Raw genomic sequence first — 230,686 nt, forward strand, 5'->3', positions numbered from 1 at the left:
ATGGCTTGCCGCGCGTGAATGCGTCCGGCACGCTGCTGGAGGGTATCGCGCTATGGGGCGAGTTGAAACCGCAGCTGACCCAGCAGGCGCTGATCGAGCGCGCCCTGCAATACTGTGACTGGGCAGTGGCGCGTGGCCTGCTGGCGATCCGTTCGCACGTGGATGTGTGCGATGACCGTCTGCTGGCCGTGGAGGCGCTGCTGGAGGTCAAGCGCCTGGTGGCGCCGTATCTGGATTTGCAGCTGGTGGCGTTCCCGCAGGACGGCGTGCTGCGCGCGCCTAACGCGCTTATCAACCTGAAGCGCGCGGTGGCCATGGGCGTGGAGGTGGTGGGCGGCATTCCTCACTTTGAGCGCACCATGGCGGAGGGGGCGGAGTCGGTCCGCATCCTGTGCGAGTTCGCCGCCGACCAGGGTCTGATGGTGGACATGCACTGCGATGAATCCGACGATCCGATGTCGCGCCATATTGAGACGCTGGCGTATCAGAGCAACCGCCTGGGCCTGCATGGCCGCGTGACGGGTTCGCATCTGACCTCCATGCATTCGATGGATAACTATTACGTCAGCAAGCTGCTGCCGCTGATACGCGAAGCGGGCGTGGCGGCCATCGCCAATCCGCTCATCAATATCACGCTGCAGGGCCGTCACGATAGTTACCCCAGACGCCGCGGCATGACGCGCGTGCCGGAACTGCTGGCCGCGGGTATTCCGGTCGCCTTTGGCCATGACTGTGTGATGGACCCGTGGTACAGCCTGGGTTCGGGCGACATGCTGGAGGTGGCGCACATGGGCTTGCATGTGGCGCAGATGACGGGCCAGGAGGCGATGCGCGATTGCTTCCGCGCGGTGACGTCGACGCCGGCCGCCATCCTGGGCCTGGAAGGCTATGGCATCGCGCCCGGCTGTCACGCCGACCTGGTGCTGCTGGACGCGGCTGATGCCGTGGAGGCGATCCGCCTGCGCGCCGCCCGCCGCCTGGTGATGCGTCGAGGAAAAATCATCGCGGAGTCGCCACGTGCGCATGCGCGTCTGAGTTTGCCGGGACGGCCGGAGCAGGTAAATTTCCGCCTTCACCGCTGAGCGCGCAAACTGGACTTGCCCGGAGAAATACATGACAATTGAACACGAGATTATCCGACTGGAGCTGCCTTGAAAGAAATCGCCATCCGCCCCGCAACGGAAGCCGACTTTGGCGCCATGTGGGAAATATTTCAGGAACTGATCGTCAGCGGCGACACTTATTATTTTGCCGCCGATACCAGCCGTGAAGATTGCCACGCTTACTGGTTCGGTCCGGGCGTGCAAAGCTTTGTGGCCATCCTCAACAACGAACGCCTGGTGGGCATGTACCGCCTGATGGCCAACCAGCGTGACCGTGGTGCGCACGTCGCCAATGCTTCTTTCATGGTCAGCCCTGCCGCGCAAGGCGTGGGGGTGGGCAAGCTGCTGGGCATCGATTGCCTGGACCGCGCCCGTGCGCAAGGCTATCTGGCGATGCAGTTCAATTACGTGGTCAGCTCGAATATGCCGGCCGTGCTGCTGTGGAAGAAGCTGGGTTTCTCCATTGCCGGCACGCTGCCGCGCGCTTACCGTCATCAATATCTCGGCTATGTGGACGTCTATGTGATGTACCAGTTGCTGGAAGATCCTACCCATTGGCCGGACGCATGAAGATACTGGAAACTCAACGACTGCTATTACGCACCATCACGCCCGAGGACGCGGAGTTTTATTTCATCCTGGTCAATGACCCTACCTGGCTGCAATACATCGGCGACAAGGGCATCCGCAGTATCGAAGGCGCGCGCACCGCCATCCTGGAAGGACCGTGCGTGATGCAGGAGCGCCTGGGCCATTCGCTGTACATCATGGAGCGCAAGAGCGATGGCAAGCCGCTGGGCATGTGCGGCCTCATCAAGCGCGACAGTCTGCCGGATGTGGATATCGGCTACGCCATCCGTCCTGAGCATTTTGGCCAGGGCTATACCTACGAGGCTGCCGCCGCCGTGGTGGCCTATGCGCGCGATACCTTGCGCATGAAACGCCTGATGGGCATTACCAATCCGGACAATACTGTCTCAATCAATTTGCTAGCCAAGCTGGGACTGACGTTTGTTGAACACAAAACGCTGCCACCTGATAATCGTCCTACCAATATTTACCAGCTGGAGCTGTTGTAGAGTGGAAATTCGATAGATTTTTTCAGTGCCTTATAGCATCATGGATGTACGGCACTGTTCGTTGCCCGTTCCCCAAAAAATGGAGCCAATTTAGCTGACAAGCTTGTCTGAATTGAATTCTTGAAAGGGGTAGTTATGAAAATCGCCAATCTGAAGATAGGCGTGCGACTGGGGCTATTGGGCGCATTCTTTTTTGTCGCGCTGATGATCGTGGCGATCTCCGGCTGGCGCGCACTGGAAAACGCTAATGCGCGTAGCGCTATCGCCATGGAGCGCTCGGATGCGTTGAGCCAGGCGATCGATACGGCGCGTAGCGCACAGGTGGAATTCAAGATCCAGGTACAGGAATGGAAGAACATCCTGATACGCGGTAATGATGCCGCCCAGCTGGACAAGTACAGCAAGGCATTCGTCAAGGGCGGTGAGACCACGCGCGGCGAACTGCAAAAGCTGGACGGCATGCTCAATAAGCTGGGCCTGAAAACCACGCTGGTGGATGAGGCCATCCGGACCCAGAACGAACTCGTCACGCGCTACATGGAAGCGCTGAAAAAATACGACTCCGCCAATGTTGAAAGCGCCCATGTGGTGGATGGGCTGGTCAAGGGCATGGACCGCGAACCTACCAAGAAGATCGACGACATCGTGGCCTTCATCAGCAAGGAGTCGGCGCGCCTGACGGTGGAGATGAATGAAGAAAACCGCGCCGCGCACCGCCAGACGCTGATCGCCATGGCCATCACGGTGCTGATTACCGTGGTGGTGGGCTGTGCCACGGTGATGTCGCTGATCCGCAGCATCACGCGGCCGCTGGATGCAGCGGTGACGGTGGCGCAGACCGTGGCTGCGGGTGATCTGAGTACCGAGGTGCGCGTCAACCGCAAGGATGAAATTGGCGAGCTGCTGGGTGCGCTCAAGTCGATGCAGAATAACCTCAGCAGCATCGTGGGCCAGGTGCGTTCTGGTACGGAGACGATCCACACGGCAGCCACCGAGATCGCGGCCGGCAATCTGGATCTGTCGAGCCGCACCGAGGAGCAGGCCAGCTCGCTCGAAGAAACCGCAGCGGCGATGGTGCAGCTGACTACGACCGTCCAGCAGAACAACGCCAATGCGACCGAGGCCTGCAAGCTGGCCGATACCGCCTCGAACGTCGCCGCCAAGGGTGGTGACGCGGTGGCGCAGATGGTGCAGACCATGGGCGAGATCAATGACAGTTCGCGCAAGATCGTTGACATCATCGGTGTGATCGACGGCATCGCTTTCCAGACCAATATCCTGGCGCTGAATGCGGCGGTGGAAGCGGCGCGCGCCGGTGAACAGGGGCGTGGCTTTGCGGTGGTGGCTTCTGAAGTGCGCAATCTGGCGCAGCGTTCAGCGGCAGCGGCGAAGGAGATCAAGGAATTGATCGGCACCTCTGTCGGCCGCGTGGAAGAGGGGAGCCGCCTGGTTGGCCAGGCCGGTGAAACCATGAGCGAAGTAGTGGAGAGTGTGCAGCGGGTCACGGCCATCATCGGTGAAATCTCGGTGGCCAGCGGCGAGCAGCGCGATGGCATCGAACAAATCAGCATCGCCATCAGCCAGATGGACAGCGTGACGCAGCAGAATGCGGCATTGGTGGAGGAAGCTGCGGCCGCCGCGGATTCGCTGGAGCAGCAGTCGGCCAGCCTGCGTGACGCCGTCAGTATCTTCAAGCTCAATAATCCGGGCAGCGTGGAGCGCATGCCTTCGCACCGCAAAACGCTGCAACTGGCTGGCTGAGTTTTGCCACAGGTCGTTTGATGTGCCTCAAACGGGCGCATGAACGGCCTGTTGATGTTTCCTCTATCCACTATTATTCCCTCTTCCGCAGTCCATCCGACGAAGAGGGGCAGCATGAACAGCTTATGGCCGGTGATGGCCGGCATGGCGCCATGTTTGCTGGCGCTGTATTACGGCCAATGGCAGGCGCGCGGTTTGCGGGCGCGCTGCGTTCAATTGCAGGCGGCGCTGGCGGCGCAGCGCGACACGGAGATGCGGCTGGATTTCATCGCCCATCACGACAGCCTTACCGGCTTGCCGAACCGCTTGCAGCTGCAGCTGCAGCTGGAACATGGCATCGCCTATGCGCGCCGCCATGACAGCTTGCTGGCCGTGCTGTTTGTCGATATCGACCATTTCAAGACCATCAACGATACGCTGGGCCACGATGCCGGCGACCAGGTGCTGGTGCAGTTTGCGCAGCGTCTGCGCCAGTGCGTGCGCGAGGTGGATACGGTGGCACGCCAGGGTGGCGATGAGTTCATCGTGCTGCTCACGGAACTGCACAACGGCGCCGATGCGCAGCAGGTGGCGGAGAAAATCATGCGTACCATCGCCGAGCCGTTCACCATCAACGACGCGCCGCTGGAGGTCGCAGCCAGCATCGGTGTGGCGGTGTATCCCGATGATGACGAAGATATCGAAGCGCTCATCGAGAAAGCCGATCTGGCGATGTACGCGGCCAAGCAGCGTGGCAAGGGCGCCAGCCAGCGCTTCCTGCCCAGCATGCAGGCCAAAGCCTATTCGCGGCTGATACTGGAAGCAGCACTGCGTCATGCGCTGGAACACAACGAGTTCATTCTGACTTATCAGCCCAGGCTGGACCTGAAGGCGCAGCAGATCACTGGCGTGAAGGCGCTGCTGCGCTGGCAGCATCCGGAACTGGGCGTGGTGATGCCGCTGGATTTCCTGCCCGTGCTGGAGCAGAGCGCGTTGATACTGCCGGTAGGCGCGTGGGTGATGTCCACGGCCGTGGCACAGGTGCGGCGCTGGCAGGAGCAGGGGCATGCCTTGACGGTGGCAGTGCATCTGTCGGCGCGCCAGTTCTTCAACAAGGATATCGTGCAGACGCTGGCCTCGATACTCGACAAGGCCGGTGTCGCCGGCAACTGCATCGAGCTGGAAATTGCTGAGGCAATGCTGATTGATAAAAGCCAGCATGTGGAAGACATCCTGCAGCAGTTCAAGCGCCTGGGAGTGCGGATTGCGATTAGCGACTTTGGTACCGGTTATGCGTCGCTGGGTTATCTGCGGCGCTTCGCGGTGGATGTGGTCAAGATCGACAAGACGTTTGTGGACGACCTGTCGCGCGATGAGGCCATGGTACGCTCCATCATTGAAGCCGCGCATGCGCAGAACATGCAGGTGATCGCCGCCGGCGTGGAAACCGGCGCGCAACTGGCGCAGTTGTCGGCGATGGGCTGTGACGAGGTATTTGGCTTTTATATCAGCGCCGCCGTCTCGCCGGAAGAGCTGGAGGCGCTGCTGGCAGTGCGCCAGCAGCGGGTCGCATTGCTTACTTCCTGAAGAACCAGATCAGCGGCAGATGCACGCGGGCCGCCCACGACTTTTCGTTGTGGATGCCGCCTTCCGCCTCATGGTAGTACAGCGTGTAGCCCTTGGCCTGCATGGCGTCGCGCATCTTGCGGGTTTCCTCGATGCCGTCGTTGTCGGTGCCTGCGTCGATGTAGAACCTGACCGCCGGTGCATCCGGCAGGTTCTTGATGAACATCTCCTTATTCCACCAGAACGAGCTGGAAACGCCGCCCGCCATGGAAAACACTTGCGGGTACTTCTGGCCGATGTAGACGGAGGCGATGCCGCCCAGCGAGGAGCCCATGATGGCCGTGTGCTCGCGGTCTTTCAAGGTGCGCAGGTTGGCGTCGGCCCATGGTTTCACGGTATCGACGATGAAGGCCGCATAGGCATCGATCTTGCCGCCGCCGTATTGCGGATCGCAGCAGGGCGTGTACTCGGCAATGCGTTGTTCGCCAGCGTTGTCGATGCCGACGATGATGGCCGGCTTGATGGCGCCGGTGGCGATCAGCTTATCCATGGTGACGCCGACTTCCCAGGCCGTGCCGAAAGCGGCGGTTTTCGGATCGAACAGGTTCTGGCCGTCGTGCATGTACAGCACGGGATAGCGCTGCTGTGGGTTGTTGTCGTAGCCCGGCGGCAGGTAGATGCGCAGCTTGCGGCTGTTGCCCAGTTGAGGCGAAGCGAATTGATCGACGATGCGCAGTGTGCCCGCTGGCACAGCGCTGGACGGTGCATCGCTGCGCGGCACCGGCATGACGCGTATGCCGTGGATATCGAACCTGTTGGACGGCCCTTTCACGCCACCGGCGTCGCTGTAGGTGGTGTTGGACTTCATATAGCTCATGTTGTAGAAGTCTGCCAGCTCCAGCGTGTAGCTGCCGGCCGCCAGGTTGGCGCGCAATGGTGTCGAATATCTGGCGCCAGCGTCGGCAGGGGAGTGCGGCAGCTGGACGACGCCATTGGCGACGATGTTGCCACTGCTGTCTTTCAGCGAGGCCCATTTCACGCCACCGCTGACGCCCAGGTTGATCTGGTGCACGGTATTGCGGTATTTGATCTGGATGGCGTAGCTGCCTGCCTGATCGACCTTGAATGCCTGTGCAAAGCTGTCGCCGGGAGCGCCCCAGCCGTTGTGCATGGCGGCGTATTCCGTGCCAGCGTTCAGGCACACCGGCATGCTGTGGTGGCTGCGGTTGCCGGAGCGCGCGTACATCGCTTCCACCGCGTAGCAGAGGTTCCCTCCGGCTGCATTGCCCGCATGGCGGTCGGACCATGTCGTCGCGCTGATGCGCGCGCCCACCAGCTGGCCGTTGCGGTAGATGTTGTACACCACACTTGTCGCGCGCTTGTCGCCCGCTGCGATGTGCAGCGTTGGAATGCCATAGACAGCGCGCTCCAGTTTTTCGATATTCGGCTCGGCCGGTGCGTACACGCTTGCGTCCTGCACCAGTGGCTTGGCGGTCACGCTGCGCTTGGCCGTCTGGCCCGGCAGCAGTTTGCCGAGACGGATGTCGATGACGTTGTTATCGGCCAGCGCATCCCATGCCAGTGCAGCGCTGGCAGGCTGGTTATTCAAGACGATACTGTCAATGGCGTAGTAGCCGTTGCCGGCGACGGCGGCGGGCAGGTGCACCCGTACCTGTAGGCGCTTGCCGCGCAAGGACAGGTTATCCAGCGCGATCGTATCGCTGCCTGCGAACGTCTCGCGGCGCAGTTTGGCGGTGATGAATGGTTTGAGTGCGATGCCGTCATTGGTGGTCTGCACGCCGAACACGCTGCCCACTACCATGCCCAGATAGCCGCCGACAGACCACAGCTGGCGGCGCGAGTTGACTACCGGCCCACTTAGTTTGCCGTCATCCAGCATGGGCTGGGCCGATAGCCATTCCAGGTTCTCCATGTTGGAGAGGTTGGTGGCGGCGCCGCGCATCAGCGTATCGTAAGCCGCATCCGCCACGGCGACGTTGGCGCCGATGGCGGCCGCCTTCAAACCGTAAGCGGTGACAAAGGGCCACATGGCGCGGTTGTGGTAGACGGCGGTATTCGCCTGCTGTGGCCAGATCACCGGCGCCCCCAGCGGACCATGCGGATAGTGGGCAAGGATGCTCTGTGCCTGCTGGGCATCGGCGATGCCGGTGACGATGGCCAGCGATTGTCCCAGCCAGTCGTATTTGTAGAGTGCCGCGCCGTCGAAGTGGCCGGCCGTGACGCTGCTGTACATGCCGCTGTCGGCTTGCCAGAAGCGCTGGTTGATGGCTTTTTTGAGATCTGCCGCCCAGGTGCTGTAGCGCTGCGCGCGTGCGCTGTCGCCTTGTTCCCGCGCCAGTTGTGCGGCCAGTGTGAGTGCCTTGTAGTGTGCGGCGTTGGTGGACAAGGCCTTGGACGTGGCCATGTAGGACAGCTCGCCCGGCAGCCATGCGGCATAGCTTTGTTCGCGCCAGTCGAGGAAGGATTCTTCGCCGTTGTACAAGCCGTCGGCGGCATCCCAGATGGCGATGCGGTCGTTCTCCAACGTGTTGCCGAGGGCATGCAGGGCCTGGGCCGCGAAGGCCTTGCGCTCCTCGGCTGGCAATGCTTTGAGCGCTTCGTCGGCGCCGAAGGCCCAGCTGACGCGGTCCGTGCTGACCGGCCAGCTGCCGCCGCTGCCGGTGTCCTGCACGATCTGATAGCCGTCGCCGATGGCATGCAGGCCGGCTTGTGTGCCGTCGCGGTAGCCGGCGAGTTTGAACTGCAGCGAGTTGCGGGTGCGTTGCGGGTCCAGCATGCCAAGGCCCAGCGAAGCGGCGTAGGACAGGTCGCGGGTCCAGACGTAATGCCATAGCTCGCCCGTTTCAAAGCACTCGCACGGGATGGCGTTGCCGCCGTTGTAGCTGCCGTCGCGGATCTCCTTGACGGAGTCCAGTTTCATCTCGCTGCCGGCCAGTGCGAACAGCGCGTCAAAGGCGAGGTTGCCGCTGCGGACAGTCGGCAGTGAGGCTGATTCGGCGTAGCTGACTTCCTGCTTGCCGCCTTCGCGCACGCGCATGGTGGTGGATTGCGTATAGCTGCGCAGCGCGGCGCCGGCGTCGGGCGTGGTGTAACGTACCGTCTCCTGCTTGCCATCCCAGGTTGGATAGCTGGTGGCAGTGGCGCCTGGCGCAGCTTGCGCGTTCAGTGTGAACAGCGGCAGCAGTGGCAGCAGCGGCAATAGCGCGGTGAGGTGCTTCTTCATTGGATCTCCAGTATCAGCGCAGAGCGCGCTGGCAGTTTTATTTGTCCATCCAGCGGGACGCGCTGGCCGGTGATGACGTCGGTGCCTGCCTTCACGCCGCCCAGCATTTCGTGGAAGCGCGCGGTTGACAGGACGGTGTCGGTTGCGTTCTTGTTGAGCGCCACCATGACTTTCCTGCTGCCTTCATAGCGGAAGTAGACGTAGGTGTTTTGCTCAGGCCCGTAGTGCATCAGCTTCCCATGATGGATCACGGATGCGGTCTTGCGCCAGTTGAGCAGCTTGCGGACGTAGGCCTGAGCGTCGGCCTGCCGGGCAGTGAGGCCGGCGCCGGTAAAGGCATTGACCTTGTCACCGGCCCAGCCACCTGGAAAGTCCTGGCGATACGATGCATCGTCGCGGCCTTTGGTGGCGCTGGTCATCTGAATCTCGGTGCCCGAGTAGAACTGCGGGATGCGCGGCATGGTGGTCACAAACGCCATCGCCATGCGGAACAGACCCTGGTCGGCATCCAGTGCGCTGTAGATGCGTGACAGGTCGTGGTTGCCTTCAAACAGAACCAGGTTGCCGGGTTCCGCATACAGGTAGTCCTGCGATACGGTTTCATACAGCGTCTTCAGGCCTTGCTCGCCGTCCTCGGGCGCCACCAGTGCACGGCGCAGTGCGTCGTTCAATGGGAAGTCCATCATGCTGGGCATCTGCGAGACATAGCCGTCAAAGTTCTTGTGACCACGCTGCCAATGCGCCACCACGGGGATCAGCGGACTCCACTCCTCGCCCACCAGATTCAGTTGCGGATATTCGGCCATGACCGCGCCTGACCAATCGCTCAGGAAGCGGGTGTTGGAGTAGCCGTAGGTATCCACGCGCAAGCCGGACAAGCCGGCGTACTCTATCCACCAGATGCTGTTCTGAATCAGATAGGTCGCCACAAAGGGATTGGCCTGGTTCAGGTCCGGCATGCCAGGCGAGAACCAGCCCTGCGTGAAATTGCGCTTGTCTTCTTCCGACGCATACGGGTCTTGCACTGCCACGCGGTTATGCCGGGTCGGCACGTATTTGCCCTGGTAGGTCAGCCAGTCCGGCATCGGCATGTCCTGCATCCACCAGTGTTTGCCGCCGATGTGGTTAAGTACCACATCCTGTATCAGGCCGATGCCTTTGTCTTGCGCCTGCGTGGCCAGCTGGCGGTAGCTGGCGTTGCTGCCGTAGCGCGGGTCGATGCGGTAATGATCGGTGGTGGCGTAGCCGTGGTAGGAGCCGCGCGGCATATTCGATTCCAGCAGCGGCGTGGGCCATAGCTGGGTGAAGCCCAGGCCGGCGATGTAGTCCAGATGATCGATGATGCCCTGGATATCACCGCCATGGCGGCCAGCGCCATCGGCGCGGTTCAAGCGGTCGGCCATGCCGTCGACATTGTCGTTGGCGGCGTCGCCATTGGCAAAGCGGTCCGGCATCACCTGATAGATGGCGTCGCTGCTGTTGAAACCCGGGCGCTGGGCGGAACCCTGGCGCCGCGCTTGCAGCTCGTAGCTGTAGTGGATTTCCTGGCCGCCGTGCTGGAATACCAGATTCAGCTTGCCGGGCTTCGCTTCTGGCGCGATATCCAGGTCGAGGAACAGGTAGTTGCGGTTGGCGACGCGCGCCACGCTGGCGATGCGTACCCCGGGATAATTCAGCACCGGCTCCAGGTCGGCAATCTGCTGGCCGTGCACCATGAGTTGCAGCCTGGGATTGTGCATGCCGGTCCACCATAGCGGCGGGTTCATATGGTCGATGCGATAGTTGGGGGATGCCGCGCAGGCGCTTACGGGCAGTAGGGCGGCAAGCAGCGCCGCCGCCAGGGTTTTCCTCATGTAGTCTCCGAAAAGGTAGTCGTACTACACGCCCGTGTTTTTATGCTTTCCGGGCTTAGTGCTTTGATTTTACGAGAGAATACTCTCAAAACTGCAGTTCATCAAACGCTGCCGACATGATGTAATTTAGTCGGAGTACAGTGGTTTCGTCATTTTCCTCCAAAATGGCTTTTGATATCAAAAGTGGTGCGCTGGCGCGGCCTGGAAGGCAGGCCGCCGCTGGCGTTTGCTTTCAAAAACACCGTCTTTTTGCGTCCAAGGTGTAGTTCTACTACAAGTCGCTGATGCTGGTCTTGTAGCCGAAATACAACGAGATATCGTATCTCATAGGGAAAGCCGCGTGGCTAGAGGCTTGTAATCCGTAGTGGTACGGAAGTTTGATTGACACCGAATCTAGTTTTAGTACAAAATTCTTTCTAGAACGTCTTTAGAACGTTGTAATTCCTTGGATCCCGTGTAGTTGTCATATTTGCGGGACTTAAATTTGTGTCATGAGAGGGGACATTAAATGAACATCTTCGCAAGTAAGCGCAGCCACACTGCGTTCCCATTAAAGCCGGTCGCCGCTGGTTGCGCCCTGCTGGCCGCAGCCATCGCCGCGCCGGTGCACGCGCAAACCGCGACCGCGCCTGCTGCGGATGACACCAAAGTCATGTCCGTGACCGTGGCCGGTATCCGCCGCGGTATCGAAGACGCTATCTCGGTAAAAAAAGACGCGACCTCCATCGTTGAGGCGATTTCGGCAGAAGACATCGGCAAACTGCCGGATGTCTCGATCGCCGAATCGATCTCGCGCCTGCCAGGTCTGGCCGCCCAGCGCGTTGCCGGCCGTGCGCAAGTAATCTCGATTCGTGGCCTGTCGCCAGATTTCTCCACCACCCTGCTGAACGGCCGTGAGCAAGTCTCCACCGGCGACAACCGCAGCGTGGAATTCGACCAGTACCCATCGGAACTGATGGGTGGCGTCACCGTCTACAAAACCCCGGACGCCGGTCTGGTCGGCCAGGGCCTGTCGGGCACCATCGACATGCAAACCGTGCGCCCTCTGAACTTTAGCGGCCGCACCGTGGCCCTGAATGCACGCGGCGAGAAAAACTCGCTGGGCAAGATCGGTAACGCCAAAGACACCGGCAACCGCTTCAGCGCCAGCTACATCGACCAGTTCGCCAACCGCACCATCGGTATCGCGCTGGGTTTCGCCCACCTGGAAACGCCAGTGCTGGACAACGAAACCGGCCTGTACGAGCCATGGAAACGTGATGGCCGCGCCGGTCTGCCAGACGGCACCTTCGCTTCCGACGGTATCAAGGCCGTGGCCAAGAGCGGCCGCAACGAGCGTGATGGCCTGATGGGCGTGCTGCAATACCGTCCAAACAAGCAGTGGACCAGCATCGTGGACGTCTATGCTTCGCGCTTCAAGAACGAAGAAACCTCCAACCAGCTCGAAATCAACCTGAGCGGCTGGAATGGCGGCAACAAGCCTGACCCGGTCTACAACCCGGTCGTGGTCAACGGTGGCACCATCGCCAGCGGTACCGCCAACAACATCTATCCGCTGGTACGCGGCATGTACAACAAGCGCCAGGATGATATCCGCGCTGCCGGCTGGAGCAATGAATTCAAGCTCAATGGCTGGTCGCTGTTTGCTGACCTGAACTACTCGAAAGCCAAGCGCGACGAGCTGAGCCTGGAAAACAATCTGCAGATGAGCAACGCCGCCGGCGCGCCATTCCTGGATTCGGTCAAGCTCGGTTACGGCGACGGTGGTTTCTCGCAGATGACCCCAGGCCTGGACTACAACAACCGCAACAACCTGTACGTCACCAACACCATCTACGGTTCCGGCTACGGCAAGACCCCAAGCGTGGAAGACGAGCTGAAAGGCTTCAAGCTGGTTGCCAACATCCAGTCGTTCGGCGCACTGGAAAAAGTGTTCTCGAGCTTCGACATCGGCGCCAACTACAGCGACCGTACCAAGAACAAGCATCAGCCTGAAGGCAATATCAACCTGAAGGGGGCGCCAACCACCATTTCGTCCGACCTGTTCTATCAGTCGGCTGACCTGGGCTTTGCCGGCGCCGGTTCCATTCCAACCTGGAATGTGCCAGCCGTGGTTGACAAGTACATGACCTTCGCGCCGACCGACACCCAAGGCTACCTGATCGCCAAGACCTGGGAAGTCAGCGAAAAAGTCACCACCGCATTTGCCAAAGCGAATATCGAAGCAGAACTGGGCAACGACATCAGCCTGCGCGGTAACGTTGGCGTGCAGGTGCAGCGTACCGACCAGTCGTCGGCTTCGCGCTGGTATGACAACACCACCGGTGCCATCAAGCCTATCAACGACGGCAAGAAATACACCGACGTACTGCCTAGCATGAACCTGGCCTTCGGCCTGGACAACCAGCAAACCGTGCGCGTGGCGCTGGCCAAGCAACTGGCCCGTCCACGTGTCGACCAGCTGCGTTCGGCGCTGGACTTCGGCATCGACACCACCAAGCGTGAACCAGGCGCCAGCGGCGGTAACGCACGCCTGGATCCATGGCGCGCTAAAGCCTTCGACCTCTCGTACGAGAAATACTTCGACAAGAAGGCTTACTTTGCTGCGGCAGTGTTCTTCAAGAAGCTGGACACCTACATCTTCACCCAGACCAAGTCGTATGACTTCAGCGCCTACATTCCACCAGGCGCGATCGGTAACGGCGCAGGCTACCCGCTGCACACCGCCATCGGTAACTACACCGCGGCCTACAACGGCAACGGCGGCAACCTGAAAGGCGCAGAGCTGTCGGCTTCCCTGCCATTGAACATGGTGAGCAAGGCACTGGATGGTTTTGGTCTGAGCGCCAGCACCACCTACACCGACAGCAAGATCACGATTGAAGATCCAAGCGGCAGCATTGGCCAGCACATTCCGCTGCCAGGCCTGTCGAAGCACGTCACCAACCTGACTGCTTACTACGAGAAGAACGGCTTCGAAACCCGTATCAGCCAGCGTCGCCGTTCGGACTTCGTGGGTGAGATCGGCAACTTCTCCAACGACCGTGCGCTGCGCTATGTGGTCGGTGAAAACATCATCGACTTCCAGGTCGGCTACACCTTCAACACGGGCGCCATGAAGGGTGTGGGCCTGCTGCTGCAAGTGAACAACCTGCGCAACGCTGCTTACGAAACCTACAACGGCGACCGTTCGCAGCAGCTGGAATACCAGAAGTACGGCCGTACCGTGCTGGCAGGCGTGAACTACAAGTTCTAAGCATTTTCGCTTAAGATAGAGCGGCGTCCTTCGGGACGCCGTTTTTTTTTAACACTGGAGAATGTCCATGCAGGGAAAATACCTGTTGTGCGGCCTCGTGAGCGCTACGCTCGCAGCTGGCATGACGTCCACCGCGCTTGCTGCCCCAGCGGCCGCAACCCCCGCCACCGCAGCCACCGCCAGCGTCTATAACCAGCCGCCGAAGGAAATCCTCGATGTGATGCGCGCGCCGCCGCCGCCATCGCCATCCCTCAGCCCGACCCGCGACAAGCTGATGCTGGTCACCATGCAGGACTATCCGTCGATCGCCAAAGTCGCCACGCCTTTCCTGCGTCTAGCCGGCGTGCGTATCGAACCGGGTAACCATAGCCAGCACGACACGCCGGGTGGCTACGGCATTCCGCCATGCGTGAGCGCGATTGACCTGGTGCAGGTTGCCGACGGCAAGCAAACCGCGATCAAGCTGCCCGCTGATGCCTGCCCGCGTCGCCCGGTGTGGAGCGCCGACGGTCAGCGCTTTGTGTTTGAAAACGTCACCACCGACGCGGTGGAGCTGTGGGTTGGCGATGCCAAAACCGGCGCCATCCGCCGTCTGCCAGGCGTACGCCTGAACCAGATGTTTGGCGACCAGATGCAATGGATGCCGGACCAGAAAACCCTGCTGGTCAAGCTGGTGCCAGTGCAGAAAGCACCGCCGGTGGCGCCGCCAGGCTCGGATGGCCCAGGCATCCAGGAATCGCTGGGCGAGACTGGCCAGAGCAGCACCTATGAAAACCGCGACACACTGCGCAACCGTCACGACGAAGAACTGTTCAACTACTACGGTACCTCGCAGCTGGCGCTGGTGGATGTGGCCAGCGGCAAGATCACGCCGGTCGGCAAGCCTCGCCTGTATGAAGAACTGAGTGTGGCGCCGGATGGCCGCCATGCGGTAGTCACGGAAATCCGTCCGCCATATTCGTATGTGACGACCTTCGACCGCTTCCCGAAACAGATCGACCTGTGGGACCTGAACGCCAAGGGCGGCAAACCGGTGGTGCGCGAAATCGCCGCGCTGCCGCTGGCCGACCGCGTGCCGAACCGCGGCGTGCCAGTTGGTCCGCGTAACTTCACCTGGCGTCCAACCGAAGCGGCAACGCTGGTGTGGGCCGAGGCGCTGGATGGCGGCGATCCGAAAGTGCAGGCCAAGGAACGCGATAAGCTGATGATGCTGAAGGCGCCATTCAATACCGCGCCGGTCGAAATCACCCGCACCGAGCAGCGCTATGCCGGCCTGTCGTGGAGCGAGCAGCCGGGCGTGGCCCTGCTGAGCGACTATGACGTCAACCGTAAATGGCGCCGCACCTGGCAGATCAATATCGATGACGCCAGCAATTCGCGCAAGCTGGTCTGGGATATGTCGGTCGATGAGAAATACGCCAATCCCGGCTCGCCGGTACAACGCCGCCTGGCGAATGGCTTCCCGGTGATCCGCGTGGATGGCGATACCATCTTCCTGTCTGGCGTCGGTTCTTCGCCGGAAGGTGATCGCCCGTTCCTCGACAAGTTCAACCTGCAGACCAAACAGACCGAGCGCCTGTTCCGCAGCAGTAAAACCGCGTATGAACAGTTCATCGGCTTTGCCGGTAACAATACGGGCCGTCTGCTGACCTGGTACCAATCGTCCGAGGAAACCCCGAACGCCTTCCTGCGGACGCTGGGTGCGGCCGCCAACGCCGAAGCAGGTGAGCCAAACTACGCTTCGTCGAGCGTGGCGCTGACCCATCTGGTTGATCCGATGCCGCAAGTGCGCGAGATCAAGAAGCGCCTGGTGAAATACAAGCGCGCCGATGGCCTGGAGCTGTCGTTCACGCTGTACACGCCGCCGGGCTACAAGGAAGGCACGCGTTTGCCGACCATCCTGAACGCCTATCCTCTGGACTATGCGGATGCGTCCAAGGCCGGCCAGACCACCGGTTCACAAGCGACGTTTACGCGCCTGCGCCAGTATCGTCTGCTGCTGCTGTCAGGTTACGCGATCATCGACAGCGCCGCATTCCCTATCGTGGGCGATCCGCGCAAGGCGTATGACACCTACACCGAACAGCTGGTGGCGAACGCGCAAGCGGCGGTGGATGAAGCGGTGCGTCTGGGCGTGACCGATCCGAACCGCGTTGGCGTGACGGGCCATAGCCACGGCGCGCTGATGACCGCCAATCTGCTGGCGCATTCGACGCTGTTCCGTGCCGGTGCGGCCACCAGCGGCTCGTACAACAAGTCGCTGACGCCATTCGGTTTCCAGAACGAGCGCCGCTCGGTATGGGAAGCGCCGGAGGTGTACACCAAGGCGTCGACCTTCTTCTATGCTGACAAGCTGAAGACGCCGCTGCTGATCGTGCACGGCGGGGATGACGCCAATCCGGGCACTACGCCGCTGCAATCGACCAAGCTGTATGAGGCGATCCGCGGCAACGGTGGCGTGACGCGTCTGGTGATGCTGCCGCACGAGCCGCACTGGTACGCAGCGCGTGAGTCGAACGAACAGCTGGTGTATGAGATGCTGCGCTGGTTTGACAAGTACGTGAAAAACGCACCGGCCGCTGCTGCGACCGATGCGTCGGCGAAGTAAGTTTAACTAAGGCTTACTTCTTTTCGGCGGCAGCGAAAGCTGCGTTCTGCTGGTCCAGCCAGGTCTTCAGCGGAGCGAAGTACTCGAGCAGCGCGTTGCCGTCGATCTTCTCTTCACCCGAGATAGCCTTCAGCGCTTCTGGCCATGGTTTGCTTGCACCCATGGCCAGCATTTGCTGCAGCTTGGCGCCGGCTTTGGCGTTGCCATACACCGAGCAGCGGTTCAGCGGACCGGTGTAGCCGGCTTCGCGGCACAACGCGCGGTGGAACTGGAACTGCAGCATGTCGGCCAGGAAGTAGCGTGCGTATGGCACGTCAGCCGCCACGTGGTACTTGGCGCCCGCATCAAAGCCGGTTGCGTCATCGCCAGGCGCCGGGCGCTTCATGCCCATGTACTGCTCGCGCAGCTGCCACCAGCTCTTGTCGAAATCGGCCGGCTTGGTCTTGCCCGAATAGACGTCCCAACGCCATTTATCGACCGAGTAGGCGAACGGCAGTATCGCCACCTTGCTCAACGCGCGCTCCAGCAGTTGCGGGATGTCGGCCGTGACGTCCGGTTCCTGATCCATCAGACCGATTTTCTTCAGATAGCCTGGCGTGATCGACAGCGCGATGGTGTCGCCGATGGCTTCGTGGAAGCCGTCGTTGGCGCCGTTACGGAACAGGAATGGCTGTTTGGTGTAGCCGAGGAAGTAGTAGATGTGGCCCAGCTCATGGTGGATCACGGTGAAGTCTTCGGCGGTCGGCGTAATGCACATCTTGATGCGTACATCATCCTTCTCGTCGAGCGGCCAGGCGGAAGCGTGGCACACCACATCGCGGTCGCGCGGCTTGGTCAGCAGCGAACGTTCCCAGAACGACTGCGGCAACTTCTGCATGCCCAGCGAGGTGTAGAAGCCTTCCGCATATTTAGTCATCTGCGTGGCGTCTGTCTTGCGCTGTTCCAGCACCTTGGTCAGGTCATAGCTGCTGGCGCCGGTGGCCGGCTTCAGGATCGGATACAGGTTGTTCCAGCTCTGGCTCCACATATTGCCAAACAGGTGGGACGGGATAGGGCCGGTCAGCGGCACCACATCCGGGCCATAGGTGGCGCGCAGCTTGTAGCGGGTGTAGGTGTGCAGCGAGTCGTACAGCGGCTTGACCTGCTGCCACAGGCGTTCCATCTCGGCGGCGAAAGCTTCCGGCGGCATGTCGTACTGCGAGCGCCACATGGCGCCGGTGTCCGGGAAGCCCATCTGCTTGGCGCCCTTGTTGGACAGCGCGATGTAATCAACGTACTTGGATTTGTAGGCAGGTGCTTGCGCGTGCCAGCCCAGCCACATCTCTTTGAGCTTGGCTTCATCGCGGCTGTTGGCCAGGACTTTTTCCATTTCGCCCAGTGGCATGCAATCGCCAGTGGTGCCATCCGGTTTTTTAGGGCAGTACTTGGCTTTGCCGTAGGCGCCGTTCAGGGCTGCCTGCAGCGCGGCGTATTGTTCGCGCTCTTTTGGATCAGCGAAGACCAGCGTTTGCTGGAGCAGCATCATCTTGCGCGCGGATTCCGGCGACAGCTTGAGGCCATTGAAACGGCGCGCGCCAATCGCGGCTTCACCGGAGGCGGTCAGGAAGCGTTCGGCGAAGAAGGATGCGATGCCTTCGGTATCGTCGGTGATGAAATTGGAGCCGACCCATGCAGCGCGGGCCTGTTCGTTATTCAGCTTATTGAGTCTGGTTTCGGTGTCGGCGAGGAAGCGTTCGGCCTCGGCGACGGTCGGTTTGGCGGTGGGGGCAGCCAGCGCGGTAGAGCCGGCGGCTGTCATGGCGGTTGCAGCCAGCAGCGTGCTGATAATTTTTGATGTCACTTGCATCTCCCTGGGTGATCTTGTCTTAGTCACCGGACCGGCTGGTCCGATGGCGGCTAATCATACACTTACTCGCAGAGAACTTTGCACTGAGTAAAAGGGCGATGACGGCGGATTGTTTTGTGAATCCGGGCAAAGTGAGGTGACAATCCACGCATTTTTCATTTGAGCAAGATGATATGCTGCGTGCCCATATTGGCAACAGTGTTCTGGCATGAAATTTCGAATTCAAACAACGTATGGCGGTGAAGTTATTTGGGCTGGGCAGTCTGCGGAAAGCCGCACTGTGTACTATGGCGGCCCGCCTCAGACAGGTTTGTGGCGGTTGAGCATTCCAGCGATGGAGGACTATATCGCGGCCAGGCTGGCTGGCCTGGATTTTGGGACTTCAATCGAAGAGTTTATTTTAGGCTTTGAACTTGCTGAACTCGAGGGATGGGGTGTCTGGTTTCATAAGACCAAGGAGTATATGAGCTACCGTCCCAAGATGAAGGCGTTTGTCTCTGTTGGTCAGGTGGAGTGGACGGAAGTAAAGGAACTGCCTGCGGAGCAGCAGTTCAAGTTCTTTAGTGATGCGCTGATTGCTGCAGTCAACCGCATCGCTACGGCGAAAAGAAAGCCCAAGGATTTTGATTACGCTGCCTTGTCGCGTGTTCTGCAATATGTTCTTAATGAGTGTGATATCTCACTCGTTTGTGAGAACGAGGCTGACGACTAAAATCATCTTACAATGGGCTTTTGATTAGCGGAGCGTTGACTACTTCATGGCCCATCTTCACCCCACCGGCTGGCAAGAGATGTCGGCTACCGGCGCTGCGGCGCGCGAGATCGAGACGCTCAATTATCTGAAGTCCGTGCTGGCGGATGCGCCTTACCGGATTTATCACGGCGTCCATTGGACCAATGTGGAGAAGGGCTTTTCGGCCTTCGATGAGATCGACTTCATCATCGTTGCGCCCAATGGCCGGGTGCTGCTGATTGAGCAGAAGTCGGGCTTTCTCAGTGAAACGCCGGATGGGCTGGTCAAGAACTACGAGGGCAAACCGCGCAAGGTCGCCAATCACATCATGCGCTCGATCAAGGGGCTGACCGAGCGCTTTGGCGGCCAGATGTCGATTGACTACTTGCTGTACTGCCCGGACTACATTGTGCGCGACCCGCAACTGGCGGGCATCGATCCCCGCCACATCATCGATGCCAACCGCAAGCACCGCCTGGCGGAAGTGATCCGCGAAACGCTGCCGGTCACCAGCCCTGAACCCAGCGAGCAGTTCGACAAGGTGACGCGCTTCCTCGGCAATATGCTGAGCTTGCGCCCCGATCCCAGTTCGATGATAGGCAATGCGGCCGAGATGGTGACGCGGCTGGCCGGCGGCCTGGCGACGTGGGCGCGGCGGTTGGAATTTTCGCCGTTCCGCCTGCACGTGATCGGTACGGCCGGCAGCGGCAAGACGCAGCTGGCGCTGGCGGAATATACGGCGGCAATCGAGGCGGGCTTGTGTCCGCTATACGTGTGCTACAACCGGCCGCTGGCCGACCACATCGAACGCCTGATGCCGCCCGGCGGGCGGGTGGCGAGCTTCCACATGCTGAGCGATGCGTTCGCGCGCGAACAGGGCGAGACGCCCAACTACGCCGCGCCGGACGTGTGGGAAAAGATCGAAACGCAGATGGCGGTGTCACCGCTGCCGGCCAGCTGGCAATACGATGTGCTGATTGTCGATGAGGGACAGGATTTCTCGCCGGTCTGGCGCGATATCCTGCTGCGCATGCTGAGGGAGGATGGCCGCGCGATCTGGCTGGAGGACCCGAATCAGAATTTGTACGGCAAGGCCGGCGTGCCGCTGCCAGGCTGGGTGACGCTGCACTCCGACACCAACTATCGCAGCCCGCGTCAGATCGTCCAGATCCTGGCTTCCATCGGCGCCACGCAGACGCCGGTGGAAGCGGGCAGTCCGTTCAAGGGCGCAGAGATCGAGGAACTGGTCTATCCGCAAGGCGACACGGAAGCGATGCTAGCGCAAACCCGGCGTGCGGTGACGCTATGCCTGGGCGCGGGCTTTACGCGCGACGATATCGCCATCGCCTCATTCCGAGGGCGTGAAAAATCCGTGATCCTGCATCTCGATCAACTGAGCGATGTGCATACACTCAAATCTTTCACGGGCGAGTACGACTTGTTCGGCAATCCGCAGTACCGCGATGGCGGCTTGTTGGCGGAGTCGGTCTATCGCTTCAAAGGCCAATCGGCGCCGGCGATCATCTTCACCGAGATCGATTTCGCCGAGATGGACCAGCTGGTGCTGCGCAAGCTGTTTGTAGGGATGACCCGGGCCAGGTTGAAACTGGTGCTGGTGCTGAGTGACCGCGCGGAGCAGCAGTTGCTTGACCGGCTTTGAGCTGCACCTGATTGATGGACGCGGCTATAAATGCCCTGAAATATTGGTTGCCTTTGCAGGCCACGACCTGGCCTGAAGGACGACGTTCGACTTGCGACCGGCTTGGCAAAGTTGTGCTTGGTTTGAACATAACTGTCCCTATTGGCCAGAATGGCCGTTCCCCTCCTGAATTAACGCCCTGCCAGTCTACCGATGTCTCGCCCCGGAATTTATCAAGATAAAAATATTCTCTTGATAAGCTCTTGTTTATCGAAAAAATAACATCAACTCGTGCGTATTCGAAAAGCGAGAGAGATCCATGAACCGATATCCAATCTGGAAGTACGTCCTGATTGCCGTCGCCATTTTGTTGGGCGCACTTTACGCCGTGCCGAATTACTTTGGTGAAGTGCCGTCGGTACAAGTAACCAGCGGAAAATCCAGCGTCAAGATCAACACCGAGATGAGCCGCCAGGTTGCCGGCGTACTGGCGAAAGAGGGCATTGAATACAAGGAGCTCAGCTACGACACGTCCGGCGCCTATCCATTCGTCAGCGCCAGCTTCGCTACCCCGGATATCCAGTTCCGCGCCAAATCTGCGTTGGATGCTGGCCTGAATGCCGACGCGAACGACCCCGCCTACGTGGTGGCCCTGAACCTGCAAGCCGACACGCCCAAGTGGCTGCGAACTCTACGCGCAATGCCGATGTATCTCGGCCTCGACTTGCGTGGCGGCGTACACTTTCTCATGCAGGTCGACACCCAAGCCATGCTCAACAAGCGCATACAGGGGATACAGGCAGCCACACGCGGCATCTTGCGCGACAAGGATGTGCGCCATGCCGGCATTGCGCGCGAAGGCGATGCGGTCAGCATCAAATTCCGCGACGACGTCACGCGACAGCGAGCGAAAGATGTACTGGCCGGACAGCTCAGTGGACTGGTCTTTGCCGACACCGGTGACGGCAGCGATCTGGGTATCGCTATGCGCCTGAAGCCAGAAGCACAGAAGCAGATCATTGCCGACGGCGTGCAGCAGAACATCAACACCTTGTCTAAACGAGTGAACCAGTTAGGTGTCGCTGAGCCGGTAATTCAGCAGCAAGGCGCCGACCGCATCGTAGTTCAACTGCCAGGGATGCAGGACGTGGCGCGTGCCCGATCGGTGATTGGCCGCACCGCCACTCTGGAAATTCGCATGGTTGATGACGCGATCCTGCCGGGTAGCGAAATGTCTGCCGCGATTCCGTTTAACGACGAACTGCTCACTGTCGGCAAGGATGCGCCAGTGGTGGTATCCAAGGACGTGGTACTGACTGGGGAGTACATCACAAGCGCCGTCGCGGCCTTTGACCAGAACCAGCATCCCGCCGTGAATGTGGACCTGAATAGCGAAGGCCGTCGCCGCATCAGCGAAGCTACCACCGGGAAAGTTGGCAAGCGCATGGCAATAGTACTGTACGAAAGAACCGGAAAGCCAGAAGTGTTGTCGGTGCCGATGATTCAGCAGGAACTTAACGGCAGCGGCTTCAATATCACGGGCATGGGCACGTCCGGCAACGCGGCAGAGCTGGCGCTGCTGCTGCGTTCCGGTGCGCTGTCTGCCCCGATGGACGTGATCGAAGAACGCACCATCGGTCCTGCACTGGGCGCCGAGAACATCGCCAAGGGCATCCACTCGACCATGTATGGCTTTGCCGCGATTGCTGTCTTCATGATTGCCTACTACATGATCTTCGGCTTCTTCAGCGTGTTCGCGCTGGCGTGCAACCTGCTATTCCTGCTGGCTATCCTGTCGCAGATGCAGGTGACCCTGACCCTGCCGGGCATGGCCGCTATCGCGCTGGCGCTAGGTATGGCAATTGACTCCAACGTGCTGATTAACGAACGTATCCGCGAAGAGCTGCGCGCGGGTGCGACGCCGCAGGCGGCGATTGCCGCCGGCTTCGAACGTGCCTGGGCCACCATCATCGACTCCAACGTCACCACGCTGATCGTCGGTGTGGCGCTGTGGGTGTTCGGTTTCGGTCCGATCCGCGGCTTCGCCGTGGTGCACACGCTGGGTATTCTGACCTCGATGTTCTCCGCCGTGTTTGTGTCGCGCGGTGTGGTCAACCTCTGGTACGGCCGCAAGAAGAAACTGCAATCGATCACTATTGGTACCGTCTGGGTGCCAGACCAAAAATAATCAGGGGCACTGAACATGGAATTTTTCCGCATTAAAAAAGACATCCCGTTCATGCGCCACGCGCTGGTGCTCAACGTCGTTTCGGCGTTGACCTTCGTAGCGGCCGTGTTCTTCCTGATCCACAAGGGTCTGCACCTGTCGGTGGAATTCACCGGCGGTACCGTGATGGAGCTGCGCTACCAGCAGCCGGCCAATCTGGAACGGATCCGCCACACGCTGGAAACCATTGGCTACGAGCAGCCGGAAGCGACCGGCTTCGGCACCGCGCATGACGTGATGCTGCGTCTGCCGGTGGTGAAGGGCATCACGCCGAAGGATGCTTCGGCGCAGGTGTTCGACGTACTGTGCAAAGCCGAAACCGGCAGCCTGAAGCGGATCGACACCGTGACCGCCAAGGGCGAGCACGTGGTCAAGCAATCGTGCGCTGGTGCTGGCGATGCCGAGCTGGTGTCACTGCAGAAGGTGGAGTTCGTTGGTCCACAGGTGGGCGACGAGCTGACTCAGAACGGCCTGAATGCACTGGTGATGGTGGTGATCGGCGTGATGGTCTACCTGGCCATCCGTTTTGAGTGGAAGTTTGCGGTAGCAGCGATTATCGCTAACTTGCATGACGTCGTGATCATTCTCGGCTTCTTCGCGTTCTTCCAGTGGGAGTTCTCGCTGACCGTGCTGGCTGGCGTGCTGGCGGTGCTGGGTTACTCGGTGAATGAGTCGGTGGTTATCTTCGACCGTATCCGCGAAAGTTTCCGCAAGCAGCGCAAGGCCTCGGTGCATGAGGTGATCGACAACGCGATCACCTCGACCATTTCGCGTACCATCATCACCCACGGCTGTACGCAGATGATGGTGCTGTCCATGCTGTTCCTGGGCGGCCCGACCTTGCACTTCTTCGCCATGGCGCTGACCATCGGCATCTGCTTCGGTATTTACTCGTCGGTGTTCGTTGCTGCTGCAGTGGCCATGTGGCTGGGCGTGAAGCGCGAAGACCTGATCAAGCCGGTCAAGGAAAAAGACGAAACCGATGGCGCTGTAGTCTGAACTATTGCGCCAGCCTCTCCGTCTAGGGCCTCTAAATTTATTACCGAATTCGCCCCAAATGAGACCTTCGCTTTACGTCGTTGAGGATTAATCTTCCCAGTAGAAAACAGCATCGAAATTAGTAAATGCCCTGTCTGTAAGGACGGTCGGCACATTGAATTTTGGATTAAGTGATGTATCCAGCATTGAATGGCTCAAGCGAATCATTCCGTGGCTCTCTAGAATCGGCTGCACCTGCGCTGCGAGTTCGGCAACAGCTGGGGTCGGAAAGTCATCGATTGCATCGGATTGCGGCATGTAACTGCTTCCACCAATACCACCCCAGCTTTTCTCACCTTCCATTAAAGCGAAGTACGGCGAAAGACGGCTCAATAAAATCACTAAGCCGGTGTAAGACTTCCCTTGAGCGGGCCTGTACTTAGTATCGAAGTCCGAACTTTCCCGATAGAGCCAGGCGTCTACGAAAGAAGCATACCCGGAGCCATAATTACCCCATTCAACTCTAGAACTAACATGGGACTTTTGTTCGAGTTCATGAATCACGAACTTGAAAAAATTCTCGATTTCCCTCGAATCGTTCGTTGACCAAGGATATTGCTGCGATATCGCTTGTTGCGCTAACAGATTTGCGATTTCGTTGTCAGAAATTTTCAAAGTTTCACCTCTGTCCAAACCTAAACCGGTTCCGCTCTTGGCCGTTACCGGATAAAATCACCGCATCCGCGCAGGTTGTTAAACTCTTGTACACCACGATGTTTAAGATGAAGTAGGGTCAATGAATGCTCAGCGGACGAGGTCACTTTAATGCTCATTTTAATTCCAAGATCAGGGCAAGCCAGCATACGCTCTGGTTGTTGGCCGTTCAGCAACCGGAACGGAGCGCGTTCGTCGTCTGTGCAGCCTCGAATTTCTAAACCGCGCCAAAGGTCAATTGATTTCATCAAATCAATCGGCCGAGCAGCTAGAGCCGAAACCTTAGTCCCCGGAAGATGCAACAGCATCGCAGAAATTTTGGATGAGTGCCCGACACTCCCTTGATAGATCGGCTGCTTCGTGGTCGTGTATCCCACAAGCGTTAAGCGTTCACCGGACGTCATGCCGTCTGCTATGGCATCAACTTGAATGGTATTCGGCGGCTCACCTGGTAGTTGATCAAAACATGCTTGTACTAGCACAGCATCTGTTCGACGCCATACCTCATCGGCTGAAGCAGGAGAACACAACACGGTAGACATGCTCGCGATTGCCGCCGCAAACATATGGAAAGTTCGCATAGATACCAATCTTAAATTAACTAACTGGATGAAAGTGTTTCAAATTTACCATCCAGATCAATGCTCGCTATTAAAAATGCTCCGGCCGCTTCTGGCCGGCTACTGCCGGCCTCATGATTGTCGAAGTCGGCAGCTTCAACGCTGGACGCTGTCTTATAGCATAGCGGCATCATTTTTGAATCGACCAATCATGAACACAGAATCCCCAAACCAGTTGTTCGGGATCATCTACGAGTGAACACGAGGATCCCGCGAATGCAATTCCTGGAACGATATTCCCTTCTACGTCAGCGATGTAGCACATCTCATCCCCATCATCGTATAGCAATGGATGCAATCGTTGAACAGATGACATAGGACTTCCGACCGAAATCGATTCTAGGTAAGTACCGCTATACCCTTCGAACAAGAATATGCAAAAGAGCTTTCCGGCAGCATTGAAGCTAAGGCGGACTTGGTCGTCCCTAAAAAACACAGACTGGATACGTCCAACTTGATTTCGTCTTGCGATAACGCCTTGGTTCTGCCTTAAGGCAGCAACAGTCACTTCGTGATCAAGAACAGTCGCGCTCTTAATGATCTCAGCTATCTCTGAAATGTCCATGCCAATCTCAAATCCGGCAGCAGAAAGCCTCGGAATAATTGGCGCCCTAAGGTCAAGAGTTCTCATTGTTTAATGTCGTAATATGCAGCGTGCCATGAACAATATTTTTGAACGGCTGCTGCTGGCCGCATATAGTCATCTAGTAATGACATACAGAGCGACACAGGCACCTGCTACGGTGGCAGCCGATGCCGGGTCGGCTTTCGATTCTTCAGTGTACGCCTGGTAAGCTTGGTACGTAAGAAAACCAATTCGAATTCCGCTCTCCGCTATCCATTGCATAACTGGTCCCGAATCTTCCACCGTGGAGACTGCGCAAAACTTCAAATCGCCGGACTTCACGAACGAATCTGCGAACGCCAGAAAATCACTGACGCCTTGCCGCGAATTCTGGAATGATCGCTCAACAAAGCCATCCTTTGTCTCAACAGCGACATTGAAGCCAGAAGAAAGAATAAGGATTGCGAGTATTTTAGTCATTGTGATGTGCTTGAAAACGAGAGGCAGCTTCTGGCTGGTAGCAGCCTCTCAGAACTCTAACTCATCTCACAGTTCGTGTCAGGTTAAGTCTGAGCTAGTGCAATTATCACTCAGTGCAGATCGAATTCTGCACATTCAAAATGGTTGTCAACGCGGCTTCCGCTGCCGACAGCACATCGTCATCGCTGACGTCCAGCAGTGGATCGTACGTTAAGGAAAAGTTCGAGTACACAAACGGCACGGACACAAATTTCTCCTCGCCATCCACCGTCAATGTCCCGAGGCTGTCGGCGGTGGACTGGCTGACGAGCTTCATATAGGGCGGCAGATCTTTGGCGGTGAGCTTGCCGCCTGCCTGCGCGGTTTTTTGCAGTTTATTGAACTCATCCCGCGCTGCTTTTGCGTAGATCGGAGTAAAAAACAGATCAAACGTCAGGCCGTATGACGAGTTTCCTGCGCTATAGAACTCATTGAACAGGATATATTTTTTGTTTTCGTCCTGTGTCGATGTAAAGACTGCTATGGCGCCAATGCTGGCCAGGGCTTCGTTGATTCTCCTTTGCGAGTAGAGCACGTTGTTGATGCTAACTTCTCGCGAACCCAGGCTGCTGCAGGAGTTTTTGGTGAAGTAGTGCATCAGCTCATGCGTTTCTATCTCTTGAAAGAATGTCGCAACCAGTTCGGGTCGCTTCTTCAGATAGGATCTGGCTTTAATCGTGTCGGCGAAGATCAGGACTTTTTGCTGGGGGAGTCGCTTGTCAATTTCGCCGTAGTTTCCGCAGGACTCGCTGATGCCATCCATCGCGTAACTGCGCGTTTTCTCTATCGTCACCTTGGGTATTGCTACGTTTTTTATTTCGTACAGATTATCCGTGAGTTGGTTCTTGAAAGCGTTTTTCGTCAGGAAGGATGCGATCTCCGGTGTGACCTGCATTGGCTCTTGCTGGAAGCTGTTTGCAAAGCAGAATTCCGGAAAGTACAAAGGTGGAAAGCCGTCCCGGTTTCTTGTCCCCATAAATGAGGCGATGTAATAGCCGGTGGCATCGGAGACGCCATGCAGGAAGCTGAGGAATTCCTGATTAGGTGCTGTCTCTGGTTTGATTTCGGACTCTGAAACGTCCAGGGAGAGCAAAAAATTCTTCTCTGCGCTAATGAGCGCGTCGCTGGCATACGCGTGGTCGGCGGCCAATTTGAGTTTTTCAAAAAACGAGACAGGCTGCTGCTTTTCGATTTGCTTGATCGAGGTGCTGAAATCGGTATAAATCGTTTGCAGGCTTTTTTCCAGTTGCGCGATGGCCGCGAGGGCTTTGTCTTTGTCCTGGGCTTTCTGGAAACCTGTTGCGTAGTAGTCCTGGCTGGTGTTTTTAATGGCGGCTTGCGTTACGCTGGTGCTGAAGAGCAGGACAACTAAAAGTACTTTTTGAAACATGAGGTGGTGGCGGATCGATGGTTTATTTTGGCGATATTATAAAGGCAATTGTTATTACTGCAGCGTTGGCGGCTGGTTCTGCCGCAGTTGCGGCTGATCTGGCGTCGAATGAAGAACTGCGTTCGATGATGGCGGCGGATGCTGCTGACCGCAACGCTGAGAAACTGGACTGGGATAAGATCAACCAGCATGATCTGGCGCGGCGTAAGCGCGTCGCTGAGATGCTTGCGCAAAACCAGATCAGGACTGGGGAAGACTACTACAACGCTGGCATGATTTACCAGCATGGCGGCTCACCTGAAGATATCCGTCTGGCGCTTGCATTTGCCACGATCTCTTCGCAGCTGGCGCCCGAGCATCCCGCACCGAAGTGGCTCATTGCTGCATCCTGGGACCGCTACCTGGTGTGGAAGAAGATGCCGCAATGGTATGGCACCCAATATCAGGCGCCTCAGGACGGCGGCCCGAGCGAGCTGTATCCCGTCGACCCCAAGGCGGTCACTGATGAAGACCGCGCCGCGCTGAATGTGCCGTCGCTGGCCAAAGCGATGGAAGGGGCTGGTGCGAAATGATTACTCAGGCGATCACGGTGCCTTGGTGGAAGACGATCTGCCACGCGTCACCGGTCTGCCGCCACAGCGTTGTTCTGCGTGTCTGCCGGCCTGGCTGCATCAGGATGTAATTGAGTTGGTAGAGATCCTGTGCGATCTGGCGCAAGGTGAAGTCCGAGCAGGACCAGTCATCTGGCTCCGGCGTCTGGTAGCGCTCCAGCAGTGTCTCGATGACGAATTCGCGGCTGTAGGCCTGGCCGCTGGCGCCGATTTCCCAGAAATCGTTTGCGGTCATGTTGAGCAGGTCTTCGCGGCGCGTGCCAAATTCTCGCCGGTGAAAAATCGGCTCTCGCGCGATGAGCGCTTCACGTACCGCATCGAGATCGGATATCTGCATTTGCACCTCCCGGAGATCAGGAGATTGTAATGCGAAACTCCCCGCTGCATGAGCGGGGAGTGGTGGTGGACTACAGGGAGATGTCGACGCTGCGGCTGGCTTGTTCTGCGGCCGGCAGTTGTACGGTGAGCTGGCTGGTTTTGTCATCCCAGCCGAACACTGCTACCTTGCCGTCCACGCGCACCGACGATGGCGCCGCCGTTATGTTGCGCACCGTCAGTGCGATGCCGCGCGCCGGGCGCTGGTACTGCTTGCCCACTTCCGATTCCACGCGCAGCGACAGTGCCTTGCCTTGCAGCTTGCTGGTGAAGTGCAGCAGCTCGTACTTGCCCTGTTCGTAGGCTTGCGCGGTCAGGCCGTCGTCGTCATACAGCTTGCCAGCGCCTGCGTGCACCGAGGCGTCGTGCCAGTAGTGCAGGTCGATGTGTTTGGTGCTGTAGTCGCGCGTTGATTGCACGACCTTGGCCATCGGGATGAAGGCGCCAGCGCGTACATACACCGGCACGTGGTCCGGCGACAGCGCGATGGAGCGCGTTGCGCCGCCGGCCTGCTTTTCGCCCGTGTAGAAATCAAACCACGCACTGCGTGCCGGGAAGTAGACGTCGGCGGAGGTCTGGCCTTTCTTCAGCACTGGCGTGACGAGGAAGTCCTTGCCCCACAGGTAGGTTGACGACAGTGCGCGTACCTTGGCGTTGCCCGGCTCTTCGTAAATCATCGGGCGCATCAGCGGCAGGCCTTGCTGGTTGTTGTCGAAGCCCAGCGTGTAGTTGTATGGCAGCAGGCGATAGCGCAGGCGGATCGCTTCGCGTGCCAGTGCCTTGGTCTGGTCTTCGCGGTAGACCGGCTCCGCTGGCACTTCCTCCTGCGCGTGCGGACGGAACACCGGCTGGAACACGCCGTATTGCAGCCAGCGCGTGTACAGCTCATTGTCCAGCACTGCGTTGGCGAAGCCGCCCAGGTCCGAGTGCATATAGCCCACGCCCTGCATGCCCATCTGCAGCGCGATCTCTGGCTGCGATTGCAGTCCACCCCAGCCGCGTTCGACGTCACCTGACCAAGGGATGATGCCGTAGCGCTGCGTGCCCGAGTAACCGGAGCGCATCAGGATGAAGGGACGCTCGGCCGGGAAGTCCTGCTGGTAGCCTTCCGCCACCAGGCGCGCCCACTGGTGGCCGTAGATGTTGTGCACCTGGTCGGCCGTGCCGGTGGCGTGACGCAGTTCGGTTGGATGTACCTCCGGCTCGCCCAGGTCGCCCCACACGCCGGCCACGCCTTGCTGGCGCAGGCCTTTGTAGATATCCCAGAACCAGCTCCTGCCCTGTGGACTGAAAATGTCGATCAAGCCGGTATGGCCGAAATAGAAGTCGTAAGCGAGCGGCTTGCCGTCAGGGCCGGTGGCCAGCACTTGCTTGTCAACGGCTTCCTGCCAGCGCTTCGAGGTGTCGAGCACAAAGGGCTCGGTAATCACCACGGTTTGCACGCCTTTGGATTTGAAGTCGGCAATCATGCCTTCCGGGTTTGGGAAGCTGTCCTTGTCCCAGGCCAGGTTGCCCATGGTGCCTTTGACTTCCTTGCCGAACCAGTACAGGTCAAACACGATGCCATCGAGCGGGATGTCGTCGGCGATGAATTTGTTGATGGTGTCGCGCGCTTCCTTTTCGTTGTGATAGCCAAAGCGCATGGCGAAATTGCCGAAGGCCCAGCGCGGTGGCAATGGCTGCTTGCCGGTCAGGCTGGTGTAGTTGCCGACCACATCTTCCCAGCTGTCGCCGGCGATCACCTGGTAGGTTTTGCGGCCGCCGATGGCTTCATAGGTCAGGCTGTTGTTTTTCTTGCTGTCGAAATCCAGGTAGCCGGTCTGTGGATTGTCGAAGTGGATCGCGTACATTTTCGACGACATGGCGATCGGCATGGAGTAGCCCATGAGTTCCGAATGGTCGCCGTAGCCGTAGTGCGCCTTGTTGTACAAGGTGTAGCGGTGGCCGCGGCGGTTCATGCCGACCGCGCGCGAGCCCGCGCCGTACAGGGCTTCGTCCTTGTCCAGCGCGAATTCGATGGCTTCCAGTTCGCGTGGCTGGCCTTTGTTGATGTCCTTGCTGCCGCTGGCCACATCGTCGCGGACGTGGATGTAGCCGCGCTTTTCCGCCACCAGCGGCTTGCCCTTGTAGGCATAGGCGATCCTGAACGGGGACTTGGTAATCGTGACGGTGATGCCGGATGTGGCATATTCGTAGCTGCCGCCTTTTTGCTTCAAGCTGGCGTTGACCGCTGCGGGCGCCAGCACCACGGCATGCGAGGAGGGATCCACGGTTTCGCCTTTGGGCACAAACGTTGTTTCCACGATGCCGGGGGAGTAGGGCTTGATCAGGTAGCTGCCGTCGCTGGTCTGTACTTCCAGGTGGCCGTCGCGCTGGGTGATACCGTTGAACTTGCGGTCGGCATTTTGCGCCAGCGCCGGCTGGGCGGCCAGCAGGACCAGGGGCGCGGCGGCGGCCAGTTTGGCAAAGGAATGGATAGTCATGTAGGTAAAAGTCTCGCTAGTCGTCTTGAATTTTGTTGTTTGGCTACATTTGACACCATGATGATGCCCTTGAAAAGCCCTGTTTCCTTCATTTTACTAGGAAGTTCTTCCAATTGACACGCATAGGGTCGCGTGTTATTTTGCTACAAATTTTAAATACTCGGGACGCGCAGCATGCATTCTTCCAGCAAAAAGCCCCTACTGTCGTTCTGGCAGTTGTGGAACATGAGTCTTGGCTTCTTTGGCATCCAATTTGGCTTCGCGCTGCAAAACGCCAACGTCAGCCGGATCTTCTCCACGCTGGGCGCCAATCCCGACGATCTTCCCCTGTTCTGGCTGGCGCCGCCGGTCACCGGCTTGCTGGTGCAGCCGATCATCGGCTACCTGAGCGACCGTACCTGGCATCCCGTGTGGGGCCGCCGCCGTCCGTTCTTCTTCATTGGCGCCTTGCTGGCGTCGATCGCCCTGTTCCTGATGCCGAATTCCTCTGCGCTGTGGATGGCCGCGATTGTGCTGTGGCTGCTGGATGGGGCGATCAATGTGTCGATGGAGCCGTTCCGCGCCTTCGTCGGCGACAAGCTGGGACCGTCGCAGCAGACCGCCGGTTTTGCGATGCAGACCTTCTTCATCGGCTGGGGCGCGGTGATCGCGTCGCTGCTGCCGACCATTTTCACGCACATGGGCGTCAGCAATATCCCGCTCAACGGTGCGATTCCTGACACCGTGCGCTATTCCTTCTATGCCGGTGGCGCCGTTTACTTCCTGGCCGTGCTGTGGACCGTGCTGACCGCCAAGGAAGCGCCGCCGGAAGACCTGGCAGCCTTCCAGGCAGAGGTGAAGAGCAGCCAGGGCATGGGCCGCGCGCTGAGCGAGATCTTTGGCGGCTTCGCCAAAATGCCGAAGACCATGATGCAACTGGCCGTGGTGCAGTTCTTCACCTGGATCGGCCTGTTCGCCATGTGGATCTACACCACCAACGGCGTGGCGGAAAACGTGTTTGGCACGACCGATGCGCAGTCGGCGGCGTTCCAGGAAGCGGGCAACCATGTGGGCGTGATGTTTGCGGTGTACAGCGGCGTCTCGGCGCTGGCGGCGTTCATCCTGCCGGTGTTTGCGCGCCACACCAGCCGCAAGGTGGTGCACCTGACCTGTTTGCTCATCGGTGGCCTCAGCCTGCTGAGCCTCTATACCATCCATGACCTGAATACGCTGTTCGTGCCGATGATCGGCGTGGGCATTGCCTGGGCCAGCATCCTGACCATGCCGTATGCGATTCTGGCGGGCGCGCTGCCGGCCAACCGTATGGGCTACTACATGGGCGTGTTCAACTTCTTCATCGTGATTCCGCAGATTGTCAGTGGCCTGCTGCTGGGTTATGTGACCAAGCATTGGTTCGCGGGCCATAGCGTCAAGACGCTGATGCTGGGCGGTTTGTGCATGGTGATAGCAGGCGTGCTGACGCTGATCGTACGCGATGAGGCGGAGCCGGCGTGATGTAATATTGTTCGCGAGACAAGTTATTTGTGCGACGCGATTTTGCCGGAACAGGTAAAACCGTTGCTATGAATCTGTCATCTACCTTAGCGGAGCGAACATGAGCATTACGACGATCAGCACCACGCCTTTCCCAGGCCAGCGGCCAGGCACCTCGGGCCTGCGCAAGAAAGTCAGCGTTTTCCAGCAGCCTCACTACCTCGAAAATTTTGTGCAAAGCGTGTTTGACACGCTGGGCGATTGCAGCGGCAAGACGCTAGTGCTGGGCGGCGATGGCCGCTTCCATAACCTCGTCGCGGTGCAGACCATCTTGCGCATGGCGGCGGCCCATGGTTTTGCCAAGGTGCTGGTGGGGCAGGGCGGCATACTCTCCACGCCGGCGGTGAGCTGCGTGATCCGCAAGCATGCGGCGCTGGGCGGTATCGTACTGTCGGCCAGCCACAATCCCGGCGGCCCGGATGGCGACTTCGGCATCAAGTACAACATCGCCAATGGCGGTCCGGCGCCCGAGAATGTCACCGAGGCGATCTACCATCGCACGGAAGCGGTCAGTCAATACCGCATCAGCGATGCGGCGGATATCGACCTGAATCGCCTCGGCGCCGCACGCGTTGAAGAGATGGACGTCGAAGTGATCGACCCCGTGGCCGACTACGCGGAACTGATGCAGCAGCTGTTTGATTTCGACGCCATCCGCAAGCTGTTTGCGGGCGGATTCCGCATGTGCTTTGACGGCATGCACGCTGTCTCGGGGCCTTACGCCAAGGCGATTATCGAAGGCCAACTGGGCGCGCCGGCGGGGACGGTGATCAACGCCGTGCCGCTGGAGGATTTCGGCGGCCATCATCCCGACCCCAATCCCGTAAACGCCGCAGAGCTGATTGACCTCATGGCGGCGGAAAACGCGCCCGATTTCGGCGCTGCTTCCGACGGCGACGGTGACCGCAATATGATCGTCGGCCGCAACTTCGCCGTCACGCCATCGGACAGCCTGGCCGTGCTGGCCGCGCATGCCACGCTGGCGCCGGGCTACCGCGCTGGCCTCAAGGGTATCGCGCGCTCCATGCCGACCTCGCAGGCGGCCGACCGCGTGGCGGAAGCGCTGGGCATCCCTTGCTATGAAACGCCGACCGGCTGGAAGTTCTTCGGCAATCTGCTGGATGCCGGCAAGGCCACGCTATGCGGCGAAGAGAGCTACGGCACGGGCTCCAGCCACATCCGCGAAAAGGATGGCGTGTGGGCCGTGCTGTTCTGGCTAAACCTGCTGGCGGCGACCGGTAAATCGGTCGAACAGCTGGTCAGCGAGCACTGGGCGCGCTTTGGCCGCAACTACTATTCGCGCCACGACTACGAGGGGCTGGATACCAAGGCCGCCAATGAACTCATGGCTTCCCTGCGCATCAAGCTGGCCTCGCTGGCGGGCACGGACCTGGGCCATTACGTGGTCGCCCTGGCCGATGATTTTGAATACACCGATCCGGTCGATGGCTCGGTCTCCACGCAGCAGGGCATACGCATCGTGATGACCAATGGCTCGCGCATCGTGTTCCGCCTGTCGGGTACGGGCACCGAGGGCGCGACCTTGCGCGTCTACCTGGAGCGTTACGAAGCGGATCCCAAGTACCACCACCTGCCTACCCAGCAGGCCCTGTCGGCGCTGATACTGATTGCCGAACAGGTCGCGGGCATCGCCGACTGGACCGGCCGTGCCCATCCCACCGTCACAACATAAACAACCATAAGGACGACAGCATGAAATTGACGACACTCGCACTGACCATGGCAATGGCGCTAGGCGCCAACGCGGTAGCGGCACCGGCAGCACCCGCCGCAGCAAAACCCAGGCCATTCCTGTGGGAGAACGCGACAGTCTATTTCCTGCTGACGGACCGTTTCAACAATGCCTTTACGGGCAATGACCAGGCCTATGACCGCCGCAAGGACGCGGCGCCGCTGCGCGGCTTTATGGGCGGCGATCTGGCGGGCGTCATCAATAAAATCAACGATGGGTATTTCGACAGCCTGGGCGTGGATGCGATCTGGGTGACGCCGCCGGTGGAGCAGATCCACGAGGGCACGGATGAAGGCACGGGCAAGTCGTACGGTTTCCACGGCTACTGGGCTTCGGACTTCACTGCAGTCGATGCCAACCTCGGTACGGAGAACGATTTCCGCAACCTGGTGGAAGCGGCGCATGCGCGCGGCATCCGCGTGCTGCTGGATGTGGTGATGAACCATACCGGACCGGTAACGGAAGCCGATCCCGTGTGGCCAAAGGACTGGGTACGCACGGCGCCGCAGTGCACCTACAAGGATGCCAAGACCACCATCGAGTGCACGCTGGTGAAGAACCTGCCGGACTTCCTGACCGAGAGCGATACGCCGGTCGAACTGCCGGAGCGCCTGATGGCGAAGTGGCAGCGCGAAGGACGCTTTGAGGAAGAGGTCAAAAGCCTCAACGAGTTCTTTGCCCGCACCGGTTATCCGCGCGCGCCGCGCTACTACCTGATCAAATGGCATACGGACTGGATACGCAAGTACGGCGTGGACGGCTTCCGCGCCGACACTGTCAAACACGTGGAAAGCAAGGTATGGAAGGAGCTGCTCAAGGAAGCGTCGATCGCCTTTGAGGACTGGAAGAAGGCCAATCCGGACAAGAAGCTCAGCGACGACAAGTTCTACAGCACGGCGGAAGTCTACAACTACAAGGTCGCCGATGGCCTGTATCACGAGCTGGGTAGCGGGCAGAGTGTCAACTACTATCAGGCGGGCTTCAACAGCATGATCAATTTCGGGCTGGTGAAGGATGCCGAGAAGGATTATGAAACGCTCTTCAGCACTTACTCGAATACGCTGCACGGCGGCCGCCTGAATGGCTATTCGGTGCTCAACTATCTGGACTCGCACGACGACGGCGCACCATTCGACGCCGCGCGCAAGAAGCCGTTTGAAAGCGCCAACAAGCTGCTGCTGGCGCCTGGCGCGGCGCAGATTTACTACGGTGATGAAACGGCGCGCAAGCTCGATATCGCGGAAGCCTCGGGTGACGCCAGGCTGCGCTCTTTCATGAACTGGCGTGAGCTGGAGCAGAATGTGGAGCGCGACGGCTACCGGATCGCCGATGTGCGCGCGCACTGGGCCAGACTGGGTCTGTTCCGCAAGGCGCACGTAGCGGTGGGCGCGGGCGTGCATCAGCAACTGCAAGCTTCGCCCTATGTTTTCAAGCGCACCTACGACAAGGACGGCTTGCGCGACAAGGTGGTGGTGGCGCTGGACCTGCCGACCAGCAAGCCAACGACGATCAACCTGCACGGCGTGTTCGCCAACGGCCAGAAGGTCAAGGACTACTACAGCGGCAAAACGGCGGTGGTGCGCGGCGGCAGCGTCAACTTCGGCACGCGCAACGCGGTGGTGCTGATCGGGCAGGAGTAGGCGGCAAACACGTCCGCTTCCAGCGGCGCCGCGAACAGATAGCCTTGCGCCTCGTCGCAGCCCGCCAGGCGCAGGAAGTTGAGTACATCGTCATTCTCGACACCTTCGGCCACCACGCGATGGCCGAGGTCCTGCGACAGCGTAATCATGGCGCGCACCAGCGCCTGGCGGCGCGTATCGTCTTCCAGGCCACGGATGAAGGACTGGTCAATCTTGACCACGTCGGCAGGCATGGTCTGCAGGTAGGACAGGCTGCTGTAGCCGGTGCCGAAATCGTCGATGGCCAGGCCCACGCCCAGCGCGGCAATCGCGGCCAGGGTGTCGTGCGCCTTGGCCGGCTGCTGCATGATGGCGCTCTCGGTAATTTCCAGCTCCAGGCAGTCGGCGGGCAGGCGGTAGCGCGCCAGGCCGTCGGCGACGCTGGCGGAAAATCCGGGCTCGGTGAGATTGGCGGCCGAGACATTCACTGCCACTTGCACTGCCATGCCGGCGCTGCGCCACGCGCTTTGATGGCGCAGCGCTTCGTTCAGCACCCAGGCGGTGGTGGCCTGCGCCAGGCTGGAACGCTCGACGATGGGAATGAATTCGGCCGGGCCGATGGCGCCCAGTTCCGGATGGTTCCAGCGCAGCAGCGCTTCGGCGGCGATGCACATGCCGCTTTCGATTTCTATGCGCGGCTGGAATACCAGGCGGAGCTGGTCCGGGCTTTCCAGCGCCGCGCCAAAGTCGTTGAGCAGGCTGAATCGGCGCTGGTACAGCGCATCCTCCACCTGCGAGTAGATGGCCACCAGCAGGCCGCGGTCGGCGGCGTCGTGGGCGGCGCTGCGGGCCTTGCGCAGCACGGACAGGCTGTCATCGCGGCCGACATCGAACGGCACCACGCCGGCGGCCGGCGTGGCCACATAGCGCGAACGCGCGATGGCGTGCGCCTGCTGCATTTTTTCCTGCAGGCGTGGCAGCAGGCTGTCCAGCGTTTCGCCCGATGACGGCAACAGGATGAACTGGGCAGTGGCAACATGGTAGATGCGGTGACCGGCGCCCACCTCCGCGCGCAGCCAGCGCGCGCCGTCCGTCACCAGTTCGTCCAGATACGACGATTTCATGGCGCGCACGGCGTGGGCCAGCTGTTCCAGCGTGGCCAGGTTGATGAGCACCGCCAGCCGTTGCTCGCCTTCCGCTGCATCCAGCTGCAGGTCCTGGAAGTCTTCGATGAACTGGTTGCGGTTGGGCAGGCCGCTGACCGGGTCGACGCGGCCCAGCGCGTGCTGCAGTTCGATCTGCGCCATCACCATGCCGGCCAGGTCGCACAGTGCGCTGATTTCTTCCGGCGTGGTGTCGCGCGGTTCGGTGCCCAGCACGCACATGGCGCCGAGGCAGTGACCATCGTTGGTGGTGAGCGGCGCGCCCGCGTAGTAGCGGATGCCGCTTTCTGCCAGCAGGCTGTCCTGGTAGCAGGCGTCCTTGAGCAGGTCGGGAATCACCAGCACGTCGCTGCTGTCCGCCACCTGGCCGCAGGGCGCGCGCAGGCGCGGGATGCTGTCATGCTCGACGCCGACGCGCGATTTGAACCACTGGCGGTTGGCGTCCGTGAGCGAGACGGCGGCGATGGGCAGCTTGAACAGGCTGGCCGCCATGCGCGTGATGCGGTCGAAGGCTTCGCTGGGCGGCGTGTCCAGCAGGTTCAATTTATACAGCGCGTCGAGGCGGCGCGCCTCGGTGAGGGAGCAGGGTATCGTCATGTGCGGTCCGAAAGCAGTTCAAGGTGCAATGCGGGTCGGGGCACTGGCGATAATCGGGAGCGGGGCAGGGCTCGGGATGGCGTGGAATTAATTTAATTTCCACATGGAAACGTCATCATAGCATGATCCCGATAGCCCTGCTGTAGGCATTCGCTATGGCTGCGATAGCGAATAAGGCGCGTCGGCGGGCGCGGTGCCGCGCTGCTGGTTCGGTGTGGCGCGCATGTCGAAGTCCAGTACCGCGCCCTGGGTCAGCGCGGCGTGATCCAGCCAGTTGTGTGCATAGGGCTTGCCGTTGAGCTTGAGCGCGCCGACATAGCGTTGCTGGTCGCTGTTTGCCGGTGCGTTAATGGTGATGGTTTTGCCATTCTCCAGGTGCAATGTGGCTTTTTTGAACAGTGGCGCTCCCACCACATATTGCGGCACGGCCGGCGTCACCGGATAGAAGCCCAGCGCGGAGAACACATACCAGGCCGAGGTCTGGCCATTGTCCTCATCGCCGCAGTAGCCGTCCGGCGTGGGCTTGTACAGGCGGTTCATGGTTTCGCGCACCCAGTACTGGGTCTTCCATGGCGCGCCGGCGTAGCCGTACAGGTAGATCATGTGCTGGATGGGCTGGTTGCCGTGCGCGTACTGGCCCATGTTCGCAATCTGCATTTCGCGGATTTCGTGGATCACCTGGCCGTAGTAGCTTTCGTCAAACGTTGGCGGCAGGTCGAATACCTGGTCCAGTTTGGCGACGAACTTGTCGCGGCCGCCCATCAGGCCCACCAGGCCATTGACGTCCTGGAACACCGACCAGGTGTAGTGCCAGCTATTGCCCTCGGTGAAGGCGTCACCCCATTTGAACGGGTTGAATGGCGACTGGAAGCTGCCGTCCTGGTTCTTGCCGCGCATGAGGCCCGTCTCGGGGTCGAACAGCTTTTTGTAGTTCATCGCGCGCTGCTTGTAGATGGCGATTTCCGGCTCCGGCTTGCCGAGCGCCTTGCCCAGCTGGTAGATGGCGAAATCGTCGTAGGCATATTCCAGCGTGCGTGCGGCGTTTTCGTTGATCTTGACGTCGTACGGCACATAGCCCAATTGATTGTAGTACTTGACGCCGCGGCGGCCGACGGCATCCATCGGGCCTTCGTTGTCGGCGCCGTGCTTGAGCGCCTGCCACAGGGTTTCGATGTCGTAGCCGCGCAGGCCCTTGATGTAGGCTTCGGCCACCACCGACGCGGAGTTATTGCCGATCATGACGTTGGCCAGGCCGGGGCTGGACCATTCAGGCAGCCAGCCGCCTTCCTTGTAGTCGTTGACCAGGCCGGCCTGCATCTCGCGGTTGATCGACGGGTACATCAGGTTCAGGAACGGATAGAGCGCGCGGAAGGTGTCCCAGAAGCCGGTGCCGGCAAACATATAGCCGGGCAGGACCTGGCCGTTGTAAGGGCTCCAGTGAACGATCTGGTTGTTGGCGTCGATTTCGTACAGCTTGTTCGGGAAGAACAGCATGCGGTACAGGCTGGAATAGAAGGTGCGCGTCTGTTCATCGCTGCCGCCTTCGACACTGATGCGGCCCAGTGTCTTGTTCCACACCTCCTTGCCTTTTTGCGCGGTGGCGTCGAAGCTGTCGCTGGCTAGTTCGCGCTTGAGGTTGAGCTCTGCCTGTTCTTCGCTGATGAAGGAGGAGGCCACGCGCATGCCGACCTTCTCGCCTTTTTCCGTCTTGAAGCCGACCACGGCGCCGCTATGGTTGCTGGCCAGTTCACTCACGCCGTCCACGATCTTGTCGCCGCTCCAGATGCGGGTCGAGGTGAATGGCTTGTCGAAGTAGATGACGAAGTAGTTCTTGAAATTCTTCGGCAGCGGCCCGTGGGCGTAGCGCGTGCTGTAGCCGACGATCTTGCGCTGCGCGGGCAGGACCTTGATGTAAGAACCTTTGTCGTAGGCGTCCACCACCACGTAGGCTTCATCCGTTTTCGGATAGGTGAAGCGGAACTGCGCGGCGCGTTCGGTCGGTGCGATTTCGGTGGTGACGTCGGCGTCGGCCAGGTAGACGCTGTAGTAGTAAGGCTTGGCCACTTCCGCCTTGTGCGAGAACCAGCTCGCGCGGTCATCCTGTTTGAAACGCAGCTTGCCCGTCACCGGCATGATGGCGAACTGGCCGTAGTCGTTCATCCAGGGCGACGGCTGGTGGGTTTGTTTGAAGCCGCGGATTTTGTCGGCGTCGTAAGTGTAGGCCCAGCCGTCCCCCATCTTGCCGGTCTGCGGCGTCCAGAAGTTCATGCCCCATGGCAGGGCGATGGTCGGGTAGGTGTTGCCGTTGGAGAGTTCGGGTTTGCTGGCGGTGCCCATCAGCGGGTTGATGAATTCAACCGGATCTTTGACGGGGGCGGCGGACGCAGCGACGGCGAGCAGCAAAGCGGGGAGTGCGAGCGTGTGCAGTTTCATGTCCTGGAGTGTGGTGGATGGTGATGACCCAGTGTAGCAGTTACCTTCTGGGCGAAAACCCGCAAGGCCGGGCAGTCGCCGTGTTTATTGGCGGATTACTAAACACGGCTGCCTGGCCAGAAAGGCCAGTGCGAAGCCATTTGCTTTATGTTGCCTGTGGTTTTAATATGCAACTATGGTTAAAAGAACGAGTCATAAAGATGTAGCGTGTGGCGTCGCGCGGCCGCTGGATGCGATCGGCGACAGCTGGTCGCTGCTGATCGTGCGCGATGCGTTCGAGGGATCGCGGCGCTTTGGTGAATTCCAGCGCAGCCTGGGAATGGCGAAGAACATCCTGGCGGCGCGTCTGCGGCATCTGGTGGAGCACGGCATCTTCGAGGCGGTGGCGCCGGAGGATGGCGGCGCACATCTGGAATATCAGCTGACGGAGAAGGGGCGCGGCATGTTTGTGCTGCTGACCGCGCTGCGCCAGTGGGGCGAGGATTATTTTTTCGAACCAGGCGAAGCGCATGTGCATCTGGTTGACCGCAAGCGCGGCCAGCCGGTGCGCCGGCTGGAACTGGTTGCCCAGGATGGCCGCCGACTGACGCCGGAAGACACCATGGTCAACCGTGATGGCGTGGATTAATTCGCGGTGATGGTGACGGTGGACGCCGCGCTATCGAGCTTGCCGTCGTTGACGATCAGCGTGGCGACGTAGGCCCCCGGTACGTCGGCAAAGAAGGTGGGCGTGGCGACGTGGTAGTTGAGCAGCGTGGCGCCGCTGCCGGCCGGTTTGGTCAGCGTCCAGGAATAGCTGAGGATATCCTGGTCGGCGTCGGTGCCGCTGCCGGCCAGCTTGATCGCGGTACCGGCGGCCACGGTTTGCGCCGGGCCGGCCATGGCGACCGGCGCGTGATTGGCCACGGGCCCCTCAGCGCCACCGCCGCCGCAGGCGCTCAGTATCAGCATCGGCAGAATCAGGATCAATGATTTTCGCATCCCTTAATTTTCTACGAAAACCACGGCGCTGCGTGCGGGCAGCGTGAAGGTTCCCGTGCTTTTGTCGTACTTGGCTTCACGGATCAAGCGTTTGTCCCCTGCGGCCATGCCGGCTTGCACGGGATGCAGCGCGTAGTTGCGGTTTTGTTCTTCGGCGATGGTGATTTGCTGCGCGGTTTTGTCGACGTTGATCAGGTAGGTGATGGATTTGTAGCGCGCACCCTTGTAGCCTTTGCCGTCAAGGTGGGCGGCGATCACGGTCGGCACCTGCTGCGGGCCGGTGTTGAAGAAGCGCAGGCGCTGTTTGATGTCCTGTGCCGTGCGCAGGCGGAACAGCGTGCTGCTGGCGCGGATGGCCAGCAGGTCGCGGAACACGTCGCGCGCATAGGCGATGTCCGCTGGCGCTGGTTTGATGCCGGCGTTGTTCAGCAGTGGCTTGAGCAGCGCGTAGTCCTTGCCGTTGTCGGCGGCGGGCGGCAGGCCGGTGCCGTAGTAGTTGTCCTGATAGCTCCAGTCCAGGCGATTGAACCAGTCGCCCGATTCAAAGCTGTTGCGGTCCAGCGATTTGGAACGCAGGATGTCGAAGCCTGCGTGGAAGTAGGCCACGCCCTGGCTGAAGGCGTTGATGGCGGCGCCGAGCATCTGCACTTGTGCGCGTTCGCGCGCGCTGGTGGCTTGCGGCAGCTTGAAGGCGTTGATGTCGTACAGAGTCTGGTTGTCGTGGTTCTCGACGTAGTTGACGGTTTCACCCGGCTCGCTGGCATAGCCGGCCGGCTGGTTGCCGCCGTAGACCATGTCCTGCAGCGCGACAGTGCGGCCGTCGGCGATGGTCAATGGGTAGCTGCGGATGGTGCCGGCCAGGCCGACCTTTACCATGTCGGCGGCGTGCAGCAGGTCTGCGGCCGGGCGCTGCGGCGCCTGTTCATTGGCGTCGTAGACCAGGCCATTGATGTAGCCCTGCTGGGTGATGAGCTGCACGCCACTGTCACCGGCGCCGCCGCCACGCACGGCATCGCGGCCACGGTCGCTGAAGGTGCCGATGCCGCTGCCGTTCAGCGACAGCTGGGAGGCTTGCACGAATCGCGCGCCGTCGGCCACCTCGCCGAAGTTCCAGCCTTCGCCGATCAGGTTCACATGCTTGCCTGCGGCTTTGTCGGCAGCGGCCTGCAACTGCTCCATCACCGCGCGCGGCTGGTGGCCCATCAGGTCGAAGCGGAACGAGTCGATCCTGTAGTGTTTGGCCCATAGCGCGGCCGAGTCCACCATCAGCTTGCCCATCATGAGGTTTTCGGTGGCGGTGTTGTCGCAGCAGGTGGAGCGTTCGATGGCGCCGCTGGCGTTGAGGCGGTGGTAGTAGCCGGGGACCACGCGGTCCAGCACGGACTTCTCGTTTTGTCCGGCGATGTAGGTGTGGTTGTAGACCACGTCCATGCCGACGCGCAGGCCGGTCTTGTGCAGCGCCTGCACCATCTGGCGGAACTCGACGATGCGTTTGGCGCCATCGGCGGGATTGCTGCTGTAGCTGCCTTCGGGCGCGTTGTAGTGGAACGGGTCATAGCCCCAGTTGTAGCAGTCCTTGAACTTCACCTGCTCGATGGCGGCCTGCTGCACCTCGCTGTCGGCGGCTGCGACGGCGATTTCCGGATCGACGCAACCCAGTTCGGGCACGCTGCCGATGTCATACACGGGCAGCAGGTGGATGTCGGTCATGCCGGCCTTGCTCAGCGCGGCCAGGTGTTTCATGCCGTTGGAGCCGGCCTCGGTGAAGGCCAGGTATTTGCCGCGGTTGGCGGCGCTGACGGTATTGTCGTTGACGGAAAAGTCGCGCACATGCAGTTCGTAGACGGTCATGTCGGTTTGCGCGGCGACCTTGCTGGGCGCGGGTGCCGCGTCCCAGCCGGCGGGTTTGAGCCTGGCGTCATTGAGGCTGGCGATGTAGCTGCGCCTGGAGTCCGTGGTCAGGCTGATGGAATACGGATCGGTGACGAGGTTGCGTACCAGGCCTGCGGACGGCGCCACCACATCGACCAGGTATTGGTAGTACTGGCCGCTGGCGCCGGCGCGCGCAGACCAGATGCCGGTGGCGTGATCGCGCGTCATCGGTGTGATGGCGCTGGCCTTGCCGGCGCCGCTGGCATAGGTGCAGACGGCCACGTTCTGCGCGGTCGGCGCCCACAGTTTGAAGCCGGCATCGCGCGCGCCGACGGTGACGCCAAGGTCGGTGGCCTTGGCGGCGCCCGCGTAGACGTCATCCAGCGCACCGGCGATCTGCAAGGTGGTGGCGTCGCGCACAGTGCCGTTTTCCGCTTCCAGCACCAGCATCACTTGCTGGGTGAGCATGGTGGGCAGATGCGCGGTGTCGGTGGCAGCGACGGTCAGCACCGGGCCGTCGCCGGTAAACTTGAAGCGCTGCGCGGTGGCGGCAGGCAGCTCGCCGTCAAAGCGTGTCAGCGTGATGACGCCATCGGCGCCGGTCACGCGTGATCCGGAGGCGGCGCGCAGCAGCGCATTGGTGGAGTAGTACAGCTTGAAGATGCCGGCGCTGTCTGCGCCTGGCCATTTGAGCAGCTGGCGGTTAAGCCAGTAGGCGCGGGCATCGGTGATGGGCGTGGCGCGCAGCGTGGTGGCGTATGGCCCATCGCAGTCTGCCAGTGTCGGCGCTGCGCAAGCCGCCGCACCAGACAGCGCCAGTGCGCTTCCCAAAGAAACCCGCCAAGCCGCCCGCATACTACCCATATCCCATCTCCCTAAACCGTCAATAGAGGTAGTGTGATTACAGTTTCATCACATCTACCCGTGAAATTGGCGGCTATGGTACTCCAGAATCTGTAGTTTCGATACGTAGGGTGTATGCCGGCGGCTCCCTCATTGAGCGTGCGGATTAGCCTTCTTTTTTATCGGTGGCGGGATAGCAGAAGCTTGGCGGTGCGCTGACGCGGTAGTTGTCGACCATTCTGTAGCGCAGTGCATAGAGCGCGAACAGCGCGGCGACAACGGCGGCGAACGCGGCAAAGAAGAACATCTGGAAGGCGATCGCACTCAGGCCGCTACCGGCGATCCAGGCGCCCACGGTGTCGTTCTTGACGCCGGAATTGACGATCAACACCCACAGGTTGCCGACCGTGACGGCCAGGTACCAGAAGCTCAGGATGATGCCTTTCATGGAGGCGGGCGCCTGGCTGTAGGCGAATTCCAGGCCGGTGGCGGACACCAGCACTTCGCCCAAGGTCAGCAGCGCGTACGGCAGCAACTGCCACAGGATGGAGACCTTGTCGCCGCCATCCATCCACAGCTGGATCATGCCGATCACCACCCAGGCCAGGGCCGACAGCGCGATGCCCAGCCCCATGCGGCGCAGCGGCGTCGGTGTGATGCCGACCAGGCGCATGAGCGGGAACAGGGCGACGTTGTTGAACGGGATCAGCAGCATCACGAGAATCGGATTCACGGCCTGCATCTGCGCCGGCAGCAGCTTGAACTCCCAGCCCAGGATGGACAGCAGCGGGCTTTCCATGGCGTTGGCCTGGACGATCCAGGTCGAGGCTTTCTGGTCGAACAACGACCAGAATGGCGTAATCATGGCAAACACGATCAGGATGCGCAGCACCGAGCGTACGCCTTCCACGGCGGCGTCGGTGTGCTGGCCGCGCGCGCGCTCCAGCTGCATCGAAACGCCGATGCCGCCAAATGCCAGCACCAGTACCAGTGCGGTGCAGGCGGCAATCACGAAGCCCCACGAAGGCGTCATGCACAGCGATGCCACGGCAGCGACGGCGCCGGCGCCGGCCACCATCAGGCCTGGACGCGACTGGCCCGGTGCGCGCGCCAGCAGGGCGGTGCGGGCCACGCTGCTGAACGAGTCGGGATTCGGCGCCTGCGGCGGCACGTGCACGTATTTTTTGCGGCCGGCCCAGAACACGATCGTGGCAATCGCCATCAGGATGCCGGGAATGCCGAACGCCACGGCCGGACCATAGTCGCGCAGGAACAATGGCATCAGCAGCGAGGCAAAGAAGGAGCCGAAGTTGATGATCCAGTAGAAGGCGTCAAACACCACCTTGGCGCGGTTCTTGTTGGTCTGGTCGAACTGGTCGCCGACAAACGACACCACCAGCGGCTTGATGCCGCCGGAACCAAACGCGATCAGCGCCAGGCCAAGGTAGAAGCCTTCGAGATTGTGCTCAAAAATCGCCAGGCAGGCATGGCCGGCCACGTAGATCAGGCTGAACCAGAACACGGTTTTGTACTTGCCCCAGAAACGGTCGGCGATCCAGCCGCCCAGCAGCGGGAAGAAGTAGACGCCGATCACGAAGGTATGGAACACGTGCTTGGCTTCGGTGGTGCGGTCGCTGATCGGGATGAACAGCAGCAGGGTACTGAGCAGGAACGGCGTCAGGATGTTGCGCATGCCGTAAAAGCTGAACCGCTCGCAGCCTTCGTTGGCGATGATGTAAGGGATTTGCCGGGGCATGGGGCCGTTGCCGGCCGTGCTCATTTCGTTGCTCACTATATCTACTCCTGAAGTTGTGTAGTTTGACTACTATTTTTTATCTCAAGGATTTCGGTGGAAATCATTAAGTTTTTGTTTTTTAACGGTTATTTGTAATAATCGCTAAGCTGGGTACGCATTGAAAAATTGATTTTCGTGATGTATATTGTCTACAAAATCAATATTCTCGCTTGCCAACCCCGGATTTTCTTATGACTAAGCAACTTACTCAAGTTTCCCCGCACGCTGCAGACTGGTATCGCGATGCGATCATCTACCAGGTTTATCCACGTAGTTATATGGACAGCAACGGTGACGGCGTGGGCGACTTGCCCGGGATTACGGCAAGGCTGGACTATATCGCATCGCTGGGCGTGGACATCGTCTGGATTTCGCCATTCTTCAAATCGCCGATGAAGGACTTTGGCTACGACATTGCCGATTACTGCGACGTCGATCCGCTGTTCGGCACGCTGGCCGACTTTGACGTGCTGATCGCCAAGGCGCACAGCCTGGGCCTCAAGATCATGATTGACCAGGTCATGGCGCACACGGCCGAAGAGCATTCGTGGTTCAAGGAAAGCCGCGCCAGCCGCGACAATCCCAAGGCTGACTGGTATGTGTGGGCCGATCCCAAACCGGACGGCAATCCACCGAATAACTGGCTGTCCGTGTTTGGCGGCTCCGCCTGGCAGTGGGATACGCGCCGCCGCCAGTACTACATGCACAACTTCCTCGTCAGCCAGCCGCAGCTGAACTTCCATAATCCGGAGGTGCAGCAGGCGCACCTGGCGGCGCTGCGTTTCTGGCTCGAGCGCGGCGTTGACGGCATCCGTCTGGACGCTTGCAACTACCACTTCCACGACCAGCAGCTGCGCGACAACCCGCCAGCCACCAACCGCGATTCGATCACCGTGACGGACGTCAACCCGTACGGCATGCAGGCGCATGACCACGACAAGACCCAGCCGGAAAACGTGCCCTTCCTGCAGCAGCTGCGCGCGCTGCTGGACGAGTACCAGGCGGTGTCGATCGGCGAAGTGGGTTCCGACGATTCGCTGGCCACCATGGCGGAGTACACGGCCGGCGGCGACAAGCTGCACATGGCGTACAGCTTCAACCTGCTGGTCAACCTGATGTCGTCGCATCACATCCGCGAGCAGGTGGAGCAGTTCGAGGCGCGCGTCAAGGGCGGCTGGGCTTCCTGGTCGGTCGGCAATCACGACGTGCCGCGCGTGGCCTCGCGCTGGGGCGGCCCGGCGGCGCCGCAGGCGTTCGCCAAGCTGGTGCTGGCGATGCAGCTGTCGCTGAAAGGCACGCCGTGCCTGTATCAGGGCGACGAGCTGGCGTTTGCCGAAGCGGACGTGCCTTACGAACTGCTGCAAGACCCGTACGGCATCACCTTCTGGCCCGAGTTCAAGGGCCGCGACGGCTGCCGCACGCCGATCGCCTGGACTGATGGCGACAACGGCGGCTTCACGACCGGCAAGCCATGGCTGCCGGTGTCGCCGGATCACCTGGCCAAGGCGGCGTCGGTGCAGGAGCAGGATGCGGCATCGTCGCTGGCGTTTACCCGCGCATTCACGGCGTGGCGCCGCCAGCATCCGCAACTGCTGCGTGGCGACATCGTCTTCTTCGATACGCCGGAACCGGTGCTGGCGCTGCGCCGCGATCTGGCTGGTGAGCGCAGCATCATCGCCGTCTTCAACCTGGGCGGCGAGGCGGTCACGGTCGATGTGCCGGCAACGGCTGGCGCCGAGCAATTGCAAGGTTATGGCCTGCCGGGCAGCGCGCAGGATGGCAAGGTCACGCTGCCAGCGTACGGCGCCTGGTTCGGCTACGCGGCCTGAGCTGCGGCATAGAGGGAGGAAACGATAACGTTATGTATCGTTTCCTTCTTAACACCACGTATTTCAGGTATGCTTCCGCCAACTGTTTTGACTGAACCGACGATGAAACAAGCTGAAGTAGATCAAAAACTGAATCGTACCGCCTTTGCCGACGGCCCGCGCCTGCTGGCCGACATCGGCGCCACCCACGCCCGCTTCGCATTGCAGACCGCGCCGGGCGAATTCCGCGCCGTGCGGGTGCTCAAGTGCGACGACTTCCCGGATATCGTGGCCATGCTGCGTTCGTATCTGGCGGACCATGCTGGCGTCAACCTGAATCACGCGGCGCTGGCGGTGGCCAACCCGGTCAGCGGCGACTACGTGCGTATGACCAACCGCGCGTGGGAATTCTCCACCGACGAAGTGCGCCGCGCGCTCGGCCTGCACACGCTGCTGGTGGTGAACGACTTCACCGCGCTGGCGATGTCCTTGCCCGGCCTGAAACCGGCAGACCTGATGCAGGTCGGCGGCGGCAAGCCAGCCTCCAATTCCGTGATCGGCGTGCTGGGACCGGGCACCGGCCTGGGTGTGTCGGGCGTGATCCCCACCGTTGATGGTTTCGTCACGCTGGGTTCCGAAGGCGGCCACACCAACTTTGCGCCAGCCGACGAGCGCGAGTACGCGATCCTGCAATACGCGTGGCAGACCTGGTCGCACGTATCGACCGAACGCCTGATCTCCGGCCCCGGCATGGAAATCATCTACCGCGCCATCGCCAAGCGTAATGGCCGCCAGGTGCGCGACCTGACCTCGCAAGAGATTATCGCCGGTGCACTTACGGATAAAGATCCGCTGTGCCTGGAAGTGCTGGAATGCTTCTGCGCCATGCTGGGCGGCGCCACCGCCAACCTCGCCGTGACGCTGGGTGCGTTTGGCGGCATGTTCATCGGCGGCGGCATTGTGCCGCGCCTGGGCGAGTGGTTCACCACCTCGCCGTTCCGTGCGCGCTTTGAAGCCAAGGGCCGTTTCACCAGCTATCTGGCGGAGATCCCGACCTATGTCATCACCACGCCGAATCCGGCGTTCTATGGCGTGGCGACGATCCTGTCAGAGCACCTGCGCGGCCGCAGCGGCGCCAACACGCTGATGGAGCGCGTGCAGCATCTGCAGCACGAACTGACGCCGGCCGAGCAGCGCGTCGCGCAACTGGTGCTGGAGCAGCCGCGCCTGGTGCTGAACGAACCGATTGCCGATATCGCGCGCCTGGCCGAAGTGAGCCAGCCGACCGTGATCCGCTTCTGCCGCTCGCTGGGCTTCCTCGGCCTGGCTGACTTCAAGCTCAAATTTGCCAGCAGCCTGACGGGGGCGATTCCCGTGCGTCACAGCCAGGTGCGCGTGAGCGACAGCACACACGACCTGAGCGCCAAGGTGATTGACAACACCGTGTCGGCGATCCTGAAATTCCGCGACCAGCTCGACGTGCGTTCGCTGGACAAGGCAATCGCGCTGGTGGCCAAAGCCAAGCGCGTCGAGTTCTACGCCATGGGCAATTCGCGCGTGGTGGCGCTGGATGGCCAGCACAAATTCTTCCGCTTCCGGATTCCGACGTCGGCATATGGCGATTCGCATTTGCTGACGCTGGCGGCCGAACTGCTGAATCCGGGCGACGTGGTCATCGCCATCTCCAACTCCGGCAAGCTGCCGGATCTGCTGGCGGCAGTGGACGCGGCGCGTGCGGCGGGGGCGGACGTCATCGCCATCACCTCCAGCAACTCGCCGCTGGCGAAAAAAGCCAGCGTCTGCCTGTCGGTGGACCACACGGAAGACAGCACCACCTTCCTGTCGATGATCTCGCGCATCTTGCAACTGCTGCTGATCGACATTCTGTCCGTCGGCATCTCGCTGGACGCGCAGAACTCGCGCCTCGTGGTCGAGCACAAGAGCAGCAGCGGCGAAGCCGACAACCGCCGCCTGTTGATCTCCCATCTCGACAGCTAAACGCATCTAAACATTCCGGGGTCAGGTCCGTCATTTCTACACGGACTCGGCTGTAACGCGCGTTACAGCCGAGTCCGTGTAGAAATGACGGACCTGACCCCGTTTTTTTTGCTGTTACAAATCGCTACTTGAAGTTCTTTCGTAATCAGTTAAGATATATCTTAATACGTTATATCTTAAGGGGTAGCTCATGTTTGGATTTAAACATCATCACCATCGTCCTCACGGACCGCATGGGCATCATCACCATCATGGCGGGCCGCATGGCCCGGGGCCGCGTGGCCGTGGGCCGAAAATGTTTGACGCTGGCGCGATGCGCTATGTGGTGCTGCAGCTGATCGCCGAGAAGCCGCGCCATGGCTATGAAATCATTAAGGAACTGGAGCAGCGCTCCGGTGGTAGCTATACGCCTAGCCCGGGCGCCATCTATCCCTTGCTGTCCATGCTGCTGGATATGGGCCATGTCGTTGCGACGCCGGATGGGAATAAGAAGCTGCATACCATTACGCCGGAAGGCGAGGCTTTCCTGGCGGAGAACCGTCAGTTCGTGGATGCCATTCTGGCCCGCATGGCGGAAGGCGATGAGCACCGCGAAGGCTTGCGCAGTGCGATGCATGAGCTTAAGCACGCTGCCATCGAGCAGGCCCGCGCCAGTAATCACAATCAGGAGCGGATCGAGCAGATCCGCGCCATCCTGCGCAAGGCAGTTGAGGATATCAACGCACTATGAACGCCACGCTCCCTCTCACTCCGGCGCGCGAGCGCCTGCTCCTGTGGTTGCTCGCGCTGACGCAGTTCACTGTCATCATGGACTTTATGGTCATGATGCCGCTGGCGCCGCAGCTGATGCGCGCGTTTCAGATCGAACCGGCCGCGGTCTCGGGCGCGGTGTCGGCCTATGCCTGGTGTGCCGGTATTTCCGGTCTCGCGGCGGCGATGTATATCGACCGCTTCGACCGCCGCAAGCTGCTGCTGACGGTGTTTGCGTTGTTCACGCTGTCCAATCTGGCGTGCGCTGCTGCGACCAGCTTCCATATGCTGGTGCTGTCGCGCGCGTTCGCCGGGCTGACCGGCGGCATCCTTGGCGCCATCGTCATGGCCATCATCGGCGATCTGATTCCCGCCAACCGCCGTGGCGCCGCGACGGGCGTGGTGATGACGTCGTTCAGCATGGCCTCGGTGGCGGGCGTGCCGACCGGTGTGATGCTGGCCGCCCACTATGGCTGGGCCTCGCCGTTTTACATCCTGGTCCTGTGCTCGCTGCCGATCCTGCTGCTGGCCGCGCGCGTGCTGCCGGCCATGGACGGCCATCTGGTGAACCGTCCGCCGCTGTCGGCGGTGCTGCCCAATCTGGTGGCGCTGTACCGCGAGCCCAAGCACCTCAAGGCGTTCCTGCTGTCGGCCGTGAATATGATGACGGGCATGATGGTGATTCCGTTTATTTCGCCGGTGCTGGTGAATAACGTCGGCTTGCAGCCGGCCGAGATTACCTATGTCTACCTGGCGGGCGGCCTCACCACCTTCTTCACGGCGCGCATGCTGGGCAAGTGGTCGGACCGTGCCGGCGCGCACAAGGTGTACCGCATCGTTTCGCTGCTGTTCATCCTGCCGGTGCTGTTCATGACGCATATGCCGGTGATGCCGCTGATCGGCGTGGTGCTGTTCTTCCCGTTCTTCATGGTGCTGGCGTCGGGCCGCAATATTCCCATGCAGGCGCTGATGACGACGGTGCCGGAGCCCTCGCGCCGCGGCGCTTTCCTGAGCGCGAATGCCGCCATCCAGCAGGTAGGTACGGGGCTGGGCGCGCTGCTGGGCGGGCTGACGCTGCACACGCAGGCGTCCGGCCAGATCAGCGGCTATGGCTGGAATGGCTGGATTGCGGCCGGCATGGCGCTGCTGACGGTGCTGTGGGTAGGGCAGGTACGCGGCGCTGCACCGCAGGCAGCGCCGGTCAATGGGGTGAAGGCGGCGTAGTGTGAGCTAGTTGCCCATGCTGGTGCGCTTGGCCGGATGCTTCTCGCGGCGCCAGCGTGCCAGGCTGATGACTTCGTCGTTGGTGGCGTCTTCCACCAGGATCTCGTCGTCGCTGGACGATACCAGGAAGCTTTCCCAGCGCAGCGCGGATTCTGCGCTGTTTTCCACGTAGCTGAACTGCCAGTAGTTTTTGCCGTTGAGCTTGCGTGGCGCCGGATCATATTCCAGCAGGCCGCCATGGGCCTTGCCGCTGGAGTTCTTTTCAATCAGCGCCGACCATGCCTGCAGTTCCGGCAGCGCCATCAGCGCGGCCGCGCCTTGCTCTTTGGTGCGGATGGCGCGCGGTTCCGCTGGCGGAGCCGGATCCTTGATTTCGGCAGGACGGTGCGGCGCCGCCACGGACGCGGCCTTGCTGGCCGAGGCCGCGCTGCTGGCGCTGGCTGACGGCGTCACGGGGAGCTTGATTTTGACCTGTGATTCGGCCGAGGGCGCGCTGCTGAAATAGGCGGCCAAACCCAGCGCAATTACGGTCGTCGCCACGCCGGCGATGATGAATTTGCGGGAGGACTGCTTGCTTAATTCCATGAGGAGACGATGAGACGTGTGATTGACGGCCATACTAAACCAAAGGCACAGCAGGGGCAACTTTTGCCCCTTTTTTACGCGTCATAACTTGACTTTTCGACATTGTTGCGTGGCGTGCCTATATTATTTTGGTATTCATCCGGCGAGATTATTCATTGGCCGCGGTCCCGGCTTTTTCGTACCATCGGTCCAGCATCAGTAAAGGATACGCCTAGTGAACAAGCATATAGTGGGGATAGACTGGGGCACGAGCAACCGGCGCGCCTATCTCATCGATCAAAGCGGCGCCTGCCTGGCGGAGCATGAAGATGGCCAGGGCATGCTGGCCGTGGGCGGCCGCGACAAGTTCGGCGCATCGCTGGCCAGCCTGCTGGCCGCCATGCAGCTGGCGCACGATGTGCCAGTCATCCTGTCCGGCATGGTGGGCAGTGCGTCCGGCTGGCAGGAGGTAGCTTATCTCGACGCCACCGTGCCGCTGGTCCAGCTGCCGCAGCATCTGGCGGCCGTCACCGATCCGGCCTGGACCGGCCGCTGCCGCATCGTGCCCGGCTATGTGTACCGCGCTGGTGCGGCGGCCGATGTGATGCGCGGCGAAGAAACCCAGCTGCTCGGCGCCATCGCCCTGGGCCGCCGCGATGGCTGGATCGTGCTGCCGGGCACCCATAGCAAATGGGTGCTGCTGCGCGATGGCGTGATCCAGTCCTTTGCCACCTATATGACGGGCGAGCTGTTTGCCATGCTGTCGGCGGGCGGCACCCTGGCGGCCATGATGGACGGCGACAGCAGCGATGCCGAGGGCTTTGCCATCGGCCTGCATCAGGCGGCGCGCAACGAGCCGCTGTCGAACAGCCTGTTCCGCGTGCGCGCGGGCGTGGTGTCGCGCACGGCGCCGGCCCAACTGGCGGCGGCCACCGTGAGCGGCCTGCTGATCGGCGCCGAATTTGCCGCCGCGCGTGGCGCCGGGCAGGGCATTACCGTGATCGGTTCCCCCGCGCTGGCCGCGCGCTATGACAGCGCCGCCCGCCATTTCGGCTTGCCGTGCACGGTGCTTGACCCGCACCAGGTGTATTGCAGCGCACTTTCCCAATTCATTCAGCAGGCGTGAGCATGACGATTTCCCATCCCACCACACCCCTGGTCGCCATCCTGCGCGGCCTCAATCCTACCGAAGCCGTGGAGGTGGCCCAGGTGCTGCACACATCGGGTTTCCGCGCGCTGGAAGTGCCGTTGAACCGCCCAGGCGCGCTCGACGCCATTGCCGCCATCGTCAAGCTGGACTTGCCGGACACGCTGGTCGGCGGCGGCACCATGCTGAACGTCGACCATGTGGACGCGGTGCATGCGGCGGGCGGGCGCCTGCTGGTGTCGCCGAACTGCGTGCCGGCCGTGATCCGCCGCGCCGCCGGCCTTGGCATGTATTGCGCGCCCGGCGTGGCCACGCCCACCGAAGCGTTTGCCGCGCTGGAGGCCGGCGCCCATGCGCTGAAACTGTTCCCGGCCGAATCCGTGGGGCACGGCGGCATCAAGGCGCTCAAGAGCGTGCTGCCGGCCGGTACGCCGCTGTGGCCCGTGGGGGGCGTTGCGCCCGACACCATGGCTGGCTGGCTCAAGGCGGGCGCCACCGGCTTCGGGATCGGCAGCAATCTGTACACGCCCGGAGTGACGCTGGACGAACTCCGTGAGCGTGCCGATGCCTTTGTCCACACCTGGCGCGCTTTAGTCGTATGATGACGGCTGTCTAAAATCAGGGAAGCAGACCGATGAGCAAGCATGACGTGCAGTGCCTGTGGGAAGTGGGCGCGCAACTGGGCGAAGGCCCGCTGTGGATGGCGGAGCAGAACCGTCTGTACTTTGTCGATCTCAAGCAGCAGATGCTGCACGCGCTGGAAGCCGGCAGCGGCCAGCGCCGCAGCTGGGCCATGCCAGACTATATGTGCTGGCTGATCGCGCGCCGCGACGGCGACGGCTTCATGGCCGGCCTGCGCGATGGCATCGCCCGCATCTGGCTGGAGCCGGAGCTGCGCATCGAATACCTGCATCGCCCGTTTGCCGAAGGCAGCGGCTTGCGCATGAATGACGCCAAGGCCGACAGTGCCGGCCGGCTCTGGGCCGGCTCCATGCACAACCACGACTACCAGCAGGCCGTGGGCAAGCTGTTCCGCCTCGATCCCGACAACTCGCTGCAGGTGGCGGACGAGGGCTACCACATCTGCAATGGCCCCAGCTTCAGCCTGGATGGCGCCACCATGTACCACACCGACAGCTACGAGGGCCGCATCTACAGCTACGCGCTGGCCGCCGACGGCACGCTGGGTGCGCCGCGCGTATGGCGCACGTTTGGCGAAGGCGAAGGTTCGCCCGATGGCATGACGGTCGACAGCGAAGGCTGCGTCTGGATCGCGCAATGGGGCGGCAGCCGCGTGTGCCGCTACTCGCCGGCCGGCGAGCTGCTGGACACCATCGCCATGCCCGTGCGCAATCCGGCCTCGTGCACCTTGGGCGGCGCCGACCTGAAAACCCTGTTCATCACCACCGCACGTGAAGACAACACGCCCGAGCAGCTGGCAGCGCATCCGCTGACCGGCGCCGTGTTTGCCGTGCGGGTCGATGTGGCTGGCGTGCCCGCCGCCCGCTTCGGCTAGCCCTACATCTCTGCTGTAACCGCTGTTGCAAGACGCTGCGCGATGCGGCGGGGATGTGTTCATCCCGTTAAAACGACAATACTGGAGACTTTATGAAACTGAAAGCATTGCTGTTCGCAGCATGCGGGCTGGCGTTCGCCCTGTCCGCGCGCAGTGCCACCTTTGCCAATGGCGCTGATGTCAGCTGGGTTAGCCAACAGGAGTCTAGTGGCTATGCGTTCTACAACAGCAGCAGCGTGAAGACCGACCCGTTTGTGCTGCTCAAGAATTTGCAGGTCAATGCGATCCGCCTGCGCGTGTGGGTCAACCCGAGCGGCGGCTGGAACGATGGCGCCGATGTGCTGTACAAGGCCAAGCGTGCCGCCGCCCAGGGCCAGCGCATCCTGATCGATTTCCACTACAGCGACAGCTGGGCCGATCCCGGCCAGCAGACCAAGCCGGCCGCGTGGGCCAGCCACACGCTGGCGCAGCTCAACAGCGATGTCTACAGCCACACTTACGGCATCCTGAACTACCTCAAGACCAATGGCATCACGGTGTCGTGGGTACAGGTCGGCAATGAGATCAACAGTGGCATGCTATGGCCCGAAGGGAAGACCACGAGCTTCAGCAACCTGGCCGGTCTGATCAACAATGGCTACAGCGCAGCCAAGGCGGTGTACCCGAATGCGCAAGTGATACTGCACCTGGCCAATGGCTACGACAACGCCGTGTTCCGCTGGTTCTTTGATGGCGTCAAGGCGGCCGGCGCCAAGTGGGATGTGATCGGTATGTCGCACTATCCGCCTGCAGCGGACTGGGCCAGCTACAACAGCAAGCTCTCCACCAATATGTGGGACATGGTGGCGCGCTACGCCAAGCCGGTGATGGTGACGGAAGTGGGCATGGACTGGACCCAGGCGGCCACTTCGAAAGCCATGCTGTCCGACTTGCTGACCAAGACCAAGGCGCTGGGCGCGAATGGCCTGGGGGTGTTTTACTGGGAGCCGCAGGCGTATCCGGGCTGGCAGGGCTACACCATGGGCGCGCTGGATGCGAGCGGCAAGTTCACGGTGGCGCTGGACCCGTTCTAAGCTTGCGGGACGTGGCGGATCAGGCGAAAATGCCGTCATGCTGAATTCCGTCCTCAAATATCTGCACCTGAGCCCCTCCAGCGACCTGCCGGCGCTGGAGGGCTTGCGCCAATTTAAAGCCGTCGTGGTGGTTGACACCGACGTTCATGAAACCATGATGTGGGACGTCAGCCGCTGGCTCATCGACTCCGGCTGCCTGTATGCGCTGGTCTGGGGCAAGGACTGCGAGCAGTGGCGCGAAGCCATTGACGACGCCGCGCAGGAAGCGGTGCATTATGAAGACGTGCCGGAAGCGCAGCGCGTCTTCGTCACCGCGCACGAAGACGAGGAACTCGAAGAAGCGTTCTGGTTCGCCCGGCACCGCGCCATCCATCCCGCCCACGACCTCAATCTCACGCTGATCCTGCACATCGCCGACGCCCCGCGCCGCGAAGAACTCGAAGCGGCTTACCACGACGCCTGACGGCTTAGCTGTTGTGCTGCATGGCGACGCTCAGGGACCAGGCAACGCCAAAGCGGTCGGTCAGCATGCCGAACAGTTGCGTCCATTGGGCTGGCGCCAGCGGCACGGTGATGGTGGCGCCGTTGGCGATCTTGTCCCAGTAAGCCCTGAGCTGTTCCGGCGTCTGCGTTTCCAGCGCCACCAGGAAGGCGTTCTGGCCTGGATTGTAAGGCGTGGCCGATGGCACGTCGTAGGCCATGATGCGGAAGCCGTTGTCCGCGGCGACCTGACCCCAGATCAGCTGGTCTGCTTCCGCCTCGTTGCTCACCTGGCCGAAATCCTTGTAGCTCATGGCCATGACTTCACCGCCAAATACGGACTGGTAAAAATGGAGCGCCTCGCGCGCCTCGCCACGGAAGTTGAGGTGGGCGACAGCGCTGACAGTGCTTGGTTTCATTGAAGGTCTCCTGAAAGAAAAGTGAAACTCATTCTATTCAGTGGACCTGTCAGTTTCTGTCAGTAGCGTGTCAGAACGTGATGTGCACTGACGGTGCGCTGCGTTTGGCGGCGCCGTGGAATACGGCTTCGATATTGTTGCCGTCCGGGTCCAGCACGAAGGCGGCGTAGTAGCCGGGATGGTAGGGCCGCTCACCTGGGCCGCCATTGTCCTTGCCGCCGTTGGCCAGCGCGGCCTGGTAGAAGGCCTCGACCATGGCGCGGTCTTGCGCCTGGAACGCCAGGTGGTGGCGGCCCGTCAGCGCGCCTTGTGCGGCCTGGCTGTCGGCGGTGGACACGAAGAGTTCGTCGGCCCAGAAAAAATCCGGCCCGGTGCCGCCCAGCGGAACGCCCAGCACTTCCAGCACGGCGGTATAAAACTTCTGCGATGCCGGCAGGTCGCGCACCACCAGTTGCAGGTGATCGATCAATCGGCCGCGGTGAATTTCGTTGGTTTCCATGCTGCGCTCCTTGAAGGTCGGGCAGCCGATTTTAGCTCAGAGTGCTTTTTGCACGCGCCACGATAGCGGCAAGGTCAGCAGCAGGATCGCCGCCAGCGACAGCAGCGCCACCGGCACGCCCATCACATCGCCGACGCGGCCAAACAGCACCGGCGACAAGGCGCCCGCGCCGATCGTGCCGGTATAGAACAACGCGAACGCCTGTTCGCGCTTGCCTTGCGCTGCCAGCTCCGGCACCGCGCCATACAGCACCGACGAGGTGCCGTTCAACGCCAAGCCCAGCAGCGGCAGCATGCCCATCACCGCCGTCAGCGGCAGGAACACGGCCGCCACGATGCATAGCGAGGTGGCCGACTCGGTGACCCACACCGTTTTCATCATGCCGATGCGCGCGCCCAGATAGCCGCACAGCAGCTTGCCGAACGCGCCGCCGACAAACAGCAGCGACAGCGCGATGCCGATGCCGGCCGTGCCGGCGCCCTTGCTTTTCAGCAGAAACGGCAGGAAGGTAAGAAAGCCCATGCGGACCGTGCTGTCCAGCGTGCCGGTCGCCAGCAGCGCGCGCAGGCCGCTGGCCGAACCCTTGCCGCGCGTGGCCTTGGCCGCGTGCTGCGCATGCGCGGGCAGTTCGGCCGGCGCGGGGATCAGCCACCACAGCAGCAGCGCCGCCGCCAGGCCAAGCACGCCGATCAGGGTCACGCTGGTCTGCCAGCTTACGGCCACCAGCAGCAGGCCGACCGCGCCCGGTATCAGGGTCTTACCGATGTCGCCGGCGAAGTTGTAGGTGGACAGCGCTTCCTTGACGCCGCCGCCCGGCTCGTAGGCATCGGTGACCAGCGACGAGGCCAGCGGATGCTGCGTGCTGGCGCCCAGTCCGCCCAGCATCAGCGCCAGCAGCAGCACGGTGAGGCCGCCGGCCTGGCCGGCGATCAGATACGCCGCACCAGCCAGCGCGGTACCGCCGATCAGCATGCGTTCGCGTCCCCAGCGCCGCGCCAGGCGGCTGGCCAGCAACTGGAAACCCGCCATCACGCCCGAGTAGGATGCGCGCAGCAGGCCGATCATGGCATAGCTGATGGCAAACTGGGTCTGCCAGATCGGCAGCAACACATAGATCAGATCGGTGAGGCCATCGTGGACGGCGTGCGCGCTGCTGGCGGCGAGAAGGGAACGGCGGCGGACTGAGGTAGGCATCGCGCCAGTTTAGCAGACGTAAAAAAAGCCCGCGAGGCCGAGGCCAACGCGGGCTTTTTGTCTGGCAGGCTGAATCAGCCGGCCGGCATTTACATCATGCCGTCCATGCCGCCCATGCCACCCATACCGCCCATGCCACCCATACCGCCGGCTGGCTTGTCTTCGGTGATTTCAGCGATCATGCAGTCGGTGGTCAGCATCAGGCCAGCGATCGATGCGGCATTTTGCAGTGCCGAGCGGGTGACTTTGGCTGGATCCAGCACGCCCATTTCCACCATGTCGCCGTAGGTGCCGTTCGATGCGTTGTAGCCGAAGTTGCCTTCGCCTGCCAGCACTGCGTTCACGACGACCGACGATTCTTCGCCAGCGTTTTGAACGATCATGCGCAGTGGCTCTTCCATGGCGCGCAGCACGATCTTGATGCCGGCGTCCTGGTCAGCGTTGTCGCCTTTCAGCGATTTGATCTGAGCGCGGGCACGCAGCAGGGCAACGCCGCCGCCTGGCACGATGCCTTCTTCCACTGCTGCGCGGGTAGCGTGCAGTGCATCTTCAACGCGGGCTTTTTTCTCTTTCATTTCAACTTCGGTGGCTGCACCGACTTTGATCACAGCAACGCCGCCAGCCAGTTTGGCCACGCGCTCTTGCAGTTTTTCACGGTCGTAGTCCGAGGTTGCTTCTTCGATTTGCACGCGGATCTGTTTAACGCGGGCTTCGATGGCTTCGGCCTGGCCAGCACCGTCGATGACGATGGTGTTTTCTTTGCCGACTTCGATACGCTTGGCTTGGCCCAGTTCTTCCAGCGATACTTTTTCCAGGGTCAGGCCGACTTCTTCAGCAACCACTTGACCGCCGGTCAGGATCGCGATGTCTTCCAGCATGGCTTTACGACGGTCGCCGAAGCCTGGGGCTTTCACAGCAACGGTTTTCAGGATGCCGCGGATGTTGTTGACCACCAGGGTTGCCAGTGCTTCGCCTTCGATGTCTTCAGCGATGATCAGCAGTGGACGGCCCGATTTGGCGATCTGTTCCAGGATCGGCAGCAGGTCACGGATGTTCGAGATTTTCTTGTCGCACAGCAGAACGAATGGGTTGTCCAGAGCGGCAACTTGTTTGTCCTGGTTGTTGATGAAGTATGGCGACAGGTAGCCGCGGTCGAACTGCATACCTTCAACGATGTCCAGCTCGTCGTTCAGCGATTTGCCGTCTTCCACGGTGATCACGCCTTCTTTGCCGACTTTTTCCATCGCTTCAGCGATACGCTCGCCGATCGAGTGGTCCGAGTTGGCCGAGATCGAACCAACCTGGGCGATTTCTTTGGTGGTGGTGCATGGACGGGCGATGGCAGCGATCTGCTCAACGGTGGCGGCAACAGCTTTGTCGATACCGCGTTTCAGGTCCATTGGGTTCATGCCGGCGGCAACGAACTTCATGCCTTCGCGAACCAGGGCTTGTGCCAGCACGGTTGCGGTGGTGGTGCCGTCACCGGCGTTGTCCGAAGTCTTGGAAGCGACTTCCTTGACCATCTGCGCGCCCATGTTCTGCAGCTTGTCTTTCAGTTCGACTTCCTTGGCGACCGAAACACCGTCCTTGGTCACGGTTGGGGCGCCGAACGAGCGCTCCAGTACCACGTTACGGCCTTTCGGGCCCAGGGTGACTTTGACTGCGTTAGCCAGAATGTTAACGCCTTCAACCATTTTGGCGCGCGCTGCGTCGCCGAAGATTACTTCTTTAGCTGCCATGTTATTTACTCCTGTGAGGTATTAAGTGGGATCGGTTCGGCCAAGTCTTACTTGGTGACGATCGCCATGATGTCTTCTTCGCGCATGACCATCAGTTCCTGGCCGTCGATCTTGACGGTCTGGCCGGCGTATTTGCCGAACAGGACGCGGTCGCCTACTTTGACATCCAGAGGACGTACTTTGCCGTCGTCGAGGATCTTGCCATTGCCAACTGCCAGCACTTCGCCTTGATCTGGCTTCTCAGCAGCAGCATCAGGGATGATCAGGCCGGACGCAGTTTTGGTTTCCTGGTCGAGGCGTTTGACGATTACGCGATCGTTCAAAGGGCGAAGGTTCATACAAAACTCCTTAATTTTAACAATGGTACAGTTTGTTGTCGTTTCAATCAGATTGCTACGACGGAAATATTAACGATGAGGTTGTTAGCACTCCATCGCATCGAGTGCCAATTATAGGGACGACCTTGTTGCATTTCAAGGCACATGCCTTGCGAGCGGTCAAAAAATGCGGGATTTGACCACGCGCAGCGCAAAAAAGCGCTGCTACGTGGTCTGGAAATGTTACTCGTGGTACAACTGTGAGCGGCCGCCGTCGATCAGGATGTCGGTGGCGTTGATGAAGGGTGCTTCGTCGCTGGCCAGGAACAGGGCGGTGGCGGCGACTTCTTCCGGCTTACCCAAGCGCTTGCAAGGCAGCAGGGCGGCCTGGCGCTCGCGTTCCGCCTGCGGGTCCGGGCAGGCGGCGAAGTGGCGTTCGATCATGTCGGTGACGATCAGGCCCGGCGAAATCGAATTGACGCGGATGCCGCGCGCCGCGTACTCCAGGCCCAGCGCGCGCGTCATGCCGATCAGCGCATGCTTGGCTACCGGGTAGGGGAAGCAGCCGGGGATGATCTTGTGGCCGTGTACCGAGGCGATATTGACGATGCTGCCCGCGCCTTGCGCCAGCATCGACGGCAGCACGGCGCGCGCGCCATTCCACGCGCCCTCCAGGTCCACCGCAAAGCAGCGCTTCCAGTCTTCCTCGCTGAGCGCGAGCGGATCGTCAAACACATTCATGCCGGCGTTGTTGATGAGGATATCGACCTTGCCGAAGCGCTCGATGGTGCGCGCGGCCAGCGTCTCCATGGCGGCGCGGTCGGCCACGTCGGCGTGCACGAACAGGCTGCGCTGCGGTCCCAGTTCGGCGGTGATGGCCTGCGCGGCTTCATCGTCGCGGTGGCTGTTGAGGGTGACCATGGCGCCTTCGGCGGCAAAACGGCGCGCGATGGCCAGACCTATGCCTTGGGTGGAACCGGTGACGATGGCGACTTTGCCTTTGAGGCGTTCAGACATGACTACTCCTTATGGGGTGATGCGCAGCTGGTACACGGGAATCACGCGGACGGCGCGCACCGTGGCCATTTGCGTGGCGCCGCCGAAGCCGGGGCGCGCTTCTTTTGGCAGGTAGACTGGCGCGTCGGCGCGCAGTGGCAGCACCGATACGGTCAGCGGCTGGTCCAGCACGGCGGCTTGCTGGCGCAGGCCGTATTGCCATGGATAGCCGCTGTAGTACCAGTCGTCCAGCATGCGGGTGCCGGCATACAGGCGGCCGATGTCGCCGACAAAATCGATTTGCAGCAGGGCGTCGTCCAGGCCTTTGAGCTGCTCGCGCGGCACGCTGATCTGCCATGCGGCGGCGGCCTTGAAGCTTTCCGGCAGCGGCTGAACCGCAGCCCTGGCGGTGCCGCCGATGACGACCGGTGGCGCTTCCTGCGCGTTGCGCGTTTGCGTGACGCTGGCTTTGACATCGCGTGCAGGCAGCACGGCTTCGAAGGTCTGGAAGATGCCGTCGTTGCCGACGGCGCGCAGGGCGACTGTGGCGGTGCGCGGCGCTGCTGTCCACGCGGCGCCGGTGGTCGTCGCTTTTGGCGCGGCGGCCAGGGCCGGGTAGATGGCGAAGCGGAAGGTGTTGTCGCCAGTGGCGCGCATCTGCAACGCCTTGCCATCGGCGTAGGCCTGTTGTGCGGTGAGCAGCAGGCGGCGCTGGCCGGCCAGTTCCACAACGCTGAGCTGCTGCGATTGTTCCGGCGTCAGTACGACGATGGTCAGCGGGCGTTTGCCGTCGCGTTGCACCGTCACGGCCGCGCCGGCGCCAGGCTGTACACCGGTGACCAGCGTGTGGCCGTCAGCGTTGCTGATCTGCGCGCCGCCCGCCGCCGCAACGCGTGCGCCGGCGTCAAAGGACAGCTCGACCGGCACGCCGGCACTGGCGGCAAACACCGCGAGGACGCCGGCCTTGCCTTGGTCCAGCAAGGTCACCGGCTGCGCGGTGGCGTAGTGCAGGTTGCTGCCGTCCAGATCCAGATTCAGCGGCCAGATAAAGTAAGCGCCATCGGCGATGTCGACGGGCTGGCTTGGCAGCGTGATGCTCTGGCCTGGCAGCCTGACGGAGAACTGCGTGGTCTTCTGCGTGGCCATTGGATACTGGCGTACGTGGTTGTTCACGAATAGGAAGCCGCGATCACCTTCACTGCGCACGGCAAAGCGCGCAGTGGTGAGATCATCCGGCCTGGCGGGCGACAGCGCAGGCTTGCGCACCGTCATGGGCGCCAGGCGCGCGCCGTAAGCGTGCAGGAACAGGTGATAAGGTCGCAGCTTCTCCAGCACCTTGCGCTGCTGGCCATCCGGGCCAAGCGGCGCCTGGAAGTCGTAGCTGATCATGGTGGTGTCGTTGTAGCCGCCACTGAGCGTGCTCTCCTCCATGCCGGCGCCGCCAAGGCTGAGCGGATTGCGGCCGCCATGGAACATGTAGTAGCCCATCAGGTTCACGCCGGAGCCCAGCTGCACCGGCAGCATGGCGGCGATATCGTCGGACGACACCACGGTGCGGCGGCGATACATGAACGGCAGGCCCGCGCCATATTCGGCGCCGAGGAAGGGTGTTACGTCCTTGTCGGTTTCCGCCGTGCCTGGCGCGTGCGCGGCGGTCTGCGCACCGAGGTCGCCGCTGACGCGCGTATCGAAGCGGAAGGCATAGGTTTCCTTGGGCGGTAGCTCCCTGGTGCTGACACCCCACGGTTCGTCGGGATAGCCGCCAAACACCGGCGTCACTTCACCGGCCGGATAAATCGTGCCGTCCCATCCCGTGACGGTGTAGTAGGGCACGTCCATGCCCGCCTTGAGGGCCAGATTTTTCAGCGCGGCGATGTGGGCTATGCCCTTGTCTGGGCCGTCGATGTTGTATTCGTTTTCCAGCTGGATGCCGATGACGTGGCCGCCATCCTTCCACAGCTGGCCTTTGAGCTGCTGGCCGATCTGGCCATACAGGCGCTCGACGAAGGCCATGTATTGCGGATCGTTGGCGCGTGTCGGCATGGTGTTGACCACCCAGTCCGGAATGCCGCCGTAGCGCACTTCCGCGTGCGCCCACGGCCCCACGCGCACCACCACATCCAGCCCGGCCCTGGTGGCCAGTTGGACGAAGCGGCGCAGGTCGCGGTTGCCGGACCAGTCGAATTTGCCCTGCACTTCTTCGTGGTGGTTCCACATGACGTAGCTGGCGACGATGTCGATGCCGGCCGCTTTCATCTTGCGCAGCTCCGCTTCCCACATCGGCGCGGGCGTGCGGCTGTAGTGGAATTCACCCATGACCGGCAGCCATGGTGCGCCGTTGCGGGTGAGGTAGCGGGCGTTGGCGCCCAGCGTGTCGCCGTTTGGCGCCCTGGCGCCGCCGAGGCGTAGCGCGGCGGCCAATGGTGCCGGTGTGGCGGCGCTGGCGTCGATGGACAGTGTGTCAGCCGTGGCGGTGCTGGTAGCAAGGACGCCAGCGATCAAGGCTGCGCACGCGCGGCGGTGCAGAGGTGGGAACATGCTTACCATTCCGCGACGCTGCCGTCTGCATGGCGCCATACCGGGTTGCGCCAGTCCGGCGCATGCTGGCTGGCCGCGATGACGCGCTCTTCATCAACTTCCACGCCCAGGCCCGGCTTGGGCAGCGGCTTGCAGTAGCCGTCGACGATCTTGAAGTCTTCCTTGTTGATGACGTAGTCCAGCAGCTCGCCGCCCTGGTTGTAATGGATGCCCATGCTCTGCTCCTGCAGCACGGCGTTGTACGAGACAAAGTCCACTTGCAGGCACGAGGCCAGCGCCACCGGACCCAGAGGGCAGTGCGGCGCCAGCGTGATGTCGTAGGCTTCCGCCATCGAGGCGATCTTGAGGCATTCGGTAATGCCGCCGGCGTGCGACAGGTCCGGCTGCACGATGGACAGGCCGCCCGCTGCAAACACGTTCTTGAATTCAAAGCGCGAGTACATGCGCTCACCGGCAGCCAGCGGAATCGAGGTCATCTCGGCCAGGCGCGGGTAGTATTCGGCCTGCTCGGCCAGTACCGGTTCTTCCACAAACAGCGGGCGGTAAGGTTCCAGTTCGCGCAGCAGCGTCTTGGCCATTGGTGCGGCCACGCGGCCATGGAAGTCCAGGCCGAATTCAATCGTGCTGCCGAAGGCTTCGCGGATCTCGGCTACGCGGCGTACGGCGTCGTCCACTTTGGCCGACGTGTCCAGCATGCCCAGTTCCTCGGTGCCGTTCATCTTGAAGGTGTTGAAGCCGCCTTTTTGCAGCGTGCGGATTTGTTCGATGATGTCCGATGGACGGTCGCCGCCGACCCAGCTATACATCTTCATGCGGTCGCGTACCAGGCCGCCCAGCAGCTCGTACACCGGCTTGCCCAGCACCTTGCCCTTGATGTCCCACAGCGCCTGGTCGATGCCGGCGATGGCGCTCATCAGGATCGCGCCGCCACGATAGAAACCGGCGCGGTACATGGTCTGCCACAGGTCGTTGATGCGTGACGGGTCCTGGCCGATCAGATACGGTTCCATTTCCTGCACTGCGGTTTCCACGGTGCGGGCGCGGCCTTCGATGACCGGTTCCCCCCAGCCGACGACGCCTTCATCGGTTTCGATTTTGAGCAGCATCCAGCGCGGTGGTACACGGTAGGTCGTCAGTTTGATGATTTTCATAGGATCGGGATGTGGTTCACGGAACAACGCTCAGTCTAAGCCCGGCCGCTAGACTGGAAATATGATTAATTCGCGGGGAGCCATATCAATATCAGATAGCACAATGCCGCTATCCGATATTGGCATGGCAGGGCGGGGTTTATTCATAGCTGCGGCGGGCGAGGCTCGCTTAGACTTGGCCAGTCTTCCATCGTTTCAGGACCCGTATGAATGCAGTCAGCACCGCCGTCGCCACCATGTTCGTCCGGGCGGGGCAAACGGGATGCACGCTGCGCTGGAGTAAAGTACACGCCTGCTGGCGCTGGCTCGATCCGGCGCGCCGCCAGCTGTACGCCTGGGCGCCATCCTTCACCGCGCCGGTCGCCGCGCGCCTGCTGGAAGGCGCCTCGCTCATGGCCAGTTGTGCTTCCGGCGGCATGCTGCTGGGCGTGGGCAAGCGCCTCGGGATGCTGGAGCTGCCAGTGCCCGGCCAACCCAGCCGCCCCCTGCAGACGCAGGTACTGGTCACCATCGACGCGGCTGAACCGCGTACCGGCATCAGCGACGGCTGTGTCGACCGTGCCGGCAATTTCGTGTTCGGCACCGCCAATATGGCGCGCGACCAGCGTCCTATCGGCAGCTTCTACCAGTACTCTCAGCGCCACGGTTTGCGTCGTCTGGCCTTGCCTGCGGTGGCGCGCGCCGCCAGCATCGCGTTCAGTCCTGATGGCCGCCGCATGTATTTTGCCGACGCCGCCCATGGCGCGATCCTGCAGTGCGATTACGATGCCGAACAGGCAAGGATTGGTGCGATAACAACGTTTGCTGAATTGTTGGCGCCTGGCGCCGGCATGGCGGTGACCGATAGCGCGGCGCAGCTGTGGAGCGTGCAGGGCGGGCTGCTGGTGCAGTATGCCGGCGACGGTCAGGCGCTGCGGCAGATCGCGCTGCCGTGCGAGGCCGTGTCCAGTGTCGCCTTCGGCGGCGAGGGCCTGGAACAGTTGCGGATACTGGGCGCACGCGGTGGTCTGTATGGCTTGCCGGGCGCCTCGGCAGCCGGTGTGGCCGACACTTTATTTCTCGATAACGGTAGCGCTTCCAGCACCAGCGCATGCGCGCAACGGTGATTGACGCTGGTTCAGCCCGCATTTATGATGGGCGATCAACCCTATCGCCCATATGACTGATCCCCGCTCGGACCGCTTTGTCCGCTCCCACCTGAAAACCCGTCATCTCGTCCTGCTGGTCGAACTTGGCCGGCATGGTTCCATCGCCCATGCCGCGCAAGCGGCCAACCTGACGCAGCCCGGCGCCTCCAAGTTGTTGGGCGAGCTGGAACACGCGCTGGGCGTGCAGTTGTTCGAGCGCCTGTCGCGCGGTGTCGCGCCGACCTGGTATGGCAAGGTGCTGATACGCCGCGCCGGCGCCGCGCTGGCGGAGATGGATGCAGCGCACCAGGAAGTGATGGAGCTGCTGTCCGGTTTGCGCGGCCGCGTCGGCGTGGGCACGGTGCTGACGCCTGCGACCGGGCTGGTGCCCAAGGCGATCAATCTGCTCAAGGCGCGTCACGCGCGCGTGCATGTGTCGGTGAATATGTCCACCAGCAAAGCGCTGGTGGAGCGCCTGCGTAGCGGCGAGCTGGATCTGGTGGTGGGCCGCATCCTCGATACCGAGGCGGCGGATGAACTGAACTTTGAACCGTTGACTGACGAACCGCATGTGCTGATCGCGCGTGCCAGCCATCCGCTGATGGAACGCGATGACCTCAAGCTGGACGATTTGATGGAGCAGTGCTGGATACTGCCGCCGGCAGGCTCGATACTGCGCGACCGTCTCACCGCGCTGTTCCTGTCGCATGGCCTGGAGCAGCCGGCGGAAACCGTGGAAACGCTGGACATGCCGGTGGTTGCCAGCCTGCTGCTGAATAACGACATGATCGTGGCGCTGCCGGCGGAAGCCGTGCAGCCCTATCTGGATGTGGGCTTGCTAAAGGTGGTGCCGTTCGATCTGGGCGTGAGCATGGATTCGTTCGGCATTGTGACGCGCAAACGACACCAGCTGTCGCCTGGCGCCGATGCCATGCTGACTGCGCTGCGCGACGCCGCAGCCAGCATCTACCCTCACTACCGCATACCGGCGCGGGACTGACAGGCTTCGTGATATACGAACTTGGTATGGCCTGAGCTAAATTAGCTATTGGTTTGTAAATTCGTGTTTCGTTAGCATCCGGTTATCCGTCCACATCTTCATCAGAGACGGGACAAAATACAAACACTGGAGATGCACAATGAAACATAAAAAAATGAGCTGGCTCATCGCCACGCTCTTTACCTCCCCACTACTCGTCCAGGACGCCCTGGCGCAAGAAGCGGCTGGCGATATCCAGCAGGTCAACGTGACCGGCATCCGCGCCTCGGTGCGCAATGCGCTGGCAGCCAAGGAGGCCTCCAACAGCATCGTGGAAGTAGTGTCGTCGGAAGACATCGGCAAGCTGCCGGATACCACCATTGCCGAATCGCTGGCACGTCTGCCGGGCTTGTCGTCGGGCCTGGACCGTGGCAACGCCAGCCAGATCATCGCGCGCGGCATGGGACCACGCTTCATCGGCGCCACGCTGAATGGCCGCGAGCTGGCCTCGTCGGAGCCTAACCGTGCCGTGCGTTTCGAGCAGTTCCCGTCCGAATCCATCAGCGGCGCGACGGTCTATAAAACGCAGAACGCCGAGCTGGCGGAAGGCGGCATCGCCACCACCATCGATCTGCAAACCGTGTCGCCGCTGAAGTACAACGGCCGCCAGATTTCGCTCAAGGCCGATGCGCTGTACTACCCGCTGGCCAAGGACATCCAGGGCGCCGACAAAACCGCACCGCGTCTGGGCGGCGTGTATATCGACCAATTCGCCAACAAGACCATCGGCGCGGCCGTGGCGTTCAGCTACCAGGACCAGCCTTCGGTGCAGAAGAACAAGCGCCACTGGGGCTTTAATGACAGCGGCTACGATCTGAATGGCGACGGCAAAACTGAAAAGGCGCCGTGGGGCTTCCAGGACGAGGCCCGTCACGGCAAGGACAAGCGCGCCAGTGTGCTGGGCAAGCTGGAATGGAAACCGAACAGCGATGTGCAGATCACTGCCGACACCTACTACGCCGAGGCCAAGATCAAGGAGCGTGGCCTGCAGCACTGGGCCGATGGCCTGGGCAACTGGGGCGGCACCAATGGGGCGGCCTATAGCAACCTGGATATCCGCAACGGCTATGTGGCCGGCGGCACCATCAGCAACGCGAGCCTGATTAACAATGACTTCGTCTACGTGCAGGACACCAGTGTGGCCGCGACCGGCCTGAATGGCAAGTTCAACGCGGGCGACTGGAAGATCGATGCCGACCTGTCGACTTCGCACGCGCGGCGTGGCAGCGCATGGCGCGACTTGCGCCAGTATGCCAACGGCAGTGTGCCGGTCACGTGGTCCTTCACTGGCGACGAAAAGCAGGACTACAGCTTTGGCATCGATAGCGGCAATCCTGCCAACTTCGGCACGCCGACCCTGTATGTCGATACCGATGGCCATGTGAAGGATCTGCTGAATGCCGCCAGTGTGAGCGCATCGCGCCCGCTCGACAACAGCATCTTCAGCCGCATCAAGGTGGGCGTGCGCGCGACCGACCGTGAGAAGAGCTACCACCAGACCACCTGGACGCTGGCGCAGAAATCGCCGATTCCGGCATCGGCTTATGAGACGGTGAACGTCAGCGGCTATCCGGCATTTATCGCGCTGAAGGATTTCGACGGCAGCATTGCGTCCGCCTTTGGTCCTGACGCGTTCAATCCGAATGGCCAGGTGCAGGAAGGATGGCAGATTCAGAACGACCAGCTGGCCGGCTGGAAGGTCAAGGAGCGCAGCAGCTCGGCCTTTGTGCAGGGCGACCTGGAAGGTGAAGCGCTGGGCAAGAGTTATCGCGGCAATGTGGGCGTGCGTCTGGTGCACACCACGCAAACCGGCTACGGCATGCAGTCGCTGAACGGCGCGGCGCCGACGGCGGTGTCAGATGGCGTCTCGTACACCGAAATCCTGCCGAGCATGAACCTGATCGTCAATCTGGACGAAGCGCAGCAACGCCAGCTGCGCTTCAGCGTGGCGCGCGCGATGTCGCGTGCGCCGCTGGATGAAATGCGCAGCTCCCGCAACCTGAGCGTCAACAACACGGATACCAGCCAGCCGATCACCGGCAGCGCAGGCAATCCTCAGTTGAAGCCGATGATGGCCAACCAGGTGGATTTGTCCTACCAGTGGTACTTCAACAAGGGTTCGCTGCTGTCGGCCGGCGCATTCTATAAAAAGGTAACGCGCTACATCGCCATCGAAAGCGACACCACCACGCTGAATGGCCGCACGGCGACCATCACCCGTTCGGTCAACGGCGAGGGCGGCGACATCCGTGGTCTGGAGCTGGTGTACCAGCAGGCCTTCACTTCGCTGCCGGCGCCGTTCGACGGCCTGGGTATCGCCAGCAACTACGCCTACACCACCAGCAATATCCATGAGCAGACGCCGGTCGGCAATCCCTATCCGATTGAAGGCCTGATGAAGCATAACGGCGGCGTCACGCTGTGGTACGAGAAGGCAGGCTATGAAGCGCGCCTGTCGGCCAATTATCACAGCGCGTTTGCGCGTAACCCGACCTGGGGCGCCGGCCAGTTGATCATGAACGAAGCGGAAACCTATGTGACGCTGAACCTGGCGAAGCAGCTGACGTCCAATATCCAGCTGCGCTTTGGTATCGACAATCTGACCAACCAGAAAGCGGTGTACACCAGCGCGAACATTCCGGTGCAGCAGGAAGTGACGGAATTCGGCCGCCGCTTCAATCTGGGCCTGTCCTTCAAACTGTAATTCCCCTTTTATCGTGGTTTGACGGAGCGGTGCGTGATGGCGCTGCTCCGTTTTTTTATTGGGGAGTCCATAGAAGCGGGCAACTAATTGACGTCGAGTAAATAAATCGCGTGCTTGTTGGTTGCAAATACGCGATTCGGTTGACGGCTTCCCGCGCGCTGCCTATAGTGGCGGGATGATTTCCGAATTCCAAGAACTCTCCGACAAAATCGACCAGCTGGCTGAAATGGTGCTTGTCTTGCGCCGTGAAAATGCGCAGTTGCGTCAGTCCAATGTTAATCTCGCCGTGGAGACCATGGATTATCGGCGCCGCCTGAGCGAGGCATCCGAGCGGGTGGCAGCGTTGTTGCAGCATATCCCTCCACTGCAAGGTGAGAGCGGCGCAGAGACCCAGCCTGAAAAAGAGGATGCACAATGATCCATCTTGACGTGACCATCATGGGTCAGGCGTACAAGCTCGCCTGCAGGGAAGATGAAGAACGTGCGCTGCGCGAAGCAGCCTCCTTCCTGGACAAAAAAATGTGCGCCATCCGTGACGCCGGCAAAGTCAAGGGCAACGACCGCATCGCCGTGATGGCGGCGCTGGGCGTGGCGGCCGAGTTCCTGTCGATGAAAACCTCGCGCGGCCCGTGGTCGGACATGTCCATGCTGGAAGTGCAGACCAAGATGGCGGCCATGCACAAGGTGCTGGACTCCGCACTGACACCGCAAGAAACCCTGTTTTAATTTGTGACAGGCCTTCCTTTGCGGCGCACAAGAGAGTAAACTCCTAATCACCCTGCAGTGTTCGAGACTTGTCATATATTCCTTGAACCATTTGTTTGCACCGGTTACGGAAATTTGTTCGATGGGCGAGAGCGTCGCTAGTCCGATGAACCCGAAATTGAACTAACTGTGACCACCTGAGCCTTAGGTTCGGGATGCCGGCAAGACGGCACAGGCGGGGCCTTATTTATCGAGAAGCGGTTGCAAGCATGTGAATGCGCAGCCGCTTTTTTTCGTCTGGAGATCCGCATGCAATATTGGTTGATGAAGTCCGAGCCGGATGAAGTCAGTATTGACGACGTCATGGCATCGCAAGCGCAGACCACGCCGTGGTTCGGCGTGCGCAACTACCAGGCGCGCAATTTCATGCGCGACCAGATGCAGGTCGGCGATGGCGTGTTGTTCTACCATTCGAGCTGCCCGGAGCCGGGCATTGCGGGGTTGGCGGAAATCGTCAGCGCGCCATATCCCGATGCGACGCAGTTCGATGAGGACAGCAAATACTACGATGCCAAGGCGACGCAGGAGCAGCCGCGCTGGATTTCGATTGATGTGAAGGGCACGCAGAAAACGCGTTTGCTGTCGCTGGCGGAGATGCGGACCATCCCCGCGCTGGAAGACATGATTGTGCTGCAGAAGGGCAGCCGCCTGTCCATCACGCCGGTCACGCCGGCGCAATGGAAGGCGATCGTCAAGCTTTTGAAGTAACCGGAGCCGCGCCGCGCTGGCGCACCTTGTATGCCCAAATCAGCATGGCGATCGCGCCGATAATCATCGGCAGCGATAGCGCCTGGCCAGAGGTAATCGGCACGCCTGCAATGACGCGTTCCCAGTCTGGCGTGCGGAAGTACTCCGTGAAGAATCGCGCGCAGCCATACAGCAGCGTGTACATCGCACCGACCGCCAGGCGCGGACGTTCCTTGCGCGCGAAGAACCACAAGATCACAAACACCAGCAAGCCATCGATCAGCAGCTGATAGAGCGGCGACGGATGGCGCAGGCCTTCCAGGAACACCGGATTCGGATGCAGCGGGAATCGGATGTCCGGCCACTGCATGGCCCATGGCAGCGTCGGATCGCTGACCACGCGGCCCGGCAGTTCGGCGTTGATAAAGTTTCCCATGCGGCCAGCGGCATAGCCCAGCGGCACCAGCGGCGCGATGAAGTCGTACACGTCCAGCAGATTGCGGCCCGCCTTGCGCGCCCACAGCGACATGGCAATCAGCACGCCGAGGAAGCCGCCGTGGAAGGACATGCCGCCATGCCAGACCTTGAAAATCTCGATCGGGTCGGAGAAGTATTTGACCGGTTCGTAGAACAGCACCTCGCCCAGGCGGCCGCCGATGATCACGCCCATCATGCCGTAGAACAGCATATCGTCCAGATCCTCTTTCTTCCACTGCTGCGCGGCGATGTGCGGCTGCCGGATGCGGATGCGGCCCAGCGCAATGAACATGGCAAAGGCCAGCACATACATGAGGCCATACCAGTGTATGGCGACCGGCCCCAGTTGCAGGGCGATGGGATCGGGCATCGGGTGTATCAGCATAAGACGCTTTTCCTTAATTCTTTCCGTAATAATTCCAAAAAGCCGTGCAGCACGGGCGAAGCGTTATCGCGCCGCCAGGCCAGGCCGGTTTCCACCAAGGGCGTGGCATCGGCCAGCGCCCGGTATTCTACCCCGGTCCGCATCAGGTTGGAGACGGACTGCGGGACCAGTGCCATGCCGATGCCGGCCGACACCAGGCTGACAATGGTTTGCATCTGGATGGCTTCCTGGCCGATCTGCGGCGTCATGCCAGCGTCGTGGAACACCGACAGGATGGCGTCATGCAGCGCCGGTGAAATCGCGCGCGGGAAGATGATGAGCGGTAGCGGCGGCAGCGCTGACAGTTTCAGCTTGCCTTTCTTCTTCAGCACGGGCAGGCCGGAGGGCAGGGCCAGCACCAGCGGTTCGTTCAGTACCGGCAGGTAGTCGAGTTCCTGCCGGGCCTTGTCGGGCAGCGGCGGGATCAGCAGGCCGGCGTCGATGCGGTTGTGCAGCAGGTCATCCAGCTGCAGGTCGGAGGTGGCTTCCTGCAGCGTGATCTGCACTTGCGGATAGGCGGCGCGGTAGGCGCGCAGGAACGGCGGCAGGACGCTGTAGTCGGCCGAGGAGACGAAGGCCAGTGTCAGGCGGCCGACTTCACCGGCGGCCGCGCGCTGCACCAGTTGCGGCAGCTCCTGCGCCTGCGCCAGCATGCGGCGCGCTTCCGGCAGCAGCGCGCTGCCGGCGGGCGTCAGCGCGACGCCGCGGCGGTTGCGCTCGAACAGCACGGCGCCCAGCGCTTCCTCCAGAGCTTGAATGGTCTGCGACAGTGGCGGCTGCGTCATGTGCAGGCGCAGCGCGGCCTTGCCGAAGTGGAGTTCTTCGGCCACGGTGACGAAGTAGCGCAGCTGGCGTAATTCCATATGGTTTACTGTTGAATTTGCTCTCTGTGATATTTTATACGACTCACAGCTGTGGAAATCATATATTTGACACTGCCGCATGGGCAACGCAAACTCCTAGACTAAGCCAGCAGATTTAAGCTCGCCTTAGTAGCCGAGCAACACCAGGAGAAACATCATGCCGCAATACCGTTCCCGCACCACCACCCACGGCCGCAACATGGCCGGCGCCCGCGCCCTGTGGCGCGCCACCGGCATGAAAGACGGCGACTTCGATAAACCGATCGTCGCCGTGGTCAACTCCTTCACGCAGTTCGTGCCTGGCCACGTGCACCTGAAGGACCTAGGGCAACTGGTGGCGCGCGAGATTGAAAAAGCGGGCGGCGTGGCCAAGGAATTCAACACCATCGCCGTCGATGACGGCATCGCCATGGGCCACGGCGGCATGCTGTATTCGCTGCCATCGCGCGACCTGATTGCGGACTCGGTCGAGTACATGGTCAACGCGCACTGCGCCGACGCCATGGTCTGCATCTCCAACTGCGACAAGATCACGCCGGGCATGCTGATGGCTGCCATGCGCCTGAATATTCCGGTAGTCTTCGTATCGGGCGGCCCGATGGAAGCGGGCAAGGTGGTCAAGGTCGTCAACGGCGGCCAGAAGATCATCAAGCTGGATCTGGTGGATGCCATGATCAAGGCCGGCGACAGCACGGTCAGCGATGCGGATGTGGCGGAGATTGAGCGTTCGGCCTGTCCTACCTGCGGTTCGTGCTCGGGCATGTTCACGGCGAACTCGATGAACTGTCTGACCGAAGCACTGGGCCTGTCGCTGCCAGGTAACGGCACCATCGTCGCCACGCATGCGGACCGCGAGCAGCTGTTCCTGCGTGCCGGCCGTCTGATCGTGGAACTGGCCAAACGTCACTACGAGCAGGACGACTATTCCATCCTGCCGCGCACCATCGCCAACAAGGCGACCTTTGAAAATGCGATGGCGCTGGATGTGTCCATGGGTGGTTCGACCAACACCGTGCTGCACTTGCTGGCCGCAGCGCACGAAGCGGGCGTGGACTTCACCATGGCTGACATCGACCGCATCTCGCGCAAAGTGCCATGCCTGTGCAAGGTGGCGCCGATGACGGACAAGTTCCACATCGAAGACGTGCACCGCGCGGGCGGCATCATTTCGATCCTGGGTGAACTGGCGCGCGCCGGTTTGCTGGACACCTCGCGTCCTACCGTGCATGCGCCGACCATGGCGGAGGCGATTGAACGCAACGACATCAAGCGCAGCGACGATCAGGCCGTGCATCAGCTGTTCCGCGCCGCGCCAGGCGGTGTGCCGACGCAGGTGGCGTTCTCGCAAGCGGAACGTTATGACACGCTGGATCTGGACCGCGCTGCGGGCTGCATCCGCGACAAGGAGCACGCGTATTCGCAGGACGGTGGCCTGGCGGTCTTGTACGGTAACCTGGCGGTGAATGGCTGCATCGTGAAGACCGCAGGCGTGGATGAGAGCATCCTGAAGTTCAGCGGCAAGGCGCGCGTGTTTGAATCGCAGGATGCGGCGGTGGAGGCCATTCTCGGTGACACCGTACATGAAGGCGATGTGGTCATCATCCGCTACGAAGGTCCGAAGGGGGGGCCAGGGATGCAGGAGATGCTGTATCCAACCTCGTACATCAAGTCGAAAGGTCTGGGCAAGGCCTGCGCGCTGTTCACGGATGGCCGTTTCTCCGGTGGCTCGTCGGGCCTGGTGATTGGCCATGCTTCGCCGGAAGCGGCGGAAGGTGGCGCGATTGGCCTGGTGGAGGAGGGCGATATGATCGATATCGACATCCCTCACCGCACCATCAACCTGCGCATCAGCGATGAGGCGCTGGCCGCCCGCCGCGCAGCGATGGAAGTCAAAGGTGCGGATGCATGGCAGCCGGTCAACCGTGAGCGCTATGTTTCGCAAGCGCTGCAAGCGTATGCGGCGCTGACCACCTCCGCCGACCGCGGCGCGGTACGTGATCTGTCGCAGCTGAAGCGTTAACCCGCAACCCGGACGCGAGGGTCTGACCCCGTACGGGGTCAGACCCCTTCTGGCCGCCGTGCGGGTTTGATTTTATTTCTTGTCGAAGGTCTGCTTGACGCGGTCTTTGCGGCGCTTTTCATCTTCGTTATGAGCGCGGCGCTTGTCGAAGCCCATCATGGGCTCGAGGAATTCAAACCACAGGAAAGCCAGTACCATGATGGCGCCGATGGCCCACCAGGACAGCTCCGCAAACTTCCAGACCTCAAAGTAACGCAGTACACACAGGGCAACGATTAATAGGATAATCGGCATGATGTCCTCCTCTCCCCTCCATCTTACAAGCAATATTCCGGCAATAGTCAACCTTTCCTTGATTTAAGCGTTAAATGCATAAGGGCAAAAAGCGGTAGAATGACTAGCAGAATTTAGCGGTACTAACCTGGAGAATACACAATGAAACGCAATTTGATGATGGTTGGCGTAATCGCCGCATCGGCCTTCGCTTCGTCGGCCGCGCTGGCTGATCCAGGCCTGGACCTGGCCAAGGCGAAAAACTGCATGGCCTGCCACGCTGTCGCCACCAAGCTGGTCGGTCCTGCCTACAAGGATGTGGCTGCCAAATACGCTGGCCAGAAAGATGCCGAAGCCAAGCTGGTTGCCAAAGTGATGAAGGGCGGCTCGGGTGTCTGGGGTGCGATCCCGATGCCAGCCAATCCGCAGGTGAATGAAGCGGAAACCAAAACCCTGGTGAAATGGGTGTTGGCTCAGAAATGAAGTTGACGTAAAAAGCCCCATCAGCCTGAACGCGCACAAGGCCGCGCGCAGTGCTGATGGGGCTTTTTTTTATTTGATGACTTCCTGCTTGGTCTTCTTGCCGTCGTTGTAGTTGAACAGCGTCAGCGAACCATCCTTGATGTCGCCCTTGGCATCGAACGAGATCAGGCCGGTCACGCCCTGATATTTGATCTTCTGCAGCACCGGCAGATACTTGGCCGGCTGGGCTGAATTCGCCTGCTGCATTGCGGCCGCCATCGTCATCACCGCGTCGTAGACGTAAGGTGCATACAGCTTCACGTTGTCGTTGTATTTCTTCTGGTAGCGCGCCGAGAAATCATCCATGGCCTTCTGCTCGTCACCGGTCACGCCGCCTGCTTCAGCGCAGGTCACGGTGCCGGTCACTGCAGCAACGCCCGCCAGCTTCGGCAGCGATTCCGTGCAAGTGCCATCACCGCTCACGAACTTGGCTTTGATGCCCAGCGCCTTCATCTGGCGCAGCAGCGGGCCGCCGACCGAGTCCATGCCACCGAAGAACACCAGGTCCGGATTCTTGCCGCGGATGGTGGTCAGGATGGCGTTGAAGTCGGTGGCTTTGTCGGTGGTGAATTCCTTGGCGACGATCTGCACGCCTGGCTGCGCCTTCTTGGCGCCTTTGACGAATTCTTCGGCGACGCCCTGGCCGTAAGCGGTACGGTCATCGATGACGGCGATCTTCGTGGCGCCCATCTTGCCGACCGCGTAGCCGCCCAATGCACCGCCGAGCTTGGCGTCATTGGCGACCACGCGGAAGGTCGAGTTGAAGCCCTGCTGCGTGTACTTGGTCTGGGTGGTGGCCGGCGAGATTTGCGGGATGCCGGCGTCGTAGTAAATCTTGGAGGCGGGGATGGAGGTGCCGGAGTTCAGGTGACCGATCACGCCGTTGACCTTGGCGTCCACCAGTTTCTGCGCGACCGCCGTGCCTTGCTTGGGGTCGCCGCCATCGTCTTCCAGTTGCAGCACAAATTTGACCGGCTTGCCATCGATCTTGATGCCCTTGGCGTTCAATTCCTCGATCGCCATTTTGGCGCCGTTTTCATTGTCCTTGCCAAGGTGCGCGGAGGGACCGGAGACCGGCGCGACGTGGCCAATCTTGATGATTTCCTGCGCACCGGCGCTGCCGGCAAATGCCAGGGCGATGGCGAGTGGAATGAACTTGAACTGCATGGGCGATCTCCAATAGTTTGTATTCAAGGCCACCAAGGTACAACAAATTATTCCTGGCGCAAAGCTGGAAACGTGGAGTTTTGTACTTTTTTGGAGCGTTTCCCTGATTTGATGCAGGGATGCTTCGGGGAGGTGCGATCCGTGCACCAGCATGGGCACGGATCGGGAGGGCGGGGCTTACTTTTTCTGCGCTTGCAGATGGGTCAGTTCCTGGGCGACGGCGCGCGACACAATCTTCTCGATGGTGTCATGCAGGCCAATGCGGATTTCGTTGGTCAGATCATGCAAGGCATGGCTCAGTACTTCGGCCATGCTGTCCTTGATGCGCTGCTCCAGCACAAAATCCACGCGCGACTGCAGCTGGTGCATGATGCGTACCGACAAGCGGTGTTCCATGACCGCCCATTCCGCATCGGTCCAGCCGTCGATGGCGTCCGCTTCCAGTTGTTCCGCAGCCGAGATAGGGGGCGGTGGTGCGCCCTCGTCGCTCAGCGGCTCCGCTTTGAGTACTTCCGTCAAGACAGGGATACTTGCGTCAAACGATGCTTGGCTCATGATTTTCCTGCGACAAAGTGGGTCAGTGGATAGTCTTGCTGCTTGTATGCGACATAACGCTTGCGGCCGGCAGCCGCATCATCCTCTTGCGAGGAAATCACTTCGATCATGCGCGCAAACTGTGTCACGTTACGTGGCGTGCGGCGCGACAAATTGACCAATAATTCTTTGTGTGTGTGTGGTAATTCCGCCTCATCATTGTCCGTCAGCAGGATCGGCGTCTGCGTTGCCAGCGCATCATCGGCGAGCACGTGCGGCAGGAAGTCGGTCGCGGAAAATGTCCACATTGCCGCGTCAAGTTCTGCCAGTTGCTGCGCATCTTCCGTCATCAGCACCACGCGGTTGTTCGCGGCCCAGGCCTTGCGCACGAGGCGGCAGGCATAGGCGAGTTTGTCCGGGACATTGGTGTGGAAGTCGATGCGGGTCATGGTGAATCCAGTGTATGCGAAAACGCCGGAAACCGCTGGCATCGATGTTGCTACCGTGCGGCTTCCGGCGTGGAGATTTGTTACGCGGCCATGCCGCTATGGCGCAGCAGTGCGTCGATGCTCGGCTCACGGCCGCGGAAGGCGGTGAACGATTCCAGTGCAGGGCGGGAGCCACCGACTGACAGAATTTCCGCAAGGTAGCGTTTACCGGTTTCCGACACGGCGGCCGGCCCCAGTTTCTGTGCTTCCTCAAATGCAGCGTAGGCATCGGCGGACAATACTTCTGCCCACTTGTAGCTGTAGTAACCTGCTGCATAACCGCCCGCGAAGATGTGGCCGAAGGAATTCTGGAAGCGGTTGAACGATGGCGGGATCACCAGCGAGAATTTGCTGCGCACTTCGTCGATCAATTGCTGTACGGTCTTACCGGTGCTGGCGTCGTAGTCGTAGTGCAGGTGCATGTCCAGCAGCGAGAATTCGACCTGGCGCAGCGTCTGCAGGCCGGACTGATAGTTCTTGGCGGCCAGCATCTTGTCGTACAGCGCGCGCGGCAGTGGCTCACCCGTGACAGCGTGCGCGGTCATGTGTTCCAGCACTTCCCATTCCCAGCAGAAGTTTTCCATGAACTGCGATGGCAGCTCGACCGCATCCCATTCCACGCCCGAGATGCCGGATACGCCCAGCTCATCGACCTGCGTCAGCATGTGGTGCAGGCCGTGGCCGAATTCGTGGAACAGCGTGGTTACTTCATCGTGCGTGAACAGCGATGGCCGGGTGACGCCATCGACCACCGCAGGCTCGGTGAAGTTGCAGGTCAGGTAGGCCACTGGGGTTTGCACATTGGTGGCGTCGGCGCGGCGGCCGCGGGCATCGTCCATCCAGGCGCCGCCGCTCTTGCCCGGACGTGCGTACAGGTCCAGGTAGAACTGGCCGATCAGCTTGCCGTTGCGTTCGATGCGGTAGAAGCGTACGTCCTTGTGCCAGACCGGTGCGTCGTCGGTTTTGATCTCGACGTTGAACAGGTTCTGGATCAGATGGAACAGGCCGTCAACGACTTTGTGCTCCGGGAAGTACTGCTTCACTTCCTGTGCGGAGAAGGCGTAGCGGCGTTCCTGCAGCTTCTCCGATGCGTACGGGATGTCCCAGGCTTTGAGGTCTTCAATGCCCAGCTCGTCCTTGGCGAATTGCTTCAGTTCGGCCAGGTCTTTTTCCGCGAACGGACGCGCGCGTTTGGCCAGGTCTTCCAGGAAGGCGATGACTTCGTCAGGCGACTTGGCCATCTTCGGCACCAGCGATACTTCGGCGAAGTTTTTGTAGCCCAGTAGCTGCGCTTCTTCTTCGCGCAGCTTCAGCAGCGTGACGATGTTTTGCGTATTGTCCCAGTCCTCTTTTTTGCTGAAGACATCGCCTTGCTCGGACGCCTTGGTGGCATTGGCACGGTAGATGGTTTCGCGCAGCGCGCGCTTGTCGGCGAATTGCAGGATAGGGTAGTAGGACGGGAAGTGCAGCGAGAATTCCCAGCCTTGCTTGTTTTCTTTTTCAGCGGCAGCGCGTGCGGCGGCCTTGACGTCGTCCGGCAGGCCGGCCAGGTCGGCTTCGTCGGTCACCAGCAGCTTGTAGTCGTTGGTGGCGTCCAGCACGTTTTCCGAGAAGCGCGTGGAGGTCATCGCGTGTTCTTCCTGGATGGCGGCGAAGCGCGGCTTTTTGTCTTCCGGCAGTTCGGCGCCGCCCATGCGGAAATCGCGGATGGCGTTTTCAATGATGCGCTTGCGGGCGGGCGTCAGCGTGTTGAATTCGGCCGAGGCGCGCAGCGCTTTGTATTTGGCGAACAGGGCTTCGTTCTGGCCCAGTTCGGTCCAGAATTCGGTGACCTTGGGCTGGTTCTCGTTGTAGACGGCGCGCAGTTCCGGCGTGTCCACCACGTTGTTGAGATGACTGACGATACCCCAGGCGCGGCCCAGCAATTCGGTGGCGTTTTCCAGCGGCGTGACAAAGCTGTCCCAGCTGACCGTATCCGAAGGTGCTTGCAGCTGTTCGACCACGGCGCGGCTCTTGACCAGCAGGTCATCGATGGCCGGTGTGACGTGCTCCGGTTTGATGGCGTCGAAACGTGGCAGACCCGAAAAATCGAGCAGGGGGTTGGTAGCGTCTATAGTCATTGTCAGATCCAGTTAATTTACGTGCGTGTGCTGCACAGTTTTACCCCGCACACCGCCTACTGGGGTCTGACCCCGTACGGGGTCAGACCCCTGCCGTCAGGGGTTAAGCGGTGCGCTCGGCCGCTTCTACCGTGTTCATGAGCAGCATGGTAATGGTCATCGGACCCACACCGCCCGGTACCGGGGTGATGTGCGATGCCACTTCCTTGATGCCGTCGAAGTCGACGTCGCCGCACAGCTTGCCTTCTTCATTGCGGTTGATACCGACGTCGATCACGATCGCGCCGGGTTTCACCATATCAGCAGTCAGGGTGTTGCGGCGGCCGGTTGCGGCCACGACCACGTCCGCCTGGCGCGTGTACACGCCGATGTCCGGGGTCGCACTATGGCAGATGGTGACGGTAGCGTTGGCTTGCAAGAGCAGCAGCGCCATTGGCTTGCCCACCGTGTTGCTGCGGCCGATCACCACCGCATGCTTGCCGCGCAGGTCGACGCCGGTGCTTTCGATGAGTTTCATGCAGCCGTATGGGGTGCAGGGACGGAAGCCGTCCAGGCCGGTCATCAGCTCGCCGGCGCTCAGCACGGCGTAGCCGTCCACGTCCTTCTTGACCGAAATCGCCTCGATCACCTTGTGTGCGTTGATGTGTTTAGGCAGCGGCATTTGCACCAGGATGCCGTGAATCGCCGGATCGGCGTTGAGCGAGGCGATGCGCTCCAACAGCGCGGCTTCGGTCAGGTCGGCCGGGTATTCTTCCTTGAGCGAGTAAAAACCGGCATCTTCGCAAGCCTTGACCTTGTTGCGCACATACACATGGCTGGCAGGGTCGTCGCCAACAATAATCACCGCCAGACCAGGCTGTTTGCCTTTGGCGGTGAGGGCGGCAGCACGTGCAGCAATTTCAGCACGCAGTTTTTTAGAGAGGGCGACTCCGTCGATCAGTTGAGCTGGCATGATTTACACAAGGTGGTAGAGGGAAAACGAGATTATAAGGCCGCAAGGCGCATCCCGCCTCGTTTTCCACGATACGCGCATGTTGCGCTGCACAAGTTTTTCATGGTGTTATTTCATAATATGGAATGTCTTATCGCAATTTGAAAAAGCCTAAAATCGCTGCTAGAATCCCCACACGTCATTAAAGTATTAGTAAATAATCAGCGAACTCTTATCCCGAAAGCCGCATGGTTCGGGCACCTCAACTCAGGAGACTTCACATGTCAGCAGTAGAAAACCAGGTAACGGCAAACACCGACCCTGATGCACAAGAAACCAAAGAATGGCTGGACGCACTGGCCGCCGTGTTGGAGCAAGAGGGTCCTGAACGTGCTCATTACCTGATGGAGCGTCTGATTGATCTGGCCCGCCAAAGCGGTTCCGACATTCCGTTCTCCGCAAATACTGCTTACGTCAATACTATTCCTGCGCACCTGGAAACCCACTGCCCGGGCAATCTGGAATACGAAGAGAAGCTGCGCTCGTGGATGCGCTGGAACGCCATGGCCATGGTGGTCAAGGCCAACCGCGTTGACGGCGACCTCGGTGGCCACCTGTCCTCGTTCGCCTCGCTGGCCAACATGCTGGGCATCGGCTTCAACCACTTCTGGAAAGCGCCGAGCGACACCCACGGCGGCGACCTGCTGTACATCCAGGGCCACTCCTCGCCAGGCGTCTACGCCCGCGCGTTCCTGGAAGGCCGCCTGACCGAAGAACAACTGACCCATTACCGTCGCGAAGTCGATGGCAAGGGTCTGTCGTCGTATCCGCACCCGAAACTGATGCCGAACTTCTGGCAGTTCCCGACCGTGTCGATGGGCCTCGGCCCGCTGATGGCAATCTATCAGGCGCGCTTCCTGAAGTATCTGCACGCACGCTCGATCGCTGACACCACCGACCGTAAAGTCTGGGCATTCTGCGGCGACGGCGAGATGGACGAACCGGAATCGCTGGGCGCCATCGGCATGGCTGCGCGCGAAAAGCTGGACAACCTGGTCATCGTCGTCAACTGCAACCTGCAGCGCCTGGACGGTCCGGTACGCGGCAACGGCAAGATCATTCAAGAGCTGGAAGCGGACTTCCGCGGCGCCGGCTGGAACGTGGTCAAAGTCATCTGGGGCCCAGGCTGGGACGCCCTGCTGAAACAGGACAAGGAAGGCATCCTGCGCAAAGTGATGATGGAAACCGTCGACGGCGAATACCAGAACTACAAGGCCAAAGACGGCGCCTACGTGCGCAAGCACTTCTTCGGCAAGCATCCAAAGCTGCTGGAGATGGTTGCCAACATGACCGACGACGACATCTGGCGCCTGACCCGTGGCGGCCACGATCCGCACAAGATCTACGCTGCATTCAAGGTCGCACAGGAACACAAGGGCCAACCGACCGTCCTGCTGGTGAAAACCATCAAGGGCTTCGGCATGGGCAAGCACGGCGAAGCGCGCAACACCGCGCACAACACCAAGAAGCTGACCGACGAAGCTGTGCGCGAAATGCGCGACCGCTACTCGATCCCTATCCCGGACGACAAGCTGGCCGACATTCCGTTCTACAAACCGGCGGATGATTCGCCAGAGATCAAGTACCTGCACGAGCGCCGCGCTGCGCTGGGCGGCTACCTGCCGGCCCGTCGCCCACAGGCGGACGAAAAACTGACCGTGCCGCCACTGAGCGCGTTCCAGAACGTGCTGGATGCCACCGCAGAAGGCCGTGAAGTATCGTCGACCCAGACCTATGTGCGTATTCTGACCACGCTGCTGAAAGATCCTAGCGTTGGCCCACGTATCGTGCCAGTGCTGGTGGATGAATCGCGTACCTTCGGTATGGAAGGCCTGTTCCGCCAGGTTGGTATCTTCAACCAGCAAGGCCAGTTGTACGAGCCAGTCGACAAAGACCAGGTGATGTACTACCGCGAAGACAAGGCCGGCCAGATCCTGCAAGAAGGTATCAATGAAGCCGGTGGTATGAGCTCGTGGATCGCTGCGGCGACGTCGTACTCGACCAACAACCGCGTGATGATCCCGTTCTATACCTACTACTCGATGTTTGGTATGCAGCGTATCGGCGACCTGGTATGGGCTGCTGCCGACATGCGTGCCCGTGGCTTCCTGATGGGCGGCACCGCTGGCCGTACCACGCTGAACGGCGAAGGCCTGCAGCACGAAGACGGCCATAGCCATCTGTTCGCTGCCGCTGTGCCGAACTGCATGCCGTACGACCCGACCTTCGGTCACGAGGTCGCAGTGATTATCCAGGACGGTATGCGCCGCATGGTGGAAGAACAGGAAGACGTGTTCTACTACATCACCATCATGAACGAGAACTACGCTCACCCAGGCATCAAGCCAGGCCAGGAAGAGGGCATCCTGAAAGGTATGTACCTGCTGCAGGAAGGCGACAAGAAAGCCAAGCAGCGCGTACAGCTGATCGGCTCGGGCACCATCCTGCGTGAATCGATCTTCGCTGCGGAGCTGCTGCAGAAGGACTGGGACATCGCCGCTGACGTCTGGTCTGCACCGTCGCTGACGCTGGTGGCGCGTGACGGCCAGGATGCCGAGCGCTGGAACCTGGTGAACCCGGCCAAAGAGCAGCGCGTGCCGTACGTGACGCAACTGCTGAAGGATACCTCGGGTCCTATCGTGGCCACCACCGACTACATGCGCGCGTTTGCTGAACAGATCCGTGCCTTCATTCCGAAAGACCGCACCTACCGTGTGCTGGGTACCGATGGTTTCGGCCGCTCGGACACCCGCGCCGCGCTGCGTGAGTTCTTCGAAGTGAACCGCTACTACATCGTGGTCGCTGCGCTGAAATCGCTGGCAGAAGAAGGTAAGATCGATGTGAAGGTCGTGGAGCAAGCTGTGACCAAGTACAACCTCGATCCGAACAAGCCAAATCCGGTGACCCAATAATTAGAACGGAGCAAACGCTATGAGCATTGTGGAAGTTAAAGTCCCGGATATCGGTGATTTCAAGGAAGTTGAGATCATCGAAGTGATGATCAAGGTCGGCGACACCATCAAGGTAGACCAGTCGCTGATTACCGTTGAATCGGATAAGGCGTCGATGGAGATTCCTTCGTCCGCCGCTGGCGTGGTCAAAGAGATCAAGGTCAAGGTGGGCGACAAGGTGGCCATGGGTTCGCTGGTACTGCTGCTGGAAGGTGAGGGCGCTGCTGCTGCCGCTCCTGCCGCCGCCGCTCCTGCACCGGCCCCTGCGGCTGCCGCGCCGGCATCTGCACAAGCGCCGGCTGCTGCGCCAGCCGCTGCTGCCGGCCCGGTCGATATCAAAGTGCCGGACATCGGCGACTTCAAGGAAGTGGAAGTCATCGAAGTCATGGTCAAGGTTGGCGATACCATCAAGGTCGACCAGTCGCTGCTGACCGTTGAATCGGACAAGGCCAGCATGGAAATCCCATCGTCGCACGCCGGCGTGGTGAAGGAAGTGAAGGTCAAGGTTGGCGACAAGGTTGCCATGGGTTCGCTGGTGTTTGTGGTTGAAGCCACCGGCGCTGCCGCACCTGCTGCTGCAGCCTCGGCTCCAGCACCGGCCGCTGCACCAGTTGCCGCTGCGGCGCCATCGCCTGCACCAGCTGCTGCTCCTGCTGCCGCCGCCCCGGCCGCATCGCAAGGCTCCGTGCAGACCGGCAAACTGGCGCACGCTTCGCCATCGATCCGCAAGTTCGCCCGCGAACTGGGTGTGGACCTGGGCAAGGTGCCTGGTTCCGGTCCTAAAGGCCGCATCACCCAGCTGGACGTGCAGAACTTCGTCAAAGGTGTGATGGCTGGTACCGTGGCTTCGCCTGCTGGCGCAGCTGCTGGTGGTGCGGTTGGCGGTGGCGGTAACTTCAGCGTGCTGCCATGGCCGTCGCTGGACTTCAGCAAATTCGGCGAAACCGAACTGCTGCCGCTGTCGCGTATCAAGAAGATCTCCGGTCCTAACCTGCACCGCAACTGGGTACAGATCCCGCACGTCACGCAGTTCGACGATGCCGACATCACCGACCTGGAAGCGTTCCGCGTTGAATCGAACGCCGCTACCGCCAAGAATAAGGACGCGACCAAGCTGACCATGCTGGCGTTCGTGATCAAGGCATCGGTGGCCGCGTTGAAGAAATTCCCGACCTTCAATTCGTCGCTGGACGAAAAGGGCGAGAACCTGATACTGAAGAAGTACTACAACATCGGCTTCGCAGCGGATACGCCGAATGGCCTGGTGGTCCCAGTGATCAAAAACGCTGACCAGAAATCGGTCACGCAGATCGCCAAGGAAATGACCGAGCTGTCGCTGCAAGCGCGCGAAGGCAAGCTGAAACCGACCGATATGCAAGGTGCGACCTTCACCATTTCGTCGCTGGGCGGCATTGGCGGCACGCACTTCACGCCGATCGTCAACGCGCCGGAAGTGGCGATCCTGGGCCTGTCCAAGGCATCGCTCAAGCCAGTGTGGGATGGCAAGGCCTTCCAGCCACGCCTGCTGATGGGCACCTCGCTGTCCTACGACCACCGCGTGGTCGACGGCGCGATGGGCGCGCGCTTCTCCGTGTACCTGAGCGAAGTGCTCGGCGACATGCGTAAAATTCTGCTGTAAGGAGCCACTATGAGCACAGAAGTAAAAGTGCCGAATATCGGCGACTTCGCGGAAGTAGAAGTAATCGAAGTGATGGTCAAGGTTGGCGACACGATCAAGGTTGATCAGTCGCTGATTACCGTGGAATCGGACAAAGCCAGCATGGAAATCCCGTCGACACATGGCGGCGTGGTGAAGGAACTGCGCGTCAAGGTGGGCGACAAGGTCAAGGAAGGCGTGACGCTGCTGGTGGTGGAAGCCACCGACGGCGCTGCTGCTGCCCCAGCCGCCGCTGCGCCATCGCCGGCTGCTGCTGCACCGGCCCCTGCGCCAGCTGCAGCGCCAGCGCCGATCGTTGCGCCAGCCGGTAGCAGCTACACCGGCCAGGTCGACATCGACTGCGACATGATGGTGCTGGGCGGCGGTCCTGGCGGTTACTCGGCTGCCTTCCGCGCGGCGGACCTGGGCCTGAATACCGTCATCGTTGAACGTTACGAAACGCTGGGCGGCGTGTGCCTGAACGTGGGTTGCATCCCATCGAAAGCACTGCTGCACGTGGCGTCCGTGATCGACGAAACCTCGCACATGTCCAACACCGGCGTGACCTTCGCCAAACCGGCCATCGACATCGACCAGGTACGCAAGTACAAGGAAGGCGTCATCAAGAACATGACCGGCGGTCTGGCCGGCATGGCCAAGGCACGCAAGACGCAAGTCGTCACCGGCGTTGGCCAGTTCCTGAGCGCGAACCACATCGAAGTCACCGCCAAGGACGGCAGCAAGAAAGTGGTGCAGTTCAAGCAGGCCATCATCGCTGCCGGTTCGTCGGTCGTGAAACTGCCGTTCGTACCGGAAGATCCACGCATCGTCGATTCGACCGGCGCGCTGGAACTGCGCCAGATCCCCAAGCGCATGCTGGTGATCGGCGGCGGCATCATCGGCCTGGAAATGGCCACCGTGTACTCCACCTTCGGCGCGCGCATCGACGTGGTCGAAATGATGGATGGCCTGATGCAGGGCGCGGACCGCGATGCCGTCAAGGTCTGGCAGAAGTACAACGAAGCCCGCTTCGACCACATCATGACCAAGACCAAAACTGTTGGCGTTGAAGCGCTGCCGGAAGGGATCAAGGTCACGTTCGAAGCAGCGGAAGCTGGCGCAGCTGCGCCTGCACCACAGGTCTACGACCTGGTGCTGGTGGCAGTGGGCCGCAGCCCGAACGGCAAGAAGATCGCTGCCGACAAGGCAGGTGTGGCGGTAACCGACCGTGGCTTCATTCCGGTCGACAGCCAGATGCGCACCAACGTGCCGAACATCTTCGCCATCGGCGACCTGGTGGGCCAGCCTATGCTGGCGCACAAGGCGGTGCACGAAGGCCACGTCGCGGCGGAAGCGGCTGCGGGCCAGAAGTCGCACTTCGATGTGAAGGTGATTCCATCGGTGGCCTACACCGATCCGGAAGTGGCGTGGGCCGGCATCACTGAAGACGAAGCGAAAGCCAAGGGCATCAAGGTCGAAAAGGGCCACTTCCCTTGGGCAGCCAGTGGCCGCGCTGTGGCCAACGGCCGTGCGGAAGGCTTCACCAAGCTGCTGTTCGACGCTGAGACCCACCGCATTATCGGCGGCACCATCGTCGGCACCCACGCTGGCGATATGATCGGCGAGATCGCGCTGGCAATCGAGATGGGCTGCGATGGCACCGACATCGGCAAGACGATCCACCCGCACCCGACGCTGGGCGAGTCGATCGGCATGGCCGCAGAAGTCTATGAAGGCGTCTGCACCGATTTGCCACCGCCGCGCAAGCGCTAAGCAGTATCATGAAAGCCGGGACGAGTTCCCGGCTTTTTTTATCTGGAGACGTGCATGTCAGCGAACAAGGAATTTGTCAGTTACATCGAAGAACAGCTTGCGCCGCTTGGCTTCCTGAGTACGGGACCATTTTTCGGCGGCCGCGATATCAAATATCACGGCAATCAGTTTGCATGGATCATCGGCAGCACGCTCTACCTGCGCGTCAGCGACATTACGCGTCCTGAATTTGAAGCAGAAGGCGCGCAGCCGTTCAAATACATGACCAAGAAGGGCGAGGTCACCGTGCGCAAGTTCTACACTGCGCCCGAATTCCTGCTGGACGACACAGAACAGCTGCTGGCCTGGTCTCGCCGCGCCATCGAAACTGCCGCTTGAGTTTCTAGCGCAGAACGATGACCGGCGGATGCAATCCCAACGCTGCGATGCGTCGCGCAAATTTGCGGTCATCAAACGTAACCATAGAGTCGTACGTGCGGTAGCTGGCATGATGGAGTGCATCGGTAAAAGCTATTCCTAGCTGGTAGTTTGCCAGTGCCTGAGTGAGTGCCAGCCGGTCTTCTATCGCCAAGTGCGTCAAACTCAACATGTGCTGGTACACAGCAATGATCATCGCTGGGCTCATGTTGTACCTGCCTCGCATCAGCCACTCCAGTTCGACGATCACAGTCTTGCATACAGCGAGCGACTGGCCGGAGTCAATCAGGCGTTGTGCTGCTGGCCGCTGTCGCTGTGCTTCAATATCAGTGCTGTCATCTATGTAGTAGCGGGCGAGGACGTTAGTATCCAGACCTATCATTTTGGAAGAGTTCCGCAGCATCAAAATCAACGGATACGGATGGTCCATTGACCTTCACCATGCCGTAACCGCTGACTAACTTGGTTTTAGGGGAGGGCAGCTTTGTGCCCATGATCCTCATTTCAAGCTGGCGTCCATTGATGAGACAATCGACCTTTGCCCCTGCTGCGATGCCATAGGTTTCGAGGATCTCTTTGGGGATGCTGACAGTACCATCGCTATTGACTACTGAAAAAATTTCCATGGCGTCCTCCGGATAGATTCAGCCATGGTAGCACTCACTGTTTTTGCAGGGATTGATCCAGGCTTAACGTGTCAGACGGTACAGCAGGATGGCGGTGCGGATGGTGGCGCGTTCGATCGAGGCGATTTCCAGGTCTTCGTCGGGTGAGTGGGCGCCGTTGCCGGTGGCGCCCAGGCCATCCAGGCTGTCCAGCAGCGGCGCGACGAACTGTACGTCGCCTGCGCCGCGCTGGCCTGGTGGCAGGGCAGGGATCTCGCCCAGGCCTGCGTCCCGGCTGGCTTGCGAATACACTTTCAGCACAGCCAGATTGCCCGGCGTTGGCGACATCGGCGGATAGGCGTCATGGAAGCTGATGCTGGCGCTGGTGCCCGGCAGGTTTTGTGCGACGATGGCTTTCATCTTCGCGTGCGCGCGGTCGCGCTGTTCGTAGCTCAGGTAGCGCAGGTCGCCTTCCACCGTCGCGGTGCGCGAGATGACGTTGGTCTTGCCGGCCGCCTGCCCAGTGGTGCCCAGCGCGTTGGTGCTGGCGTCCGTACCGCCGACGATCAGGCCCGGGCTGAAGGTCAGATCCTGCTCCGCCACCTGCTGGCGGAAGCCATCCACAATGCGCGCAGCTTCGTAGATAGCGCCATAGCCCGCGCCCTCCGTAAAGATACCGCTGGAGTGTCCTTGCTTGCCCGTGACTTTCAATTCCCACGACGATGAGGCGCGGCGGCCGATGGTGCCGGTATCCTTGCCGTCCTTGTTGCGCACCGTGGCCTCGAAGGCGAGGGCGATGTCGCTGCGTTTGGCGGCGTTCACCATGTCCGCGCGCGAGACTTCAATCGGATCGCCAGCGTTTTCCTCATCGCCGCTGAAGACGACGGTGATGCTGGTGTTGTCCAGCGCGCCCACGCGCTGCAAGGCGCGCAGCGCTTCGACGATGATGACGTCGCCGCCCTTCATGTCATTGACACCCTGGCCGCGCACACGGTCGCCATTGCGCTGCCACAGCTGCACAGGGCTGTCCTTTTCAAACACGGTATCGAGATGGCCGATCAGCAGCAGGCGCTTGCCTTGCTTGCCTTCACGCGTGGCGATCAGGTGGCCGGCACGCTGCATCGCAGCCGGCATCTCCGACCAGCGGGTCTTGAAACCCAGTTGCTCGAACTGCTCGCCAAAGACTTTGCCGACGGCGCGCACGCCGTCGTGATTCATGGTGCCGCTATTGATATTGACCGAGCGCTCCAGCAGCTGCAAGCCTTGCTCCGAATGCGCTTTCACTTCGGCGACAATTTTCTGCTCAAGAGGCGAGAGCCCATCAGCGCGCGCCGCGCCTAACGTCAGGGCCAGAACTGCGAAAGCGAACGGTTTCAACTTCATGCGGCATTCCTCCGTAGGTGGTATGCCGCTGATTGTAGCCTAGCCTTGCGCCGATGCGGGCAAGCCGAAGATGCGGTCGAAGGCGAGCGTGAACACATAGGTGTAGACCATGAAGAACACCAGCAGGCCCATGTCCAGCACCAGCGCTTCCCACAGCGAGATGTCGAGCCACCACGCGAACAGCGGCACGATGGCCAGTACCAGGCCGCCCTCAAAGCCGATGGCGTGGGCGACGCGGCGTTTCCAGTTGCGGCCACGCGTAGGCTGGCGCGCTTCCCAGGATTCGAAAATCCCGTTGAAAATGAAGTTCCAGATAATCGCCAGCATCGAGGAAGCAACGGCGGCGGCGCCAGCATGGCCAGGCTCCGAGCCAGCGAGGAGCATCAGGGCGCTACTGGTCAGCGCGATGGCGATCAACTCGAACAGGGAGACGTAGACGATTTTGCGTTTCAAACCTTGCATGATATTTCCTTTTTTATTGCACTGGCATGCATGGTATGGGAGTTTTTCTGATCGAAAAAGTCAGCAGCTTTCAATTTTTCTGATAGATTGGTAAATATGGCTTTTTCATCTGACAATATTGCAGTCTTTCTGGCGGTGCTGGACCACGGTTCGTTCTCGGCGGCCGCGCGGGCGCTAGGGCGGGTGCCATCGGCAGTCAGCATGGCGATAGGCCTGCTGGAGGCGGAGCTGGGTCTGACGCTGTTCGAACGCAGTTCGCGCGAAGTACGGCCCACGGAATCGGCGCGTGCGCTGGAAGCGGAGGCGCGGCAGATGGCGGGACAGCTGCGGCGCTTGCAGGCGCACGCGCTGTCGCTGCATCAGGGACTGGAGCGACGCCTGACGCTGACCATCGCGCCAGAGCTGCTGTCGGCGCCCTGGAGCGAACCCTTGGCGCTGCTGGCCGAAGAGTTTCCGTCGCTGGAAGTGGAAGTGCTGTCCGTGCCGCAGGACCAGGCCTTGCGCATGCTGCACGACGGCGTTGCGCAACTGGCGATGATCTACGAGCGTGCCCGCGTGGATGACCGCGAGAGCTTTCAGGAGCTGGGCAGCGAAGTACTGGTGCCCGTGATCTCGCCGCGTCACAAGCTGGCGCAGACACGCCTCAAAAGCCTGGAAAGCCTGATCGATTCAAGGCAGATCGCAATTGTCAGCCGCGAGTTGCAGGAGGCCGACCAGCGCGTGCTCATCTCGCGCAACGTGTGGCGCACCGACAGCCATCTGGCGGCACTGAGCCTGGTACGCGCTGGCCTGGGTTGGGCCTATCTGCCGCGCCGCCAGATCCAGCCCTTGCTGGACAACGGCGAACTGCTGCACATCAGCTTTGCCAACATGAGCAATGAGCTGCGGCTGTGGGTGGACGTGGTGTGGACCAACGACCGTCCGTTAGGCCTGGGCGCCAAGCGGCTGATCGCGCTGATGCAGGATATTTCAGGATTGGAAGCGCGCCCGCCGCAGAAGTGATAATCTTGCTGTCTTTGCTTTTTTAGAGGAACATCATGCGTTTGTTGAAGATTGCCCTGGTGGTCGCCGGCCTGTGTGCTGCTACCGCGTTTGCCTCGCCGACCGCGCCACGCAACGGCGCTGAGTACACCACCCTGAAAACCCCGCAGCCGGTGCAGGCGCAGGGCAAAAAGGTTGAGGTGATCGAGTTCTTCATGTACCACTGCCCGGCGTGCTACGCGCTGGAACCGGCCATGCTGGAATGGGTGAAGAAGCAGGGCGACAACATCTCATTCCGCCGCATCCACCTGCCGCTGACGGGCGAGAACGATCCGGAAGCGCATATGTTCCTGACGCTGGAAGCGATGAAGCTGGAAGAAGGCCTGCACGCCAAGATCCTGAGCACCTGGCACGTTGAGCGCAAACGTCTGAAGAGCGATGCAGACAATATCGACTGGGCCGCAAAGAACGGTGTCGATAAAGAGAAATATACTGCGACCTACAACTCGTTCGCCGTGATGACGCGCCTGAAAAACGCCGGCCGCGTGGCCAGTACCTATGAGGTCAACAGCACGCCGACCATGATCGTTGATGGCCGCTATCTGACCAATCCGACGATGGTCGATAGCGCCAATCCTGGCATCCCCCGTCCACAACTGGGCGCTGCAACGCTGCAGGTGCTGGACGCGCTGGTTGAGCAGGCGCGCAAAGGCAAGTAAGTCTTACAGGCGGCACTGGTACAGGTGGGAGGCGTGATCCGCGCCGTTCACCTGCACCACCACCGGCGCCGCCAGCGCATCGCGCGTGAAACTGCATTTATCCATTACGCGCCTTGATCCCGCATTTTGTTCCGATATCCATGCGTTGAGGATGCGCAGGCCGTACTGTGTGCGTGCCAGTTCCTGCAGGTGCATCAACGCGCCGCTGGCCAATCCCTTGCGCGCCTCGCTGTGGGCGATGCGGTAGCCCACTTCGCCTGTGCCGGTATCGCGGTTGATGTGGCGCAGGTTGGCGCGGCCGATGATGGCAGTGCCGTCATCGCTGGTCAGTACGCAGGGATGCATGGCGCCTGTGGCATGGCTGGAGAGGTAGTCAGCGATGTGCGCAGCCACGCCAGCGTGCGAGTAGAACGATGGATCGCGGGCTTCCACATGCTGTTCAAACCAACTGCGGTTTTCCAGTTCGAACTCCAGCAGGCGTTCGACATCATCGGCTTGAAGGGTACGGATTTTCATGGGTGGGCTGCGAGGTAGGCCAGCATATGCTGGTTGAAGGTAGCGGCTTGCTCCATCTGCGGCAGGTGGCCGGACTGGTCGATCTCGGTGTATTCCAGTGATGGAATGGCCTGGCGGATGTGCGCGGACTGCGCGACGGCGATGGTGGGGTCTTGCTTGCCCCACACCAGATGCACCGGCGTGCCCGCGCGTGCGATGGCGGCATAGATGTCTTCAAAATTTTCCTGCGCCAGGCTGAGACGTGAGCGATAGAGCGCGCGGCCAAACCCTTTGTATTGCATTTGCGGGCGATAGCGGTCGGCCCAGCCGGGGAATTGTTCTGGCAGCAGGAAGTCGCTGTTCTGATTGTCGGCCATGCCCGGCACCACGCCGACCTGGAACAGATAAGGCCCCAGCCATGGCGTGGCGAACTGCCACGGAAGCTTGGGTGCGCTGTTGGATGGATCGACCAGGTTCAGCGTGCGGATGCGCTGCGGGTGCGTGGACGCGTAGTGCGCGCTGACGTAGCCGCCAAAGGACAAGCCAAACAAATCAATCTTGCCCTCGACCTTGAGCGCCTTGAGCAGGTCATCCAGCTGGTGGTCGTAGAAAGCGCCATCGTAGGCGGCATCGGGCCGGTCGGACAGGCCACGGCCAAACAGGTCGTAGCGGATCACGCGGTAGCCGGCGTCGCGCAGCGCGGCAAAGGTCGGATCCCAGATGTAGGAGGGGACGGAAAACCCGTGCACCAGTACCGCCACGCGGCCATCGGCCGGACCGGCTACTTCGTAATGCGTTACGCCATCACTGAGCGTGGCGTAAGCGCCACTGGCATTGGCATGCTCGCGCGCGGCGGCATCCAGCACATGCTGTTCAGGATTTTTATACTGGTAGTAGCCAGTGGCGCCAACGCCAGCCAGCACCAGGGCCAGCACGGCCCAGCGCAGGGCTTTCATGTTTAGTTGACAGTGAAGCGGGCCGGGATTTCGATGCCGCCGCTCTGTGCTGCTTCAGCGTAGGCTTTCAGTTCGGTGACGACGGCATCCAGCTGCTCCTGGCCAGGATTGGCCTGGAAATTCTTGATGCGCTCATTCATGAGCGTGATTTGCTTGCTCCAGTCCAGACGATTCGTTTTGCTCATGTGTGCTCCGATTTCTAAAAAATTAGTATAGAACAAATGGCAAAACTTTGGCGGCTTTTAATGTGCGCTAGCGCACTAAGTTACGTGGATCAGCGGCGCACGCCATGCAGGAACAAGTCCAGACCTTCGGCTGCGCGGCTGCGCAGTTCGTCCATCGACGGCACCTCAGTAATCGGGAACAGCAGGCGCGACATATGGTCGCCCATGATGCAGTTCAGCAGGAACACCGGCAGCAATTCCGGACGCAGGTCGGGACGCAGCTGGGCGCGGATATCCGGGCGCGCGAAGAAGCGGCCCAGCTCAATCCGCGTGCGCTGCGGGCCAGCCTCGAAAAACGTCTCGGCCAGTTCCGGCGTGGTGCGGGCTTCGGCCACCACCATGCGGTGCAGGCTGCAGAAGGTGGGAATGGAGATCAGCTCCAGGAAGCGCAGCGCGAAGTCGCGAAGGATGTCTTCCATCGGACGCGGATCGGTTTCCATATCCTCCATGCTGCCGAAGAATTGCGCGCGGCCGTCGGCAATCACGGCGTTTAGCAAACCGGCTTTGCCGCCGAACTTGACGTAGATGGTACGCACGGCCACATGGGCTTCGCGCGCAATCATCTCCAGGCTGACTTTGCTGTAGCCTTTTTCCAGGAACAGGCGGCCGGCAGTGTGCAGCAGCGCGGCGCGGCGGGCTGCTTTGTCGGCGGCGCGTGGGCGACCGGCCGCCTTGCCGAAGCACGGCGAATCCGGGGAGTAGTTGCCGTCCGGGCAATCTTGCTCGTCCAGTGCGGCTGCGTCATTAAGTTCGGTGGTATTCATGGCGGGAGAATGATATCGAATGCCGCCATGCTAGTCCAAAAAAAAATGAAATGCAATCGTTTCATTTCTTGACTTTGCGCAGAAACTGGCCATAATGCACCTATCTCATTTCATTTTTCTGGAGCTCCTTCATGTCCGCCCAAGAACAAAAAATCAGTGCCGTGCCTGCCGCTCCAGCCGCTGCGCCGGCAGCCCCGGCCCAGCCACCTAACCGCCGCGTGCTGGTGATTGCCGCCGTGGTTGCCCTGGCTGCCCTGGCCGCCGGTGGCCGCATGTGGTACCGCAGCCACTACTATGTCGAGACGGAAAATGCCTACGTGGCTGGCCACGTGCATCCGGTATCGACGCGTATCGCGGGTGTGGTCACCAAGGTGTTCATCGACGATAACCAGCTGGTCAAGGAAGGCGATGTGATCGCCGAGCTGGATCCGTTCGACCAGGGCGTGAAAGTGGAGCAGATCCAGGCGCAGATCGCCTCGGCCCAGCAGCAAGTGATCCAGGCTGACGCGCAGATCCTGCAAGTGCAGGCCCAGGCCAGCGCTTCGGCCGCGCAGGTAGCGCAGTCGGAAGCGCAGCTGGTGCGCGCCAAGCAGGATGCCGACCGTTTCGGCCAGCTGTATAACAGCCAGATGAAAGCCGTATCGAAAGCGGAACTGGATGCCGCAGTTGCCACCCGTGCCAGCGCGACCGCCGACGTCGCCGCCCGCAAGGACAGCGCTGCCGCTGCCAAAGCACAGATTACTGCCGCCAAATCCGCACGCGATGTGCTGAACGCCCAGGTCGGCGTGCTGCAAGTGCAACTGAAGGACGCCAAGCAGCAACTGGCCTACAACAAAGTGCTGGCGCCAGTGTCGGGCCGTATCGGCAAGCGCACCATAGAAGTGGGCCAGCGCGTACAGCCTGGCCAGCAGCTGACTGCCATCGTGCAGGAAAACGTCTGGCTGACTGCCAACTTCAAGGAAACCCAGCTGGCTGAAATGAAGCCGGGCCAGGAAGTCAAAGTGACCATCGATGCGCTGCCGGGCAAAGAGCTGATCGGCAAAGTGGACAGCTTCGCACCGGCATCGGGCGCGCAGTTCTCGCTGCTGCCGCCGGATAACGCCACCGGTAACTTCACCAAGATCGTGCAGCGCGTGCCGGTCAAAGTCGTGTTCAAGCCTGAAGATGTGAAAGCCCTGAGTGGCCGTCTGGTGCCGGGCATGTCGGCGGTCGCTGAAGTAGCGATCAACCAGAAAGACGCTAAGTAATCAAGGAGCCTCTCATGGCTAGTACGACTATTGATACGCCGGGCGGCGGGGGGACGCACACCCCTGCATTCGTGCCGCCGGCGCCGAGCGAGAAGGTCTCCGGCCGCACCTGGCTGGCGGTGGCTGCCGGCATGCTGGGCGCCTTCATGGCGGTGCTGGATATCCAGATCACCAACTCGTCGCTGAAAGATATTCTCGGCACGCTGTCCGCCACGCAGGAAGAGGGTTCGTGGATCGCCACGGCTTATCTGGTGGCGGAGATCATCGTGATTCCGATGACCGGTCTGTTTGTCCGCGTGTTTGGCATGCGTGCCTACATGATGGGGACCACCGCGCTGTTCCTCGTCTTCTCGACGCTGTGCGGCTTTGCCTGGAACCTGCCAAGCATGATCGCCTTCCGGATGCTGCAGGGCTTTACCGGCGGCGCGCTGATTCCGATGGCGATGACGCTGGTGATGGCCAAGCTGCCGCCGTCCAAGCGCGCCACCGGTATGGCGATCTTCGGTCTGACCGCCACGCTGGCGCCTTCGATGGGGCCAACGCTGGGTGGTTACCTGAGCGAGCTGTATGGCTGGCCTTCGATCTTCTACATCAACTGGGTGCCAGGTCTGTTGCTGATCGGCGGTATCGCAGTTGGCCTGGACAAGGAAAAGCGCAATCTGTCGCTGCTGTTCACGGCGGACTGGCTGGGCATCTTCTTCATGGCATTGGGCCTGGGCAGCCTGACCATCTTCCTGGAAGAGGGCAATACCAAGGACTGGTTCGACTCGGCCTTCATCAAGACCTTCGCTGCGCTGGCCATTATTGGTCTGCTGGGCTGGGTGGTGACGAGCGCCACGCGCAAGCAGCCGTTTGTGAATCTGGGCCTGTACGGCAAGCGTAACTTTGCCGCAGCCACCGCGCTGTCGATGGCGATGGGCATGGGCCTGTATGGTTCGGCCTTCATCCTGCCGCTGTTCCTGGCGCAGATTCCGGGCTACTCGCCGATGCAAATTGGTGAAGTGATCATGTGGGCTGGTCTGCCGCAGCTGTTCATCATGCCGTTCGTGGCCAAGCTGTCGTCCAAGATCGATAACCGCATCCTGTGCACCTTCGGCCTGCTGCTGTTCGGTGGCTCCTGCCTGATGAATGCCTATATGGACGCGACCACCGGCTACGACCAGCTGCTGCTGTCGCAGATTGTCCGTGCGCTGGGCCAGCCGTTCGTGATGCTGACCTTGTCGAACTTTGCGATGAACGGCATCCAGCCTAAAGACATGCCATCGGCATCGAGCCTGATCAACATGACCCGTAACCTGGGCGGTTCGATCGGTATCGCACTGCTGGCGACGGCGCTGACCAACCGCGAGCACTTTCACTCGGCGCGCATCGGCGAATCGGTGACCGGCTTTGCGCTGGCCACGCAGGAACGCCTGGACGCGCTGACGTCATCCTTCATCGGCAAGGGTTTCGATTCGGCGACGGCGGCGGATATGGCACTCAAGGCAGTTGACAACGTGGTGCGCCGCGAGGCTTATGTGATGGCGTACAACGATGGCTTCTTCCTGGTTGCAGCCGTGCTGTTTGCCTGCATCGGCGTGCTGTGGTTCTCGGACAAGGTCAAAGCACCATCTGCCGGTGGCGGCGGTGGCGCGCACTAAATAAGAAAGCGTCTCCCCGCCGCGCGGGGAGAACGCAATATCAATCAAAAGTGAGGTAATCATGTTGAATTCAGCTCTGAAGCGCCTGACGCTCGCTGTTTCTGTAACGCTAGCAGTCACTGGCTGCGCCACGGTCGGCACCGACTTTAAAGCTCCGGCCAATGTCGCCGACGCTTCGTTCCGCCACCTGCCGCAAGCTGGCGCCAATGAAGCACGCCTGCCGGCCCAATGGTGGACGGTGTTTAACGACACCACTCTGAACCAGCTGGAAGAAACCGCACTACGCGACAATCCAAGCGTGAAAGCAGCAGCACAGCGCCTGGTGCAGGCGCTGGAACAGGCTGGCGTGACGCGCGCCAACGAACAACCGCAGTTGAGTGTCAACGCTGGCATCTCGAACTCGCGCACCTCGGCCGAGACCTCGCAAGGCCTGGCGCTGGGCCATCGCTCGATCAAGGGTAATAACTACTCGGTCGGCTCCAACTTCTCGTATGAAGTGGACTTGCTGGGCCGCGTGCGCCGTCTGGTGGAAGCCTCTGACGCGCAGGCGCTGGTGGCGGAAGCAGACCGCGACGGCGTGCTGCTGATGCTGTCCTCGCAACTGGCCACCACCTACTGGCAGCTGCGCGGCCTGGATGCAGAAATCGCCATCCTGAACGGCGCGCTGGATACCCGACGTGAAACCGAAGAACTGGTGACCGCGCGCTTTGACGCCGGCCTGTCGAATGAGCTGGACGTGTCGCGTGCCCGCATTGAACGCGCCAATGCGCAAGCAGACCTGCATGAAGTGCAGCGTCAGCGCAATTTGCTGGAACACAGCCTGGCCACGCTGGTCGGCAAATCGCCATCGGCGATGCTGACTGCGGCAAACGCCAACACGGCCGTGCTGCCGCAACCGCCAGCCATTCCGGTCGGCCTGCCTGCCAGCCTGCTGGCACAGCGTCCTGACCTGGCGGGCAGCGTCGCCAACCTGCGCGCCAACAATGCGCAGATCGGTGTGGCGGAAGGTGCGTTCTACCCATCGTTCTCGCTGACCGGTAACTTCGGGTTTGCCTCGGAGAGCCTGAGCAACCTGTCCAAGGGCGATGCGCGCCAGTTCAGCGTAGGTCCGCTGGCGCTGTCGCTGCCGATCTTTGACGGTGGCCGCAACAAGGCCAACCTGGCGATTGCCAAGGCACGTTACGAAGAAGCGCTGGCGAATCACGAGACCAAGCTGCTGACCGCACTGCGCGAAGTGGAAGATGCGCTGTCGGACGTGCAGCAACGCCAGCTGCAGGGCGATGCACAGAAGGCCTCGCAAGTGGCAGCAGCACGTGGCTACCTGGTGGCGCGCGCACGCTATGAACGCGGCGTATCGACCTACCTCGACGTGACCGACGCCCAGCGCAGCGCGCTGGCTGCGGACCGCGCGGCAGTGCAAATCAACACCCAGCGTCTGCTGGCTGCCGTGTCGGTGGCGCGCTCGCTGGGTGCTGGCTGGCAGCCCTCGGCGCAGCTGGCGCAGGTCGCACAGAACGGCGCCATCAAGGCGCAGTAAGCGCCATCCCTTTACGCGGAAGAGGCCAGCGGCAAACGTGCCGCTGGTCCGAAGCGTTCCACCACAAAATCCACAAACGTCGTCAGCTTGGGCGTGGCCAGCCGGTCGCGCGGATAGACCAGCTGCATCGGCCGCGGTGCGGGCAGGTAATCGCACAGTATCGGCACCAGCCGGCCGGCGGCGATATCCTGCGCCACCAGTATCTCCGCCTGCATCACAATCCCGAACCCCTGCAGCGCCGCCATGCGCAGCGCCAGGCCGTTGTTGGCACGGAAGCGGCACTCGGGCAAGGTGCGCTTGCCGTTCTGGTCGCGCATGGTCTGCATGCGCCAGTGGATGCCCACCATGCCGACGATGAAGTCCAGGCATTCATGATCGGCCAGCTCGGCCAGCGTTTGCGGCGTGCCATGCTTGCGCAGATACGCCGGTGAGGCGCAGATCGCCATGCCGTAGTGGCGCATCGGCCGTGCGATCATGCTGGAATCCTCGAGTGTGGCGATGCGGACGGCGACGTCATAGCCTTCCTCCACCAGATCAACCATGCGGTCATTCAGGTTCAGATCCACGCTGACCTCCTGATGCAGTTGCAGGTAGTCGGCGATCACGGGCGCCAGCCACTCGCTGCCGAAGGAGGTGGGGGCGGTGATGCGCAGACGGCCGCGCGGCGTGTTGCGCATGGCTTCCGCGCCGCTTTCGGCAGCGCTGATCTGGGCCAGGATGCTGCGGCATTGTTCGGCGTACTGGCTGCCGATTTCGGTGAGGCTCTGGCGGCGCGTGGTGCGCGTCAACAAGCTGGCGCCCAGTGTCGCCTCGAGCTGGGCGATGTGCTTGCCCACCATGACGGGCGAGAGGTTGAAGCGCGACGCGGCGGCCGTGAAATTGCCGGCATCCACCACGGCGACGAAGATTTCCATGCTACGCAGCTTGTCCATCGATTGCTAACTGTGGGTTGGTAATGATCTAAATATTAGCTCATTTATTCCTTTGGCGAAGCAGAACATACTGGTGTTTTCTAACGGAGGTACAGCATGAAAGTCATCGTGATCGGCGCCACGGGCGCAGTAGGCAAGGCAGTGGTTGAGGAACTGGGCAAACGCCACGAAGTGGTGACAGTGGGCGCGAGCGGCGGCCAGTATCAGGTCGACTTCGCCGACATCGGCAGCGTGCGTGGCCTGTTTGCCACGGTTGGCAAAGTGGATGCGGTGGTGGTCACGGCCGGCGTGCTGCATTTCGCGCCGCTGACCAGCTTCACGCCGGAGCAGTTCTACGTGGGCCTGAACAGCAAGTTGATGGGGCAGGTGAACGTGGCGCTGGTGGCGCAGGAATATCTGAACGACGGCGGCTCGATCACGCTCACCAGCGGCATCCTGGCGGATGAGCCAATTCGTCAAGGCGCCAGCGCCACCATGGTCAATGCCGCCATTGAAGGCTTCGCGCGCGGCGCGGCGATTGAACTGCCGCGTGGCATCCGTATCAACGTTGTCAGCCCTACAGTATTGCAGGAATCGATGGACGCCTACGGCGCCTTCTTCATCGGCTTCGAACCTGTGACGGCAAGCCGCGCCGCGTTGTCCTATGCACGCAGCGTCGATGGCGCGCAGACCGGCCAGGTGTACCGCGCACTGTAACGCTCTCCCAACAACAGTCGGGATATCTTGCTTGCGTTTAGGAACTTTAGCGTGGCATGATCTCCTGACTGCATCTGCCCTGTTTCTTCCGTCGGCCGTGTTCTTCCGGAGAGATTATGTTCACGAACATGAGAGTGGCGACCCGTCTGGGTCTGGGTTTTGGCGTGGTCGTTATCCTGTTGCTGGTGGTCTCCGTGGTCAGTATCTCGCGGCTGGCGGCAATCAACAACGGCATGCAGCTCATCATGGAAGACCGATACCCCAAGGTCGTTCTGGTTAACCAGGCCATCAAACTCACGATCGACAATGGTCGCCAGCTGCGCAGCATGCTGCTGTCCACCACCGAAGCTGAACGCGAAAAATTCCGCAATAGCGTGGAAGTCAACCGGCCCAAGATCGCCGATGCCCTGGCGCGCATGGATAAGCTGATCAGCACTGAACGTGGACGCGATCTGTTCAAGGACATTACTGCAAAAGGCGATGCGCTCAATCCGCGTTACGAGCAGTTGTATGAGCTGACCCGCAGCGATCCTAAACGGGCGGCGGAATTCCTGCGCAATGAATTCGCTGCCGCGAACAACGCGTATTGGGCGGCACTGGAAGAACTGGCCAAGCTGCAAAGCAACCTGATGGACGAGAGCGCGAAAGACGCGCATGAAACGTATGTAGAGACCCGCAACCTGGTGGTCGGGCTGGTGATTGCCGCAGTGCTCCTGTCGATGGTGATTGCGGCGGTGATCACGCGGAATCTGACGCGCAGCCTGGGCGGTGAACCATCGTATGCGGTGGAGCTGATGCAGCGCATCAGCAACGGCGATCTGGAAGGCGAAGTGGTGACGCGTTCCGGCGATCACACCAGCATGCTGTATGCCGTGAAGAATATGATTACCAAGCTGCGGCAGGTCATCGAGGGCCAGCGCCAGGTGGTGGCTGCAGCCAATCGCGGCAACTTCGATGCGCGCGTCGACCTGAATGGTTTGCAGGGCTTCCAGCGCGACATGGGCGAAGGCCTGAACCAGCTGGCCGCCACGACGGGCGCCAGCATCAATGACGTGGTGCGCGTGATGGGCGCCATGTCCGAGGGCGATCTCACGCAAAGCATCACCAAGGAATATGAGGGGGCGTTTGCCGAACTGAAGTCTTACGCCAATAACACCATGTCGCGGCTGGCGCATGTGGTCAGTGAAGTCAATGCCAATGCAGAGGCGCTGGCGGCGGCATCGGAGGAAGTCAGTTCGACGGCGCAGTCGCTGGCGCAGGCGGCCAGCCAGCAGGCGGCCAGTGTGGAAGAGACTTCCGCCTCGGTGGAGCAGATGACGGCGTCCGTATCGCAGAATACGGAGAACGCCAAGGTCACTGACGCCATTGCGTGCAAGGCTTCCGGCGAAGCGACCGAAGGCGGCGATGCTGTCAAGTCCACCGTGGTGGCGATGAAGCAGATCGCCGCCAAGGTACTCATCATCGACGACATCGCCTATCAAACCAATTTGCTGGCGCTGAATGCCGCGATTGAAGCCGCGCGCGCCGGGGAACATGGCAAAGGCTTTGCCGTGGTGGCGGCCGAGGTGCGCAAGCTGGCGGAACGCAGCCAGGTGGCGGCGCAGGAAATCGGCCAGGTCGCCACCAGCAGCGTCAACCTCGCAGAGCGCGCGGGCAGCATGCTCGATGAGATGGTCCCGAGTATCAAGAAGACTTCGGATCTGGTGCAGGAAATTACCGCGGCGTCGGAAGAGCAGTCGACCGGCCTGGCGCAGATCAATTCCGCGATCACGCAACTGAGCCAGACCACGCAGCAGAATGCCGCTGGTTCGGAACAACTGGCGTCGACTGCCGAGGAAATGAGCACCCAGGCCAACGAGCTGCAAACCGCCATGGGCTTCTTCAAGCTCGGTGGCGACGCCGTGGCGCAGGCGGTGCGTGGCGGGGGCCGCGATATGCGCGATATGCGCCTGCGTCCGGTGCCCACCACGCGCAAGTCGCATGAGCGGTTTGCGACGACAGTGGACGAGGCAAATTTCGTCCGCTACTAGGCGCTGCATTACAATGTGTTCCTCACTCTACCCGAGGAACACAATGAAAAAAATCCTGCTTCCACTGGCGCTGGCTGTCGCTTGCGCCACTGCCTTTGCTGCACCGGCTGACGTCAATCAACTCAACAAGATGAGCAAGCGTTATGCGCCGATCGCGCTGACCGCTGACACCAGCAAGCTCTCCGCCGGCGACAAGAAAGCCATCGCCAAACTGATCGAAGCCGCCAAGATCATCGACGTGCTGCAGCTGCGCCAGCGCTGGTCCGGCAATGAGGCGCTGTGGGCTGCGCTGCAAAAGGACACCACGCCATTGGGCAAGGCACGCCTGAACTACTTCTGGCTCAACAAAGGTCCATGGTCCATCCTCGACGACCACCAGTCCTTCCTGCCAGCGGACGTGGGCGGCGTTGCGGTGCCAGCCAAGAAGCCGGAAGCCGGCAACTTCTATCCGGAAGGCGCCACCAAGGCCGAACTGGAAACCTGGATGAACGCTTTGCCTGCGGTCGATAAAGAGCAGGCGCAGTGGTTCTTCACCGTGATCCGCAAGAACAAGGATGGCCTGTTCACCACCGTGAAGTATGCCGAAGAATACAAGCCGGAACTGGAGAAAGCCGCCGCGCTGCTGAAGCAGGCCGCCGCCGATACCGATAACGCCTCGCTGAAAAAATTCCTGAGCCTGCGCGCAGACGCCTTCCTCAGCAACGACTACCTGGAGTCCGATTTCGCCTGGATGGACCTGGATTCGCCAGTCGATATCACCATCGGCCCTTACGAGACCTACAACGACGAACTGTTTGGCTACAAGGCCGCGTTTGAAGCGTACGTGAGCATCCGCGACCAGAAAGAAACGCAGAAGCTGGACTTCTTCGCCAAGCATATGCAGGAGCTGGAAGACAACCTGCCGCTGGATGCGCAGTACCGCAATCCGAAGGTCGGTGCGCTGGCGCCGATGGTGGTCGTGAACCAGGTCTACGGCGCAGGCGACGGCAACATGGGCGTGCAGACCGCCGCCTACAACCTGCCCAACGATGAGCGCATCATCAGCCAGCGCGGTTCCAAGCGCGTGATGCTGAAGAACGTGCAGCAGGCCAAATTCAAATCGACGCTGGCGCCGATTTCCAAACTGGTGCTGCGTCCGGCCGATCAAAAGGACGTGGATTTTGATTCCTTCTTCACCCATATCCTGGCGCACGAAATCACCCACGGCCTGGGTCCGCACATTACCAAAAACGATGGCAAGGAATCGACGCCGCGCCAGGATCTGAAGGAAGCCTATTCGACCATCGAAGAAGCCAAGGCTGACATCACCGGCCTGTTTGCACTGGCCTACATGATGGACAAGGGCCAGCTCAAAGGCACGCTGGGGCAGGGCGATGCAGCGGAGCGCAAGCTGTACACCACCTTCCTCGCATCGGCGTTCCGCACGCTGCACTTCGGCCTGACCGATTCGCACGCGCGCGGCATGGCGATCCAGATGAACTACCTGCTGGACAAGGGCGGCTTCATCTCACATGGCGACGGCACCTTCTCGGTCGACTTCAAGAAGATCAAGCAGGCCGTGATCGATCTGGACCGCGAATTCCTGACCATCGAAGCGACCGGCGACTACGCGCGCGCCAAGGACATGATGAGCAAGTACGTGGTGATCCGCCCGGACGTGCAGAAGGCGCTGGATAAAATGAAATCTGTACCGAATGACATCCGTCCGGAATTCAAGACTGCCAACAGCTTGTTGGGCCGTTAATCATTCAGCTTTTTCTACGTAGTAATATAGCTGCCACCGGGCAATAATTATTGCCCGGTGCATGCTACAGTTTGATCACTATGATCAAGCGCACCTTCCTCCCCCTGCTGCTGTTGACGTCCGGCCTGGCTTCCGCCGCCGAGCTGACCGACATGGAAATCCGCTGGCTGCAAGCCGGTTCCGCCGTGCTGGCCTATGCCAAGCAGGAACTGAAGCTGCCGCTTGATATCACCGTCCAGCCCCAGGCCGGTCCCAACGATGTGCCGCTGGCGCTGGGCTACCAGAACGGCCGCTGCAAGCTGGTGCTGTCGATGCGCGGCAACGCGAATGCGGAAGATATCCTGTCCACTGTACCTGCCGCGCAACGGCCGCTGATGATTGAAGCGATGGTGGCGCACGAAATTGGCCACTGCTGGCGCTACACGCAAGGCATCTGGCACATGATGCCGTCCGGCTTTGTGGAAAGCCAGCCACAGCCGGACTCTGGCGCTGCCGAAGCGCTGCGCGACACGCGCCGCGAAGAAGGCTATGCCGATCTGGTCGCTCTGGCCTGGACACAGCAGCGTCATCCCGCCGATTACGCTGCGGTGGCCGCATGGATGCGCGCGGTGCGCCAGCCATCGCCGGCCACCGGCTCGCACAGCACGCTGGCCTGGCTGGAACAGGCGCCGACCGGGGCTGCCTTTGCACCGGGTGTGGCGGTATTTGAACAGGCCAGCCAGCTGTGGCAGCAGGGCCTGTTGCTCGACAGGTAAATCTGATCTGTGTACGTCTCCGCACAGAGCACGCGGCCGTACAGGCGTTTAATGTGTCCATCAACCACCACAAGAGGGACACATCATGAACAAATTACTCTGCTTCGTACTGGCTACCGCTGCCAGCGCTGCCTTCGCTGCTACGCCTAACAACGACACCGTTGCCTACAAAGCTGCAATCAACAAGTCGGACGCTGACTACAAAGCTGCCAAGGGCGCCTGCGATGCACAATCGGGTAATGCCAAGGATGTCTGCCAGGAGCAGGCCAAGGTCAGCCGCGCCAACGCCGAATCGACCGCCGCCCTGCAATACAAGAACGATAAAAAATCGGTCGAAAAAGCCCAGATCAATGTGGCCGATGCCAACTACGACCTCGCCAAAGCCCAGTGCGCCAACCGCACCGGCGCTGACAAGGACAGCTGCCTGAGCGGTGCCAAAGCCCAGCACACTGCGTGGGTGAAAGATGCCAAGGCTGGCAAGAAAGCCGCTGACGTGGCCCAGACCGGCATCGACTGCAGCGCCATGACGGGCAGCGACAAGGCATCGTGCGAAGCCCGCTCGAAAACCGAGCTGACCAAAGACGCGCTGGCCGACACCACCATCACCACCAAAGTGAAAACCGAACTGCTGGCCGAGCCTGCACTGAAATCGCTGGACGTGCACGTGGAAACCACCAACGGCACCGTGATGCTGAGCGGCTTCGTGCCATCGCAAGCAGAAGTTGACAAGGCAGTGGATGTCGCGCGCAACGTCAAGGGCGTGAACAAAGTGCAAAGCTCGCTGCGCATCAAGTAAAGGGCAGTGCGGGCTAGCCCCCCATGCCCGCTCGCCCCGGCGCCCGGCCGCGTTCCCCCAACGCCGCCGGGCGCCGCCTCGTTCAGCGCATCGGGTGCTTACTTGCGTGCTTATTTGCGTGCTTATTTTTGATGGTGCGTCGCATACAGCCGATACAGCCACAGCCAGTTCCCTTCGGCATCTGACATATCAGTAAAATAGTTCTCACTATTTTGTTCGAATGGCTGCGGGATGGTTTTACTCCCGGCATACCGTCCAAATTTCGTCGTCACTGTGGTCCCGCTGGTCGTTACATAGATTGTGAACAGAGAATCTTTCTGTTCTTTGGTCGGGCCGATATGAATAAAAGCGACGCGTTCGGGTTCACCTTTTTCCACGCGTATCAGGTCGAAATCACCGATCGGTGCGGTAGACCAATTGCCGGTGCCTTGAGGGCCGTCATCCAGCACGAATTTCAGGGGAACCGTGATATCCCTGCCGCGGCTAAAACAAGGGGTCTTGTGATTGTCAGGATTATCGTCCACGGTATTGATGTATAAGCCATCCGGATAAGCTTCCTTCAATGCCCAAATGCGAATAACCGGAATGCGGGGAAGCGCGAAAGACCGCTCGCCAAAGCCAGTGGATGGAAGTGCAGTAGTATGTAGTGACATGTTTTACCTTATAAGGGTGAGTTGACGAAGTGCCATACAATGAACCTTGCATCTGACAATCGCCTGGTGACACCAGGCCCAGGGCGCACGTGGCAAACGTGCTGCGTCAACTATATGCCCAAATAAGTAGCAAAAAATACACGTATTGTCACTATTGCACCGTTTGAACGCAACGCGGGTGGAGGCAAGTTTTTCTTGTATTCATGATGGTCATAATCTAAAATGGCTGCAAGCGCGCCTTCCGGCACGCATTGCCATTCTGAGGACCACTATGTTTGCACAAGCTGTTTCGACCTGGCTGCAGCGCCGCGGCCTGCACTTTTCGTGGGTGATGGTTGCCCTGACGTTTTTAACGGGGCTGTCGTCGGCGGCTGCCCTGGGCCTGCCCGGCGCGCTGTTGCAGCCGCTGTCCAGGGAATTCGGCTGGGACGTGGAGCAGATCTCCTCGGCGCTGGCGGTACGCTTCGCCCTGTTCGGCCTGATGGGGCCGTTTGCAGCCATCTTCATGGAGCGCTTCGGCTTGCGCAACGTGGTGGTCACTGCGCTGACGCTGGTTGCCTCAGGCATGGCGCTGGCCACGCAGATGACGCAGTTCTGGCACCTGGTACTGTTCTGGGGAATCATGCTGGGCGTGGGCTCCGGCATGACGGCGCTGGTGCTCAGCGCCGTGGTGTCCAACCGCTGGTTTGAGCGCCATCGCGGCCTGGTGGTGGGCATCCTGACCGCCAGCTCGGCGACGGGCCAGCTCATCTTCCTGCCGGTCGGTGCGTGGATGATCGAGCACATGGGCTGGCGCCTGGCGGTAGTGCCGGTGTTTGCCGCTTGCGCGCTGATGGCCGTGGCGGTGTTTCTGCTGATGCGCAACCGCCCCAGCGACGTCGGCCTGGCGCCGTTTGGCGCCGCTCCGGGCACGCCGACAGCCGCGCCGCCTGCCATGCACGTCACGCTGGCGACGCCGTTCAAGATCCTGGCCGAGGCCTCGCGCAGCAGTGTGTTCTGGATACTGGCCGCCACCTTCTTCATCTGCGGCCTCAGCACCAATGGCCTGATCCAGACCCACTTCATTTCGCTGTGCGGCGATGCCGGCCTGGGTCCCGTGCCTGCCGCCTCCGTGCTGGCCATGATGGGCGCGTTCGACCTGGTGGGCACCATCGGCTCCGGCTGGCTGTCGGACCGCTACGACAACCGCAAGCTGCTGCTGATGTACTACGGCTTGCGCGGCCTGTCGCTGCTGTGGCTGCCGTATTCGGAATTCACGCTGTATGGCCTGTCCACCTTTGCCATGTTCTACGGCCTGGACTGGATCGCCACCGTGCCGCCAACCGTACGTCTGACGGCCGCCACCTTTGGCAAGGAAAAAGCCGGCATGGTGTTTGGCTGGATCTTTGCCGCCCACCAGCTCGGTGCAGCGGTAGCAGCCTACGGCGCCGGCCGCGTGCGGACCCTGCTGCTGACCTACAACCCGGCGTTGTTTGCGGCAGGCGCCGCCTGTCTGGTCGCGGCAGCCATCATCATGATGATCCGTCGTCCCGCAGCAGCCAGCACGGCGATGCCAGCGACCCCGGCCAAGGCCGCATAAAAAAAGTGGTAGCGCTTCCAAAATGTAATCAGCCTGTCATTTGCCAAATTTACACTGCGGCGAATTTCAACCAGCCTGATGGAGTTTTGTATGCGTTACGCTTTACCTGCGGCGGCCCTCGTGGCCGCCGCCGTGACCGCCTTATTGGCCGCTTGCGGCAGCGATGGCCTGCCGGTCACGGAAACCAATCCGGGCGACGGTTTCAACGCCACGGCCGTCGCCTTCATGAGCGACGTCCACTTCGAGAACATCTACGGCGACCTCAAGAGCAGCCAGTTCTCCGGCATTCCCACCAAGGACGGCAAGAACGCCACCATCCGCACCATGTACGCGGAGCTGACCTCGACCCGGCTGTTCAACGAAAACTACTTCGCGTTCCGCGCCGCACTGGATGATGCCTACGCCAAAGGCCTGCGCCTGGTGGCGCTGCCGGGCGACATCTCGGACGACGCCCAGCCCATCAACATCGACGGCCTGGCCGACATCCTGCATGAGTATCAGGCCAAGGGCATGCGCTTCTTCATCGCGCCGGGCAACCACGACCCGAACGAACCGTACGACGATGACGAAGCCGGCAAGAACGACTTCCTGACCAAGGATGGCAAGGAACAGAAAATCTACGCCGTCAACAACAGCGCCTGCAAAGCCAAAGATCCCAGCGTGGTCTGCACCAACCAGCTCATGGAACAGGGCTACGAAAAACTGCTGACCAAGCTGGCGGAATTTGGCTACGCGCCCAACAAGAACGACGTCTACTGGGAAACCCCGTTCACCACCTACACCGACGGCAAATACAGCTACGATGCCGCGACCGCAGCGGCCGACCTGGGCAAGCGCCAGTTTGAAATCTGCGCGGAAGGCGAGGGCGGCAAATACAAAGTGGCGGGCAAGACCTACACCCGCTGCACCAGCATCATCGACGCCAGCTATCTGGTGGAACCGGTGAAAGGCATCTGGCTGCTGGCGCTGGACGCCAATGTGCATGTGCCGAATGCGAACTTCGACCCGGCCAACCCGAAAAACTTCAAAGGCTTCGACAACGCCGGCGACGCTGGCTGGAACAAAGTGCAGACCCACAAAATCCACCAGATGGAGTGGATAAAATCCGTGGCCGCGCGCGCCAAGGCGCAAGGCAAGCAGCTGATGGCGTTTTCGCACTATCCGACCATGGACTTCTACGCCAACCAGACCGATGCGATGAAAGCCGTATTCAAATCGGGCGCCTTCCAGGTGACGCGCATGCCGGCTGCGGCGACCACCTCGGCCATGGTGGCGACCGGCCTGCCGCTGCATATCGGCGGCCACATGCATTTCAACGGCACCAACGACGTCAAGGACAGCGCGGGCAACTACCTGGTCAACGTGCAGTCGCCATCGCTGGCCGTGTTTGGCGCGGCGTACAAAATCGTCAGCTACCAGAGCAAAGACCTGATCGACGTGCAGACCGTGGGCCTGAACACCGTCGCGCGCCATAACGAACTGTTCCCGTACTACCAGGTCGAGTACGACTACCTGCAAGGCAGCACGGCAGCCAGCGACATCGCCAAGCGCTGGAACCGCAGCATCCTCGACAGCAAATCGTATGGTGAATTTACGCGCACCTACTTCGGCGAACTGTCACGCCTGCGCTTCATGGGCGACTACTGGCCGTGCGAAATGAAAGAAGCGGCGATGTCGCTCGATCTGCGCCAAATGCTGATCCTGTCGCAGCTGCAAACCAAAGTCACGCTGGCGCAGCTGAAAGACAATCCATCGGTACTGCCGATCACCGCAACGTGCGCGGCCAAAGGTACGCCATCGGGTGACGCGGTGGCGGCGAGCCAACTGACAGCCGACTGGGCGGCGGCCACGGCAAAGGCCGAACAGGTAGCGGCAGCGGCCAACCTGAAACTGGCCGACTTCGCCAAAGTCAGCGCTTACGAATTCTACGGCGACTTCCACCGCACCGTGTACGCCGGCGAGCTGGCCTTGCGCGACATGGGCGCGGAGCGGGTAGCGCAGTACAAAGTGCTGATGAGCGCATTCCCGGCATCGCCAGCGGCCATCGTCAAAGTGGGGGATCAACTGTCCGACCAGAACCCGGTACAAGTGGCGTTCCAGTCGCAGTTCAAGCAAGTATTCGCGATCCTGAAAGGCCTCGGTTCCGGCAAGCCGAGCGACCACTTCACGATCGACCTCAAAGCGCAAAAGCTGAACAACGTCAGCAATAGCGGCCTGAGCTTCAACTAAAAAACTCCGGGGTCAGGTCCGTCATTTCTACACGGCCTCTACCGTAGCGTGCGCTACGGTAGAGGCCGTGTAGAAATGACGGACCTGACCCCGGATTGTTTAGCTCAACAGGAGGATGGCGATGCTGATGCCTAGTCCGCTGATCCACACCAGCGTGCGCAGGATGTGGATGTTGGCAAGGTAGACGGCGATGTACACCAGCCGCACGGCGATGAAGCTGATCGCCAGCATGTCGATGCTTGCCTGGTCTGCGTGCCCCTGCTGGGCCAGTACGACGGCGGCGATGAATAGCGGCAGTGCTTCAAAGCCGTTCAGCTGCGCAGCGTTGGCGCGGGATTTCCAGCCTGTCAGTCCCGCGACCCAGTCGCGCGGACGCTTGTTGTTGTAGCTGTCCGCGCCGCGTGATGCCACTTTTGCCAAGCCGACGGTGGCCATCGGCAATATGCAGGCTATCAACACGCACCAGTTTGCATTCGTCATGCTGTCTCCTTAGTTGAGGTATTTGGCCAGCCAGGCATGGACCTCGCTGTAGAAGTAGCGGCTGTTCTCGCCTTTGAGTATCCAGTGATTTTCGTCCGGGAATACTAACAGCTTGCTGGGCACGTTCAGACGTTGCTGGGTGGCGAAGTTCATGAGTGCGTTGTTGGCCGGCACGCGGTAGTCGAGTTCGCCTACGGAGATCAGGATCGGCGTCTTGAAGCCGGTGCCTTTTTCGTGATTGCCCGCCTGCAGTACCGGGCTTTGTTCGCGCCACACGGCTTTGTCGCCCCACACCGGGCCGCCGCTGTTCACTTCACGGCCCCAGACGCTGTCGCTGGTGCCCCATTGCATGATCAGGTCCATTTCGCCCGCGTGCGAGACGATGGCTTTGTAGCGTGTGGTGGTGGCTTGCAGCCAGTTGGCCAGGTGGCCGCCATAGCTGGCGCCGCCTGCGGCCAGTTTGCTGCCGTCGATGTAGCTGTATTTTTTTACGGCTTCGTCGACCGCTTCGTTGACTTCGTCGCCTGGGCCTTTCAGCGGATCGCCCTGGATTGCGCGGGCGAATTCTTCGCCGTAGCCGGTCGAGCCTTTGTAGTCGGTCAGCAGGACGACGTAGCCGGGCTGGGCCAGCAGGTGGTAGTTCCAGCGCAGTACGAACTGGTCGCGCCACATATTGGCCGCGCCGCCGTGGATGACGGCAAACAGCGGGTATTTTTTGCTGGGGTCAAAGTTGGCGGGCTTGACGATCATGTTGTGGATCATGCGGCCGTCGCTGGCTTTGAACCAGAAGTGCTCTGGCGCTTGCCAGTCGATACCGCCAGCGCGTTCGGTGTTGAATGAGGTCAGGCGTTTTGGCGCGCCGTTGCCGAAGGCGTAGATCTCGGGCGGGTTGATGGCCGATTCCCACACGCCGACCAGCGCCTTGCCGCCGGCGTTGAGCGAGTTGATGCTGCCGGTCGGCAGCGATGCTTCGTCGCGCAGGTCGCCGCCTGCGTAGTTGATCGAGTGCAGCTGTTCCAGTCCGGCGTGCTCGTAGCTGAACACGATGCGGTTGCTGCCGGCTGGCAGCGCGTAGCGCGAGATCGAGCGGTCCAGCGACGCGGTCAGGATTTTTGGCGCTGGATTGGTCACGGGCCACGCCAGGCTAGCGATGCGGCTGACGTCGTAGACTTTGCCGGGCTCTTCCGCTTCGGTCAGTGTGAACAGGGTCTTGCCGTCATGGCTGAATTTGAGGTTGCTGTAGCTGTGCTTGTCGGCGGTGAGCTGGCTGGCTTCGCCGCCCGCGACGGGCATGCTGAAGAGTTGCGTGTAGCCGGCCGCGCGCGCCAGTTCGTCGCGGTTGGTCGAGGCGGAGAACACCACGGCTTTGCCATCCGGCGCCCAGATCGCGTCCAGCGACTGGCCTTCGTCGCCCTGGCCGCCGCCAAAGCCTGGCTGTGCGGCCAGCTTGGTGGCGCTGAGCAGGTCGCGCGGCGCGGCGCCAATCTCGGCGTTCATGACGAACAGGCGGACTTTTTTGTCGTCCAGCCATTTGTCGAAGAAGCGTGGCGGGAAGCTTTCGTATGCGCGTGCCGAGTATTTGCGGTCCTTGCGTTCTTTCGCCGTTTTCTTGACGTCTTCTTCGGTGACGTTGCCAGGGAAGATGTCGCTGACGAACAGGATCTGCTTGCCGTCCGGGCTGAATTTCGGCTGGCGTGCACCCAGCGTCAGCGTGGTCAGGCGCTGGGCCTCGCCGCCGCCGGCGACGTCGATGCGGTAGATCTGGCCGGCCTCGTCGCCTTCGCGCTTGGCAACGAAGATCAGCTGCTTGCTGTCCGGCGACCAGTTGATGCTGCCTTCGCCGCCTTTGCTGAAAGTCAGGCGGCGTGCTGGCGTGTCGTCGCTCAGCGATTTGATCCACAGGTCCGACCATTGGTCCTTGCTGTCATACGCAGGATCGGTGACGGAGAACACCGCCCACTTTCCGTCAGGGCTGGGCTGCGGTGCGCCGACGCGCTTCATCAGCCAGACGTCCTCGTGGGTGATGGCGTGTTTGGCCGGCGCGGTATCCGCTGCCAGGGCCTGGCCCGTCAATTGGGCCGAAATGATGAAGGCAAGAAGGGAAAGTCGCGGTATAGTCATGGCGAGTTCGCTTAGAAGTCAGTGAAACAACGATAGTGGCCATAACCGTCATTGCTGTCAATCAAGTTTTCCATCCTTCAGATTTCGGAGACAACATGCAGACCATTACCAAAGTTCACAAAGTTGCCGCCTTCACCGCAGGGGAAGAGGGTGGCAACCCGGCCGGCGTCATGATCCGCGCCGCGCTGCCGGAGGAGCCTGCCATGCAGCGCATTGCCACCGAGATGGGCTATTCGGAAACCGTCTTTGCCGCGCCCCATGAAGATGGCTGGCGCGTGCGCTATTTTTCGCCGGATGGCGAGATCGCTTTCTGCGGCCATGCCACCATTGCGCTGGGCGCCGTGCTGGCGCAGCAGAATGGCGACGGGATTTTCCCGCTCACCACCAATCACGCCCGCGTGACGGTAGAAGGCCGCCGCCAGGACCGGGGCGCGACCGCCGCGCTGCAGTCGCCGCCCACCTCCAGTTCGCCTGCTTCACCGGCGCTGGTGCAGGAGGCGCTGGCGCTGTTTGGCTACCGTCTGGCCGATCTGGATGACCGCATTCCGCCGGCGGTGGCCAACGGCGGCGTGCACCATCTGGTGCTGGCGCTGAACAGCCGCGACCGGCTGCGCGCCATGCAGTACAAGCTCGATGCGGGCCGCAGCCTGATGCAGCGCTATGGCCTGACCACGATTTCGCTGGTGCACGCGGAAACGCCGCAGCGCTTCCATGCGCGCAATCCATTTGCGTCAAGCGGCGTGTATGAAGATCCGGCCACCGGTGCGGCAGCGGCGGCGCTGGCGGGGTATCTGCGTGACCTGGATTGGCCGCATGGCGGCGCCATCGACATCATTCAGGGCGAAGACATGGGGGCGCCTTGCCATCTGCAAGTGCAGATCCCGGACCAGCCGGGCAGTTCGATCCGCGTCTCGGGTAACGCCCGGATGATCGGCGATTAGTCCCACTTCCGGAACAGGCGCGCCAGCTCGCCGGATTTTTCCAGCTGCTCCACGGCGCGCTGCACGCGCTGGCGCACGGCCGGATCGACGTGCGTGCCCAGCGCCATGTAGACATCCACGGTGGCCATCACGGCGGGCAGGATTTTGACCTTGCTGGTGGCGCCGGCGCGCTCGATAAAGCCTTGCATGCCCGGCGCGCGGTGCAGGAAGAAGCGGCCGCGTCCGGCAATCAGCTTTTGCAGGTTGGCGGACGGTGTGCTGGAGCTGGCATCGACCTGCAGGCCGCCGATGCGATCCAGCATGCCCGGCGCGGTATAGCCGCGGTTGGTGAGGATCACGCCGTTGGCGCCCAGTTTGCGGACGTCATCCCAGCTGTTGATGGCGGCTGTATCGCCGGCGCGCGCAATCAGCTGGTAGCGGAACTGGAAGATGGCCGGCTCGAGAAAGCTATACTGGCGGGTGCGTTCCTCGGTGCGCTGCACGGCGCACAAGGCGTCATGCTCGTGGCTGGCCAGTTGCGACAGCGCTTGCAGCGCCGGCGTCCATTGCTGGTCGCCGACAAACACCACGCTGGGCTCAATCCGTTCGATGGCGCGGTACAGGTCCACGCACAGCCCGACCACGCGGCCGATGCCGGCCGGAATGTACTTGGGTTCCGTGCCTTCCTGTGCCACGACTTTCAGCTCCGTGGGCGCAGCCCAGACATGCGTACCCAGCAATGCACACAGCAGCGTCAGTCCGCAGCGAAATCCCTTCGGCAGCATCTCACCCCCGTACCCGTGTTCGTAAAACGGCAGTATAGAGCAGAGCGGGCTGAGGCGGTGGCACTCAATCCCAGCGGCGCATGAGTTTTTCCAGTTCGCCTTTTTTCTCCAGCACAAACAGCGCGCTGGCGATGCGGTCGAGCACTTTGCTGTCGAGCTGCTTGCGGGTGGCAAAGTAGAGCTTGGCGCTGTACATCACCTGCGGCAATATCTTCACCTTGTCGGTCGTGCCGGTGCGTGCCAGCAGCCGTTGCAGGCCCGGGCCGCGATGAAAATACAGGCGGCCGCGGCCGGCGATGAGTTTTTGCAGATTCAGTTCCTGCTGGGTGGAACGCGCATCGATTTCAATGCCGCCCAAGGCGGCAATGATGTCGCCGGCGGCAAAGCCGCGGTTGACCAGCACCACGTTGTTGGGCGCCAGTTTGCGTACATCGTCCCATGAGCTGATGCTGATGTCGTCATTGGCGCGTACCAGGAAATGGTATTCGATGGTGAACAGCGCCGGGCCGATGAAGTTGTATTTCTTCTCGCGCTCAGGCGTGCGCTGGACCGCGCATTGGATGTCTTCGACGCCGGTTTCCAGTTCGGAGTAAGCGCGGATCAGCGGCTTCCAGCGCTGGTCGCCGACGAAGCGCAGGCCTGGATCGATTTGCTCGACAGCGCGCATGATGTCCACGCACAGGCCGGTGACGCGGTCCTTGCCGGCCGGGATGAATTTGGGCTCGGTGCCTTCCTGGGCGGCCGTGCGTAGCTGGACCACGGGGGCGGCCGACGCGGCAGCGGCCAGCAATGGAATGCAGCAAGCTCCCGCAAGCAGGTAGTGCAGTCCCTTGTCCCAGCCTCTCATACGATCCCCAAAAAAATCCGGCGTGTTGACGCTCTTGGCCCACTAGCTTACACGAAGCTCAGGCGAAGACAATCCCCCGATTCTTGTTTACTAAAGTTCACTAAAAACGCCCGGAAATGCCAAAAGGGTTTGAAGTGGTATTGTCTGCTTGTTAAATTTTGGGGATCACAGGTGCAAGGAGTTTGGGGATGAAAACAGGCGCGAAAATATGCGTAATGGTGCTGCAGGCGCTGCTGGCGACGACCGCAACGGCGGCCGAATTGCCGGCGCCGCTGGCCTATGAATGCCTCAGGGCGGCCGCGCCCATCCATATCGACGGCAAGCTGGACGACCCGGCCTGGCAGCAGGCGCCGTGGACTTCGGACTTCGTGGACATCGAAGGCGACAGCAAGCCCCGCCCCAAGTTCCGCACCCGCGTAAAAATGCTGTGGGACGATCACTACCTCTACATCGCCGCCGAGCTTGAAGAGCCGGACGTCAAGGCTACGCTGACCGAACGCGATTCCGTGATCTTCAAGGACAATGATTTCGAGGTGTTCATCAAGCCGCTACCGGAGACCGCAAGCTATTACGAGTTTGAGATCAACGCACTCAATACGGGCTGGGACCTGTTTCTGCCCAAGCCCTACAACCAGGACGGCCAGCCCGATAACAGCTGGGATATTGCCGGCCTGAAGACGGCGATTGCGGTGCAGGGCACGCTGAACAAGTCGTCAGACAAGGACCATGGCTGGACCGTGGAAATTGCCTATCCCTTGTCCGCGTTTGCCAACCGCCAGAGCGTGCCGCAGCCCCGGGATGGCAGCACCTGGCGCATCAATTTCAGCCGCGTCGAGTGGACCGCCGGCAAACCCAATGAAGACAACTGGGTCTGGTCGCCCCAGGGCGTGATCGATATGCACGTGCCGGAACGCTGGGGCTATCTGCATTTTTCATCGCGCACGGCGGCAAAAAAGAAATAACTATCGCCATAGGTAAATGTCGTAAATCAGCCTCATTTCAGTTTACTAAAGCTCACTAAACTTCAGCCGTTTTCTCGAAGTCTGTTGAACCGCCATAGTTTCCTTTGTATAAACCTTTCTGGGGGTAGTGATAGACCCAGCGACATACAGGCGGCAAATTGGTCGTTTAGTAAATCGCCGAAATAACAAGCCCTACACAGGGCATCACAAGGAGACATACATGACGTCCAACATCCACCACAACTCACTGCAGAGCCGCTGCCGCGTTACGCCGATCGCGATGGCGGTGGGCGCTGCACTGCTGACCCTGACCAGCGCCCACGCGCAAACCGCCGCCACCGAGAAGAAAGCCGACCCGAACCAGGAAACCACCGTGGTCGTGACCGGCTACCGCTACGCGATCGAGAAAAGCCTGGATCAGAAACGCGACGCCAACGCCATCGTTGACGTGGTGACCGCCGAAGACATCGGCAAATTCCCCGACAAGAACGTGGCCGACGCGCTGCAGCGCGTACCGGGCGTCATCATCGACCGCAGCGGCGGCGAGGGCAAGAACGTCAGCGTGCGCGGCCTGTCGTCGGAACTGACACTGACCCAGCTGAACGGCAACTACATCGCGACCGCCGAGTCCAACGGCGATCCGACCCGCTCGTTCAACTACATGCTGATGCCATCGAATATGCTGTCCAGCGCCGAGCTGTTCAAAACGCCGGAAGCGCGCATCGACGAAGGCGGCATCGGCGGCACCGTGATCCTGCACACGCGCCGTCCGCTGGACGTGAAGTCCGGCACCGGCTTCGTGTCCGCCGAAGGCACCTGGGCCGACACCACCAAGAAGACCGACGGCCAGTTCTCCGGCCAGTATGCGTGGCACGACGAGAGCAACCGTTTTGGTGTGCTGGTCGGCTACACTCAGCAGAAACGCACCACGCGCACCATGGGCGCCAGCACCGAGAACTGGCAGTGGTATAGCGATAACAACAAAACCCATCCCGCGACCGACGTCAACGGCAAACCGTCGGGCATGAACAGCTACTGGTGGGGCCAGTCCGGCTTCTACGACCAGAGCGGCAAGTACTACAGCAACTTCATGATGCCGACCTCGGTCAACTTTGACGTCAAGACCGAAGACCGCGAACGCAAGGGCGGCCAGCTGACCATGCAGCTGAAGCCGGTGCGCAACCTGACCCTGACCGGTAACTACTTCCGTTTCGACCTGTCGCAGAACTCGCAGACCAACACGCTCAAGATTCCGGAGTGGAACCTGGCCCGCTATGACGGCGACGGCAACTGGGCCGGCGGCCGTATGCTCGATGGCCTGAGCTTCGACCCAAGCAAGACCATCGTCACGGGCGCCCAGTACAGCGCGCACGCCGGCAAGGGCTACTATTGCAGCGAAGCGCAGGCCAAGGCCGGCGGCCAGAAACCTGGCGGCTGGGGACCGGACGACTGCACCATTCCAACGCCGCAGATCACCGGCAGCTACAACCGCGAAAAAGCCCTGTCGCAAACCTTTGATCTCGAAGCCGAATGGCATGGCGAGACGGTGGACGCCATCTTCAAGGGCGGCCGCACCTGGGCTGGCGGTGGACCGGACCTGCAATTCACCTTGCCGATCAAGCCGCGCATGCAAAACGCTGATGGCAGCTGGACGCTGGGCAACTACGCCAGCGCCTGGAACCTGAACGGCACGCCGAGCATGACCTTCTCGCCAGAGCTGATGGCCAATCTGCAAAAGGGCATCGGCGAGATCGACCTCGGTTCGACCCAGTCCTCGTGGACTCGCAACACCACCCAGCAGAAATACGCCCAGGCCGACCTTACCTGGCACACCGATTACAAGTGGCTGGACTCGCTGCAATTCGGCGGCAAGTACCGTGACGGCGGCACCCACCGCAGCACTGGCAACAACTACTGGGCTTGCAAGGGCACGGACCCAAGCAACTACGACAACCGCTACCAGGCCGGTTGCGATCCGACTGCCAACAAGTTCCAGCCGCAGTTCCTGTACTCGCAATCGCTGGACAACCTGGCGGGCGGCATCAACGCCAGCGCCTTCCCGGCGATTAACTACCCGGCCTACATCGCTTACCTGGGCCAGACCTATGGCGCGATGCAGACCCGTAACGAAGACAACTTCATCTTCAACGTCAATGAGAAGATCGCCTCGGCCTACCTGCAGGCCAACATCAAGACCGACCGCCTGCGCGGCAACGTCGGTCTGCGTGTGGTGCGGACCCGCCAGCATGCCGATTCGACCGACAGCATCGACAACTACAGCGACTACTTCTACAACGTCAATGGTGCACCGGCACCTTGCCTGGCGGGTGGCGCACCAGCCGTGGGCGCGCCATCGGGTTCGGGCTGTATCAGCGGTTTCACCACGCTGCCGGACAGCATTGCGCATACCAAGTCGTTTGCGGTGAGCTCGCTGGACCGTACCTACAACGATGTGCTGCCTAGCTTCAATCTGGCCTATGACATCACCCACGACCTGCTGCTGCGTGCCGCTGCGTCCAAAGTGATTTCGCGTCCGAGCTACGGCGACATCGCCGCACCGGGCGGTCTGCAGTACTACAGCCAGGAATACGTCAACGACCGCCGTCTGATCGGTGGCGGCGACAAGCAGGGCTGGTTCGGCGCAGGCAGCAACAAGAGCCTGGAACCGTACAAGGCCAACCAGTTCGATATCGGCCTGGAGTGGTACTTCCACCGCGGCTCGGTGCTGGGTGCCGACCTGTTCCGCAAGAACGTCAGCAACTTCTCGGTGCCAGTGGTGCGTGACGTGACCATGAACGTGGGCGGCCAGAGTGTCACCGTGCAGAACTACTCGACTACTGCCGGCGGCCGCAACGGCGTGTCGCAGGGCGTTGAGCTGTATGCACAGCACACGCTGTCGTCGGGCATTGGTTTCCAGGTCAACTACACCTACAACAAGACCAACCAGGCGGCCATCACGCTGGAAGACGGCACCAACATCGGCAAGTCGCCGCTGGTGGGCAGCGCCAAGAACCAGGCCAACGTCACCGTGTTCTACGAAACCGACCAGTACCTGCTGCGCGCGTCGTACAACCGTCGCGGCGAAGTGGTGGACGGCCTGATGAACGGCTTGAACGTGTATGAAGATCCGTACAGCCAGGTGGACTTGAACGTGGCCTACAACTTCAGCAAGCAACTGAGCCTGACCGCTTCGGTACTCAACGTGACCAAGCAGGAGACCCGTTCGCACCTGGGCAACGACACCAACGACCGCTTCTACTCCAACGGTTACGCTGGACGCATCGCGTACTTCGGCCTGAACTACAAGTTCTAAGCCCTTCCGTTTCCTCCCCGTGCCGCAAGGCCGGGGAGGTCTTTTTCTTTGGAGTGCTGCGATGAACACGCTCAACCGTATCAACCACATCACCGTCGTCGGCGGTGGCAGCGCGGGCTGGATGGCCGCCACGGCGCTGGCCACTTACCTGGGCAAGGGCGCGACGATCCGTCTGATCGAGTCGGAAGAAATCGGCATTGTCGGCGTGGGCGAGGCCAGCGTTCCGCACATCAAACTGTTCAACGGACAATGGCTGGGCATCGACGAAGCCGAGTTCGTCAAACGTACGCAGGGCACGGTCAAGCTCGGCATTCAATTCAATGACTGGGGCCGGATTGGCGACAGTTATATCCACGGCTTTGGCGCGATCGGGCGTTCGATGGGGCCGCTGCCATTCCACCAGTTCTGGCTCAAGCAGTTCCTGGCTGGCCGCGCGCCGGATATCGGCCATTACACGCCGCAGACGATGATGGCGCCGCAGGGCCGGTTTGCGCCGGGCGACCGCAACGCGCCGCCGCATTCGCCGCTGGCGGATATCGCCTACGCCTATCACTTTGACGCCACGCTGTACGCGCGCTACCTGCGCGAGCTGGCCGAACAGCGTGGCGTGCAGCGCATCGAAGGCAAGATCGTCAGCGTGCAGCAGCGTGCCGACGACGGCTACATCGAATCGGTCACGCTGGAAAGCGGCCAGGTGGTTGATGGCGAACTGTTCATCGACTGTTCGGGTTTCCGCGGCCTGCTGATCGAACAGACCCTCAAGACCGGCTATGTCGACTGGACCCACTGGCTGCCGTGCGACCGCGCCATGGCCGTGCCGAGCGCCAGCGTCGAACCGATCACGCCGTACACGCGCGCCACCGCGCGGGCGGCGGGCTGGCAGTGGCGCATTCCGCTGCAGCACCGCATCGGCAATGGTTATGTGTATTCCAGCCGTCACATCAGCGACGATGAAGCGGCCGCGACGCTGCTGGCCAACCTGGATGGCGAGGCGCTGGCCGAACCGCGTCCACTGCGCTTCACGACGGGCATGCGCAAGAAATTCTGGAACAAGAATGTGGTGGCGCTGGGGTTGGCAAGCGGCTTCCTGGAACCGCTGGAATCGACCAGCATTTATCTCGCACAGTCCGGCATCACCCGTTTGCTGAGCCTGTTCCCGAAGCGCGATTTCAACCCGCTGCTGGCCGAACGCTACAACCGCGAATCGGCATTTGAATATGAACGTGTGCGCGATTTCCTGATCCTTCACTACAACGCCACCGAGCGTAACGACACGCCGTTCTGGGACGATTGCCGCACCATGTCGATCCCGGACAGTCTGCGTGAAGCCGTCGAGCTGTTCCGCGCGGATGGCCGCTACTTCCGCAACGGCGAGGACTTCTTCGCGTTGCCAAGCTGGGTGCAGGTCATGCTGGGCCAGCGTATCATGCCGCAGAGCTACCATCCCATCGTGGATGAGATGCCGGAGGACAAGCTGATCGAGCAGGTGGACGGCATGCGCGCCATGCTGGCGCATGCGGTGGCCAGCATGCCCACTCATCAGGAATGGATCAACCGATACTGGAAAGCGTCTGCACCATGAGTATGCGTTTTCTTTTGCAGTCCCTGTTGCAGTCCCTATTGCGGCTGCTGTTTGGTGTGTGGCTGGTGGCAGGTGCGGCGTCGGCCATGGCGCAGAGTTCTGGTGAACTGGTGATTGGCAAGGGCTGGACCTTCCGCCTCTTGCCCGGCAATGCACAGCTGGCGGCTCATCCGGAAGCGGCGGCATGGAAGACAGCGGCGGTACCCGGCACGGTACACACCGACCTGTTTGCCAACAAGCTGATCGCCGATCCCTACGTGGGCGCACCGGAAGCGAGCCTGCAATGGATCGGCCTGGCGGACTGGGAATACCGCACGCGTTTCGATGCGCCGCGTGCCGCCCAGGGCAGCGCGCGCAGCGATCTGGTGTTTGAGGGCCTCGATACCTACGCCGAAGTCTGGCTCAATGGCGACCGGCTGCTGGCGGCCGACAACGCTTTCCGCACCTGGCGCGTGCCGGTGCAGGGCAAGCTGCGCACCAAGGGCAATGAACTGCGCATCGTGCTGCGCTCGCCCATCACCAGGTTGCTGCCGCAGGTGCAAGCCATGCCGCACAAGCTGGCGGGCAACTATCCTTCACCGTATGGCGATGAACCGGCTGATGCGATGACCGGTAACTTTGCACGCAAGCCGGGCTATCACTATGGCTGGGACTGGGGGCCGCGCTATGTAACCGCCGGCATCTGGAAACCGGTCGTGCTGCAAAGCTGGGACGTGGTACGTATCGCTGACTTGCAACTGCGTCAGGATCACGTCGATGCCGCGCGCGCCGAGATGACCGCCGTGTTGTCGGCCGATGTCGTGCGCGACGGCAGCTTTGACCTGCGCCTGTGGCAGACCGCGCCGGATGGCAAGCGTTCGCTGGCGGCCCAGCAGCGCGCGCTATTGCGTGCCGGCGACAACCGCGTCGAGCTGCCGGTACATGTCGATCATCCGCAGCGCTGGTTCCCGAACGGCTACGGCGCGCAGGCGCTGTACCGCTACACGCTGGAGATCAGTGACGGCAAGGCGGTGGTGGCCAGCAAGAGCACGCGCACCGGCTTGCGCAGCATTGCCTTGCGCCGCGATGCCGATGACAAGGGCCGGAGTTTCTACTTCACCGTCAACGACATTCCCGTATTCGCCAAGGGCGCCAACACCATTCCGTTCGACATGTTCCAGCCGCGCGTGAGCAAGGCGCAGTTGCGCAGCGTGCTGCAATCGGCGCGTGATGCGAATATGAACTTCCTGCGCAGCTGGGGCGGTGGCTATTACGAAAGCGATGAGTTCTTTGACCTGGCCGACGAGCTGGGCCTGCTGGTCTGGCAGGACTTCATGTTTGGCGGCGGTATGCCGCCAGCCTACGACGACGCCTTCCGCGCCAACGTCATCGCCGAAGCGCGCGATAACGTGCGCCGCCTGCGCAACCATCCGAGCATCGCGCTGTGGTGTGGCAATAACGAGGAGGAAATCGCCTGGAAGTATTGGGGACCCGGACAGGCCATGATGAAAGCCGATCCGGCGTTTGCCACCAAGGTATGGAATGGCTACGTGCAGCTGTTTGGTACGGACCTGCGCAAGGTGGTGGCGGAAGAGGGCGGCGGCGTCGCCTACTGGGCCAGCTCGCCAAGCGATGATCTGGCCGAAGCCGCCAATACCCCAGCCAGCGGCGACATGCATTACTGGGAAGTGTGGGGCAATCCGGCCCATCCGCCGTCGAAGTATCTGGAAATTACGCCGCGCTTCATGTCGGAATACGGCCTGCAGGCCTGGCCGGTGCAGCGCACCATCGACGCGTTTGCCAAACGCGGCGAACAGGGGATTGCCACGCCGGTCATCGAGGCGCATCAAAAGTTCCTGGCCGGTAAAGGCAATGAACGGCTCATGAAATATGTGGACTACGAGTTTGGCGAGACCAGTGACTTCAACGCCTTCGTTTACCTGAGCCAGGCCGCGCAGGCGGAGGGCATCGAACTGGCGGCGCTGCATCACCGCGCCAGCCGGCCTTTCACCATGGGCTCGCTGTACTGGCAGCTCAACGATGTGTGGCCGGGCGCTTCATGGTCCAGCGTGGACTGGTTCGGGCGCTGGAAGGCGCTGCAATTCCATGCGCGCCGTTTCTATTCGCCGGTCGCGGTGGCCGCCTTGCGTGATACGGCGGGCCACACCACGGTCAGCCTGCTCAATGACCGTCCGCACGCCGTGCGCGGCGAGTTGCGCCTGCGCGTGATGACGGTCGATGGCAAGCTGCTGCGGGAAGAGCGCAAGCCGGTCGAGCTTGCGCCGCTGTCGGCCACCCGGATGGCGGAGTATGCCGATGCCGACTTGCTGGCCGGCGCCGCTCCCGCCAGCACCATCGCCGCGTTTGACTTGCAGGTGGTCGGCGAACCGGCCGCGCGCGGCATCGTCTATTTCAAGGCCGCAAAGCAGATGACATGGAACGATCCCCACTTGCAGGCGACGCTGCGCAGCAGCAGCGATGGCTACGTGCTGGACCTGCATGCGGACCAGTTGGCACGCGCGGTATGGATCGATTTCGGTGACATCGATGCCGATGTCGCCGACAACGCTGTCACGCTGCTGCCGGGCGAAAGCCTGTCCCTGCGGGTACGCTCGAAGGCCGGCCTTGCCAGCTTGCGCAAGTCGCTGCGGGTGCGTACGCTGGCCGATATACTGGCTGGCCCAGCTGGACTTTAATCAATCGAATTGTGGAGACTTTTATGCACCTGATTTCGCTGCACAGCCGGACGCATCGCGCCAAGGAGCAGCTGTGAGCCAGGTTACGCTGCGTGATATTGCGCAGACCACCGGACTGTCGATCGGCACCGTATCGCGCGCGCTGAAAAACCAGGCTGGCATGACGGAAGCGACGCGCAACACGGTGCGCGAGGCCGCGCTGCGCCTGGGGTATGACTTTTCGCAGCTGAAGAAGGGACGCATCCGCCGGATTGCCTTCCTGCTGCACAGCCAGCACAACACGCTGGCATCGAGCCCGTTCTTTTCGGCCGTGCTGCACGGTGCGGAAGAGGCTTGCCGGCGCGAAGGTATTGCGCTGTCCTTCATCGTGGTCGGCCCGGCGGAACCGGTGCTGGACCAGATCCGGCTGCACCAGCCCGATGCGATCCTGTGCGCCGGCTTTTTCGAACCCGAAGTGCTGACCGCGCTGCAGCAGGTTGGCAAACCGCTGGTGCTGGTGGATATGTACCGGCGTGGTTTTACCTCGGTCAATCCCGACAATATGCGCGGCGGCTATCTGGCCACCCAGCACCTCCTGCGCTGCGGCCGCAAGCGCATTGCCATGCTGTCCGGTTCGCTGGCGCACTACAGCATCCAGCAGCGTAACCGCGGCTTCCGCCAGGCGCTGTTTGACGCCAAGGTCCACGCCGACCCCGATCTGGAAGTGGTGGTGCCCACCATGGGCGAAGGCGACGAGGGTGTGATGGAAGCCATGCGCAGCCTGCTGAGCCTGCCCCGGCGTGCCGATGCCGTATTCTGCTACAACGACAGCACCGCGCTGGCGGTCATGAAGTACTGCCTTGGCGAGGGCCTCAAGATTCCGCATGACATCGCCATTGTCGGCTTCGACGACATCGCCGCTGCGGCCGCCGCGATTCCGCCGCTCAGCACCGTGCGCGTGGACAAGGAGGCGCTGGGCCGTGCCGGCGTCGAGCTGTTGCTCAACAAGGCCGACGAGGAACCGTCGCAGATCACGGTGCCGGTCGAGATGGTCGTGCGCGAGAGCAGTGAGGACTAGCGCGCCAGCCGCAAGCCACGCTTTCCCGAACTTTTGCAGCCTCGCCGCGCGCCTGCCGCGACGAGGCCCACCCGCTGCGTCCCTGGCGTCAGCGTAATGAAAGGAGCTGTAACCATGTTCATGTTTTCCCATTCACGCTTCGTCAGCCTGAGCACGTTGCTGGCGGCGTTCATGCTGCCCGCCGCGCATGGCGCCGCGCCGCTTGACGCCACGCCGGTCAACACTTTCATCGGCACGCAGGACGAAGGCAATACCTTCCCTGGCGCGTCGGCGCCGTTCGGCATGATCCAGGTCAGCCCGACCAGCGAGCACTACGCCGGCTATCGTTACAGCGATGCGCGCATCCGCGGTTTTGGCCACTCGTATATTTCCGGCGCCGGCTGCTGGGAGCAGGGCGGCCAGCTGCAGGTGCTGCCGGTGACGGGGCTGATCGGTCCGGGCGGCGACTTCGACACCGGCAAGGCCGCCAGCTTCGATTACAAGCGCTATGCCGCCACTTACAGCCATGACGGCGAAGTGGGGCAGGCGGGCTACTACAAGGTGCAGCTGTCGAGCTATGGCGGCATCACGGCTGAAGCGACTGCGCTGACGCGCGCGGCGGCCGAACGCTACACCTTTGCCGCCGGTACCACCACCGGCCACGTGCTGCTCAACGTGGGCCAGGCCAATGAGCGTCATTCGGTGGTCGGCAGTGAAGTGCAGGTGCTGGACGACCGCAGTGTGGAAGGCAAGATCACCACCAAGAGCTTCTGCGGCGGCGCCCAGTACACCACCTGGTTCCGCATCACGTTTGACCAGCCTTTCGTCACGCATGGCGTCTGGGATGACCGCGGCGGCTGGCCGGGCGCGCGTGGTCCCAGCCAGCAGGGCGAGGCCCGCCCGCATGGCGTGTGGCTGAGCTTTGATCTCAAGCGCGGCACGGCGGTAACGGCGGTCAGCGCGATCTCGCACGTGGACATCGAAGGCGCCCGCGCCAACCTCAAGGCGGAAGGCATGGCCGGCGGCCAGGTGCTGGGCTTTGACGCCATGCGCAAGCAGGCGCAGGCTACCTGGCAGCGTGAGCTGAACAGCGTGCGTATCCAGGGCGGCAGCAATGATGATCGCACGGTGTTCTACACGGCCCTGTACCACGCGCTGCTGCAGCCGATGACGGGCAATGATGTGGACGGCCGTTATCGCGGCTACGACAACGCCATCCATACCGCCAAGGACTGGACTTACTATGAATACTTCTCGCTGTGGGATACCTACCGCGCGCAGAACCAGCTGCTGGCGTTGTTGCGTCCACAGCGCGCACGCGATATCGCCAATTCGGTGCTGAAGATCCGCGAGCAGGGCGGCTGGCTGCCACGCTGGGGCTATGCCAACTTCGAGACCAACATCATGACGGGCGATCCGGTCACGCCATTCCTGGTGGACCTGTGGCGTTATGGCGCACTGAAAGGACGCGAGGCGGAAGCCTACACCGCGCTGCGCGAGAACGCGTTTGGCGTGCCGCCGCATGCGATTCGTGCGCAAGGCCGCGCAGGCAACCTGAATTACCTGAGCAAAGGCTATGTGCAGTATGACCGCAGCTTCATCTCCAAAGGCATGGACGTCGATCCGCACCATGGCGCTTCGTCCACGCTGGAATATGCGCTGGCGGATAGCGCGCTGGCGGTGATGGCCAAATCGCTGGGCCATGCCGATGACGCCAAGCTGCTGGAGCAGCGCGCGCTCAACTGGCGCAATGTGTGGGACGCGAGCGTGGTCGATGCGCCGACTGGCCTGCGCGGCTTCCCGCGTCCACGCCAGATCGATGGCAGCTGGTTCTCCGATGTCGATGGCACTTACGATCCACGCAGCGAGCGTGGCTTCCACGAAGGCACGGCGTGGCAATACCAGTGGCTGGTTGGGCAGGATGTGCCTGGCCTGGCCGCAGCGATGGGCGGCCAGAAGCAGGCGCTGCAACGTCTGGACCTGTTCTTTGACCATGATGCGCTGGTGACCGATCCAGGCGCCGTGCGCAAGTCGTGGGTGGTAGGACCTTATAGCTACTACAGCCAGTTCCGCTACAACCCGAACAACGAACCTGACCTGCACGCGCCGTGGATGTACACGTTGATGGGCCAGCCGTGGAAGACCACCACCGTGCTGCGCGCGGCGGAAACGCTGTTCGGCAATGGTCCCGGCGGCGTGACGGGCAACGATGACCTGGGCACGATGTCGGCGTGGTATCTGTTCAGCGCGCTGGGCATTTATCCGGACGCGCCAGGCAGTGGCCGCTTCCTGCTGCATGCGCCACGCTTTGCACGCGCCGAGATCGATCTGCCGAAAGGCCGCACGCTGCGTATCGAGGCGCCTGCCGCCAAACCGGGCGAGCGTGGCTACGTGCAGTCGGTCAGCGTGGATGGCCGTGCGCAGTCGCGCGTGTGGCTGGACTGGGAGCAGCTGCAAGCGGCCGGCAAGCTGGAATTCCGCCTGTCGCCGCAGCCGGATACGGCGGGCTGGGGCACGCATGGCCGTGACTTGCCGCGTCCACCTGCCGATGCTGCGCCGTAAGCGGACCAGCGATAAAAAACGATTGATAACAATACGACTGGAGACTCCCGTATGGAACACATTTCGCAGCGCACCCCGCTGCACGCGTCGCACGCGCAGACCGGCAACACCGGGCCGCTGGTCATCATCACCACGCTGTTCTTCATGTGGGGACTGCTCACGGCGCTGAACGATGTGCTGATACCGCACCTGAAAGCGCTGTACACGCTGAGCTACGTACAGGCCATGATGGTGCAGTTCTGCTTCTTCGGCGCCTACTTCCTGGTGTCGCTGCCGGCCGGTATGCTGATCCGCAAGATCGGCTACCAGAAAGGCGCAGTGGCCGGCCTGATTACGGCGGCCATCGGCTGCGCGCTGTTCTACCCGGCGTCGAAGAGCGGCTATGCGCTGTTCCTGTTTGGCTTCTTCGTGCTGGCGTCGGGGATTACGATTTTGCAGGTTGCTGCCAATCCCTACGTGACTGTGCTGGGCGCACCGCAGACCGCATCGAGCCGGCTGACGCTGACGCAGGCATTCAACTCGCTGGGCACCACGGTGGCGCCGACGCTGGGCGGCATTCTGATTCTGTCGGAAAGCACGCTGGGCGTGGCGGAACTGGCGCAGATGGAACCGGCGCAGCAGGCCGCGTACCGCGCGACGCAGGCCGCCAGTGTGCAAGGTCCGTACTTGGCACTGGCCGCAGCGTTGCTGTTGCTGGCGCTGATGTTCGCGTTTGCCCGCCTGCCGAAAATCGACCATGCGGAGGAGGCGACGCCACAGGCTGACAGCGAGTCTCAGCGTTCGGTGCTGACGCATCCGCCGCTGTTGCTGGGCGCGTTTGGCATTTTCCTGTATGTGGGCGGCGAGGTGAGCATCGGCAGCTTCCTCATCAACTTCCTCGGCGAACCGGAGATTGCTGGTCTGACGCCAGCAGCAGCGGCGCATTACGTCAGCTACTACTGGGGCGGCGCCATGATCGGCCGCTTCATCGGCTTTGCCGTGATGCGCTATGTCAGCCCGGGAAAAGCATTGGCCTTCAATGCGGCCAGCACCATGCTGCTGATCCTGGTGGCGATCTTTGGCCAGGGCCAGACGGCGATGTGGGCGATACTGGCGGTCGGCCTGTTCAATTCCATCATGTTCCCGACCATCTTCAGCATGGCGCTGTATCGCCTGGGCAGCCGTACCGGCCAGGCCTCCGGCATTCTGTGCATGGCGATTGTGGGCGGCGCCGTGGTGCCGTTCATACAGGGCGTGCTGGCGGATGCGATGGGACCGCAGCGTTCCTTCCTGGTGCCGGCGGCGTGCTACGCCTTCATTCTGTATTTCGGCTTGAAGTTTGCGGGGATGTACAAGGAGGACGCGAAGGCGTAAATGAAAAAAGGCTTCCAGATGGAAGCCTTTTTAGGAATTCGGTGGTAGGCCGTGCGGGATTCGAACCTGCGACCAACGGATTAAAAGTCCGCTGCTCTACCAGCTGAGCTAACGACCCCCGAAAGAGGCCGTATTATATACAGCCTCGCGGCAATTGCAAAGCGCTTTTTTATTTCATGCCCAGCGCGGCGGTCGCTTTCAGCACCTCATCGGCGGTGGTGACGCCTTCCTGTATCTTGAGCGCGCCGGCGATGCGCAGCGGTTTCATGCCGTCGGCAATGCTCTGGCGACGCAGCGCCTGGATGTCGGTTTCCTCCTGCACCTGCGCGCTGAAGGCCTCGGTGACGGTGAGCAGTTCATACAGGCCGGTGCGGCCGCGATAGCCGGTCTGGCGGCATTCGGGACAGCCGACGGGTTTGTAGATGGTGGCCGGCTTCGATAGATTCCATTCGCCGGCGAGGCTGGCCCAGATATCGTCACTGAGTTCGCCGCCGGCGGCTTTGCAGTCGGGGCACAGCGTGCGGACCAGGCGCTGCGCCATGATGCCAATGAGCGTGGCTTCGAGCAGGTAGTAGGGCACGCCCAGTTCCAGCAGGCGCATGACGGCCGACGGCGCGTCGTTGGTGTGCAGCGTGGACAGCACCAGGTGGCCCGTCAGCGCGGCCTGTATCGCCATTTCGGCCGTGGCCAGGTCGCGGATCTCGCCGACCATGATGATGTCCGGGTCCTGCCGCATCAGCGCACGCACGCCGTCGGCAAAGGTCAGGTCGATGCTGGACTGAATCTGCATCTGGTTGAACGCCGGCTCCACCATCTCGATCGGATCTTCCACGGTGCAGACATTGACCTCGGACGTGGCCAGCGCCTTGAGCGTGGTGTACAGCGTGGTGGTCTTGCCGGAGCCGGTCGGACCGGTGACGAGGATGATGCCGTGCGGCCGCTGCGTCAGGGCGTCCCAGCGTTCAGCATCGTCTTCGGGGAAGCCCAGTTCGGGCAAGGTCTTGACCACCACGTCAGGATCGAAAATACGCATCACCAGTTTTTCGCCAAACGCGGTGGGCAGCGTGGACAGGCGCAGCTCCACTTCCTGGCCGCCTGCCGTGCGCGTCTTGATGCGGCCGTCCTGCGGGCGGCGCTTTTCGATCACGTCCATGCGCCCCAGCAGCTTGATGCGCGCGGTCATGGCAATCATCACCACCGCCGGCACCTGGTAGACCTGGTGCAGCACGCCGTCAATGCGGAAACGGATCGCCGCCATGTCGCGCTTGGGTTCCAGGTGGATGTCGGAGGCGCGCTGCTCAAACGCGTACTGCCACAGCCAGTCGACGATATTGATGACGTGCTGGTCGTTGGCATCGACCTGCTTGTTGCTCTTGCCAAGTTCGACCAGCTGTTCGAAGTTGTTGCGCAGGGTCAGGTCGTTGCCGCTGGATTTGTTGGCCTTCTTGATCGACTTGGCCAGGCTGAAGAACTGCGTGATGTACTGCGCGATATCGAGCGGATTGGCGATGACCTGCCGCACCACGCGGCGCGAGATCTTGGCGATTTCCGCTTCCCATTCGTGCGAGTAGGGATCGGCGGTGGCCACCACCAGCGTGTCGGCATTCAGTTCCACCGGGAGGATGTTGAAGCGCGCCGCGTAGCTGGCCGACATGACGTCCGCCACCTTGGTGAAATCAATCCTCAGCGGATCGATGCGGATGAAGGGCAGGCCGACGCGCTGCGCCAGCCATTCGCACAGCGCATCCAGCGTCAGCATCTTGTGCGGCGGCTGCGCCGACAGCAGCTTGGCATGTGCCACCGCGCACAAGGGATGCATATAGCCGCTGGTGTTCTTGAGGATGGCCTGGCTTTGCGCGTACAGCTCCTTGACCTCGGCCTTGCGTATCATGCCGTCGGCCAGCAGCCAGGTGTAGATCTGCTGCAGGTCGAGTGGGGCCGCTTTGCTCGTCGTGGTTGGGACTGAACTCATCTTGCGGCCACCTTTCAAAAAGGATTTACTTCATGCTGCTGGCGATGCCCTTGACCCAGGATTTCGCCGGCAGCCTGGTGTCGGCAACGATCTGCGCGGCCCGCTCGGTCAGTGCGGCGAGGTCGATTTTGCGCTCGCGCCGGAAGGCGATCGCAACCACGTTACCATCATGTACCTGCGGCAGGCAAATCACCTGCGCGAACGCGAATTTCATGGCCTTGAGATTGCGAGCGTAGCTGGGGTGGTCGCCGAACAGGTTGACGGTCATCACGCCATCGTCGCTGAGGCAGCTGTTGCAGGCCTGGTAGAACTCGGGCGTGTCCAGCACCGGGCCGCGCGCGGTGGCGTCGTACAGGTCGACCTGCAGCACGTCCAGCGTGCCGTGATGGGCTTTGTCATTGACGTAGTCGAGCGCATCCATCTCCAGCACGTGCAGGCGCTCGTCGTTGGGCGGCAGCTTGAACATGGACTCGCAGATCGTGATGACCGACGGATTCAGTTCAATTGCCGTGACCTGTGCCGCGGGGAAGCTGGCGTAGCAGAACTTGGTCAGCGCGGCTGTACCCAGGCCCAGCTGGGTGATGTGCCGGGGCTGCTCCAGCCACAGCATCCACGCCATCATCTGCTGCGCGTATTCGAGCTCTGGCCAGTTCGGCTTGCGCAGGCGCATGGCGCCCTGCACCCATTCCGTGCCGAAATGCAGATAGCGCACACCATCCAGCTCCGACAGCGTCACGGGCGCGTATTTGGGCTTGCGCACCTTGGCGGGCGCTGGCGCCGAGGCCGGGCGCGAGGATTCGACTTTTTCGATGGATTTGCGTTTGATTAACATTGGACAGGTGGGGGCTGGAGGTGAACCGGCATTATCTGAAAACAACAATGCCGGCGCAAGGCCGGCATTGAGGCGGGAGGAGAGAGGCTGCCCGATTAACGCTGCATCGGTTCGACCACCACGCGCAGGCGCACGCGCTCGCCCGGGTCGTAGGACATGATGTTGGTGTAGTTGCGGCCACGGTAATCGTAGGTCACTTCATAGCCCGAGGTGCGCGATTCCCAGTGATCCACGGTGCGGCACTGTTTCACCGCCTGTTCCTGGACGCCGCCGCTGGTTGGGGTATCGGAATTGTCGACGCGGTCGCCGACCAGCGCGCCGGCGATGGCGCCGGCTGCGGTGGCCACCGAGCGGCCCGTGCCGCCGCCAACCTGGTTACCGGCCAGACCGCCGACCAGACCGCCGATGATGGCGCCGCCCACGCTGCGCTGTGGCGCAGGCTGCTGGACCTGGATGTATTCGGTGCGGCATTCCTGGCGCGGACGGTTGATCTGTTCCACTTGCGGGGTGACGCGCACCACGCGGCCGAAATCTTCAAAATCGGCAGCTTGTGCAAAAGGCAAGGCGCTCAGGCACAGGGCCGATGCGATCAATTTAGCTTGCAAGTTCATTTGGTACCTCATTTATCGTTCAGGGTGTCTATCAGGGAAATTCTGATATCGCATGATGCCTATGGTAATCCGGCTGACTGGCCTCGGCTAGTGCCAGACTGGTATCTGTGGCAACAAATTGTAACAGCCGCGTTATTCGGTTTCCTGAGGGTGAATTGTGCCGATTTGGCCCCTAAAACCAGCAAAAATCTTCTGTTTTTAACAAATATTGCGTTAGACATCACATACGTGTTGATCTGGAAGGAACAACACGTTACCCTAATATGCGTATGGGATTGAATGGCTGGCGCCGACCTGCTGGCCATGTTTAGTGGACAGGTGCTCAAATTATTTACTCTTTAATACACAAATTAGGCACACCTGACAGCAAAGTGGACACTCCGTACGTACCGGGTCAAGTTGAGGGGAACATGAGCTTGCTGATGAGCGTGCCGCCCAATCTCGTGCAATCGATCCGCGCCTTCCGCGTGGTGGAGCTGCAGGAGGAAGCAGCGCGTCTGGGCCAGCACTTCCTGTATGCGCACTGCATCGCCGGTGCCACCAAACAGCAAGTACTGGGCATTATTTCGGAATCGTTCCAGTTTCCCAAAGGTGTAGGCAAGAACTTCGACGGGCTGCGTGAAACGCTGACCGACACCATGTTCAAGGCCAGCGGCGAACATACGGGCTTTCTGATCGTCCTGGAGCAACTGCCCAACACCCAGAAATTTGACAAGGAAGCAAGGGAAACCCTGCTGGACGTCTTCCGCGACGCTGCTGATTACTGGGCCGACAAAAAAGTTCCTTTCCGCGTGTTTTACTCGTTCGAGTAAGCCGCGGCACGCCGTGCGCCAGTGGCGCAGCGGGGCTGCTACGGTCACGCCTTGCCTGCTGCATTGCAACATATCTTGCCGTTGGAGTGGCCCTGAGCCTGTGGACAAGGTACAATGCCGGGTTATGAAAAACATCGTCATCCTTATTTCCGGTCGTGGCAGCAACATGGAAGCGATCGTGCATGCGCTCGTATCCGAGGGCTGGCCGGCACGGATTGCCGCCGTTATCAGCAACCGTGCGGATGCGCCCGGCCTGAGCTTTGCTGCCGAGCACGGTATCGCCACGGCGGTGGTGGCCAATAAGGATTACGCCAGCCGCGCCGAGTTCGACGCCGCCCTGCAGACTGTGATTGACGGCTTTGCGCCCGATCTGGTGGTGCTGGCCGGTTTCATGCGCATCCTGACCGAGCCGTTCGTCACGCATTACGCGGGACGCATGCTCAATATTCACCCGTCGCTGCTGCCGCTGTTCCCTGGCCTGGCGACACATGCGCAGGCGCTGGCCGCCGGCGTGCAGGAACATGGCGCCACGGTGCATTTTGTAACGGCCGAACTCGATCACGGGCCGATGGTATTGCAGGCCCCGGTGCCAGTGCTGCCGGAAGATACGGTCGAAACCCTGTCAGCCCGGGTGCTGGCGCAGGAACATGTCATTTATCCACGCGCCGTGCGCTGGTTTGTAGAAGACAGGTTGACGCTAGCAGCGGGCGCGGTCCAGGTGGACCACAGCCAGTAAAACTAACCAAGGAATTCCATGAGATTGCCTCCAGCGATACTCGCCAACGCCGAAGAAGTGTTGCGCGAGATTTTGCGCTTTGCCGCGCCGGCCGACACCACCCTGTCGCGCTATTTTAAAGATCACCCGCGTTTGGGCGGCCGCGAGCGCGGCGCCATTGCCGAGTGCGTGTACAACGTGCTGCGCAACAAGAACTTCTACACCGACTTCTCCGAGCAGGGCGGCGGCGCCACCATGCGTCGCCTGACGCTGCTGGGCATGACCGATGCGGTCGGCCTGGAGTCGCTGGGCGGCGTGTCCGAAGATGAAGTGGCGTGGGTCACCCGCATCATGGAAATCGACCGCAAGCTGATGCACAAGTCCAGCCGTTCCAACATGCCGAAATGGCTGTTCGACAAACTGGTCGAGCAAATGGGCGAAGAAGAAACGCTGGCGCTGGCTGACGGCATGAACAAGCCGGCGCCGCTGGACCTGCGCGTCAACACGCTCAAGGACAACCGCGACGACGTCATCGCCAAGCTGGCCGAAGCGCCAATCAAGGCCGAGCCGACCCCGTTCGCGCCGCTGGGCCTGCGTATCCAGACCAAGCCGCAGCTGCAAAACCTGCCGCTGTTCAAGGATGGCCACATCGAAGTGCAGGACGAAGGCAGCCAGATTCTGTCGGCGCTGGTCGCGGCCAAGCGTGGCGAGATGGTGGTGGACTTCTGCGCCGGCGCTGGCGGCAAGACGCTGTCGCTGGGTGCGACCATGCGCAACACCGGTCGCCTGTATGCGTTCGATGTGTCGGAAAAGCGTTTGACCAAGCTGAAGCCGCGTCTGGCGCGCAGTGGCCTGTCCAACGTGCATCCAGTAGTGATCGCGCACGAGCGCGACGCCAAGATCAAGCGTCTGGCCGGCAAGATCGACCGCGTGCTGGTCGATGCACCTTGCTCGGGCCTGGGCACCTTGCGCCGTAATCCGGACGTGAAATGGCGCCAGCAGCCAAGCGCCATCGGCGAACTGCAAATCAAGCAGGCAGCGATTCTGGATGGCGCCGCGCGCCTGGTCAAAGGCGGCGGCCGCCTGGTCTATGCGACCTGCTCGGTGCTGGAAGACGAGAATGATTTCATCGCCAAGCAATTCCTGGAAACCCACCCGGACTTCGAACTGATCCCGATGCACCAGGCGCTGGCCGAGCAGAAGATCGAGCTGGAAATGGGGGACTACCTGAAGCTGCTGCCGCACAAGCACCAGACCGACGGCTTCTTTGCCGCGGTATTCGAGCGCAAGCCGATGCCGAAAAAGGTCAAGGAAGAAGACGCAGAGTAAGTCAAAAGGCCGGAGCTTCTCCGGCCTTTTTGTTAAGCTACGCACCTCAACCATTCAGACTTGAATCCAATGCAACAACAGCCACTGATTAACCTCATCGAAGACCTTACCGGCGACCTCAGCGATCCTAGAGTGCTGTGGCAGTTGGCCGCCATCATCGTATCGGTGGTGATTGGCTTTGGCATGGCCCGGCTGTTGAAGAAGCGCTTCGGCCGTCAGGAAGTGCATAGCGGCGTGCTGGGCTTCGGTGTCGAGAGTTTCGGCCGCGTGATGGCGCCGCTGATGGTGGTGGTGCTGCTGGCGCTTGCCCGCCTGGCGCTGCGCAAATATCACTTTCATGTCAACTGGCTGGATGTCGCCCAGCCGATTTTTGGCTCGCTGGTGGTGATCCGCTTTACCTTCTACCTGATCCGCCGTGTGTTTGCGCGCAATGGCCGCACCATCAGCGCCACCATGCTGGCGTTTGAAAAAGTGTTCCAGTTGCTGGTGTGGCTGGCCTTTGTGCTGTACGTGACGGGCATGTGGGTGGATGTGCTCGACATCCTGGAAAACACCACGCTGCCAGTGGGCAAGCACAGGGTGACGGTGGCCGACATCCTGCAGGCCAGCGCGTCCGTGGTGGTGCTGCTGATGCTGGCGCTGTGGGCCGGTGCGGCGCTGGAAGAATGGCTCATGAAAGTGCAGGGCATGCACACCAATCTGCGCGTGGTGGTGTCGCGCACGGCGCGCGCCTTGCTGATCCTGGTTTCGGTGTTGATGAGCCTGTCACTGGTGGGCATCGACCTCACCGTGCTGTCGGTATTTGGCGGCGCGCTGGGTGTGGGTCTGGGTCTGGGTTTGCAGAAGATCGCCAGCAATTACGTGTCGGGCTTTGTGATTCTGCTGGACCGCAGCCTGACCATCGGCGACATGATTACGGTCGATAAATACAGCGGCCGCGTGACGCAGATCAACACCCGCTACACCGTGCTGCAAAGCCTGGATGGCATGGAATCCATCGTGCCTAACGAGATGCTGGTGTCGGGCGCGGTGCAGAACTCCTCGCTGTCCAACAGCAATGTGAATATTTCAACCAAGGTGTCGGTGGCTTACGATACCGATGTTGATTTCGCCATCCAGTTGCTGACGGATGCCGCCCTGTCGGTGGAACGCGTGCTGAAAGATAAACCGCCGTCGGTGAACCTGACCACTTTTGGCGCGGACGGACTGGACCTGACCGTCAACTTCTGGATTAGCGATCCGGAAAACGGCCGCGGCGGCGTGACTTCCGACGTCAACCGCGCGATCTGGCGCGCGCTCAAGGAAAACAATATCTCTGTCCCATTCCCGCAACGGGAGATGCGTATTCTGGGGCCGGTGCCGACGCCCGTGACCGGGCAAGAAAGCACGACCGTGCCTAAGGAATAGTCAGTGATTCGGGGAAAAGCTTCGTCAAATCAGGGTTAATTCGTCGTACAATGTCGTCCAAAAGTCGGACCGGCGGGCGACGTACGCCTGTAAAAAACACAATCTTGGTTGGAGTAGTAATGAGTTTATACGCAGTATTGGATTTCCTGTCGAACGGTATTACCCGCTTCACGGGCTGGGAAGTGTTCTTCTACACCATGGTGGTGACCCACATCACCATCGCCAGCGTGACGATATACCTGCACCGTTGCCAGGCGCACCGCGCGCTGGACCTGCATCCTATCGTCAGCCACTTCTTCCGTTTCTGGCTGTGGCTGACCACGGGCCAGGTGACCAAGGAGTGGGCCTCGATCCACCGCAAACACCATGCCAAGTGCGATACCGAAGAAGATCCGCACAGCCCGGTAACGCGCGGCATCAAGAAAGTGTTCTGGGAAGGCGCCGAGCTGTACCGTGCGGAATCGAAGAACAAGGAAACCATGGAAAAGTACGGCCATGGCACGCCGGACGACTGGATGGAGCGCAACGTCTACACCCGCCACAGCGCGCTGGGCGTGGCGTCGCTGCTGGTCATCAACGTCGCGCTGTTTGGCGTGATCGGCATTACCGTGTGGGCCGTGCAGATGCTGTGGATCCCGATTACCGCCGCCGGCATCATCAACGGCATCGGCCACTACTGGGGCTACCGCAACTACGATTGCGCCGACGCAGCCACCAACATCATCCCGCTGGGCCTGCTGATCGGCGGCGAAGAACTGCACAACAACCACCACACGTTTGCCACCTCGGCCAAGCTGTCGTCGAAGTGGTACGAATTTGACATCGGCTGGGGCTACATCCGTGCACTGGAAATGGTGGGCCTGGCCAAAGTGAAAAAACGCGCACCGGAGCCGAAGTTCGCCAAAGGCAAACTGGAAGCCGACTTCGACACACTGCAATCGGTGATCGCCAACCGCTACGACGTGATGGCCAAGTATGCCAAATCGATCAAAAGCGCCTGGAAAGAAGAGCTGGAGCACCTGAAAGACAAGGCCCAGCTGGAAGCGCGCTTCCTGAAATCGTCGCGCAAGCTGCTGCAGCGCGAGCCGGGCAAGCTGGAAGCGCCGCAGCAGGAGCAGCTGTCCGAACTGTTCCAGCACAGCAAAGCGCTGGAAACCATGCACAATATGCGTGTCGAACTGGGCGTGATCTGGGAACGTTCGCACTTCACGCGCGACCAGCTGCTGCACAAGCTGCAAGACTGGTGCAACCGCGCGGAAGCGTCCGGCATCAAATCCTTGCAAGACTTCTCGCTGCGCCTGCGTAGCTACGCATAAAGCAACACCGCGCAAACAAAAATGGCCCTACGGGGCCATTTTTCATTCCGGGGTCCATTCCGGGGTCAGGTCCGTCATTTCTACACAAGCTCGACCATAACGCTGCGTTAATGTCGAGCTTGTGTAGAAATGACGGACCTGACCCCGGAGTTGGGGTAATAAAAAAGCCACTCGGAGAGTGGCTTTTTCGGAGAAGCTAAGAGCAATTACTTGATCTTGGTTTCTTTGTAGATCACGTGCTTGCGTGCTTTAGGATCAAACTTGGTGATCTCCATTTTAGCAGGCATCGTGCGCTTGTTTTTGGTGGTGGTGTAGAAGTGACCCGTACCTGCGGTCGATTCCAGTTTGATTTTGTCGCGGCCAGTTTTCGCCATGATAGCTCCCTATTTAGACTTTTTCGCCACGGGCGCGCATGTCGGCCAGAACGGCATCGATGCCGACCTTGTCGATTACACGCAGACCAGCGTTGGACAGACGCAGGGAAACCCAGCGGTTTTCAGATTCAACAAAAATACGACGGTTCTGCAGGTTAGGCAGGAAACGACGTTTGGTTTTGTTGTTTGCGTGGGAAACATTGTTGCCGACCATCGGCTTCTTCCCAGTTACTTGGCAAACACGTGCCATAACGCACTCCTTAAAAGACATTCCAAAATTGGAAAAACAAGAGTATATCCAAAAAAATCAGCTTTTTCAATCACTTACGAAAAACAATTGTGTCTTGATTGCGAAAATAAATTTAACAATTGTGAATTCGTTCGTAAACCCTTGAGCGCATAGGGGTAAACCTACAGCTGACCATGCTCGGCAAACGAGTGCACTTGATGCCCGGCGACCACAAAATGGTCGAGGATGCGGATGTCCACCAAGGCCAGCGCCTGCATCAGTGCCCGTGTCAGCAACAGGTCGGATTCGCTGGGATCGGGCGTGCCGGACGGGTGGTTGTGGGCCAGCATCACGCTGGCGGCGTTGCGTGCCAGTGCTTCCTTGACTACTTCGCGCGGGTAGACCGAGGTGTGCGTGAGCGTGCCGCGAAACATTTCCTTGGCGTCGATCAGACGGTTTTTCACGTCCAGAAACAAGACGTGGAAGGATTCGAAGGATTTGGCGGCAAAGGTGACGCGCAGATAGTCTTTGACCGCGTGCGGCGAACTGAGCGTGGTGCCGGCCTTGATTTCCTCGAGAATGGCCCTGCGCGCCAGTTCCATCACGGCCTGCAACTGGGTGAACTTGGCCGGCCCCAGCCCTTTGACGGCGCTGAATTCTTCCAGGCTGGCGCCAAACAGCTGTTGCAGGGAGCCGAAACGGTGCATCATCTCTTGCCCCAGCTGCACGGCATCCTTGCCGTAGACGCCGGTACGCAGGAAAATGGCCAGCAGTTCGGCGTCGGAGAGCGCCTGTGCGCCTTCGCGTATCAAGCGCTCGCGCGGACGTTTTTCTTGCGGCCAGTCGATGATACGCATGATGATTCTCCTTAAAACGTCCCTCACTTTGCATCAGCGGCGACGAGAGAAGGCGAGGAGGATCAAAGGTGGCTTACAATATGGCCTTTGTCAGTTCAACGAAGCTTAAGTCATGTCTAACGAGCAACCTGTCGTCACCGCGTCGTCCTACCTTACCCTGAACTATCGTCTGGCCTCGCTGGATGGCGCCGATATTGTCACCACTTTTGCCACCACGCCGGCCACGCTGCTGATGGGCCAGGGCCAGCTGGCGCCGGTGCTGGAAGCGCTGCTGATCGGCTTGCTGGAAGGCACGCACAAGACGTTTGAGCTGGAGCCGGGTGTCGGCTTCGGTCCGCGCAACCCGGAGCTGATCCGCGAAGTCAGCCGCGCGACGCTGGACGCCAATTCGGCGCCCGATGCCGATTACAAGATCGGTGATCTGGTCGACTTCGCCGCGCCGGGCGGTGGCCGCTTTGCCGGCATCTTGCGCGAACTGGGCCAGGAAACCTGCTTATTTGACTTCAACCACCCGCTGGCCGGCCAGCCGTTGAAGTTTGAAGTCCAACTGATCTCGGTGCTGTGAGGAACGCATGAGCGATAAAGAACTCCTGTTGGCCCAGCCGCGCGGCTTCTGCGCCGGCGTTGACCGCGCGATTGAAATTGTCGAGCGCGCACTGCAGCAGTTTGGCGCGCCGATTTATGTGCGCCATGAAATCGTCCACAACGCCTACGTGGTGGCGGACCTGCGCGCCAAGGGCGCTGTCTTTATCGAAGACCTGAGCGAAGTTCCGGCCGGCCAGACGCTGGTGTTCTCGGCGCACGGCGTGTCCAAGGCGGTACGCGCGGAGGCGGATGCGCGCGGCTTCAGCATCTTTGACGCCACTTGCCCGCTGGTCACCAAGGTGCACGTGGAAGTGGCCAAGATGCGCAAGCAGGGCTGCGAGATCGTCATGATCGGCCACGACGGCCACCCGGAAGTGGAAGGCACCATGGGCCAGACCGACGAGGGCATGTATCTGGTGGAAACCGTGGAAGACGTGGAAAAGCTGCAAGTCACCAAGCCGGACCAGCTGGCGTATGTGTCGCAGACCACGTTGTCGGTGGACGACACGGCTGACATCATTGACGCGCTCAAGCGCAAGTTCCCGGCCATCATCGAGCCGAAAAAGGGCGACATCTGCTACGCCACCACCAACCGTCAGGAAGCCGTGAAGTTCATGGCGCCGCAAGTGGAGGTGGTGATTGTGGTCGGCAGCCCGAACAGTTCGAATTCCAACCGCCTGCGCGAAGTGGCGGAGAAGAAGGGCACGCCGGCCTACATGGTGGACAACGCCACGCAGATCAATCCGGCCTGGCTGGACGGCAAGCTGCGCGTGGGCGTAACGGCCGGGGCGTCGGCGCCGGAAGTGCTGGTGCAGGCCGTCATCGACCGCTTGAAGGCCCTGGGCGTGCGTAGCGTGCGTCCGCTGGAAGGCGTGGAAGAGAATGTCACGTTCCCGTTGCCGAAAGGTCTGGACGGACAAAAAGTTGCACCAGTGGAGGGCGCGGCCTAAACCTGTTACCCGCGAAGCGGAATATAATTCACCTTCGCGGGCGTTATTCCACGATTAGTTTTTCGGAAATCTCGCTATTATTTGCTTCGCTCTAAAAAGTTGTCGTTTCGGCTTATAAAACCGGGATGGCGGAGATACCGATCAGGCATGAAACTTGCATCGTGAACGTGTAGTCAACGGCGGCACTACGGGGACACCCGGGTGCCGTTTTTGTTACATGGACGCATAACAATAGGTAAAGGCAAAGCATGGATACTTTTATCCAACAAATCATTAACGGGCTGGTGCTGGGCAGCATGTACGCACTGGTCGCGCTGGGCTACACCATGGTGTACGGCGTGCTGAATCTGATTAACTTCGCCCACGGCGATGTGCTCATGATCGGCGCGATGACGGGGCTGACCATTCTCAACCTGCTGAATCAGCATGCGCCGGATTTACCCGGCTACATCAAGCTGGCGATTGCGATTGGTGGCGCGATTCCTGTCTGCATGATCGTGAATGTGATTATCGAGCGTGTCGCCTACCGCAGCCTGCGCAATGCGCCGCGTCTGGCGCCGTTGATTACCGCGATTGGCGTATCGACCTTGCTGAATACCTTTGCCATGATGATCTGGGGCCGCAACCCGCTGCCTTTCCCGCAACTGCTGCCATCTGATCCTATCTCCATCGGTGGTGCGCTGATCTCCCCAACTCAAATTCTGTTGCTGGCGCTGGCGCTGGTGTCGATGGCCGGCCTGGTGCTGCTGGTGGAAAAGACCCGCATGGGCCGCGCCATGCGCGCCACGGCGGAAAATCCGCGCGTTGCCGGTCTGATGGGCGTGGATTCGAACAAGGTCATCATCGCCACGTTTGCGCTCGGCGCGGCGCTGGCGGCGGTGGCTGGCGTGATGTGGGGCGCCAACTATGCGTCGATCCAGTTCTCGATGGGCTTCCTGCCGGGCCTCAAGGCGTTCTGCGCGGCCGTGCTGGGCGGCATCGGCAATATTTACGGCGCCATGCTGGGCGGCATCGTGCTGGGGGTGATTGAGAGCCTGGGCGCGGGCTACATCGGCGACCTGACGGGCGGCTTCCTGGGCAGCCACTATCAGGACATCTTTGCGTTTGTGGTGCTGATCCTGGTGCTGACGGTGCGGCCGTCCGGCATCATGGGCGAGCGCGTGGCAGACCGTGCGTAAGGAGGCGACATCATGGCGATTCTGAGTTTTGACACCTCCCGCGAGCCGCGCAAGGCTTACACCAGCATGGCGCTGTTGCTGGCGCTGCTGCTGATCTTCCCGTTCGCGGCTTCACAGTTTGGCAATTCGTGGGTCCGCATCGCCGATATGGCGCTGCTGTACATCATGCTGGCGCTGGGACTGAATATTGTGGTCGGCTTTGCCGGCCTGCTGGACCTGGGCTATATCGCGTTTTATGCGGTCGGGGCATATCTGGCCGGTTTGCTGTCCTCGCCGCAGTTTGCGACCTTGCTGGAATCGGTCATCAACCAGTATCCGGTACTGGGCGACTCGCTGATTGCGCTGCTGGGGCCGGAAATTCAGCAAAATGGCATCCACCTGTCGGTGTGGCTGATTGTGCCGCTGGCGGCGGCGCTGGCGGCGTTCTTCGGTGCGCTGCTGGGGGCGCCGACGCTGAAGTTGCGCGGCGATTACCTGGCCATCGTGACGCTGGGCTTCGGCGAGATCATCCGTATCTTCATGAACAATCTGAACGAGCCGATCAACTTCACCAACGGTCCGCAAGGCATCAATATGATCGACCCGATCAAGGTGTTTGGCGTGAATCTGGCCGGCGAAGCGGGTTCGCGCGCCACCGTGTTCATCGGTGGCTACGGCATGCCGTCGGTGAATGCCTACTACTTCCTGTTCCTGATCTTGTGCATTGCCGTGGTGTTTGTGACCTCGCGCCTGCAGCATTCGCGTCTGGGCCGCGCCTGGGTGGCAATCCGTGAAGACGAGATCGCTGCCAAGGCCATGGGCATCAATACCCGCAACGTCAAACTGCTGGCCTTCTCGATGGGCGCCTCGTTTGGCGGTGTCGCTGGCGCTATGTTTGCTTCGTTCCAGGGCTTTGTGTCGCCGGAGTCGTTCTCGCTGACCGAGTCGATTGCGGTGCTGGCGATGGTGGTGCTGGGCGGCATAGGCCACATTCCTGGCGTCATCATGGGCGGCGCGCTGCTGGCGGCCCTGCCGGAAGTGCTGCGTCACGTGGTGGAACCGCTGCAGGAAAAACTGTTCGGCCACGTGCTGATCGAGGCGGAGGTGCTGCGCCAGCTGCTGTACGGCCTGGCCATGGTGCTCATCATGCTGAACCGGCCGGCTGGTCTGTGGCCCGCGCCCAAGCATGAAGATCGCCCGGATGGCGATTCCGACACCAAGAATCAATCGTCCGGCGTGATCGCGGCTTGAGGAAGAGACAACAATGACTGAACAGGTAATTCTCCATATCGCTGGCGTCAACAAGCGTTTCGGCGGCCTGCAGGCGCTGACGGATGTTGGCATCAAGATCATGAAAGGCCAGATTTATGGCCTGATCGGCCCCAACGGCGCCGGCAAAACCACTTTCTTTAACGTGATTACCGGCCTGTACCAGCCGGACACCGGCACTTTCGAGCTGGCCGGCAAGCCGTATTCGCCGTCGGCGCCGCATGCGGTGGCCAAGGCCGGCATTGCCCGTACCTTCCAGAATATCCGCCTGTTTGGTGAGATGACGGCGCTGGAAAACGTCATGGTGGGGCGGCATGTGCGCTCGAAGCAGGGTGTGTTTGGCGCGATTTTCCGCCACAAAGCGGCACGTGACGAAGAGGCGTCGATCCGCCAGCGTGCGCAGGAACTGCTGGATTTTGTCGGGATTGGCCAGTTTGCGAATCGCACGTCCAAATTCCTGTCCTACGGCGATCAACGCCGTCTGGAAATTGCGCGCGCCTTGGCGACCGATCCGCAACTGCTGGCATTGGACGAACCGGCTGCCGGTATGAATGCCACCGAGAAACTCGCGCTGCGTGAGTTGTTGGTCAAGATCAAGGAGCAGGGCAAGACCGTGTTGTTAATTGAACACGACGTCAAGATGATGATGGGCCTGTGCGACCGGCTGATGGTGCTGGAATATGGCAAGCCGATCGCCGAAGGCCTGCCTGCTGAAATACAAAGTAATCAGGCGGTGATTGACGCCTACCTGGGAGGATCGCACTAATGAGCGACAACGTTCTAAAAGTATCGGGACTGAAAGTCGCATACGGCGGCATCAAGGCCGTCAAAGGTATCGATCTGGAGGTAAACAAGGGCGAGTTAATCGCGCTGATTGGCGCCAATGGCGCCGGTAAAACCACAACGCTGAAAGCCATTACCGGTACTTTGCCGCCATGTAAAGTCGAAGGCACAATTACTTATCAAGGCGAACATTTAAAAGGCACTAAATCTTTCCATCTGGTGGAAAAGAAATTGGCGATGGTGCCGGAAGGTCGTGGTGTATTTACCCGCATGACCATCCATGAAAACCTGATGATGGGTGCTTATACTCGTAATGATAAAGCCGGGGTGGAAGCAGATATTGCGAAATGGTTCGATGTATTCCCGCGTTTGAAAGAACGTGCACAACAATTGGCGGGAACTTTATCTGGCGGCGAGCAGCAAATGCTGGCAATGGCGCGTGCATTAATGTGCCACCCTAAATTACTGTTATTGGATGAGCCATCGATGGGTTTATCGCCTATCATGGTGGAAAAGATTTTCGAGGTTATTCGTAATGTCTCGAAAGAGGGGATTACGATTCTGCTGGTTGAGCAGAATGCGAAACTCGCATTGCAGGCAGCCCACCGAGGTTATGTCATGGACTCCGGCAATATCACCATGAGTGGCGATGCCTGGGACATGCTGGACGACCCGCGCGTCAAAGCTGCCTACCTCGGCGAATAATTCCGCCTCGCCTATGAAGAAGCCGCCGTGTGCGGCTTTTTTATTGTCCGCACCATGCTAAAAATTGGCATGTATAAGCCGGTTTCTGGCGTGAGAAGGGCAGGTGGTACAAATAAAAAAAAGCCCCGGCATGACCGGGGCTTTTTAATCAGTTAATCCGGCACCCTACCGTGCCGGATTAAATCGATTTATTTTTTTACTGGAGCAGCTTTGGCGGCAGCAGCGGAGAATTGATTTACTGCAGCGCTCAGATTGTTTTCCAGCGATTCAACTGCTTGCTTAGCGGTTTTGGTGAATTGCTCGTAGCCGGCGTTTGCATTGCCGATTGCCGATTTAAACAAGGCAACAGCGTTTTCCGAACCGGCCGGTGCGTTTTTGCTGACTTCTTCAACCAGCGAAATAACTTTGCGGTTGGTTTCTGCGATTTGGGTTTCAGCAGCTTTGCTGAATTCTGCGCCGGTGCTGGTGGCGATGGTTGCCAGGTGGCGGCCATAAGCGATGGTTTTTTCAGCGCTAGGTTGTGCTTGAGCTGCAGCCAGCGAGAAGAATTCTTGTGGATCTTTAGCCGACAGCAATTGCTTGGTGGTGGCCGACGATTCTTCCAGCGATGCTTTGGCGGCGGTCAGGTTCAGATCAACGAATTTCTCTACGCCTTCAAAGGCTTTATTGGTCAGCGTCGAGAAAATAGCGAATTGGGCTTCGAAATTAGCTTTGGTCGCATTCGAGAATTGCTCAGGAATCGAAAACATTTAGTTCTCCAGGAAAAATAGTCATTGAGGAATACTGCCAGTCTCTACCGTCGGTGAGAAACAGCCAAACTACGTTTCAGACCGAACAACGAATTGTGCATCGCAACAAACCCGATTTTACGGCCTTCAGAAATTAAGTCAAGCGATTTTTTGTGCATTGCATCAAAGCACCATTTATTCAGCTGCCAGAAATATTTCAAGGTAGAACTATTGCCAAAAAGTGAGCAAACTAGCGGGCTGCCCATGGGAAACGACGTGCCGTGTTAGACTCAAACCCTCCTGAGTCAGCGTAGAAAGTCAGCGCTGATCGCCTTTTAGATCACAAGCCGCATTCATGCCCGATACGCCTCACACCGTGCCAACCGCCCGGCACGCCAGCTTTTTGTCGCCGTTACCGTTGTTTTTTGTGTTGTTGTGGAGCAGCGGCTTCATCGTGGCGAAGTTCGGTCTGCCTTATGCGCCGCCGCTGACGTTCCTGCTGTTGCGCTTTCTGGGCGTGCTGGTCTTCCTGGTTCCTGCTGTACTGCTGCTGAAAGCGCCTTGGCCGCGTGGCAAGATTGGCCATATCGCATTTGCCGGGCTACTGGTGCAAGCCGGTTATCTGATCGGTGTCTGGTGCGCGATCAAACAGGGCATGCCGGCTGGATTGTCGGCGCTGATCGTTGGCATGCAGCCGATTCTGACGGCGTTTGCCGCGCCATTGATTGGTGAAAAGGTACGTCCCCGCCAGTGGCTGGGCCTGTTGTTTGGCCTAGGCGGCGTGGCGTTGGTAGTTGCTGCCAAGATTCAATTGCTTGGTTTGTCGGCCGCTGCCATTTTGTTGTGCGTGGGTGCACTGCTTTCCATCACGGCCGGCACGCTGTACCAGAAACACCATTGCCCGCAATTCGACCTGCGCGTCGGTACCGTTATACAGTTCACTGCATCATTGCTGTTGGTGTTGCCGCTGGCCATGATTTTTGAAGGGCTAGGCCCGGATTTTGCTGCGGTGCATTGGACGCCGCGCTTTATTGGTGCGTTGCTGTGGTCGGTACTGGGCTTGTCGATAGGCGCCATTTTCCTGCTGTTTGCATTGATACGCCGGAATGACGCCACGCAAGTCAGCAGCCTGATGTATCTGACGCCGCCGACCACCGCCATCATGGCTTGGCTGATGTTTGGCGAGGCTTTTAATGTCCTCGGCATTGCTGGTATGGTGCTGGCTGTGGCCGGCGTGATTTTCGTAGTCAAAAAATAAAGAAGCGAGACAGCATGATTTCCACTCCTCAACAGCAGGCCGTTGACGATGCAATTACCTCCCGCCGCTCCCTGCGCGCGTTTTTGCCGACGCCGGTCGCGCACGAAGACATTGTGCAGATTTTGCAAGTTGCCGGCCGCGCGCCGTCCGGTACCAACACCCAGCCATGGAAAGTGTATGTGCTGCAAGGTGAGCGCAAGCAGCAGTTGTCTTCGGCCATTCTGGCCGCACATAACAATCCAGAACTGGCGAAACAGCACACGGAAGAATATGCCTACTATCCGCAGGAGTGGGTCTCGCCGTATATCGACCGGCGCCGCAAGGTCGGCTGGGATTTATACGCACTGCTGGGGCTGACGCGCGACAACAAAGCCGGCATGGCTTCCCAACATGGCCGCAATTATGAATTTTTCGGTGCTCCGGTAGGTCTGATCTTTACCATCGACCGCATCATGGAGCAGGGCTCCTGGCTGGACTATGGCATGTTTTTGCAGAACATCATGGTAGCGGCGCGTGCGCGCGGGCTGGACACGTGCCCGCAAGCCGCGTTCACGCAATATCACCGCATTATCAGCGATCAACTGGGGTTGCCGGACAAGGAAACCGTGGTGTGCGGCATGGCGCTTGGCGTTGCAGATATGACCAAGGTTGAAAATTCTTTGATCACGGAACGTATGCGCGTCGAAGAATTTGTTAAATTTGTTGATTAGAACTAGCTTGTTTTTTCCTATATTGCGGCGCTACAACCATTGGGGCCGTGAAGGTTAAATTTGCTTGCGCTCGCTCAGTGTTTTGCTACACTGCAACCGTGATTGCTTGAATTCTTTTTTGGGGATACGAATGGTTAAACTCGCATTAAGCGCGCTCATCTCGCTGATGTTTGCATCTGCTGCCATCGCTGCACCGGCAACGGACGCCAGCGGCGCCGCGCCCAAAAAAACGCATGTGAAAAAGAAACGCCAGGCGGTACGCATCGCTGCGGCTGACGCCGGCGACCGCGTGGTCAAGCGCGTGATCAAGGTCAACGGCAAGCGCAAGGTGGTGTACCAGCGCGTGATCGCTGCCGCGCCGCCGGTGCCGACCATGGGCGATCTGGCGGGCCTGAGCAGCACCCACGATCCGCTGGACCTGAAATCCAACGTGGCGCTGGTGCTGGACCAGGCCAATTCGGAAGTGCTGTTTGAAAAGAATTCCAACATCGCCTTGCCGATCGCTTCGATCACCAAGATGATGACCGGCCTGATCGTGGTGGAAGCCCGGCAGGACATGGACGAAATTCTCACTGTCACCGATGAGGACGTGGACCGTGAGAAGTTCAGCAGCTCGCGCCTGAAAGTCGGCACCCAGATGACGCGCGCCAATATGCTGCACATCGCGCTGATGAGCTCGGAAAACCGTGCGGCCTCGGCACTGGGCCGCAACTATCCGGGTGGCCGCGCGGCCTTTGTGGACGCCATGAATGCCAAAGCCCGCGAGCTGGGCATGACGGACACCCACTATGTCGATTCCAATGGCCTGTCGAAAATGAATGTGGCCAGCGCGCGCGATCTGGCCAAGCTGGCGATGGCGGCGTATCAGCAGCCGATGCTGCGCCAGTTCTCCACCGACCCGAAAGCCATCGTGGAAACCAGCAATGGCCGTCCGATGGCGTTTGGCACCACCAACCATCTCGTGGCCAGCCCGGACTGGGCCATCGGTTTGCAGAAAACCGGCTTCATCAACGAAGCCGGGCGCTGCCTGATGATGCAGGCGGTGATTGAAGGCCGCTCGGTGATCATGGTGTTCCTGGATTCCAAGGGCAAGCAATCGCGTACGGCCGATGCCGGCCGCATGCGCAAATGGCTGGAAGCGCTGCGCCCGGCCAGCCTGGGCGGCAGCACCAGCCCAACTTACTCGGCAGGCATGTAACCCAGCGTGGCGGAGATCTGGCGTGCGGTAATGACCAGATCTTCCATCCATTCTTCCTGCAGACGGTCGGCCGGCGCCGAGATCGACAGCCCGGCAATCAGCTTGCCGCTGTCGTCGTAGATGCCGGCGGCCATGCAGCGCACCCCCAGCTCCAGCTCCTCATTGTCGCGCGAGTAGCCGCGCGACTTCACCAGGCTGAGTTCACGCTCCAGCTTGCCCAGATCCGTAATCGAATTCTTGTTGTGGCCCGCCAGGCCGGTACGGGTGGCGTAGGCGCGGATGGCTTTCGGCTCATCGGCCGACAGGAACAGCTTGCCGGTAGAGGTCAGGTGCAGCGGCGCCCTTCCGCCAATCGCGCGCACCACCTGCATGCCCGAACGTTCCGAGAACGCGCGGTCGATGTAGACGATTTCGTCGCCTTGGCGTACCGACAGGTTGATGGTCTGCTGGGTTTTTTTGTGCAGTGCACGCATAAAGTCCAGCGCGGCCTCGCGCACGGACAGGCGGCTCTTGACCACATTGCCCAATTCCAGCAGGCGCATGCCGAGCCGGTAGGTGCCCGGTTCAACGCGGTCGACAAAGCGGGTGACCACCATGTCATTCAAAATTCGATGGGCGGTAGATGGGTGTAGCCCCGAAACCTTGGACAATTCCTTGAGGCTCACAGGATCTGGATACTTGGCCAAAGCATCGAGCAGCGCCACCATGCGCTCGATCACCTGGATGGTGGTCTTTTGCTCGGGAACGGGTTCGATTTTCATGATGTGGTTTGTGCGATGCGGTAATCGATACCAAACTTTATACCATAATGTGGAAAAAAACGAAAATGCTGCATAATTGCGGCATTCTTATTTTTTTCTACATCATGGATCCAGTCAGCGAGTTCAAAAGCAAGAGCGGCCTCAAACGGATTTATCAGGCATTTTGGTATTCGCTTGACGGCTTCCGTTCGGCCTGGCGGCATGAACACGCGTTCCGCCAGGAGGTCAGCGTATTTGTGGTGGGCGCCATCATTGCGCTGGTCCTGCGGATTTCAGCGTTTGAAAAGCTGGTGCTGATCGGCGTGCTGCTGCTGATCCTGATCGTGGAACTCATTAATTCCTCGATTGAAGCGGTGGTGGACCGGGTGTCGCTGGAACGCCACCCTTTGTCCAAAAACGCCAAGGATTTCGGTAGCGCAGCCGTGTTGCTGACCTGCTTGCTGGCGATCGCCACCTGGGTGGTGGTGCTGTACAACCGCTTCTTATAATTTTCTTGTATATAGAATCAATTAAATCTTAGTTCTCATTTATAAGGGACAGCAGTAATCTGGAGACCTTCACTACTAGGGGAATCCAATGCTGTCCAAGAAAATCATTGCTGCTGCTGTTCTCGCTGTCTCCGCTGTTGCACCTGCTTTGGCTGCGGAGATTTCGCTGCTGAACGTCTCCTATGATCCAACCCGCGAGCTGTACCAGGACGTCAACACGGCATTCGCCAAAGAGTGGAAAGCCAAGACGGGCGATACCGTCAAGATCAAACAATCGCACGGCGGTTCGGGCAAGCAGGGCCGCGCAGTCATCGATGGCCTGGAAGCGGACGTCGTCTCGCTGGCGCTGGCTTATGACATCGACGCCATTGCCGAACACAAGCTGCTGTCGCCGGACTGGCAGAAGAAGCTGCCGCACAACAGCACGCCCTACACCTCGACCATCGTATTCCTGGTCCGCAAGGGCAATCCTAAAGGCATCAAGGACTGGAACGATCTGGTGAAGCCAGGCGTGTCGGTGATTACCCCGAATCCTAAAACTTCCGGCGGCGCCCGCTGGAACCACCTGGCCGCCTACGGCTATGCGCTGCGTCAGCCAGGCGGCAGCGAAGCCTCGGCAAAAGACTTCCTGAGCAAGCTGTACAAAAACGTGCCAGTGCTGGATTCCGGCGCCCGCGGCGCGACCACCACCTTTGTTGAGCGTGGCATTGGTGACGTGCTGATCGCCTGGGAAAATGAAGCGCTGCTGGCGATCAAGGAACTGGGTCCGACCAAGTTTGACATCGTCGCCCCGTCGGTCTCGATCCTGGCCGAACCGCCAGTGGCCGTGGTGGACAAGGTGGTCGACAAGCGCGGCACCCGTAAAGTGTCGGAAGCCTATCTGAACTTCCTGTACACCGATGAAGCGCAGGACATCATCGCCAAGAATTACTACCGTCCAGCCACGGAAAAAGCGTCGAAGAAATACGCCGCGCAATTCCCGAACGTAAAACTGTTCACGCTGGCACAAGTGGCGGGCGACTGGACCAAGGCGCAGAAGACCCACTTCGCTGACGGTGGCCTGTTCGACCAGATCTATCAGCCTAACAAGTAATCCATCATGGCCAGCGTGTTTGCCGAGTTTCGCGTGCTGATTGCGCCCGGTCTGCATAACAGCGGACCGGACCACTGGCAAAGCCGCTGGCAGCGCCTGTTCCCCGCGTTCGAGCGGGTGCAGCAGGATGATTGGGAAGTGCCCGATCTGGCGCGCTGGTCGGCACGTGTCGATGCACTGCGCCAGCGCGATACGCGGCCCACGCTGATCGTCGGCCACAGCTTTGGCGCACTGGCGACGGTGCACAGTCTGGCGCGCGATCCGGTTGGCGTCGCGGGCGTGCTGCTGGTAGCGCCGGCCGATCCCGATAAATTCAACGTCGCAGCGCAGCTGCCGCAGCAGGCTCTGCCCGTGCCTTCCATCATGGTGGGCAGTACCAATGATCCGTGGATGGCGGCGCCGCGCGCGGCGCAGTGGGCACGGCGCTGGGATAGCCGCTTCATCAATGGCGGACCGCTGGGCCATATCAATGCGGAGTCCGGCCTCGGCGATTGGCCTGAAGGTCTGGAAACCTTGTACTTTTTAGCAGAGCAAGCGCACAATGGTGTCTTGTCCGCTTGACCCTTTCCCATTGGAGAAAATAACTATGACTATTCGCCTGGGCGATACCGCGCCTGACTTTGAACAAGATTCCTCGATTGGCAAACTGAAGTTCCATGAATGGGCGGGCAATTCGTGGGTGGTGCTGTTCTCGCACCCGGCAGACTTCACGCCAGTCTGCACCACCGAACTGGGCCTGACCGCCAAGCTGAAACCGGAATTCGACAAGCGCAATGTGAAAGCGATCGCGCTGTCGGTCGATCCGGCCGAGTCGCACACTGCGTGGATCAAGGATATCGAAGAGACCCAGAACACCGTGGTTGGCTTCCCGATCATCGCAGATGCTGACCGCAAAGTCGCGACGCTGTACGACATGATTCACCCGGAAGCATCGGCCACCGCCACTGTGCGTACGCTGTTTGTGATCGACCCGAACAAGAAGGTTCGCCTGAGCATCACCTACCCAATGAGCACCGGCCGTAACTTTGACGAAGTGCTGCGCGTGATCGATGCGCTGCAACTGACCGATGGCTACACGGTTGCCACCCCGGGCAACTGGAAGGACGGCGATGACGTCATCATCCCGCTGACCGTGCAAGATCCGGAAGTATTGAAACAGAAGTATCCAAAAGGCTTTAGCGCACCACGTCCTTACCTGCGCGTTACCCCGCAGCCAAACAAATAAGCTTATAAGTTTTCCGTTGTTTGGATATATCCTCGAAGTAGGTACCCTGCGGGCCTACTTTGGGGAAATTCTATGGATGTGCACTTTGTTGCATCGGGATTTGCAGTTGGCCTGCTGGTCGGCATGACCGGCGTTGGCGGCGGTTCGCTGATGACCCCGCTGCTAACTTTGCTGTTTGGCGTAACGCCGGCGGTTGCTGTCGGCACCGATCTCGCTTTCGCCTCGCTGACCAAGGGTGTCGGCACCTTCACCCACAAAATGCGCGGCACGGTCCACTGGGACATCGTGCGCCGTCTCTGCATCGGCGCGCTGCCCGCAGCACTGCTGGCCTCCGTCGCCCTCAAACACTTTGGCACACTGAACAAGGAAATGGGGCAGATCATCCGCTACATGATCGCCACCTCCGTGTTATTGACCGTCATTGCCCTGTTGTTTAAACGCACAATGCTGGCCTGGATTACCGCCCATCCGGAGCGTCAGTTGCAGGGCGCTGCCTTGCGCAATGCCACCATCTTGAGCGGCGCCGTGCTCGGCATCCTGGTGACGATTTCCTCGATCGGCGCGGGCGCGATTGGCGCTACGCTGCTGGTAATGCTGTATCCGCGCCTGTCGGCCGCCGAAGTGGCCGGTACCGACATCGCCTACGCCGTACCGCTGACAGCGATTGCCGCTGTCGGTCACTGGTGGCTGGGCTCGATCAACTGGACGCTGCTGCTGACCTTGCTGATCGGTTCCTTGCCCGGCATTACGCTAGGCTCCTATGCCGCGCGTGCGGTGCCGGAAGGGCTGCTGCGCGGCTTGCTGGCGGTGACCCTGGTGGCCGTGGCCGCCAAGCTCGTATATAGCTGAATGATCTAATCAAATGACTATTGCTTCGTTTGTATTATGAAGCATAGGTGAGAATATGCAGCCCTTATAGAAGGTTTTGTAATAAGGGAGCAACCATGTCTGCAGTTCTCGCAGTGCCCGCCGCCACGCCGCCCGTGGCCAAGCGAGGCGCCCCGTTCCGCGTCATGCCGGGTTTCCGGCTATCGCTGGGATTCACAATTTTTTACCTGACGCTGATCGTCCTGATCCCGCTGTCGGCCATCTTCCTGAAGAGCGCCACCATGAGCTGGGAGGCATTCTGGAACACGGTCACTTCGGCGCGCGTGATTGCTTCCTATAAACTGACGTTCGGCGCTTCGCTGATCGGCGCCTTCATCAACGTGATTTTTGGCGGCATCGTAGCGTGGGTGCTGGTGCGCTATGAGTTCCCTGGCAAACGGATTGTGGATGCGCTGGTGGACCTGCCATTCGCGCTGCCGACCGCTGTGGCCGGCATCACGCTGACCGCGCTGTATTCCGCCAACGGCTGGCTGGGCCGCTATATCGAAGGCGTGGCCGGCATCAAGGTTGCGTTCACGCCGCTGGGTGTGGTGATTGCACTGACCTTCATCGGCCTGCCGTTCGTGGTGCGTACCGTGCAACCGGTGCTGGAAGATGCCGAGCGCGAACTGGAAGAGGCCGCCGCGAGCCTGGGCGCCAATGCCTGGCAGACCTTTAGCCGCGTGGTGTTCCCGACCATCCTGCCGTCGCTGATGACCGGCTTTGCGCTGGCCTTTGCGCGCGCCACCGGCGAATACGGTTCGGTAATTTTCATTGCCGGCAATATGCCGATGGTGTCCGAGATTACGCCGCTGTTCATCATCACCAAACTGGAGCAGTACGACTACGCGGGCGCGACCGCGATTGCGGTGGTGATGCTGGTGGTGTCGTTCCTGCTGCTGTTGACCATCAATCTGTTGCAAGCCTGGGCTCGCGGAAAGTCGGGGAAATAAAATGAGTGGAGCACCAACTACACCCGTGCGGCGCGGCGAGCTGCCGTCGGCGCCGGAGATTCTGGAACCACGCTGGGTGCGCGGCATCCTGATTACCATTGCCCTGCTGTTCCTGACGCTCTTCTTGTTTGTGCCGCTGGTGGCGGTATTTTTCGAAGCGCTGAAAAAAGGCTGGGAAGCCTACGTCACCGCCATCATTGAAGACGATGCCATCTCGGCCATCAAGCTGACGCTGATTACCGCAGCGATTGCCGTGCCGCTCAACCTGGTGTTTGGCGTGGCGGCCTCGTGGGCTATTGCCAAGTTTGAATTCCGTGGCAAGAGCATCCTCCTGACCCTGATCGACCTGCCGTTCTCGGTGTCGCCGGTGATCTCGGGCCTGATCTATGTGCTGCTGTTTGGCGCGCAAGGCTGGTTCGGTCCGTGGCTGCAGGAGCATGACATCAAGATTCTGTTTGCGGTACCGGGCATCGTGCTGGCCACCATCTTCGTCACGTTCCCGTTTGTGGCGCGCGAGCTGATCCCGCTGATGCAGGCGCAGGGCAGCGAAGAAGAAGAGGCCGCCATTGTGCTGGGCGCGTCGGGCTGGGACACCTTCCGCCGCGTCACGCTGCCCAACATCAAATGGGGCCTGCTGTACGGCGTGATCCTGTGTAACGCCCGCGCCATGGGCGAGTTTGGCGCGGTGTCGGTGGTGTCCGGCCACATCCGTGGCGAGACCAACACCATGCCGCTGCAAGTAGAGATTCTGTACAACGAATACAACTTTGCCGCCGCCTTTGCCGTGGCGTCCCTGCTGGCGCTGCTGGCCCTGGTGACGCTGGTTGTGAAATCCTTTATCGCCTGGCGCCTGAACGAATCCATCGCCGACGACGTGCGCACTTCGGAGTAATACCATGACGATTGCAGTTAAAAACATCAACAAACGTTTCGGCGATTTCGTCGCCCTCAATAACGTGTCGCTGGACTTCCCGCAAGGCGAGCTGACCGCGTTGCTCGGCCCGTCCGGCTGCGGCAAGACCACGCTGCTGCGCTGTATCGCGGGCCTCGAGCATCCAGATTCGGGCCAGGTGCTGCTGGATGGCGAGGATGCGTCCCGACGCCATGTGCGCGAGCGCCAGGTCGGCTTCGTGTTCCAGCACTATGCGCTGTTCAAGCACATGACCGTGTTTGAAAACGTCGCGTTCGGCCTGCGCGTGAAACCGCGCGGCGAGCGCCCATCGGAAGACCAGATCCGCCGCAAAGTGAAAGAGCTGCTGGAGCTGGTGCAGCTGGACTGGCTGGCGGACCGCTATCCGCCGCAGCTGTCGGGCGGCCAGCGTCAGCGGATTGCACTGGCGCGTGCACTGGCGGTGGAACCGCGCGTGCTGCTGCTGGACGAACCGTTCGGCGCGCTGGACGCCAAGGTGCGCAAGGAACTGCGCCGCTGGCTGCGCCGCCTGCACGACGAGCTGCACGTGACCTCCATCTTTGTCACCCACGACCAGGAAGAAGCGCTGGAAGTGGCCGACCAGGTGGTGCTCATGAACAAAGGCAATGTCGAGCAGATCGGCGCACCGGACGAGGTCTACAACCACCCGGCCTCGCCGTTTGTCTACGGCTTCCTGGGCAACGTCAATATGTTCCATGGTCGCGTGCAGGATGGCGTGCTGGCCAGCGGCGACGCCAGCTTCACCGTGCCAGGCGAACCGGGCGCGGCAGGCAAGGGCATCGCCTATGTGCGTCCGCACGAGCTGGAGGTAGACCGCTACACGCCGGGCGCGGAGGGCATCGTGGTCAAGCTGCGCCGCGCGCATGCGATCGGTCCGCTGGCCCAGCTGGACCTGGAACGCGGCGACAACGCCGAACTGATCGAAGCAGTTATCCCTAATGAGCGCTTCAGCACGCTCGGCCTCAAGGAAGGCGAGACGCTGGTAGTGCGACCAAAACGTCTGCGCGTGTTCGTGGATGGAGGAGCCTCTCAATGAATTTTCAACAGCTGCGGTCCATCCGCGAAGCCGCCCGCCGTGGCTACAACCTGACGGAAGTGGCGAATGCCCTGTTCACTTCGCAGCCTGGCGTGTCGCGCCAGATCCGCGAACTGGAAGACGAACTGGGTGTCGTGATTTTCGAACGTAATGGCAAGCGCCTGACCGGCATGACCGAGCCAGGCAAAGGCATCCTGAAGATCATCGACCGCCTGCTGATCGAGGCCGAGAACCTGCAGCAGGCCAGCCTGGAATACACGGGCCAGCAAAGCGGTACGCTGAGCGTGGCTGCCACGCACACGCAGGCGCGCTATGCGCTGCCGAAAGTGGTGCAGAGCTTCCGCAGCGCGTATCCCGATGTGCGTATCGCCTTGCAGCAGAGCGCGCCGGAACATATCGCTGAATGGATCTTGTCGGGCAAGACTGACATCGGCATCGCCACCGAAGGCCTGTCGCAGTTCCCGGACCTGGTGTCTTTCCCTTGCTACCGCTGGAGCCATCTGATTGTGGTGCCGGACGGCCATCCGCTGCTGAGCCGGTCGCCGATCAAGCTGGAAGACCTGGCCGAGTTCCCGCTGATTACCTATGACGTCGGCTTTACGGGGCGCGGCCACATTGACGCGGCGTTCGAACAGGCCGGCGTCAAGCCGGACATCGTGCTGACCGCGATGGATTCGGACGTCATCAAGCAGTATGTCTCGCTGGGCCTGGGCGTGGGCATTGTCGCCTCGATGGCGTTTGACCATGGCCGCGACAAGGGCATGCGCGCGGTGGAAGCGTCGCATCTGTTCGCGCAGAACACCACGCGCCTGGCCGTGCGCAAAGGCGCTTATCTGCGTGCCTACGCCTACCACTTCATCCAGCAATTTGCGCCGGACCTGAGCCGCGCCGACATCGACGCCGCCCTCAACGGCGGGGAACTCTCGTAATTGCCTGCCGCCGCCACCTGAGTGTGGCGGCGGCAGAACAGTTCTCAAATTTTCCCAAATTTCCGTAATGGAATGACCCTATACTGATTCCCTGCATCCAACTCCGGGAGCACTGAAATGGGTATCGGTAATTGGAAAATCGGCTACCGCCTGGCGGCCGGTCTGGGCGTTGCCATCATCTTCATGGTCGGCATTTCTGTTGTCGGAATAGGCAATCTTGGCAAGTTGAATAACAACACCAAGGATCTCGCCACCGATAAAGTACCCAAGGTCATCCTCGCTTACGAAACGATAGGCGGGCTCAACGACATTGCCCGTGCGATGCGCAACGCCATGCTGTCCACCGATCCGGCGGTGGTCAAGGCGGAGCTGGAGCGCGTGGACAAACGCAAGGTGGAAAACGCCGAACGGCTCGACAAGCTGGGCAAGCTGATCGCCGACGATAACGACCCGCAAAGCAAGGCCAAGCTGCAAGCCGTGCTGGAGGCGCGCGAAAAATATCTGGTCGTGCAAAACGCCTTCATCAAAATGTCGCCCGACGAAAGCAAGCGCGACGAATCCGTAAAATATCTGCTGACCACTGTGCGCAAGGAGCAGACCGCGTACCTGAATGCCTTGACCGACATGGTCAAGTTCCAGACTGCGGCCATCGAGGAAACGAGTAGCGTTGCCGAGCAGGCTTATTCCAACTCGCGCATGACGATGGTCTTGCTGACCGTGGCGGCAGCGGCGCTGGCCGCGTGGGTGCTGTACTGGATCACGCGCAGCATCACGCAGCCGCTGAACCGGGCGGTCGATATGGCGCAGGCGGTGGCGGGCGGCGACCTCACCATGCGCGTGGAGTGCAACACCACGGATGAAACCGGCCAGCTGCTGCGCGCGCTCATCGACATGAATGACAGCCTGGCGCGCACGGTGGGCCAGGTGCGCTCGGGGACGGACACGATCGCCACGGCGTCGAACCAGATCGCTACCGGCAATCTGGACTTGTCGTCGCGTACCGAGCAGCAGGCGTCCAGCCTGGAAGAGACGGCGTCGTCGATGGAGGAACTGACTTCCACCGTGTCGCAGAACGCAGAGAATGCGCGGCAGGCAACCAAGCTGGTGGTGGCCGCCAGCGACTACGCTACCAAAGGCGGGCAAGTGGTGGGCGAAGTGGTCAGCACCATGGGCGCGATCAAGGAAAGCTCCAACAAGATTGTCGATATCATCAGCGTGATTGACAGCATTGCGTTCCAGACCAATATCCTGGCGCTCAATGCGGCGGTGGAAGCAGCGCGTGCGGGCGAGCAGGGGCGGGGCTTTGCCGTGGTGGCGTCGGAGGTGCGGACGCTGGCGCAGCGTTCGGCCTCGGCCGCCAAGGAAATCAAGGAGCTGATCGGGCGTTCCGTGGAGACAGTGAATACCGGCGCAGCATTGGTCGATCAGGCCGGGACAACGATGCAGAGCATCGTGCAATCGGTGCAGCAGGTCGCGGAAATCATGAACCAGATCAGCGCGGCCAGCAGCGAGCAGAGCACCGGCATTGAGCAGGTCAATCAGGCGATTGTGTCGATTGACGACGTGACCCAGCAGAACGCGGCGCTGGTGGAAGAAGCGGCCGCCGCGGCGCAAAGCATGCGCGACCAGGCGGACTTGCTGGCACAGGCGGTGAGTGTATTCAAGCTGGCGGGCAACCCGCCGCCAGCAAGAACACTGCGCCAGCTGACGGCTGCGTAAGCGCCAGCCTTAAGCCCGGCACGTCAGGGTCTGACCCCGTACGGGGTCAGACCCTTGCATACCGCTGTGCGGGGTACGCTTACCAGCTATAAGCTGCCTTGGCGTAGTAGTAGCGGCCGTTGAAACCGTTCGGCGCAAAGCCGCTGTACGGATTGATGCCGTTGTTGTTGAGGTTGCCCGCCGACGTGACCTGGTCCGGATAACGGTTGGTCACGTTGTCGATGCCGGCACTCAGGCGCCAGTTCTTGCCCAGCTTGACGCTACCCGACAGGTCCAGCACCCATTGAGGATCGTAAGTCTGGTCCAGCGCCACGCTATTCTGCGGCACCGTGAAGCTGCCGTAGCGCGTCACCACAGCACGCGCGCCCCAGATGTTCTGGGTCCAGTCGGTCGCCAGGCTGAACTTGTCCTTGGGCGAACCGACGGTGATGCGGTTGATGGTCTGGCGGTCGATCAGCGTCAGGCCGTTGGCGGTCAGGATCGCCGGGTTGGCGTTCACATGCTCCAGCGCCGTCTTGTTGTGGTTGTAAGCGGCGGTGAAGTCGAAACGGCCCACCTTGCTGCTCTCCCAGCGATAGGTACTCAGGATATCGACGCCGGTGGTGCGCGTGTCGATGGCGTTGGTGAAGTAGCGGCCTGCGCCCACCAGCAGTCCTTGCTTGGCCAGCGTATCCTTGAGCGTCTGGCTCAGCGTCATATTCGCCGACAGCGCGACACGGTCATCGATATTGATGCGGTAGGCGTCAATCGTGGTGGTCCAGTTGCGGGTCGGCTGCAATTGCAGGCCAAGGCTGTAGTTGCGGGCTTTCTCTGCTTTCAGCGGCGTCGCGCCCAGTGCCGAGGCGGCCGCGCTGCCCACCGCAAAGGTGCCGGTTTCAATCGGCGTATTCACGCCGTTCACGACCGAGAAGTTGGTGGTGGTGATGGTGTAGAACTGCTGCGCCAGCGATGGTGCGCGGAAGCCGGACGAAGCCGTACCACGCAGCGATACCGCATCGTTGAACGCGTAGCGCGCCGACCCCTTGGCCGAGGTGGTGCTGCCGAAGTCGCTGTAGCGCTCGTGGCGCAGCGCGGCCGAGGCTGAGAACTGCTTGGTGACTTCCGCTTCCAGGTTGGCGTAGATCGACTGGTTGTGGCGGCTGTTGGTGCCGGCGTTGATTGGACGGAAGCCGGAGAAGCCCTGCGCACCGCTGCCCGAGTAGGACGCCAGATCGCCCGCGCCAATCTCGTATTTCTCGTGACGGTACTCGGCGCCCAGCGCCACCGTCAGCGGGCCGGTGAAGGCTTCCACCGCGTATTCCTTGGCGACATCCACATTCAGCAGCGACTGCGTGTTCTTCAGCTTGCCGGCGTAGAAGTGGGTCGGGCTGCTGCCAGCCAGGTCGAGATTGACGGTGTTGTCCAGGTCCAGCTTGAATTCGTTGCTGCCGTAGTTGGCACTCACGTCCCAACGCCAGCCAGAGGCTTCGCCGCGCAGGCCGGTGACCAGCGAGGTGTCGGTGGACCGGCTGTTTTCGAGTGGCAGGAAGCCTTCCGGATAGATCGTTGAGCGGCCGAAGGTGCGCCAGGTGGCGGCGGCCGACGTGTCGCGCTGGCCGTAGTTGGCGAAGGCGTACCAGTCGATATTGTCGTTCACGCGGTACTGGCCGTTGAGGAACAGCACGCGCGGCTTGGTGTCCGGATCGCCGAAGCGCTGGTTGACCTTGCCGTAGCGCGGGTCGGCCGGATTGCGGAAATCGGCGCCAGCGCGGTTGGTCGGGTCACGGTCGGCAGCGTCGATGGCGATACGCACCCAGCCGTCATCACCGAGATTGAAGCCGGTCGAGCCGCGCACCGACACTTGCTTGCCGTCGCGCTTCTGGTATTCGCCAAAGCCGATTTCCGCATCGCCGCCCGCCGCGCCTTTTTTTAGGATGATGTTGATGACGCCGGCAATCGCGTCCGAGCCGTATTGCGCTGCTGCGCCATCGCGCAGCACTTCGATGTGGTCGATGGCCGACAGTGGAATTGCATTCAGGTCGACCGGCGCCGAGCCGCGGCCCTGCGTGCCGTTGACGTTGACCACGGCCGAAGCATGGCGGCGCTTGCCATTGACCAGTACCAGCACCTGGTCCGGCGACAGGCCGCGCAGCTGCGCAGGGCGTACGGCATCGCTGGCATCGGCGCCGGAGGGGCGCGGGAAGTTCAGCGACGGCAGCACGCGGCCCAGCACGGTCGCGAGCTCGGTCGAACCGCTGGCTTGCAGTTCGCGCGCGCCAATGATGTCCACCGGCGATTCGGAATCCACGGTGCGGCGGTTTTTGGCATAGGTGCCGGTCACCACGATGGATTGCAGCTCGCCATCCGACACGCTTTGCTGCGCCCACGCGGGGACGCTTGCCATCATCAAACCGCCCAACAACAGGGCGCGCGGCAGGGGAGCAAGGACGGTCAGCGGTGAGCGGGTAGGCATGGTAGCAATCTCGTAGTGATGTAATGTCGGGATGTTATATGCGGGCAACGCATTTGCCCACGAATCGTTATTACTTAGGATATGTGAATTCTGAATATTGTTGTTACAAGGTGTCGCTATTGTGGCACGTATGGGTAAAATTTTGTCGCCGTAGCGGCAGCGCGCCACCGTGGGCGCGGCTATAGTGGAACGGTCGTTCAACCCACGGAGGATCGCCATGTCAGCCACACTGCGCCACTTTGCCATCAATGCCGACGATGTCGGCCGTGCCAGGACGTTTTATGAAAGCGTGTTCGGCTGGCGCTTCGACCCATGGGGGCCGCCCGGCTTTTACCAGATCAAGAATGCCGGACAGGGTTTGCTGGGCGCACTGCAGGAACGCCGCGAACTGGTGCCCGGCGTGCGCGTCGCCGCCTACGAAACCAGCATGGGCGTGGACGACCTGCGCGCCACCATGGCGGCGGTGGAGGCCGGCGGCGGACGCATCGTCATGCAGCCCTACCGGATTGAAGGCGTGGGGGAGCTGATTTACTTTGAGGACACCGAAGGCAATCTGGTGGGCGCCATGCAGTACGACCCGGCCTTCCAGTTTCCCTGAGATGGATGGCGACGGCTACGATGTGCGCTCGCTGGCGCTGGGCTTCCGTGCCGGCGCCGTCATAGAAGAGCACAGCCACGCATGGGGACAACTGGTGTTTGCGGCGTCGGGTGTGATGCGGGTGTGCACCGCCAGCATGGCGTGGCTGACGCCGCCCACACGGGCCATCTGGGTACCAGCACGGTTGCAGCATCGCATCGAGATGGAAAGCGCGGTGGCGGTGCGTACGCTGTACATCGGTGCGCAACGCGCGGCGCCGTTGCCGCAGATGCCGGTGGTGCTGGCGGTGACGCCGCTGTTGCGCGAACTGATCCTGCACATCCTCGGCATTGGCATGCTGGCCCCGCACGAGCCCGCTCAGGCGCGGCTGGCTGGCGTGCTGATTGATTTGCTGCTGTCGGCCGGCCATGAGGACCTGGCGTTGCCGCTGCCTGGTGATCCGCGCGCGTTGAAACTGGCGCAGCACTGGCTGCGGCAGCCGGATGATGAGCGTGGCATCGCCGCACTGGCGGGCGAAGTTGGCGCCAGCCTGCGTACCATGCAGCGCCTGTTCCCGCAGCAGACCGGCATGACGCTGCAGGCCTGGCGCCAGAAGGCACGCCTGCTGCACGCGGTGTCGCGCCTGGCCGGCGGCGCCAGCGTGACCGACGCGGCGCTAGCCTGCGGCTACCATAGCCTGGCGGCGTTTGGCACGGCATTTCAGCGCCAGTTTGGCGTCAGCCCCAGCCGCTACATCGCATGAGCCTTACTGGCCCGGGTTGGTGATGCGTGCGTGAATGGCGTCGCAGGCCTGGATCACTTCTTTCGGCAGCTGCACTTCGAACGCGTCGATGTTCTGCTTGAGCTGGTCGAGGTTGGTGGCGCCGATGATGGTCGAGGCCACGAACCAGCGCGAGTAGCACCAGCCGAGGGCCAGCTGCGTTGGCGTCAGGCCGTTGGCGCGCGCCAGCTTGGTGTAGCAGGCCACCGCTTCCAGCACACCCGAACGCAGGTAGCGCGGGCTCCAGTTGGGCGGGAAGATGGTCAGGCGGCCATGGGCCTTGGGATTGTCGTGGTACTTGCCGGTCAGCTGGCCGAATGCCAGCGGGCTGTACGCCAGCAGGCTGACGTTTTCGCGGTAGCAGGTTTCGTCCAGCAGGCTGGTTTCGTAGTGGCGCGCGGTCAGGTTGTACAGGTTTTGAATCGAGGCGATGCGCGGCAGGCCTTGCAGCTCGGCCTGCTTGATGAATTCGTTGACGCCCCAACAGGTTTCGTTGGAGACGCCAATCGCGCCGATCTTGCCTTCCTTGACCAACTGGCCCAGCGCGGCCAGCGTGTCTTCGATGGCCACGCACTCGCGGTCATGCTGGGGATTGAAGCTGTTGTTGCCGAAGATGGGCGCGTTACGGCTGGGCCAGTGCAATTGGTATAAATCGATATGCTCGATTTGCAGGCGTTGCAGGCTGGCTTCCACCGCCGCTTTCAAATTGGCGGCGTCGAAGTTGCGCGCGCGGCCGCCGCGTATCCAGCTGACGTTGGCGTTGGGACCGGCTGCCTTGGTGGCGATCACCACCTTGTCGCGCAGGCCGCTCTTTTTCAGCCAGCTGCCGATGTAGCGCTCGGTTGAACCTTGCGTTTCAGCGCGCGGCATCACTGGGTACATTTCCGCCGTGTCGATGAAGTTGATGCCGCGCTCGATAGCGTAATCGAGCTGGCTGTGTGCTTCCGCCTCGGTGTTCTGCTCGCCCCAGGTCATCGTGCCTAGGCAGATCTTGCTGACGTTCAGATGGCTGTTACCCAGTTGTACCGTTTGCATATGCTTTCCTTTTAGTGGCCGCGAAGCGCGTCAGCGCAGTCCTTGATCAGCGCAGGTCCAGCGTAGATCAGTCCGCTGTACAGCTGCACCAGCTGGGCGCCGCACTCCATTTTGACCTTGGCGTCCGCACCTTGCATGATACCGCCGACACCGATGATGGGCAGCGCATCGCCCAGCTCGGCCTTGAGCAGGTGGATCACGGTGTTGGAGAACTGGAACACCGGCGCGCCCGACAGGCCGCCCGCCTCAGCGCCGTGCAGCATGCCAGTCACTGCATCGCGGTTCAGCGTGGTGTTGGTGGCGATGACACCGTCGATCTTGTGGCGGATCAGCGCATCAGCGATGTTCTTGACCTGGTCGCCGTCCATGTCCGGTGCAATCTTCAATGCCAGCGGCACGTAGCGCTGGTGCTGATCGGCCAGGCGCAGCTGGGCGTCTTTCAAGGTGCTCAGCAGACCGTCCAGTTCGGAACCGCCTTGTAGCTGGCGCAGGTTCTTGGTGTTGGGCGAGGAGATGTTGACGGTGACATAGCTGGCGTAAGGGTAGACCTTTTCCAGGCAGTGCAGGTAGTCGTCGGTGGCGCGTTCAATCGGCGTATCGGCATTCTTGCCGATGTTCAGGCCCAGCACGCCAGCCTTGTCCTGGTAGAAGCGCGAGGACTGCACATTGGCCACAAACGCATCGACGCCGCCATTGTTGAAGCCCATGCGGTTGATGATGGCGTGCGCTTCCGGCAGGCGGAACATGCGCGGCTTGGGATTGCCCGGTTGCGCGCGCGGCGTCACCGTGCCCACTTCGATCGAGCCAAAGCCCAGGTCGGCCAGCGCATCAATATAAGCGCCATCCTTGTCGAGGCCGGCAGCGAGGCCGACCGGGTTTTTAAACGTGATACCCATGACGGTGCGCGGATCGGCCTTGGGCTGGGCGACCAGCTTGGTCAGACCCAATGCGGCGGCGCGTTTCAGTGCAGGCAGGGTGAAGTGGTGGGCGGCTTCGGCGTCCATCGAGAACAGCATGGGACGGGCCAGGGAATACAGGAATTTGTTGGACATGGGGCGCTCTGGTTGGTGATCGCCCGTATTTTATCAGGCGTCCAGCACGCTCCACACGCCCTTGATGCGGGCTTCCAGCGGCTTGAAGTTGGTTTTATAGGACATTTTCGGGCTTTCCTTGATCCAGTAGCCCAGGTAGACATAGGGCAGCTTGAGTTCGCACGCCTGCTCGATTTGCCACAGCACGTTGTAGGTGCCATAGGAAGCGCCTTCCACGTCCGGATCAAAGAAGGTGTAGACCGAGGACAGGCCATCCGACAGCACGTCGATGATGCTGACCATGCGCAGCGTGCCGCCCGGCTCGCGGAACTCCACCAGCCGCGTGTTGACGCGGCTTTGCAGCAGGAATTGCGCGTACTGGTCGCGGCTGTCCTGGTCCATGCCGCCGCCGGCGTGACGGCGGCTCTGGTAGCGCAGGTAGAGCTCGTAATGCTCGTCCGAGAAGGATAGCGTGGCCACGCCCGCCGTCAGGTCGCCATGCTTCATGCGGGCGCGGCGCTGGGTGCGGTTGGACTTGAACTGGTCCGCCACCACGCGCACCGGGATGCAAGCCTGGCAACCATCGCAATATGGCCGATAAGTAAAGATGCCGCTGCGGCGGAAGCCGTTCTTGACCAGCTCCGAGTAGACGTCCGCATTAATCAGGTGCGAAGGCGTAGCCACCTGCGAGCGGGCCTGACGGGCGTCGAGGTAGCTGCAAGGGTAGGGCGCCGTTGTGTAAAACTGCAGCGTCGCGAAAGGCAGGTCGTTCAGGTGCGTCATGCACGTCCTATCGGGCGAGTGGTTGAGTCTTTACGCTAGCTTAACTGGCTGGCGCGAGTGGTGCAATTGGTTCCCATGCCGTGATCTGAGGCAATTCAATACTGTTGCGCAGATGCGCCAGGAATTGGGCGCGCGGAATGGGCGCCGCACCCAGCGAGGCCAGATGGCCGGTCTCCTGTTGGCAATCGATCATGCTTACCCCATTGTCACGCAGGAAGCGCACCAGATAGTACAAGGCGATCTTGGAGGCGTCCGTAACGCGCGCAAACATCGACTCGCCATAGAACATGCGGCCGATGCAGACGCCGTACGCGCCGCCCACCAGCGCGCCATCCAGCCAGACTTCGGCCGAATGCGCGTAACCCATGCGGTGCAGGCCGGTGTAGCCGGCAATGATGTCTTCCGAGATCCAGGTGCCGGGGCCATCGCGGCGCGGCGCGGCGCAGTTGCGCATGACTTGTTCGAACGCGCTGTCGAAACGCACTTGCCAGCGGCCGCCTTCGTTGCGGCTGCGTTCTACTTTACGCAAGGTTTTCCTGAGCGAGTCGGTGACGTGGAAGTTTGCCGTCATGAGCACCATGCGCGGATCGGTGCTCCACCACAGGATGGGCTGGCCTTCCGAGAACCACGGGAAGATGCCGTGCTGGTAGGCCATGAGCAAGCGCTGCGGCGACAGGTCGGCGCCGGCGGCCAGCAGGCCGGGCGCCTCGGTCGTCAAGGCGGTGGAGACATCCGGAAACGGGGTGTCGGTATCGAGCCACGGAATCATCTTAATGCGTCACGCCGGTTCGATGTCAGAGCGCATATTGCGGTTGATGTCCTGCGTGTGGAAGCCATAGCTGCCGCCTTCGCGGATTTTTACGCGGTCGGCAAAGAACAGTTCCAGCGTGGTGCGGATGGTGGGGAAGGCCAGCTCGTCCCAGGGAATCTCTGTTTCCGTGAACAGCTGGACTTCCAGGCTTTCCTCGCCAGGCGCGAAGTCGAGGTCGATGAGTTCAGCCAGGTAGAACATATGGACCTGGTGCACGTGCGCGACGTTGAGCAATGTAAACAGCTTGCCAAGCTTGATATTCGCGCCAGCTTCTTCCTGGGTTTCGCGGATCGCCGCCTGGCTGGTGGTTTCATTGTTTTCCATGAAGCCGGCCGGCAGCGTCCAGTAGCCGTAGCGCGGTTCGATGGCGCGCTTGCACAGCAGCACTTGCAGCTCGCCGCCGCGCTCCCACACGGGAATCGAGCCCAGTACCATCTTGGGATTCTGGTAATGGATGGTGGCGCAGCTGGCGTTGGTGCACACGTAGCGGGGACGGTTATCGCCCGCCGGAATCGACAGGCTGACAGGGGAAGCGCATTCGGAACAGAATTTCATAAACTCATTGGACAGGTCGGTTTTATGCTTACTTTACACCGATTGCCGTGCGCGCGGCAGGATAGCCGTCCCGCCAGCTCGGCATTTATTCGATCTATCATGCTTCTTTCGGAGATTGATATTGCCTAAACGCGCGAACTGCCCTATAATAACGGCACAGACGCGGGGTGGAGCAGTCTGGCAGCTCGTCGGGCTCATAACCCGAAGGTCACAGGTTCAAATCCTGTCCCCGCAACCAAATTCTAAAGCCGTTGATACCGTTAAGGTTCAACGGCTTTTTCGTTTTCGCCCGGGAAAAATTCTTCGTCGAGGATTTGCTCGACGGTGTAGGGATTTTCTGCCGGGAAGGCGGACGGGGATTTGCGTGTGTCGCGTGCGGCAAGGCGTACGGCCTTGGCATAATTGTACGTGACATATTCATCGAGTTGCGGCCGCAAACTGGGCATTTGCCTGAGCACCCCCAGAATTTCTTCCCGATGATTATCGATTGTGTTGGCCCAGCTGCGTGAGCGCCGCTCTGGCTGGAATTGGTACTTCAGCAGGTGCGCCATCAAGCCGCGCAGCCGGCTGGCGACTTCGTTCTTGTCTTTTCGCACTTGGTACCCCAGCTCGGAAATGATGTTTTCCAGATCCAGCTGATCGAATTGTCCGGCGCGCAGCAAGGCGATCTGGGTTTCGGTCCAGATCAGCGCATCGGTTTCGTAAAGGATGTTGAGGTGATCGTCCATGGGGCACCATCGTAGAACGGCAAGCGGACTTTCACTTTATGCGCGATCAAGCGGCGCTGCAAGCAGCCACGGCCTGGCGGATGTAGGCGATGATGGCTGGCGTGACCCAAGTCCCTCTCAGCAGCTCGGGCTCGTTGTCATGTGCATGGCGTATCCTGGCCTGCACGTGCTCACTGTCGCCCGCGCGGGCCCGGAACAGCACCATCCATTCCTGCGCCAGGGCCTGTGACGACGGATGCTCTGGCGGCACACCTTGCTGCATGTGCTGATGCAGGCGCATGAACAGCTTGAGCCATTCATTGACCTGCTTGCGGCTGTTGGCGCGCAGGTGGCGCATCTCTTCTTCGTTGAGGTATTTCGCATACAGCGCCATCTTGTGGGCGTTGAAGGCCTCGCCGATATATTCCTTGATCTCCACCGGTACCACCGTGCGGCGCCCTGCCAGTTCCTCACTTTCCAGCATGGCCGACATGCGCCACGCGAATTCAGGATTGGCGCCGGTATCATGTTCAAGTGACTCCATCCAGCGCTGGGATAGCCGTCGCGCTTCCTCGCTGTCGGCCGTGACGCCGCGCGCCCTCATGGCTTGCGCTTCTCCGACCATCGCGCGCCAGCGGGCGTTGCGGCGTGCCTCCTGCTGCCAGAACGGCAGTCGGCGCAGTTCTTCCGGCGTGAAGTACTGCTCGTACAGTTTCATCTGCTCCAGCGCGTCCAGCCAGTCTTCCAGCGCGGGATCATCGTCGCCCGCCATTTGCTGTTGCAGGCGCGCGAGATGGCCACGCAGCGCGCTGGCCTGTTCGATCTGCTTGTCCAGCGCGTCGATCTGCTGGGTGACGATGTCGGCAAATGGCGCGTCTTCGCTATCGAGGAAGGTGGCGATGTCCGCCAGCGACATGCCGAATTTGCGCAGCGCCTGTATGCGGTGCAGGCGCGCGACATCAGTGCGGTTGTACAGGCGGTAGCCGGAATCGGCGCGCGCAGATGGCGTTAGCAGGCCGATGCTGTCGTAATGGTGCAGGGCGCGCACGGTGAGGCCGGTGCGCGAAGCCAGTTCGCCGATTTTCAGTACATTCTTTTCCATGCCGGGTAGTTTAAACCGTGGCACGCAGCAGGCGGAAAATGCCGCTCAGGCGCGTGCCGTAGCGCGTGCCGAGCGCCTGCGCGTCGAAGTCGTCGATATGCCGGAAGCCCTGCTGGCGCAGCACGTGTTCCAGCAGCGGCGGCTCGAAACTGCTTTGCAGATGTTCACCTTGCGCGGCCAGCGATGCGGCGATGAAGTCCAGGCCTGTGCATTCCTGTTCGCTCAGGTGCTTGCGGTGGACGCAGTAGTCGAACACGATGCTGCTGCCCGGCGCGCAATCGGCGATCTCGCGCAAGGTCCGCATGACTTCATCCGGTTTGAGGTACATGCTCACCCCCAGCCATGAGCAGCAGGCCGGCTGCGCGGCATCGAAGCCAGCTTGCAGCAGGTCTTCCATGAGCGCAGTGGTGGTGAAGTCGGTAGCGACATAGCTTACGTGCTCAGGTTCCGCGATGCCGGCGGCGCGCAGGCAATCGCGTTTCCATTGCAGCATGGCGTGCAGGTCGACTTCGTAAATGCGTGCTGCCGCTGCGTTACTGCGGTAGGCATAGGTATCCAGGCCGGCGCCGAGGATCACGTATTGCTGGACGCCGCGCTGCTGTGCATCGTCCCAGCTGTCTTCGGCAAGGCGGGCGCGGACGGCCATGGTGGCGCGCATGGCGGCGGCCAGGGGATGCTGCTGGCGCTGGCCGTCTGCGCGCAATTCAGCTTCGCGTTCGCTGCCAAGTATGCGCAGGGCCAGTGGATCGGGCAGGATCAGCGGTTCGTCGTACAGCTGATGTGCGGCACGCGCAGTGGCGGTGACCCAGGCGCTGGGCTTCGGTGGGGATGGAAATGCCATATTGCTCTCCTCGTTGGTAGTAGGGAGAGCGTAGAGCCTGACGTAACGTCAGGCTCAAGCAAAATTTAGTCGCGCGGGTGCAGGCTAGCCCACAGGTGGGCGGCGGCCATGGTGCGGTGAGGGCTGTAGCGGGCGAGGATTTCCTCGGTGCGCTTGATGTCGGGTTTGGCCTCTTCGCCCAGCAGTGTTTGCAGCGCGGCGCGGATGGCGACATCGCCGTGCAGCGAACAGTCGGCATAGCCGTAGCCGCGCAGCAGGCCGTAGTTGACGGTCCACGGGCCGATGCCTTTGACGGCCAGCAGGTTGGCGGAGATTTGTTCGATGCTGTTATCTTCCGCGACGTCCAGACGCAGTTCGCCGCTGGTTACCAATGCGGCCAGCCGCAGCACGGTTTCCGCCTTGGCGCGCGAGAATTTGTGGCTGGTGAGGTCTTCCAGCGTCAGTTGGGCTGCGCTGGGCGCATCGGGATAACACCACAAGCCGCTGCTGTGCTGGCGGCCTGCTTGCAGCACAAATGCGCGGCGCAGCGAGATGGCAAACGCCAGGTTGATTTGCTGGCCGATGATGGCCCAGGTCAGCGCCTCAAATATGGTGGCCGATTGCACGATGCGCAGGCCGGTCTGCCTGCGCGCCAGTGCGGCAAACAGTTTGTCTTTTTTGACGAAGGTGCTGAATGGCGCGGGATCGATCCGCAGGCCGAGGATGCTGAGCGCCGCTTCGCGCGCCTGCTGCTTGCCCGCTGCGCTGAGCGTGCCGTCCGCGTGGACGGTGCAGATGGCGTTTTCTCCATGTGGCAACGCGATATCCAGCACGACTGGCACGCCGTCCAGCAACACGCCTTTGCGCAGCCGGTCCGCGCTGACTTCTTCTGCGACGCTTTCAATGTCGCGGCGGTGAAAGGCCAGGACGTCGTCCAGACGGTAATCTACCGGCAGCTCCAGCGTGAACGGCTTCATGCCGCAGGCGCCTTGCGCAGGAAGCTCAGGTTCGGGCGGAAGCCCGTCACCAGCGCCGTGCCGGTGAGGACGATGGCTGCGCCGGCAAAGGTGTACCAGCCCACCGTCTCGCCCAGGAATAGCACGCCCCACAGGATGCCGAACAGCGGACTAAGGAAGGTCACTGTCAGGGCAGATGATGGACCAACGTCCTGAATCAGGCGGAAGTAAATCATGTAGGCGATGCCGCTGCAGACCACGCCCAAGGCAATCACCGCGCCCATGATGCCGACGGTGGGCTCGCCGGGAGCCGGGAAGAAGGGCACCACTGGCAGTACCAGCAGCGTTGATGCCCACATGGAGCCATGTGCATTGGCAAACGGTTCGACAGCCTTGGCCTGCTTGGCGTAGTTGCTGGCGATGCCGTAGTTGAAGGAGGCGAACAGCACGGCGGCAATCGCAAGGCCTGCGCCAGGCTTGGAGCTGACGTGGTCAAAGCCCACCAGCAGCGCGACGCCGCAGGTGCCCAGCGCGAGGCCCAGCAATACTTTGCCGCTGACCATGGTGCGCGACCATACGGCGGCAATCAGCGTGCCCCACAGCGGCGTGGTGGCGTTCAGCACCGCCAGCAATGACGCGGACAGCGTGCGTGCGGCGAATCCAAACATCAGGAAGGGCAGGGCGGAGTTGAACAGGCCAAGGATGAGGAAATGCTTCCAGTGCTGTTTCAGGTCCAGCTTCTTCCTGAGGAATACGCCGACTGCTGCGAGGAAAAGGGAGGCAAACAGCACACGGTATTCGATCAGCACGGCGGCGCCCAGTACGGGAGCGGCAATCCGCATGAACAGGAAGGAGCCGCCCCAGATGGCGGCAAGCAGGAAAAGGCGAAGTAGGTTGGCGGTGCTCATGCTGATTCCAGTTGTGTGTTAGCGCCGGTATTGTCGCCGGATGATGCGGCTTTACGCCAGCCGTTTCTTGCTTTTAAACTGCGCCGCTTTCAACCACGCACACGGCGTCGCCGGGTGTGGTCGGCGCGGCGGCATGCGGCACGATCATGTCGGTCGGGACGCCGTTTTTAATCGCGGTCATCTCCGCCAGGATGGAGATGGCAATTTCCGAGGGCGTCTTGCTGCCGATGTACAGGCCGATCGGCCCGTGCAGGCGCGCCAGCTGCTCCGGCGTCAGGTCGAATTCCAGCAGACGCTCGCGCCGCTTGGCGTTGTTCTTGCGCGAACCGATGGCGCCGACGTAAAAGGCCTCCGACTTCAGCGCTTCCATCAGCGCCAGGTCGTCCAGCTTGGGATCGTGCGTCAGCGCGACCACGGCGCTGCGCCGGTCCAGCTGCATGGACAGCACGATATCGTCCGGCATATCGTGCACCAGCTCCACGCCGTCCACATGCCAGCCTGCGCGATACTCTTCACGCGGATCGCAGACGATGACGTGGTAATCCATGGCCGTGGCAATCTGCGCCAAGAAGCGCGACAGCTGCCCGGCGCCGATCACCAGCAGCCGCCAGCGCGGACCGTGGATGGTCACCATGGCCTGCCCGCTGACCTGCAACTGCGTGCCTGGAGCGGCCTTGGACAGTTCTACTTCGCCGGTGTGCAGATCGACGCGGCGCTGCACCAGCTCATGCCGCTCCAGCCGTGCCAGCAGTTCGTCGATGCGGCTGCGCGACGACAGCGGCTCGATCGACAGCTCGATGGTGCCGCCGCATGGCAGGCCAAAACGGTGGGCCTCGTCGGCGGTGATGCCGTAGCTGACGATTTCCGGTGTGGTGCGGTGTATGCCCTCGTTGCGTACACGGGCGATGAGGTCGTCCTCGATGCAGCCGCCGGAGACGGAACCAATCACAGTACCATCTTCGCAGATGGCCAGCGTGGCGCCGATCGGGCGCGGACTGGAGCCCCACGTCTTGATGACGGTGATGAGCTCACAGCGCTGCCCGGCGGCGATCCATCCGGCGCTGGTTTTCAATACTTCGAGGTCGATAGAGTCCATGAATGGAATATACTACGGCTCTCTAAAGCTTGCAGGGAACTGAGATGCCACACAAGGAAGATGATGGTAGCCCTAAATTCGGCCGCCTGCTGATCGTGCTGATTTTCGCTGTGCTGGTCTGCGCTGGCCTGACCTGGCTGATGGCGACGGTGTTCCCCAACTTCCCCAATTAGATCTTGCAAGCCGCAGCCAGCGCGCTGTCAAACGGGCTGTCGGGCACGATGTCTTCCGGGTTGAATTTTTCGAACTTGTAGTTTTCGACCGGCTCACCCTTGCCCATGGTGTCCGGATAGTAGACCTGCGCGAGCAGGGTGGTGGTGTGCTCTTCGCACGCATACACGTGCAGCATCTTCACCGAGCGATACAGCTTGCCTTCGGGGGTTTTCTGCTGCCGTGCATAGTTTTGCATGGACCAGACTTTGCGCGTCTTGTCGATCTTGATGACGCTGGCTTTATCGATGTAGACGGTATTGCCGGCGCTGCCGCTGACCTTCATCCATTGCGCCGCCTGCGCCAGGCCGGCCACCAACATCAACATCACTGCGATCAGGCCGGACTTGTTCATGGCGCACTTCCGCAAGTTAAGGGATCAAAGGCCGCTTGGCAGCCTGCTTGTTCCTGATTTCCGTCACCGTCTTGTCGACCACGGTCAGGCGATGGGCGACGGCTGGGTGATTAGCAGTATAACCGTTGAGCACCGAGGCTGGATATTGGGTGGCCAGCCGCTGCCAGAAGGCGCGTGCGCCATCCACCTTGTAGCCGGCGCGCGCCACCATGTACAGCGACAGGTAGTCGGCTGCCGCATCGAGGTCTTGCGGCATCGGCTTGACGCCAGCGGTGCCGATCAACATGGAGACATCGGGGCGCGCGGCCACCAGGTTGTCGATGATGCTGCCGATGGTATAAGCCTGTTTGGTGGTGGCTGCGTGACCCAGCACATTGTGGGCGATGTCCTTGGCCAGCACGTAGGCGATGGCCTCGTCGCTCTGCGCGAAATTGACCATGCCGCGCGTGATCATCACACGCTGGCCATCGGAATAGGCATTGACGTTATCGGCGTTGCCGATATCGATCTTGAAGGCGCAGGCGCGCGTCACCGGCACTTTGAGCTGCTGGGTGGCGCCATTGCGCGACACGGTCAGGTCCAGCGACTGGCTGCTGCTGGCCAGCGGGCCAAGGATGCCGGCCGCCAGCGTTTCCGCATTGGCGCCCACTGGCAGCACTTTGCCGTTGGCGGCGATCAGGGCGTCGCCCTTGCGCAGGCCGCCGCGTGCGGCGCCGCTGCCGGACAGCACACTGGCCACTTCCAGGCGGTCGCCGTAGTTCAGCACCGCTTCGGCGGCATCGACAAATTCGCCGGAGTAGGAGTATTTGTTCTTGGCGGTGAAGCCGAGCAGGTTGCGCGCCTGCGTGCGGCACAGGTCCGCGTTGTTGATGAGGAGGGGAGCGGCAATCCGGTACAGGCGGTCCTGCAGCGCCACCATCTGGCTCAGTTGCGCGCGTGCTGTGGCCATTTTGGCGGTGACGACGGGCGGCTCTTCGGTCACGCTGCTGACCACTGCGGGCGCAGGTTCCGGCGCTGCCGGCGTGGCCTGAAAGGTGGAGCAGGCGGATAGCAGCGCGCTTGCCGCCACAAGGGAGAATATACCAATGTTATGCGTCTTGTTCATCCCTGTGCTCCGTCTCCATTTTTTAGTGTTTGCCAGTGCTGCCGAAACCGCCGGCGCCGCGTTCGCTGGTGTCGAATTCCTCAACCACGTTAAAGCCGACCTGCACGACCGGTACGATAATCAGCTGCGCCAGGCGTTCCATCGGGTTCAGCGTGAAGGCGCTGTGGCCGCGGTTCCAGGTCGAGATCATCAACTGGCCCTGGTAGTCGGAGTCGATCAAGCCTACCAGATTGCCCAGCACGATGCCGTTCTTGTGGCCCATGCCGCTGCGCGGCAGGATCATGGCCGCATAGCCCGGATCGGCGACGTGGATCGCCAGGCCGGTCGGAATCAGCACGGTCTGGCCGGCTTCAATCACCATCGGCGCGTCGATGCAGGCGCGCAGGTCCAGACCTGCCGAACCTGGCGTTGCGTACGCCGGCAGCTGGTCTTTCATGCGCGGGTCAAGGATTTTAACGTCTACGTTTTTCATTTATTTAGCAAATAAGGAGTGTTGCGAGATCCGTTTCGAGATCTCCGAAATCAGTTGGCGCGCCAGCGTCAGCTTGTCGGCGCGCGGCAGGATGGTGTGGCCGTTTTCGTCGAACAGGATGATGGTGTTGTCGTCTTGGCCGAAGGTGTGGTGGCCGATATTCCCTACTAGCAGAGGGATGCCTTTTTTCTCGCGCTTGTCGGCGCCGAACTTCACCAGGTTTTCCGATTCGGCGGCAAAGCCGACGCAGTAGGGGTGGCCTGCCAGGTTGGTGCGGGCTGCCACCGTGGCGAGGATGTCCGGATTCTGCTCGAACTTCAGGTCGGGTGCGGTGCCGTCCGGATTCTTCTTCAGTTTCTGTTCGCTGGCGTTGGCGATGCGCCAGTCGGCCACCGCTGCCACCGCGATGAAGATGTGCTGGTGATCGACGTCGGCCATCACTGCATCAAACATCTGCTGTGCACTCTGCACGTTGATGCGCTGGACGCCAAACGGCACTGGCAGCGTGACCGGGCCGGATACCAGCGTCACTTCGGCGCCGGCTTCACGCGCAGCGCGTGCTACGGCGTAGCCCATCTTGCCAGAAGACAGATTGGTGATGCCGCGTACCGGGTCGATCGGTTCGAAGGTCGGGCCGGCGGTAATCATGATGCGTTTGCCCGCCAGGACTTTCTGCTGGAACGAGGCGATGACTTCTTCCAGCAGCTGTTCCGGCTCCAGCATGCGGCCCAGGCCTACTTCGCCGCAAGCCTGGTCGCCGGCCGCCGGGCCGAAGATGGTGATGCCGTCGTCGCGCAGTTGCTGCACATTGCGCTGGGTGGCCGGGTTCTGCCACATTTCCACGTTCATGGCGGGTGCGATCAGCAGCGGCACGTGGCGCGGACGGGCTACGCACATGGTCGACAGCAGGTCGTCGCAGGCGCCATGGGCCAGCTTGCGGATGAAGTCCGTCGAGCATGGCGCGACGACGATGGCGTCCGCATCGCGCGTGACGTCGATGTGGGCCATATTGTTGTTGACGCGCGGGTCCCACTGGTCGGTGTACACCTGGCGGCCGGATAGGGCCTGCATGGTGACAGCCGTGATGAAGTGGGTGGCCGCTTCGGTCATCACCACTTGCACCGTGGCGCCGGCCTTGGTAAAGGCGCGGCACAGTTCTGCGGCTTTGTAGCAGGCGACGCCGCCCGACAGGCCGAGAACGATTTTCTTACCAGTCAATTCCATCATGATGGCTGCTCCGTGTTATTTGTTCACCCGGCGTAGTTCGTCCAGGATGAACAGGCCAGCGCCGACGCAGATCGCCGAATCGGCGACGTTGAAGGCCGGGAAGTGGCCCAGGCCGCGCCAGTAGAAATCCAGGAAGTCGACCACGTGGCCATACAGCAGGCGGTCGATGACGTTACCAAGTGCGCCACCCAGTATCAGCGACAGCGCCCAGGCAAACATGCGCTGGCTGCCGTTTTTCTTCAGCAGGTAGACGATGAAGATGGCGGCGACGATGCCGATGCCGGTGAAGAAGTAGCGCTGCCAGCCACCGCTGTTGCTCAGGAAGCTGAAGGCCGCGCCCTTGTTGTAGGCCAGGACCAGGTTGAAGAACGAGGTGATGGCTTTCTCTTCACCGAGCTGGAAGGTCTTGGTGATGGTGATTTTGGTCAGCTGGTCGATCAGGATGACGAGAGCAGCGATGCACAGCCAGGGCGTCAGACTCGCCGAGGACTTGGTCGGGAAGATTTTTTTGGTGGCCATAAGAGTAGTCGTTTGTTTGTAGCGGCGTCGCCGCCGCGTTCTTTTAAAACGCGGCGGCCGTCATATTAAGCGAACTTGCGTTTTTCGCCCGCACCAAACAGGTTGCTGTAGCAGCGGCCGCACAGGGTCGGATGGTCTGCGTGGGCGCCAACGTCGGCGCGGTAGTGCCAGCAACGCTCGCACTTTTCGGCCGTCGATGCCGCCACGGCGACTGCTTCTTCCGCTTCCGCCGCCACTTCGGTCACCGATGCCAGCGAGGTGATGAAGATGAACTTGAGGTCATCATCCAGGCTGGCCAGCGCCTTGAACTTGTCGCCGGCAGCCTTGATGCTCAGTTCCGCCTGCAGCGAGGAGCCGATCGCGCCGGAGGTGCGCAGGTCTTCCAGCTGCTTGGTGACTTCGGTACGCACTGCACGCAGCGTTGCGTACTTGGCCAGCAGGGCTTCGGCATCGGCCAGTTCCGGCAACTGCCACCAGGTCTGGGTGAAGATGGTTTCGTCGCTGGCTTTCCAGCCTTCTGCACCGGCGAAGATTTCCCATGCTTCTTCGGCGGTGAAGGACAGCGCAGGCGCCATTAGACGCAGCAGGCTTTGGGTCAGGTGCCACAGCGCGGTCTGGGCCGAACGGCGCGACGACGAGGTCACGCCGGTGGTGTACAGACGGTCTTTCAGGATGTCCAGGTAGAAGCCGCCCAGGTCTTCCGAGCAGTAGTTCTGCAGTTTGGAGTAAACCGGCTGGAATTCGTACTGCATATAGTGCGCTTCGATTTCCTTCTGCAGCTGCGCCATGTTGGCGATGGCGTAGCGGTCGATTTCCAGCAGCTCGGCGACCGGCACGGCGTCTTTGGCGGCGTCGAAGTCGGACAGGTTGGCCAGCAGGAAGCGCAGCGTGTTGCGGATGCGGCGATACGATTCGGTCACGCGCTTGAGGATCTCGTCGGAGATCGACAGTTCACCGGTGTAGTCGGTCGAGGCCACCCACAGGCGCAGCATGTCGGCGCCCAGCTTGTTCCAGACGTCTTGCGGCGCCACGGTGTTGCCGATCGACTTGGACATCTTCTTGCCTTCGCCATCGACCACGAAGCCGTGGGTCAGCAGCGCCTTGTACGGCGGGGCGCCGTTCAGCATCGAGGAAGTCAGCAGCGACGAGTGGAACCAGCCGCGGTGCTGGTCCGAACCTTCCAGGTACAGGTCAGCAGGGAAGGCCGATTGCTCCTTGTGCGAGCCGCGCAGCACGGTCTGGTGGGTCGAACCGGAGTCGAACCAGACGTCCAGCGTATCCTTGTTCTTCTGGTAGTGCGCCGCTTCGTCGCCGATCAGATCTTTCAGGTCCAGCGCCTGCCAGGCATCGATGCCGCCTTGTTCGATCAGCTTGGCCACCTGTTCCAGCAGTTCCGGCGTGCGTGGATGCAGGGCGCCGGTTTCCTTGTGGACCACGAAGGCCATCGGCACGCCCCACTGGCGCTGACGCGACAGGGTCCAGTCGGGACGGTTGGCGATCATGCCGTGCAGGCGCGCCTTGCCCCAGTCCGGGAAGAATTCGGTCTGCTCGATGCCGGCCAGCGCGGCCTGGCGCAGCGTGGCGCCGCCGTCGTTTGGATGCACGTCCATGCCGGCGAACCACTGCGAGGTGGCGCGGTAGATGATCGGCGTTTTATGGCGCCAGCAGTGCATGTAGCTGTGGTCGAACATTTTGACTTCAAACAGCGCGCCCGCATCCTTCAGCGCGGCGCAGACTGGCTTGGAGGCTTCCCAGATGGTCATGCCGCCGAACAGCGGCAGCGATTCGGCGTATTTGCCGTCGCCCAGCACCGGGGTCAGGATCTGTTCGTCCTTCAGGCCGTGCGCCTTGCACGAGATGAAGTCGTCCAGGCCATAAGCTGGCGCCGAGTGGACCACGCCGGTGCCGCTGTCTGCGGTCACGTAGTCCGCCAGATACATCGGCGACAGGCGGTCGTAGAAGGCGTCCGATGCGTGCAGCGGATGACGGAAGCTGATGCCGCTCAGCGCTGCGCCGTCGCAGGTGGCGATGGTGACGCCTTCCAGCTTGTAGCGCGCCAGGCAGGATTCCACCAGGTCCTGGGCCAGGATCAGCAGCAAAGGCTGGCCATCGCGCGAGGTCTCGACCAGCGCGTATTTCAGTTCCGGATGCACGTTCAGCGCCTGGTTGGACGGGATGGTCCATGGCGTGGTGGTCCAGATGACGATGAAGCCGTTTTCGGTTGGCAGCTTGTCCAGGCCGAAGGCGCTGGCCAGCTTGTCGAATTCGGCAAACTTGAAGCCGACGTCAATCGCCGGGTCGCGCTTGTCCTGGTATTCCACTTCCGCTTCGGCCAGTGCGGACTGGCAGTCGAAGCACCAGTTGACCGGCTTCAGACCGCGATAGACATAGCCTTTTTCCAGCATCTTGCCGAGGGCGCGCAGTTCGTCGGCCTCGTTGGAATAGTTCATGGTCAGGTAAGGATTCTGCCATTCGCCCAGTACGCCCAGGCGGATGAAGTCCTTGCGCTGGCGGTCGACCTGCTCGAGCGCGTAGGCGCGGGCCTTGGTCAGCACGTCGGCGGTCGGCAGGTTTTTGCCGTACTGTTTTTCGATCTGGATTTCGATTGGCATGCCGTGGCAATCCCAGCCCGGCACATACGGCGCGTCGTAGCCGGCGAAGGTGCGGGCCTTGACCACCATGTCTTTCAGGATCTTGTTGACGGCGTGGCCGATGTGGATGTCGCCGTTGGCGTACGGAGGACCGTCGTGCAGGATGAATTTAGGACGGCCGGCGGCAGCCTTGCGCACGCGCTCATAGATTTTCTTGGTTTGCCATTGCTGGACCCAGTTCGGCTCGCGCTTGGCCATATCGCCGCGCATCGGGAACGGGGTTTCGGTCATGTTGACCGGGTATTTACTTTCAGGCTTCTTTGCAGATTTGTTATCGGACATGGTATGCGTTCAGTGATTTATTTGGGTGTTCTGTGTAGCCGGCGCTCGTAGCTGATCGCGCGGTCAAATTCGGTCGGTGGCGCGCTTGGCGAAGAAGTCGCGGGCGATGGCGGCGTCGCGGTCGATCGCGGCGGTCAGCGTCGGCAGGTCGATGTACTTTTCTTCGTTGCGGATTTTTTGCAGGAATTCGACGCGCACCTGTTTGCCGTAGCAGTTCTGGGCGAAGTCGAACACATGCACTTCCAGCAGCACGCGGCCGCTGTCATCCACGGTCGGGCGCACGCCCAGGCTGGCCACGGCGGGTAGCGGCTGTTCGCTCAAACCATGCACCTGCACGATGAAGATGCCCGACAGCGCAGGGCGGTGCGGCACGCGCAGGTTCAGGGTCGGGAAGCCCAGCGTGCGGCCCAGTTTCTGGCCGTGGATCACATGGCCGGAGATGGCGTAGGGATGGCCCAGCAGTGCTTCGGCATGCAGAAAATCGCCTTCGCCCAGCGCGGCGCGCACGGCGGAAGACGAGATGCGGGTGCTGCCGTTCATCACGGTCGGCAGGGTCTCGACGTGGAAGCCGTATTTCTGGCCCGCTTCCAGCAGCATCTGCACATTGCCTGCGCGGCGGGCGCCGTAGCAGAAGTCGTCGCCGACCATCAGCCATTTGACGTGCAGCCCTTCGACCAGCACTTTCTCGGTGAACTCCTGCGGCGTCAGCGCGGCAAAGGAATCGGAGAAGTGTTCGACGATGACGCGGTCGATGCCGTTGTCGGACAGCGATTGCAGCTTGTCGCGCAGGTTGGCGATGCGGGCCGGGGCGCGCGACAGATCGCCAGCCTTGCGGGCGAAGAATTCACGCGGATGCGGTTCAAAGGTCATCACGGCCGCTTCCAGTTCCAGCCTGGAGGCGGCAGCGCGCACGCGGGCCAGCAATGCCTGGTGGCCCAGGTGGACACCGTCAAAGTTGCCGATCGTGAGCGCGCAGGGCGCACGCGCCGCTGCATTGGGAAGACCTCGAAATACCTTCATGGGAATCTTGGGGGAAACTTGTCGCAAATAGGGGATTATACGGGGAATCCCTCAAAGCGAAAAAAAAGCGCTGCCGGCGGGCCGGACAGCGCTTTGTGCATCAGCCTATCCGAATTACATCGGATGGTTAATGTTCATGGTCCAGTAGCGGGCCAGGTCGGCGGTGCCGTCCGTGCCTTTGACCGATTTCAGGGTGTTCAGCGCAGCCGCTTTCTTGCCAGCGATGTTCTGCGCCAGGCCCTGGTGCAGTTTGATGGCTTCCGGATTTTTACCGGTACCCAGTTTTACAGCTTCGTCCAGCAGTGGCAGACCTTTGTCAGCCTTGCCTTGCGAAACCAGGGCGAAGCCCAGGTTGGCCAGCGCGTCAGCATCCTTGGCTTTTTCAGCTTCCGCCTGGTTCGCAGCCAGTTTGGCGTCGAACTCGGTCTGGGTCTTGGCGGCCAGGTCTTTCAGACGCTGGTGACGGGCAGCATCTGCACCGGTGCCCAGTGCGCCTTTTTTGTAGCCCTGGTCGATGATCTTGATGGCTTCAGCCGGGTTGCCTGCTTGCAGTGCCAGCTGGCTCATTTCCATGTAGTCGTTTGGCTTGGTCAGCAGGCCCAGCGACAGGCGCAGACGCAGCAGGTCCAGCGACAGCGTCGACGAGAAGCCTGGTTTGGTCTGGACGCGTTGCAGCAGGTCGGCCCAGGTCTGGGCTTTTGGATAGCTGGCAGCCATCTTTTCCAGGGTCTGCACGTAGCCGGCTTTGTCGTTCTGCTTGAGCTGGATGTTGGCCAGCATGCCCAGCTGGTTTTCGCTCAGGTTTTTGGTGGACTGCAGCTCTTTGGCCGCCTCAGCATATTTGCCCGAGGTGTACAGGATCTGGACGATGTATTCGTGTGCCGAGCTATTGTTTGGATTGTCTTTCAGCACGCGCTGGAACCAGGTCACAGCTTTGTTGTAGTCCTTGGCGCGGTAGTAGATACCAGCCAGGGCTTCCGAGAATTTGGCGGATTCGGCAGGCGACAGCTTGCCCGAATTGATGACCGACTCAAAGGCGCGGGCAGCGGCGTCATTATCGCCAGCAGCCACAGCAGCCGAGGCACGGGTGCGCTCGATCAGATAGGTTTCATTGGCGGTTTTGCCGCCGACTGCGTCAGTTTCTTTCAGTTTGGCAAGTGCTTCCTTGTTCTTGCCGGCCGCGGCCAGTTTCTGTGCTTCTTGCAATGGTTTGCCGATTTCTGCGCGCACCGTTTCTGCTGCGTAGGCGACCGACGAGAAACCTGCGATGGGGGCTGCTGCAGTAAAACCAATAGCGGCCATTACCAGGCCGAGATGAGCGAGACGAAACTTGGTCATGGGTGAGTTTTCTTTCATCAAAAAACGAAAATAGGCAGGAAGGGTCCTGCCTATTATTTTACATGGGACGTATTACTGGAACTGTTCGTTACCGACCAGACCAATTTTGGTCACGCCCAGACGTTGAGCCGAAGCCATCACGCCTGCTACGACTTTGTACGACACCAGCTTGTTCGGACGCAGATGCACTTCCGGCTGATCAGCTTGCGCTGCGACATCGGTCAGTTTCGCTTCCAGGGTGCCGCGGTCAGGAACCACTGCGTTATCCCACAGAATCGTACCGTCGAAGTCGACGTCAATCGTAATGACCACTGGTTCCTTGGTTGGCGGTGGCGGGGTGCCGACCGGCATGTTCAGGTTGACCGAATGGTTGGCTTTAGGAATCGTAATGATCATCATGATAATCAGCACCAGCATCACGTCGATGAGGGGCGTCATATTCATTTCCATCATTGGTTCCGGATCCGCGCCTGCGGATGGGGAGCCGACATTCATACTCATGATGTTTCCTTTTAAGAAGGGCAGACCTGACGTATCAGGTCTGCGATGCACTGTCGGGTATTAACCCTTATCAGGCGGTTCGGTGATGAAGCCGACCTTCTGAATACCAGCACGCTGGGTAGTGTAAATAACCTTGCCGATTGCTTCGTAGCGGGTCTCTTGGTCACCGCGTACGTGGACTTCCGGCTGAGGCAATTTAACAGCTTCCACCTTCAGATTGTCGAACAGTTCGTTCGCATCGCGCATCTTACGTTGATTCCAGTAGATGTCGCCATCTTTGCTCACGACAATGTTCACGTCTTCCGGCTTGGTCTGAATAACCTGGTTGGTTTCTTCTGGCAGCTTGATCTTGATCAGCTTCAGAACAACCGGGCTCGTGATCAGGAAGATAATCAGCAGAACCAACATGATGTCCACGAGGGGCGTCGTGTTGATTTCCGACATGACTTGATCTTCGTCTCCGCTATCGGAGCCTACGGACATGGACATGGTTAATTACCCAACTTTTTTGGAGCCGGTTGCGGTCGACATTGCGCCCGAGATCAGCACCGAGTGAACGTCAGCCGAGAAAGCACGTACGTCTTCCATTGCCGACTTGTTACGACGTACCAGCCAGTTGTAACCCAGAACGGCTGGAACTGCCACGAACAGACCGAAAGCGGTCATGATCAGCGCTTCACCCACTGGACCTGCTACTTTGTCGATCGATGCGTTACCGGACATGCCGATGGCGATCAGTGCATTGTAAATACCCCAAACGGTACCGAACAGACCGATGAACGGTGCGGTCGAACCCACGGTTGCCAGGAACGACAGGCCGTCTTGCAGACGCGATTGAACTTTGTCAACAGCGCGTTGGATCGACATGGTCACCCAGGTCGACAGGTCGATTTGTTCCAGCAGGGCGCCGTCATGGTGCTGGGTAGCCTTGGTGCCGGTTTCAGCGATGAAGCGGAATGGCGAACCTTCGGTCAGCGAAGCCGAACCAGCAGCGATCGACGAAGCTTTCCAGAACTTGGCCGAAGTTTCTTTCGACTGTTTGAAGATCTTGGTCTGGTCGATCAGTTTGGTGATGATGATGTACCACGAACCCATCGACATCAGCGACAGGATGATCAGGGTGCCGCGCGAAACGAAGCCTGCTTCCCACACAGCAGCGAAGCCGTATGGATTGTCTACTTCTTCTTTACCGTGAGCTGCTGGTGCTGCTGGAGCTTCTGCTGCTGGCGCAGGTGCTGCTGCCGCATCCGCTGGAGCGGCTGCTGGGGCCGAAGCGGCTGCCGAGGCTGGCGCGTCAGCGAACGCTGGGGCGCTTACCAGGGCGGTGGCTGCGGTCACCGAGAACAGCACAGCGGCCAGTACAGCGGACAAACGGGTATTCTTAAACATGCTTCCTCCAAATTGATAAAATAATCAGATCGCTGGCGTAGTGACAACGAAAATTACTAATTGAGACGGTGTTCTGCCTCGGTTTTACTCCAGCGTCCAGACGTATTGCATCTGCTGCCAGCCTTCTTTCGGTACGCCGTCTTCAGTAGCCGGTTTGAAACGGCACTTCGTAATACCAGCGACCGCAGCTTTATCCAGATCTCTAAAGCCGCTTGATTTCACAACCTTACCCTCGGCAACGTGACCGTCGGCAGCAATCAGGAACGACAGCTGGACAGTACCGGTTTCTTCGTTACGCAGGGACGACTTCGGCCATTCCGGCTTGGCGCAAGTGCTGAAGTCAACCACAGCAGCGGTACGCACGCCAGTTTTCGCTGGGCCTGGGGTAGGCGCTGGCTGGGCTGGTGGTGCTGGACGGATATCCGTCGTTGCCGGTTTCACGTTGGTCGCGTTAGCGATCACGTTCTGCGGTGGTGGGGGCTGCTGCACGTTCACCTCAACTGGCGGGATGAATGGCGGTGGTGGTGCCTTCATCTCTGGCGGAGGTGGCGGTGGTGGGAGTTCTTTCGGTGGAGGAGGTTTGACCTCCTCAATGATCTTGGTCTCCACTGGTGCGACCATTTTGGCCACCAGACGTTTTCCCAAGCCCGTCACGATCCCATAAGCAACCAGGAGGTGCAACAAAACGACAATAGTGATGCCTGTAAAGTTCTTCCCGGTGCTTTTCTCGTTGTGCGTGAAATTCATGCCTGCTTTCTCCAATACCAACTCTCTTTGGTGCTACTTAAACCCCAAAATGGCGACACAAAACAACAGCCGCATCCGGGACGTCGGCGAATTATACATACGAATTCTTGATTTTACATAGAATTTTCATCCCTAAAACCGGTTAAATTTCATAGGGTTTTCCTATGTGGTAGCGCTCACTTTGCACCGTTCTGGCCCAATCAACAAGATTGCCCAGCGCATTTTTGTGCGCTGACGCACCACGACGTTACTTAGTTTTCCCTTAAGGACAAAAACGGAATTTTATCCAGGTAATTTTACTACGAACAATTGATAATTTGGCCGCAAATGTTTCTTATGTGAAATTCTTGCTCGGTTCGCCAGGCCGTTCAAGGCAGAAAAATATTGACTTCCGGTTCGTGCCGTGCCCTCAACGAAAAAACCGGGGCCGGCGCGCCCTCGCCGACCCCGGTTCAGACTCTTGCAAGAGCCGTGCCTGATAGTCACGGCGTACAAAAAGCCTTATATATATGTTGGGTCAGGGAATACGGCCGCGTTTCTCCCGTTTGACTTCGAGTGAACTGACAACGTCGCCATTGGGCGCCACGGTTTCCAGATGGACGTCGAAGCCCCATAAGCGTGCAACGTGCTTCAGGACCTCGCCGGCCTGCTGGTTCAGGGGACGGCGCTGGAACTGGGTATGGCGCAAGGTCAGCGCGCGGTCGTCCTGCGTATTGACCGACCAGACCTGGATGTTGGGTTCACGGTTACCGAGGTTATATTGTTCTGCAAGCTGCTGGCGCACGTATCGGTAGCCCAGGTTGTCGTGGATGGCGGACACGCTGAGTTTTTCATTATTGTCGTCGTCCAGCACGGCAAAGAAGTGGAACTCGCGGATCAGCTTGGGCGAAAGGTATTGGGCAATGAAGCTTTCGTCTTTGAAATTGCGCATCGCGAAGTCCAGCGTCTTGCGCCAGTCGCTGCCGGCGATGTCGGGGAACCACTCGCGGTCTTCGTCGGTCGGGTGTTCGCAGATGCGGCGGATGTCGGTCATCATGGCAAAGCCCAGCGCATACGGATTGATGCCGCTGTAGTAGGGGCTGTTGACGGGCGGCTGGTAGACCACGTTGGTGTGGCTCTTTAAAAACTCCATCATGAAGCCGTCGCTGACCACGCCCTCATCGTACAACTGGTTGAGGATGGTGTAGTGCCAGAACGTGGCCCAGCCTTCGTTCATGACCTGCGTCTGGCGCTGCGGGTAGAAGTACTGGGAAATCTTGCGCACGATGCGGACCATCTCGCGCTGCCATGGCTCCAGCAGCGGCGCGTACTTTTCGATAAAGTACAGCAGGTTTTCCTCAGGCTCGGGCGGGAAGCGCGGCGCGGCCTTGTTGACTTCCTCTTCCTCGCGCCGGGGCAAGGTGCGCCACAGTTCGTTGATCTGCGACTGCACGTAGGCCTCGCGCTCCTTCTGGCGCGCACGTTCCTGCGCCAGCGACAGCTTGGCCGGCCGCTTGTAGCGGTCGACGCCGTAGTTCTGAATGGCATGGCAGGAATCCAGCAGCAGTTCGACCGCATCAATGCCGTGGCGCTGCTCGCATTCGGCGATGTAATTCTTGGCAAACACCATGTAGTCGACGATGGCGTCGGCATCAGTCCAGGTGCGGAACAGGTAGTTCCCCTTGAAGAAGGAATTGTGACCATAGGCCGCGTGCGCAATCACCAGCGACTGCATGGTCAGGCTGTTCTCCTCCATCAGATAGGCGATGCACGGGTTGGAGTTGATGACGATTTCGTAGGCCAGCCCCATCTGCCCGCGCTTATAGCCTTTTTCGGTGCTGAGGAAGTGCTTGCCGAAGGACCAGTGGTTGTACGACACCGGCATGCCGACCGAGGTGTAGGCATCCATCATCTGCTCGGCCGTGATGATTTCCAGCTGGTTCGGATAAGTATCCAGCCCGAAGCCCTCGGCCACGCGGCGGATTTCCTGGTGTATCTGCTCGATCAGCTCAAATGTCCATTCGGATTGCTCCGGCAGGGCGTTCGGATGCTTGGGCTTGGGCGTCATGTCGTTCATCAATGTGCTCCACTACTTCGGCTGTTTCTTGAACAGTTCACGGAATACCGGATAAATATCAGCCGGCGTCACAATTTTCTGCATGGCGAAGTGCGGATGGTGGTCCGGCACCTGCGAGTACTGCTCCCACAGGTTTTGCGGCGGGCCATCGGTGATCTCGACATAGGTGTAGTACTGCACCTTGGGCATGATGGTGTTGACCAGCAGCTGGCGGCACAGCACGGAGTCGTTGTCCCAGTTGTCGCCGTCCGAGGCCTGGGCCACATAAGCGTTCCAGCTGCCGCCGCCAAAGCGCTCATCGATAACCTTGTCCAGCAGGTGCAGGGCGGAGGACACCACCGTGCCGCCCGACTCGCGCGAGTGGAAGAATTCTTCCTCGTCCACCTCGGCCGCAGCCGTGTGATGGCGGATGAACACGACTTCAATCTTGTCGTACACGCGCTTGAGGAACAGGTAGAGCAGGATGAAGAAGCGCTTGGCCGTATCCTTGCGCGTCTCGTCCATCGAGCCGGAGACGTCCATGATGCAGAACATCACCGCCTGCGTCATCGGCTTGGGCACCTTGACGCGGTTGGTATAGCGCAGGTCGAACGGATCGATGAACGGGATGGCCAGCAGCCGCGTGTGCAGATGGTGGATCAGCTTTTTGAGCTCGACCACGCGCGGGTCCTGCAGCGGCACGCCTTCCAGCAGCAGCTCTTCCAGCTCGCGCTCGGCCTCGACGACGCGCTTGCGCGAGCTGCCGCCAACGGCAATGCGGCGGCCCAGGGCGCCGCGCAGCGAGCGCAGCACGTGGATGTTCGACGGCGTGCCCGACATATTGTAGCCGGCGCGCTGGTTCTTGAAATCGGTGGAGGCGGTCAGCTGGGTCTTGACCATGTGCGGCAGTTCCAGGTCTTCGAAGAAGTAGTTCATGAACTCTTCGCGCGACAGCTCGAAGATGAAATCGTCCTCGGTGAGCTGGTCGCTATTGCCGGCCTTGCCGCGGCCGGCGCCGCCACCGCCTTTGGGGCGGTTGATCTGGTCGCCTTTCTGGTATTCCTGGTTGCCCGGGTTGACCACTTCCCAGATGCCGCCATGGGCATGGCCAAACGAGGGCTCGCTCACATCCTTGACCGGGATGGAGACTTTTTCGCCGTTCTCAACGTCGGTGATGGAACGGCCTTTGATGGCGCGTCCCACCGCGTCCTTGATCTGGGCCTTGTAGCGTCGTAAGAAGCGTTCGCGGTTGACTGCGGACTTGTTCTTGCCCTGCAAACGTCGGTCGATGAGGTAAGTCAAAAGATGCCTCCTGCTGCTATTGGTCGGCGCCGCGCCTCCTGTGCACAGGAGGCGCGCAGTTGCTGCTTAGGACGACTTCCTCACACGCAGATACCATTCGCACAGCAAGCGTACCTGCTTGGCCGTGTAGCCTTTTTCCACCATGCGCGCGACAAAGTCGGCGTGCTTGTTGGCGTCTTCCGCGCTGGCCTTGGCGTTGAACGAAATCACCGGCAGCAGTTCTTCCGTGTTGGAGAACATCTTCTTCTCGATCACGGTGCGGAATTTTTCATAACTGGTCCACGCCGGATTCTTGCCGCCGTTATTGGCGCGCGCACGCAGGCCGAAGTTGACGATCTCGTTACGGAAGTCTTTCGGATTCGAGATGCCAGCCGGTTTTTCGATTTTCTCCAGCTCGTTGTTGAGCGACTCGCGGTCGAAGCTTTCGCCGGTATCGGGATCGCGGTATTCCTGATCCTGGATCCAGAAGTCGGCAAAGGTCACATAACGGTCGAAGATGTTCTGGCCATACTCGGAATAGGATTCCAGGTACGCAGTCTGGATTTCCTTGCCGATGAATTCGACGTAGCGCTGGGCCAGGTGCTCCTTGATATACGAGAAGTACTTCTGCTCCAGTTCGGGCGGGAACTGCTCGCGCTCTACCTGCTGCTCCAGCACGTACAGCAGGTGCACCGGATTGGCCGCCACTTCCGTATTGTCGAAGTTGAAGACCTTGGACAGGATCTTGAACGCAAAGCGCGTCGACAAACCATTCATGCCCTCGTCGACGCCGGCATAGTCCACATACTCATGGAGCGACTTGGCTTTGGGGTCGGTGTCCTTGAGGTTTTCGCCATCGTAGACCAGCATCTTGCTGAACACGCTGGAGTTCTCGGGATCTTTCAGGCGCGACAGGATGGCAAACTGCGCCATCATGCGCAAGGTGCCGGGTGCGCAAGGCGCTGCCGACAGCGAGGAATTGAACAGCAGCTTGTCGTAAATCTTGATCTCGTCGGTCACGCGCAGGCAGTACGGCACTTTGACGATGTAGATACGGTCAAGGAACGCCTCGTTGTTGCGGTTGTTCTTGAACGACTTCCACTCCGACTCGTTCGAGTGCGCCAGCACGATGCCGTCAAACGGGATCGCGCCAAAGCCTTCCGTGCCTTTGTAATTGCCTTCCTGCGTGGCGGTCAGCAGCGGGTGCAGCACCTTGATGGGCGCCTTGAACATCTCGACGAATTCCATCAGGCCCTGGTTGGCCAGGCACAGTCCGCCCGAGTAGCTGTAGGCATCGGGATCGTCCTGCGAATAATCTTCCAGCTTGCGGATATCGACCTTGCCGACCAGCGACGAGATGTCCTGGTTGTTTTCATCACCCGGCTCGGTCTTGGAGATGGCCACCTGTTTCAGCACGGAAGGGTAGCGCCGCACCACGCGGAACTGGTTGATGTCGCCGTTGAATTCATGCAGGCGCTTCACCGCCCATGGCGACGGGATATTGCGCAGGTAGCGGCGCGGGATGCCGTAATCTTCTTCGAGGATGGTGCCATCCTCTTCCTCGTTGAACAGCCCCAGCGGCGATTCATTTACCGGCGAACCCTTCAGGCAATAGAAGGGCACATGTTCCATCAGTGACTTGAGTTTTTCCGCAATCGACGATTTACCGCCGCCCACCGGACCCAGCAGGTAAAGGATCTGCTTGCGTTCTTCCAGGCCCTGCGCGGCATGACGGAAGTAGGACACTACTTGCTCGATGACTTCTTCCGTACCGTAGAACTCGCGGAACGCCGGATAAATCTTGATGACCTTGTTCGCAAAGATGCGCGACAGCCGGGTGTCATTGCGCGTATCGACCAAGGTCGGTTCGCCAATGGCGGCCAGCATGCGCTCGGCAGCGCTGGCATAGGTCAGCCGGTCTTTCTTGCAAAGTTCGAGATACTCCTTCATGGACATCTCTTCTTCTTTGGTCCGTTCGTATCGTGCGGCGTAGTTGTCAAAAATGGTCATGTGAATGTCCTTTTATGATGGAAACCTGCTTGTCACGAGTCACCGGCAGTTCACCTGCCCTGGCTCTGGTTCGTATAATTCCTTTTGATCTTGTTTTTCTTCGTGGTCAGCTTCTTTGGGTGGCGCGGATTGCCCGCGCCGATGAGCTGGCTTTATGGCCGGATGGCGGCTTTTATGTGTTGGTCGTAACGCTTCTTACGTCTATGAAATTGATTATTGCGCTATTGGTGCAGGAAGTCAAAAGATATGTCGTAATATCGTTAATACTCTTTCGTAACTATTTGATTTTAAAAATAAAAATCGCACTGCACACGTGTTTTTCATGGTGTTTTATGGTCCTTAAACACCACAGTATCATGCCTTTGAAAGATGTGCTGACACACTCTTGCGGCATGCGATAAGATGACTTGATTCAGTAACCCCAGTAACAGGAAAAAAACCAATGTTGAACGAACAATTACGCCGCGTTTTGCAGCAGATGCCGAAAGCCGAGCTGCATATTCACATCGAAGGCTCGCTGGAGCCGGAACTGATCTTCGCGCTGGCCGAACGCAATGGCGTCAAGCTGGCGTACGGCTCGGTGGAAGAACTGCGCGCGGCGTATGCTTTCACCGACCTGCAATCCTTCCTCGACATCTATTACGCTGGCGCCAGCGTGCTGTTGAAGGAGCAGGACTTCTACGATATGACCGCCGCGTATCTGAAACGTACGGAAGAAGATAATGTGCGGCATACGGAAATCTTCTTCGATCCGCAAACGCATACGCACCGTGGCGTGGCGATGGACGTCATCATCAACGGCATCTACCGCGCCTGCCAGGACAGCCCGGTCAGCGCCACGCTGATCCTGTGCTTCCTGCGCCACCTGTCGGAAGAGGATGCCATTGTCACGCTGGAGGCGGCGCTGCCGTACCGCGACAAGTTCATCGGCGTCGGCCTGGACTCGTCCGAAGTCGGCAATCCGCCGGAGAAGTTTGCACGCGTGTTTGCGCGCTGCCGCGAGCTGGGCCTGCACCTGGTGGCGCACGCGGGCGAAGAAGGTCCGCCAGCCTACATCTACACCGCACTGGACACGCTCAAGGTCGAGCGCATCGACCACGGTGTGCGCTGCCTCGAAGATCCGGCGCTGACCGAACGTCTGGCGCGTGAACAGATGGCGCTGACGGTGTGTCCGCTGTCCAACATCAAGCTGTGCGTGTTCGACAAGATGGAACAGCACAATATCCTCGACCTGCTGAACGCCAACATCGTGGCCACCGTCAATTCCGACGATCCGGCTTACTTCGGCGGCTATATGAACGATAACTTCATCGCCACGTTCGAGGCGCTGCCGCTGGGCCTGTCCCATGCGCAGCGCCTGGCGCGCAACAGCTTTGCGGCGGCCTTCCTGCCGGCGGCGCAGAAGCAGCAGTATCTGGATGAAGTCGACGCATTCTTTGCCAAGGTCTAAATGTTCAAACTCGCCCTGAAAATGACCGCGCGCGACTGGCGCGCCGGTCAGCTGCGCTTTCTGCTGATTGCGCTGACGGTAGCGGTGGCCGCCTTGTCGGCCACTGGCTTCTTTATCGATCGCCTGCGCAGCGGACTCGATCGCGACGCCCATCAGCTGCTGGGCGCCGACGTGGCCGTCAGCGCGGATCTGCCGGTGCGGGCCGAATGGCGTGCGCAGGCGGTACAGCGTGGACTGGTGGTGACCGATACCATCAGCTTCCCGAGCATGGCGCAGGCGGGCGAGGGCGAGCAATCCAGTTCCATGCTGGCGGCGTTGAAGGCAGTCGGCCCCGGTTATCCGCTGCGCGGCAAGGTGAAAATCACCACCGATGCGGCGCAGGCGGAACAAAGCATCGGCACGCCTGCCGCCACAGTGCCAGCCCCGGGCACGGTGTGGGTCGAGCCGGGCATGCTGGGCAGTCTGAAAACTGCCGTAGGCCAGCAGCTCAAGCTCGGCGACAAAAGCTTCACCATCACGCAGCTCATCGCTGCGGAGCCGGATCGCGGCGCCAACTTCCTGGCGTTCGCACCGCGCGTGATGTTTGCGCTCGACGATCTGGCGGCGACCAATCTGATCCAGCCAGGTTCGCGTGTGAATTACCGCTTGCTGGCCAGCGCGCCGCCATCGCTGAAGAACGGCGCCGCTGCCGCCAGGGCTTATCAGACATGGCTGGAAGCGGAAATCAAGCGCGGAAATATCAAGGGCGTGCGCGTCGAGTCGCTCGACAACCGCCCTGAAATGCAAAGCACGCTGGAACGCGCGGACCGCTTCCTGTCGCTGGTCGGCCTGCTGTCGGCGATGCTGGCGGCGGTGGCCGTGGCGATGGCGGCGCGCCGCTTCATGCAGCGCCATCTCGACGCCTGCGCCATGCTGCGCTGCCTGGGCCTGACGCAAAACCAGGTGACGGCGATGTATCTGATCGAATTCCTGCTGGTGGGTCTGCTCGGCAGCGCCGCCGGCGTGCTCGTTGGCTTTGCCGGCCACTATGTGCTGCTGGAGGTGCTGGGTGCGCTGGTGTCCAGCGAGCTGCCGGCGCCCACCATGTATCCGGCATTGCAGGGCATGGCCATCGGCATCCTGCTGCTGGCGGCATTTGCGCTGCCGCCGATACTGCAACTGCGCAAGGTGCCGCATAACCGCGTGATCCGCCGCGAGCAGGACCCGCCGCAGGTGAGTGCGCTGGCCACCTACGGCATCGGCATGGCGGGTTTTGTCGCGCTGCTGCTGTGGCAGGCCGGCGATCCGACGATGGCGCTCTACACGGCGCTGGGCTTTATCGGCGCGTTTGCGGTGTTTGGCCTGGTGGGCTGGCTGGGACTGCGTTCGCTGCGCTCCCTGCGCGGCGCGATTGACCATCAGAGCTGGCGCTTTGCGGTTACGTCCTTGCAGCGCCGCCCCGGCGCCACCATCGTGCAGATCGTCTCGCTGGCGCTGGGCATGATGGCGCTGCTGGTGCTGACCGTGGTGCGCGGCGACCTGATGACGGCCTGGCGCAATGCCACGCCGCCGGATGCGCCGAACCGCTTCATCATCAACATCCAGCCGGAGCAGCAGGCGGACATCGCCGCGCGCCTCAAGGCGGCGGGTGTGAGCTATGCGCCGCAGTATCCGATGATACGCGGCCGCCTGACCACCGTGAATGGCGCTGCGGTGACGGCGGAAACCTACACCGACGAGCGCGCCAAAGGGCTGGCAGACCGCGAGTTCAACCTGTCCACCATGGCGCAGATGCAGGCCGAAAACAAGATCAAGGAAGGCAAGTGGTTCGAGGATAAACCGGGCTTCCCGGAGGCGTCGGTGGAAGAGGGCATCGCCAAAAACCTGAACTGGAAACTGGGCGACAAGCTGCGCTTCGATATCGCCGGTACGCCGGTGGACGTCACCATCACCAGCATCCGCAAGCTCGATTGGGGCTCGATGCGCGTGAATTTCTTCGTCATCATCAATCCGGCAGCGATGACGGAAATCTCGCAGAGCTGGATCACGGCGTTCCACCTGCCGCAAGGCCAGGGCGCGGTGATGAACGGCTTGACGCGCGACTTCCCCAACCTGACCATCGTCGATGTCGGCGGCATTCTGCGCCAGGTGCAGGCGGTACTGGACCAAGTGATTACGGCGGTGGAGTTCCTGTTCGTCTTCACGCTGGCATCGGGCGTGCTGGTGCTGTATGCCGCCCTGATGGGATCGCAGGATGAACGCACGCGCGAAGCGGGCCTGTTGCGCGCGCTGGGTGCGACGCGCAAGCAGCTGTCGCAGGCGCAGCTGATCGAATTCACGCTGGTGGGCGCCTTGTCCGGCGTGCTGGCGGCGACCGGTGCGGCGGCCATGGGCTGGGCGCTGGCCACCTATCAGTTCAAGTTTGCCTGGAGCTTCAGTCCTGTGGTGTGGCTGGTTGGCCTGCTGGCGGGCGCGCTGTGCGCGATTGCCGGCGGCTGGCTGGGCTTGCGCAATGTGCTGCGCCAGCCGCCGCTGCAAACGCTGCGCGAGGCTTAAGCCGCAATGATCTGCGGCTGCAGCTCCTGCAGGAACTGTGCATAGGTGTAGGGGCGCTGTCCAAAGTAGTGGCCGGGCAGGTCGAACAGCGCCCAGTAGTAGGTCTCCTGTCCCACGCAGACCTGGGGCGCTGCCGTGTAGCGGTGCCAGTTTTCGCTCATGCTGTTGGTGTACATGCCGTCGCCGAATGGATCGCTGAAGAAGGCGAGCACGCGGCGTTCCAGCAGCGCGTTGAGGAGCGAGCGCGGCGCCTCGCTGTCGCGGGCGATTTCGTATTGCGCGCACATGCCCTGTTCGGTTTCTATCATCATCAGCGTGGCCTTGCCCTGCTGGTCGAGGAACAGGATGCCGGTGGGGTTGGGGAAGATGTAGTGCTCGACAAAGCCCATGCTGCGCTTGAGCTCCCGCACCACGGCTGTCAGCGCCGGGTCGCACAGGAAGCGGAAGTCGTGCAGCGCGACCATCTCGCGCAGCGTGTCCGACTGGCTGTCGAAATAGCGGTCCTGCAGCGCGGCGATTTCCAGCTCCAGGATGTCCAGCGCGTGGTCTTCGCTCTTCTTGATGTAGCGGTCGATCAGGCCGCGGTTGAAGGCGGCCACGGCGATCTTTTCATCGGCCGCTCCGGTGAACAGGATCTTCTTGCAGGGCAGGTGCGCAACGGCGGCGCAGAATTCCAGGCCATTCATCTGCGGCATCGAGTAGTCCACCACCAGCACCGACGGCACGGCAAAGCGCTGGCGCTGCTCGCTGATCCGGTAGATGCGCTCCAGGTCCAGCGCCACATTGCATTGATCGGCCGGCAGGTTTTGCATGTCGAAGTTGACGTGCAGCGGCACGCTGGCATCCGGCGCGCTGTTGCGCAGCCAGTGCAGGGCCTCGGTCGTGTCATGGAAGGTTTTGTTGGCCAGCATGGGATCGAGCTGGAACGACAGGCTGCTCAAAAAGGAGTCGCTGTCGTCAACCAGTACGGTCAGGGTGGGGTGCGCGTAGACGGGCAGGTGCATGATTACCTCGCTGGGAATTCCAGGATGAAGACGGCGTAGGCGCTCTCGCGCGATACGCAGCGGATGCTCGCACCCCAGGCTTCCATGATTTCCTGGCACAGCGCCAGACCGATGCCGGCGCCGTTGTGCGGCGGGTGGGAGTAAAAGCGGCGGAAGATCATCGGCATGTGCTGCATGGCGATGCCGCAGCCAGTGTCGATGAAGAGCAGGCGCGGCATGCGCTGGCTGCCGTCGATGACGATACGCACGCGGCCCTTGCCTGCGCGCTGCACGGCGCGCAGGGCGTTGCGCATCAGGTTGAGCAGCACGACCACGGCCAGCTCGGTCTGGCCGGAGAAGTGGAAGTTGCGGCGCACCTCCAGCCGCACCATCTTCTGCTGTTTATGGCTGGAGAAGGGATAGCGTTTCAGCACCGATTCCACCACCGACTCCATCGACACCATTTCCACCGGGCGCAGATTCTGCCGCACCGCCGTCGCGCTCAGCAGGAACAGGTCGATCATGTGGTTCATATGGCGGACTTCAAACTGGATGCGCGCGAGCGCGTCGACGATGGGAATTCGCTCGCTCCGCTGGTCCGCCATGAGCCGCAGCACGCCGCGCACATTGGCGTCGACGCTGGTGAGCGGAGTGCGCAACTCGTGCGCCACGGTGGCCAGGCCGGCGCCCATGCCGGTCAGCTTTTCCTGCGCCAGCACGTGGCGGCTGATCTTAGCCGCTGACAGCACGGCGATGGTGAACCAGTGGATCGGCAGCTGCTGCAGGACTTGCCGACTGAGCAGCGCGTCGCCCGCACCCTGCGATATGGCGGCGGTGCAGGCCAGCAGGGTGCCGATGGCGTACGCGCGCAGCGCCAGTCCGGTATCGAAGTGAAACAGCACCACCAGGCCGATCAGCAGCGACTCGCTCCATACGCCGGAACCATGGTTCATCAAAAACATCAGCGTGAAGAAGAACGGAAAGATGTAGCTCAGCGTGACCAGCAGATAGAGGTTGAGCACCTGCCGGCTGAACTGGCGCGCAAACAATCCCACCGCGCACAGCAGTATGCCCAGTAGCCGCAGCGGCAGCGACTCGAAATCCTGCGGGAAGAAGTGATGCCAGATCACGTAATAGAGCGGCATGGCGACCGTGCCGATGCAGGCGAGCAGCAGAACGCGCACGGTCGCGTGGTCTTCACGGCCGTGATATAGGAGCAGGGACTGTACCAGTCCGTGCTGCCAGCGCTTCCAGCGTTCTTGCAGGGTGGATGTCATGGGAATCTTGATTTTCATCAAGTTGCCATGATGGCCTTAAATTACAACGCGTTTTGCGACATTAAAACGCTGATTGATCCGTATCAATCTCGTTGAGTTTTTTTCGCCGCATGGTGGCACTGCAATGCTTAGAAAAACAACCATCATTGTTCAAAACTCAAGGAGACGCGACATGAACTACGCCGTTGCCCAGACCCTGCTGCCTTCGCATCTGCCGGACTTTGTCACCCGGCGCATGGACCGGCACTACATCACCCGTATCGAGCAACTGCTGGGCGGCGAACATCCGCACGCCTGGCAGCCTACGCCGGCCAACGCGGTTTTCCTGGCCGGTAACGACTACCTGTGCCTGGCCGGCGAGCCGGCGCTGGTCGGCGCGCAGATGTCGGCCTTGCAGCATCGCCATGGTGAATTGCTGATGTCTGCCGTCTACCTGCAGGAGGACAGTACCCAGCACCGGCTGGAACTCAAGCTGGCGCAGTTCATGGGGGCGGAGGATGGGATACTGGCGCAATCCGGCTGGGCCGCCAACGTCGGGCTGGTGCAGACGCTCACGGGGCCGGGCATTCCTGTGTACCTGGACATGCAGGCGCATGCTTCGCTGTGGGAGGGCGTGCAGTCGTCGGGCGCGACGCCCGTCTCCTTCCTGCACAACGATATGGATCATTTGCGCAAACAGCTGCAGCGTCACGGCCGCGGCCTGATTGTGGTCGATGCGCTGTACAGCACCAACGGCAGCGTGGCGCCGCTGGTGGAACTGGTGGAGATCGCGGAGCGCGGCGGCTGCATGCTGCTGGTGGACGAGTCGCACTCGCTGGGTACGCACGGGCCGCGCGGCGCCGGACTGGTGGCGTCGCTGGGATTGAGTGAGCGGGTACATTTCCGCACGGCGTCGCTGGCAAAGGCATTTGCCGGGCGTGCCGGCTTCATTACCTGTTCCAGCCATTTCAAGGGCTACTTTCTGTCCGAGTCGCGCCCGGCGATATTCAGCTCCTGCCTGCTGGGGCATGAGCTGGCATGGTTTGACGCGGCCATCGATTTCATCGCCGCTGCCGACGACCGCCGCGCCGCGCTGCACGCGCACGCGCGCACATTGCGGGAAGAACTGGGCGCCCTGGGCTACAACGTCAGTGACGGCTGCGAGCAGATCATCGCGCTCGAGCCAGGGCCGGAGCCGAGAACGCTGGCGCTGCGCAAGCTGCTCGAGCAGCACGGCGTGTATGGCGCCATGTTCTGCGCACCGGCGACGCCCAAGAACCGGTCACTGGTGCGGCTGACGCTCAATTCCGGCCTCAATCGCGTGCAGCTGGCGCGCATTGTTCAAGCCTGTGACGAGATCCGCCACCAGGTCGATCTGGAGAGCTGGTCGTCCACGCGCCGCCTGCGCAAGCTGGCCCTGGTATAAGCTATCATTGCGGGTATGACTGAAGAATCCCGCACCCTTTACGAAGTAATTGGCGGCGAATCGACCATCCGCGCGATGGTCGATCGCTTTTATGATCTGATGGAACTCGAACCTGAGTTCCAGCTGCTGCGCTCCGTGCACGGCCCCTCGCTGGAAAACGCCAACCAGCGTTTGTTCATGTTCCTGAGCGGCTGGATGGGCGGCCCGGACCTGTACCAGCAGGCGCATGGCCATCCGCGTTTGCGCATGCGCCATATGCCGTTCGCAATCGGCACGCAGGAACGCGACCAGTGGCTGCGCTGCATGGCGTGGGCAATGGAAGATGTCGGCATCGATACCGAACTGCGCGTGCGCCTCATGAACTCCTTCTTCCAGACCGCCGACTGGATGCGCAACAAGCCGGATTGACGCCATGACCCAGACCGCATTCCTTGTATTGCTGGCCGCACTCGCTGCGGTGATTGTGTTGCAGGTGCTGGTGCTGCTGCGTTCCCGCAGCGGCGGCCACGGTGATCTTGCGGAGCGCATCGAACGTGTCGAGCGTGAAGTCCGCATGCAGCTGCAAACCACGGCGCAGACCAGCAATTCCGCCGTCGTGCAGCAGTTCGACGCCGTGCGCCGCCAGCTCGACGAGCAAGGCCTGGCTGCGCGTCACGAGCAGGCGCGCAGCCTCAAGCTGTTCGCCGACAGCATGAACCAGCGCATGCTGGAAGTGCGTGTGATGTTGGAGGCCAAGATCAAGGATCTGCAAGCCGACAACGGTGCGCGTCTGGAAGAGATGCGCAAGACAGTGGATGAAAAACTGCATGCGACGCTGGAGTCGCGCCTGACCGCCTCGTTCCAGCAAGTGTCCGAACGGCTGGAGCGCGTGCACCAGGGCCTGGGTGAGATGCAGCAGCTGGCCATGGGCGTCGGCGATCTGAAACGCGTGCTGACCAATGTGAAGACGCGCGGCACCTGGGGCGAGGTGCAGCTGGAGATGCTGCTGGAACAGGTGCTCACGCCGGACCAGTATGCAAAGAATGTCGAAACCATCGCCGGCAGCGGCGCGCGCGTGGAGTTTGCGCTCAAGCTGCCGGGCCAGAGCGACAACGGCACGCCGGTCTGGATGCCGATAGACGCCAAGTTCCCGAAAGAGCAGTACGAACGTCTGCTGGAAGCGGCCGACAGCGCGGACGCGGAAGGCGTGGCCCTCGCCGGGCGCGAACTGGAACGTGCAGTACGCACGGAAGCCAAAACCATCGCCGAGAAATACGTCTCGCCACCGCACACCACCGATTTTGCAATTCTGTTCCTGCCCACCGAAGGCTTGTATGCGGAAGTGATGCGTCGTCCTGGCCTGGCCGATGAGCTGCAGCGCGTGAGCCGGATCAGCATTGCCGGTCCGTCCACGCTGACGGCGCTGCTGAATAGTCTGCAAATGGGCTTCCGCACGCTGGCGCTGGAAAAGCGTTCGTCGGAAGTGTGGCAGGTGCTGGGCGCGGTGAAGACCGAATTTTCCAAGTTCGGCGATGTGCTGGCCGCCACCAAGCTGACGCTGGAGCGCGCCGCCAAGAATATCGAATCAGCGGAAACGCGCAGCCGCCAGATGGCGCGCAAGTTGAAAACCGTCGAGGCGCTGCCCGCCGACGCCGCGCAACTGCTGCTGGGAGCCGCTGACGCCGATACTGATGCGGAATAAATCCACGTTTATGCGCATTTGTGCGCGATATTGCGTATTTGTGTATAATCTCGTCCATGAAACGAGAAAACCTCCTGCTGCAAGAGCGGCACGCCTACATACTGGCGCAACTTAATACCGAGGGCCGCGTCATTGCGGCCACGCTGGCGCAAGAGCTCAACGTCACCGAAGACACGCTGCGGCGCGACCTGCGCGACCTCGCCGCCGCCGGTTTGTGCCAGAAGGTCTATGGCGGCGCGGTGCGTATGCCAAACGCGCCCGAGAGCGGCACGCTGGTGCAGCGCATGGAACGGCAGCAGTCCGACAAATCGCGCCTGGCTGCGGCGGCAGTGACGCTGATTGCGCCGGGCAGCACACTGTTCCTGGACGCGGGTTCCAGCAACCTGGCCATCGCCTGCGCGTTGCCGGAGGTGCCGCTGACGGTGCTGACCAATGCTCCCTCCATCGCCGCACAACTGCTGGAGAAACCACATATCGATCTCATCATGATCGGTGGGCGCATCAAGCAAAGCCTTGGCGGCAGTGTCGGCAGCACCGCACTGCGTGAAGTGGAACTGATCCATCCTGACCTGTACTTCGTGGGCGCTTGCGGTGTGGACCTGGACGCGGGTGTCACCGCAGTCGACTACGAAGAAGCTGAATTCAAACGCCGTCTGTCGGCACACAGCAAGGCGACCGCAGTGGTTGCCACCGCCAGCAAGATCGGCGCGGTGGCGTCCTATCGCGTGCTGCCGATTTCCCAATTAACCCATTTGATCGTCGAAGCCGAAACGAGCGAAGCAGCGGCGGAGGCCTATGCCGCCGCCGGTACCCGCTTGCTGCGCGCCGGCGCCTGACACTATGAACAACTACGGTTTGAAACAGCGCGTTTCCACGCGACTGGCTTTTCTTGCGGCCGGCATGGCCATGTCTTCGTGGGCGCCATTGGTGCCGTATGCGCAATCGCGCACCGGCGTCGAAGCGGCGCAACTGGGCTTGCTGCTGCTGTGCCTTGGCATCGGCTCGCTGCTGGCGATGCCGGTGACCGGTGTGCTGGCGGCGCGCTTTGGCTGCCGCCGCGTCATCATGTGGTCCGGCCTGGGTTGTTGTGCCGTGTTTCCCTTCCTGGCGATTGCGCCCAGCGCGCCCTTGCTGGCGCTGACCTTGTTCCTGTTCGGCGCCACCATCGGCACGCTGGATGTGGCAATGAACGTGCAGGCGGTGATCGTGGAGAAGGATTACGGCGGCGCGCTGATGTCCGGCTTCCATGGCATGTTCAGCGTCGGCGGTATCGCCGGTGCTGGCAGCATGAGTGCGATGCTGTGGGCAGGGCTGGATATCGTCACCGCATCGGTCGTGATGACGCTTGCTGTGGCGCTGGTGCTGCTGGGCGCAGGCCCGCATCTGCTGCGCGAGGCGCCTGCTGCGGAACGTGATGCGCCGCTGCTGGTGGTGCCGCGCGGTGCGGTGGTGGTGATCGGCGTGCTGTGCATGTTCGTGTTCCTGGCCGAAGGCGCGGTGCTCGACTGGAGCGCAGTGATGCTGACCAATGGCGGCATGAGCGGTGCGCAGGGCGGCCTGGGCTACGCGGCGTTTGCGGTGGCCATGACCATCGGCCGTCTGAATGGCGACAAGATCGTGCAGCGCTGGGGCGGCCGCCGCATCCTGATGCTGGGTGGCCTGGCTTCTGCTGCGGGCTTCCTGCTTGTGGTGCTGGCGCCGTCGGCGTGGCTGGCGCTGCCGGGCTTTGTGCTGATTGGCTGCGGTGCGTCGAACATCGTGCCGGTACTGTTCACGGCAGCGGGCAGCCAGCGCGATATGCCGGCCAGCCTGGCGGTCAGCGCGATTTCCACCATCGGCTATGCAGGCATTCTTGCAGGTCCGGGCGTGATTGGCTTCGTGGCGCATGCCGTCGGTTTGCAGTGGGCCTTTGCGGCACTGGCTGGCGGCATGCTGCTGGTGGCGTTCAGCGGCTTGTCAAACGTTCCAGGCGCAGGCGGTGGCGCTCGTCCGTGATGCTGCGCGCGGCCAGATAGACGGCCAGCGTGACAGCGATGCCGCTGCCGCCGGCCAGCAGGAACATCAGCAGGATCTGATAGCGCACGGCGTCCATCGGGTCCATGCCGGCGAGGATCTGGCCCGTCATGATGCCGGGCAGGGTGATGATGCCGGCCGCTGACATCTGGTTGATGATGGGGATGAGGCCTTTGCGGACCGAGTCGCGTATCAGCGGCGCCAGCGCTTCGTTGCGCGTGGCGCCCAGTACCAGTTGCGCTTCTATCGCGGCGCGCGCGTTGACCACGCCGCCGTAAAAGGTGTCCAGTCCCAGGCTGGCGGAGTTGAGCACATTACCAAGGACGATGCCTATGAGCGGTATGGCGTAGCGGGGCTCGTACCATGGCGTTGGGTGCAGCACCGTCAGCAGCGCCAGCACCACTGTGGCAATGCTCGACAATCCCACGCTGGCTGTCGCCAGTCCGACGCCGGGCCAGCCGCGAAGGCCGTGCGCTGGCCGTATCGCCACTTCGCGCGCGGCAGCGACGATCATGAGCAAGGCCACGGCCAATGTGGCTGCGGGCGACGCCAGCGCGAATACCCAGCGCAGCACCAGGCCAACCAGCAGCAGCTGCACCACCATGCGGACGGCGGACCACAGCATCATGCGCTGCATGCGCAATCCCAGGTAGGCCGAAATGCCTGCGTTCAGCACCACCAGCGTCGAGGCGACGGCAAGATCGATCGCGCCCGGCTGGATGGCGTTCATGCTGCGGCCTCGCTGAGGACGCGGTTGTGCATGGTCATATGGCGCTGGCCCAGCGCCTGCGCCTGCGTTGCGGAGTGCGTAACCAGGATGATCGACAGGCCGTTCAGCAGTTCATTGCGCAGCAGGGTTTCGGTGGCGGCTACCGATTCGGGGTCCAGTGCCGCTGTCGGCTCGTCGAGCAGGAGCACCTTGGGATCACAGGCCAGCGAGCGTATCAACGCCATGCGCTGGCGTTCTCCGGTCGAGAGCCGGCCGATTTCCTGATCGAGCAGCGACGGCGATAGATTCAGTTGCGGCAGCAGTTCCCGCACGCGCGGCATCTGGCCGGGTTTGAAATGCGCGTCGGCGGCAGGCAGCCACCATGCCGGTTCGGCAGGCTGGTAGACGACCTGCGAGCGCCATACCGGTGCTGCCATATTGGCGCGCGATACGCCGTCAAGCAGCACTTCGCCGCTGTTGGGATCAAGGTCGCACAGCATGCGCAGCAGCAGGCTTTTACCGGAACCGGAGGGACCCGAGATGGTGATGCAGGCGCCGGCCGCCAGTTCGAATGTGTACGGCCCGGCCAGCGGAGACTGCACATGGTGGACTTGCAGGCGCGCTGGCATGATGGTCAGGTCAGACCGTCGAACAGGAGGATATCGACGATCTGGCCTGCCGCCACATCGCCTTGCGCATGGTGCAGTACGACGATGCAGTTCCCTTCGCTCATGGAACTCAGGATGCCCGAGCCTTGGGCGCCGGTCAGCCGAACCTGCGCGGCACCATCCGCCGCCGTGCTGACGATGCCGCGCTGGTACTCCGTGCGGCCCGGGCGTTTGCGGATGTTGCTGGCGGTGCGGGCCTGCACGGTTTGCAGCTTCGCTTCGCTGCCCATCATGCGGAGCAGGGCGGGGCGCGCGAACATATAGAACGACACCATCACGGCGACCGGATTGCCCGGCAGGCCAAACAGCCAGGCGCTATCTGGCCCGCTCTGGACTTTGCCGAAAGCGAGTGGACGACCCGGGCGCATGGCCAGCTTCCAGAAGGCGACATCGCCGAGCAGCGCCATTATGTCGCGGGTGTAGTCAGCCGCGCCTTCGGAGACGCCGCCCGAGGTGATGATGGCGTCAGCCTGGTGCGCGGCGGTGCGCAGTGCTGTCTCCAGTGCCTGCGGATCATCGCGGACCACGCCCATGTCGATGACTTCACAGCCAAGCCGCGTGAGCATGCCGAACAAAGTGTAGCGGTTGCTGTCGTAGACGCAGCCTTGCTCAAGCTTTTCGCCGAGCGAGCGCAGTTCGTCGCCGGTGGAGAAGAAGGCGACTTTGAGCTTGCGCTTGACGGTGACTTCGCCAATGCCGAGCGAAGCGATCAGGCCCAGATCCGCTGGGCGCAGCAGTTTGCCGGCGCCGATGGCGATGCCGCCCGCTGGCAGATCCTCGCCCGCGCGGCGCAGGTTGGCGCCGGCGCGGATAGCGTTGTGGGCGATGGTGACAGTGTCGCCGTCAATCGCGGCGGCCAGTTCCTGCGGCAGTACCGTGTCGCAGCCGGGCGGAATGGCGGCGCCGGTCATGATGCGAATGCATTCGCCTGGCTGCGGCGCTTGCGTGAATGGATGGCCGGCGTAGGCGATGCCGATGACGCTAAAGTTGCGCGTACCTTCGCCTGGCAGGTCGGCGCCGCGCAGCGCATAGCCGTCCATGGCCGAGTTGTCGTAGGCCGGAACGTTGATGGGCGAGATGATATCGGTGGCGAGTACGCGGTCCAGGGCGTTGAGCAGCGGGAGTGTTTCGCTGGCTTCGACCGGCGTGATGCGTTCGCAGATGAGGCGTTGCGCTTCCTCGACCGGCAGTGCAGCGGGATCGGCAGCCCGCCCGGCGGGTGATGGTGCGGCCGGTGCGGCGGAGACGTTGCGGTCGTGGTGCTGCAAGTCTTCCAGCGTGTTGATATTGCTGAACGCGGCGGCATCGTCAAATAGCACCTCGGCCACCTTGAGCGTTTTGTAAAAGCCTTCCATGCGGCGCGCGCCGGTGTCGAGGTAGGCTTCCAGCGCTGGCAGTACGCTGGCCTTGACCAGGCTGAAAACAGGATGCGGCTGGCGGAACGGCGCGGCATCCGCTTGCGCGGGATCGCGCTCCATCGTGATTGCCATTGCCAGGTCGGCGTCCTCGGCTTGCAGGGCGGCGTACAAGCGCTCGGCCAGATCGGCCGGGAAGAACGGCGAATCGCACGGCGCGGTCAACAGCAGTTCGGTCGGACAGAATTGCAGGCCGACTTGCAGGCCAGCCAGCGGTCCTGCAAAGCCGTCCAGGTAATCCGGCAGCACCGGCGATGCGCCAGCGACGGCCTGGTACTGCGGCAGGTTGCGGTTGGCGTTGATGGCGACTGTGGCCACCTGCGGCGACAGCCGGGCCAGCACGTGCGACGCCAGCGTCGCGCCACGGAATGGCTGCAAGCCTTTGTCCACGCGGCCCATGCGCGTACCGCGACCGCCCGCCAGTATCAGTCCGGTGACCTTGCTCTTCAAAGACAAAACTAACCCCCGATGTAAGACATTTCCACTTTGTTGGCACTGCGGCGCAGCGCCTCGGTCTGGCTGGTGCGCAGTTCCGAGTAGCGGTCTTCGCGCGCGTGCCATAGGTGCGCCAGCGCGGTGCTGATTTCGGCATCGCTGCGGCCTTCGCGCACCAGGGCGCGCAGATCGTGGCCGCTGGTGGCAAACAGACAGGTGTACAGTTTACCCTCAGTCGACAGGCGCGCACGGGTACAGTCCGAACAAAATGCGTGGGATACACTTGAGATCAGGCCGATTTCGCCGCTGCCGTCGGCGTAGCGGTAACGCGTTGCGGTTTCACCGGTGTAGTTGGCGGCGATCGGCGTCAGCGGCAGCTCGGCGCTGATGCGGCGGACTACTTCCGCCGATGGAATCACTTCGTTCATCTTCCAGCCATTGGACGCGCCGACGTCCATGTATTCGATAAAACGCAGGATGTAGGGCGTGCCGCGGAAGTAGCGCGCCATCGGCAAGATCTCCTGGTCGTTCATGCCGCCTTTGACCACCATGTTGATCTTGATCGGGCCAAGGCCGACCTGGTGGGCGATGTCGATGCCTTTTAATACGTCGTCCACGGAGAAGTCGACGTCGTTCATGCGCTGGAAGGTGTGGTTGTCCAGCGCGTCCAGCGAGATGGTCACGCGTTGCAAGCCGGCGTCCTTGAGCGACTGCGCCTTGCGGGCCAGCAGCGAGGCGTTGGTGGTCAGCGTCAGGTCGAGTGGTTTGCCGCTGACGGTTTTCATCCCGGCCAGCATGGCGATCAGGCGTTCGATGTTTTTGCGCAGCAGCGGCTCGCCGCCCGTGAGGCGGATTTTCTCCACGCCGTGCGCCACGAACAGTTGGGCGATGCGGGCGATTTCTTCAAACGATAGCAGGTCGTTGTGCGGCAGGTACTGGTAATCGCTGTTGAACACGGCCTTGGGCATGCAGTAGACGCAGCGGAAGTTGCAGCGGTCCGTGACCGAGATGCGCAGGTCGTGCAGTGGCCGCGCCAGGCGGTCGCTGAGCAGACCGGTTGGCGTTTCCAGTGTTGGGGGAATGGCCGGCGCGCGGTGAGTGTCCGCGCGCTGCTCGGCCATCATGATGATTTTTTCTGCCATATTGCTGTTTGTGAAATGCACTTGCTAGCTACCAAGACAGTTACGATAGCACGGATGAAAAAAAAGGGAGGCTAAGCCTCCCTTTTCTATGCAGCCTGTGTGGCTTAACGGCGGGTGTCGACCTGGACCAACGGCTCGTCAACCTGCGGTGGCAGTGGCTTGCGCTCACGTGGCACGCGTGCTGGTTGCACCACTTGCGCAGCGGCTTCCTGCGCAGCACGCAGTTTGGCTGGGTCGGTGGCGGCCAGCGTCAGACCGGCGGAGTTGAGGACCGTTTGCAGATCGATTGGTGCGGATGGCGCCGGGGCCGGGGCCGCAGCAACTGGTTCCGCAACAACTGGCGCCGCAGCTTCGACTACTGGGGCCGGTGCTGGCGCTGGTGCTGGCGCTGGTACGTCCGCGACTGCGGCAACCACAGGCTCAACCACCGGGGCGGCTGCCACGACAGGTGCTGGAGCAGCAACTGGCTCAGCAGCTGGGGCCGGAGTGGCTTCAACTACTGGTGCAGCTTCCACTACAGGCGCTGGTGCCGATGCCGGTGCCGGTGCCGGTGCAGCTTCCACCACTGGCGCGGCTTCAGCAACCACGGCCGGTGCAGCAGGCTCAACTTGCTCAACTGGCGCAGGTGCGGCCGGTGCAGCAGCAACTGGCGCTGCTTCGACTGGTGCGGCTTCGACTGGAGCAGGTGCAGGAGCAGGTGCAGCTTCTACTGGTGCGGCAGCAGCTTCCGTCACTACGGCAGCTGGTGCAACAACGGCTTCCGCTGCGACTGCCGATTCCTGGCCTTCTGCACCCTCCACGCCTTCCACGCCTTCGCGTTCACGGCGATTGCGGTTGCGGCCACCGCGGCGGCGGCGGCGGCGTGGCTCTTCGCCATCCACTGCGCCGTCGTGCTCTTCACCCTCCGGACCGGCGTTTGGCGCCGATTTCAGGATGCTGGCAGCCTCGGTTGCCGGGCTATTTGCTGGCGTCAGGTTGTTGAGTGCCAGTTCATCCACTTTGGTTTCCACTGGCGCTTTGTCGGCGCGTGGCTCACGTGGTTGACGTGGTGGACGCTCGCCGCGTTCCGGGCGCTCCGCACGCTCGGCACGTTCACCGCGCTCGCGCGGCTGGGCTTCTGCTGCCGGATTGTCACGCGGTTCACGTGGCTCGCGCGCTTCACGCGGCGGACGCGGCTGGCGTGGCGGACGGCCGTTGGTGTCAGCGGCTTTGCCTTCTTCCTGGCCTGGACGGCCGGCGCCGGCTTCCTTCTCTTCACGCTCGCCACGGCCGCCTTTGGCGCCGCGGTTACGGCCGCGTGGGCCACGGGCATTGCGGTCGCCGCGCTCACCGCCATTGGCCGGAGCCTTGACGACGATGGTTGGCTGCTGCGGCAGGGCCGGAGTGGCTGGTTTGCCGGTGAAGAAGCTGATCAGCTTGGCGAAGAAACCTTGCTCGGCTGGCGCAGGCACTGGGGCTGGCGCCGGCTTGATGACGGTTTCGGTCGGCTTGCGGTCCACCAGCGGTGCTGGTTGCTCAGGGGTAATGGTCTTGACCATGGCTTCCTGGCGCGGCTTGGCTTCTTCTTTCTGGCGCTTGCTGTACGCCAGGTCGGTTTCAGCCTGTTCCGCCAGGGTGTAGCTGGCGCTGCTGTCTTCCAGACGTGGATCGTCGTGCTTGATGCGTTCCAGTTTGTAGTGCGGGGTTTCCAGGTGCTTGTTCGGCACCAGGATGATGTTGATGCGGTGACGCGTCTCGATCTTGAGCACTTCGCCGCGCTTTTCGTTGAGCAGGAAGGCGGCAACGTCCACGGGTACTTGCACGTGGATGGTGGCCGAGTTTTCCTTCATCGCTTCTTCCTGGATGATACGCAGGACTTGCAGCGCCGACGATTCGGTATCGCGGATGTGGCCGGTGCCCGAGCAGCGTGGGCAGGTCACGTGCGAACCTTCCGACAGCGACGGACGCAGACGCTGACGCGACAGTTCCATCAGGCCGAAGCGGGAGATCTTGCCCATCTGAACGCGGGCACGGTCGTGGTGCAGCGCATCTTTCAGACGCTGCTCCACTTCGCGCTGGTTCTTGGCGACTTCCATATCGATGAAGTCGATGACGATCAGGCCGCCCAAGTCACGCAGACGCAGCTGGCGGGCAACTTCTTCAGCCGCTTCGCAGTTGGTGTGGAAGGCGGTGGTTTCGATGTCGGAACCGCGGGTGGCGCGGGCCGAGTTGACGTCCACCGAGACCAGGGCTTCGGTGTGGTCAATCACGATGGCGCCGCCGGATGGCAGCGGCACGGTACGCGAGTACGCGGTTTCAATCTGGTGTTCGATCTGGAAGCGCGAGAACAGCGGAACATCGTCGCTGTAGCGTTTGACGCGATGGACCATGTCCGGCATCACGTGGCTCATGAACTGGTGAGCCTGTTCGTAGATGTCGTCGGTGTCGATCAGGATTTCGCCGATATCCGGCTGGAAGTAATCGCGGATGGCGCGGATTACCAGCGACGATTCCTGGTAGATCAGGAACGCGCCCGAGGCCGACTTACCGGCGCCTTCAATTGCGCGCCACAGTTGCATCAGGTAGTTCAAGTCCCACTGCAGTTCTTCCACGCTGCGGCCGATGCCGGCGGTACGGGCAATCACCGACATGCCTGGCGGCAGGTCCAGCTTGTCCATGGTTTCGCGCAGTTCCTGGCGCTCTTCACCTTCCACACGGCGCGATACACCGCCGCCACGTGGGTTGTTCGGCATCAGCACCAGGTAGCGGCCGGCCAGCGAGACGAAGGAGGTCAGGGCCGCGCCTTTGTTGCCGCGCTCTTCCTTTTCCACCTGGACCATGATTTCCTGGCCTTCGCGCAGTGCTTCCTTGACGGAAGCATTGCGCACGTCCACGCCTTCTTTGAAATACGTGCGGGCGACTTCTTTGAATGGGAGGAAACCGTGGCGATCTTCACCGTAGCTGACGAAGCAGGCTTCGAGCGACGGTTCGATGCGGGTGATCACGCCTTTGTAGATGTTGGACTTGCGCTGTTCGCGTCCGGCGGTTTCGATGTCGATATCGATCAGTTTCTGACCGTCGACAATGGCTACGCGCAGCTCTTCTTGCTGCGTAGCATTAAACAACATACGTTTCATTTTTATTAACTCCGCGACCCTTGGGCCATCTATGCTGTCCGGTTTCTTAGGACCGGTGCAGCAAGGTACAGGGATATACGCGAGAATCAGATGGATTGCGGGGGTATGCCCATCCTGTGCGGCTGCACGAAGCGGCCGCAACTGGGCGCATGAGGTTGATCGACATGCCGAGTACGCGCTCCCTCTGTAGTTCTCCATGCGGCCCCAACGGACGGCAGAAAAGAACAGACGGCGAGCAGCGTCTAAATGGCCAGATCTCGACCAGGCTTGATACTACAAGTGTTGCAACTTCGGTAACCAGGCTATTTCAGCCTTCCGTCGAGCTTGCAGTGAGCATGGGGTCTGGCGAAAACGGCAAGCGTTATCAACTACTCATCAACCGGCCAGCCTTAAAGTGAACAGGCTAACCGGACTTTATCCTTACTATCCAATCAATCTTCTTCAGCATCCCTGTCGTTATCCGATTACAACTACGGTGCAACCTTGATTCCGGCAGGGGTGGTGCGTATACATTTTTTCCTCTGAATTTGCAATTAGGCGAGGCCAGTGGAGACGCCCCTGTGTAAAATGTGCTTTTATTCTTACACGTGCCGCAGTGAGAACCGCAGCGAAACGATTATATATTCAAAATGAAGGACTTAGAGAGATTTCTGGGAAGACAGAGCAAATGAAGATGCAAAAAGATGTTGTTCCCGCTTCAACGTCCACCCCGCTGCAAGCACAATTCGTCACCATTACTGAAGAAGAGGCCGGTCAACGGATCGATAACTACCTGTTGCGCGTTTGCAAAGGCGTGCCGAAAAGTCACGTCTATCGCATCCTGCGCTCGGGTGAAGTCCGCGTCAACAAAGGCCGTATCGATCAATTGTACCGTCTGGTACAGGGTGATGTGGTGCGGATTCCGCCGATCCGCCTCGCGGAAAAGCCGGACAACCACGTCCCCGCCGCTGAATTCAAGATTATTTTCGAAGATACCCACTTGCTGGTGATCGACAAGCCGGCTGGTGTGGCCGTGCATGGCGGCTCCGGCGTGTCGTTTGGCGTCATCGAGCAGTTGCGCGCCTCGCGTCCGGATGCCAAGTTCCTGGAACTGGTGCACCGGCTGGACCGCGAAACCTCGGGTTTGCTGTTGTTGGCGAAGAAACGGACCGCCCTGACCAGCCTGCACGAGCAGATGCGCGATGGCAAAACCGACAAACGCTATCTGACCATGGTATCGGGTGACTGGAAAAACGCGCGCCAGCATATCAAGCTGCCGCTGCATAAATACACCACGGCCGATGGCGAACGCCGCGTGTCGGTCTCGGCCGACGGCATGGCGTCGCACACGGTCTTCACGCTGTTGAAGAAATTCGACGGCTTTGCCTTGCTGGAAGCCGAACTGAAGACGGGACGTACCCACCAGATCCGCGTTCATCTGTCATCGTCGGACTTCCCCATCCTTGGTGACGACAAATACGGCGATTTTCCGTTGAACAAGGCGCTGCAAAAAGCCACCGACACCCGTGGCGCACTGAAGCGCATGTTCCTGCACGCCCATCAAATTACGTTTACCCATCCTGAATCCGGCAAAAACATGACGCTGAATGCGCCATTGGCCGCCGAATGTGAGCGATTCTTGGTAAGCTTGGGAAAACCTCTTAACTAATCGCAAACACATGGCAAGAAAGCAATTTGATCTGATCGTCTTCGATTGGGATGGTACGTTGATGGATTCAACGCTGACCATCGTGAAATGCATCCAGGCGGCGGCGCGTGACCTGTCGCTGCCGGTGCCGCGCGACGACGCAGCCGCCCATGTCATTGGCCTGGGTTTGCATGAAGCCATGCAGGCGGTGTTGCCGGATATTGACCCGGCTTATTATCCGCGCATGGTGGAACGTTACCGCTATCACTTCCTGTCGCGCGATCACGAAATCAGCCTGTTCCCTGGCGTGCATGACATGCTGCAGGAGCTGTCGCAGAACGGCTATTTCCTGGCCGTGGCCACGGGCAAGAGCCGCGTCGGTCTGAACCGCGCCATGAATGACGTCAAAGTGCTGTCGCTGTTTGATGCCACTCGTTGCGCCGACGAAACCTTCTCCAAGCCGCATCCGGCGATGTTGCAGGAACTGACGCGGGAGTTGGGGCAGGATATGCGACGTACGCTGATGATCGGCGATACCACCCATGATCTGTTGATGGCCAACAATGCCGGTGCCGCCAGCGTGGCGGTGCAATATGGCGCCCATCCTGCCGATCAGCTGGCGGCTTGCAACCCCCTGTATTCGGCCCAGACCGTGGCGGAGCTGCACCAGTGGCTGAGTGAGCATGCCTGATGCCGGATGAAATCCTGATTTGCGCAGCGGACGCCGTGGTGGATGGCGGCAAAGGTGTGCGGTTCGCGCTCACGGCGGGCGGCGAAGACGCCACCGGCTTTGTGGTGCGCTACAACGGCAAGCCGTATGCCTACCTCAACCGCTGCGCCCATGTGCCGATTGAACTGGACTGGAATCAGGGTGAATTTTTCGAGTCCAGCAAGTTGTACATCATGTGTTCGACGCACGGCGCGGTCTACACGCCGGAGAACGGGCATTGTGCTGGCGGTCCATGCCGCGGCGGCCGGCTGCGGCCGATCGCCGTGTTGGAGCATGACCAGCAGATTTATTGGCAGCCGGACGACTATGTGCGTCCCGCGCGCGCCTGATTAAAAACCGAAACCAAGCATTCCATGAGCGACGATATCGACACCAGCAGCACCCCGACTCCCGCACCACAGCCGGCCAAGCCGGCCACAGGCGCTTCCAGCTGGGAGCGTGAAGTCCTGGAAAAACTGGTGTTTGCCACGCTGAAAGAGCAAAAAGCGTCGCGCCGCTGGGGCATTTTCTTCAAGGCGGCAACCCTGCTGGTGATTGTCTTTGGGCTCGGCGCCTACTTTGATTTCAGCTGGACCGGTTCGGATGGCGAAACGCTGGGCCGCCATACGGCGCTGATTGAAGTGGAGGGCGCCATCGAGTCGGAAGGTAGCGGTTCGGCAGCAGTGGTGATTCCCGCGCTGAACAAGGCGTTTTCCGACAGCGGCTCGGTGGCCGTTGTACTGCACATCAATAGTCCAGGCGGCAGTCCGGTCCAGGCCGGCATGATTGTGGATGAGATGATCCGCTTGCGCAAAGGCTATCCAGGCAAGCCGCTGTACGTGGTGGTGGATGAGATCTGCGCCTCGGGCTGCTATTACATTGCCGCTGGTGCTGACCGCATTTACGTTAATAAAGCCAGCATTATCGGCTCAATTGGCGTGCTGATGGACGGTTTTGGCTTTACCGGCATCATGGAGAAGGTCGGTGTCGAGCGCCGCTTGCTGACGGCGGGCGAGAACAAAGGCTTTATGGACCCGTTCAGCCCATTGACGGAAAAGCACAAGCAGCACGCCCAGGCCATGCTGAACGAAATTCATGCACAATTTATTCAGGTCGTCCGCAACGGCCGTGGCAAACGTCTGAAAGAAACGCCGGATATGTTCTCGGGCCTGTTCTGGACCGGCGCCAAATCCATCGACATGGGACTGGCCGATGCCTACGGCACCGTCGACAGCGTGGCGCGCGACGTGGTGAAAGCGGAAGACATCGTCGACTATACCCAGCACGAAGGCCTGCCTGAGCGGGTGCTGAAGAAATTCGGCGCCGCCATGGGCGCCGGTGCGATGAAGTCGGCCGTGGAGACGGCGAAACCCAGCCTGCGTTAGTCTGTGACATAGGATGACTGGTTGAGCGATTAACATTATCAATACAGTCTTCTTTTTACTTGCATATCGCTCATGGTGAACTATATTGGGGGTGTAGTTCTTTCCAAGGGGGGCATATAAACACTTTCTGGTTGTGCAGTATTCGTTAGACTTCACAGATGGAACTACTCAACCGCATCGTCGATGCGGAGCAGAGAGAATTTCGATTCCTCATTCAAGTCCCCTTGTGGGACTGAAAACAGCGGCGCAACGCCGCTGTTTTCTATTGCGGCATCGTGTTGCGCAAAGCCGCCCGCGTCCAGCCAGGCCAGAAAGGTAGCCTGTTGCCTGGCGTGCCACCGTGCTTGCACGGTAGCGGCTGGTGGCAGGTCGTGACGGCAGCGCTCCAGCAGCACGGCGCTGCGATGCTGGGCTGCGTGGAGAAAGGCGGAGGAGTGGCGAGTAGTCATGATGAGTATTCCTAGGTGCCTTAGGCCGATTCCTAATGCAGTTTCAGTCTATCAATAGAATCCGGGCCGGGCTTGATATACGTCAACACCGGACACATCCTGTAAAATCGCCCCCATGAGCAAATTATCCTTGGACCGCATCCTGCAATCGCAGGGCTATGGCACCCGCAAGTACTGCCGCTCCCTCATCGAGGATGGCGAAGTGACAATCAACGGCGAAGTGCACGACAACTACAAAGCAGCCATCGAAACCGATGGGCTGGTATTCACCCTGTTCGACGAAGAGGTGGTATATCGCGAACACGTCTATATCGCGCTGTTTAAACCGCAGAACTACGAGTGCTCGCGCAAGCCCAGCCACCATCCTGGCGTGCTGACCTTGCTGCCGGAAGAGTTCACCTGGCGTGAAGTGCAGCCGGTCGGCCGGCTTGACCATGACACGACCGGCATGCTGCTGATGTCCGACGATGGCGCCTTTATCCATGCACAATCGTCGCCAAAGCGCCATGTGCCGAAAATCTACCAGGCCACCACGGCAGAGCCGGTCACGGACGAACTGATCGCCAAATTGCTGTCGGGCGTAAAGCTGCATGACGAACCGGAACCGCTGGCGGCGCAGACCTGCATCAAGCGCGGCGAGCATCAGCTGGAGATCGTGCTGGAGCAGGGCAAGTACCACCAGGTCAAGCGCATGCTGGCGGCTGCCGACAATCATTGCAGTGCCTTGCACCGTTCGGCGATTGGCGGCCTGGAGCTGTCGGCACTGAATATCGAAGAAGGCGACTGGTGCTACCTCACGCCTGAACAACTGGCTTTGCTGGCGCCCGCATGAAACTCTCCACCCTGAAAGACGGCACCCGCGACGGTCAGCTCATGGTGGTGTCGCGCGACCTGAAAACCGCGCAGCTGGCCGATGGCATCGCCCGCACCCTGCAGCACGCGCTCGATGACTGGACTTTCATTGCGCCGCAACTGGATGCCATCTATCAGGAACTGAACCGGGGCGGCGGCCGCCGCACTTTCGACTTCGAACCCGGCAACTGTATGGCGCCGCTGCCGCGCGCCTACCAGTGGGCGGACGGCTCGGCCTATGTGAACCATGTCGAACTGGTGCGCAAGGCGCGCGGCGCCGACATGCCTGCGTCGTTCTGGGAAGACCCGCTCATGTACCAGGGCGGCAGCGACGATTTCCTTGGCCCGACCGACGACATCATGCTGATGCACGAAGAGTGGGGCATCGATTTCGAAGCAGAAGTGGCGGTCATCACCGACGACGTGCCCATGGGCGCGACCGCCGACCAGGCCCACCAGTGCATCCGCCTGCTGATGTTGGCCAACGACGTCTCGCTGCGCAATCTGATACCGGAAGAGCTGGCCAAGGGTTTCGGTTTCGTGCAATCCAAGCCGGCCACCAGTTTCTCGCCGGTGGCGGTCACGCCGGACGAGCTGGGCGACGCCTGGAAGGGCGGCAAAGTCCATCTGCCGCTGCTGTCGACCTGGAACGGCAAGCTGGTCGGCAAGCCGCAGGCGGGCGTGGACATGGTGTTCAACTTCCCGCAGCTGATTGCCCACCTGGCCAAGTCGCGCAATGTGCGGGCCGGGTCCATCATCGGCTCGGGCACGGTGTCCAACAAGGACGCCAAACGTGGTTATTCCTGCATCGCCGAGCAGCGCTGCCTGGAGATGATCGCCAGCGGCGAGCCCGCCACGCCTTACATGGCGTTTGGCGACACCATCCGCATCGAGATGCTGGACGACGGCAAATCGGTGTTCGGCGCCATCGCCCAAACCGTCAAACAAGCCTGAGTTTCTCCATGGAATCGTGGATATGGCGGTGAAAACCCGCCGTATTCCACCGATGATCTGTTGCCGCTGCGCCCGATAATGGCACTGTTGAAGTTTAACCACGCAGCAGGCAGACCCCATGGCAGAAGATAGCGACGCCGAAAAGACCGAACCCGCGTCAGCGAAGCGCCTCGAGCAGGCGCGAGAAGAAGGCGACGTTCCCCGATCGCGGGAAGTCGCGACGTTTACCGTGCTGATGGCGGCTGGCGCCGGTCTGTGGATGACCAGCGATGGCTTGATACGCCAGTTGCAGACTGTGCTGGTGTCCGGGCTCAAGCTCGACCAGGAGCAAATCTTCAATGCCGACGTGCTGTTCCACCGCATCGCCGTCGATGTGGTGCAGGTGCTGATCGCCTGCCTGCCGCTGGGCGTGGCGGTCATGGTGGTCGCGCTGGCCTCGCCGATGCTGGTCGGCGGCTGGCTGTTCAGCGCCAAGGCGTTTACCCCCAATTTCAACAAGCTCAATCCCATCAGCGGTATCAGCAATATGATTTCGACCAATGCGCTGGTCGAGCTGCTCAAGGCGCTGCTGAAAACCATCGTGGTCGGCTTTGTGGCCTGGCTGGTGGTGCTCAAGTACAAGGACGCCGTGATTGGCCTGTCGCTCGAACCGCTCAAGCTGGGCATCGGCCACACGCTGAACATGCTGGCGGCCGCGTTCATGTTCATCGTTGGCGCGCTGGGCCTGATTGCGGCCATCGACGGTCCGTACCAGATGTGGCACTACGCCAACAAGCTGAAGATGACGCGCCAGGAGCTGATCCAGGAATCCAAGGAATCGGACGGCAATCCTCAGATCAAGGGCAAGATCCGCCAGCTGCAGCGCGAGATGGCCAAGCGCCGCATGATGGCCGACGTGCCGACCGCCGACGTGGTGGTCACCAACCCGACCCACTACGCGGTGGCGCTGAAGTACAACGACAATATGCGCGGCGCACCGAAAGTGGTGGCCAAGGGGACCGACGAAGTGGCGGCCAAGATCCGCGAAATCGCCAAGGAGCACAAGGTCGCCATGCTGGAAGCGCCGGCGCTGGCGCGTGCGCTGCACAAGCACACCGAGATCGGCGACGAGATTCCGGAACAGCTGTATGCGGCGGTAGCCGAGGTGTTGGCGTATGTGTTCCAGCTGCGCGTGTTCAACCGCGGCGATGGCAACCGTCCTGACGTACCGAAGAAACTCGACGTGCCGCCGACCATGGACCCATTGGATCCGGCCTTCATCCCCAAGCACGGCAAGCAACCAGATTTGAATAACGGAGCATCTGCATGAACGCCCTCAGCAACGTGAAGTTACCGCCATGGCTGCAAGGCCTGGCCTCGTCGCAGAACAAGGCCAGCCTGGCGGCGCCTATCCTGATCGTCATGCTGCTGGCCATGATGATCCTGCCGCTGCCCGCGTTCGTGCTGGATTTGTTCTTCAGCTTTAATATCGCGCTGTCGGTGATCGTGCTGCTGACTTCGCTGTACACGGTGAAGCCGCTGGACTTTATGTCCTTCCCGACGATTCTGCTGGTGTCCACCATGCTGCGCCTGTCGCTGAACGTGGCGTCCACGCGCGTGGTGCTGACCGAAGGCCATACTGGTGCGGATGCGGCCGGTAAAGTGATCGAGGCGTTTGGCCACTTCCTGATCGGCGGTAACTACACCGTCGGTATCGTGGTGTTCGTGATTCTGACCATTATCAACTTCGTGGTCGTGACCAAGGGCGCGGGCCGTATTGCCGAGGTGGGCGCGCGTTTCGCCCTGGATGCCATGCCGGGTAAGCAGATGGCGATTGACGCCGACCTCAACGCCGGCCTGATCGGCGAAGCGGAAGCGAAGAAGCGCCGTAGCGAAGTGTCGATGGAAGCGGAATTCTACGGCGCGATGGACGGTGCCAGCAAGTACGTGCGCGGTGACGCGGTGGCCGGTATTCTGGTGACGGTGATTAACGTGGTGGGTGGCCTGCTGGTCGGCGTGCTGCAGCACGATATGGCGTTTGGCGATGCAACCAAGAACTACACCATGCTGGCGATTGGTGACGGCCTGGTGGCCCAGATCCCGTCGCTGGTGATTTCGATTGCTGCCGGTATCGTGGTGTCGCGCGTGGCCAGCGACCAGGACATCGGTGCGCAGCTGGTGGGCGAGCTGTTTGCCAAGCCGGAAGTGCTGTACATCACGGCCGGCATCATCGGCGGCATGGGGCTGATCCCCGGCATGCCCAACCTGGTGTTTCTGCTGCTGGCCGCCAGCCTCGGCGGTTCGGCCTATCTGATGTCCAAGAAAAAAGTGCAGAAGGTTGCCGCAGAGACGGCCGCAGCGGAAGCGGCGGCGCCGGCAGCGGCGGCCGCCGCCGAACAGGAGGAGGCCAGCTGGCAGGACGTGATGCCAGTCGATACGCTGGGCCTGGAAGTGGGCTATCGCCTGATTCCGCTGGTGGACAAAACCCAGGGCGGCGAACTGCTCAAGCGCATCAAGGGCATCCGCAAGAAATTCGCGCAGGAGGTCGGCTTCCTGGCGCCGCCGGTGCACATCCGCGACAATCTGGAATTGAAGCCATCGGCCTACCGCATCACGCTCAAGGGCGTGGAAGTCGGCACGGGCGAAGCCTACAACGGCCAGTTCCTGGCGATTAATCCGGGCATGGCGACCGGCACCTTGCAGGGCATGGTGACCATCGATCCGGCGTTTGGCCTGCCAGCGGTGTGGATCGACGCCAACCTGCGCGACCAGGCGCAAGGCCTGGGCTATACCGTGGTGGATGCGGGCACGGTGGTGGCGACGCACCTGAATCACCTGATTACCACGCACGCTGCCGAGCTGCTGGGCCGTGGCGAAGTGCAGCAACTGCTGGACCACCTGAGCAAGGAAGCGCCCAAGCTGGTGGAAGACCTGGTGCCCAAGATGGTGTCGATCTCGACCTTGCAGAAGGTCTTGCAGAACCTGCTCATGGAAGGCGTGCACATCCGCGACATGCGCTCGATTATCGAAACCCTGGCCGAACACGCGGTGCACACGCAGGACGCCAACGACCTCACCGCGCTGGTGCGTATCGCGCTGGGCCGGGCGATTGTGCAGCAGCTGTTCCCGGGCGCTGCGGAACTGTCGGTGATGACGCTGGATAACCGTCTGGAGCGCTTGCTGATGCAGGCGCTGCAGGCCAGCGGTCCCGATGGCGCCGGTATCGAGCCGGGCCTGGCGGACACCATCGCACAGCAGGCCCAGCAGGCGGCCGCGCAGCAGGAGGCGCTGGGCCTGACGCCGGTGCTGCTGGTGCCGGGACCTTTGCGTGCCTTGCTGTCGCGCTTCCTGCGCCGTTCCCTGCCGCAGCTGAAGGTGCTGTCGCATGCGGAGATCCCGGAAAGCAAAACCATTCGCGTCACCGCGCTGGTGGGACAGCAACCGGCTTAAGCTTGATCTAGCCATAGTCGTGTCCATGCAGGCGGCCTAGACTGCCTGAATGGACGACGACTATGACACGCCGTGGAAGGAAGTGATCACGCAGCACTTTCCAGACTTCATGGCTTTTTATTTTCCCGACGCGCATGCGGCGATCGACTGGTCGCGGCCGCATGATTTTCTGGATCAGGAACTGGCGGCGCTGTCGCGCGACGCCGTGTATGGCAAGCGTCTGCTGGACAAGCTGGTGCGCGTATTCCTGCGCGGCGGCGTCGAGCAGTGGGTGCTGGTGCATCTGGAGATACAAGCGCAGCATGATGCGGGATTTGCCGAGCGGGTTTTTACGTATCACTATCGCGTGTTTGACCGCTACCGGCGGCCGGTCGCCAGCCTGGCGCTGCTGGCCGATGACAGCCCGCGCTGGCGGCCTTCCTTGTTCGCCTACGATTTGCTGGGCTGCGAAATGAGCCTGGTTTTTCCTATCGTGAAGTTGCAGGATTACGCCAACCGTCTTGCGCAGTTGCTGGAGCACGCCAACCCGTTTGCGCTGGTCACGGCGGCGCATTTGCTCACGCAGAAAACCCGGCAGCAGATGCATCGCCGGCGCCAGCTCAAATGGCGCCTGACCAAGCTACTGTACCAGCGTAACTGGGACAGGCAGCGTATTATCGATTTGTTCCGCGTGATCGACTGGATGATGCATCTGCCGCCAGCGCTGGACGCGCGGCTGCGCAACGGCGTGTTGCAACTGGAGAGGAGAAGGACTATGCCTTACATCACTTCCATTGAGCGTATCGGTATGGAGATGGGCCGCCAGGAAGGCCGGGCTGAGGGGCGTGCTGAAATATTGCTTGAGGTGCTGGCCGCGCGCTTTGGCGGGCTGGCCAATACCGTGCAGGCCCGGGTCGCCGTGGGCAGTGCCGAGCAGTTGTCGGCATGGGCGCGGCGCGCGGCCAGCGCCACCACGCTGGACGAGGTTTTCGGCGACTGAAATACGGCCCATTTCCACCCCTGTTCATCAGATCGTTTCCAGAGTGCATCGTCAATAATGGCACCATAGGAGTTAAGGCGTCTTGCATGGCAAGGCGCGCTGCTCAAAATGGTTCCCTTGAGAGACGGTCATGAACGTTAAAAAATTTACCGCACCGACTTCCCGCGAAGCGCTGCGCAAAGTCCGCGAATCGCTCGGCCCCGATGCCGTCATCCTGTCCAACCGCCAGTCGGATGGCGTGGTTGAAATCCTGGCCCTGGCCAATGATGATGCCGCTTCGCTGGCCATGCCTGCACCGCATTCGCCGATGGCTGAACCGGCACCGTCGCTGGACTTGAGCACGGCGGTACCGTCCGCCCGCATCGAACCACGCTTTGAAGAAGAGTTGCCGCATATGTCGCCGGCCATGGCCGCCAAGCCGGCCAGCCTGCCGCCACAGCCGCAGCGCCGCGTGGTCGCCTCGCATTCCTCGCTGGCCACCAAGGTTGCCGCCGCCGCGCCTGCACCCTCCGCACCAGCCGCACCGCAGCCGAAAGCCGCGCCGGCCATCGACGCCAGCCAGATCGCAGCCATGGTCAGCGCCGCCGTCGCCAGCGCCAAGGAATCGGCCGCCGTGGAAATGAGCGGCATGATGAGTGAAATCCGCGCCATGCGCGGCATGATGGAAACCCAGCTGGCGGAATTGTCCTGGGGCGCCACGCAAGCGCGCGAACCGCACAAGACCGCGGTGCTGCGCTCCATGCTTGCGGCCGGCTTCTCGGCCAGCCTGGCGCGCTACCTGATTGAAAAACTGCCGGCGGGCCGCGATGCCGCCGACAGCCTGCGCTGGATTAAAACCGTCCTCACGCGCAACCTGCAAACCATGGCCAACGAAGATGCGCTGATCGACCAGGGCGGCGTGTTTGCGCTGGTCGGCCCGACCGGCGTCGGCAAGACCACCAGCACCGCCAAGCTGGCCGCACGCTGCGTGATGCGCCACGGCCCGGACAAGCTGGCGCTGATTACCACTGACGCCTACCGGATCGGCGCCCACGAGCAACTGCGCATCTACGGCAAGATCCTGGGCGTGATGGTGCACTCGGTCAAGGACGAAGCCGACCTGCGCATCGCTCTCAAGGAACTGAAAAACAAGCACACCGTGCTGATCGACACGGTCGGCGTCAGCCAGCGCGACCAGATGGTGACCGAGCAGGTTTCCATGCTGCAAGGCGCGGGCGCCAACGTCAAACGCCTGCTGTGCCTGAACGCGACCGCGACCCAGGAAACCCTGAGCGAAGTGGTGCGCGCCTATCAGGGCAGTGGCCTGGCCGGCTGCATCATGACCAAGCTCGACGAAGCGGCCGCTATCGGCAACGTGCTGGACGTGGTGATCCGCCAGAAGCTCAACCTGTTCTACGTCTCCAACGGCCAGCGCGTGCCGGAAGACCTGCACCTGGCCGACCCGGCCTACCTGATCGACCGCGCCTTCAAGCTTAAGCGTGACGTCGTCAACACCCAATATCTGGATGCAGAGCTGCCTCTGCTGATGAGCAACGACCACGGCCTGCGCGAGGTCCACCTTGGCTAACTTCAATTTCGACCAGGCGGAGGGACTCCGCCGCATGCTGGCGGGGCCGCAGCCCCGCATCGTCACCTTCCTGTCGGCCGCGCCGCAGGATGACAAGGGTTCCATGCTGGTCAACCTGGGCGCATCGCTGTCGCGCGCCGGCAATGATGTGCTGATCGTCGATGCCTGCGCCAGCGTGCATGGCGTGGCCTCGCGGCTCGGCGTCGATGGCGGCCACAGCCTGCTCAACGTGGCGCGTCAGGAATGCGGCCTGAACCAGGTGATCCACCAGGTGCCGCAGGGATTTGCCGTGGCGTCCATGACACGCGGCGCAGCGCGCTCCGGCCCGGACGAAACCCGGCGCCTGGCCAAAGCCTTCGATGTGCTGGCCAAACAGACCGGCATGGTGCTGGTCGATGGCGAATTTGACGGCGAAGCGTTTCCTGTGCCCATCATGGCCAGCTCGGACATCGTGGTACAAGTTTCCAATAGCGCTACCTCGATCAAGGCTGCCTACAGTATGATTAAGCGCTTGAACCAGGAACTGGGCCGCCGGCCGTTCGGAATCCTGGTCACGGGTGCTTCCGAAGCCGAAGCCAAGGTGGTTTACGATAATATGGCACAGGCGGCAAGCCGATACCTTGCTGTCAACCTGGTTTCCATGGGGTCCGTGCCTGCGGACGAGTATCTGCAACGTGCTGCGCGCTTGGGGCGCGCGGTGGTAGATGCGTTTCCGCTGGCTGGGGCCTCGGTCGCGTTTCGTCAACTGGCGGGGCGCTTTGCGCTGGGGAGTAGTGGGCAACTCAGCGCTTAATTCATAAAAATTATTCGAATGTACACGGTAAAAGGGAAAGCGGACAAGGATACTTTGCTGACGGAGCACATGCCGTTGGTCAAGCGCCTGGCCCACCACATGAAGGCGAAACTGCCACCCAGCGTCGAAGTCGACGATCTGGTGCAAGCTGGAATGATCGGCCTGCTAGACGCCATCAGCCGTTACGAAGAAACGCACGGCGCGCAATTTGAAACCTATGCGGTGCTGCGCATCCGCGGCGCCATGCTGGATGAATTGCGCAATAGCGACTGGCTGCCGCGCTCGCTGCGGCAAAACATGCGCAAGGTCGAGGCCGCAATGTCCACCTTGCAGCAGCGCCTGGGCCGCCCGCCCAGCGAATCGGAAGTGGCCAAGTCGCTCAAGCTGTCGCTGGCCGACTACCAGGAAATGCTGGGCGATGGTGGCGGCCACCAGCTGGTTTACTACGAGGATTTTCACGACGACGACGGCAACGACAGCTTCCTCGACCGTTATGCGTCGGATGACGAGGCCGATCCGCTGCGGTCACTGCTGGACGGCGACTTCCGTCAGGCCGTGATCGATGCCATCGATGCGCTGCCCGACCGGGAACGCATGCTGATGGGCCTGTATTACGAAGAGGAGCTTAACTTGAAAGAAATCGGCGCCGTCATGGGTGTGTCGGAATCGCGCGTATCGCAATTGCATACGCAAGCCGTGGCGCGCCTGCGTGCCTCACTCCGGGAGCGGTCTTGGACTGGGCCAGCGTAGCCGGGGTCTTGCTGGCGCTGACCGGCATCATCATCGGCCAGACGCTGGAAGGCGGCAAACTCGCTTCGCTGTTGCAACCGGCGGCGTTTGCCATCGTGGTCATCGGCACGGTGGGCGCGGTGCTGCTGCAAACCCGATTCAAAACCTTTGTGCGCGGCCTGCAGATGCTGCGGCTGGTGTTTACGCCGCCGCCGGACACGCGCGCCGCGCTGGCACGCGACATCAATGCCTGGAATCTGGCGGCGCGCCGCGACGGCCTGCTGTCGCTGGAACGCTACATGCTCGCCTCCAAGGACAAGTTCAACACCAAGGGCCTGCGCCTGATCGTCGACGGCATCGCGCCGGACAAGCTGCGCCAGCTGCTGGACACGGAAATTACCGCCTACGAAACGGAAGAGCGCCAGGCCGTGCGTATCTGGGAGTCGGCGGCCGGCTATTCGCCCACCATCGGCATCCTGGGCGCCGTGCTCGGGCTGGTGCACGTGATGGAAAACCTCACCGACCCGAACAAGCTGGGCGCCGGCATTGCGGTGGCGTTTGTCTCGACGATTTACGGCGTCGGCCTGGCCAACCTGCTGTTCTATCCCATTGCCAACAAGCTCAAGGCGATCGTCACGCAAGCCGTGCACCAGCAGGAGATCGCGGCTGCCGTGTTCTACGACATTGCCACGGGCGACCACACGCGCGTGATCGACGAGCGCATCGCCACGCTGATGCGGGAGCATTGAGATGCAATACCGTCGCGCCCGCAGGAAGTTCGACGATGAACCGGAAAACCACGAACGCTGGCTGATTTCCTATTCCGACTTCATCACGCTGCTGTTTGCGTTCTTTGTGGTGATGTACGCGATTTCCGCAGTCAACATCGGCAAGTACAAGATTTTTTCGGATGCGCTGGGCGATGCGTTTGGCGGCAAGGGCGCGGCGCAGCCGACCAATACCGAAGTGCCCAACCTGCCGATTCCCAATCCCGCCCTCAAGCGCCGCAATGAATTGCTGCGCAAGGAAAAGGAGCAGATGACCAAGCTGGCGCAGGACCTGTTGTCCACCATGGCGCCGCTGGTCAAGGAGGGCAAGGTGCGGGTGACGCAGAACAGCCGTGGCGTCAGTGTCGAAATCAATGCCTCGGTGCTGTTTGATCCGGGCGATGCGCGCCTGATGCCGGAATCGGTGGAGGCGCTGCGCGCCGTCGCCGCGCTGCTCAAGATCGACAGCCATAAGGTGCAGGTGGAAGGCCATACGGACAATCAGCCGATCGCCAATACCCGTTTCCCGTCCAACTGGGAACTGTCGGCCGTGCGGGCCAGCAGTGTGGTGCGCCTGTTCATCGATGCCGGGGTGGCGCCGGAACGGCTGACCGCCGTGGGCTTCAGTGCCAATGAGCCGGTGGCCGCCAACGACACGCCCGTTAACCGGGCGCGCAACCGCCGCGTGGCAGTGACCATCCTCTCGGGCCTCCCCGACCCGGCTACCGAACTGCCCACCCAATAAAGCAAAGGGTCGGACCCCGTGCGGGGTCAGACCCTGCTATGCGACGTGCGGGGGAAATCAGCCGGCCAGGAAGCCGCGGCTGCGCGGCACAGCCGTGGAAATACCGCCTGGGCCATAGAAGCTGTTCGGGGTTTGGCCTTGCGGACGCAGCGCCTGCAGCGCGCTCTGCGCATGCCCCATCTGCTTGTTAATCAGCATGCCGTTGACGCGGTTGAGTTCCTTGGCTTCACGCGTGTGCTGCAACAGTGCTGTCCACAGCGTGGCGGACTCTGGCTGCGCGTCGCCGCTGGCGGCAATCCACGCGTCCATACCGGCTTCTTCGGCAGGAAAGCCGCATTTGCCCAGCGAGCGGTGACGTTGCGCCGACAACAAGGTCATCTGCGTGACCAGCGCGGTCTTGCGGGTGGTGACGGCCGACAGGCCATCAATTTCCGCCGTCACCAGCAGTTGCTGTTCCTGGCGCAGCACATCCAGCAGGGTGGACATGATGTGGGCTTCTTCGCGCAGGCTGTTCAGCGGGGTGACGGTGGTCATGATTATCCTATCGTTTTCTTGAGTGCAGCAGATCCTTGACGGTATCCAGCAAGCCATCCGCTACTTTTTCCGAGTTGACCTGGAACTGGCCATCGGCAATTGCCAATTTGATGCGTTCGACTTTTTTGGTGTCAAACACGGCATTGGCGCCGCTGGCAGAACTGGCCGCCATGGCCTGGCCTTGCGGCGACAGGCGTACATTGTCCGACGCGATATTGGCCGGTGCTGCTTCGGCTGCCTTGTCTGCGCCGCGCGCGGTGGAACCGGTCGCTGCAGGCGTGGATGGCAAGCCGGGCGTGCTCTTGAGTGTGTCGTTAATTTTCACAGCATTTCCTTCTCAGCTAGGAGTACGAAACTCCGGGATCTGAGTCGGTAACGGCGGCTAGTCCGGAAACTTTAGCTGGAACCAGGCGCCTGTTGCTCAAAATGCTACCTCGACCAGTCCGCCACTCTTGGCGATGCCGGTAATCTGCTGGCCGTTGCCGGTTTTCACCTGCACGACCTGGCCGTCACCGGCCGTGCTCATGGCGCGGCCTTCGGCCGAGACACTGAAACCATTGCCGCTGGACACTAACCGTACCAGCTGGCCGGATTGCACTACCGGCTTGCTGCGCAGCGTATCCAGACGCAGCGGCGTGCCGGGCGGCAGCGACACCATGGCGCTACGGCCCACCACCTGGCTGGCATCGGTGGCTATCCCCGGCGGCAACATTGTCAAATCACCCTTGAGGGTGGTGAGCTGGTTGGCGTCGATGGGCTGGCCTTGCACCAGCGGCGCGGCAGCGGCGAGGTATTCGCCCACCACCGTTACGTTGGCTTGAATATAGACCGTCCACGTGGAAGGTGTCGCACAGCGCACGCCCACCGTGGTTTTGCCCCAGGCGCGCGCGCCTGGCATAAAGAAAGCTTGTGGATCGGGGCAGGCGGCCAGGCTCATGCGTGGGTCGATGGCGCCCACGGTGACCGTGACTTCGCCCGGCAGGCCGCCAGCCTGCACCTGCAGGAACTGCTCGACGGTGCGCTTGATGACGGCCACATCCTGGCGTCCCGCCTGGGCGGCGGCGCCGGTGCTGAACGTGGCGGCCAGCAGTGCGGTAACAAGTAAGCGTGATTTCATGGCGTCGGTTTCCCCTTCAATATTGCCATCATAGTCGGGCGGACTAAACTCGAAGCGTGGAATAAGCCCCAAAACCGGGTGCTTATCGTTTGATGGTTGCGCCGGGCAACTCCGTATCATCGACTCTGTCATCAATGTGGAAGGGGAGCGCATCATGCTCGGCAGCAAGTTAGACGATTACCTGCGGTTCAACGAGACCTCGCTGAGTCTGCGCTCGCAGCGTCAGACCGTGCTCGCTTCCAATATGGCCAATGCGGACACGCCCAACTACAAGGCGCGCGATATCGACTTCAGCAGCGCGATGCAGGCCGCGCTGGACAAAGCCAATCCCGACGCCCAGCAAACGCTGCGCACCACCGCCAGCAAGCATTACCCCAACCCCCAGCAAGACGCCGGTACGCTGGCCGATGGCACGCCGCTGCTGTACCGCGGCGTGGTCCAGGGCGCGGTGGACGGCAACACGGTGGACATGGATGTGGAACGCAACCAGTTCGCCGATAACGCCATCCGCTATGAAGCCGGCATTACCGCCATCAACGCCCAGATCAAGTCGATGATGGCGGCGATCCAGTCAGGGAGCTAATCATGTCGCTGTTTAATATTTTCAATGTTTCCGGTTCGGCCATGAGCGCGCAGGCGCAGCGCCTGAACGTGGTGGCCTCCAACCTGGCCAATGGCGACAGCGCCACCAGCGCCAGCGGCGAAGCCTACCGCGCGCGCCAGGTGGTATTTGAGGCGCAGACGCCTACCGATGGCGGCACCGCCACCGGCGTGCGCGTCAAGCAGGTGGTGGAAGACCAGTCGCCGATGAAGATGATGTATGACCCCAAGCATCCTGCCGCCGACGAGAACGGCTACGTCACCATGCCCAACGTGAATGTGGTGGATGAGATGGTCAATATGCTGTCGGCCTCGCGTTCCTACCAGACCAACGTGGAAACCATGAACGCAGCCAAGACGCTGCTGTTGAAAACCCTGACCATCGGTCAATCCTAATTAAAAGCAAGAGGTCATCATGGCTATTACCGGCGGCATTATCGATACGCCCAAGGCGGCAACCACCAACAGCACCACCAGCACGTCCAGCAGCACCAGTTCGACCAGCACCAACAGCGTGCAGGCGGACCAGGACAAGTTCATGAAGCTGCTGGTGACCCAGCTGCAAAACCAGGACCCGCTGAATCCGATGGACAACGCGGCCATGACCAGCCAGCTGGCCCAGCTGTCGACCGTGACCGGCATCAACAAGGTCAACGCCACGCTGGATTCGCTGCGCACCGACATGGCCAGCGCCAACTCGCAAAGCGCGATCAACCTGATCGGCAAGGGCGTGCTGGTGGCGGGCAAGGGCATCGACCTGTCGACCTCGACCGACGCGGCCGGCAAGACCACCAGCACCAGCGTGTTTGGCATCGACCTGGCCACTGCGGCGGCCAATGTCAGCATCGCGATCCAGGACAGCACCGGCAAGACCGTGCGCACCATGAGCCTGGCCAATGCGGACATCGGCACCTATCCGATCACCTGGGATGGTCTGATGGACGACAAGACCACCACGGCGCCAGCCGGCAAGTACACCTTTACTGTCACCGCCCAGAACGGCAGCACCACGCTGACCGATGCCACGCCATTGCAGCTGGCGGCCGTGGCCAGCGTATCGACCGGCAGCGGCGGTGTCAAATTGAATACGTCACTCGGCCATTTCAGCATGAGCGATGTGAAAGAAGTTTTGTAAGCAGTCATTACCAATAGGGGAATACCATGTTCCAACAAGGACTGAGCGGCTTGAATGCTGCATCCAAATCGCTGGACGTCATTGGCAATAACATTGCCAATGCCAGCACGGTGGGCTTCAAAGCGTCGCAAGCGCAGTTTGCCGACCTGTATGCCAATTCGCTCAACGGCGTGTCCGGCAACAACCCGGGTATCGGTGTGACGGTTTCCAAGCTGGCGCAGCAGTTCAGCCAAGGGAATATCGAAACCTCCGCCAATCCGCTGGACGTGGCGATCAATGGTGGCGGCTTCTTCCGTGAAGTGGTGAATGGCGCGGTGCAGTACTCGCGCAACGGCCAGTTCCACGAAGACGCCACCCACACGCTGGTCAACGCCCAGGGCGCGCAGCTGACCGGCTACCTGTCCAACACGGCCGGTGTAATCCAGCTGGGTTCGCCAGTGCCGCTGACCTTGGACAAGTCCGACCTGACGCCGGTGCAAACCACCACGGCCAACTTCCAGATGAACCTGAGTTCGGCGGAAAAGGTGCCTGCCACCGTGCCGTTTGACGCCAACGATCCGACCAGCTACAACAAGCAAACCGTGCTGAACGTGTATGACAGCCTGGGGACCGCGCACATCATGACGACTTACTACGTCAAGACCGATGCCAATACCTGGGACGTGTATGCCGCTGCGGACAACAAGGAAATTGTCTCGGCCAGCGTGGCCGCCGCCGTCAACTCCAACGATGCCGCGAAAACCGCGCGTGCCGCGTACAATGACGCTGTTCGTGCCACGCCTCCCGATCCTGCAGCGATCGCAGCAGCGGCCTTTGCTTACGCCTCTGCTGCGTTTGATGCAATGAACACGGCCGCCAGCACACCGCCAGCGGCAGCGACGCAAGCGCAGCTCGACGCACTGCAGGCTGCCTTTACCGCGCTCGACCCGACCGGCAGCCAATCGATTACTGGCCTGAACCCGGACCAGATCAGCGGCAAGCTGGCCGCCGCCATTACCGTGCCCGCCGTGAAGGCCGGTACGCTGTTGTTCACCACCAGCGGCGCACTGGATCCACAGGCCATGGCGCTGATGCAGCCAACCCCGCAAACCCTGCCATTCCAGATCCAGTTGCCGATTTTCCCAGACACCGGCGCACAACAGCCAATGACTGTGGCCACCACGTTTGACAAGACCACCCAGTACGGCAGCGTGACCAACGACCTGGGCTCGACCCAGAACGGCTACTCGGCCGGTTCCTGGCAGCGTTACTCGATCGATGCCAACGGCATCATCCTGGGCCAGTACAGCAACGGTAAATCGCGCGCCATGGGCCAGATCGCCATGGCCAACTTTGCCAGCGTCGATGGACTGACCCCGCTCGGTAACAATGCGTGGGCGGAAAGTTCGGCATCGGGTCCACCAACCATCGGTGTCCCGAATGCGGGTTCGATGGGCGGCTTGCGTTCGAATGCGGTGGAAAACTCCAACACCGACCTCACAGCCGAACTGGTCAACATGATCACTGCGCAGCGCGTCTACCAGGCCAATGCGCAGACCATCAAGACCGAGGATTCGATCCTGCAAACGCTGGTCAACCTGCGTTAATAAGGTAAGCCATGGACCGTCTCGTCTATACCGCGATGACCGGTGCGCGCCACGTGATGGAGCAGCAAGCCACCGTGTCGAACAACCTGGCCAACGCCACCACCACCGGCTTTCGCGCCCAGCTGGATTCCTTCCGCGCGGTACCGGTGGTGTCGGAGGGCTTGCCCACGCGCGCCTTTGTGGTCGATTCCACGGTCGGCTCGGACTTCCGCGCCGGCCCGATCGAAACCACAGGCCGCGCGCTGGACATCGCCATCCGCGACCAGGGCTGGATCGCGGTGCAATCGGCGGACGGTTCGGAAGCCTACACCCGCAACGGCAGCCTCAAGATCAACGAAAACGGCATCCTGCAAACCACCAGCGGCCAGACCATCGTCGGTGACGGTGGTCCGATCGCGGTGCCGCCGGATACCAAGATCACAATTGCCAGCGATGGCACGGTCAGTGTCATCAACGACAACTATGCGCCCGGCCCCAGCAACACGCTGGGCCGCATCAAGCTGGTCAATCCCGACACCAAGGGCCTGCTGCGCGGCGACGATGGCCTGTTCCGCCAGGCCAGCGGCGCGGTGGCGGACAACGACCCCAATGTGCGCGTGGTCGACGGCGCAGTGGAGGGCAGCAACGTCAATCCGGTGGACTCCATGGTCAACATGATCAGTCTGGCAAGGCAGTTTGAAATGCAAATGAGCCTGATGAAGAACGCCGAGAATAACGCCGCAAAAGCCACCCAGATCATCGCTTTGAGTTGATGACCTCTCCCGCATAATGCTTGCATGGGATGAACTCTATTTGGTGGTTCATCCGGCATTGGGAGAAGCATCATGATACGTTCGTTATGGATTGCCAAGACTGGCATGGAAGCGCAGCAGACGCAGATGGACGTGACGTCCCATAATCTGGCCAACGTCAGCACCAACGGGTTCAAGAAATCGCGCGCTGTCTTTGAAGATCTGCTGTACCAGAATATCCGCCAGCCAGGCGCGCAGTCGTCGCAACAGACCAACCTGCCGTCGGGCATGCAGCTCGGTACCGGTGTCCGCACCGTCGCTGTCGAGCGCATCCACACGCAGGGCAATCCCCAGTCCACCGGCAACGATAAAGACATCATGGTCAACGGCAGCGGTTTCTTTACCGTGCTGCTGCCAGATGGCACCACTGCCTACACGCGCGACGGTTCGTTCCAGCGCGATAACAACGGCCAGATGGTGACGTCGGAGGGCTTTGTGCTGCAACCGGCCATCACCATTCCGATCACCGCGCAATCGATTACGGTGGCGCGCGACGGTACCGTGTCGGTGAATATTGCCAATGCCAACGGCGCGACCAGCACCCAGCAGCTCGGCAGCCTGCAACTGGCCACCTTCATCAATCCGACCGGCCTGGAATCCAAGGGCGAGAACCTGTACGTGGAAACCACGGCCTCGGGCGCGCCGCAGCAAAACACGCCGGGCACCAATGGCACCGGCACCATCCTGCAGGGCTATGTGGAAACCTCCAACGTCAACGTGGTGGAGGAGATGGTCAATATGATCCAGACCCAGCGCGCCTACGAGATCAATTCCAAGGCCATCACCACCTCCGACCAGATGCTGCAAAAACTGTCGCAGATGTAAGGACACGATCATGAAACACGCCATCCCACTTCTTGCCGCCGTGCTGCTGAGCGCTTGCGCCGCCACGCCCACCTCCATCGTCAGCACGCCGATGACCGCGCGGCCGCTGACGACCGAGCAGATGCAGGCCGCGCCCAACAACGGCGGGATCTACCAGGCGGCCGCGTTCCGTCCGGTGTTCGAAGACCGCCGTGCGCGCCATGTGGGCGATATCCTGACCTTGGTGATTACCGAGCGCACCTCGGCCAACAAGAGCGGCACGGCGTCGGGCAACAAGTCCGGCAGCGTGAGCGCCAGCGTGCCGGGCAAGCTGCAGAGCACCTTTGGTAATCCGTTGTCGGCCAGCACCAAGAACAGCTACACCGATGGCGACAACCAGACCGCCAGCAATGCGTTCACCGGCACCATGGGCATCACGGTGGTGGAAGTACTGAGCAACGGCAACCTGATCGTGGCCGGCGAAAAACAGATCGGCATGAACAAAGGCACCGAGTACATCCGCTTCTCCGGCATGAT

General features: G+C 61.0%; 205 protein-coding genes, 2 tRNA genes and 1 other RNA gene (2 of these 208 cut by a window edge). 115 read left to right on the forward strand and 93 right to left on the reverse strand.

What is annotated here, in order from left to right:
- The 5 genes from GTP58_RS18860 to GTP58_RS18880 all read left to right on the forward strand — a co-directional run.
- On the forward strand, positions 1-1,082 hold the 3' portion of the coding sequence (locus tag GTP58_RS18860; RefSeq protein ID WP_161078733.1) for an amidohydrolase family protein. 193 nt of this gene lie to the left of the window's left edge; the window shows 1,082 of its 1,275 coding nt (coding positions 194-1,275); its start codon lies beyond the left edge, outside the window; it ends in the stop codon at positions 1,080-1,082.
- Positions 1,083-1,151: 69 nt separating this feature from the next.
- Positions 1,152-1,673, forward strand: coding sequence for a GNAT family N-acetyltransferase (locus tag GTP58_RS18865; RefSeq protein WP_161078734.1), 522 nt, complete (start codon positions 1,152-1,154; stop codon positions 1,671-1,673).
- The gene (locus tag GTP58_RS18870) at positions 1,670-2,182 is read left to right on the forward strand and encodes a GNAT family N-acetyltransferase (protein WP_161078735.1); all 513 of its coding nucleotides are present in this window, start codon (positions 1,670-1,672) and stop codon (positions 2,180-2,182) included. The genes GTP58_RS18865 and GTP58_RS18870 overlap by 4 nt, the downstream gene beginning before the upstream one ends.
- Positions 2,183-2,317: 135 nt before the next feature.
- Entirely contained in the window at positions 2,318-3,943 is a 1,626-nt protein-coding gene (locus tag GTP58_RS18875) for a methyl-accepting chemotaxis protein (RefSeq protein WP_161078736.1), read from the forward strand.
- A gap of 114 nt (positions 3,944-4,057) precedes the next feature.
- Positions 4,058-5,509, forward strand: coding sequence for a bifunctional diguanylate cyclase/phosphodiesterase (locus GTP58_RS18880; protein ID WP_161078737.1), 1,452 nt, complete (start codon positions 4,058-4,060; stop codon positions 5,507-5,509).
- On the opposite strand, the gene GTP58_RS18885 is transcribed toward GTP58_RS18880, so the two are convergent.
- Positions 5,499-8,732 carry an alpha/beta hydrolase-fold protein gene (locus GTP58_RS18885; RefSeq protein ID WP_161078738.1) on the reverse strand — a complete coding sequence of 1,078 codons (3,234 nt, stop codon included), beginning with the start codon at positions 8,730-8,732 and terminating at the stop codon, positions 5,499-5,501. The two genes, GTP58_RS18880 and GTP58_RS18885, sit on opposite strands and share 11 nt — an antisense overlap.
- Positions 8,729-10,585, reverse strand: coding sequence for a glycoside hydrolase family 13 protein (locus tag GTP58_RS18890; protein WP_161078739.1), 1,857 nt, complete (start codon positions 10,583-10,585; stop codon positions 8,729-8,731). The genes GTP58_RS18885 and GTP58_RS18890 overlap by 4 nt, the downstream gene beginning before the upstream one ends.
- 508 nt (positions 10,586-11,093) lie before the next feature.
- Between GTP58_RS18890 and GTP58_RS18895 the strand changes: the two genes are divergently transcribed.
- Positions 11,094-13,841: a TonB-dependent receptor gene (locus GTP58_RS18895; protein WP_161078740.1), complete on the forward strand. Its 2,748-nt coding sequence runs from the start codon at positions 11,094-11,096 to the stop codon at positions 13,839-13,841.
- Positions 13,842-13,908: 67 nt separating this feature from the next.
- On the forward strand, positions 13,909-16,449 hold the full coding sequence (locus GTP58_RS18900; RefSeq protein ID WP_161078741.1) for a prolyl oligopeptidase family serine peptidase: 2,541 nt from the start codon (positions 13,909-13,911) through the stop codon (positions 16,447-16,449).
- A 13-nt stretch (positions 16,450-16,462) separates the two neighbouring features.
- Here the strand turns inward: GTP58_RS18900 and GTP58_RS18905 are convergent, their stop codons facing one another.
- Positions 16,463-18,295 carry a M2 family metallopeptidase gene (locus GTP58_RS18905; RefSeq protein WP_161078742.1) on the reverse strand — a complete coding sequence of 611 codons (1,833 nt, stop codon included), beginning with the start codon at positions 18,293-18,295 and terminating at the stop codon, positions 16,463-16,465.
- Between the two features lie 208 nt (positions 18,296-18,503).
- Between GTP58_RS18905 and GTP58_RS18910 the strand changes: the two genes are divergently transcribed.
- The 4 genes from GTP58_RS18910 (at position 18,504) to secF (ending at position 23,893) form a co-directional block, all read left to right on the forward strand.
- Positions 18,504-19,007, forward strand: a complete 504-nt coding sequence (locus tag GTP58_RS18910) for a hypothetical protein (RefSeq protein ID WP_161078743.1) — start codon at positions 18,504-18,506, stop codon at positions 19,005-19,007.
- 46 nt (positions 19,008-19,053) lie between these two features.
- A complete protein-coding gene (locus GTP58_RS18915) occupies positions 19,054-20,688 on the forward strand; it encodes an ATP-binding domain-containing protein (RefSeq protein WP_161078744.1) in 1,635 nt (544 codons plus the stop codon).
- A gap of 298 nt (positions 20,689-20,986) precedes the next feature.
- Positions 20,987-22,855 carry a protein translocase subunit SecD gene (gene secD, locus GTP58_RS18920; RefSeq protein WP_161078745.1) on the forward strand — a complete coding sequence of 623 codons (1,869 nt, stop codon included), beginning with the start codon at positions 20,987-20,989 and terminating at the stop codon, positions 22,853-22,855.
- Positions 22,856-22,870: 15 nt separating this feature from the next.
- On the forward strand, positions 22,871-23,893 hold the full coding sequence (gene secF / locus GTP58_RS18925; protein ID WP_161078746.1) for a protein translocase subunit SecF: 1,023 nt from the start codon (positions 22,871-22,873) through the stop codon (positions 23,891-23,893).
- 87 nt (positions 23,894-23,980) lie between these two features.
- Here the strand turns inward: secF and GTP58_RS18930 are convergent, their stop codons facing one another.
- The 5 genes from GTP58_RS18930 to GTP58_RS18950 form a co-directional block, all read right to left on the reverse strand.
- Positions 23,981-24,547 (reverse strand): hypothetical protein, encoded by a 567-nt coding sequence (locus GTP58_RS18930; RefSeq protein WP_161078747.1) that lies wholly within the window; start codon positions 24,545-24,547, stop codon positions 23,981-23,983.
- Positions 24,548-24,591: 44 nt separating this feature from the next.
- Positions 24,592-25,128 carry a hypothetical protein gene (locus GTP58_RS18935; protein WP_161078748.1) on the reverse strand — a complete coding sequence of 179 codons (537 nt, stop codon included), beginning with the start codon at positions 25,126-25,128 and terminating at the stop codon, positions 24,592-24,594.
- 208 nt (positions 25,129-25,336) lie between these two features.
- Positions 25,337-25,837, reverse strand: coding sequence for a hypothetical protein (locus GTP58_RS18940; RefSeq protein WP_161078749.1), 501 nt, complete (start codon positions 25,835-25,837; stop codon positions 25,337-25,339).
- A gap of 69 nt (positions 25,838-25,906) precedes the next feature.
- Positions 25,907-26,251 (reverse strand): hypothetical protein, encoded by a 345-nt coding sequence (locus tag GTP58_RS18945; protein ID WP_161078750.1) that lies wholly within the window; start codon positions 26,249-26,251, stop codon positions 25,907-25,909.
- 106 nt (positions 26,252-26,357) lie between these two features.
- On the reverse strand, positions 26,358-27,680 hold the full coding sequence (locus tag GTP58_RS18950; protein ID WP_161078751.1) for a hypothetical protein: 1,323 nt from the start codon (positions 27,678-27,680) through the stop codon (positions 26,358-26,360).
- Positions 27,681-27,697: 17 nt separating this feature from the next.
- Here GTP58_RS18950 and GTP58_RS18955 point away from each other — a divergent pair, with 17 nt between their 5' ends.
- On the forward strand, positions 27,698-28,252 hold the full coding sequence (locus GTP58_RS18955) for a hypothetical protein (protein ID WP_161078752.1): 555 nt from the start codon (positions 27,698-27,700) through the stop codon (positions 28,250-28,252).
- A gap of 4 nt (positions 28,253-28,256) precedes the next feature.
- Here the strand turns inward: GTP58_RS18955 and GTP58_RS18960 are convergent, their stop codons facing one another.
- Positions 28,257-28,628: a DUF4440 domain-containing protein gene (locus GTP58_RS18960; protein WP_161078753.1), complete on the reverse strand. Its 372-nt coding sequence runs from the start codon at positions 28,626-28,628 to the stop codon at positions 28,257-28,259.
- A gap of 70 nt (positions 28,629-28,698) precedes the next feature.
- The gene (locus tag GTP58_RS18965; protein ID WP_161078754.1) at positions 28,699-31,149 is read right to left on the reverse strand and encodes a TIM-barrel domain-containing protein; all 2,451 of its coding nucleotides are present in this window, start codon (positions 31,147-31,149) and stop codon (positions 28,699-28,701) included.
- A 174-nt stretch (positions 31,150-31,323) separates the two neighbouring features.
- On the opposite strand from GTP58_RS18965, the gene GTP58_RS18970 reads away from it, so the two are divergent.
- The 3 genes from GTP58_RS18970 to GTP58_RS18980 all read left to right on the forward strand — a co-directional run bounded on the left by GTP58_RS18970 (position 31,324) and on the right by GTP58_RS18980 (position 36,075).
- A complete protein-coding gene (locus GTP58_RS18970; RefSeq protein WP_161078755.1) occupies positions 31,324-32,643 on the forward strand; it encodes an MFS transporter in 1,320 nt (439 codons plus the stop codon).
- A 100-nt stretch (positions 32,644-32,743) separates the two neighbouring features.
- Positions 32,744-34,375, forward strand: a complete 1,632-nt coding sequence (locus GTP58_RS18975) for an alpha-D-glucose phosphate-specific phosphoglucomutase (RefSeq protein WP_161078756.1) — start codon at positions 32,744-32,746, stop codon at positions 34,373-34,375.
- A 20-nt stretch (positions 34,376-34,395) separates the two neighbouring features.
- Entirely contained in the window at positions 34,396-36,075 is a 1,680-nt protein-coding gene (locus GTP58_RS18980; RefSeq protein WP_161078757.1) for an alpha-amylase family glycosyl hydrolase, read from the forward strand.
- Here the strand turns inward: GTP58_RS18980 and GTP58_RS18985 are convergent.
- Together GTP58_RS18985 and GTP58_RS18990 are read right to left on the reverse strand one after the other, a co-directional pair.
- Positions 35,991-37,814 carry a GGDEF and EAL domain-containing protein gene (locus tag GTP58_RS18985; protein ID WP_161078758.1) on the reverse strand — a complete coding sequence of 608 codons (1,824 nt, stop codon included), beginning with the start codon at positions 37,812-37,814 and terminating at the stop codon, positions 35,991-35,993. The genes GTP58_RS18980 and GTP58_RS18985 overlap by 85 nt on opposite strands.
- A 153-nt stretch (positions 37,815-37,967) precedes the next feature.
- Positions 37,968-40,247 (reverse strand): GH92 family glycosyl hydrolase, encoded by a 2,280-nt coding sequence (locus GTP58_RS18990; protein WP_161078759.1) that lies wholly within the window; start codon positions 40,245-40,247, stop codon positions 37,968-37,970.
- 175 nt (positions 40,248-40,422) lie between these two features.
- Here GTP58_RS18990 and GTP58_RS18995 point away from each other — a divergent pair, with 175 nt between their 5' ends.
- Positions 40,423-40,875, forward strand: coding sequence for a helix-turn-helix domain-containing protein (locus tag GTP58_RS18995; protein WP_161078760.1), 453 nt, complete (start codon positions 40,423-40,425; stop codon positions 40,873-40,875).
- Here GTP58_RS18995 and GTP58_RS19000 read toward each other — a convergent pair.
- The 3 genes from GTP58_RS19000 to GTP58_RS19010 all read right to left on the reverse strand — a co-directional run bounded on the left by GTP58_RS19000 (position 40,872) and on the right by GTP58_RS19010 (position 45,699).
- Positions 40,872-41,228: a PKD domain-containing protein gene (locus GTP58_RS19000; protein WP_072787806.1), complete on the reverse strand. Its 357-nt coding sequence runs from the start codon at positions 41,226-41,228 to the stop codon at positions 40,872-40,874. The two genes, GTP58_RS18995 and GTP58_RS19000, sit on opposite strands and share 4 nt — an antisense overlap.
- 3 nt (positions 41,229-41,231) lie before the next feature.
- The gene (locus GTP58_RS19005) at positions 41,232-43,955 is read right to left on the reverse strand and encodes an alpha-1,6-glucosidase domain-containing protein (RefSeq protein WP_161078928.1); all 2,724 of its coding nucleotides are present in this window, start codon (positions 43,953-43,955) and stop codon (positions 41,232-41,234) included.
- Positions 43,956-44,109: 154 nt separating this feature from the next.
- Positions 44,110-45,699 (reverse strand): oligopeptide:H+ symporter, encoded by a 1,590-nt coding sequence (locus GTP58_RS19010; protein WP_161078929.1) that lies wholly within the window; start codon positions 45,697-45,699, stop codon positions 44,110-44,112.
- A 230-nt stretch (positions 45,700-45,929) separates the two neighbouring features.
- Between GTP58_RS19010 and GTP58_RS19015 the strand changes: the two genes are divergently transcribed.
- The 4 genes from GTP58_RS19015 (at position 45,930) to GTP58_RS19030 (ending at position 51,518) form a co-directional block, all read left to right on the forward strand.
- Positions 45,930-47,567, forward strand: a complete 1,638-nt coding sequence (locus tag GTP58_RS19015) for an alpha-glucosidase (RefSeq protein ID WP_161078761.1) — start codon at positions 45,930-45,932, stop codon at positions 47,565-47,567.
- Positions 47,568-47,669: 102 nt separating this feature from the next.
- Positions 47,670-49,544, forward strand: coding sequence for a glucokinase (locus GTP58_RS19020; RefSeq protein WP_072787799.1), 1,875 nt, complete (start codon positions 47,670-47,672; stop codon positions 49,542-49,544).
- Between the two features lie 190 nt (positions 49,545-49,734).
- Positions 49,735-50,274, forward strand: a complete 540-nt coding sequence (locus tag GTP58_RS19025; protein WP_161078762.1) for a PadR family transcriptional regulator — start codon at positions 49,735-49,737, stop codon at positions 50,272-50,274.
- A complete protein-coding gene (locus GTP58_RS19030; protein ID WP_161078763.1) occupies positions 50,271-51,518 on the forward strand; it encodes an MFS transporter in 1,248 nt (415 codons plus the stop codon). Before GTP58_RS19025 ends, GTP58_RS19030 begins: the two co-directional genes overlap by 4 nt.
- 6 nt (positions 51,519-51,524) lie before the next feature.
- On the opposite strand, the gene GTP58_RS31430 is transcribed toward GTP58_RS19030, so the two are convergent.
- On the reverse strand, positions 51,525-52,103 hold the full coding sequence (locus GTP58_RS31430) for a hypothetical protein (protein ID WP_229215639.1): 579 nt from the start codon (positions 52,101-52,103) through the stop codon (positions 51,525-51,527).
- Positions 52,104-52,317: 214 nt separating this feature from the next.
- On the opposite strand from GTP58_RS31430, the gene GTP58_RS19040 reads away from it, so the two are divergent.
- The 5 genes from GTP58_RS19040 (at position 52,318) to GTP58_RS19060 (ending at position 56,281) form a co-directional block, all read left to right on the forward strand.
- Positions 52,318-53,208 carry a 2-dehydro-3-deoxygalactonokinase gene (locus GTP58_RS19040; protein ID WP_161078764.1) on the forward strand — a complete coding sequence of 297 codons (891 nt, stop codon included), beginning with the start codon at positions 52,318-52,320 and terminating at the stop codon, positions 53,206-53,208.
- A gap of 2 nt (positions 53,209-53,210) precedes the next feature.
- Positions 53,211-53,831, forward strand: coding sequence for a 2-dehydro-3-deoxy-6-phosphogalactonate aldolase (locus tag GTP58_RS19045; protein WP_161078765.1), 621 nt, complete (start codon positions 53,211-53,213; stop codon positions 53,829-53,831).
- 32 nt (positions 53,832-53,863) lie between these two features.
- The gene (locus GTP58_RS19050; RefSeq protein WP_161078766.1) at positions 53,864-54,745 is read left to right on the forward strand and encodes an SMP-30/gluconolactonase/LRE family protein; all 882 of its coding nucleotides are present in this window, start codon (positions 53,864-53,866) and stop codon (positions 54,743-54,745) included.
- Positions 54,746-54,837: 92 nt separating this feature from the next.
- Positions 54,838-55,818, forward strand: a complete 981-nt coding sequence (locus tag GTP58_RS19055; protein WP_161078767.1) for a glycosyl hydrolase 53 family protein — start codon at positions 54,838-54,840, stop codon at positions 55,816-55,818.
- Between the two features lie 37 nt (positions 55,819-55,855).
- Positions 55,856-56,281 carry a hypothetical protein gene (locus GTP58_RS19060; RefSeq protein WP_161078768.1) on the forward strand — a complete coding sequence of 142 codons (426 nt, stop codon included), beginning with the start codon at positions 55,856-55,858 and terminating at the stop codon, positions 56,279-56,281.
- A gap of 4 nt (positions 56,282-56,285) precedes the next feature.
- On the opposite strand, the gene GTP58_RS19065 is transcribed toward GTP58_RS19060, so the two are convergent.
- From GTP58_RS19065 to dgoD, 8 genes are all read right to left on the reverse strand, one after another.
- The gene (locus GTP58_RS19065) at positions 56,286-56,717 is read right to left on the reverse strand and encodes a VOC family protein (protein WP_161078769.1); all 432 of its coding nucleotides are present in this window, start codon (positions 56,715-56,717) and stop codon (positions 56,286-56,288) included.
- 70 nt (positions 56,718-56,787) lie between these two features.
- Positions 56,788-57,216 carry a VOC family protein gene (locus tag GTP58_RS19070; protein WP_161078770.1) on the reverse strand — a complete coding sequence of 143 codons (429 nt, stop codon included), beginning with the start codon at positions 57,214-57,216 and terminating at the stop codon, positions 56,788-56,790.
- Positions 57,217-57,252: 36 nt separating this feature from the next.
- Positions 57,253-58,410: an MFS transporter gene (locus tag GTP58_RS19075; RefSeq protein ID WP_161078771.1), complete on the reverse strand. Its 1,158-nt coding sequence runs from the start codon at positions 58,408-58,410 to the stop codon at positions 57,253-57,255.
- A gap of 89 nt (positions 58,411-58,499) precedes the next feature.
- Positions 58,500-60,149, reverse strand: a complete 1,650-nt coding sequence (gene groL / locus GTP58_RS19080; RefSeq protein ID WP_072787788.1) for a chaperonin GroEL — start codon at positions 60,147-60,149, stop codon at positions 58,500-58,502.
- Between the two features lie 47 nt (positions 60,150-60,196).
- Positions 60,197-60,487 (reverse strand): co-chaperone GroES, encoded by a 291-nt coding sequence (groES, locus tag GTP58_RS19085; RefSeq protein ID WP_161015212.1) that lies wholly within the window; start codon positions 60,485-60,487, stop codon positions 60,197-60,199.
- Between the two features lie 222 nt (positions 60,488-60,709).
- Complete coding sequence (locus tag GTP58_RS19090; RefSeq protein ID WP_161078772.1) at positions 60,710-61,483, reverse strand: SDR family oxidoreductase; 774 nt, start codon at positions 61,481-61,483, stop codon at positions 60,710-60,712.
- Positions 61,484-61,492: 9 nt separating this feature from the next.
- Complete coding sequence (locus GTP58_RS19095) at positions 61,493-64,000, reverse strand: beta-galactosidase (protein WP_161078773.1); 2,508 nt, start codon at positions 63,998-64,000, stop codon at positions 61,493-61,495.
- Between the two features lie 2 nt (positions 64,001-64,002).
- Positions 64,003-65,151: a galactonate dehydratase gene (gene dgoD, locus GTP58_RS19100; RefSeq protein ID WP_161078774.1), complete on the reverse strand. Its 1,149-nt coding sequence runs from the start codon at positions 65,149-65,151 to the stop codon at positions 64,003-64,005.
- A 206-nt stretch (positions 65,152-65,357) separates the two neighbouring features.
- Here dgoD and GTP58_RS19105 point away from each other — a divergent pair, with 206 nt between their 5' ends.
- From GTP58_RS19105 to GTP58_RS19135, 7 genes are all read left to right on the forward strand, one after another.
- Positions 65,358-66,257 carry an SMP-30/gluconolactonase/LRE family protein gene (locus GTP58_RS19105; protein WP_161078775.1) on the forward strand — a complete coding sequence of 300 codons (900 nt, stop codon included), beginning with the start codon at positions 65,358-65,360 and terminating at the stop codon, positions 66,255-66,257.
- A gap of 52 nt (positions 66,258-66,309) precedes the next feature.
- Positions 66,310-67,278, forward strand: coding sequence for a LysR substrate-binding domain-containing protein (locus GTP58_RS19110; protein ID WP_161078776.1), 969 nt, complete (start codon positions 66,310-66,312; stop codon positions 67,276-67,278).
- A gap of 139 nt (positions 67,279-67,417) precedes the next feature.
- A complete protein-coding gene (locus GTP58_RS19115; protein WP_161078777.1) occupies positions 67,418-70,021 on the forward strand; it encodes a TonB-dependent receptor in 2,604 nt (867 codons plus the stop codon).
- 175 nt (positions 70,022-70,196) lie between these two features.
- A complete protein-coding gene (locus tag GTP58_RS19120; protein WP_072787771.1) occupies positions 70,197-70,439 on the forward strand; it encodes a hypothetical protein in 243 nt (80 codons plus the stop codon).
- Positions 70,436-70,747, forward strand: coding sequence for a cell division protein ZapA (locus tag GTP58_RS19125; protein ID WP_072787769.1), 312 nt, complete (start codon positions 70,436-70,438; stop codon positions 70,745-70,747). The genes GTP58_RS19120 and GTP58_RS19125 overlap by 4 nt, the downstream gene beginning before the upstream one ends.
- Before the next feature lie 46 nt (positions 70,748-70,793).
- Positions 70,794-70,972, forward strand: a non-coding RNA gene (ssrS, locus tag GTP58_RS19130) — 6S RNA.
- Positions 70,973-71,035: 63 nt separating this feature from the next.
- Positions 71,036-71,494: an EVE domain-containing protein gene (locus tag GTP58_RS19135; protein WP_161078778.1), complete on the forward strand. Its 459-nt coding sequence runs from the start codon at positions 71,036-71,038 to the stop codon at positions 71,492-71,494.
- Here GTP58_RS19135 and lgt read toward each other — a convergent pair.
- Together lgt and GTP58_RS19145 are read right to left on the reverse strand one after the other, a co-directional pair.
- On the reverse strand, positions 71,478-72,335 hold the full coding sequence (gene lgt / locus GTP58_RS19140; protein ID WP_161078779.1) for a prolipoprotein diacylglyceryl transferase: 858 nt from the start codon (positions 72,333-72,335) through the stop codon (positions 71,478-71,480). The genes GTP58_RS19135 and lgt overlap by 17 nt on opposite strands.
- On the reverse strand, positions 72,329-73,237 hold the full coding sequence (locus GTP58_RS19145) for a LysR family transcriptional regulator (protein WP_161078780.1): 909 nt from the start codon (positions 73,235-73,237) through the stop codon (positions 72,329-72,331). The genes lgt and GTP58_RS19145 overlap by 7 nt, the downstream gene beginning before the upstream one ends.
- Before the next feature lie 157 nt (positions 73,238-73,394).
- On the opposite strand from GTP58_RS19145, the gene ilvD reads away from it, so the two are divergent.
- Positions 73,395-75,257, forward strand: coding sequence for a dihydroxy-acid dehydratase (gene ilvD / locus GTP58_RS19150; RefSeq protein WP_161078781.1), 1,863 nt, complete (start codon positions 73,395-73,397; stop codon positions 75,255-75,257).
- Between the two features lie 72 nt (positions 75,258-75,329).
- Here the strand turns inward: ilvD and GTP58_RS19155 are convergent, their stop codons facing one another.
- A complete protein-coding gene (locus GTP58_RS19155; protein ID WP_072787758.1) occupies positions 75,330-75,551 on the reverse strand; it encodes a TIGR04438 family Trp-rich protein in 222 nt (73 codons plus the stop codon).
- A 141-nt stretch (positions 75,552-75,692) separates the two neighbouring features.
- Between GTP58_RS19155 and GTP58_RS19160 the strand changes: the two genes are divergently transcribed.
- Entirely contained in the window at positions 75,693-76,013 is a 321-nt protein-coding gene (locus GTP58_RS19160; RefSeq protein ID WP_072787755.1) for a c-type cytochrome, read from the forward strand.
- 69 nt (positions 76,014-76,082) lie between these two features.
- Here the strand turns inward: GTP58_RS19160 and GTP58_RS19165 are convergent, their stop codons facing one another.
- From GTP58_RS19165 to folD, 5 genes are all read right to left on the reverse strand, one after another.
- The gene (locus GTP58_RS19165) at positions 76,083-77,219 is read right to left on the reverse strand and encodes a branched-chain amino acid ABC transporter substrate-binding protein (RefSeq protein ID WP_072787753.1); all 1,137 of its coding nucleotides are present in this window, start codon (positions 77,217-77,219) and stop codon (positions 76,083-76,085) included.
- Between the two features lie 177 nt (positions 77,220-77,396).
- A complete protein-coding gene (locus GTP58_RS19170; RefSeq protein ID WP_072787751.1) occupies positions 77,397-77,774 on the reverse strand; it encodes a hypothetical protein in 378 nt (125 codons plus the stop codon).
- Positions 77,771-78,202, reverse strand: a complete 432-nt coding sequence (locus GTP58_RS19175) for a DNA polymerase III subunit chi (protein WP_072787748.1) — start codon at positions 78,200-78,202, stop codon at positions 77,771-77,773. Before GTP58_RS19175 ends, GTP58_RS19170 begins: the two co-directional genes overlap by 4 nt.
- Before the next feature lie 80 nt (positions 78,203-78,282).
- Positions 78,283-80,361 carry a M3 family metallopeptidase gene (locus tag GTP58_RS19180; protein ID WP_161078782.1) on the reverse strand — a complete coding sequence of 693 codons (2,079 nt, stop codon included), beginning with the start codon at positions 80,359-80,361 and terminating at the stop codon, positions 78,283-78,285.
- A gap of 103 nt (positions 80,362-80,464) precedes the next feature.
- Entirely contained in the window at positions 80,465-81,313 is an 849-nt protein-coding gene (gene folD, locus GTP58_RS19185; protein ID WP_072787742.1) for a bifunctional methylenetetrahydrofolate dehydrogenase/methenyltetrahydrofolate cyclohydrolase FolD, read from the reverse strand.
- Positions 81,314-81,573: 260 nt separating this feature from the next.
- Between folD and aceE the strand changes: the two genes are divergently transcribed.
- The 4 genes from aceE to GTP58_RS19205 are packed head-to-tail and all read left to right on the forward strand — an operon-like array spanning position 81,574 to position 88,111.
- Positions 81,574-84,264 carry a pyruvate dehydrogenase (acetyl-transferring), homodimeric type gene (aceE, locus tag GTP58_RS19190; protein ID WP_161078783.1) on the forward strand — a complete coding sequence of 897 codons (2,691 nt, stop codon included), beginning with the start codon at positions 81,574-81,576 and terminating at the stop codon, positions 84,262-84,264.
- A 19-nt stretch (positions 84,265-84,283) separates the two neighbouring features.
- Positions 84,284-85,942, forward strand: coding sequence for a dihydrolipoyllysine-residue acetyltransferase (aceF, locus tag GTP58_RS19195; protein ID WP_161078784.1), 1,659 nt, complete (start codon positions 84,284-84,286; stop codon positions 85,940-85,942).
- Positions 85,943-85,951: 9 nt separating this feature from the next.
- Entirely contained in the window at positions 85,952-87,733 is a 1,782-nt protein-coding gene (gene lpdA, locus GTP58_RS19200) for a dihydrolipoyl dehydrogenase (RefSeq protein ID WP_161078785.1), read from the forward strand.
- A gap of 54 nt (positions 87,734-87,787) precedes the next feature.
- Positions 87,788-88,111 (forward strand): TfoX/Sxy family protein, encoded by a 324-nt coding sequence (locus GTP58_RS19205; RefSeq protein WP_161078786.1) that lies wholly within the window; start codon positions 87,788-87,790, stop codon positions 88,109-88,111.
- 4 nt (positions 88,112-88,115) lie between these two features.
- Here the strand turns inward: GTP58_RS19205 and GTP58_RS19210 are convergent, their stop codons facing one another.
- The 4 genes from GTP58_RS19210 to GTP58_RS19225 form a co-directional block, all read right to left on the reverse strand.
- On the reverse strand, positions 88,116-88,580 hold the full coding sequence (locus GTP58_RS19210; RefSeq protein ID WP_161078787.1) for a type II toxin-antitoxin system VapC family toxin: 465 nt from the start codon (positions 88,578-88,580) through the stop codon (positions 88,116-88,118).
- A complete protein-coding gene (locus GTP58_RS19215; protein ID WP_161078788.1) occupies positions 88,513-88,776 on the reverse strand; it encodes an AbrB/MazE/SpoVT family DNA-binding domain-containing protein in 264 nt (87 codons plus the stop codon). The genes GTP58_RS19210 and GTP58_RS19215 overlap by 68 nt, the downstream gene beginning before the upstream one ends.
- A 63-nt stretch (positions 88,777-88,839) precedes the next feature.
- A complete protein-coding gene (locus tag GTP58_RS19220; RefSeq protein WP_161078789.1) occupies positions 88,840-90,138 on the reverse strand; it encodes a M20/M25/M40 family metallo-hydrolase in 1,299 nt (432 codons plus the stop codon).
- Positions 90,139-90,177: 39 nt separating this feature from the next.
- Complete coding sequence (locus GTP58_RS19225) at positions 90,178-90,600, reverse strand: PACE efflux transporter (protein ID WP_161078790.1); 423 nt, start codon at positions 90,598-90,600, stop codon at positions 90,178-90,180.
- 96 nt (positions 90,601-90,696) lie between these two features.
- Here GTP58_RS19225 and GTP58_RS19230 point away from each other — a divergent pair, with 96 nt between their 5' ends.
- Both GTP58_RS19230 and GTP58_RS19235 read left to right on the forward strand, forming a co-directional pair.
- Positions 90,697-91,602 (forward strand): LysR family transcriptional regulator, encoded by a 906-nt coding sequence (locus GTP58_RS19230; RefSeq protein WP_161078791.1) that lies wholly within the window; start codon positions 90,697-90,699, stop codon positions 91,600-91,602.
- A 35-nt stretch (positions 91,603-91,637) separates the two neighbouring features.
- Positions 91,638-92,300 (forward strand): thiol:disulfide interchange protein DsbA/DsbL, encoded by a 663-nt coding sequence (locus GTP58_RS19235; protein ID WP_161078792.1) that lies wholly within the window; start codon positions 91,638-91,640, stop codon positions 92,298-92,300.
- A gap of 3 nt (positions 92,301-92,303) precedes the next feature.
- On the opposite strand, the gene GTP58_RS19240 is transcribed toward GTP58_RS19235, so the two are convergent.
- From GTP58_RS19240 to GTP58_RS19250, 4 genes are all read right to left on the reverse strand, one after another.
- Positions 92,304-92,816, reverse strand: a complete 513-nt coding sequence (locus tag GTP58_RS19240) for a GNAT family N-acetyltransferase (RefSeq protein WP_161078793.1) — start codon at positions 92,814-92,816, stop codon at positions 92,304-92,306.
- On the reverse strand, positions 92,813-93,751 hold the full coding sequence (locus GTP58_RS19245) for an alpha/beta fold hydrolase (protein WP_161078794.1): 939 nt from the start codon (positions 93,749-93,751) through the stop codon (positions 92,813-92,815). The genes GTP58_RS19240 and GTP58_RS19245 overlap by 4 nt, the downstream gene beginning before the upstream one ends.
- 2 nt (positions 93,752-93,753) lie before the next feature.
- A complete protein-coding gene (locus GTP58_RS31115; protein WP_202413792.1) occupies positions 93,754-93,936 on the reverse strand; it encodes a hypothetical protein in 183 nt (60 codons plus the stop codon).
- A gap of 89 nt (positions 93,937-94,025) precedes the next feature.
- Positions 94,026-94,739: a TetR/AcrR family transcriptional regulator gene (locus GTP58_RS19250; RefSeq protein ID WP_161078795.1), complete on the reverse strand. Its 714-nt coding sequence runs from the start codon at positions 94,737-94,739 to the stop codon at positions 94,026-94,028.
- Positions 94,740-94,870: 131 nt separating this feature from the next.
- On the opposite strand from GTP58_RS19250, the gene GTP58_RS19255 reads away from it, so the two are divergent.
- The 3 genes from GTP58_RS19255 to GTP58_RS19265 all read left to right on the forward strand — a co-directional run bounded on the left by GTP58_RS19255 (position 94,871) and on the right by GTP58_RS19265 (position 99,163).
- Positions 94,871-95,986, forward strand: coding sequence for an HlyD family secretion protein (locus GTP58_RS19255; RefSeq protein WP_161078796.1), 1,116 nt, complete (start codon positions 94,871-94,873; stop codon positions 95,984-95,986).
- A gap of 14 nt (positions 95,987-96,000) precedes the next feature.
- A complete protein-coding gene (locus GTP58_RS19260) occupies positions 96,001-97,626 on the forward strand; it encodes a DHA2 family efflux MFS transporter permease subunit (RefSeq protein WP_072787713.1) in 1,626 nt (541 codons plus the stop codon).
- A gap of 61 nt (positions 97,627-97,687) precedes the next feature.
- Positions 97,688-99,163: an efflux transporter outer membrane subunit gene (locus GTP58_RS19265; protein WP_161078797.1), complete on the forward strand. Its 1,476-nt coding sequence runs from the start codon at positions 97,688-97,690 to the stop codon at positions 99,161-99,163.
- An 11-nt stretch (positions 99,164-99,174) separates the two neighbouring features.
- Here GTP58_RS19265 and GTP58_RS19270 read toward each other — a convergent pair whose 3' ends face one another.
- Positions 99,175-100,095 (reverse strand): LysR family transcriptional regulator, encoded by a 921-nt coding sequence (locus GTP58_RS19270; protein ID WP_072787711.1) that lies wholly within the window; start codon positions 100,093-100,095, stop codon positions 99,175-99,177.
- A gap of 96 nt (positions 100,096-100,191) precedes the next feature.
- On the opposite strand from GTP58_RS19270, the gene GTP58_RS19275 reads away from it, so the two are divergent.
- From GTP58_RS19275 to GTP58_RS19295, 5 genes are all read left to right on the forward strand, one after another.
- Positions 100,192-100,791: a short chain dehydrogenase gene (locus tag GTP58_RS19275; protein WP_161078798.1), complete on the forward strand. Its 600-nt coding sequence runs from the start codon at positions 100,192-100,194 to the stop codon at positions 100,789-100,791.
- 116 nt (positions 100,792-100,907) lie between these two features.
- Positions 100,908-102,821 (forward strand): methyl-accepting chemotaxis protein, encoded by a 1,914-nt coding sequence (locus GTP58_RS19280; RefSeq protein WP_229215640.1) that lies wholly within the window; start codon positions 100,908-100,910, stop codon positions 102,819-102,821.
- Between the two features lie 43 nt (positions 102,822-102,864).
- Positions 102,865-104,565 (forward strand): hypothetical protein, encoded by a 1,701-nt coding sequence (locus GTP58_RS19285; protein WP_161078799.1) that lies wholly within the window; start codon positions 102,865-102,867, stop codon positions 104,563-104,565.
- Between the two features lie 80 nt (positions 104,566-104,645).
- Positions 104,646-105,320 carry a hypothetical protein gene (locus tag GTP58_RS19290; RefSeq protein ID WP_161078800.1) on the forward strand — a complete coding sequence of 225 codons (675 nt, stop codon included), beginning with the start codon at positions 104,646-104,648 and terminating at the stop codon, positions 105,318-105,320.
- Positions 105,321-105,405: 85 nt separating this feature from the next.
- Positions 105,406-106,116 (forward strand): BON domain-containing protein, encoded by a 711-nt coding sequence (locus GTP58_RS19295; protein ID WP_072787703.1) that lies wholly within the window; start codon positions 105,406-105,408, stop codon positions 106,114-106,116.
- Between the two features lie 122 nt (positions 106,117-106,238).
- Here GTP58_RS19295 and GTP58_RS19300 read toward each other — a convergent pair whose 3' ends face one another.
- On the reverse strand, positions 106,239-106,769 hold the full coding sequence (locus GTP58_RS19300) for a hypothetical protein (RefSeq protein ID WP_161078801.1): 531 nt from the start codon (positions 106,767-106,769) through the stop codon (positions 106,239-106,241).
- Positions 106,770-107,040: 271 nt separating this feature from the next.
- On the opposite strand from GTP58_RS19300, the gene GTP58_RS19305 reads away from it, so the two are divergent.
- Together GTP58_RS19305 and GTP58_RS19310 are read left to right on the forward strand one after the other, a co-directional pair.
- Positions 107,041-108,348 carry an MFS transporter gene (locus tag GTP58_RS19305; RefSeq protein ID WP_161078802.1) on the forward strand — a complete coding sequence of 436 codons (1,308 nt, stop codon included), beginning with the start codon at positions 107,041-107,043 and terminating at the stop codon, positions 108,346-108,348.
- 90 nt (positions 108,349-108,438) lie between these two features.
- Entirely contained in the window at positions 108,439-110,577 is a 2,139-nt protein-coding gene (locus GTP58_RS19310) for a metallophosphoesterase (RefSeq protein ID WP_161078803.1), read from the forward strand.
- Positions 110,578-110,676: 99 nt separating this feature from the next.
- Here the strand turns inward: GTP58_RS19310 and GTP58_RS19315 are convergent, their stop codons facing one another.
- Both GTP58_RS19315 and GTP58_RS19320 read right to left on the reverse strand, forming a co-directional pair.
- Complete coding sequence (locus GTP58_RS19315) at positions 110,677-111,057, reverse strand: MAPEG family protein (RefSeq protein ID WP_161078804.1); 381 nt, start codon at positions 111,055-111,057, stop codon at positions 110,677-110,679.
- A gap of 9 nt (positions 111,058-111,066) precedes the next feature.
- Positions 111,067-113,178 carry a S9 family peptidase gene (locus GTP58_RS19320; RefSeq protein WP_161078805.1) on the reverse strand — a complete coding sequence of 704 codons (2,112 nt, stop codon included), beginning with the start codon at positions 113,176-113,178 and terminating at the stop codon, positions 111,067-111,069.
- Positions 113,179-113,273: 95 nt separating this feature from the next.
- Here GTP58_RS19320 and GTP58_RS19325 point away from each other — a divergent pair, with 95 nt between their 5' ends.
- Positions 113,274-114,119 carry a PhzF family phenazine biosynthesis protein gene (locus GTP58_RS19325; RefSeq protein ID WP_161078806.1) on the forward strand — a complete coding sequence of 282 codons (846 nt, stop codon included), beginning with the start codon at positions 113,274-113,276 and terminating at the stop codon, positions 114,117-114,119.
- Here the strand turns inward: GTP58_RS19325 and GTP58_RS19330 are convergent.
- Positions 114,116-114,883, reverse strand: a complete 768-nt coding sequence (locus GTP58_RS19330; RefSeq protein WP_161078807.1) for an ABC transporter substrate-binding protein — start codon at positions 114,881-114,883, stop codon at positions 114,116-114,118. The two genes, GTP58_RS19325 and GTP58_RS19330, sit on opposite strands and share 4 nt — an antisense overlap.
- Positions 114,884-114,947: 64 nt before the next feature.
- The gene (locus GTP58_RS19335) at positions 114,948-115,730 is read right to left on the reverse strand and encodes an ABC transporter substrate-binding protein (protein ID WP_161078808.1); all 783 of its coding nucleotides are present in this window, start codon (positions 115,728-115,730) and stop codon (positions 114,948-114,950) included.
- A gap of 188 nt (positions 115,731-115,918) precedes the next feature.
- Here GTP58_RS19335 and GTP58_RS19340 point away from each other — a divergent pair, with 188 nt between their 5' ends.
- From GTP58_RS19340 to GTP58_RS19370, 7 genes are all read left to right on the forward strand, one after another.
- Positions 115,919-116,692 carry a carbohydrate-binding family 9-like protein gene (locus tag GTP58_RS19340; protein WP_161078809.1) on the forward strand — a complete coding sequence of 258 codons (774 nt, stop codon included), beginning with the start codon at positions 115,919-115,921 and terminating at the stop codon, positions 116,690-116,692.
- A 220-nt stretch (positions 116,693-116,912) separates the two neighbouring features.
- Positions 116,913-120,005, forward strand: coding sequence for a TonB-dependent receptor (locus GTP58_RS19345; protein WP_084560300.1), 3,093 nt, complete (start codon positions 116,913-116,915; stop codon positions 120,003-120,005).
- 61 nt (positions 120,006-120,066) lie between these two features.
- Positions 120,067-121,587 carry a tryptophan halogenase family protein gene (locus tag GTP58_RS19350; protein WP_161078810.1) on the forward strand — a complete coding sequence of 507 codons (1,521 nt, stop codon included), beginning with the start codon at positions 120,067-120,069 and terminating at the stop codon, positions 121,585-121,587.
- Positions 121,584-124,262, forward strand: coding sequence for a glycoside hydrolase family 2 protein (locus GTP58_RS19355; protein ID WP_202413756.1), 2,679 nt, complete (start codon positions 121,584-121,586; stop codon positions 124,260-124,262). Before GTP58_RS19350 ends, GTP58_RS19355 begins: the two co-directional genes overlap by 4 nt.
- 73 nt (positions 124,263-124,335) lie before the next feature.
- The gene (locus tag GTP58_RS19360) at positions 124,336-125,319 is read left to right on the forward strand and encodes a LacI family DNA-binding transcriptional regulator (RefSeq protein ID WP_161078811.1); all 984 of its coding nucleotides are present in this window, start codon (positions 124,336-124,338) and stop codon (positions 125,317-125,319) included.
- A 114-nt stretch (positions 125,320-125,433) separates the two neighbouring features.
- Positions 125,434-127,860, forward strand: coding sequence for a GH92 family glycosyl hydrolase (locus tag GTP58_RS19365; RefSeq protein WP_161078812.1), 2,427 nt, complete (start codon positions 125,434-125,436; stop codon positions 127,858-127,860).
- Between the two features lie 51 nt (positions 127,861-127,911).
- A complete protein-coding gene (locus tag GTP58_RS19370; RefSeq protein ID WP_161078813.1) occupies positions 127,912-129,213 on the forward strand; it encodes a sugar MFS transporter in 1,302 nt (433 codons plus the stop codon).
- A 42-nt stretch (positions 129,214-129,255) separates the two neighbouring features.
- Here GTP58_RS19370 and GTP58_RS19375 read toward each other — a convergent pair.
- The 4 genes from GTP58_RS19375 to GTP58_RS19390 all read right to left on the reverse strand — a co-directional run bounded on the left by GTP58_RS19375 (position 129,256) and on the right by GTP58_RS19390 (position 132,628).
- Positions 129,256-129,331: transfer RNA gene (locus GTP58_RS19375), tRNA-Lys, on the reverse strand.
- 51 nt (positions 129,332-129,382) lie between these two features.
- The gene (locus tag GTP58_RS19380) at positions 129,383-131,185 is read right to left on the reverse strand and encodes a GspE/PulE family protein (protein ID WP_161078814.1); all 1,803 of its coding nucleotides are present in this window, start codon (positions 131,183-131,185) and stop codon (positions 129,383-129,385) included.
- A gap of 25 nt (positions 131,186-131,210) precedes the next feature.
- The gene (locus GTP58_RS19385; protein ID WP_161078815.1) at positions 131,211-132,017 is read right to left on the reverse strand and encodes a spermidine synthase; all 807 of its coding nucleotides are present in this window, start codon (positions 132,015-132,017) and stop codon (positions 131,211-131,213) included.
- A 95-nt stretch (positions 132,018-132,112) separates the two neighbouring features.
- Positions 132,113-132,628 (reverse strand): glycine zipper 2TM domain-containing protein, encoded by a 516-nt coding sequence (locus tag GTP58_RS19390; RefSeq protein ID WP_161078816.1) that lies wholly within the window; start codon positions 132,626-132,628, stop codon positions 132,113-132,115.
- A gap of 410 nt (positions 132,629-133,038) precedes the next feature.
- Between GTP58_RS19390 and GTP58_RS19395 the strand changes: the two genes are divergently transcribed.
- The 5 genes from GTP58_RS19395 (at position 133,039) to GTP58_RS19415 (ending at position 138,207) form a co-directional block, all read left to right on the forward strand.
- Entirely contained in the window at positions 133,039-133,440 is a 402-nt protein-coding gene (locus GTP58_RS19395; RefSeq protein WP_072787664.1) for a barstar family protein, read from the forward strand.
- A 124-nt stretch (positions 133,441-133,564) separates the two neighbouring features.
- Positions 133,565-134,176, forward strand: coding sequence for a phosphoribosylglycinamide formyltransferase (gene purN / locus GTP58_RS19400; protein ID WP_161078817.1), 612 nt, complete (start codon positions 133,565-133,567; stop codon positions 134,174-134,176).
- Between the two features lie 18 nt (positions 134,177-134,194).
- Positions 134,195-135,484, forward strand: a complete 1,290-nt coding sequence (locus GTP58_RS19405; RefSeq protein ID WP_161078818.1) for an RsmB/NOP family class I SAM-dependent RNA methyltransferase — start codon at positions 134,195-134,197, stop codon at positions 135,482-135,484.
- 69 nt (positions 135,485-135,553) lie between these two features.
- Entirely contained in the window at positions 135,554-136,891 is a 1,338-nt protein-coding gene (locus tag GTP58_RS19410) for a mechanosensitive ion channel family protein (RefSeq protein WP_161078819.1), read from the forward strand.
- Between the two features lie 119 nt (positions 136,892-137,010).
- Entirely contained in the window at positions 137,011-138,207 is a 1,197-nt protein-coding gene (locus tag GTP58_RS19415; protein ID WP_072787656.1) for a fatty acid desaturase, read from the forward strand.
- Positions 138,208-138,413: 206 nt separating this feature from the next.
- On the opposite strand, the gene rpmG is transcribed toward GTP58_RS19415, so the two are convergent.
- From rpmG to radC, 3 genes are all read right to left on the reverse strand, one after another.
- On the reverse strand, positions 138,414-138,581 hold the full coding sequence (gene rpmG, locus GTP58_RS19420) for a 50S ribosomal protein L33 (protein ID WP_005665735.1): 168 nt from the start codon (positions 138,579-138,581) through the stop codon (positions 138,414-138,416).
- A gap of 13 nt (positions 138,582-138,594) precedes the next feature.
- The gene (gene rpmB, locus GTP58_RS19425) at positions 138,595-138,831 is read right to left on the reverse strand and encodes a 50S ribosomal protein L28 (RefSeq protein ID WP_008451488.1); all 237 of its coding nucleotides are present in this window, start codon (positions 138,829-138,831) and stop codon (positions 138,595-138,597) included.
- 161 nt (positions 138,832-138,992) lie between these two features.
- Positions 138,993-139,667: a DNA repair protein RadC gene (gene radC, locus GTP58_RS19430; RefSeq protein WP_072787653.1), complete on the reverse strand. Its 675-nt coding sequence runs from the start codon at positions 139,665-139,667 to the stop codon at positions 138,993-138,995.
- 112 nt (positions 139,668-139,779) lie between these two features.
- Between radC and GTP58_RS19435 the strand changes: the two genes are divergently transcribed.
- The 6 genes from GTP58_RS19435 (at position 139,780) to GTP58_RS19460 (ending at position 145,116) form a co-directional block, all read left to right on the forward strand.
- Positions 139,780-140,232, forward strand: a complete 453-nt coding sequence (locus tag GTP58_RS19435; protein ID WP_161078820.1) for a peptidylprolyl isomerase — start codon at positions 139,780-139,782, stop codon at positions 140,230-140,232.
- A 7-nt stretch (positions 140,233-140,239) separates the two neighbouring features.
- On the forward strand, positions 140,240-141,202 hold the full coding sequence (ispH, locus tag GTP58_RS19440) for a 4-hydroxy-3-methylbut-2-enyl diphosphate reductase (protein WP_072787648.1): 963 nt from the start codon (positions 140,240-140,242) through the stop codon (positions 141,200-141,202).
- Positions 141,203-141,450: 248 nt separating this feature from the next.
- Positions 141,451-142,380 carry a branched-chain amino acid ABC transporter permease gene (locus tag GTP58_RS19445; protein ID WP_072787646.1) on the forward strand — a complete coding sequence of 310 codons (930 nt, stop codon included), beginning with the start codon at positions 141,451-141,453 and terminating at the stop codon, positions 142,378-142,380.
- A gap of 12 nt (positions 142,381-142,392) precedes the next feature.
- Positions 142,393-143,610 (forward strand): ABC transporter ATP-binding protein, encoded by a 1,218-nt coding sequence (locus tag GTP58_RS19450; RefSeq protein WP_072787644.1) that lies wholly within the window; start codon positions 142,393-142,395, stop codon positions 143,608-143,610.
- Positions 143,611-143,623: 13 nt separating this feature from the next.
- Positions 143,624-144,394, forward strand: coding sequence for an ABC transporter ATP-binding protein (locus GTP58_RS19455; protein ID WP_161078821.1), 771 nt, complete (start codon positions 143,624-143,626; stop codon positions 144,392-144,394).
- Positions 144,394-145,116: an ABC transporter ATP-binding protein gene (locus tag GTP58_RS19460; RefSeq protein WP_072787640.1), complete on the forward strand. Its 723-nt coding sequence runs from the start codon at positions 144,394-144,396 to the stop codon at positions 145,114-145,116. Before GTP58_RS19455 ends, GTP58_RS19460 begins: the two co-directional genes overlap by 1 nt.
- A 188-nt stretch (positions 145,117-145,304) precedes the next feature.
- Here the strand turns inward: GTP58_RS19460 and GTP58_RS19465 are convergent, their stop codons facing one another.
- Positions 145,305-145,865: a phasin family protein gene (locus GTP58_RS19465; RefSeq protein WP_072787638.1), complete on the reverse strand. Its 561-nt coding sequence runs from the start codon at positions 145,863-145,865 to the stop codon at positions 145,305-145,307.
- Between the two features lie 334 nt (positions 145,866-146,199).
- On the opposite strand from GTP58_RS19465, the gene GTP58_RS19470 reads away from it, so the two are divergent.
- From GTP58_RS19470 to pbpG, 3 genes are all read left to right on the forward strand, one after another.
- Positions 146,200-147,102 (forward strand): DMT family transporter, encoded by a 903-nt coding sequence (locus GTP58_RS19470; protein WP_161078822.1) that lies wholly within the window; start codon positions 146,200-146,202, stop codon positions 147,100-147,102.
- Positions 147,103-147,116: 14 nt separating this feature from the next.
- Positions 147,117-147,812 carry a nitroreductase gene (locus GTP58_RS19475; protein WP_161078823.1) on the forward strand — a complete coding sequence of 232 codons (696 nt, stop codon included), beginning with the start codon at positions 147,117-147,119 and terminating at the stop codon, positions 147,810-147,812.
- Between the two features lie 130 nt (positions 147,813-147,942).
- The gene (gene pbpG / locus GTP58_RS19480) at positions 147,943-149,010 is read left to right on the forward strand and encodes a D-alanyl-D-alanine endopeptidase (protein ID WP_161078824.1); all 1,068 of its coding nucleotides are present in this window, start codon (positions 147,943-147,945) and stop codon (positions 149,008-149,010) included.
- Here pbpG and GTP58_RS19485 read toward each other — a convergent pair.
- Positions 148,992-149,771 carry an IclR family transcriptional regulator gene (locus GTP58_RS19485; protein ID WP_072787630.1) on the reverse strand — a complete coding sequence of 260 codons (780 nt, stop codon included), beginning with the start codon at positions 149,769-149,771 and terminating at the stop codon, positions 148,992-148,994. The genes pbpG and GTP58_RS19485 overlap by 19 nt on opposite strands.
- Positions 149,772-149,875: 104 nt before the next feature.
- Between GTP58_RS19485 and GTP58_RS19490 the strand changes: the two genes are divergently transcribed.
- The 10 genes from GTP58_RS19490 to GTP58_RS19535 all read left to right on the forward strand — a co-directional run bounded on the left by GTP58_RS19490 (position 149,876) and on the right by GTP58_RS19535 (position 159,012).
- Entirely contained in the window at positions 149,876-150,259 is a 384-nt protein-coding gene (locus tag GTP58_RS19490) for a diacylglycerol kinase (protein WP_161078932.1), read from the forward strand.
- Between the two features lie 88 nt (positions 150,260-150,347).
- Positions 150,348-151,352, forward strand: coding sequence for a sulfate ABC transporter substrate-binding protein (locus GTP58_RS19495; protein ID WP_161078825.1), 1,005 nt, complete (start codon positions 150,348-150,350; stop codon positions 151,350-151,352).
- Positions 151,353-151,358: 6 nt separating this feature from the next.
- Positions 151,359-151,913, forward strand: coding sequence for an alpha/beta hydrolase (locus GTP58_RS19500; protein WP_072787627.1), 555 nt, complete (start codon positions 151,359-151,361; stop codon positions 151,911-151,913).
- A 25-nt stretch (positions 151,914-151,938) separates the two neighbouring features.
- Entirely contained in the window at positions 151,939-152,577 is a 639-nt protein-coding gene (locus GTP58_RS19505; protein ID WP_072787624.1) for a peroxiredoxin, read from the forward strand.
- Positions 152,578-152,649: 72 nt separating this feature from the next.
- Positions 152,650-153,426, forward strand: a complete 777-nt coding sequence (locus GTP58_RS19510; RefSeq protein ID WP_072787622.1) for a sulfite exporter TauE/SafE family protein — start codon at positions 152,650-152,652, stop codon at positions 153,424-153,426.
- A gap of 95 nt (positions 153,427-153,521) precedes the next feature.
- Positions 153,522-154,397, forward strand: a complete 876-nt coding sequence (gene cysT, locus GTP58_RS19515) for a sulfate ABC transporter permease subunit CysT (protein ID WP_084560297.1) — start codon at positions 153,522-153,524, stop codon at positions 154,395-154,397.
- A gap of 1 nt (position 154,398) precedes the next feature.
- Positions 154,399-155,289, forward strand: a complete 891-nt coding sequence (cysW, locus tag GTP58_RS19520) for a sulfate ABC transporter permease subunit CysW (protein WP_161078826.1) — start codon at positions 154,399-154,401, stop codon at positions 155,287-155,289.
- Positions 155,290-155,293: 4 nt separating this feature from the next.
- Positions 155,294-156,364 (forward strand): sulfate/molybdate ABC transporter ATP-binding protein, encoded by a 1,071-nt coding sequence (locus tag GTP58_RS19525; protein ID WP_161078827.1) that lies wholly within the window; start codon positions 155,294-155,296, stop codon positions 156,362-156,364.
- Positions 156,361-157,293 (forward strand): CysB family HTH-type transcriptional regulator, encoded by a 933-nt coding sequence (locus GTP58_RS19530; protein ID WP_072787616.1) that lies wholly within the window; start codon positions 156,361-156,363, stop codon positions 157,291-157,293. Before GTP58_RS19525 ends, GTP58_RS19530 begins: the two co-directional genes overlap by 4 nt.
- A gap of 117 nt (positions 157,294-157,410) precedes the next feature.
- The gene (locus GTP58_RS19535) at positions 157,411-159,012 is read left to right on the forward strand and encodes a methyl-accepting chemotaxis protein (protein WP_161078828.1); all 1,602 of its coding nucleotides are present in this window, start codon (positions 157,411-157,413) and stop codon (positions 159,010-159,012) included.
- 79 nt (positions 159,013-159,091) lie between these two features.
- Here GTP58_RS19535 and GTP58_RS19540 read toward each other — a convergent pair whose 3' ends face one another.
- Entirely contained in the window at positions 159,092-161,464 is a 2,373-nt protein-coding gene (locus GTP58_RS19540) for a TonB-dependent siderophore receptor (protein ID WP_161078829.1), read from the reverse strand.
- A gap of 217 nt (positions 161,465-161,681) precedes the next feature.
- Here GTP58_RS19540 and GTP58_RS19545 point away from each other — a divergent pair, with 217 nt between their 5' ends.
- Positions 161,682-162,062 carry a VOC family protein gene (locus GTP58_RS19545; protein WP_161078830.1) on the forward strand — a complete coding sequence of 127 codons (381 nt, stop codon included), beginning with the start codon at positions 161,682-161,684 and terminating at the stop codon, positions 162,060-162,062.
- 1 nt (position 162,063) lies between these two features.
- Positions 162,064-162,804, forward strand: coding sequence for a helix-turn-helix domain-containing protein (locus tag GTP58_RS19550; RefSeq protein ID WP_161078831.1), 741 nt, complete (start codon positions 162,064-162,066; stop codon positions 162,802-162,804).
- 3 nt (positions 162,805-162,807) lie between these two features.
- On the opposite strand, the gene GTP58_RS19555 is transcribed toward GTP58_RS19550, so the two are convergent.
- Genes GTP58_RS19555 through GTP58_RS19575 form a run of 5 tightly spaced genes read right to left on the reverse strand, consistent with a single transcriptional unit; the run spans position 162,808 to position 167,037 of the window.
- The gene (locus tag GTP58_RS19555) at positions 162,808-163,857 is read right to left on the reverse strand and encodes an aldo/keto reductase (RefSeq protein ID WP_161078832.1); all 1,050 of its coding nucleotides are present in this window, start codon (positions 163,855-163,857) and stop codon (positions 162,808-162,810) included.
- An 11-nt stretch (positions 163,858-163,868) separates the two neighbouring features.
- The gene (locus GTP58_RS19560; RefSeq protein WP_161078833.1) at positions 163,869-164,909 is read right to left on the reverse strand and encodes a quinone-dependent dihydroorotate dehydrogenase; all 1,041 of its coding nucleotides are present in this window, start codon (positions 164,907-164,909) and stop codon (positions 163,869-163,871) included.
- A 33-nt stretch (positions 164,910-164,942) separates the two neighbouring features.
- Entirely contained in the window at positions 164,943-165,671 is a 729-nt protein-coding gene (locus GTP58_RS19565; RefSeq protein ID WP_161078834.1) for an arginyltransferase, read from the reverse strand.
- Between the two features lie 40 nt (positions 165,672-165,711).
- The gene (gene aat, locus GTP58_RS19570; RefSeq protein ID WP_161078835.1) at positions 165,712-166,440 is read right to left on the reverse strand and encodes a leucyl/phenylalanyl-tRNA--protein transferase; all 729 of its coding nucleotides are present in this window, start codon (positions 166,438-166,440) and stop codon (positions 165,712-165,714) included.
- A 9-nt stretch (positions 166,441-166,449) separates the two neighbouring features.
- Complete coding sequence (locus tag GTP58_RS19575; RefSeq protein ID WP_161078836.1) at positions 166,450-167,037, reverse strand: NUDIX hydrolase; 588 nt, start codon at positions 167,035-167,037, stop codon at positions 166,450-166,452.
- A 161-nt stretch (positions 167,038-167,198) separates the two neighbouring features.
- Between GTP58_RS19575 and GTP58_RS19580 the strand changes: the two genes are divergently transcribed.
- Positions 167,199-167,275, forward strand: a tRNA-Met gene (locus GTP58_RS19580).
- 22 nt (positions 167,276-167,297) lie between these two features.
- On the opposite strand, the gene GTP58_RS19585 is transcribed toward GTP58_RS19580, so the two are convergent.
- From GTP58_RS19585 to GTP58_RS19610, 6 genes are all read right to left on the reverse strand, one after another.
- Positions 167,298-167,765 carry a DUF29 domain-containing protein gene (locus GTP58_RS19585; protein ID WP_161078837.1) on the reverse strand — a complete coding sequence of 156 codons (468 nt, stop codon included), beginning with the start codon at positions 167,763-167,765 and terminating at the stop codon, positions 167,298-167,300.
- Positions 167,766-167,811: 46 nt separating this feature from the next.
- The gene (locus GTP58_RS19590; protein WP_161078838.1) at positions 167,812-168,846 is read right to left on the reverse strand and encodes a MerR family transcriptional regulator; all 1,035 of its coding nucleotides are present in this window, start codon (positions 168,844-168,846) and stop codon (positions 167,812-167,814) included.
- A gap of 10 nt (positions 168,847-168,856) precedes the next feature.
- Positions 168,857-169,687, reverse strand: a complete 831-nt coding sequence (locus GTP58_RS19595) for a class I SAM-dependent methyltransferase (protein WP_161078839.1) — start codon at positions 169,685-169,687, stop codon at positions 168,857-168,859.
- 65 nt (positions 169,688-169,752) lie between these two features.
- Entirely contained in the window at positions 169,753-170,643 is an 891-nt protein-coding gene (locus tag GTP58_RS19600; protein WP_161078840.1) for a DNA-3-methyladenine glycosylase, read from the reverse strand.
- Positions 170,640-171,530 carry a DMT family transporter gene (locus GTP58_RS19605; protein ID WP_161078841.1) on the reverse strand — a complete coding sequence of 297 codons (891 nt, stop codon included), beginning with the start codon at positions 171,528-171,530 and terminating at the stop codon, positions 170,640-170,642. Before GTP58_RS19605 ends, GTP58_RS19600 begins: the two co-directional genes overlap by 4 nt.
- A 73-nt stretch (positions 171,531-171,603) precedes the next feature.
- Positions 171,604-172,626: an XdhC family protein gene (locus tag GTP58_RS19610; RefSeq protein ID WP_161078842.1), complete on the reverse strand. Its 1,023-nt coding sequence runs from the start codon at positions 172,624-172,626 to the stop codon at positions 171,604-171,606.
- Positions 172,627-172,670: 44 nt separating this feature from the next.
- On the opposite strand from GTP58_RS19610, the gene GTP58_RS31630 reads away from it, so the two are divergent.
- Positions 172,671-172,799, forward strand: a complete 129-nt coding sequence (locus tag GTP58_RS31630; protein ID WP_255490708.1) for a hypothetical protein — start codon at positions 172,671-172,673, stop codon at positions 172,797-172,799.
- Here GTP58_RS31630 and GTP58_RS19615 read toward each other — a convergent pair.
- From GTP58_RS19615 to GTP58_RS19685, 15 genes are all read right to left on the reverse strand, one after another.
- Positions 172,796-173,191, reverse strand: a complete 396-nt coding sequence (locus GTP58_RS19615; RefSeq protein ID WP_072781498.1) for a surface-adhesin E family protein — start codon at positions 173,189-173,191, stop codon at positions 172,796-172,798. The two genes, GTP58_RS31630 and GTP58_RS19615, sit on opposite strands and share 4 nt — an antisense overlap.
- 16 nt (positions 173,192-173,207) lie before the next feature.
- Positions 173,208-174,296: a M48 family metallopeptidase gene (locus GTP58_RS19620; protein WP_161078843.1), complete on the reverse strand. Its 1,089-nt coding sequence runs from the start codon at positions 174,294-174,296 to the stop codon at positions 173,208-173,210.
- 22 nt (positions 174,297-174,318) lie between these two features.
- Positions 174,319-174,768: a dUTP diphosphatase gene (gene dut, locus GTP58_RS19625; protein WP_161078844.1), complete on the reverse strand. Its 450-nt coding sequence runs from the start codon at positions 174,766-174,768 to the stop codon at positions 174,319-174,321.
- A complete protein-coding gene (gene coaBC, locus GTP58_RS19630; RefSeq protein WP_202413789.1) occupies positions 174,769-175,992 on the reverse strand; it encodes a bifunctional phosphopantothenoylcysteine decarboxylase/phosphopantothenate--cysteine ligase CoaBC in 1,224 nt (407 codons plus the stop codon). It abuts the gene before it with no gap.
- A gap of 18 nt (positions 175,993-176,010) precedes the next feature.
- Complete coding sequence (gene lspA / locus GTP58_RS19635; RefSeq protein ID WP_072781491.1) at positions 176,011-176,514, reverse strand: signal peptidase II; 504 nt, start codon at positions 176,512-176,514, stop codon at positions 176,011-176,013.
- A gap of 65 nt (positions 176,515-176,579) precedes the next feature.
- The gene (ileS, locus tag GTP58_RS19640) at positions 176,580-179,447 is read right to left on the reverse strand and encodes an isoleucine--tRNA ligase (protein ID WP_161078846.1); all 2,868 of its coding nucleotides are present in this window, start codon (positions 179,445-179,447) and stop codon (positions 176,580-176,582) included.
- Positions 179,448-179,510: 63 nt separating this feature from the next.
- On the reverse strand, positions 179,511-180,467 hold the full coding sequence (locus GTP58_RS19645; protein WP_161078847.1) for a bifunctional riboflavin kinase/FAD synthetase: 957 nt from the start codon (positions 180,465-180,467) through the stop codon (positions 179,511-179,513).
- A 114-nt stretch (positions 180,468-180,581) separates the two neighbouring features.
- Entirely contained in the window at positions 180,582-181,805 is a 1,224-nt protein-coding gene (locus tag GTP58_RS19650; RefSeq protein ID WP_229215641.1) for a lipopolysaccharide assembly protein LapB, read from the reverse strand.
- Positions 181,806-181,877: 72 nt separating this feature from the next.
- Positions 181,878-182,306, reverse strand: a complete 429-nt coding sequence (locus GTP58_RS19655; protein ID WP_202413757.1) for a biopolymer transporter ExbD — start codon at positions 182,304-182,306, stop codon at positions 181,878-181,880.
- 60 nt (positions 182,307-182,366) lie between these two features.
- Positions 182,367-182,795 (reverse strand): biopolymer transporter ExbD, encoded by a 429-nt coding sequence (locus GTP58_RS19660; RefSeq protein ID WP_072781483.1) that lies wholly within the window; start codon positions 182,793-182,795, stop codon positions 182,367-182,369.
- A 6-nt stretch (positions 182,796-182,801) separates the two neighbouring features.
- Positions 182,802-183,695: a MotA/TolQ/ExbB proton channel family protein gene (locus tag GTP58_RS19665; protein ID WP_167544246.1), complete on the reverse strand. Its 894-nt coding sequence runs from the start codon at positions 183,693-183,695 to the stop codon at positions 182,802-182,804.
- Between the two features lie 84 nt (positions 183,696-183,779).
- A complete protein-coding gene (locus tag GTP58_RS19670) occupies positions 183,780-184,442 on the reverse strand; it encodes an energy transducer TonB (RefSeq protein WP_072781482.1) in 663 nt (220 codons plus the stop codon).
- Positions 184,443-184,959: 517 nt separating this feature from the next.
- A complete protein-coding gene (locus tag GTP58_RS19675; RefSeq protein WP_072781480.1) occupies positions 184,960-186,498 on the reverse strand; it encodes a SpoVR family protein in 1,539 nt (512 codons plus the stop codon).
- A gap of 12 nt (positions 186,499-186,510) precedes the next feature.
- Positions 186,511-187,779: a YeaH/YhbH family protein gene (locus GTP58_RS19680; RefSeq protein WP_072781479.1), complete on the reverse strand. Its 1,269-nt coding sequence runs from the start codon at positions 187,777-187,779 to the stop codon at positions 186,511-186,513.
- A 66-nt stretch (positions 187,780-187,845) separates the two neighbouring features.
- The gene (locus tag GTP58_RS19685; RefSeq protein WP_072781478.1) at positions 187,846-189,768 is read right to left on the reverse strand and encodes a PrkA family serine protein kinase; all 1,923 of its coding nucleotides are present in this window, start codon (positions 189,766-189,768) and stop codon (positions 187,846-187,848) included.
- A 29-nt stretch (positions 189,769-189,797) separates the two neighbouring features.
- Between GTP58_RS19685 and GTP58_RS19690 the strand changes: the two genes are divergently transcribed.
- The 3 genes from GTP58_RS19690 to GTP58_RS19700 are packed head-to-tail and all read left to right on the forward strand — an operon-like array spanning position 189,798 to position 193,753.
- Positions 189,798-190,169: a hypothetical protein gene (locus GTP58_RS19690; protein WP_161078848.1), complete on the forward strand. Its 372-nt coding sequence runs from the start codon at positions 189,798-189,800 to the stop codon at positions 190,167-190,169.
- A gap of 41 nt (positions 190,170-190,210) precedes the next feature.
- Entirely contained in the window at positions 190,211-191,218 is a 1,008-nt protein-coding gene (locus tag GTP58_RS19695) for an adenosine deaminase (RefSeq protein WP_161078849.1), read from the forward strand.
- Positions 191,219-193,753, forward strand: coding sequence for an ABC transporter permease (locus GTP58_RS19700; RefSeq protein ID WP_161078850.1), 2,535 nt, complete (start codon positions 191,219-191,221; stop codon positions 193,751-193,753).
- Here GTP58_RS19700 and GTP58_RS19705 read toward each other — a convergent pair.
- Positions 193,750-194,757 carry a response regulator gene (locus GTP58_RS19705; RefSeq protein WP_161078851.1) on the reverse strand — a complete coding sequence of 336 codons (1,008 nt, stop codon included), beginning with the start codon at positions 194,755-194,757 and terminating at the stop codon, positions 193,750-193,752. The two genes, GTP58_RS19700 and GTP58_RS19705, sit on opposite strands and share 4 nt — an antisense overlap.
- Before the next feature lie 2 nt (positions 194,758-194,759).
- On the reverse strand, positions 194,760-196,031 hold the full coding sequence (locus GTP58_RS19710; protein WP_229215642.1) for a HAMP domain-containing sensor histidine kinase: 1,272 nt from the start codon (positions 196,029-196,031) through the stop codon (positions 194,760-194,762).
- 154 nt (positions 196,032-196,185) lie between these two features.
- Between GTP58_RS19710 and cqsA the strand changes: the two genes are divergently transcribed.
- The 5 genes from cqsA to GTP58_RS19735 are packed head-to-tail and all read left to right on the forward strand — an operon-like array spanning position 196,186 to position 201,094.
- The gene (cqsA, locus tag GTP58_RS19715; RefSeq protein ID WP_161078852.1) at positions 196,186-197,418 is read left to right on the forward strand and encodes an alpha-hydroxyketone-type quorum-sensing autoinducer synthase; all 1,233 of its coding nucleotides are present in this window, start codon (positions 196,186-196,188) and stop codon (positions 197,416-197,418) included.
- A 15-nt stretch (positions 197,419-197,433) separates the two neighbouring features.
- A complete protein-coding gene (locus GTP58_RS19720) occupies positions 197,434-197,826 on the forward strand; it encodes a group II truncated hemoglobin (protein ID WP_072781468.1) in 393 nt (130 codons plus the stop codon).
- A 4-nt stretch (positions 197,827-197,830) separates the two neighbouring features.
- Positions 197,831-199,099: a DNA recombination protein RmuC gene (locus GTP58_RS19725; RefSeq protein ID WP_161078853.1), complete on the forward strand. Its 1,269-nt coding sequence runs from the start codon at positions 197,831-197,833 to the stop codon at positions 199,097-199,099.
- Positions 199,100-199,155: 56 nt separating this feature from the next.
- Positions 199,156-199,935, forward strand: coding sequence for a DeoR/GlpR family DNA-binding transcription regulator (locus GTP58_RS19730; protein WP_161078854.1), 780 nt, complete (start codon positions 199,156-199,158; stop codon positions 199,933-199,935).
- Positions 199,936-199,939: 4 nt separating this feature from the next.
- Positions 199,940-201,094: an MFS transporter gene (locus GTP58_RS19735; RefSeq protein WP_161078855.1), complete on the forward strand. Its 1,155-nt coding sequence runs from the start codon at positions 199,940-199,942 to the stop codon at positions 201,092-201,094.
- On the opposite strand, the gene fetB is transcribed toward GTP58_RS19735, so the two are convergent.
- From fetB to GTP58_RS19760, 5 genes are all read right to left on the reverse strand, one after another.
- Positions 201,045-201,842 carry an iron export ABC transporter permease subunit FetB gene (fetB, locus tag GTP58_RS19740; RefSeq protein WP_161078856.1) on the reverse strand — a complete coding sequence of 266 codons (798 nt, stop codon included), beginning with the start codon at positions 201,840-201,842 and terminating at the stop codon, positions 201,045-201,047. The two genes, GTP58_RS19735 and fetB, sit on opposite strands and share 50 nt — an antisense overlap.
- Positions 201,839-202,450, reverse strand: coding sequence for an ATP-binding cassette domain-containing protein (locus GTP58_RS19745; RefSeq protein ID WP_161078857.1), 612 nt, complete (start codon positions 202,448-202,450; stop codon positions 201,839-201,841). Before GTP58_RS19745 ends, fetB begins: the two co-directional genes overlap by 4 nt.
- A 5-nt stretch (positions 202,451-202,455) precedes the next feature.
- A complete protein-coding gene (gene glp / locus GTP58_RS19750; protein ID WP_229215643.1) occupies positions 202,456-204,360 on the reverse strand; it encodes a gephyrin-like molybdotransferase Glp in 1,905 nt (634 codons plus the stop codon).
- A gap of 2 nt (positions 204,361-204,362) precedes the next feature.
- Positions 204,363-205,481 carry a GTP 3',8-cyclase MoaA gene (moaA, locus tag GTP58_RS19755; RefSeq protein WP_161078859.1) on the reverse strand — a complete coding sequence of 373 codons (1,119 nt, stop codon included), beginning with the start codon at positions 205,479-205,481 and terminating at the stop codon, positions 204,363-204,365.
- 104 nt (positions 205,482-205,585) lie between these two features.
- Positions 205,586-208,597 (reverse strand): Rne/Rng family ribonuclease, encoded by a 3,012-nt coding sequence (locus tag GTP58_RS19760; protein ID WP_161078860.1) that lies wholly within the window; start codon positions 208,595-208,597, stop codon positions 205,586-205,588.
- Between the two features lie 667 nt (positions 208,598-209,264).
- Between GTP58_RS19760 and GTP58_RS19765 the strand changes: the two genes are divergently transcribed.
- The 4 genes from GTP58_RS19765 to GTP58_RS19780 are packed head-to-tail and all read left to right on the forward strand — an operon-like array spanning position 209,265 to position 212,318.
- Positions 209,265-210,245, forward strand: a complete 981-nt coding sequence (locus GTP58_RS19765) for an RluA family pseudouridine synthase (RefSeq protein ID WP_161078861.1) — start codon at positions 209,265-209,267, stop codon at positions 210,243-210,245.
- A gap of 10 nt (positions 210,246-210,255) precedes the next feature.
- Positions 210,256-210,915, forward strand: a complete 660-nt coding sequence (locus tag GTP58_RS19770; protein ID WP_072781451.1) for an HAD-IIIA family hydrolase — start codon at positions 210,256-210,258, stop codon at positions 210,913-210,915.
- A complete protein-coding gene (locus GTP58_RS19775) occupies positions 210,915-211,283 on the forward strand; it encodes a Rieske 2Fe-2S domain-containing protein (RefSeq protein WP_072781450.1) in 369 nt (122 codons plus the stop codon). Before GTP58_RS19770 ends, GTP58_RS19775 begins: the two co-directional genes overlap by 1 nt.
- Before the next feature lie 24 nt (positions 211,284-211,307).
- Positions 211,308-212,318: a S49 family peptidase gene (locus tag GTP58_RS19780; protein WP_161078862.1), complete on the forward strand. Its 1,011-nt coding sequence runs from the start codon at positions 211,308-211,310 to the stop codon at positions 212,316-212,318.
- 164 nt (positions 212,319-212,482) lie between these two features.
- Here the strand turns inward: GTP58_RS19780 and GTP58_RS19785 are convergent, their stop codons facing one another.
- A complete protein-coding gene (locus tag GTP58_RS19785; protein WP_229215644.1) occupies positions 212,483-212,767 on the reverse strand; it encodes a hypothetical protein in 285 nt (94 codons plus the stop codon).
- Between the two features lie 115 nt (positions 212,768-212,882).
- Here GTP58_RS19785 and GTP58_RS19790 point away from each other — a divergent pair, with 115 nt between their 5' ends.
- From GTP58_RS19790 to motD, 10 genes are all read left to right on the forward strand, one after another.
- Complete coding sequence (locus GTP58_RS19790; protein WP_072781446.1) at positions 212,883-213,599, forward strand: pseudouridine synthase; 717 nt, start codon at positions 212,883-212,885, stop codon at positions 213,597-213,599.
- On the forward strand, positions 213,596-214,573 hold the full coding sequence (locus tag GTP58_RS19795; RefSeq protein ID WP_161078863.1) for a fumarylacetoacetate hydrolase family protein: 978 nt from the start codon (positions 213,596-213,598) through the stop codon (positions 214,571-214,573). Before GTP58_RS19790 ends, GTP58_RS19795 begins: the two co-directional genes overlap by 4 nt.
- Before the next feature lie 118 nt (positions 214,574-214,691).
- On the forward strand, positions 214,692-215,882 hold the full coding sequence (gene flhB / locus GTP58_RS19800) for a flagellar biosynthesis protein FlhB (RefSeq protein ID WP_161078864.1): 1,191 nt from the start codon (positions 214,692-214,694) through the stop codon (positions 215,880-215,882).
- Entirely contained in the window at positions 215,879-218,002 is a 2,124-nt protein-coding gene (gene flhA / locus GTP58_RS19805; protein WP_072781442.1) for a flagellar biosynthesis protein FlhA, read from the forward strand. Before flhB ends, flhA begins: the two co-directional genes overlap by 4 nt.
- A 49-nt stretch (positions 218,003-218,051) precedes the next feature.
- Positions 218,052-218,981, forward strand: coding sequence for a transposase (locus tag GTP58_RS19810; RefSeq protein WP_161078865.1), 930 nt, complete (start codon positions 218,052-218,054; stop codon positions 218,979-218,981).
- Between the two features lie 130 nt (positions 218,982-219,111).
- The gene (gene flhF / locus GTP58_RS19815) at positions 219,112-220,548 is read left to right on the forward strand and encodes a flagellar biosynthesis protein FlhF (protein ID WP_161078866.1); all 1,437 of its coding nucleotides are present in this window, start codon (positions 219,112-219,114) and stop codon (positions 220,546-220,548) included.
- Entirely contained in the window at positions 220,541-221,341 is an 801-nt protein-coding gene (locus GTP58_RS19820; protein ID WP_161078867.1) for a MinD/ParA family protein, read from the forward strand. The genes flhF and GTP58_RS19820 overlap by 8 nt, the downstream gene beginning before the upstream one ends.
- A gap of 18 nt (positions 221,342-221,359) precedes the next feature.
- On the forward strand, positions 221,360-222,091 hold the full coding sequence (locus GTP58_RS19825) for an RNA polymerase sigma factor FliA (RefSeq protein WP_072781435.1): 732 nt from the start codon (positions 221,360-221,362) through the stop codon (positions 222,089-222,091).
- Positions 222,073-222,819, forward strand: a complete 747-nt coding sequence (locus tag GTP58_RS19830) for a flagellar motor protein (protein WP_072781433.1) — start codon at positions 222,073-222,075, stop codon at positions 222,817-222,819. Before GTP58_RS19825 ends, GTP58_RS19830 begins: the two co-directional genes overlap by 19 nt.
- A 1-nt stretch (position 222,820) precedes the next feature.
- Positions 222,821-223,582 carry a flagellar motor protein MotD gene (motD, locus tag GTP58_RS19835; protein ID WP_072781432.1) on the forward strand — a complete coding sequence of 254 codons (762 nt, stop codon included), beginning with the start codon at positions 222,821-222,823 and terminating at the stop codon, positions 223,580-223,582.
- A gap of 57 nt (positions 223,583-223,639) precedes the next feature.
- Here the strand turns inward: motD and GTP58_RS19840 are convergent, their stop codons facing one another.
- The 3 genes from GTP58_RS19840 to flgA form a co-directional block, all read right to left on the reverse strand.
- A complete protein-coding gene (locus GTP58_RS19840) occupies positions 223,640-224,116 on the reverse strand; it encodes a flagella synthesis protein FlgN (protein ID WP_072781430.1) in 477 nt (158 codons plus the stop codon).
- A gap of 7 nt (positions 224,117-224,123) precedes the next feature.
- Positions 224,124-224,441: a flagellar biosynthesis anti-sigma factor FlgM gene (gene flgM, locus GTP58_RS19845; protein ID WP_072781428.1), complete on the reverse strand. Its 318-nt coding sequence runs from the start codon at positions 224,439-224,441 to the stop codon at positions 224,124-224,126.
- A 96-nt stretch (positions 224,442-224,537) separates the two neighbouring features.
- Complete coding sequence (gene flgA, locus GTP58_RS19850; RefSeq protein WP_161078868.1) at positions 224,538-225,233, reverse strand: flagellar basal body P-ring formation chaperone FlgA; 696 nt, start codon at positions 225,231-225,233, stop codon at positions 224,538-224,540.
- Between the two features lie 154 nt (positions 225,234-225,387).
- On the opposite strand from flgA, the gene flgB reads away from it, so the two are divergent.
- From flgB to GTP58_RS19885, 7 genes are all read left to right on the forward strand, one after another.
- The gene (gene flgB, locus GTP58_RS19855) at positions 225,388-225,816 is read left to right on the forward strand and encodes a flagellar basal body rod protein FlgB (RefSeq protein ID WP_161078869.1); all 429 of its coding nucleotides are present in this window, start codon (positions 225,388-225,390) and stop codon (positions 225,814-225,816) included.
- A 2-nt stretch (positions 225,817-225,818) separates the two neighbouring features.
- The gene (flgC, locus tag GTP58_RS19860; protein ID WP_161078870.1) at positions 225,819-226,229 is read left to right on the forward strand and encodes a flagellar basal body rod protein FlgC; all 411 of its coding nucleotides are present in this window, start codon (positions 225,819-225,821) and stop codon (positions 226,227-226,229) included.
- 19 nt (positions 226,230-226,248) lie between these two features.
- Entirely contained in the window at positions 226,249-226,968 is a 720-nt protein-coding gene (locus GTP58_RS19865) for a flagellar hook assembly protein FlgD (protein ID WP_072781417.1), read from the forward strand.
- A 26-nt stretch (positions 226,969-226,994) separates the two neighbouring features.
- On the forward strand, positions 226,995-228,554 hold the full coding sequence (locus tag GTP58_RS19870; RefSeq protein ID WP_161078871.1) for a flagellar hook protein FlgE: 1,560 nt from the start codon (positions 226,995-226,997) through the stop codon (positions 228,552-228,554).
- Between the two features lie 11 nt (positions 228,555-228,565).
- Positions 228,566-229,306 (forward strand): flagellar basal-body rod protein FlgF, encoded by a 741-nt coding sequence (gene flgF / locus GTP58_RS19875; RefSeq protein WP_161078872.1) that lies wholly within the window; start codon positions 228,566-228,568, stop codon positions 229,304-229,306.
- Between the two features lie 72 nt (positions 229,307-229,378).
- Positions 229,379-230,170, forward strand: a complete 792-nt coding sequence (gene flgG / locus GTP58_RS19880; protein WP_072781411.1) for a flagellar basal-body rod protein FlgG — start codon at positions 229,379-229,381, stop codon at positions 230,168-230,170.
- Between the two features lie 10 nt (positions 230,171-230,180).
- Positions 230,181-230,686, forward strand: partial view of a flagellar basal body L-ring protein FlgH gene (locus GTP58_RS19885; protein ID WP_161078873.1) — the 5' portion only. It continues 148 nt past the right edge of the window; 506 of the gene's 654 nt are visible here — the first part of the coding sequence; its start codon is at positions 230,181-230,183; its stop codon lies beyond the right edge, outside the window.

The organism is Duganella sp. CY15W (assembly GCF_009857555.1).
GTDB lineage: Bacteria > Pseudomonadota > Gammaproteobacteria > Burkholderiales > Burkholderiaceae_D > Rugamonas > Rugamonas sacchari.

Coding starts and splice junctions, on each gene's coding strand:
- GTP58_RS18935 (WP_161078748.1), bottom strand. CDS start 25,128: ATGTCTACCGTGTTGTGTTCTCCTGCTTCAGCCGATGAGGTATGGCGT.
- GTP58_RS19495 (WP_161078825.1), top strand. CDS start 150,348: ATGCTGTCCAAGAAAATCATTGCTGCTGCTGTTCTCGCTGTCTCCGCT.
- GTP58_RS19175 (WP_072787748.1), bottom strand. CDS start 78,202: ATGACCCGCATCGACTTCCACACCAATGTCCCGGACAAACTCGCCTAT.
- GTP58_RS19220 (WP_161078789.1), bottom strand. CDS start 90,138: ATGAAGTTGAAACCGTTCGCTTTCGCAGTTCTGGCCCTGACGTTAGGC.
- GTP58_RS19615 (WP_072781498.1), bottom strand. CDS start 173,191: ATGAACAAGTCCGGCCTGATCGCAGTGATGTTGATGTTGGTGGCCGGC.
- GTP58_RS19720 (WP_072781468.1), top strand. CDS start 197,434: ATGACTGAAGAATCCCGCACCCTTTACGAAGTAATTGGCGGCGAATCG.
- GTP58_RS19030 (WP_161078763.1), top strand. CDS start 50,271: ATGAACGCCACGCTCCCTCTCACTCCGGCGCGCGAGCGCCTGCTCCTG.
- lspA (WP_072781491.1), bottom strand. CDS start 176,514: ATGGCCACCAAAAAAATCTTCCCGACCAAGTCCTCGGCGAGTCTGACG.
- GTP58_RS19410 (WP_161078819.1), top strand. CDS start 135,554: ATGCAACAACAGCCACTGATTAACCTCATCGAAGACCTTACCGGCGAC.
- dgoD (WP_161078774.1), bottom strand. CDS start 65,151: ATGAAAATCATCAAACTGACGACCTACCGTGTACCACCGCGCTGGATG.
- groL (WP_072787788.1), bottom strand. CDS start 60,149: ATGGCAGCTAAAGAAGTAATCTTCGGCGACGCAGCGCGCGCCAAAATG.
- GTP58_RS19840 (WP_072781430.1), bottom strand. CDS start 224,116: ATGACCACCGTCACCCCGCTGAACAGCCTGCGCGAAGAAGCCCACATC.
- GTP58_RS19215 (WP_161078788.1), bottom strand. CDS start 88,776: ATGGAAATTTTTTCAGTAGTCAATAGCGATGGTACTGTCAGCATCCCC.
- GTP58_RS19645 (WP_161078847.1), bottom strand. CDS start 180,467: ATGAAGGTATTTCGAGGTCTTCCCAATGCAGCGGCGCGTGCGCCCTGC.
- GTP58_RS19060 (WP_161078768.1), top strand. CDS start 55,856: ATGCTGAATTCCGTCCTCAAATATCTGCACCTGAGCCCCTCCAGCGAC.
- GTP58_RS19170 (WP_072787751.1), bottom strand. CDS start 77,774: ATGAGCCAAGCATCGTTTGACGCAAGTATCCCTGTCTTGACGGAAGTA.
- GTP58_RS19550 (WP_161078831.1), top strand. CDS start 162,064: ATGGATGGCGACGGCTACGATGTGCGCTCGCTGGCGCTGGGCTTCCGT.
- GTP58_RS19045 (WP_161078765.1), top strand. CDS start 53,211: ATGACGATTTCCCATCCCACCACACCCCTGGTCGCCATCCTGCGCGGC.
- GTP58_RS19445 (WP_072787646.1), top strand. CDS start 141,451: ATGGATACTTTTATCCAACAAATCATTAACGGGCTGGTGCTGGGCAGC.
- moaA (WP_161078859.1), bottom strand. CDS start 205,481: ATGGCAGAAAAAATCATCATGATGGCCGAGCAGCGCGCGGACACTCAC.
- GTP58_RS19870 (WP_161078871.1), top strand. CDS start 226,995: ATGTTCCAACAAGGACTGAGCGGCTTGAATGCTGCATCCAAATCGCTG.
- rpmG (WP_005665735.1), bottom strand. CDS start 138,581: ATGGCGAAAACTGGCCGCGACAAAATCAAACTGGAATCGACCGCAGGT.
- rpmB (WP_008451488.1), bottom strand. CDS start 138,831: ATGGCACGTGTTTGCCAAGTAACTGGGAAGAAGCCGATGGTCGGCAAC.
- GTP58_RS19485 (WP_072787630.1), bottom strand. CDS start 149,771: ATGAAAATCGAACCCGTTCCCGAGCAAAAGACCACCATCCAGGTGATC.
- GTP58_RS19105 (WP_161078775.1), top strand. CDS start 65,358: ATGAATGCAGTCAGCACCGCCGTCGCCACCATGTTCGTCCGGGCGGGG.
- aat (WP_161078835.1), bottom strand. CDS start 166,440: ATGATTCCGTGGCTCGATACCGACACCCCGTTTCCGGATGTCTCCACC.
- GTP58_RS18875 (WP_161078736.1), top strand. CDS start 2,318: ATGAAAATCGCCAATCTGAAGATAGGCGTGCGACTGGGGCTATTGGGC.
- GTP58_RS19240 (WP_161078793.1), bottom strand. CDS start 92,816: ATGAAAATCCGTACCCTTCAAGCCGATGATGTCGAACGCCTGCTGGAG.
- GTP58_RS19600 (WP_161078840.1), bottom strand. CDS start 170,643: ATGAAGCCGTTCACGCTGGAGCTGCCGGTAGATTACCGTCTGGACGAC.
- GTP58_RS19365 (WP_161078812.1), top strand. CDS start 125,434: ATGTTCATGTTTTCCCATTCACGCTTCGTCAGCCTGAGCACGTTGCTG.
- GTP58_RS19320 (WP_161078805.1), bottom strand. CDS start 113,178: ATGACTATACCGCGACTTTCCCTTCTTGCCTTCATCATTTCGGCCCAA.
- flhA (WP_072781442.1), top strand. CDS start 215,879: ATGAACGCCCTCAGCAACGTGAAGTTACCGCCATGGCTGCAAGGCCTG.
- GTP58_RS19510 (WP_072787622.1), top strand. CDS start 152,650: ATGGATGTGCACTTTGTTGCATCGGGATTTGCAGTTGGCCTGCTGGTC.
- motD (WP_072781432.1), top strand. CDS start 222,821: ATGCAATACCGTCGCGCCCGCAGGAAGTTCGACGATGAACCGGAAAAC.
- GTP58_RS19385 (WP_161078815.1), bottom strand. CDS start 132,017: ATGTTAATCAAACGCAAATCCATCGAAAAAGTCGAATCCTCGCGCCCG.
- flgB (WP_161078869.1), top strand. CDS start 225,388: ATGCTCGGCAGCAAGTTAGACGATTACCTGCGGTTCAACGAGACCTCG.
- GTP58_RS19160 (WP_072787755.1), top strand. CDS start 75,693: ATGAAACGCAATTTGATGATGGTTGGCGTAATCGCCGCATCGGCCTTC.
- GTP58_RS19055 (WP_161078767.1), top strand. CDS start 54,838: ATGAAACTGAAAGCATTGCTGTTCGCAGCATGCGGGCTGGCGTTCGCC.
- GTP58_RS19230 (WP_161078791.1), top strand. CDS start 90,697: ATGGCTTTTTCATCTGACAATATTGCAGTCTTTCTGGCGGTGCTGGAC.
- GTP58_RS19460 (WP_072787640.1), top strand. CDS start 144,394: ATGAGCGACAACGTTCTAAAAGTATCGGGACTGAAAGTCGCATACGGC.
- pbpG (WP_161078824.1), top strand. CDS start 147,943: ATGGTTAAACTCGCATTAAGCGCGCTCATCTCGCTGATGTTTGCATCT.
- GTP58_RS19760 (WP_161078860.1), bottom strand. CDS start 208,597: ATGAAACGTATGTTGTTTAATGCTACGCAGCAAGAAGAGCTGCGCGTA.
- flhF (WP_161078866.1), top strand. CDS start 219,112: ATGAACGTTAAAAAATTTACCGCACCGACTTCCCGCGAAGCGCTGCGC.
- GTP58_RS18880 (WP_161078737.1), top strand. CDS start 4,058: ATGAACAGCTTATGGCCGGTGATGGCCGGCATGGCGCCATGTTTGCTG.
- GTP58_RS19020 (WP_072787799.1), top strand. CDS start 47,670: ATGAAACAAGCTGAAGTAGATCAAAAACTGAATCGTACCGCCTTTGCC.
- GTP58_RS19370 (WP_161078813.1), top strand. CDS start 127,912: ATGGAACACATTTCGCAGCGCACCCCGCTGCACGCGTCGCACGCGCAG.
- GTP58_RS19120 (WP_072787771.1), top strand. CDS start 70,197: ATGATTTCCGAATTCCAAGAACTCTCCGACAAAATCGACCAGCTGGCT.
- GTP58_RS18955 (WP_161078752.1), top strand. CDS start 27,698: ATGGTTTATTTTGGCGATATTATAAAGGCAATTGTTATTACTGCAGCG.
- GTP58_RS19010 (WP_161078929.1), bottom strand. CDS start 45,699: ATGCCCCGGCAAATCCCTTACATCATCGCCAACGAAGGCTGCGAGCGG.
- cysW (WP_161078826.1), top strand. CDS start 154,399: ATGAGTGGAGCACCAACTACACCCGTGCGGCGCGGCGAGCTGCCGTCG.
- GTP58_RS18965 (WP_161078754.1), bottom strand. CDS start 31,149: ATGACTATCCATTCCTTTGCCAAACTGGCCGCCGCCGCGCCCCTGGTC.
- GTP58_RS19535 (WP_161078828.1), top strand. CDS start 157,411: ATGGGTATCGGTAATTGGAAAATCGGCTACCGCCTGGCGGCCGGTCTG.
- GTP58_RS19415 (WP_072787656.1), top strand. CDS start 137,011: ATGAGTTTATACGCAGTATTGGATTTCCTGTCGAACGGTATTACCCGC.
- GTP58_RS19725 (WP_161078853.1), top strand. CDS start 197,831: ATGACCCAGACCGCATTCCTTGTATTGCTGGCCGCACTCGCTGCGGTG.
- GTP58_RS19315 (WP_161078804.1), bottom strand. CDS start 111,057: ATGACGAATGCAAACTGGTGCGTGTTGATAGCCTGCATATTGCCGATG.
- GTP58_RS19255 (WP_161078796.1), top strand. CDS start 94,871: ATGTCCGCCCAAGAACAAAAAATCAGTGCCGTGCCTGCCGCTCCAGCC.
- GTP58_RS19065 (WP_161078769.1), bottom strand. CDS start 56,717: ATGAAACCAAGCACTGTCAGCGCTGTCGCCCACCTCAACTTCCGTGGC.
- GTP58_RS19455 (WP_161078821.1), top strand. CDS start 143,624: ATGACTGAACAGGTAATTCTCCATATCGCTGGCGTCAACAAGCGTTTC.
- GTP58_RS19305 (WP_161078802.1), top strand. CDS start 107,041: ATGTTTGCACAAGCTGTTTCGACCTGGCTGCAGCGCCGCGGCCTGCAC.
- GTP58_RS19505 (WP_072787624.1), top strand. CDS start 151,939: ATGACTATTCGCCTGGGCGATACCGCGCCTGACTTTGAACAAGATTCC.
- aceF (WP_161078784.1), top strand. CDS start 84,284: ATGAGCATTGTGGAAGTTAAAGTCCCGGATATCGGTGATTTCAAGGAA.
- GTP58_RS19525 (WP_161078827.1), top strand. CDS start 155,294: ATGACGATTGCAGTTAAAAACATCAACAAACGTTTCGGCGATTTCGTC.
- GTP58_RS19110 (WP_161078776.1), top strand. CDS start 66,310: ATGACTGATCCCCGCTCGGACCGCTTTGTCCGCTCCCACCTGAAAACC.
- GTP58_RS19605 (WP_161078841.1), bottom strand. CDS start 171,530: ATGAGCACCGCCAACCTACTTCGCCTTTTCCTGCTTGCCGCCATCTGG.
- folD (WP_072787742.1), bottom strand. CDS start 81,313: ATGCCAGCTCAACTGATCGACGGAGTCGCCCTCTCTAAAAAACTGCGT.
- GTP58_RS31630 (WP_255490708.1), top strand. CDS start 172,671: ATGCCACACAAGGAAGATGATGGTAGCCCTAAATTCGGCCGCCTGCTG.
- GTP58_RS18890 (WP_161078739.1), bottom strand. CDS start 10,585: ATGAGGAAAACCCTGGCGGCGGCGCTGCTTGCCGCCCTACTGCCCGTA.
- GTP58_RS18950 (WP_161078751.1), bottom strand. CDS start 27,680: ATGTTTCAAAAAGTACTTTTAGTTGTCCTGCTCTTCAGCACCAGCGTA.
- GTP58_RS19180 (WP_161078782.1), bottom strand. CDS start 80,361: ATGACTATAGACGCTACCAACCCCCTGCTCGATTTTTCGGGTCTGCCA.
- GTP58_RS19665 (WP_167544246.1), bottom strand. CDS start 183,695: ATGTTTAAGAATACCCGTTTGTCCGCTGTACTGGCCGCTGTGCTGTTC.
- GTP58_RS19125 (WP_072787769.1), top strand. CDS start 70,436: ATGATCCATCTTGACGTGACCATCATGGGTCAGGCGTACAAGCTCGCC.
- GTP58_RS19650 (WP_229215641.1), bottom strand. CDS start 181,805: ATGACCAAGTTTCGTCTCGCTCATCTCGGCCTGGTAATGGCCGCTATT.
- GTP58_RS19355 (WP_202413756.1), top strand. CDS start 121,584: ATGAGTATGCGTTTTCTTTTGCAGTCCCTGTTGCAGTCCCTATTGCGG.
- flgC (WP_161078870.1), top strand. CDS start 225,819: ATGTCGCTGTTTAATATTTTCAATGTTTCCGGTTCGGCCATGAGCGCG.
- GTP58_RS18945 (WP_161078750.1), bottom strand. CDS start 26,251: ATGACTAAAATACTCGCAATCCTTATTCTTTCTTCTGGCTTCAATGTC.
- GTP58_RS19005 (WP_161078928.1), bottom strand. CDS start 43,955: ATGCGGGCGGCTTGGCGGGTTTCTTTGGGAAGCGCACTGGCGCTGTCT.
- GTP58_RS19260 (WP_072787713.1), top strand. CDS start 96,001: ATGGCTAGTACGACTATTGATACGCCGGGCGGCGGGGGGACGCACACC.
- GTP58_RS18885 (WP_161078738.1), bottom strand. CDS start 8,732: ATGAAGAAGCACCTCACCGCGCTATTGCCGCTGCTGCCACTGCTGCCG.
- secD (WP_161078745.1), top strand. CDS start 20,987: ATGAACCGATATCCAATCTGGAAGTACGTCCTGATTGCCGTCGCCATT.
- GTP58_RS19155 (WP_072787758.1), bottom strand. CDS start 75,551: ATGCCGATTATCCTATTAATCGTTGCCCTGTGTGTACTGCGTTACTTT.
- GTP58_RS19340 (WP_161078809.1), top strand. CDS start 115,919: ATGAAAACAGGCGCGAAAATATGCGTAATGGTGCTGCAGGCGCTGCTG.
- cqsA (WP_161078852.1), top strand. CDS start 196,186: ATGAACTACGCCGTTGCCCAGACCCTGCTGCCTTCGCATCTGCCGGAC.
- GTP58_RS19115 (WP_161078777.1), top strand. CDS start 67,418: ATGAAACATAAAAAAATGAGCTGGCTCATCGCCACGCTCTTTACCTCC.
- GTP58_RS19075 (WP_161078771.1), bottom strand. CDS start 58,410: ATGCCTACCTCAGTCCGCCGCCGTTCCCTTCTCGCCGCCAGCAGCGCG.
- GTP58_RS19000 (WP_072787806.1), bottom strand. CDS start 41,228: ATGCGAAAATCATTGATCCTGATTCTGCCGATGCTGATACTGAGCGCC.
- GTP58_RS19135 (WP_161078778.1), top strand. CDS start 71,036: ATGCAATATTGGTTGATGAAGTCCGAGCCGGATGAAGTCAGTATTGAC.
- secF (WP_161078746.1), top strand. CDS start 22,871: ATGGAATTTTTCCGCATTAAAAAAGACATCCCGTTCATGCGCCACGCG.
- GTP58_RS18900 (WP_161078741.1), top strand. CDS start 13,909: ATGCAGGGAAAATACCTGTTGTGCGGCCTCGTGAGCGCTACGCTCGCA.
- GTP58_RS19710 (WP_229215642.1), bottom strand. CDS start 196,031: ATGAAAATCAAGATTCCCATGACATCCACCCTGCAAGAACGCTGGAAG.
- GTP58_RS19205 (WP_161078786.1), top strand. CDS start 87,788: ATGTCAGCGAACAAGGAATTTGTCAGTTACATCGAAGAACAGCTTGCG.
- GTP58_RS19745 (WP_161078857.1), bottom strand. CDS start 202,450: ATGCCAGCGCGCCTGCAAGTCCACCATGTGCAGTCTCCGCTGGCCGGG.
- GTP58_RS19770 (WP_072781451.1), top strand. CDS start 210,256: ATGGCAAGAAAGCAATTTGATCTGATCGTCTTCGATTGGGATGGTACG.
- GTP58_RS19660 (WP_072781483.1), bottom strand. CDS start 182,795: ATGTCCATGTCCGTAGGCTCCGATAGCGGAGACGAAGATCAAGTCATG.
- GTP58_RS19825 (WP_072781435.1), top strand. CDS start 221,360: ATGTACACGGTAAAAGGGAAAGCGGACAAGGATACTTTGCTGACGGAG.
- GTP58_RS19280 (WP_229215640.1), top strand. CDS start 100,908: ATGTTCACGAACATGAGAGTGGCGACCCGTCTGGGTCTGGGTTTTGGC.
- GTP58_RS18980 (WP_161078757.1), top strand. CDS start 34,396: ATGAAATTGACGACACTCGCACTGACCATGGCAATGGCGCTAGGCGCC.
- GTP58_RS19775 (WP_072781450.1), top strand. CDS start 210,915: ATGCCGGATGAAATCCTGATTTGCGCAGCGGACGCCGTGGTGGATGGC.
- GTP58_RS19655 (WP_202413757.1), bottom strand. CDS start 182,306: ATGAGTATGAATGTCGGCTCCCCATCCGCAGGCGCGGATCCGGAACCA.
- coaBC (WP_202413789.1), bottom strand. CDS start 175,992: ATGGAATTGACTGGTAAGAAAATCGTTCTCGGCCTGTCGGGCGGCGTC.
- GTP58_RS19565 (WP_161078834.1), bottom strand. CDS start 165,671: ATGACGCACCTGAACGACCTGCCTTTCGCGACGCTGCAGTTTTACACA.
- GTP58_RS31430 (WP_229215639.1), bottom strand. CDS start 52,103: ATGGAATTAAGCAAGCAGTCCTCCCGCAAATTCATCATCGCCGGCGTG.
- GTP58_RS19070 (WP_161078770.1), bottom strand. CDS start 57,216: ATGGAAACCAACGAAATTCACCGCGGCCGATTGATCGATCACCTGCAA.
- GTP58_RS19015 (WP_161078761.1), top strand. CDS start 45,930: ATGACTAAGCAACTTACTCAAGTTTCCCCGCACGCTGCAGACTGGTAT.
- GTP58_RS19270 (WP_072787711.1), bottom strand. CDS start 100,095: ATGGACAAGCTGCGTAGCATGGAAATCTTCGTCGCCGTGGTGGATGCC.
- GTP58_RS19540 (WP_161078829.1), bottom strand. CDS start 161,464: ATGCCTACCCGCTCACCGCTGACCGTCCTTGCTCCCCTGCCGCGCGCC.
- flgG (WP_072781411.1), top strand. CDS start 229,379: ATGATACGTTCGTTATGGATTGCCAAGACTGGCATGGAAGCGCAGCAG.
- GTP58_RS19325 (WP_161078806.1), top strand. CDS start 113,274: ATGCAGACCATTACCAAAGTTCACAAAGTTGCCGCCTTCACCGCAGGG.
- GTP58_RS19685 (WP_072781478.1), bottom strand. CDS start 189,768: ATGACCATTTTTGACAACTACGCCGCACGATACGAACGGACCAAAGAA.
- lgt (WP_161078779.1), bottom strand. CDS start 72,335: ATGCTGATACACCCGATGCCCGATCCCATCGCCCTGCAACTGGGGCCG.
- GTP58_RS19050 (WP_161078766.1), top strand. CDS start 53,864: ATGAGCAAGCATGACGTGCAGTGCCTGTGGGAAGTGGGCGCGCAACTG.
- GTP58_RS19705 (WP_161078851.1), bottom strand. CDS start 194,757: ATGCACCTGCCCGTCTACGCGCACCCCACCCTGACCGTACTGGTTGAC.
- groES (WP_161015212.1), bottom strand. CDS start 60,487: ATGAACCTTCGCCCTTTGAACGATCGCGTAATCGTCAAACGCCTCGAC.
- GTP58_RS19225 (WP_161078790.1), bottom strand. CDS start 90,600: ATGCAAGGTTTGAAACGCAAAATCGTCTACGTCTCCCTGTTCGAGTTG.
- GTP58_RS19350 (WP_161078810.1), top strand. CDS start 120,067: ATGAACACGCTCAACCGTATCAACCACATCACCGTCGTCGGCGGTGGC.
- GTP58_RS19590 (WP_161078838.1), bottom strand. CDS start 168,846: ATGGAAAAGAATGTACTGAAAATCGGCGAACTGGCTTCGCGCACCGGC.
- GTP58_RS19530 (WP_072787616.1), top strand. CDS start 156,361: ATGAATTTTCAACAGCTGCGGTCCATCCGCGAAGCCGCCCGCCGTGGC.
- GTP58_RS18975 (WP_161078756.1), top strand. CDS start 32,744: ATGAGCATTACGACGATCAGCACCACGCCTTTCCCAGGCCAGCGGCCA.
- GTP58_RS19025 (WP_161078762.1), top strand. CDS start 49,735: ATGTTTGGATTTAAACATCATCACCATCGTCCTCACGGACCGCATGGG.
- GTP58_RS19335 (WP_161078808.1), bottom strand. CDS start 115,730: ATGAGAGGCTGGGACAAGGGACTGCACTACCTGCTTGCGGGAGCTTGC.
- flgA (WP_161078868.1), bottom strand. CDS start 225,233: ATGAAATCACGCTTACTTGTTACCGCACTGCTGGCCGCCACGTTCAGC.
- GTP58_RS19560 (WP_161078833.1), bottom strand. CDS start 164,909: ATGTCCAACAAATTCCTGTATTCCCTGGCCCGTCCCATGCTGTTCTCG.
- GTP58_RS19390 (WP_161078816.1), bottom strand. CDS start 132,628: ATGAACTTGCAAGCTAAATTGATCGCATCGGCCCTGTGCCTGAGCGCC.
- GTP58_RS19250 (WP_161078795.1), bottom strand. CDS start 94,739: ATGAATACCACCGAACTTAATGACGCAGCCGCACTGGACGAGCAAGAT.
- GTP58_RS19795 (WP_161078863.1), top strand. CDS start 213,596: ATGAAACTCTCCACCCTGAAAGACGGCACCCGCGACGGTCAGCTCATG.
- GTP58_RS19465 (WP_072787638.1), bottom strand. CDS start 145,865: ATGTTTTCGATTCCTGAGCAATTCTCGAATGCGACCAAAGCTAATTTC.
- GTP58_RS18970 (WP_161078755.1), top strand. CDS start 31,324: ATGCATTCTTCCAGCAAAAAGCCCCTACTGTCGTTCTGGCAGTTGTGG.
- GTP58_RS18910 (WP_161078743.1), top strand. CDS start 18,504: ATGAAATTTCGAATTCAAACAACGTATGGCGGTGAAGTTATTTGGGCT.
- GTP58_RS18915 (WP_161078744.1), top strand. CDS start 19,054: ATGGCCCATCTTCACCCCACCGGCTGGCAAGAGATGTCGGCTACCGGC.
- GTP58_RS19235 (WP_161078792.1), top strand. CDS start 91,638: ATGCGTTTGTTGAAGATTGCCCTGGTGGTCGCCGGCCTGTGTGCTGCT.
- GTP58_RS19095 (WP_161078773.1), bottom strand. CDS start 64,000: ATGTTCCCACCTCTGCACCGCCGCGCGTGCGCAGCCTTGATCGCTGGC.
- GTP58_RS19730 (WP_161078854.1), top strand. CDS start 199,156: ATGAAACGAGAAAACCTCCTGCTGCAAGAGCGGCACGCCTACATACTG.
- GTP58_RS19735 (WP_161078855.1), top strand. CDS start 199,940: ATGAACAACTACGGTTTGAAACAGCGCGTTTCCACGCGACTGGCTTTT.
- GTP58_RS19275 (WP_161078798.1), top strand. CDS start 100,192: ATGAAAGTCATCGTGATCGGCGCCACGGGCGCAGTAGGCAAGGCAGTG.
- GTP58_RS19585 (WP_161078837.1), bottom strand. CDS start 167,765: ATGGACGATCACCTCAACATCCTTTACGAAACCGATGCGCTGATCTGG.
- GTP58_RS19695 (WP_161078849.1), top strand. CDS start 190,211: ATGTTGAACGAACAATTACGCCGCGTTTTGCAGCAGATGCCGAAAGCC.
- GTP58_RS19620 (WP_161078843.1), bottom strand. CDS start 174,296: ATGAACAAGACGCATAACATTGGTATATTCTCCCTTGTGGCGGCAAGC.
- GTP58_RS18995 (WP_161078760.1), top strand. CDS start 40,423: ATGGTTAAAAGAACGAGTCATAAAGATGTAGCGTGTGGCGTCGCGCGG.
- GTP58_RS19865 (WP_072781417.1), top strand. CDS start 226,249: ATGGCTATTACCGGCGGCATTATCGATACGCCCAAGGCGGCAACCACC.
- GTP58_RS19145 (WP_161078780.1), bottom strand. CDS start 73,237: ATGGAATTACGCCAGCTGCGCTACTTCGTCACCGTGGCCGAAGAACTC.
- GTP58_RS19245 (WP_161078794.1), bottom strand. CDS start 93,751: ATGAAAGCCCTGCGCTGGGCCGTGCTGGCCCTGGTGCTGGCTGGCGTT.
- ilvD (WP_161078781.1), top strand. CDS start 73,395: ATGCCGCAATACCGTTCCCGCACCACCACCCACGGCCGCAACATGGCC.
- GTP58_RS18985 (WP_161078758.1), bottom strand. CDS start 37,814: ATGACGATACCCTGCTCCCTCACCGAGGCGCGCCGCCTCGACGCGCTG.
- GTP58_RS19675 (WP_072781480.1), bottom strand. CDS start 186,498: ATGAACGACATGACGCCCAAGCCCAAGCATCCGAACGCCCTGCCGGAG.
- GTP58_RS19435 (WP_161078820.1), top strand. CDS start 139,780: ATGTCTAACGAGCAACCTGTCGTCACCGCGTCGTCCTACCTTACCCTG.
- GTP58_RS19490 (WP_161078932.1), top strand. CDS start 149,876: ATGGATCCAGTCAGCGAGTTCAAAAGCAAGAGCGGCCTCAAACGGATT.
- radC (WP_072787653.1), bottom strand. CDS start 139,667: ATGCGTATCATCGACTGGCCGCAAGAAAAACGTCCGCGCGAGCGCTTG.
- GTP58_RS19450 (WP_072787644.1), top strand. CDS start 142,393: ATGGCGATTCTGAGTTTTGACACCTCCCGCGAGCCGCGCAAGGCTTAC.
- ispH (WP_072787648.1), top strand. CDS start 140,240: ATGAGCGATAAAGAACTCCTGTTGGCCCAGCCGCGCGGCTTCTGCGCC.
- GTP58_RS18895 (WP_161078740.1), top strand. CDS start 11,094: ATGAACATCTTCGCAAGTAAGCGCAGCCACACTGCGTTCCCATTAAAG.
- GTP58_RS19310 (WP_161078803.1), top strand. CDS start 108,439: ATGCGTTACGCTTTACCTGCGGCGGCCCTCGTGGCCGCCGCCGTGACC.
- flhB (WP_161078864.1), top strand. CDS start 214,692: ATGGCAGAAGATAGCGACGCCGAAAAGACCGAACCCGCGTCAGCGAAG.
- GTP58_RS19575 (WP_161078836.1), bottom strand. CDS start 167,037: ATGAAATTCTGTTCCGAATGCGCTTCCCCTGTCAGCCTGTCGATTCCG.
- purN (WP_161078817.1), top strand. CDS start 133,565: ATGAAAAACATCGTCATCCTTATTTCCGGTCGTGGCAGCAACATGGAA.
- GTP58_RS19470 (WP_161078822.1), top strand. CDS start 146,200: ATGCCCGATACGCCTCACACCGTGCCAACCGCCCGGCACGCCAGCTTT.
- dut (WP_161078844.1), bottom strand. CDS start 174,768: ATGAAAAACGTAGACGTTAAAATCCTTGACCCGCGCATGAAAGACCAG.
- flgF (WP_161078872.1), top strand. CDS start 228,566: ATGGACCGTCTCGTCTATACCGCGATGACCGGTGCGCGCCACGTGATG.
- GTP58_RS19405 (WP_161078818.1), top strand. CDS start 134,195: ATGAGATTGCCTCCAGCGATACTCGCCAACGCCGAAGAAGTGTTGCGC.
- GTP58_RS19780 (WP_161078862.1), top strand. CDS start 211,308: ATGAGCGACGATATCGACACCAGCAGCACCCCGACTCCCGCACCACAG.
- GTP58_RS19380 (WP_161078814.1), bottom strand. CDS start 131,185: ATGAGTTCAGTCCCAACCACGACGAGCAAAGCGGCCCCACTCGACCTG.
- GTP58_RS19330 (WP_161078807.1), bottom strand. CDS start 114,883: ATGCTGCCGAAGGGATTTCGCTGCGGACTGACGCTGCTGTGTGCATTG.
- GTP58_RS19210 (WP_161078787.1), bottom strand. CDS start 88,580: ATGGACCATCCGTATCCGTTGATTTTGATGCTGCGGAACTCTTCCAAA.
- GTP58_RS19700 (WP_161078850.1), top strand. CDS start 191,219: ATGTTCAAACTCGCCCTGAAAATGACCGCGCGCGACTGGCGCGCCGGT.
- GTP58_RS18905 (WP_161078742.1), bottom strand. CDS start 18,295: ATGCAAGTGACATCAAAAATTATCAGCACGCTGCTGGCTGCAACCGCC.
- GTP58_RS19555 (WP_161078832.1), bottom strand. CDS start 163,857: ATGCAAACGGTACAACTGGGTAACAGCCATCTGAACGTCAGCAAGATC.
- GTP58_RS19810 (WP_161078865.1), top strand. CDS start 218,052: ATGGACGACGACTATGACACGCCGTGGAAGGAAGTGATCACGCAGCAC.
- GTP58_RS18940 (WP_161078749.1), bottom strand. CDS start 25,837: ATGAGAACTCTTGACCTTAGGGCGCCAATTATTCCGAGGCTTTCTGCT.
- GTP58_RS19765 (WP_161078861.1), top strand. CDS start 209,265: ATGAAGATGCAAAAAGATGTTGTTCCCGCTTCAACGTCCACCCCGCTG.
- ileS (WP_161078846.1), bottom strand. CDS start 179,447: ATGTCCGATAACAAATCTGCAAAGAAGCCTGAAAGTAAATACCCGGTC.
- GTP58_RS19595 (WP_161078839.1), bottom strand. CDS start 169,687: ATGGCATTTCCATCCCCACCGAAGCCCAGCGCCTGGGTCACCGCCACT.
- GTP58_RS19345 (WP_084560300.1), top strand. CDS start 116,913: ATGACGTCCAACATCCACCACAACTCACTGCAGAGCCGCTGCCGCGTT.
- GTP58_RS19285 (WP_161078799.1), top strand. CDS start 102,865: ATGAAAAAAATCCTGCTTCCACTGGCGCTGGCTGTCGCTTGCGCCACT.
- GTP58_RS19500 (WP_072787627.1), top strand. CDS start 151,359: ATGGCCAGCGTGTTTGCCGAGTTTCGCGTGCTGATTGCGCCCGGTCTG.
- GTP58_RS19545 (WP_161078830.1), top strand. CDS start 161,682: ATGTCAGCCACACTGCGCCACTTTGCCATCAATGCCGACGATGTCGGC.
- GTP58_RS18990 (WP_161078759.1), bottom strand. CDS start 40,247: ATGAAACTGCACACGCTCGCACTCCCCGCTTTGCTGCTCGCCGTCGCT.
- GTP58_RS19290 (WP_161078800.1), top strand. CDS start 104,646: ATGATCAAGCGCACCTTCCTCCCCCTGCTGCTGTTGACGTCCGGCCTG.
- GTP58_RS19090 (WP_161078772.1), bottom strand. CDS start 61,483: ATGTCTGAACGCCTCAAAGGCAAAGTCGCCATCGTCACCGGTTCCACC.
- GTP58_RS19475 (WP_161078823.1), top strand. CDS start 147,117: ATGATTTCCACTCCTCAACAGCAGGCCGTTGACGATGCAATTACCTCC.
- GTP58_RS19790 (WP_072781446.1), top strand. CDS start 212,883: ATGAGCAAATTATCCTTGGACCGCATCCTGCAATCGCAGGGCTATGGC.
- GTP58_RS19395 (WP_072787664.1), top strand. CDS start 133,039: ATGAGCTTGCTGATGAGCGTGCCGCCCAATCTCGTGCAATCGATCCGC.
- GTP58_RS19785 (WP_229215644.1), bottom strand. CDS start 212,767: ATGACTACTCGCCACTCCTCCGCCTTTCTCCACGCAGCCCAGCATCGC.
- GTP58_RS19295 (WP_072787703.1), top strand. CDS start 105,406: ATGAACAAATTACTCTGCTTCGTACTGGCTACCGCTGCCAGCGCTGCC.
- fetB (WP_161078856.1), bottom strand. CDS start 201,842: ATGAACGCCATCCAGCCGGGCGCGATCGATCTTGCCGTCGCCTCGACG.
- GTP58_RS31115 (WP_202413792.1), bottom strand. CDS start 93,936: ATGAGCAAAACGAATCGTCTGGACTGGAGCAAGCAAATCACGCTCATG.
- GTP58_RS19610 (WP_161078842.1), bottom strand. CDS start 172,626: ATGGACTCTATCGACCTCGAAGTATTGAAAACCAGCGCCGGATGGATC.
- GTP58_RS19165 (WP_072787753.1), bottom strand. CDS start 77,219: ATGCAGTTCAAGTTCATTCCACTCGCCATCGCCCTGGCATTTGCCGGC.
- aceE (WP_161078783.1), top strand. CDS start 81,574: ATGTCAGCAGTAGAAAACCAGGTAACGGCAAACACCGACCCTGATGCA.
- GTP58_RS19265 (WP_161078797.1), top strand. CDS start 97,688: ATGTTGAATTCAGCTCTGAAGCGCCTGACGCTCGCTGTTTCTGTAACG.
- GTP58_RS18870 (WP_161078735.1), top strand. CDS start 1,670: ATGAAGATACTGGAAACTCAACGACTGCTATTACGCACCATCACGCCC.
- GTP58_RS18960 (WP_161078753.1), bottom strand. CDS start 28,628: ATGCAGATATCCGATCTCGATGCGGTACGTGAAGCGCTCATCGCGCGA.
- cysT (WP_084560297.1), top strand. CDS start 153,522: ATGTCTGCAGTTCTCGCAGTGCCCGCCGCCACGCCGCCCGTGGCCAAG.
- GTP58_RS19300 (WP_161078801.1), bottom strand. CDS start 106,769: ATGTCACTACATACTACTGCACTTCCATCCACTGGCTTTGGCGAGCGG.
- lpdA (WP_161078785.1), top strand. CDS start 85,952: ATGAGCACAGAAGTAAAAGTGCCGAATATCGGCGACTTCGCGGAAGTA.
- GTP58_RS19670 (WP_072781482.1), bottom strand. CDS start 184,442: ATGAATTTCACGCACAACGAGAAAAGCACCGGGAAGAACTTTACAGGC.